This window comes from Arthrobacter sp. BF1, from assembly GCF_056680215.1.
The window spans coordinates 3,756,408-3,980,013 of sequence record NZ_CM155271.1 but is presented as its reverse complement, the minus strand read 5'-3'; the positions used below and the strand labels follow the sequence as shown (position 1 = coordinate 3,980,013).

Below are 223,606 nucleotides of genomic sequence, written 5' to 3'. Positions count from 1 at the left end.
CCCACGCCACGACTCCCGTGCTGCGCACGGCCTAGACTCCCGCCGCCGCGGCAACGGCTGTCCCGTCCGCTCCGGCTGCCACGGCCGGCAGGCCCATGATCTCCCGGGCCTCGGCCGGGGTCGCGGGCTCCATACCGAGTTCCCGGATGATCCGGACGATCCGTTCGACCTGCTCAACGTTGGTCGCCAGCCGGCCACGCTCCAGGTGGAGGTTGTCCTCCAGCCCCACGCGGACGTGTCCGCCCAGCAGCAGTGCATGCACGGTGGCCGGCAGCTGCGCCGGTCCGATGCCGCTGACGTTGAAGATGGCGCCCTCGGGCAGGTGCTCCACGAGCATCTGCAGGATCTTCGGCGTGTACGGGAGTCCGCCCTGGAAGGCTTTGTGGGCGCCGAGGACCATGTTGATGTAGTACGGCGGCTGGTCGAATCCCTCCGCGATCAGCGTGCTGACATCCTGGAGGATATGCGGCAGGCTGAAGACCTCCCACTCCGGTTTGATGCCGCGTTTCTTCATTTCGACGGCGAGTTCCCGGGAACGCGACGGCGTGGTGGTCACCAGCAGTTCCTTGCCGCCAAAGCTCGCGCAGACGGTGTGCGCGTCCAGCGTGCACATCTCTGCGTCTGCTTCCAGGCCCTTGATGCGCTCGTTGAAGTCGATCTCCCACAGGCCGTTGTCCAGCTGATGGATCATGTCCCCGTGCACGCCGCCGCCGGTGGAGTTATTGATGATGATGTCGCAGCGTTCCCGCACCAGGGCGTTGATCCGGCGGTAGACCTCCGGTTCGCAGGTGGCCAGGCCGTCCTCCCGGCGGGCATGGATCGCCGCAATGCTGGCGCCTGCCTCGTAGCAACGGAAGACATCATCGGCGATTTCCTCCGGTGTGACCGGCAGGTGGAGGCTTTGTTCCTTGGTGGCCATGCCTCCGGTGGGGGCGATGGTCACAATGACCTTGCGCGGGCCTTTGCTGGTGTGCTGCTTCTCCGCCATGGTTCAGTCCTCCTGGGATGTGATGGCCAGCCGGGCGGCTGTGCCGTGTGGGGATAGTTCGAGGTCGACGTCATCGAACGGGGCCTCGTTCTTCAGGTGGATGTCAACGGCCAGCAGTGCCCCGGTTCTGGGGCAGGCCCAGCCCGTAGCCGCCAGGTCGCGGTGCAGGGTGGCGCCGACACGGCGGGGCAGTTCCAGATCGAAGCGGTGGGCGCCCTCACGCCAGCGGGTGGACCCCGTGGACAGTACGGCTCCGGCGACGGTCTCGACCCGCCAGGTTCCGTCGACGGCGGCGATGGCGCGGAGCCGGTCGCCCAGCGGAAGCCATTTTTCCCCGTCTTTCAGCCCGGAGGGCGCCAGCTGGGGGTTGATGCCTTCTTCGACTTCGCTCAGTGTGGAGGCAGGCAGGCCGAGCCTGCGGGCACGTTCCTCCCCGCGGAGCGTGGCGGTTTCTGTAGCCAGCCAGGTGGAGGGCCGTCCCTGGGCGGGTAGGTCAAGGACGACGCCGTAGTCCGTGCGGGCGGCTTCGATGCTGACCACGCCGCGGCGGACGTCGGTGAGCACGTCCTCCGGGGCGCGGTCCAGCGGGTCGCCGATGCCTCCGCCGCCCTGCCATGTCACCGCAAAGACGTCGGTGGAGCGCATGGGGAACGCTCCCGGCTTTGAGCCGAGGTTCTCGAACTCGCTGAGCCTGCCGACGCCGTCGGCGAGCTCCGCGACCGGGTCGGGGCCGTCGGGGCTTTCAGCGAGGAAGTCCAGGGCAAAGGATTGGTGGATGGTGCCACCGGGCAGGCCGCCGGAGAGGCCGGCTGAGTTGGGGACCTCGACGCCGTGGGTCATGACGAGTGCCTCGGCTTCCGGGACCGAGATGGTGAGGGCCACTTCGGCGCCCAGCCCGCCGCGTCGCCGTCCGGCTCCGCCGGTGTCCTGCGCGAGCCGGCGGTAGAGGTAGACGAGCGGGGTTTTCTGTTCGTTGACTTCGACGTCGGCGATGGAGGGGCAGGGGGCGTTGATCGGACCGGCTGCGTCCTGGCCGTCGTGCGAACCGAAGGCGCCGAAGCCGCCCGCCAGGGGATCCATCAGGTGCAGGCCGAATTTCTCGCCATACTGGTTGAAGCCGCTGAGGTTGAACGTGGCCATGGTGCCGCTGCTGACGCCCTGGGCCCGGTCCGCGTACTGCTGAGTGGACATCAGGAAGCGGTTCAGTGCGCCGGCGACGACGTTGCTGACCACCCAGACGGTCTCGACCGTGGCGCTGCCCACCGGTGCCGGAGAGACGGCGGTGCAAATCAGCCCGTCAGGGGCCACGACGTCGACAGGCCGCAGCAGGCCGTCATTCCAGGGCAGGCCGAAGCCGAGCGTGGGGATCAGTGCGCCGGCGACCCCGCCCATGAGTCCGGCGCGGGAGCAGTTGACGAACCCGGCAGCCTGCGGTGACGAGCCGGAGAAGTCGAAGACGAGGCTGTCGCCCTTCTTGGTCGCGACCAGATCCACCGCGTACAGCTTGTCCGTGTGTCCGTCGTGTTCGAGGAAGTCGCGCACGTGCACGGTGCCGTCCGGGATCTCCAGGAGCCGTTCGCGCAGGCGCTGTTCGGAATCATCGACCATGCTGACCATCACGGCCTGCACCGTGGGGGTGCCGTAGCGTGTGCAGAGCTCGGTGAGCCGTTCGGAGGCCACGTTGAGGGTGGCGATGAAGGCCCGGATGTCCAGTCCTACCTGGGCGGGAAGCCTGGTGGCGGCGAGGATCATGTCCAGCACGTCCTGGCGGAGTTCGCCACGGTCCACGAGCTTCACTGCCGGGATCCGCAGGCCTTCCTGCCAGATTTCCTTGGCCTTGGGGGACCAGGAAGCGAAGTCCATGCCGCCCATGTCGGTCTCATGGGCCATGACCCCGGCCCAGGCAATGATCTCGCCGTCAACCACCAGCGGGGCGCACATCTGGACATCGTTCTGGTGCAGGGCGCCGACGAATGGGTCGTTGCCGATGATGCGGTCCCCGTCCCGGAGCGGTGTGCCGCTGTCCAGGAGATGACGGATGAGGGCGCCCACGGGCGGGGCTTCAAAGGTGACCTGGTGGCCCATGGTGGCGAAGGAGCCGTCAGGCAGGTACAGGCCGGTAAAGAAATCGCTGGCTTCGGTGACCGTGGGGCTGCCGCTGACGGACTGCAGTGCCATACGCATCTGGTCGGTGATGGCCACCAGGCGGCTGCGCACCACCTGGGCGGTGACGGCATCGGCCGGCGCCTGCGGTCCGGCCGGATCCTGCGGGGTTTCCTGGGTTACGGGCAGGCTGTTGACGAGGGTGCTCATTTGCTTCCCACTTTCACGTGAATGACGCCGAAACCGTCGGTTTCCGCGCTGCCGCCCGGCGGTACGACGACGACGCATCCGGGGAGCTGGATAAGGCAGGGGCCGGAGACCTGCTGGTCCGCGGCGGGCCAGCGGCAGCCGTAGACCACGGTCTCCTCCGGCGCGTTGGCGTCATCGAAAATGACTGGACGGACAGCGCGGACTTCGAAGAGGTCTCCGTGGGCGGCGGCCGGCGGGAGCGCCTCGGAGCCGAGGGCCGCGATTGACCGGACCGAGAGGATCTCAAATCCTGCCTCTCGGAAGCCTGAGCCCTTGCCGAAGAGCAGCTCGTATTCGGCTTCAAACCGGCCCAGGGTCGCGGCCAGGGCGTCCGTGTCCGGTGTCTGGGGGATGGCGATGTCCAGGTGGTGTGCCTGCCCGTGATAGCGGATGGCCGCTGTATGGGACAGCACGGATTTCTCCGGGTCCGGAATGGTCTCCAGCGCCCGCGCGGAGGTATCCGCCAGGGCAGTTGCCAGGACGGCGGCGTGTTCGGCTGCCGGGGCGGTGCCGCCGGAAAGCCGGACGTAGGAGGTGCGGGAGGAGGTGGTCTTCAGGTCGCTGGTGCCGGCACCGAACGCTGATTGTGCGGTGGCGGTGGCCGGGACCAGGAATCCTTCCAACCCCAGCTCACGGCAGAGTGCCCAGGCATGGGAAGGGCCGCTGCCGCCGCCGGCGACGAGTGTGAACTCGCGCGGATCGTGGCCGCGTTCGATGGTCACGGCACGGAGCAGATCGGACATGGCGGCATCGAAGATCACCCTGATGGCGCGTGCGGCCTCGACGGCATTGAGGCCCAGCGGCTTGCCGACCTTCTCTTCAATGGCGCGGGCGGAGGCGTCCTTGTCCAGCACGATGCCGCCACTGCCGAAACGTTCGGGGTCCAGGACGCCCAGAACAAGGTCCGCATCTGTGGTGGTGGGCTCGGTCCCGCCCTTGCCGTAGCACACGGGCCCGGGAACGGCCCCGGCGCTGCGTGGGCCAACGGAGAGGATGCCGCCCTCCACCGAGGCGATGGAGCCGCCACCGGCGCCGATGCTGGCGATGTCGACGCTGGGAACGCGCATGTCCGCGCCGCCGAAGGTCACGTCTTCGCGCAGCAGGGGCGCACCGTCGACCACGACGCCGACATCGAACGAGGTCCCGCCGACATCCATGGTGAGGATGCTGCCCAGCCCCAGTTCTTTGCCCAGGGCCTGACCTGCGACCACGCAGGACGCCGGGCCGCTGAGCAGGCCGGTGACGGGGGAGGCGGTGACTGTGGCGGCCGGCACGACGCCGCCGGCGTTGGTGGTCATCATGATCGGTGCTGTCATGCCCAGGTAGCGCAGCTGCTTTTCAAGGTTCAGGAGGTAATGTCCTGCGATGGGCCCGAGCGCGGCGTTGGCGGCTGTGGTGGAGGCTCGGGCGTACTCGCCGACCGAAGGGGCGATCTGGTGCGACAGGCTGACGAAGGCGTCCGGGAGTTCTTCGGCCAGGACGGCGGCGACCGCCAGTTCATGGTCCGGGTTTTCGGTGGCCCAGAGCAGGCAGACGGCGACGGCGGCGATGCCTTCCTCCCGCAGGCGCAGAGCACCCTTGCGCACGGTTTCGAGGTCCAGTTCGGTCAGGACCTTGCCGGCGGAATTGATCCGCTCGGTGACTTCGACCACCAGCTCGCGGGGCACCAGCGGCGCGGTTTGTCCGCGGAGGTGATAGTCGCCGAGTTCGAGGCCTTTGAGCCCGGCGGTGCCGCGGCGCAGCCGGCCGATCTCCAGGACGTCGCCGAATCCGCGGGTGGTGATCAGGCCGACCTTGGCCGACCGGCCGGTCAGCAGGGCGTTCAGGCCCACTGTAGTGCCGTGCCCGAAGCGTTCGATCCGGGGGGCCAGGTCCTCGACGGGCATGCCGGCGAGTTCGGCCGCTAGGTGGAGGGCGTTGACGACGCCGGTCACCACGTCCTGGGTGGTGGGGGATTTGCAGACGTAAGACTCGCCCGAGGGGGCGCGCAGCCAAAGGTCCGTGAAGGTACCGCCGACGTCGGTGCCGACGGTCCAGCCGTTAGTTCGTTCTTCAGTGCTAGTGGTCACAATGCTTCACTTTCAGAGATTGTCGTGCACCCAGTCGGCGATGAATGAGGTGGCGATGGTTTTGTTGTCTGCGCTTGCGTGTGCGGCGCCGCCTTCGTCCGCGGTGAACAGCTTGAACTCCCGCTTGGGACTGTTGATGGCGGCCGCATACTGGGCGTTCGCGTATTCGAGGGGGATCTGCGTGTCGAGCTCGCCGTGGGTGATCAGGTAGGGGACGGTGATTTGCTCGACGACGCCGACCAGGCTCATGTCGGGCGCGAAGTCCATGAACTCCTCGAGGGTCTCCTTACCGAAGACCCATTGAACGTGGTCCCAGTAGTGCGGGACGGGGCGGTCGCCTTCGTTGGCGAGACGGCGCTTCTGCAGCTCGCCCCAGTTGTAGTTGGCACCCCACGAGGCGCACAGGCTGAAGCGCTTTTCAAAGGCTGCGGCGCGTGGGGCGTAGTAGCCGCCGAGGGACCAGCCCATGATTCCGATGCGCTTCGGATCGATGTCCCCGCGTGCCTCCAGATAGTCAACGACCGGACCGGCCCAGCGTTCGCTGTTGTGGTATCCGGTCAGTCCGCGGCCGCGCAGCGACTCGCCGGTGCCCGGCTGGTCCACGATCAGCGTGGAGATGCCCCGGCGGGCGAATTCCCGGGCGATGCCGGAACGGTAATCCATCTCCTTGATGCTGTCCAGGCCGTTGCAGAAGACCATCACGGGGGCGGGACCATTGATCCCTTCGGCCCGGGAGAACAGGGCCGGGAGTGTGGTCCCCTCGTAGGGAACTTCGACGCGTTCGCAGTTCTCCTGGCCATGGGTGATGGCCTTGCCGAAGATTTCCAGGCCCTTCCGGTACACCTCGTGGCGGGGTTCGAAGTGCCGGCTCTGCATGCGCTCAGCGGTCAGGTAATACAGCGAGGCCCGGGCATACTTGGCCCCTGCCGTGAGCTCGTGGCCGGCGGCAAGGTCCTCGTCGGCGTACCGCACCAGCTTGTCCGCCATCGCGCACCATGCTGCGAAGAACTGCTCGGTCCCGGCGTCCTCGCCGTTGCGGGAGGCCTCTAGCAGGGGGCGGCAGATCTGGTCGACTTCCCCGATGTGACCGCCCGTGTTCAGGACGATATTGACGGAGAGGTTCCAGACGTAGTTGTCCGGAAAGTATTTGAACACCGGTGTTCCCTTTCGTGTTGTTGCGTGGCTGGTGAGTGGGCTAGACGGGGGAGGGGGTCCACAGGCCGAGGTCCGGGTCGTTGAACATGGCCGGAATCATCTGCTCCGTGACGAGGCCGCCGGTTCCCCACTGGTCCTGGGACTCGGGTGTTGTCTCGAAGCGGCGGGGTACCCACGCTTCTTCGTCCTCGATCTTTTCCAGCTCGGTGGTGTACTCCACGACGTTGCCCTGCGGATCCAGGAAGTAGGTGAAGGTGTTATCGCCCGCCCCGTGGCGGCCCGGACCCCACAGCGGGTCCCGGCCGGAACGGATCAGACGTCCGGAAGCACGCATGTACTCGTCGATGCCGCGCATCTCGAAGGACAGGTGGTTCAGGGAGGTGTGGGGTCCCTGGCTGATGGCCAGGATGTGGTGCTGCTCGCCGGAGCGCATGAAGCACATGAGGTCCTCGAGCCAGTCGGAGAGGGCAAAGCCCAGCGTGTTCTCGTAGAACGCCTTGGTGGCCTTGACGTTGGTGGAGTTGAAGACGACGTGGCTCAGCTTCTGCGGAATGGATTCGCGTTCCTCGAGCAGGCGGTGCGGGCGCTGTTCGACGTCGGAGGAGACCTCGATGAGCCGGCCGTCGATGTCAAAGAACCGGACGCCGTAACCGCCGCCGGGGGTGTCCAGGGTGCCCGGCTGGCGGTCAAGTTTGTAGCCGTTGGCCAGTACCCGCTCGGCGACGGCGTCGACGTCTTCGGCGGACGCGGCGCCGAACGCCACGAGGTCCAGCCGCTTGGACGTGTCCTTGCGGATCCGCACGATGTAGTTTTCCGGGTCAGCGGGGGTGGCGAAGAAGGCCACATTGCCGTCGTCGGCGACTTCCTGCAGGCCCCACGTGTTCTTGTAGAACTCCGCGGCCTTCTGGTAATCGGGCACGGCCAGGCCAACGTGCCGAAGATGTGTGATGGGGCGGAAACGCTCAGTCATGTCCGAACTCCTGGGATAGGTCTCGCTTTTAAATGTGGTGGGCAACACATGGCGACTCTAAGGACTTCGGCGTCGGCAACGGAAACAATCATTGGCGATCTATTGCATCGATAAGAATGATGAGTCTTCTGTACTCAGTCATTGATTTGAGTGGTTGAAGACATCAGAACTAATTGTTTCCCCCGATGTGATGGGGTTCATATCCTCGAAGTGGCCAGTGGATCAAAGACGTTGAGATTGGCCCCTGATATCGAAGGGACGTAAACCCATGAGCCTTACCCAGAGCACCGTGCCGGCTGTGGCCGGAAGTGACCTTGACGCGATCCTCGACAGAGTCGAGGCCGCCCTGGAACAAGACCTCGTACCGGCGGAAATTTTCAATGACGAGACCATCTTCCGCGCCGAGGTGCACCGCATCTTTACCCGCAACTGGGTCTTCGTTGCCCATGAAAGCGAGATCCCGAAGGCCGGCGACTTCGTCCAGCGCCGGATCGGCACGGACCCCGTCATCGTGACGCGCGATGGCACCGGCGGCATCAACGTGCTGTCCAACTTCTGCCGCCACCGCGGAACACAGGTGTGCCAGACGGACAGCGGCAACGCCCGCTTCTTCAAATGCCCCTACCACGGGTGGACCTACAACAACGCTGGTGAACTGATAGGGACCCCGCATCAGCAGGATGCCTATGGCGAACGGCTGGATCCCCAGGACTGGAGCCTGATGCGGGCTCCGAAGGTGGAAACCCGTCAAGGCTTCATCTTTGCCACGCTCTCCGAGGACGTGCCGTCCCTGGACGAATACCTCGGCGGTGCCGGCTGGATGCTGGACGCCATTACGGGGCTGCACCCTGCAGGGATGCGCGTGGCCGGACCGCCGGACCGCTACAAGGTCAAGGCAGACTGGAAAACCGCCGCCGAGAACTTCTCCGGCGACGTTTACCATATTGACTCGCTGCACTGGAGTACCGAGGAGATCCACGTTTCCCAGGGCCTGCAGAACTCCTGCGAAATCGGCCGCGCTTACGAGTTCGGCAACGGCCACAACTTCATGGGCCACGCCTGGACCAAAGCCATCCACCCCGGCTACGTCCTCTGGGGCTACCCCCCGGAGGTCACCTCCCAGTTCGACCTGTCGGAGCTCGATGAGGCTCAAATGCACATGGTCACGCACGAACCGCCCACCGTCGGCACCATCTTCCCGAACCTGAGCTTCATCCGCTTCAACACGCCCGCGGTTCCCGGCGGCCCGATGACCGTGGTCACCAGCTTCCGCCAGTGGCAGCCGATCGGCCCGGGCGAGATCGAGCTCTGGAGCTGGCAGTTCGTCTGGGACTTCATGTCCGAGGAGGACGTGCAGGAAGCCTACGTCACCGGGCAGTTCGTCTTCGGTTCCGGCGGCATCTTCGAACAGGACGACACCGTCGCCTGGGAAGGCATCCCACGCGCCGCGGAAAGCGCCTGGATGCGCAAGACCGGCCTCGCCTTCAACTTTCAGATGGGCAACAAGAGCGAAGTGGACCAATCCCCGAACCCGGATTGGACCGGTCCGGGTATCCAGCGCCAGACAGGCTACGGCGAACACACCCAGCTCGCCTTCTACCGCCACTGGCTCGAGGTCATGCGCGCCGACGCCGATACCAGCCCCGCAGGCTCCGCCTCGGAAGGGAAGTAAGACCATGACGCAGTTAGATCTTGGCGGCGCTGAAGCCGTTACCGACCTTGCTCCCGATGGTTCGGTCGAGCCTGGGGTTCGGTCCGCCGTCGCGCAGTTCCTCGGCCTTGAGGCCAGGCTCCTTGACGAGGGCCGGGAAGAGGACTGGTACGCGCTGCTCGACGAGGAACTCATCTACTCTGTGCCCGTCCGCGAGTCCCGCGAGCCCAGGGACACCGAGGTCACTCCCGGCGCCTACCGGATCCGGGACACCAGGGCACACATCCGCACCAGAATTGACCGTCTCAGCACCGGCATCGCCTACTCGGAAGTCCCGCCGTCGCGCACCATGCGGATGGTGGGCAGCATCGAAGTCCGGCACACAGACCGGCCCGACGTTCTCGCCGTGGCCAGCGCTTTGCTTCTGTACCGCCAGAGGGGCATCGACCCTCACTTCGACCTCATTCCAGCACGCCGTGAGGACCTCATCAGGCTGACGTCCGACGGCCCGCGGCTGCTCTCCCGCGTGGTCCTCCTGACCGAAACCAGCCTGGCCACACCGAACCTGGGATTGTTCCTGTGAGCACAGAAACGGACACCCAGATGACAACAACCCCCGTCAGTCTGAACACCGGCCGCTGCCTGGCCTACGGGACCTGCGTGAGCATCCTGCCGGAAGTATTCGACCTCCCCAAGGGAAGCAAAACGGCGGTGCTCCTCAAAGACGCCGTCGATGAGGACCAGCGGGAAGACCTCGTGGAAGCCGTCCGCAGCTGCCCCGCGCGGGCCATCATGATCTCCGCCAAGGAATGACCATGGCCGCGAAACTGGAACGAATCGTCATCGCGGGCGCATCGGTGGCTGGACTGGCCGCCGCCGACGCGCTCCGCGAAGGCGGATTCGACGGGACCGTGACAATCCTCAGCGACGAACGGCACACCCCCTACGACCGCCCTCCCTTGTCCAAATCGATGCTGTTGGCCGGACACGGAAGCGAGTCCGCGGCGCAGGCCCTGCGTCCGCACGGGCACTACGAAGAACAACGGCTGGACCTGCGGATCGGGGACGCTGCTGTCGGCCTGGACATTGACCGGCGCAACGTCGTCACATCCAACGGTGATGTGCTGCCGTACGACGCCCTGGTGATTGCCTGCGGCAGCCGGCCGAGGACCATGCTGACGGACGAAGGGACGGAACTGCCAACCCTACGCACCCCAGGTGACTTGGCAGCCCTGCGCACGGCCGCCGCCCAGTACCGCAGGATCACGGTCATCGGATCCGGCTTCATCGGCCTCGAAGTTGCCGCCAGCCTGCGCGAACGTGGCCTGGACGTGACCGTGATTGGAGCCACCCCGCTCCCGCTGGACAGAATCATGGGCCCGGAAGTCGCCGGGCTGATACGCGGCTTACACACGGACAGGGGCGTCCACCTCTTCGCTGACACCGGGGTAGAGTCCATCTCCGGTGTGCCGGGAGACTTCACTCTCCGCCTCTCTGACGGGACAACCCACTCCACCGAGTACGTGATCGCCGGGATCGGCGTAGTACCCAACACTGAATGGCTTCTCGGCTCAGGGGTGGCGCTGGACGCCGGCGTCCTCTGTGATGCGACCGGACGAACCAACGTGCCGGACGTGTATGCCGCCGGCGACGTTGCCCACTTCGAGCATCCGCTGCTGGGCGGTCGGGTCCGGGTGGAGCACTGGACGAACGCGCTGGAACAAGGCCGGCACGTCGCCGGAAACATCCTGACAAACGGCTCCGCGGACTACGCGGCTGTGCCGTATTTCTGGACCGACCAGTACGAGCGAAAATTTCAGTCCTATGGCCGGCGCCAGCCCGGAGACGAGCTGTTCCTCGCGGAGGGCTCGCTCGAAGACGAGGCATTCCTGGTCCTCTACGGCTCGGCGGACGGCTTCCATTGCGCCATCTCCTGCGGGCTGCCCAGGGCACTGCGCGCCTATCGGAAGCTGCTCGAACGCGGCGGAAGCTGGACGGAGGCCCGGGCACTGGCCACCGGCCGGAACCAGCCTGCAACCACCTGATCCCCGATTTCACACTTATTCACAAACTCTAAGGAGAACAAATGCAGTTGCTTGAAGGGGACGTCGTCCTCGTTACCGGCGGAGGTTCAGGCCTCGGCCTCGGAGTCGCCCGCCATTGCATGGCCGAAGGCGCACGCCTGGCCATCCTGGAAATATCGCAGGAAAAAGTCGATGCACTCCGTGCCGAGTTCGGCGACGACGTGCTGGTCCTTCAGGGCGATGTCCGCAACATCCCGGACCTCGAAGCCACCAAAGCGGCAATCCTGGAACGCTACGGGAAACTCAACGCCCTGATCGGAACCCAGGGCATCTTTGACGGGAACATCCCGCTGGCCGAAACGCCGCTGGAACGCATCGACTCGCTCTTCGACGAACTGTTCCACATCAACGTCAAGGGGTACATCCTCGCCGCCAAGGTCTTCATCGACGTCCTGGAGGAGAACGACGGCGCCATCGTCCTGACCGCCTCCACCGCCGCTTACGCAGCGGACGGCGGCGGACTGTTCTACTCCGCCAGCAAGGGCGCCGTGCGCAGCATCATCAACCAGCTCGCCTTCGAATTCGCCCCGCGCGTCCGCGTCAACGGAGTCGCCCCTTCCGGGATCGCCAACAGCCAGCTGCAAGGACCAAAGGCCCTGGGCCTGGAGCACCAGAAGCAATCGGACATCCCCAAGGAAGCCTTCCTGTCCCAGTTCAAGACGCTGATGCCGCTGCAGCAGCTGCCCACCCCCGAGGATCACGGGCACCTCTACGCATTCCTCGCGTCCCGGCACAACAACATCATGACGGGCCAGACCGTCGTCGCAGATCAGGGCTTGTTCAACCGCGCTGTCCTCAGCCAGAAGTAGCACCCTGACACAGGGGAGGGCCGCCACCGTACGGAGGCGGCCCTCCGTTCCCTCCTCGAAGATCCGGATCACCATGTCACAAAATTCTGCTGCCCCGGAGTTCCGCTCCGGCTGGCGCGGCCTCACCGCGGCCACCGTCGGTTCCGCTGTTGGCGTCACCTCCCTGCTGTTCTACAGCCAGGGATCCTTGACCCTCGCACTTCAAAAGGAATTCGGGTGGAACCGTGCGGACATCTCCGCCGCGTACCTTTTCACCACCCTTGCCCTCACCCTCGCGACCCTGCCCTTGGGCTGGCTGCTCGACCGGTTCGGGCCCCGTGCGGTGGCTCTGGTCTCGGCGCCCGGACTAACTGTGGTCCTGGCGCTCCTGAGCCAGTTCAGCGGCCCGATCCTTCAGTTCTACGGTATCTACGCCCTCGCCGGCCTGCTGGGTGCCGGCACCACCTCCGTGGTCTACACCAAGGTGGTGAGCGCACGTTTCTTCAAACGGCGCGGCCTGGCACTGGGCATCACCCTGTCCGGGATCGGTGCCGGGGCCCTTGCCCTGCCCCCGCTGGTCACATCATTCGTCCAGGCATCCGGGTGGCGTTCCGGGTTCCTGGCCCTGACGGTGCTCTCGCTGGTGGCAATTCCGTTCATTCTCTGGGGGATTAAACGGCCGACAGAAGCAGGAACCGAGGCCGCCGAAGCGCTGGGCATGGACCGAAAAGCCGCCCTGACCTCGCGGCCGTTCTGGACCATCGTCACCGGCTTCATCTTCGTCGGCATCGCCGTGCCTGCCGTCATTCCGCACATGGTTCCCATGCTGGCCGACACCGGGGTAAACCCGGCCACGGCCGCGAGCATCGCCTCCCTGATAGGTGTTGGCGTCATCATCGGCCGCCTGTCCATCGGTTTCTTCGTCGACAGGTTTTTCGCACCATATGTTGCCGCCCCGCTGTTCCTCATCACCGCCCTGGGGTGCCTCCTGCTGGCCTGGGGCGGGGCGGGCATCGCCCCGGCTGCGGCCCTGATGATCGGTGTTTCCTTCGGGGCTGAAGCGGACCTCATCGCATTCCTCTGCGCCAACTACTTCGGGCTGAAAAACTACGGCTTCATCTACGGGGCGATCTACGCCGTTTTCGGCCTCGCGATCTCCGTAGGTCCCATCCTTGCCGGTCGCGTATTTGACACCACAGGCTCCTACTCACTGGCACTGATTGGGGTTGCAGTGCTCCTGGTATTGGGCTGCGCTACGTTGCTCACCCTGCCCCGATACGGCGAAAAACAGCAGCCGAAGGCAGCCGACGACGACAGCCGGGACCAGACAGAAAACCTGGACTCGGCAGCCATCTGAAACTCGAAACCATTAAGGACACTCCACATGAGACTTGCGACGCTGCGCACCGGCACGGGCACCACAGCTGCCCGGCAGGACGGCGACACCTACACTGAGATTCCCGGCTTCGCGGACGTGGGCGAGCTGCGGCGTACTGCCGACTGGCATGCACAGGCGGCCGCAGCCACCGGTGCCGTGCACCCACTCGAGGGCACCGAGCTGGCCCCGGTAATCCCCGTCCCCGGCAAGATCATCTGCGTGGGGCTGAACTACAAGACCCACATCCTGGAAATGGGACGAGACCTCCCTGAGTATCCGACCCTGTTCTCCAAGTACACCCAAACACTCATCGGCCCCACGGATGAGATCGAGCTCCCCGGCGAAGACACCGCCATCGATTGGGAAGCCGAACTGGCTGTTATCGTCGGCAAGCGCGGGCGACGCATTCCTGCGGAAGAAGCAGGAAATCACATCGCCGGCTATTCGATATGCAACGACGTATCCATGCGCACCTGGCAATTCCGGACCAAGGAGTGGCTTCAGGGGAAAAACTGGGAGCGGTCAACACCCTTGGGACCGGTCCTGGTGACCACAGATGAATGGCAGCCGGGCGGGAGCATCCGCACTCTCATCGACGGGGAAACCATGCAAGAGGCCTCCACCGGCGATCTCGTCCACGGCCCCGAATTCCTGATCTCCTACATCTCGACCATGATCACTCTGGACCCGGGGGACGTCATCATCACCGGCACACCAGGAGGCGTCGGACACGCCCGGAAACCGCAGCGCTATCTCACCCACGGACAGCTATTGGAAACCACCATTGAGGGCATCGGGATCCTTTCGAACCGTGTCGGCGCCGAAGTGAACGGACACTGAGGAGCCCTCGGGGCAGCCCCCGAGAGCATCGGTTCCAACGACCAAGCAATGAAGGAGCAGGACGCATGATGACCACCGAAGACCTCTCCATCGCGGTCCGGGTAACTGACCGGGCCAGCATGGAACACCAGCTCGACGAGGCCATAAGTATTGCCAGAGCGACGGCAACGCTTGAAGGACGGCGAGGCATTCTTGTCACGCGGTTTGGCATCGATTCCTTCAGTGTCGCCCTCAGCAACGAGGCCCTGCCAAATCTTTGTCACCAAAGGCTTTCCCCTGCTCACGCCGGGATTCGCCAAGTGGCAACAGGCCTAATCCTCGACCCCGATGGAACGTGGATGATCGCGCTCAACCCGTCGCTGCAAGACGTTTAGATGAAGCGAGGCAGGGTGAAAATTGCGTCCCTAATAGGCAACAGGCAGGTGCCGAAACTCTCCGTCTGTTCGGATTGCGGGCATGCTGTGGTTATGGGGTCAGAGATGAACTTGTATTGGCTGGGCGCCCTTGCAGGCGTTCTGCCGATACCCGGCGCATGTCTACATAGTGAAGCCAAGGAAGCTCCTTGTGGATGTTCTGCAGGTGACCATTGGCACTAGCCTTGGCTCCTAAACAACACTTACCCAGGCTTCCCTCTCGGACGACCGTCACCGCCCCGATAACGAGCCCTATGTTCCATCCCGCGCCCCATACAGGGTTCATTTCGAAATCCAATAAAGGAGTTAGAGCGATGTTCACTGGCTTGAGCGCTTTTCCCCTAACCCCGCTGGCACACGATACGGTCAACGAGGCCTCGTTTATCCGGTTGGTAGAAAGGCTTAGCGAGGCCAAGGTCGACTCCATCACGGCCCTCGGTTCCACCGGTTCCTACGCGTACCTGAGCAGTGATGAGCGAAGCCGAGTTGCGCGTCTGGCTGTGCAGCATGCCGGCGGCACTCCAGTGATAATTGGCATCGGGGCACTCCGGACCTCGCAGGTCCTGACGAACGCGGAGAACGCCGAGCAGGCGGGAGCGTCGGCGCTGCTGCTGGCGCCGATGACGTACCAGCCCCTCACTGATGATGATGTCTTTGAACTTTTTCGGACAGTCGCTGTCCGGTCGTCACTGCCCATCGTCGTCTATGACAATCCTGGCACCACGCACTTCACTTTCAGCACCGGCCTTTATGAACGCATTGCCGAACTGCCCGGCATCGCCTCCATCAAAATCCCAGGGGTTCCAACTGACCCGCAGCAGGCTCGGGACCGGGTCGAAGAAATCCGGGCGGTTGTTCCCCAATACGTGACCATCGGAGTCTCCGGAGACGCCCATGCCGCCGCCGGCCTGGCAGCGGGCTGCGATGCTTGGTACTCGGTCATCGGCGGCACCCTGCCCGCCCTGGCCATGGGGATCACGCGGGCGGCGCAGGAACGCAGGTTTTCGGACGCGGTGAGCGAATCCGAGCGCCTTGCACCACTATGGAAGCTGTTCGCCGAGTTCGGTGGGAGTATTCGTGTGGTTGCGGCCATCGCCGAACACATGATGTTGGCACCCAATGCCTGCCTGCCGCTGCCGATCCAGGGATTGACCAAGGACCAGCGACACCGTGTTGCCGAGGTCATCGATGCGCTCGGCCTCCACTGGTAATATCGGCTCCGGCCTCCGTAGTTCACAAGGAAAGCAAAACTCTTTCTTACCTGCGAACACGCTAAATTCTTCAGGAAACAGGAGTTTTCGCAACCACTTCTACTCCCGTGCCCTGAACGCCGATATCCGGCCTTCCGTCAAGCAATCGCGTTCCCACCTGAGCAGTAAACAACCGCGAAGGCAGGGGAGGGTTGCACGCCGGCTTGGCGTGGCGCAGGTACTGGTAGGCAGTCTGCCGGCTGATCCCGTAATCACGGGCAAGGACGGCTTTCGGAACACCATTGCCCCGCGCGCTGAACCGGCTCGTTTGACTGAAGGCCCTGGTTTTGCGCAGACCGCGTCAGAGCTTTGATAGAAAGGACACTATGGAACTGGACGATCTCCTTAGGGCGCTGAATGCCGGACACACCATCAGCGGGGACTCGCCGTTGCATGCGGTCATGCACCGGGTCAGCCAGGATGCCCTGCGGATCACGGGCGAACTCAACGATGGATATCAGGAGCCTGCTCGGGTGCGGGAGCTGTTAGCTCAGCTGACGGGCAAGCCAGTTGAGGAATCCGTGACGGTTTTCCCGCCCTTCTACTCCGACTTTGGGAAGAACATCACCCTCGGTGAGCGCGTCTTCATCAATTCCGGGTGCAAGTTTCAGGACCAGGGCGGGGTGGTCATCGGGGATGACTGCCTGATCGGTCATAACACGGTGATTGCCACGCTAAACCATGACCTGGCGCCGAGCCGTCGCGCGGACATGCATCCTGCCCCTGTCGTCATCGGCCGCAATGTGTGGATCGGATCGAATGCCACAATTTTGCCGGGTGTGACAATTGGTGATGATGCAGTCGTGGCGGCTGCGTCCGTGGTCACGAAGGACGTACCGGCAAAGTCCATTGTTGTAGGCTCGCCTGCACGCGTAGTGCGCTCACTGACCAACTGACCCGTGCTGGTATCACCAGCGCCTGGGCAGGAGCATCACGAGAACTCCCAGGTTTTATCCACGTCGAATCCTTGAGGCTGCGACCGGAGCGGCATTCATCGTTGTGTCGAGTTAACTGAACGCCTGCGGTGGTCGATGACGGAGAACCGCCACCCAGATACCAAAGACGTCCGCAGGCCTGTGAAAATGGCTGGCATGGACAAATTTGAAGCCGGGACCGGGGTTGGACAGGACTCGGTCCTGGAGGTTCAGGTGGAGCTGGTCGACAGCGAGCCTGAGATTTGGCGTCGAATCGAGTTCCGGGGCTCCGTGGCTTTGAGCCAGGTCCATCAGGTCCTCCAGGCAGCCTTTGCCTGGGAAGACGCGCACCTGCACAGCTTTGTTGCATGCGACCCGTTCGCACCGCTGCGGCCGGTCGACGGCGATATTCCCGGGGTCCTGCAGTGGCTTCCAGGGCAGGAGTGTGAAGAACCGGGCGACAGGCCCGAGGAGGATTGCTCCCTGGGTCAGCTGCTCGCGCTGGGATCGGGCGGAGCGTTCTACGAGTACGACTTCGATGACAGCTGGCTGCACCGGCTCGAGCCGGTTTCACGCCGGCCCGCGGACGAAAACAGTCCGCCGGCCCGGTTGATTACGGCGCCCGGCGCGGCCCGCTGGAAGACTCGGGAGGTTCCCCCGGTTAGGAGGAGATTATGGATGCTGTGGTCGACCCGTCCCTTCCTGACCATGCCGAACATTCCGCATGGGTGGCCGACATAACCGGCTCCGATGAACCTTTTGATCCTGCCTTCCTGGACATTCGCGCTGTGAACCGGGCGCTGGCTGAGCGGTTCTGACCCCGGAGTCCGGGGGAGAATACGCCAACGAATGATGGAATGAAACAGCCCCTTTTGGAGGCACTCCCCCGCTTGTTTTAAAGGGCCGATATTGGACCTTCTGTCAGCCTGACCATGTCCGGATAAGCTTTTGCTTCCTGCCCATTAGGGTGACGGTGAGCGGTCCATGGCTGGGGTCAATTCGGGTTATCCAAGGCAGGAAATGGGAGCCGTTGGAGTAGCTCCCTGGCAGCAGTAGCGGTGGATAACCTACGAGAATTGTCCCCGGCTGTAGGCGGGCGGAGCGGACTCCTCGTTCGAAAGTAGATAGTTCCGGTTGTTCCGCGGACCAGAACAAGGGGCCGTGTATCAGCGTGGAGTTGCCGCTGTGAAAGGCTGCAGTTATGGAAAACTCATCTCGGGAACATGACCTCGTTCTCTACGGAGCGACGGGTTTCGTTGGCGGCCTGATCGCCGGCTACGTCGCTGAGCAAGCACCGGCCGGTACGCGAGTCGGGCTCGCTGGCCGGTCGAGGTCCACACTCGAAGCGGTTCGGTCGCAGTTACCGGTCGCGGCGCACGGATGGACCCTTATCGAAGCCGACTCGGAGGACGCGGACTCGATCGCCCCCCTGGCCGCGAACACGCGCGTGCTCTTCACAACCGTCGGTCCATACGCGAAACACGGACTACCCGTCGTCGACGCCTGCGCACGGGCCGGTACCCACTACGCCGACCTCGCGGGTGAGGTGTTATTCATCCGGGAGGCCATTGATCGCTACGACGCTCTGGCCAAGACTAGCGGGGCCAGGATCGTGCACTCCTGCGGTTACGACTCCGTGCCGTCCGACCTCGCGGTACTGCTGCTCCATCAGGCCGCAGAAGCCGATGACGCTGGCGGTCTGGTCGAGGTCCAACTCGTTGCTACGGCCAAGGCTGGCATCAGCGGAGGCACGCTCGAATCGATGCGCGGGCAGCTCGACGCGATGCGATCGAGCACCGCCCTGCGGTCATTAGCCGCGGACCCCTACGCTCTGAGCCCCGACCGCACACGGGAGCCGACGACACAACAACCTCCTGACGCCGGTCCCGTGCGCCGTTCCGATGACGGCACCTGGACCGCACCATTCATCATGGCCCCGTTCAACACTCGCATAGTGCGCCGAAGCAACGCATTGCAGGGCTGGGCCTACGGCCGCTCCCTTCAGTACGGAGAGGTGATGGGGGTGACCCCCGGACCGGCAGGAGCAGTCATCGCCAGGGCAGCGGCACTCGGGCTCCGGGCATTCACGGCAGCGATGGCGTTCCCGCCCACCCGGCGGGTGCTCGACCGCTGTCTTCCGGCACCAGGTACGGGTCCGAGCACCAGCGCACAGCGCGCGGGCTGGTTCCACTCCCAGGTAACCGCCCGCACCGAGAACGGGCACCGATACCAGGCGATTGCTGCCGGCCCCGGTGATCCCGGCTATGCCGCCACCGCCGTGATGGCAGGCGAGACTGCACTCGCTCTTGCCCTCGACGGCGACCGGCTGCCGACCGCCAAAGGATCCCTGACACCGGCAACTGCACTCGGCAACGTGCTTATACAACGACTCCGCACGGCCGGCCACACTTACCAAGTAACCAAACTCGCCTGAACCCAGGTCCTGCACTCAACGGCGCAGGCAGGGGAGCGTGGCTCACTCCACCTTGGCCTGGCGCAGGTACTGGTAGACCGTTTCCCTGCTGATCCCGTAGTCGCGGGCAAGGACGGCTTTCGGGACACCGTCGCCGGCCCGCTGGACCAGTTCAGCCGCTCGTTCCGGCGTGAGGAACTTTTTCCGCCCTTTGTAGGCGCCGCGCTGTTTGGCCAAGGCAATGCCTTCTCTTTGGCGTTCCCTGATAAGGGAGCGTTCGAATTCGGCGAAGGCGCCCATAACGGAGAGCATGAGGTTGGCCATGGGGGAGTCCTCGCCGGTGAAGACCAGACTCTCTTTGACAAACTCCACCCGCACGCCTTTGCGTGTCAGTCCCTGGACCAGAGCACGCAGGTCATCCAGGTTCCGGGCGAGCCGGTCCATGCTGTGCACGACGACAGTGTCGCCGTCGCGGGCGAACTGCAGCAGTTCGGTGAGCTGCGGGCGGGCGGTGTCCCGACCGGAGGCCTTGTCGGTGAAGACCGGTCCATAAGCTGGCCTTCGAGCTGGCATTTCTCGTTCTGTTCAAGTGTGCTCATACGCACGTACCCGATCCGCTGTTCAGTCACCGGTGCCTCCAAGCTAATCCTGTCAGGTTGAGTTCGAGGCCCCTGTCAGAAGCAAGTCAAGGCATGCCGCCCCGGTCCGTCAGGTTTGGGTGTGCCTCACTATGACATCCCAGGGCAAAAGCGTGATGCGTGCGTCGGCGCGGCGGAAACCTCAGAAGTCCATGACGACGTGGAAGTGTTCGGGCGATTGGCCGACTATGGCAGCGGCTGCGGAGCGGACCGCGTGCGGGATATCTTCCAACGCCCGCGCCTCGGCAGTCAGTTCCGGCATCTGCACTGCCTTGACCGTGAAAAGCCCGTCGGTGGCACTGGAGATGTAAACGTTCAACTCCAAGCGTTCCACCCTCCCATGACCCATAGACCAGAAACGCTATCGTGCATGCGAAGTACCCGCAGGTAACCGCTGGTGGAGTGAAGTAGTTCTTGCTGCTTTGAGTGGAGCATACACCTCAGGATGTACTCAGCCACCCGCCGTTGTGGACAGGACCACGCTTTTAATAGGACGCTCAGCACGTTCGACGGTCGACGGGCACTTCGATTGCCTCATCGTCGTCGAGCTCAGCGCGCAACCTTGCAAGGTCCGTGGGATTTATGAGGAGTTGTTCAGGGCCATTAAGTTGGGTCACTTATATTCCTTCCGGTGGCCCAGTCGTTGATCACAGGCCGCATGGATGCCCCCCGTGTCTCTAGAAGGCGGCGCCCCATTCCCCGGCACAGTTTTTCCGCAGGATTCGATCAAGGGGTGATCAGTTTCAGCTCATGGCCTCTACGATCGTGCTTGTGCCGCCCGGTGCACCTGGCCGGCAGCGAACTTAGCTGCCACGACGATTCTGGGGATCGATAGCCTTGCTCAAATCCATAAAGACGCACCTCGCGGTCGTTGCCGCTGGACTGGGCCTGGCTCTGGCCATGACTGTGGTTCAACCCGCGGCCGCGCAGGCGGCGGCGGCCCAGATTTCCCTGAGTCCCGCCACGGGACCTGCGGGATCCTCCATCACGGTGACCGGCAGCGGCTTCAAAGCTTCCACGACCGGAACCGTGATCATAGGATCTGTTACCTTCCCGTTGAAGACGACGTCGGCCGGTGCGTTCAGCGCCTCGGCCACGATCCCGACGGCGGCCACCGGCAAGGTCACGGTGACTGCCAAGACGTCCTCCGTCCAGGCCTCGGCCGTGTTCACGGTGACGGTGCCGGCCCCGACGGTGCCGTCGATCAGTACAGCCAGGCTCCGGTTCGGCGTAGCCACCGCCGGTGGGCCACTGGCCGGCAGCGAGCTCGATGAGGTCTCTGTTCTCGCCGGTGAAGCGCCGTCCAGTGTGTTGTTCTATGAGGACTTCGCGCAGCCCGCACCCATCACCGAGATGAACGCCGTCCGCGCACGCGGCGCCGTGCCGCTGGTCACCTGGGAGCCGTGGCTGTGGGGAGGGGGAGTAAACCAACCGGCCTACAGCCTGAACAGGATCACCGCCGGCGATTTCGATGCGCACATCATTCAGTGGGGTCAGGCGCTGGCCTCTTGGGGTTACCCCGTCCAGCTGCGGTTTGCCCACGAGATGAATGGCGACTGGTATCCGTGGGCTGAAAGCGTCAACGGCAACCAGCCCGGGGACTATGTCCAGGCCTGGCGGCACGTTCACGACCTTGTCGCGGCACAAGGGGCCAGCAATGTTTCGTGGGTGTGGAGCCCCAACGTTCCTTACTATGGGTCCACCGACCTGGCCGGGTTGTATCCCGGGGCAGGGTACGTGGACGTCGTGGCCCTGGATGGGTACAACTGGGGAACCTCCGCCTCCTGGAGCGGCTGGATCTCCCCGCAGGACCTCTTCGCGCCGGGCATCGCCCAGCTTCGGTCCCTTGCCCCCGGGGTACCGATCCTCATTGCTGAGACGGCTTCGAGTGAAGCCGGAGGTGACAAGGCTGCCTGGAACACCGCGCTGGTGTCCTACCTTGCCGCCCAGCCCGATGTGATCGGGTTCGTGTGGTTCCACATGCAAAAGGAAACGGACTGGAGGATCAACAGCAGCACCACCTCCGCCACAGCGTTCAAGAACGCCCTGCAGGCCCGACGCACGTCCTAATCGCCCATTCGGGCCATCCGCGGCTGGCCCGGCTGTGATTCCGGGCCGGGCCAGCAGCGCCGTCGCGGCCCAGAAAGAGGTAGTCAGCGGTCTTCAGGACAAGCTTGGTTCAGTCCAGAGTCAGATCAAGGCTATTGACGGCAGCATCGCGCTGGGCGGCTGCGCGGTTTAGCTAGTAAAGGGAAGACGGAGGAGCCCGGCCGCATGGCCGGGCTCCTCCGTGCCTTGGAGCGTTTTGCGACGGGCCTTAGCCGGCCAGCGCCTTCACCACTTCCTTCGCCACGTCCTCGCTGGACTGCGGATTCTGGCCTGTGATGAGGTTGCGGTCGCGCACCACGTTGGAACTCCACGCAGCCGCATTCTCAATGACGGCGCCCTTGGCCTTGAGCGCATCCTCGACCAGCCACGGGGTGTTCTCCCCGGTGCCCCCGTTCAGTTCCTCTTCGTTGGTGAAAACGGTGAGGCGGCGGCCCGCAAAAGCGAAGGAGCCGTCGTCGAGCCTTGCGCTGAGCAAGCCTGCGGGACCGTGGCAGAAGGGCGCAATAACCTTTCCGGCACTGTCGGCAGCAACAAGCAGGCGGCCAAGGTCGGCGTCCTTGTACAGATCGGCCATCGGGCCGTGACCGCCGGGCATCACCACGGCCTCGTAGGCATTAATGTCGACGTCGGCCAGCACCAGCGGTGCCGAGAGTTCGGCGTCGATGTTGGCCAGGTACTCACGGAAACCGTCCGCTCGTTCCTGGCCGCCTGCGGACTCAGGTGCCAGGCTGACCTGGTCCACGGTGGGCTTCACCCCGCCCGGTGTGGCGATGTGGACCGTGTGTCCGGCATCCCGCAACACCCGGTGCGAGACAACGAGTTCCTCCGCCCAGTAGCCGGTGGGATGTTCGCTGCCGTCCTTCATGGTCAGCGAGTCAGCGGCCGAAACGACCATCAAAATGATTGCCACGTTGTGGCTCCTCTCAGTGCCGGACTTCTCCGGCGGGTAGATTGCGGGATATGCAGCGCTCAGGCTTCGGCCGATGCCTTGGAAGCCGCGTCAAGCTCAGCGTAGGTTGCGTCGTCGATCCGGACCTGAGCTGCAGCCACGTTTTCTTCAAGGTGCTTCACCGATCCGGTGCCTGGGATCGGCATCATCACGGGGGAGCGGCGGAGCAGCCAGGCGAGTGCCACCTGCGAGGTGGTGGCACCGAGCCGCTTGGCCGCTTCATCCAGCGGGCCGCCGGGCTGCGCGAGTTCGCCGGCCGAGATGGGGGCCCACGGGATGAAACCGATGCCGTTCGCCTCCGCGTACTCGAGCACATCCTCCGAGCTGCGGTCCGTCAGGTTGTAGCGGTTCTGGACTGTGGAGACGGTGAAGTGTTTTCCGGCCGCTTCGAGTTCGGCCACACCCACCTGGGACAGGCCCACTGCCCTGACCTTGCCTTCATCCTGCAGTTCGCGGAGCACTCCGAACTGCTCGTCTGCGTCTACCTTCGGATCGATCCGGTGCAGTTGGAGCAGGTCCAGGGTGTCCACCTTCAGCTTCCGCAGGCTCAGTTCGGTCTGCTGGCGCAGGTATTCCGGCCGGCCCACCGGGATCCATTTGTTGGGGCCGGTCCGGGTGAAGCCCACCTTCGTGGCGATCTTCAGGCCCCCTGCGTAGGGGTGCAGGGCCTCGGCGATGATCTCTTCGCTGATGTTGGGTCCGTATGAATCGGCGGTGTCAATGAAGTCCACGCCGAGTTCGACGGCGCGGCGCACCACTGCGAGGGCAGCCTGGCGGTCTGCGGGTTCACCCCACACGCCGTCGCCTACGATGCGCATGGCACCAAAGCCGAGGCGGTGCACGGTTCCGAGGTCCTTGAGGTCGATGGTTGCGGACAGTTCCGTCTGGTTCGTGTCTAGGCTCATAGGGGCGGCAACTCCGTCAGCATGCTGAGTATTCCGTCACCGGATGAAATAACCCGCGCGCCGCCGTCGTTGTCGAGAGTGTGCCCGCCGTAACCCGGCGCGCCCACTCCTACGCAACGCATTTGAAAGGCCGGCACCGACGTGACGCTTCCCCTCTCCATCCTTGACCTGGCAACCATTGGCAAAGGCCAGACGGCGGCGGAAAGTTTCGCCGGGAGCGTGGCGATGGCGCAGCGGGCGGAGGAGCTCGGATACCGGCGGATCTGGTACGCCGAGCACCACAACATGTCCTCCATCGCTTCCTCCGCCACCAGTGTGCTGATCGCCCACGTGGCCGCTCACACCAGCACCATCAGGCTCGGGGCCGGCGGAATCATGCTGCCCAACCACTCGCCGCTGACCATCGCCGAGCAGTTCGGCACCCTTGAGACGCTGCACCCGGGCCGGATCGATCTTGGCCTGGGCCGCGCCCCCGGCAGCGACCAGAACACCCTGCGCGCGCTGCGCCGGGACCCGATGTCCGCCGACAGCTTCCCGCAGGACGTCCTGGAGCTGCAGGGCTACCTCACCGGCCCCACCCGCATCCAGGGCGTCGAGGCCACCCCCGGCAAGGGCGCCAACGTGCCGCTCTACATCCTGGGTTCGTCGCTGTTCGGCGCGCGGCTTGCCGCCCAGCTGGGGCTGCCGTATGCGTTCGCCTCGCACTTCGCCCCCAACGCACTGCAGGATGCCGTGGCGCTCTACCGCCGCGAATTCAAGCCGTCAGCCCAGCTCGACGCACCGCACGTCATCGCCGGCGTGAACGTGATCGCCGCCGACTCTGCTGCCGAGGCGCAGGAAGCGTTCCGGGCCACGCTGCGCGCGCGCGTCGGACTCTTCTTCGGCGGCGGACGCGAGTTCACCGACGACGAAGCGGACATGATCCTGGACTCCCCGCAGGGCCAGCATGTTTCGCAGATGGTGAAGTACTCGGCCATCGGCACCCCGGACGCGGTGATCGACTACCTTGACGGGTTCGCCAAGCACTCCGACGCCGACGAACTGATCGTGGCGCACCAGAACAGCGGCACCGAGGCCCGCATCCGCTCCGTCGAGCTGCTCGCCGAGGTTGCCGGGCTGGCCCGGGTCTAGTCGCGGCTAGGGCTGTACGGGGGGATCGACCTTAGGCGACGTCGGCCGGTGCCCCGCGGCTGCGGCATGAACATCGCCCTCGTCGTGGCCGGTCTTCTTTTTGCCGAACGGCAGTGCTTTGAGCAGCGGGCCCACGATAGCCATGACCAGGAGACCCCAGGCAAGCCCCAGGACGGCCGAGCACAGGGTGTTGACGAGCCAGGCCAGCGCGCCGCCCACAGCCGCGATCCCGGCGACAGGGGACTCGATGGCATGGACCAGGTCGTACGGGGCGTGCCAGCCGAGGTCGTGTGCTCCCTGCAGCATGATGTGGCCGCCAACCCACAGCATGGCGATCGTCCCGACCAGGGTGATCGCGGTCAGCACCGCTGGCATGCCCCTGACGAGCAGTTCGCCGGTTCGCTGGGAGCCTGCGGAGTCCTTGGCTGCCAGGTGCAGGCCGATGTCGTCCATCTTGACGATGAGGGCGACGGCGCCATAAACGAGCGCCGTGATCACCAGCGCTACGATGACCAGGATGAAGGCCCGGACCCACAGGGATTCGTGGGCCACTTCGTTCATCGAGATGACCATGATCTCGCAGGACAGGATGAAGTCGGTGGTGATGGCGCCCTTGGTGACCTTGGCCTCGGCCTCAGGCCCCCGGTCGACGGCCGGCGCGTCTTCTTCGGCCTCGTGGTGGCCGCGGAGCTTGTGCCAGACCTTCTCGGCGCCCTCGTAGCAGAGGTAGGTGCCGCCCGCCATGAGGATGAACGGGATGGCCCCCGGGATGAAGGCGCTGATGAGTAGCAGCGCCGGCAGGATGATCAGCAGCTTGTTTCGCAGCGAGCCCCAGAAGATCCTTTTGATCATGGGCAGTTCGCGGGACGGGTCAGCCCCGGACACGTACTGCGGGGTAACGGCGGCGTCGTCGATCACCACGCCGGCAGCCTTGGCCCCGGCCTTTGCGGCTCCGGCAGCGACGTCGTCCACCGAGGCGGCCGCTATGCGGGCCAGGGCTGCGATGTCGTCCAGCAGGGCGACAAGACCGCCGCTCACAGCCCGCCCCCGTGCTCGAATGCGGACGGCTGGGCATTGAAGCCTCGGTCGAGGCGTGTGAAATGCATGCTCGGAGTATATGGGCCCGGGCAGCTTGTCGAAAATGCCGGCGAATGGCACCGGAGTGGACCACGGTGCCAAGACGAGGCGCGGCCCCTCACAACTCAGACCCGGCAAGGTCATCGCCCGCAGCGACAAACCGCCGCTGGCGCCCGAAACCGAGGACGAAATCTCCGGGATCGTGCCCAACGTGGTGTTCCCGCCGCCATGAGCCCGGCCATGCTCGCCGTCACGTAGGGCACGTTCTTGGAAAGGACGACGGCGGCCTGCCGCGGGATGACGCGGGCGGCCCCGCTGTCGGGCCCAAAAGGCTGCTCTGCGTGATACGGCGCGAAGCGAGGCCAGCGGCGGAAGGGTGGCCCCGCCGTCGGACCTCATGCAATCGCAACTTGATGCCACCGCAACATCGTCGCGGCTAGGCGACCGCCTCTACGTTGCCGATGGCGGCCCGAAGCCGGGCCGCGGCGGTCTCGGGAGGGATGTCGGCGATGAACGCCCCCATCGCCGCTTCGGACCCGGCCAGGTACTTGAGCTTGTTCTCTTCCCGCCGGGGAGATGTCAGCTGCAGCATCAGCCGGACATCGTCCCGGTGGGCGTTGACGGGGGCCTGATGCCACGCGGAGATGTAGGGGGTCGGCGTCGAGTAGAGGGCATCAACGCCGCGCAGGAGCCGGCCGTACAGCCGGGAGAACTCGTCACGTTCCTCATCCGTGGTCGCGGCCAGGTCCGGGACGTGCCGGTGGGGGAGCATGTGCACTTCCAGCGGCCAGCGCGCGGCGAACGGGACGAACGCCGTCCAGTGCTCGCCCCTGAGCAGGACCCGCCCGGATTTCTGCTCGAAGCTGAGGATGTCCTCGAAGAGGGTGCCGCCGTACTCCCCGATCGTGCGGATCAGCTGGGCGGTGCGGGGGGTGATGTACGGGTAGGCGTAGATCTGGCCGTGCGGGTGGTGCAGCGTCACGCCGATCGCCTCGCCGCGGTTCTCGAAGGGAAAGACCTGCTCGACGCCGGGCAGCGCGGACAGTGCCTCCGTCCGGTCGGCCCAGGCCTCCACCACCGTCCGCATCCGGGACAGCGATACGCCGGCGAGGGAACCGGTGTGTTCGGGCGAGAAGCACACCACTTCGCAGCGGCCCACTGACTGCCGGCTGCGTCCGAGGCCGATCCGGGCCAGATCATCGAGGCCCTCCGGCGCTTCGGGGCCGGACAGCCCGGGACCAAACGATGGGGACTTGTTTTCGAAGACGGCAACGTCATAGAGGCTGGGGATTTCCGAGGGGTTGTCCGGCGACGCCGGGGCCAGCGGGTCCAGATGCGAGGGCGGAAGGACCACCCGGTTCTGCCGGGCGGCCGCGATCGAGATCCACTCGCCGGTCAGGACATCCTGGCGCATGGTGGCGGTGGGCGGCCGGACGGCCGGCTCGCGGAGGTCCGGTCCGCGTTCCGGCCCGAGAGTCGTGCCGGCGTCGTCGAAGTAGATGAGGTCCCGTCCGTCGGCGAGCTTGTAGGCACGCTTGGTGATCTGGTCCATGCTAGGAGTTCCTTGCGGGGCGGCCGCCGGGGGTGGCGTCATCGTTTATCCGGCGGACGGCCAGGAGCACACCGTGTTCGGGGTTGAGGACCGGCATCGGGAGGCCGGACGCCACCAGGAAACGGCCGGTGGCCTCGATGCCGGTGCTGAGCCACGCCGGCGGCACGGTCTGCATAAAAGCGTGTCTGTCGCCGGGCGCCGGGTAGACGGCCTCCACCCGGTAACGGGCGTCGGGGTGCAGCGCCGGCAGGCAGACCCGCCCGGGGATTTCGGCGAACGACGTCGCCACGGACACCAGCGCGTAGAGGGCTTCGCTGCCGTCCTGAGCGACCACACCGTGCAGCCGCAGCGCGGGATCGGGCTCGTCGGCGCGCACCATGCGGCCGCTGTGCAGCAGGGCACGGTACTTCTTGAACAGCGCGATGGCCTGGCCGAGCTCCTCACGCTCCGGGGCGTTGAGCTGCCGGAGGTCCCATTCAAGGCCGAAGTGGCCAAACATCGCGGTGACTGCCCGGAACGAGAGATCGTGGGTCCGCGCGGTGGTGTGGCTCGTGGTGGGGCCGATATGTGATCCGACGAGCTCCGGCGGCACCACCATTCCCGTCCAGCGCTGGATGGTCTGCCGTTCCAGGGCGTCGTTGCAGTCCGACCCCCAGACCCGGTCCGTGCGTTCCAGGATGCCGAGATCCACGCGGGCGCCCCCGGATGAGCAGCTTTCAATCTCGACCCCGGGGTGGGCCCTGCGCAGTTCGTCCAGGAGCCGGTAGACAGCCCGGGTCTGAGCATGGACGGAAGGCCGGCCGGCATGGCCCATCTCGGTCAGGTCCCGGTTTTGATCCCATTTGAGGTAGCTGATCCGGTTTTCCCGCAGGAGGGCATCGAGCCGGTCGAAAATGTACTGCCAGGCGTCGGGGTTGACCAGGTCCAGGACCTGCTGGTGCCGCCACCGTTCCGGCAGCCGGCCGTCCGTGCCGCCCGCTGGGTGCGCAGCGGGGCCGGCGATCCAGTCCGGGTGCGCCCGGGCGAGATCCGAGTCCTCGTTGATCATCTCCGGCTCCACCCACAGGCCAAACTCCATGCCGTGGCCGGTCACGGCGTCGATCAGCGGCGTGAGGCCGTCGGGCCAGAGCTGCTCATCGACGTACCAGTCGCCGAGGCCGGCGGTGTCGTTGCGCCGCCCGCGGAACCAGCCGTCGTCGAGCACATAGCGTTCAACGCCCAGGCCGGCGGCGGACCGGGCAAGTTCCAGCAGGGCCGGCAGCCGGTGGTCGAAATACACCGCCTCCCAGACGTTCAACACCACCGGCCGGGGTTTGCCCGATGCCGCGTTGGGGTGGTGCGGGCGGCCGCGGAACCAGCTGTAGAAAGCCTCGGTGATGCCGTCCAAACCGACGTCGGAGTAGGCGGCAAACAGCCAGGGGGTCTCATAGCGGGCGTTCGGGGCCAGGCTGATTTCGGCCGATCCCAGCAGCTCCGAGGCGCCGATGACGGTCCGGCCGTCGCCGGCAGTGTCGACGAAGCTCTCGTGGTTGCCGCTCCAGCCCAGATGGACGGCCCACACCTGCCCGTGGCGGTACCCGAACCCCGCCGTGCCGGCGGCCAGCAGGAGTGAGGAGTCATGGCCGGTCCGGCCGTGCCGGCCCGAACGGACCCAGGTGCCCTGATGCAGCGGAAGGCGTTGGGGATGGGACTCCCGGCACCAGCGCCCGGTCAGGTCAAGGACTTCCGTGGCTGCGCGGCCCACCGGCAGCACCGCCGCCAGTTCCTCCACGAAGTAGGCGTCCGGCCCGTCGTTCGTCAGTGAGTGGCGGATTTGGAGCAGCCCGCCGTCGTTGATCCGGAGCTCGGTCCGGACCGTGATACCGGCGTCGGGGTCGGTCTGGGTGATGAGGGCGGATCCGGCGTCAGGGTGGGTTTCGGCGGTCACCAGCCGGAGCCGGGAGGAAAACCCGCCGCCATTCCGGTGGCCGCGGAGTCCCGGCCGCCCGCGCCATCCCGAGGAAGCCTGCGGGATGAGGCCAAGGATCACCGGGGTGTCCAGAGCGGAGTGCGGCACAGGGTCCGTCAGCAGCGATAGGTCCGGCAGGTCCGGGCCGAGGTCGGCGCCGAAGTGCAACACGGCCGGCTCGCCGGTGCTGAAATCGATGAGCAGCGCGGTGCCCGAGCGTCGCAGGTACAGCGGCGCCGGGGGCAGGGCGGTCCCCCCGGGCAGGGGTTCCGCGGCAAGATTCAGGTCCGGGTTGTTCACTGCAGCTCCAGGCGTTGTTGTGTGGTGTGGGGGCGGGCGGGGTGGTAGGTGCCAGTGGTCAACCGGTGGCGGCGCCGGCGGGGGCGGCGACCGGGGCCAGCCGCAGCCGGCCCACGCGTTGGCCGAGGATGCGCCTGGCTTCGCCGCCCAGCAGGTCGTCGCTGATCAGTTCGTCGGCGTCCTCGAGGGCGGCGATGGTGCTGATGCCGAGCGTGCCCCACTTCGTATGGTCTGCCAGGACCACCACGCGACGCGACGCCGCCACGAAGGCCCGGTCGGTTTCGGCCTCCAGCACGTTCGGAGTAGTAAACCCGGCATCGGCGTCGACTCCGTGGACCCCGAGGAACAGCACGTCCAGGTGCAGCTGACTGAGGGAGGACGTGGCCAAGGGACCCACCAGCGCGTCGGAGGGCGTGCGCTCGCCGCCGGTCAGGATCACGATGGACCGCGAAGAACTCTGGTGGAACACGTTGGCAATCCGCACCGAGTTGGTGACCACCGTGATCCGAGGACCGGCGGACAGCAGCTGGGCCAGCGCCCAGGTGGTGGTGCCCGCGCTGAGCCCCACGGCCATTCCCTCGCGCACCTGGGCGGCAGCCTCCCGGGCAATCGCCATCTTTTCGTTCTTGAACTGGGTCACCTTCAGCTCAAAACCCGGCTCGTGCGTGCTGGCTCCGCCCGGCAGTTTGGCCCCGCCATGGATCTTCTCTACCGCGCCCGCCGCGTCGAGGGCCTCGATGTCCCGCCGCACCGTCATCAGCGAGACGCCCAGTATCCTCGCGAGGTCCGCGACACGGACGATCCGCTCACGCTGGACCTCGGCGAGGATGGCTGAGTGACGGGCTGCGGCGAGCATGGGGAGTCCTTACCTGCTCGCGTGGTCAGGCTGGTTTGCCTGATTTGATGGGCTTGCGGGGGTGCCGACCAGTTGGACGGCAGGCGAACGGACGACGGCGACGGCACCGGCCGCGAGGCCCAGTCCGCCGTCGAGTTCCGTTCCCGTGATGAGGTCGACTCCTTCCAGCGGCAGCCGGACGTCACGGGTTCCGTGGTTGATGCAGAACGTCCAATCGGTTCCGTCCTTGCTGCGCCGGGCGACTTCCACATCTTCCGGCAGATCCGGGACGAGCGGCTCCACCCCTGCGTCGGCGCACACAAGGGTGAGCAGTTCGCCCAGGCCCTCCGGCGCGAGCGTGGTGGCGATGTAGTAGGAGCGGCCGGTTCCGGCACGGTTGCGGGTTACGGCCGGAGAACCTGCGGCCGGCCCCTCTGCCACGGACGCAAGGACCTCGGCGGTGGTGGCCCTGCCCAGTTCATTCCAGCAGCTGCCGGCACCGAAGCCGCTGAGCCCGACGCTTTCCCCCGCCCGCAGCGGAAAGAACTCTTCCATCTGCACGCCCAGCAGTCCGCTGAAGGCGCCGGGGTAACTGCCCAGCCTGATGTGGTCATTTTCGTCCACGATTCCGGAGAAGTACGACACCACCAGATGGCCACCGGAGCGTACGTATCCGTCCAGGTTGGCCACGCCCGCGTCCGTGAGCAGATACTGCATGGGGGCAACGACAAGCCGGTAGCCGGAGAGGTCGTCGGTGCTCCGGGCGAAGTCCGTGGGGATGCCGGAGCGGTAGAACGCATCGTGCCAGCGCCGCGTTTCGGCGATGTTTGAGGCATCCACGCTCGGGTGCGAGTCCAGCTCGGACGCCCAGCGGGCATCGGTGTCGTGCAGGATGGCGACGTCCACCCGGCCGGAGGCCCCGGTGACCACCGAGCCGCTGACTTCGGCCATGCTGCGCAGCGCCTGGCCGAGTTGCACCACTTCACGCCAGACCTTGGTCTCGGTGCCTGCATGGGGCAGCAGCCCGGAGTGGAACTTTTCGGCGCCGGCGCGGGAGGCCCGCCACTGAAAGAACAGCGCCCCGTCCGCCCCGCGGGCCACGTGCTGCAGCGAGTTGCGCAGCATCTCGCCGGGTGCTTTGGCGATGTTGCGGGGCTGCCAGTTCACGGCCGACGTCGAATGTTCCATCAGCAGCCACGGCTTGCCTTTGGCCCAGCCGCGGGTGAGGTCCGCCGTGGCCGCCAGCTCCTGGAAGTTCCGCAGATCCTCGGCAATAAGGTAGTGGTCGTTGGAGACGACGTCCATCTCCTCGGACCAGCGCCAGTAGTCCACCGGCTGGTGCAGTCCCATGTTGAAGCCCATGAAGTTGGTGGTGACGGGATGCCCTGAGTGCGAGCGGATGATGGCAGCTTCTGCTTTGTAGCATTCGAGCAGTTCGTCAGAGGAGTAGCGGGCGAAATCCAGCTGCTGGGTTGGGTTAACCCAGGTCCCGGAGGTCCGGGGCGGCAGGATTTCCTCCCAATCCGAGTAGCGCTGGGACCAGAACGCGGTGCCCCACGCGGCGTTGAGGGCTTCGAGGCTGCCGTAGCGGCGCTCGAGCCAGAGCCGGAAACCGGCGGCGGCGCCGTCGGAGAAGTCCGGCTGGTTATGGCAGCCGTACTCGTTGTGGACATGCCACATAACGACGGCGGGATGGTCCTTGTAGCGCGCGGCGATCTGCTCGGTGAGGGCCGCGGCTGCCCGCCGGTAGTCGGCGCTGGAGGCAGCGAAGGCTTGCCGGGAACCGTAACTGTGCCTCACGCCGTCGGCCGTTACCGGCAGGGATTCGGGGTAATTGTGGCTGAACCACGGCGGCGGTGAGGCGGTGGCGTTCGCCAGGTCAACCCGCACGCCGTTGGCGTGGAGCAGGTCCAGGATCCGGTCCAGCCAGCCGAATTCGTACACGCCCTCGGACGGTTCAAGCAGCGACCAGCTGAAGATGCCCACGCTGACCAGGTTGACGCCGGCCTCGCGCATCAGCCGGACGTCCTCTTCCCACGTCTCCTCGGGCCACTGCTCGGGGTTGTAGTCGCCGCCGAAGGCCAGCATCGGGGATCCCTCGGAGCCGAGGCGGGCGGTGATGTAGTCCATGGAGGCGTTATTGCTGTTGTCCACGTTTATCCTTTGCTGGAGCCGAGCGTCAAACCGGCTACGAAGTGTCGCTGGAGCAGGAGGTAGATCACCAGGGCCGGGATGGCCGTGATCATGGCGCCGGCGGCGATGAGGTTGTAGTTGGAAAGGAACTGGCCCTGGAGGTTGTTGACCGCTGTGGTCAGCGGGAGGCGGTCACCGCTTTGCAGGAAGAGCAGCGGCCAGAAGAAGTCGTTGTAGATGAAGATGACCTCGAGGGTGCCCATGGCGGCCAGGGCGGGCCGGCACAGCGGCATGATGATGCTCCAGTACTGGCGCCACACTCCCGCCCCGTCCACCAGGGCGGCCTCGGTGAGCTCAGGGGAAAGCGCCTTCATGTAGTTGGAGAGTACAAAGGTCACGAAGCCGATCTGGAAGGCTGTGTCCACGGCGATCACACTGATGTACGTGTTGAGGAGGCTCCCGGAATCGCTGACGCTGTAAGGCAGCGGCAGTAATTTGAACATTTCGAACAGCGGCGCGGCGAGGACCTGCGGCGGCAGGAGGTTGCCGGCGGTGAACATGATCAGCAGCGTGATGTTGAACTTCCAGTTGACCCGGCTCACGGCGAACGCCATCATCGACGCGAAGAACAGCACCAGGATGACGGACGGGATAGTGATCAGGGCGGAGTTCCAGGCGTATTGGGCGAAACCGCCCTGGGTCCACGCCTGGCTGAAATTGTCGAAGTTGAAGGACCCGCCGAAGCTGAAATAGCCGTACTTGTCCGTGTCTGCCTTGGGACGCAGTGCGGTGAAGATGGTCCAGACCAAGGGAATGAGCCACATAATGGCGAGCACTATGAGGAACAGGTGGATGCCGTAGTGGGGCTTGCCGCGTTTGGTGTTGGCCGGCTGGCCGGGCCCGACGCCGGTGCTCCGCCCGGTGGGCGAACTGCCCGCCGCGCGTGCATCCGTAGGCTGCGCGATGCTCATGCCTCTTTGTCCTTTCCGAAGGCCCGGGACAGGTAAAAGGTAATGGGTACAAGGGAAATGACAAGGAGGATGACAGCCAGCGCCGATCCGACGCCGATCACCTGACCTTCGCCGACGAGGTTTTGGATGACCAGGGCACTGATGAGTTCCAGGCCGTTGGTGCCTCGGTTGATCACGTAGACGATGTCGAAGGCCCGGAGGGATTCGATCACAGTGATCACAATGATGATGACGTTGACGGGGCGCATGGCCGGGAAGATCACCCGGAAGAAAGTCTGTACCGCGTTGGCGCCGTCGATCTGCGCCGCTTCGCGCAGGGTGGGGTCCACGCCCTTGAGCCCGGCCAGGTAGAGGATCATGACGTAGCCTGCGTGCCGCCATGTTGCGGCGATGAGCGCGGCCCAGATATTGACGCCGGAATCGCCGAACCAGTCCACGGCGTGCGGTGTGCCCGCTGTGCCGAGCAGGAAGTTCAGCAGCCCGCTGTCGCGGTTGTAAAAGAGCTGCCAGATGACGCCGATCAATGCCAGTGAAAGCATCACGGGGGTGAAGAAAATGCTCTGGTAGATCTTGGTGCCCCGGATGTTCTGATCCAGCAGGATGGCCAGCAGGAGCCCCAACGGCGTCGCGATGACTGCCAGGAAGACCAGCCAGAGCACGTTGTGTTGCACTGCGGGCCAGAACGGAGGGTAGTTCTCGGCGATGAACTCGTAGTTGCTGAGCCCAGCGGGCTTGATGTCGTCCAGGCTCAGGCCATTCCACCGGGTGAAGGACAACGCCGCCGAGAGCAGCGTCGGGATCCAGACCAGGACCAGTTGGATCAGCGTGGGCAGGCCCACCATGAAACTCAGGACCCACTTATCGCGGCGGGAGAGCCGCCGGACCCGCCCCGTGCGGGGGGTGGCCGTGCGCCTCACCCCGCCGGGGCTCGTTTTGGAAAGTGTACTCACGGGAAGATGTTCCTTAGTGCCGGATCGTGGTGGCCTGGGTGGCCGCTATTGGGCGGCATAGAGCGACTTGGCCTGGGCTTCCAGATTCTTGACGTCCACGTTGCCGTCCTTGATGAACGACTGGAGCGCCGGGATCATGACGTTGTTCGCCATGGCCGGCAGCGCATCGCGGTCAAAGAACTGGCTGATGCTCTTGGCGTTGGAGATGACGTCCGCCATCTTCTTGCTCAGGGGCGAGAATTTGGACGTATCGGCTCCCTTGGCGGCGGCGATGTTTGAGCTGTCCACGGAGGCGTAAACGTCCTGCCCCTCAGGGGTGCCGAGGTAGGCCAGAAAATCCCTGGCGGACTGGTTCTCGCCGCCCTTCTTTGACAGCAGGAGACCGTCGATGGGTGCCTCGACGGCGTCCCGGCCCTCCATTGCCAGTTCCGGGAACGGGAAGAAATCGATGTCGTCGGCAACAGCCTTGTCCGTGTACTGCTGGGTGAGGAAGGACCCGAGCAGGTACATCCCGGACTTCTTGTCGCCGAGGTTTTTCGCGGAGTCCTGCCAGGTCATGCCGAGGGCATTCGGGTTCTGGAAGGGCAGGAGTGCCTTCCAGGTGTCGAAGACATCGCTGACCTTCTTCTGGTCCCAGGATTCCTTGTGCGCCGTAAGGTCCATATGGAACTGGTAGCCGTTCAGGCGCATGTTCAGGTAATCGAAGGTGCCCATGGCCGGCCAGCCGTCCTTGTCGGCGAACTCGATCGGGATGAGGCCGTCAGCCTGCATTTTTTTGGCCAGGGCTGTCAGCGCGTCAAAGGTGGTGGGAACCTCGTAGCCCTTCTCGGCCCAGAGGCTCTTCCGGTAGAAGAATCCCCAGGGATAGTTGTAGTTGGGGATGAAGTACATCTTGCCGTCTGCGCCGGTGGACGCCTTCTTCATGGCCTCGGAATAATTGCCGCCGATCTTCTCCCAAACGTCGTCGATCGGCGCCAGGAGGCCCTTGCCGGCGTAGTACTGCATGCGATAGCCGGCGAACCAGGTGAAGGTGTCATCCGGACTGCCCTGGAGGTAGGTGTTGATCTTGTTCTGGAAGTCGTTGTGGGGAACCACGTTGGTGTTGACAGTGACGCCGGATTTTTTCGTGAAGGCATCCGTGACGGCCTTGTAGGCGTTCTTGGGTACTTCGTCCGATGAACCCGACCCGAAAGTAACTGTCTTGCTGCCGCCGCTGGCGCCGCCTGCCGGGCCGCTGCCGCCGGTGCATCCCGCCAGCAAGGGAGCGCTGGCAATGGCAAAAGCACCTGCACCAAACGTCTTCAGCAGCGTCCTCCGGTCCCACCCGCCCTGGCTTGAAGCCCGGCGCAACGCGTCTTCGTGCATGGTCATGATTTCTCCTTTGAAACAGTGCGGGTGGTGTGAAGCAGCTCACATTAATAACTATCATAAACGCACAATAAGGAACGTCAAGAGGCAAAGGCGAACATTGTGGAAGGGCGGCTTACGCTGTTCGGGTTGCGGATGTAACACGGATGCAACCAGCGGGACATTCGGGTGAAACTGCCCGGCCGCACCATAAAAGGTGCGGCAGCCTTTCCGGGCCGTTCTCTGCTCGAAGGGTTATGCAAATGCCTACTCCGTTCAACCAGAGCGTGGCGGATTCCGCGCTCCTGACCAAGTCGCTCCCACTGGGCCTGCTGCGGGCTTTCGTCCAGTCAGATGCCGCAGACGAAGGGTTCACCCCCACCCTGCTGGCGGAGCTCAAAGCCTTGGCCCGCGTCCCCGGGCTGCTCGTGGCCTGCAACTACGGCGGCACTCTATGCGCCGCCGAGGGTATCTCCACCGAAACCCTTCCCTTGGGCAGCGCCGCCATCGCACTGCGCGCGCTGGCAGCCCTGCCCAACACTCACGCCGCCGTCATCTCCGGACGCTCCCTGCGCGATCTCGCAGCAGTGTCCCGCCTCCCCGCGGAGGTCCATCTGATCGGCTCGCACGGTGCCGAATCGGACATGCAGTTCGCACACGTCCAGCCACTGGCCACCGAGGTGACCCTGCAGAAAGTCAGCACTGCGCTCTCCGAAGCGGTGGGCTTCCAGGAAGGCGTCTGGATTGAACGCAAGCCCGTTGCCGTCTCCGTACACACCCGTCCGGCATCTCCGGATGTTGTGGAGTCCGTGACGGAAACTGCGAGGGAAATCGCCCGGGCCCACGGGCTGTTCTTTATCGTGGACGGGTCCGTGCTGGACCTCTCGGTGGTGGAGCCGTCCAAGGCCGACGCCTTGGAAAGCCTCAGGTCCCGGCTTGGCGCCAGCGCTGCCCTGTACGCAGGGGACGCCTACAGTGATGAACTGGCCATCGCCACCCTCCGCGGCCCGGACCTGGGCCTGCACGTCGGGCCCGGGGATACGGCGGCCGCGCACCGGCTGCGGGACCCGGAATCGTTTGCCAGGGTCCTGGCCATCCTCTTTGAGCTCCGGCGCGCCTGGCTGTTCGGCGAGGATGCCGTGGGACTCGAACGGCACACCCTGATCGGGAACGGTACCTCAACTGCCCTGCTGACCCCGGACGCCAAGGTCTGCTGGATGAGCCACCCGCTGCCTGATTCAGGTTCGCTGTTCGCCCACATCCTCGGCGGGGATGCCGCCGGGCACTTCTCCGTAGAACCGGTTAAGGCTTCGCAGGTGCTGGGCCAGCGGTACGTGGACAGCACCATGATTGTGGAAACCCGGTGGGCGGACGTGACCGTCACGGACTACCTCGAACCGGCGCCGGAAGGGATCACCAGCCTGGTCCGCGTCCTCTCCGGCACCGGCGCCGCAAGGATTGTCTTTGCACCCCGGCCGGATTATGCCAACGTTACCTTCAGCATGGAGGCGCGCGGCGACGAGCTGCACATCGTGGGCACGTCGGACCCTGTTGTGCTGTTCGCGCCCGGCGTCAGATTCGTGATCACTTCCGACGGCCGGCACGGTACTGCGACGGCCACGGTGAACCTGCAGGACGGGCCCGTGGTCCTCAACCTTCGTTGCGGGGACACAGAACCGGACGCTGCGGATCCGGATGGCGAAGTAGACCGGCGTTCCGGCGTGGCCCTGCACTCCCGCCGGTGGGTACAGGACCTGGAGCTCCCGTCCGTGAAGCCGTCACTGGTCCGCCGTTCCGCACTGGTGCTGCGTGCCTTGGTGCATGAACCCACGGGTGCGGTGCTGGCTGCTCCAACGACGTCCCTGCCGGAGGGAATCGGCGGAACAAGGAACTGGGATTACCGCTACTGCTGGCTGCGGGACGGATCCATGACAGTGAACGCGCTGGTGGACCTGGGCTCCACTGCGGAGGCGGCCGGGTTCCTGAGCTGGCTGGGCCGGATCGTGGAGCACGCTCCGGGCCCGGAATGGCTCCATCCGCTGTACTCGGTCACGGGGGCGCAGCTGTCCACGGAAGCCATCATCGACAGCCTGCCCGGTTATGCCGGCTCCCGTCCGGTCCGGATTGGAAACGCCGCAGACCACCAGGTCCAGCTGGACGTCTTTGGGCCGGTCGCCGAACTAATCGACGCACTCAGCGGACGGACCGGCACGCTGGCCGACGACCATTGGGACCTGATGGTGCAGATGGCCTCGGCTGTGCTGGCCCGCTGGCATGAAGCCGACCACGGCATCTGGGAAGCCCGGCGGCCGCCCCGGCACCATGTTTATAGCAAGGTGATGTGCTGGGTGACGCTGGACCGGGCGCTCCGGACCGCCGCCCGGCACGGCAAGGCGCCCGAACCCGCGTGGGAGCCCACGGCACAGGCCATCCGCGAGGAGGTCCTCCGCGAGGGCTGGGATGACACGGCACGCTCCTACACGGTGGCCTACGACAGCCCCGACCTGGATGCGGCGGTCCTGCACATTGGGCTGTCCGGCCTGCTGGACGTCACCGACCAGCGCTTCCTGGACACCGTCACGGCCGTGGAACGTGAGCTCCGCGTGGGACCGACAGTGTTCCGGTACAGGTACGACGACGGCCTGCCGGGTTTGGAGGGCGGCTTCCACATCTGCACCACCTGGCTTATCGAGGCGTACGTTGCGGTGGGCAGGATTGAGGAGGCCTGGGACCTGTTCGACCAGCTGGTGAACCTGTTCGGGCCCACCGGGCTGCTGCCGGAGGAGTACGATCCCAGCACGGAAACGCACCTCGGCAACCATCCGCAGGCCTACTCCCACCTGGGCTTCATCCGCTGCGCCCGGCTCCTGGACCAGCACCGGCCGGAGGCCAGGGCGCAGTAGATATCCCGTGGCCAGCGGGAAGCCGGAAGCGCCTGGCGCGACGCGGACCCTACCGGGATGCCGAGAAGATCTGCGGTGCGGGCCGGGTGCCGGTAGCCAGGTCCGCGAGGATCCGTCCCACCACCGGAGTGAACTTGAAGCCGTGCCCGGAGAAGCCCGCACCGATGACCACAGGTCCGATCCGGTCAAGGATGAAGTCTTCGTCGGGTGTGGTGGTGTAGGTGCAGCTGATGGCCTCGAAGGAATCAGCGTCGACGCCGGGCAGCCAGGTCCGGGCGTAGTCCTGCAGTGCCGCGAGCTGGACGGGTTCGGGGAGGAAGGACCGCCTGTCCGGATCTACCTCCGGGCCAACTCCGTGCCAGCCGGCCTTGATGCCTTCACCTGGCGTCTGCATCCCGTAGACAGGTGAATGCCAGTCCTTGTAATCCGCCCCGGGTCCGGGAGTGTGGTTGAAGCCGGGCCACACAGCCTGTTCATCTGCGACACGGAAGTGCGCCGGCTGTTCCTGCGTGACCCTCAGCGGGGGAATCCTTAGCTTCCCTCGTCCGGCCGCCCCGGACAGCAGTTTCGCCGTCCAGGCGCCGGCAGTCACCACTGCCTGCGCGGCGGTGACCACCTCGATCGTGCCGGTTGCGCGGGGGTCGCCCGCGCCGCCGCCCGTCCCGCCGCCGTTCTCGCCGCCGCCGTTCTCGCCGCCGCCGTTCTCCAACGTGAGCCGGACGCCGTCGTCCATCATTTCCAGGTCAAGCACCTTGGTGTGGTGCCGGATCTCGGCGCCGCGGGCAGCGGCGAGCCGCTGGAAGGCGGGGAGCGCGGCCTCAGGGTTCAGCTGGCCGCCGTCGGGCATGTAGAGCACCTGCTGGTCGAAACGGATGCCCCGCCACCGCTCGGCGGCCTCATCGGGGCGGAGCGACTCAGCCCGGATGCCTGCCTCGGTGAGAGCGGCCTGAACCAGCGGTAGCCGCGGATCAGGTCCATGGTTGACGATGCCCGTCCGGGTGAGCAACCGCTCGCCGCTGTCCTGCTCGAGCTCATCCCAGAGTGCCAGCCCCTCGGCCAGCATGGCCACGTACTCCGGCCGGGAGTAGCCCGGGTTCAGGTTCCTGGTGCTGCCGTGCGAAGCCCCGTTGTGGTGGCCCGGGCCGAACTGTTCCAGCAGGGTGACCTGCCGGCCACGGCGGGCCAACGCCCAGGCGGCGGCGGAGCCCATTGCTCCGCCGCCGATCACAACAGTGTCAAGGATGGTTCCCATGTGGCTCCTCAGGTCCGGTCAGTTCAGCAGCAGGGCGACGCCGATCATGGCGGGTACCGCCACCACCGTGGTGATCAGCACGGTGTCCTTGGCCACGGTGAGGCCGGTGGAGTAGCGGCTGGCGGCGACAAAGACATTTTGCGCCGTGGGGAGGGAAGAAACCACCACCACTGCGAACAGGGCCTGGCCTTCGAGCCCCAGCACGAAGCGGGCAAAAGCGTAGGCAATGGCCGGCTGCACCACCAGCTTGAAGGCGCTCGCCAGAACGGTATCCAGGCGCCTTGCGGTGGCGGCCTGCAAGGGGCGGCTGCCGTGCAGGCTCATGCCGAACGCGATCAGCATGGCAGGGATGGCCGCGCCGCCGATCAGGTGGATGGGCTCCAGGACCAGGGCCGGCACCTGCCAGTTCATCCCGGCCACCAGCAAGCCCAGCGCGGACCCCACAATCATCGGGTTCCGGAGGATCATGAGGATGAAGCCCAGGGGCGTGGTGCGGTGGCTGCTGGTGCTGGCGTCCAGGATCATCAGGAAGAGCGGGGTGAAGAAAGCCAGCTGGAAGATCAGCAACGGCGCCACATAACTGGCGTCGCCCAGGACGTAGACGGCGATGGGGATGCCTAGGTTGGCGGAGTTGGCCAGGGACGCGGCCATGGAGGACATCAGCGCCTCCGGCAAGGCACGCTTCAGGATGAACTTCACGATGCTGAAGAACATCAAGGCGCTGGCGATCGCTGCCACCGCGGTGACCAGGAGGGGTTCGGCGAAGACTTCCCGCAACTGTGCCTTGCTCAGGGTCTCGAACAGCAGGGCCGGGCTGGCCACAAAAAACGTGAGGGCGCTGAGGACCTGGCGGGCGTTCTCGCCCAGGATCCGCTGCCGGCCCACGAACCAGCCCACCATGATGATGAACCAGACCACAAAAAAGCCCTGCAGCACGCCTACCAAGAGGAGCCTCCGAGGGCGCGGAGGCGGTGTGTGCCGGGACTCACGCTCCGGCTAGGCGGTGGCGTTATTGAGCGCGAACGGCGGTCGCATCAGGCCTGGGGTGTGGCCCTCAGCCGGATCGTTTCCGATCTGGACGATTCTGTTGTCCCTGTCCACGTGGACAACCTTCGGATCGTAGGCCTTGGCCTCTTCCGTGGTCATCTGGGCGTAGGTAATCAGGATGACAATGTCATTCTCGTGCATCAGGTGCGCAGCGGCGCCGTTAATGCCGATCACACCCGAGCCGCGCTCGCCGGCGATGGTGTAGGTTTCCAGGCGCGCACCGTTGGTGACGTCCACGATGGCCACGAGCTCGCCGGGAAGAATGTCGGCAGCATCGAGGAGGTCCAGGTCAACGGTCACCGAACCTACGTAGTGGAGGTCGGCGTGCGTGACGGTGGCCCGGTGGATTTTGGACTTGAAGATTGTGCGATTCATAAGGCGTCCAGTCTATCGCCGGCCTCCGGCGTTGCGCTGTGACGTACCAAACAGGGACGCGCTAAACAGGAGCGCATCGCCGGAGCGCACTCAAGGAAGCGGACGACGGCGGGCGGCAGGGCGCCGTCGTATGTCACTGCCCCATCGGTCCGCTTACCGACGCGGCGGTGGCGGCGAGCGTCTCCCGGGCGGCAAGGATGGCGGGCCGCTGCGCGCTGGAGCGGCGCACTGAGGTGAACACGGTGCGGTGCGGATCGCCGGGCAGCTCCAGCAGGTGGGCGGTGGTGCCGCGGCCGGTCCAGACGAGGTCCGGCATCAGGGCCACGGCATTCCCGGACTCGATCAGCCTGATCTGCGCCTGGAGATCGGCCGTTTCGAAACGCACATCGGGTTCGAATCCCGCTGTCCGGCAGGCCTGCTCCGCCCAGTGCCGGGAGGCGGCGCCCCGGGGTTCCATGACCCAGGGGAGTGCCGCAGTGTCTTCGAGGGAACGGATGGCGGGCCCGCCATCGGACGCGGGTGGAACGGCGAGCCGGATGGCGTCGGTGGTCAGTTTGACGCGGTCCAGCTCCGGATACCTTGGCGCGGCGTGGCCTGGATACTGTTCGGCAATCACCAGGTCGAAGTCGCGTGCCCAGGTCTCGTGCAGGGCGGTTTCCGGCTCCCGCTGGGTCATCTCGATCCGCACCTCCGGGTACTCCGCCGTCATCCGCGTCAGGGTGCCCGGCATCAGGGCCAGCGCCGCGGACTGGAAGACGGCGATCCGGACAGTTCCGGTGACGGTGATCAGCGACGCCGCCAGGTCTGCCTCGGCCTGTTCCAGGGTCTCGAGCAGCTGGGAGGTATGCGCCACCAGGACTTCCGCCTGCGGCGTCAGCTGGACCCGGCGTCCGGTCTTCCGGAGCAGCTCCACGCCCACTTCCTTCTCGAGCAGTGCCAGTTGCTGCGAGACCGACGACGGGCTGTACTGCAGTGCCTCCGCGACCTCCGCCAGGGTCCCCCGGATTTTCAGTTCGCGGAGCAGCCTGAGGCGCCGGACATCGAGCATGGCCACATTCCTTGATGAATCTAATGGATATTGGTTAGAAAGATTCACTTTATCTAACGCAAAGACTGCTTGCATACTGGTGTCCTGAGTTACCCCCATCACAGCCCACGACGGGGGCGCCGTCATGGGGCCGCACCCCACGCAGGAGTTCCTGATGAGCACACGAGACATGAGCCAGTCGATTATGCGGCGCAAGCCCATCGACGACATCGAAGAAGAAAACAAACACAGCGGACTATTCAAATCCCTCGGGCTTTGGCAGCTGACTGCCATCGGCGTCGGCGGCATCATCGGCGTCGGCATTTTTTCCCTCGCCGGACTGGTGGCCCACGGCAGCGAGAGTGAACCCGGGGTAGGCCCTGCGGTGCTGTTCTCCTTCCTGATCGCGGGCCTGGCGTCTGCGGCGGCCGCCCTGTCGTACGCCGAGTTTGCCGGCATGATCCCACGCGCCGGCTCCGCCTACACCTACGGTTACGTGGCGCTGGGCGAAGTGATCGGCTGGTTCATCGGCTGGGACCTGCTGCTCGAATACATTGCCATCGTGGCGGTGGTGGCCATCGGCATTTCCGGCTACTTCGACGCCTTCCTCTCCGGTATCGGCCTCCATATGCCTGTCTGGATGACCTCGACGGCGGACGAGGGCACCGGGGGCGTCGTCAACATCCCCGCGGTGGTGGTGTGCCTGATCGTGACCTGGATCCTGTCCCGCGGCACCAAGACCTTCGGCCGCTTCGAGCTCGTCGCCGTCGCCATCAAGGTCGTCCTGATCCTGTTCATCATCGGCCTGGGCATCTTCTACATCAACACCAACAATTACAACCCGTTTATGCCCAGCGGCTTCGGACCGGTGCTGGCCGGCTCGGCAACCGTGTTCTTTGCCGTCTTCGGCTACGACGCGATGAGCACGGCGGCGGAGGAAGCCACGGATGGCAAGAAGCACATGCCGAAGGCGATCATCCTGTCCCTGATTGTGGCCATGCTGCTCTACGTCGCGGCCACGCTGGTCCTCACCGGCATGCAGAACTACCGGGACATTGACCCCAAGGCGGGCTTCGCCTCGGCCTTCAACGGTGTGGGCTTGCCGGTGATTGCCACCATCATCTCCGTCTTTGCCGTGCTGTCCATCCTCACCGTCATGCTGACCTTCCTGCTCGGCGTCACCCGCGTCTGGTTCTCGATGAGCCGCGACGGGCTGCTGCCCGGCTGGTTTGCCAAAACAGACCGGCACGGCACCCCACAGCGTGTCACCTGGATCGCGGGCGTGGCTTCGGCGCTGCTGGCCGGAGTCTTCCCGATCAAGGCCGTTGCCGATCTGACCAACATCGGCATCCTGGCCGCGTTCGTCGTCGTCTGCCTCTCCGTGATCATTTTCCGCTACAAGAAGCCAGACGCCCCGCGCACCTTCCGGCTGCCGTTTATGCCCGTGGTGCCGCTCTTCGGCATGCTCGCCTCGGCGTTCCTGATGCTGCAGCTGCACTGGGAGACCTGGCTGCGGTTCGTCGTGTGGCTGATTGTGGGGCTGGCCATCTACTTCTTCTACGGCCGCAAGCACTCCCTGATGAACCCCGACAGCCCGCGCCACGAGGAGGCAGTGGAGATGCACCGCCCCATCGCCTGACCCCCGCCCACCCAGCCGCCTGATCCTTCCGTCACCCTGGGACGCTCTCTCACTTAATGTGGGTTTTTTCCCAACGCTCTATCAGTTAATGCGGCCCGTGACCGGATGCTCTCTCGCTTTCTTTAGGAAAGTGAGAGAGCATTTCCGGTTTCCTGCGTTAAGTGAAAGAGCGTTGCCCAAAAAACCGCATTAAGTGAGAGAGCGTTGGGTGTTGGAGGGCTTCAGAAAGGATTGGGTTTTCTAACCTGTATTGCTTAGAAAAGATCGCTTTATCTTAAGTGATTCCAAGCTCATACTGATGGATAAGACCCCTTCGCACCGAAGAAAGAGCGAGCAATCATGACCCACACTGCAACGGAAATCTCCGGCCGGACCGACGTCCCCCAGGCCCGGGCCCTCGCCGCAGAGACCATCGCGCTGGTCCGCCGTTGGCTGACCGAAGCGTCAAAAGTTCCGGTTGACGCTTCGGCCGAGCAGCTCGCCGGTGTGCTGAAGGATCCGAACGGCCTGGACTTCACTGTCGGATTCGTCGACGGTGTGGTCCGCCCCGAAGACCTGAACGTCGCCGCCCGCAACCTTGCCGCCCTCGCCCCCAAGGTGCCGGCCTTCCTCCCTTGGTACATGCGCCGTGCAGTGCAGCTCGGCGGCACCATGGCCCCGGTCCTGCCGCAGGTTGTCATCCCGATCGCGCGCAGGGTTCTCCGCGAGATGGTGGGCCACCTGATTGTGGACGCCACCGACGCCAAACTGGGCCCGGCCATCGCCAAGATCCGCAAGGACGGCATCAAGCTCAACGTCAACCTCCTCGGCGAAGCGGTTCTGGGCGAGCACGAGGCCTCCCGCCGGCTTGAGGGCACCCACACGCTCCTGGCCCGTCCGGATGTGGACTACGTCTCCATCAAGGTGTCCTCCACCGTGGCTCCGCACTCCGCCTGGGCCTTCGACGAGGCCGTGGAGCACGTGGTTGAGAAGCTCACCCCGCTGTTCGAGCGCGCGGCTTCGTTCGCGCACGCAGGCAACAAGGCCAAGTTCATCAACCTGGACATGGAGGAATACAAGGACCTGGATATGACCATCGCGGTCTTCACCAGGATCCTGGACAAGCCCGAATTCAAGAACCTCGAGGCCGGCATTGTGCTGCAGGCCTACCTCCCCGACGCCCTCGCCGCCATGATCCGCCTGCAGGACTGGGCCGCGGAGCGCCGTGCCAACGGAGGTGCTGCCATCAAGGTCCGCGTGGTCAAGGGCGCCAACCTGCCCATGGAACAGGTGGAAGCGTCCCTGCACGACTGGCCGCTGGCCACCTGGCACACCAAGCAGGATTCGGACACCAACTACAAGCGCGTCATCAACTACGCCCTGCACCCGGACCGGATCAAGAACGTCCGGATCGGCGTGGCCGGCCACAACCTGTTCGACATCGCTTTCGCCTGGCTCCTTGCCAAGCAGCGCGGCATCGCGGATACCGCAGAGCAGAGTATTGAGTTCGAGATGCTGCTGGGCATGGCCCAGGGCCAGGCCGAAGCCGTCAAGAAGGACGTCGGTTCCCTCCTGCTCTACACCCCGGTGGTGCACCCGGCCGAGTTCGACGTCGCCATCGCCTACCTGATCCGCCGCCTCGAAGAAGGCGCCAGCCAGGACAACTTCATGTCCGCCGTTTTTGAGCTGAGTGAAAACGAAGCCCTGTTTGAGCGCGAGAAGCAGCGCTTCCTCGCCTCGCTGGACACGCTCGACGACGAGGTCCCCCCGGCCAACCGGCAGCAGAACCGCAGCCTGCCGCCGCAGCCCCTGCCGCACGATTCGTTCGACAACACCCCGGACACGGACCCGTCCCTGCCCGCCAACCGCGACTGGGGGCGCGCCATCCTGGACCGCGTCCCGTCCTCCACGCTGGGGAACGCCGCCGTCGAAGCCGCCACCATCTCCGACGAGGCAACGCTCAACACGGTGATTGAGACGGCCGTTGAGAAGGCCAAAGCCTGGGGCGCGCTGTCCGGTGACGAGCGGGCTGAAATCCTGCACCGCGCCGGCGACGTCCTCGAGGCCCGCCGCGCGGACCTGCTTGAGGTCATGGCCAGCGAAACCGGCAAGACCATCGACCAGGGCGATCCCGAGGTCAGCGAGGCCGTGGACTTCGCGCACTACTACGCCGAGTCGGCGCGCAATCTGGAAAAGGTCGACGGCGCCACGTTCGTCCCAGCGAAACTCACCGTCGTGACCCCGCCGTGGAACTTCCCGGTCGCCATCCCGGCAGGGTCCACCCTCGCGGCACTCGCCGCGGGCTCCGCCGTCGTGATCAAGCCCGCGAAGCAGGCCCGCCGCAGCGGTGCCGTGATGATCGAGGCGCTGTGGGAGGCAGGCGTCCCAAAGGACGTGCTGACCATGGTGCAGCTGGGTGAGCGCGAGCTCGGCAAGCAGCTGATTTCGCACCCGGCCGTGGACCGCGTGATCCTCACCGGCGGCTACGAGACCGCGGAACTGTTCCGTTCCTTCCGTAAGGACCTGCCGCTTTTGGCGGAGACCAGCGGCAAGAACGCCATCATCATCACCCCCAGCGCAGACCTGGACCTCGCCGCGAAGGACGTCGCCTACTCCGCGTTCGGCCACGCCGGCCAGAAGTGCTCCGCCGCCTCACTGGTGATCCTGGTGGGTTCGGTGGCCACGTCCAAGCGGTTCCACAACCAGCTGATCGACGCCGTCACGTCCCTGAAGGTGGGCTACCCGCAGGACCCCACCAGCCAGATGGGCCCCATCATCGAGCCCGCCAACGGCAAACTCCTCAACGCCCTCACCACCCTCGGCGAAGGCGAGACCTGGGCGGTGGAACCGAAGAAGCTGGACGAAACGGGCCGGCTCTGGAGCCCCGGCGTGCGCCACGGCGTCCGCCGCGGATCCTACTTCCACCTCACCGAGTTCTTCGGACCGGTCCTCGGCGTGATGACCGCCGGCACCCTCGAAGAAGCCATCGCCATCCAGAACCAGATCGAGTACGGGCTCACCGCCGGCCTGCACTCCCTGAACCCGGATGAGCTGGGCATCTGGCTGGACTCCATCCAGGCCGGGAACCTGTACGTCAACCGCGGCATCACCGGGGCCATCGTGCAGCGCCAGCCGTTCGGCGGCTGGAAGAAGTCGGCAGTTGGTGCGGGCACCAAGGCCGGCGGACCGAACTACCTGGCCGGCCTCGGCGACTGGATCAGCCAGGCCAGCACGGCAAGTGCCGCCGTCACGAACGACGGCGTCCGCAGGATCGCCGCCGCGGCCGGAAACTCCCTGGAACGGGCCGAAACCGAGTCGCTGCAACGGTCCCTGGCGTCCGACGCCCAGGCGTGGGCCGACGAGTTCGGCACCGCCAAGGACGTGTCCGGCCTCAGCGCCGAGCGGAACATCTTCCGCTACCGTCCGTTGCCCGTCACCATCCGCCTCTCCGAAGGCGCCCCGCTGGCACACCTGGTACGGACTGTCGCCGCCGGCGTTCAGGCGGGATCGGCTCTCACCGTTTCCACCGCCGTCGAACTCCCCGTCCAGCTGCGGGCCGTCCTCACCGGCCTGGATATCCCAGTCACGGTAGAGTCCGACGCAGGCTGGCTGGCTTCGGCGGCCCGCCTCGCCAAGGCGGGCGTGCTGTCCGGCGCGCGGATCCGCCTGATCGGCGGCGACGCCACCGCGCTCGCCGAAGCTATCGACGGGCGACCGGACGTGGCGGTCTACGCCCACCCGGTGACCGAAGCCGGCCGCGTTGAATTGCTGCCGTTCCTGCACGAGCAGGCCATCAGCATCACTGCCCACCGGTTCGGCACCCCGAACCACCTGTCGGCTGCCCTGATCTAGGCGGATTCAGGGCGCCGCGGGCAGGCTACGAAAAAGAAAGTCCCGACGACCACCAAGGGCGGCCGTCGGGACTCTCTGTTTGTTATGAGGGGCCGCGCCTGAGGCGCCGGCCGGAGACCATTGGAAGTTAGCCCAGATACCAGCCTGGGGGAGTCCACGACGTGGGGACGTTGTGGGCGGAGAAATCTTCGCAACGGGTGCAGGTGTAGGCGACTTCGCCCAGTGTCCTGACCGCCCCGTCACGCCGGAATACCGGAGGGACATACGATTCGAGATAGATAAATTCGTCCGTGCCGCACTTGTCGCAGGTTGGCTTACCTACGTACTCGGCGGCGTGGGTGATGCCGGCGCTGTAGCTGGGATGATGCGTGACCAGGGGGCGAACGGTGTTATGTCGTGGAGCATACGCAGTGTGGAAATGGGTGTTCTCGGCTGTCGTCATTGGCTGCCTTCCCGAGCACGGCCGCCCCATGGGCCGCGGGGCGCGCTCGTAGTGTTGAACCGGCCTCTGCTTGACCCCATGGAGAATCCAGCATAGAGGAAGCGGGGTTTTTATTCAATGGTTTTGCGAAATTATGGGCGCGCTTAGGCCGACTTTTTGAGAGTCCGGCCTACAATGGCCTGCGTCAGGGCATCGATCACTTCCGCGTTGGCCAGCGGGTTGCGGATCAGAGTGAAATCAACGTCGCCCACCGGCGGTAAATCGAAGGTGCGGGTGATGATCTTCAGGTCTTCCGGGACCAGGGACGTCGGCATCACGGCGACGCCGATGCCGGCCCGGAGTGCCGCCAGGACGCCGCTGATCTGCCGGGTGGTGCACGTAATGCGCCAGGTCCGCCCATGGGATTCAAGCGCATCGATGGCCAGTTTCCGGCTGAGGCTGGGGGAGGGGTAGGCGATCAGCGGCACCGGGTCCGCGGGTTTGAGGGACGTCTGCTCCAACCCTACCCAGGAGAACGTATCGTGCTGGACCACGGTTCCGTCCTTGGCGCCGGCCACCCATTTCACAAACACCAGGTCCAGTTGGCCGGCGTTGAGCTTTTTGTACAACTGGTCGCTCTGGCCAACGGTGAGCTCAAGGTTGATCTGGGGGTAGACCTGCCGGAATTCACGCAGGATCCGGGGGAGCCCCGTGATGGCCAGGTCATCGGCCGTGCCGAAGCGAAGCCGGCCACGCATGGCCGAGCCGGAGAAGTAGCGGGCGGCAGCATCGTGGGCCGACAGGATGTTGCGGGCGAACCCGGCCATGGCGTCACCGTTGTCCGTCAGCCGGACGTCGCGGGTGTCGCGGCTGATGAGAACGCGTTTGGCGGCGGTCTCCAGCTTGCGGACGTGCTGGCTGACCGTTGGCTGTGCCAGGCCCAACCTTTCGGCGGCCTTGGTGAAGCTCAGCGTTTCCGCCACGGCAAGGAATGAGCGAAGCTGCGCGGGTTCAAACACGGCGGACTCCTTTGGCGCTGCGAGCGTTGGTGCGGGCAGCATTGCGTTTCGTGATGGTAGTTATAGACACGATACGTCTACATAATCAGTGGCAACCAGCCTAGCGTGGGGAGCACCCCAACTCGCCCGCTTCCCTGAGGACATACTCGTGGCTCCCCCACCGCCAACATCGGCAGCAGTCAGCCAGCCCGTCATCGATTCAGCGTCCGCCGCGGCAAACTCCGCCGCAGCCTCCGCGGCCGCCGTCCAAACCCAGCCCATCGGCGTCGTCAGCGAACACCTCCCGTGGCGCCACACCTTCATCTCCTTGAAAATCCCCAACTTCCGCATCTTCGCGATCGGGCACTTTGTGGCTGTGGTGGCCCTGTGGATGCAACGGATCGCCCAGGACTGGCTGGTGCTGGAACTCTCCGGCTCCGTCACCGCCGTGGGCATCACGGTGGCGCTGCAGTTCATGCCGTCCCTCCTGCTGGGACCGTGGGGCGGCATGTTGGCCGACCGGTTCGCCAAACGGAAAATCCTGATGCTGTGCCAGAGTATGGCGGCGATCTTGGCAGCAGCCCTCGCGACGCTTTCCCTCACAGGCACCATCGAGGTGTGGCATGTCTACGGCATCGCCCTGGTGCTGGGCCTGGTGACTGTGCTGGACCAGCCCGCGCGCCAGGTCTTTGTCAACGAGCTGGTGGGCCCCAAGTACCTGCGCAACGCGATCAGCGTCAACTCCACCACCTTCCAGTTAGGCGGACTGATCGGCCCGGCACTCGCCGGACTGCTGCTCACCGCCGTCGGTGCCGGCTGGGCCTTTGCCGCCAACGCGGTGGCATGCTGCTCCACCGTGACCATGCTGCTGCTCCTGCGGAAGGACCAGCTGTTCGTCAGCGCGCCGGCCCCCAAGAAGAAGGGCATGCTGCGAGAGGGGCTGCGGTATGCGCTCAGCAAGCCCACCATCTACTGGCCGTGGCTGATGGCCGGGTTCATCGCCGTGTTCGCCATGAGCCTGCCGGTCCTGCTCGCCGCCTTCGCGGACCACGTGTTCGACGTCGGTGCCGGCGGCTATGGCCTGCTCAACGCGCTGGTGGCACTCGGCGCGCTCGCCGGTGCGGTTGCCTCAACCCGCAGGCGGCAGCTGCGGCTCCGGTCCGTGGTGTTCTGTGCGGGCATGTACGGGCTGATGCTCTGCCTCGCGGCGCTGGCCCCGTCCATGCTCTGGTTTGGTGCGGTGATGGTCCTGTCCGGATTTTGGTGCCTGATGTTCCTGACCGGCTCCAACCAGTTGGTCCAGATCAGTTCCAACATGGCTATCCGCGGACGCGTGATGAGCCTGTACATCATGGTTCTCATCGGTGGCCAGGCCATCGGCGGCCCGATGCTCGGCTGGATTGCCGAGCACGTTGACCCGCACGTTGCACTGCTGGTGTCCGGCGGGGTGCCGGCACTCGCCGCGCTGACGGTCGGCGCCGTCCTGGCCCGCAAAGCTGCGTTGAAGCTCCGCGTGGACCTTAAGGACCGCCGCCACCTGGTGAAAATTGTCAGCCGGGCGGCAGCGGGCTAGGCCCAGGGGGAGGGGCAGGGCCCTACACCGGCAGAGCAGGGCGCTACGCCGGCAGGTGCGGGTACTCCGCCTGGCGCTGCTGGAACTCAAGCACGTCCTTGTTGCGGACCACGCCCGCGCGGATTTCGATGGCGCGCGAAATCGTCTCGTTCGCGTCCCAGGCCGCGGGACCACCCAGGACTGTTTCCAGGAACGGCAACAGCGCCTGGCTGATCTCCCAGCTGGCGGAGTTCCAGAGGTAGGACGGGCTGTGGTCCACCGCGTAATAGTTGATGTGGTCCCCGATGGTGAACATCGGTTCGGTGAACGTAGTGGAACGCGCCCAGCTGAAGCCCATGCCCTCGTCGCACGAAACGTCAACGATCAGGCTGCCGGGAGTGAACGCTGCCAGATCCTCGGTGCGCAGGTACGTCAGCGGATTGTTCGGATCCTGCAGCGTGCAGTTGACCACAATGTCGCTTTCGGCCAGGAACGGTGCCAGCGGAACCCGGCCACGCTCGGTGATGACCTGGCTGAGGAAGGGGGCTTCGTCGTCGTGATCAAACTGCACGATGTTAACCGAGTGGATCGGGGCGCCCACCGCGGCGACACCGCGGTTGGTCAGCACCTGGACATCATGGATGCCATGCGCGTTCAGCGCGGTGACGGCACCGCGGGCGGTAGCCCCGAAACCGATCACGACGGCGCTGAGCCGGCGGCCGTAGTCACCCGTCGAGCCGGTCAGTGAGAGGGCGTGCAGCACTGAGCAGTACCCGGCCAGCTCGTTGTTTTTGTGGAACACGTGCAGGCCGAAACCGCCGTCGCTCGCCCAGTGGTTCATGGCCTCAAAGGCGATGAGCGTGAGCTTTTTGTCGATGGCCAGCTGCGTGATCGCGCGGTCCTGCACGCAGTGCGGCCATCCCCAGAGGACCTGGCCGTCCCGCAGTTCGGCAAGGTCCTCCGGCTGCGGTTTGGGCAGGAGCACGACGTCGGCCTCCGCCAGCAGCGCTTCCCTCGTGGCCAGGCTTCCCACCAGGGTGGAGAGATGCTTGTCCGAGACGCCGAAGCGCTCGCCGTAGCCCTGCTCCAGAATGATGCGCCCGCGCAACTCAGGGGCGATGCGTTCGAAATGCAGGGGATGGATGGGGAGGCGGCGTTCGTCGGGTTTCCGCGTTGAGGCCATCACTCCCAGGGTCAGCTTGTCAGCCATGTTTGCTCCTGTAGCGGAACCGAGGAGGTCCCTGACTTCCGACGATACAGGGCGGCACCTAACGGGCTCCCACCCAAGGAACCTGTGAGTCATCCGGCGCGGCGAAGATTGTGCCCGCAGCTTCACGGTGTGAAAATGACGCTCTGGGCACTGCGCCGGGCAGGCCTTGCGGAACTACGGGAACACCACCATGGGATCCATCATGATTGAAAGCACCGTCCTCATCCCTTGCGCTCGTGCGGAGGTTTACGCGTTCTGCGTGGACGGGGAGGCCCGCGCCGCGGTGCCCGGCCCGGATGGCGTGACGGTTCACTTCCACGACCAGGTGCAGGACCGTTCCTGGACCGAAATACACGAGGCCCGCACTGAAACCATCACCTGCACCTGCGTCGTCTATCCTGTGGCGGACAGCACTCGGCTCACCGTGACCGCGCAGTATGTTCCCAAGGGGCTCGGCCGGCTGTTTTCCGCAGCCAAGGAGGGCGCGTACCGGAAACAGGAGGAGGCGCGGCTGGCAGCGCTGAAGAAGGCCGTGGAGCGTGGGGTCAGGAAGTCGAGGAGTGCCCGCTAACGGGCAGGCTGTTCGCAGTGGAGCGGCTGACGGGAATCGAACCCGCGTATCAAGCTTGGGAAGCTAGCGCTCTACCATTGAGCTACAGCCGCGCGGCCCCAGGTGCGCGGGGCAGAACTTAGCTTAGCGCAGATGCGACCCCGTCCCGGCAACGCAGCCCACGTGACGGGGCGTGTCTGCCTCAGGACCGGTTGCGCGGCGTCATCCAGTAACTCTTCAATAACGGCCCCGCCCGTGGCTAGGTGCGGGACAAAACCAGTGGCTACTGTGAACCCGTTAGCTGCAGTGTCATGGGGGTGGGGCGGGCTACTACCACTGGCCCGACGCTCACCGAAGGATCTCCATGGCATTCGCAGAACACGAGGTACTCGTCCCGCGTGATGCCCTGGACGTCTATACCTTCCTGATCGACGGCATGAATCTGCCAAAGTGGCGCACCGGGATCCGCAGCATCAGCGTCTCGTCCGGGGTTGCCGGTTCCAAGGGGTCGGTGTACCAGCAGACAGTGCTGGGCCGGTCCGGCTGGCCCATACCCGCCGACTTCGAAATTACGGAAGCAAGGCCCGGAGCCGAAATCCGCTACCAAGTCATTGCCGGGCAAAACCGGCCCTCAGGCGGGTACTACCTCAGCACCGAACCCGCAGGAACGCGCGTCCGGTTCGCGCTCGAATACCAGCCCAAGGGACTGCGCGGACTGATGAACACCGGCATCCAGCGGGCCATGCAGGCTGAAGTTGGTCAGCTGGAGCGACTTAAGGACGTGCTGGCGGTCGCGTCGGCCGAATAGTTCCCACCGCGCGGAGATCCCGGCGAAGGGGTTCCCGCGCGGCCGAGGCCCCGCTACTGCGCCAGCCGCTGGCCAGTCCAGCTGCCAGTAATGGCCGACGGCGATGCAAGGGTTCCGCCGGTCAGGTCCCAGTACTGCACCACATCGTTGGCCCGGCGCAGAGCTACCCCCGTCGAGTTCAGGCCCGTGACATCGCGCAGCGGACGGATGCCTGTCACGTCCGTCCAGCCGGTGGCCACAGTGGCCCGGGCTTCGGCGCGCGGCGCCGGAGTGCCGGCTCCGCGGTAAAGCTGCACAGCGCCGTCGGACTTTCGCGCCAGGAGGTCCTGGAAGCCGTCAGCGTCATAATCCACCATGCTCAGGCGGGTGGCTGAGACTCCGCTGGCCATCAGGGTGCGCGAGGACATGTCGGCCAAACCGACGTTCGGGTACAGGTAGAGGTAGCCGGCAGTGTCCAGCGCCACGAGCTGGGGCAACCGGTTATTGGCGCACCAGCCGCCGACGGCGAGCGTCAGTGTCTCCCAGCCGCTGCTCCCCAGCGTGACCGGCGCCTGGAACCCTCCGCCGGCGATTCCCCTTTGGAGGGTCAGGCTGCCGTTGGTCCACTGGGTCAGAAGGTCGTAGACGCCGTCGCGGTCCCAGTCCGGGGTGAAGACTTCCTTCGCCCCTGTGAACCCGGAGCCGATGACCTTGGCTGCCCCGTAAGACCGGTTCCCGGTGGCGGGGCGGTTGAGAAGCTGGCCGGAAGAGTTGATGGACACGAGATCGGCAGGACTGTTGATGGCCGCGCCGCTCAGGTCCAGGGTGGGCGGCATGTGCTTGACGGCGGGATCGCACATGGTGGGCGTAGCAGGGGGAAAGGCGGTGCCGCCGCTCGGGCTGCCGCCTGGCGAGGAGACAGTGCCTGCCGGGAGGGTGGTGTAGCCGAAGAAGTTCACTACGCCCCAGATCCTGTACAGGCTGTCTGTGTAGGAGATTCCGGCGCCCATGACGTTGAAGCGCGGGTCGAGCAACATGGCATTGTGGCCGGGCGAGCCCTTCCACCATTCCACCAGCTGCGCGGCGTCGCGGTCGGTCCGGATGGCGATGACCTCGCCGGCGCTGCTCGGGCTCATGGCGCGGGGATCCGTCCAGAAACTGGCACGGTGTTCAATGACCTCGCGGCTGGCGATGTTGTTTGACCACTCCTGTGCCAGGCCGGCCACCGTGGGATGGTACTTGACCGTGGCCAGGCCATTCGCGACCCGGTACTCGTTGATTTTGTTGAAAACAGTCAGGATGGCGGCCGCGTTGTTGTCCGGGACCAGTGCCTCGGTGGCAAGGGACCCGGGGGCAAGGGACTCCGTTGCGAAGGTCTGCGGGGCGGGAGCTGTGGCCTTGTTCTGCGCCAGTTCCTCCTCGGGAGCCCAGAGGGGCGGCACGGAAGGCACTTCGGGTGCGGGCACCTCGGAGGTGGTGGTAGCTGGTGCAACCTCGGCTGCCGGCTGCGGCACCGCTGCTACGGGTGCCGGGTTTTGTCCCCCGGCGGGCGACGCCGCCGTGATCACCGGTTCCACGGCGGGGGCGAGCAGCGACCCGCTGCCGGTATCCGCACCGCGTACGCCGCCGTCGTCGTCCGCCATGCCTGCGGGACCCAGCGCGACCGCTCGTGGCCCGAAGGCACCGGCGGCCCCGGCCGATGGCTGGTTCGCCGGCGGGGCGGAATGCAGGCCGGCGGCCGGAGAGACCAGGGCGAGGGCACACAACATAGCCACAACGGCGGGTGCCGCAAAGTTTTTCAAACCAACCCCAGATCAGTTCAGTTCAGTTGTACCAGCCGGGAGACCTCCGGTGGCTGACATCCTGAGGCAACATTAGCCCCACTAGGCGACAGCAACAACGAAAAATGTGCGCTGTGGACAACGCATAGTAATTTGGGAGGCGTGCTGATCTCTGACCGCGACATTCGCGCTGAACTGGACTCCCAACGGATCGTCCTCGAACCCTACGATCCCGCCATGGTCCAGCCATCGTCGGTGGACGTGCGGATCGACCGGTTTTTCCGTCTCTTCGACAACCACAAGTACGCCCATATCGACCCCGCCGAGGAGCAGCCCGAGCTCACCCGCCTGGTCGAGGTGGACCGCGGCGAGCCCTTCATCCTGCATCCGGGCGAGTTCGTGCTCGGCTCCACCTACGAGGCCGTTACGCTGCCGGACGATATCGCAGCCCGCCTGGAAGGCAAGTCCTCCCTCGGCCGGCTGGGCCTGCTGACGCATTCAACGGCCGGGTTCATCGATCCGGGATTTTCCGGGCACGTCACGCTGGAGCTGTCCAACATGGCCACCCTGCCCATCAAGCTCTGGCCGGGGATGAAGATCGGCCAGCTGTGCTTCTTCCGGCTGACGTCCGCGGCTGAACACCCCTACGGCTCGGGCGACTACGGCAACCGCTATCAGGGCCAGCGCGGCCCGACCGCCAGCCGCAGCCACCTGAACTTCCACCGCACCGAGATTTAGGCGCGTTTCCGGGCGGCAGGCCCGATGGGTTCCACGCCAGGGGAGAGCCTAAGCGCGCGCAGGCTCCTGGGTTGGCGGGCGGAGTGCCTTCACCACGGGCTCCACATAACGGGCGGCCAGTGGCCCGATGATGGCCATCAGCAGGACGTAGGCAGTGGCAAGTGCTGCGAGGTCGCTGGGGACCACGCCGGAGGCCACGGCCAGGCCGGCGATGACAATGGAGAACTCGCCGCGGGCTATCAGGGCGGCGCCCGCACGGAACCGGCCGGGCCGGCCGATGCCTGCACGCTTGGCTGCCCAGATCCCGGTGAGCATCTTGGTGACGGCGGTGATCACGGCCAGGACCAGCGCCCAGCCGAGGACCGGGGGGATGGACGAAGGATCGGTGTTGAGCCCGAACGCCACAAAGAAGATGGCGGCAAACAGGTCCCGCAGGGGCTCGAGGATCCGGGTGGCGCTGTGGGCCGTGGCGCCGGAGATGGCGATGCCGAGCATAAACGCGCCCACCGCCGCGGAGACCTGCATGGCTGAAGCCACGCCTGCCACCAGCAGGGCGGCACCCAGCAGGTTGAGCAGGAAGACCTCGGAGTTTTCGCTGTGGACCGCCTTGGAGACGTGGTGGCCATGCCGGAGGGCGACCATCAGGACGAAGGTGACCACTGCCAGGGAAACGCCCACGGTGGTCAGGCCGCCCAGGAAACTCACCCCGGCGAGGGTGGCGGTGAGGATGGGCAGATAGACCGCCATGGCCAGGTCCTCGAACACCAGGATGGACAGCACCACAGGTGTTTCGCGGTTGCCGAGCCGGCCGAGGTCAGTGATCACCTTCGCGGCGATACCGGATGAGGATATATACGTGACGCCGCCCATCACCATGGCGCCCACCGGACCCCAGCCCAGCAGGAACGCAATCCCGGCACCCGGGGCGAAATTCAGCACCAGGTCAAGAACACCGGCCTGCCAAGACCTGCGCAGACCGGTGAAAAGCTCGGCAGCCGTATATTCCAATCCGAGCATAAGCAGCAGCAGGATCACGCCGATTTCGCCGGACAAATGTGCGAATTCGTGCATACCATCAAGCTTGACCACCCCGCCTGCGCCGAAGGCGAGTCCGCCCACGAGGTAGAGGGGAATGGGTGACATTCCGATCCGTCCGGCCAGCCTGGCCAACAGGCCAAGGCAGAACACAACGGCCCCCAGTTCAATGAGGGTCAGGGCCAGCGGGTCCATGACGTTCAGCCGTTGCGGAGGATATCGGCCGCCGAGTCGAGGCCTTCTTGCGTTCCCACTGCCACCAGCAAATCACCCGAATGAAGTACGACGTCGGGTCCCGGCGACGGGAGCACCTCGCCTTCGCGCATGATCGCCACAATCGAGACCCCGCAGCGGGTGCGGATGCATGCCTTGCCCATGGGCTGGTTCTGGAACGGGGAATCGGGGGCAATGGAGAATTGCCGGGTCACAATCCCGGGCACGTCCCGGTGTTCCTCGGTCAGCTTCATGGCCAGGTGCTGCCCGCCCAGGAGGTTGCCCAGGGTGGCTGCCTCATCCCCGGTCAGGGGAATGGAAGCCTGGCAGGTATCGGGATCGTCCCAGGTGGAAACGATGAGTTCCGTCTGGCCTTCCCGCAGCTCCACCACGCCGATGCGGCGCCCGGAAGCGGTCATGAAATCCTTCCGCCGGCCCAGGCCGGGGAGGTCCGTTTCGTCCACGTTCATACTTCCAGCGTAGTCTCCGCAGGCCGTTTTCGGTTGTTGGTACGCCGCTCAGGAAAGCAGGTCGGCAAACCGGCGCGATGCCGTGGCCTGTCGTCCCCTATGAGGCGGGGACCAGTGCGATTGATGCCTTGTTCGGCGGTTTCACCGGGAGCAGGACCAGCAGGCCGGCGACCAGAACCACCATGATGCCCAGGATTCCCCAGCGCTGGGCCTCGCCGGGAGCGACCAGGGGAGTGGCCAGCGTGATGCACAGGGTGAACAGTGCCGGGGCGAGGAAGCTGACGGCGCGGCCGGTGGTGGCGTAGAGGCCGAACAGTTCGCCGGTCTCTCCGCTGGGTGCAAGGCGCGCCAGATAGGCCCTGGAGGATGACTGCGCCGGGCCCACGAACAGGCAGAGGAACAGCCCAAAAACCCAGAATGTGGTGGCGCCGGCCCAGGCCATACCGAAGAGCACGTAGCTGCCGTTGCCGAGGAGGAGGATCATGGTGCCGGCGATCAACAGGCCCACAAGGGAACCCATGATCACGGCCTTGGGCCCTACCCGGTCATCCAGGAAGCCGCCCACCACGGCGCCCACCGCCGCTACCACGTTGCCGAAGATGGCGAAGAAGATGACCTGGGACAGCTCAAAACCGAAGGTGCCGGCCGCAATGATCCCGCCGAAGGTGAAGACTGCCGCGAGCCCGTCGCGGAAGACTGCGCTGGCGAGGAGGAAGTAAATCGTGTGGGGGCTCGTGGCGTAGATCGCCTTGATCCGGCGGACCAGCAGGCCGTAGGAGGCCAGGAAGCCCAGCTGTTTAGCCCGCGCCGGCCGCGGAAGCTCCGGAACTGTGAACAGGACAGGAAGGGCAAAAATGAAGAACCACAGCGCTGAGAATACGGCCACGAGCCGGATGTTGAGGCTGCCTTCCGTGGAGGCGCCGAACCAGTCGAAGCTGGGCTGCACAAAAAGTTGCAGCACCACCAGCAGGGCCACAATTCCGCCGAGGTAACCCATTCCCCAACCGAATCCGCTGACCTTTCCGATGTTTGCCGGGGTGGATACCTGGGTGAGCATGGCGTTGTAATTGACGCCGGCGAACTCAAAAAACACATTCCCCAACGCAATCAGGGAGACGCCCAGCAGCAAAAACTCCGGGCGGGGGAAAACAAAGAAACACAGCCCCGTCAGAATGGCGACGGCCGCCGTGTTGACTCCCAGCCAGAGCTTGCGCCGGCCGCCGTTGTCCGAGCGCTGCCCCGTCACCGGAGCGAGCAGGGCGATGGCGAGGCCTGCGATGGCCAGCGCACCGCCAAGGACGGCCGAGGCCTGGTCCTTGTCCCCGAAGGCGGTGGAGGTGAGGTAGACGGTGAAGACGAACGTTGTCATCACCGCGTTGAACGCCGCCGAGCCCCAGTCCCAGGCAGCCCAGGCGAGCACGCGGCCCTTGCCGGCGGTGTGGGTTCCGGATGCGAGTTCCGATGGCGGCTGTGTGGCCTCACGAGCGCTGGCAGTGTCCATAGGCTGAATCGTATCCGCCCATGGCGAACAGGACGGGCATAATACGCCTGACACCCGGCAAAATCGAGCGGTCGGGGGCCTTTGCGGGGAAAACGGCTGAAACGGCTTGATAAACTGTGGCCACCGAACCTAACGATTGACCGCCTGCCCTAACTTTTTGTAAAACGAATCCCTGACGTTGCGGAGATAACAGTGATCACAGTCCTTGCCGTGCAGTTTACGGTGGCTGCTGTGGCGCCTCTCCTGTTCAGGATGTGGGGCCGCAACGCGTTCTATGCCTTGGCGGCCGTGCCCGCTGCGTCCTTTGTCTGGCTCCTGCTTCAACACGGCGCGGTGTATTCGGGCTCCGGGGCGGTCACGGAGATCGTCCCGTGGATCCCCGGGCTGAAACTGGAATTCGCCTTCCGGCTGGATCCCCTCGCCTGGGTGATGTCCCTTTTGGTCCTGGGCGTGGGCGCCCTGGTGCTGGTCTACTGCGCGAGGTACTTCAGCAAAAAGGACCAGGATTTGGGCGGCTTCGGCGCCCAATTGCTCGCCTTCGCGGGTGCCATGTTCGGCCTGGTGGTGGCGGACGACCTTCTCCTGCTGTTCATTTTCTGGGAACTCACCACCATCCTTTCCTACCTGCTGATCGGGTTTGCCCGCACCAGGCTGGCCGCCCGGCGCTCCGCCCTGCAGGCTTTGATGGTCACCACGGCCGGCGGCCTGGCCATGCTGGTGGGCCTGATCATGCTCGGCTACAGCGCCGGCACGTACCGCATCTCGGCGATCCTCGCGGAGGCTCCCGCGCTGGTAGCCGGACCGGCCAGCGGCATCGTCGCCGCCGCCGTCGTACTGATCCTCGTGGGTGCCATCAGCAAATCCGCGCTGGTTCCCTTCCACTTCTGGCTGCCGGGGGCCATGGCGGCCCCCACTCCGGTCAGCGCCTACCTGCACGCCGCGGCGATGGTCAAGGCCGGCATCTACCTGGTGGCCAGGCTCGCGCCGGGGTTTTCCGAGACCGCCTACTGGCAGTCCATTGTGCTGGGCCTGGGCCTGGCCACCATGCTGGTGGGCGGTTACCGGGCGCTGCGCCAGACTGACATCAAGCTCATCCTCGCGTACGGCACCGTCAGCCAGCTGGGCTTCCTCACCATGGTGGTGGGCCTCGGGACGCCGGACGCGGCGCTCGCCGGCCTCGCGATGCTGTTGGCCCACGGCCTGTTCAAGGCGACCCTGTTCCTGGTGGTGGGCATCATCGATCATCAGTCCGGAACCCGTGATGTCCGCCAGCTCTCCGGCGTCTTCCGCTCGTCCCGGGCGCTCGGCATCGTGGCCGGCATCGGCGCCGCGTCGATGGCCGGTGTTCCGCTGCTGGCGGGCTTTGTGGCCAAGGAATCGGTCCTCGAGGCGTTCGTCCACCACGCCTCCACGGGGGAGTCCTGGAGCGTGGTGGTGCTTGTGGGCATCGTCCTGGGCTCGGTCCTGACGTTCGCCTACAGCGCCCGTTTTATGTGGGGGGCGTTTGCCGTCAAGCCCGGCGTTGAACCCACACCGTTCAAAGCCGTCAGCCCTTCCTTCCTGGCCGCTCCTGCGTTCCTCAGCCTCCTCACCATTGTTTATGGCCTCTGGCCCGCCCCCGTGGACGCGTGGGTCCAGCCTTATGCGGCTCTCTTTGCTTCCACCGCGGCCGACGCCGGCACACCGGCCGAGCAGGCAGGTCACCTTGCGCTCTGGCACGGTCTCACGCCGGCCCTCGGGCTGACGGCGCTGACATTCGCGCTGGGCCTGGCCATGCACTTCGGCCGGACGCTCGTGGAGCGGGCACAGTCCCGGGTGCCCGGCTGGATCGACGGCGACCGTTTCTACCAGCTCAGCATCGGTGCGCTGGACGACGTGGCAGTCTGGATCACCGGCCGCACGCAGCGTGGTTCGCTGTACTTCTACCTCTCTGTCATCCTTTCCATGGCGTTCGCGCTGCCGCTGACTGCCATGCTCCTGGCGGGGAAGCCCCTCCCGCAGGACCTGTACTTCATCGACCCCTTCTCACCGCTTCAGCCCGTGGTGGGGGCGGCGATCGTGATCGGGGCGCTGGCCGCGGTCAAGGCCAACAGGCGGTTCCTCGCCGTGCTGATGGTGTCGGTGACCGGATATGGGATTGCCCTGATGTTCGCGCTCCAGGGCGCCCCGGACCTGGCCCTGACGCAGATGCTGGTGGAAACCATTATCCTGGTGGCCTTCGTCCTGGCCATGCGCAGCCTCCCGGCCGAGCTCCGCGACCGGACCGGCGGCAGGTACCGCGTGGTCCGCGTGATTATCGGCGCGGCCTTCGGCGTGACCATGGTCTTCGCCGCCATCTACGCCATGGGCGCCCGGGTGGCCGCACCGGTGTCGCTGGAATTCCCGCGGCTTGCCTACGAGGGCGGCGGCGGACTGAACATCGTCAACGTGACCCTCGTAGACATCAGGGCGTGGGATACCTTCGGTGAAATTTCCGTCCTCGCCCTCGCCGCAACCGGCGTCGCCAGCCTGATCTTCGTCCGCGGTCGCGGCGACCGGCTCAGGGTTCCGTCCCCCATTGCCGAAGGCAGCGTGGGCCGGCAGTCAGCAGCGGATCCGGGTTCGCGCGAAGCCGCGTCACTGGCCATCAGCCGGAAGTTCGCCGCCTCAGCACGCGACGCCTGGATCGTGGCAGGACGGACCCTGGCCCCCGAACGGCGTTCCATCATCTTCGAGGTGGTCACGCGGCTGATCTTCCACTCGCTGATCATCTTCTCCCTGTACCTCCTGCTTGCCGGGCACAACCTGCCGGGCGGTGGTTTCGCCGGCGGCCTCACGGCGGGGCTTGCCCTGGCCATCCGTTACCTGGCCGGCGGCCGCTTCGAACTGCGGGAGGCCACTCCCGTTGGGGCCGGTACCCTCCTCGGGATCGGGCTCGCGACGGCGGCCGCCTCAGGTGTGGTGCCCCTCCTGCTGGGCGGGCAAGTGTTCCAGAGCGCCATCATCGAACTCTGGCTGCCCGTGTTCGGCGACATCAAATTTGTCACCTCCACCATCTTCGATATCGGCGTGTACATCGTGGTGGTGGGCCTCGTCCTGGACGTGCTGCGCAGCCTGGGCTCCGAGATCGACGAACATTTTGACGAGCACGAGGCCGAGCCGGCACCGGACTCCCTTGTTGAGGACGTGATGGCCGGCGCCGTTTCCGCCGCCGGGCACGAGCCCCTGGACCTGTCCGCCGAACCTACAGTGAAGGGCCAAGGATGAGCGTCAACCTGACCCTCCTGATCGTGATGGGCGCGCTGTACGCGTGCGGCATCTACCTGATCCTCGAACGAAGCCTTACCCGGGTGCTGCTGGGGCTGATGCTCCTGACCAACGCCACCAACCTGCTGATCCTAACCACGGGCGGTTATGCCGGCCTGGCACCGTTCTTCAATAAGGACACTGGGGCCGACGAGTACGCGGACCCGCTGCCGCAGGCCCTCATCCTCACCTCGATCGTGATCTCGTTCGCCGTCACCGCGTTTATGCTCGGCATCATCTACCGTACCTGGGTGCTGGCACGCCAGGACGAGATCCAGGACGACGTCGAGGACCGCCGCGTTGCCGAAACGCCCAGGTTCGACGCCGAGGACGACGCCCCGATCCCGGCCGAGACCTCAGAGTTCCCCCTCACCATGCTTGGCAGCGACGGCAGCGGCATTTCCGATCATGCAGACCAGACAGCGTCCGGGGACTCCGTGGTGGCTGGCGCCAAGACAATTCCCGCGGCGGATGCCGCAGCCGAGGAGCAACCCGGCTCGCGGAACGTAGACGCTGGCCCCAAAGGAGGTGTGAAGTGAACATCGCAAGCTTTGCCCCGCTCGCCGTCCTCTTTCCCATCTTCGGCGCCGCACTGGCCTTCCTGCTGTTCCGGCACGCCCGGGCACAGCGCGCCGTGAGCATCGCGGTCCTGTCCCTGACGCTCCTGCTGGAGTGCTTCCTGCTCGCCTCAGTGTGGGAGGGCGGGACGGCCGCGGTGAACATCGGTGGCTGGCTGCCGCCCTGGGGCATCACGATGGTGGTGGACCAGTTCTCCTCCCTCATGCTGGTGGTGTCCTCCGCCGTCAGCCTCGCCGTGCTGATCTACGCCACCGGGCAAGGTATGGCCGACGGCGATCAGGACGCCCCGGTGTCGATCTTCCACCCCACGTTCCTGATCCTCGTGGCCGGTGTGTCCAACGCGTTCCTGTCCGGGGATCTCTTCAACCTTTACGTCGGCTTTGAAATCCTCCTGACGGCGAGCTATGTCCTGATGACCCTGGGCGGTACCGGACCCCGTATCCGGGCGGGCGTCACGTATGTGGTGGTTTCCGTGGTGTCCTCGGTGCTGTTCCTGATCTCCATCGCGATGGTTTACGGTGCCACCGGAACCGTGAACATGGCAGACCTTGCCATCAAGCTCGCGGACCTGGACGAGGGAACAAAAACGCTGCTGCATGTGATGCTCCTGGTGGCCTTCGGCATCAAGGCGGCCGTGTTCCCGCTGTCGTTCTGGCTGCCTGACTCCTACCCCACCGCGCCAGCCCCGGTCACCGCCGTCTTCGCCGGCCTGCTCACCAAAGTGGGCGTGTACGCAATGGTCCGCACCGAGACCCTGCTGTTCCCCGGCGACAGCCTGAACACTCCGTTGATGGTGGTGGCGCTACTGACCATGGTGGTGGGAATCCTCGGCGCCCTGGCCCAGAGCGACATCAAACGTCTGCTGTCCTTTACGCTGGTCAGCCACATCGGCTATATGGTGTTCGGCCTGGCGATGTCCTCCGTGGCCGGGCTGGGCGCTGCCGTGTTCTACGTGGCCCACCACATCACCATCCAGACCAGCCTGTTCCTGGTCACGGGCCTGATCGAACGCCGTGGCGGCAGTTCCTCCGTGGACCGGCTGGCGGGCCTGGCCAAGCTTTCGCCCCTCCTGGCACTCCTGTTCTTTGTGCCGGCGATGAACCTGGCCGGAATCCCGCCGTTCTCCGGATTCCTGGGAAAGGTAGGCCTGATCCAGGCCGGAATCGAACTGGGCACTCCGCTCGCCTATGCCCTGGTGATCGGCGGCGTGGTCACCAGCCTGCTGACACTCCTGGCGGTGGCAAGGGTGTGGAACCGTGCGTTCTGGCGCAAGCCCTCGGACGCTGAGCACCCCGACCCCGTCCTCTTGGCGATGCCGGAGGAATCGGCCACCGGCCGCCGGGCCGGCCGCGACAGCGTGACCCTGCTGCCCCGGACCATGGTGGGTTCAACCCTGGGGCTGGTGGTGCTTGGGGTGTCCCTCACTGTCTTCGCCGGCCCGCTGTTCAAGGTCGCGGACCAGGCGGCCCAGGAGATGCTGGACAGGTCCTCCTACATCCAGGCCGTGCTCGGCGAGGACACCATAGTTCCACCACTGGCGCTGAAAGCGGGTGGGGGCGAATGAGCCGCCGCCGGATTTCCCTGCGCCAGGAACTGCCCCTGCTGGTGTGGCTGGTGATCGTCTGGGGTGCGCTCTGGCAGGACTTCAGCCCCGGCAACCTGCTTTTCGGCGCCCTGCTGGCCGTGCTGGTGGCCCGGATGTTTTACCTGCCGCCGGTGGAACTCAGCGGCAGGTTCAATATCGTCCACGCAGTGCCTTTCGCACTGCGGTTCCTCGGCCGGGTGGCGGCAGCGAGCATTGAAGTCATGTACTTGGCGGCCGTCCGTGGACCGAAAGTGATCAACGCAGTTGTCGCGGTCCCGCTGCGGAGCCATCAGGACCTGATCGTCACCGCCGTGGGGCACGTGATCTCGCTGATCCCGGGTTCCCTGGTGGTCGAAGTGGACCGTTCAACGTCCACCCTGTACCTGCACGCGCTCAATATCAGCACCGCCGAGGACGTGGAGAGCCTGCGCGCGGAAGTCCGCTCCATCGAAGCCGGCTTGATCCGCATCATGGGCACGAAGGAAGAACTCGAAGCAGTGCGGCAGGAGAACCCGGCATGATGCAGATCGTCCTGGCTGTCACGGCAGTCATCCTTTCGCTGGCCGCGGCCGGCGCCATCATCCGGATCGCCCGGGGCCCCTCACTGCTCGATAGGGTGCTGGCCTCCGATGTGCTGCTGGCCATCCTCGGCGCGGCGCTGTGCATCGACATGGCCGTGAACCGGCACCTGAACAACCTGATGCTGCTCGTGGCACTGTCGGTGGTCGGCTTCATCGGCTCCGTGACAGTGGCGCGCTTCGTGGCCGACCGGCGGGAGCAGACCCATGAGTCCTGAGGCGAGCCTGATGGATAACGTGATTGATACCGTGACGGCGGTGTTCCTGGTGGCGGGTGCCCTGATGTCCCTGGCAGCCGCCGTCGGGCTCCTCCGCTTCCCCGACCTGCTGAGCCGCATGCACGCGGCCACCAAACCGCAGGTGCTGGGGCTGTTCCTGCTCCTGGCAGCCATCGGCCTGCAGATGCGGACGTGGTGGGTGTGGCCGGTGCTGCTGGTGGCCTGGATTTTCCAGCTGTTGACCGTACCGGTGTCCGCGCACATGGTGGGACGCTCCGGCTATCGCACCAAGCACATGCACCGCGAGCTGCTCAGCTCCGATGACCTGGAGGCCGTGGTCCAGAAGGCGGCCAAGTCCGCCCGTGATGAGGCATCCAACGGCGGCAGCCCGCACTAATACCGGAGTTTTTGTCCAGATAATCCCGCTTTATGGCCGACGAAGCGGGATCATCTGGACAAAAACTCGGCTAGACGATGTCCTGGGTCTTGGCGAAACGGGTGATGGCCCGCTGCGTGCCGCGGTTGGCGAGGACTTGGATGATGGTGCTGACCGAGGCTGAGATCAGCGCGAACGTCAGCGCCGAGCGCAGGCTCGTGGGGGTGTCCTCGCCCTTGCCTGTGGGCGGCTTGTTGCCGGTGGACTTCTCCCACACAGTATTAACCAGCTTGGTGCCGGCAAACCCGGCGGCGAGGCTGATTCCTGTGCCGAGCAGCTTGATGAACAGGTTCATGGGTTGAACTCCTTGTGACCGGGGTCGGGGACTGCCTTTAGCCTAACGCGATCAGGCCGCCAGCCAGCACAAGGCCAGCACCTAGGCCGGGCGCATGGACCCCAGAATCTCCCGGAGCGCCTCCACCACCAGGTCGTGGTCCTGCTGTTGGGGCAGGCCCGAGACCGTCACAGTGGCCACGGCGCCCACTCCGGTGACGTAGACCGGGAAGCACCCGCCATGCGCGGCGTAGACCATTTCGTCATACCAGCCCTGGTCCTCGATCCGGCCGCCCCGCAGCCTGGCGCGCAGGCCCACCAGCAGCGAGGGGATCTCGTACCGTGCGGCCGTTCGCTGCTTGGCCCGGACCCAGTGCTCGTTGTTCGGCGTGGCACCGTCCAGGGCAACGTGGAACAGGACCTGGTCACCTTTGGTGATATCGATGGCGATGGGCAGCTTCCGGGTCTTGCCGAGCTCCACCAGCAGCAGCCCCAGGCTGAGGGAATCGTCCTTCGTGAACCGCGGGAACTGCAGCTCACTGACCTCGGCGTCGATCCGGGCAATCAACGCCTCGAGCGAGCCCGGGGGCTGGCTCTCGTTGGAATCGGGATCGAACGCTGTCACATGGGATGGGTCGGCAGTCATGGCCCACAATCTACCCGCCTGCGGTGTAAACTGGACCACGCCCATCAGGGCAGAATTATTCACGACAGGGGAGCGCCGCCGTCGGGCAACTGCAGGAATGCAGCCGGTGGATGGGCGCTGAGAGTGCGGACAGCCGCAGACCCTCGAACCTGATCCGGTTAGTACCGGCGCAAGGGAGTCGAGCTTCTCAGAGTGTCCGGATCCGGACGGCGCAGGCCGTGCGGCAACCGCGAACACCCTCCCCTCCTGTACCTCAGGAGGTTGACATGACAACAGTAGGCACCAAAAAAGCCAGCTATACGTGGCGCGTTGTGGACATCGTGGTGGCGGCTCTGATCGCCATCGCCGGCGGCGTTATTTTCTGGGCATGGTCCCAAGGTGCGGCGCTGGTCTCCGCACCGATGAACGCCACATACCCGCCCCTGACCGGCCTGATCGCCGGCGGTTGGATGATTCCGGCCGTGCTGGGCATGCTTATCATCCGCAAACCGGGCGCAGCACTGTTCTGCGAAGCTGTTGCCGCCACCGGTGAGCTCATGATGGGTTCGCAGTACGGCACCACCGTGCTGATCTCCGGCATCCTGCAGGGCCTCGGTGCGGAACTCGTGTTCGCCGCCTTCGCCTATAAGAAGTTCAACCTCCCCACTGCCCTGCTGGCCGGTGCCGGGGCGGGGCTCTTCTGCGGCCTGAACGACTCCTTCCTCCCGTGGGGCTGGAACATCGCCTACGAAGCCGGCGATAAAGCCGCCTACATCCTCTTCTGCGCCGTCTCGGGTGCCGTCATTGCAGGTGCTGTCTCCTGGGTCGCCACCCGCGGCCTGGCGAAGACAGGCGTGTTGAGCTCCTTCGCATCCCGGAAGGCCTTCTCCGAGGCCGTCTTCAACTGATGGCCGACGCCGACGCCGGCGCTTCCGCTGTGCGCCCCGCCGCGGTGTCCGCCCGTGGCTGGGGCTGGCGGCACGCCGGCCGCGCCGTACCCGCCGTCCACGGGCTCGACCTGGACATCGCGCCGGGTGAGCGGGTGCTGCTGCTGGGGCCCTCGGGCGCCGGCAAATCAACGCTGCTGCACGCGCTCGCCGGGGTGCTGGGTGACGAAGGGGACGACGCCGACGAGACGGGTTCGCTGCTGATCGACGGCGTTGCGCCGCGCGGCCAGCGCGGCCGTGCCGGACTCATGCAGCAGGATCCCGAAACGCAGGTGGTCCTCTCCAGGCTCGGCGACGACGTCGCTTTTGGTGCCGAGAACCTGGCCGTGCCGCGGGATGAGATCTGGCGGCGGGTGGAGGAAGCGCTCGACGACGTCGGGCTGCGGAGTGCCGGCCGCTCGGACAGTGCGGCCGGGCTCCCGCTGGACCACCCGACGTCGGCCCTGTCCGGCGGGCAGAAGCAGCGGCTGGCGCTGGCCGGCATCCTCGCGATGCGGCCTGGGCTGATCCTGCTGGACGAGCCCACCGCAAACCTCGATCCCGCCGGGGTCCTGGAGGTCCGGGACGCCGTGGGCCGCTGCCTCGACAAGACCGGCGCCACCCTGGTGGTGGTGGAACACCGCGTGTCCGTCTGGAAAGACTTGGTGGACCGGATCGTGGTGCTGCAGCCGGGCTCGGCTGCCGGCGCCTCCGGCAGCAGCTCCGGCACCTCGGGCGGCTCCTCCGGCGTGCTCCTGGACGGGCCGCCGGACCAGGTGCTCGCCGAGGCGCGCAGCATGCTGATCCGCGCCGGCGTGTGGGTGCCGGGCTACGTTCCCGAAACACGGCCCCGGGCAGGCAGTTCCGCCAATACCGGTCAGCTGCTGCTGGCGGCCGAGCAGGTTGCCGTATCCCGTGAACGGCCACGCCGGCGCGGGTTCCGCACCATCCCGCCGGTGCCCGTGCAAACGGGCATCACGGCCCAGGTCCGCGCCGGCCAGGCCCTGACCGTCACCGGCCCCAACGGCGCCGGGAAGTCCACGTTGGCGCTGACCCTCGCCGGACTGTTGGCGCCGGTGGAGGGCAAGGTGTCCGCCGCCGTCGAGCTTTCCGAGGGAGCCGGAATTGATCCGTTCTCGTGGAAGGCCAAACAGCTGATTTCGCGGATCGGCACCGTGTTCCAGGAGCCCGAGCACCAGTTCGTCACGGGGCGGGTCCTGGACGAGCTGATGTTCGGTCCGCGCCATCTGGGGCACGGGGAGGAACGTGTGGACGAGCTGCTGGAGCGGCTGCGCCTCACCCACCTGGTGGACGCGAATCCGTACACCCTGTCCGGCGGCGAAAAACGCCGGCTGTCGGTGGCTACGGTCCTTGCGGCCCATCCGCGCGTCCTAGTGCTCGATGAGCCCACGTTCGGCCAGGACGCCAATACGTGGGCCGAGCTCGCGTCGTTCCTCTCCGAACTGCTCGACGCCGGGACTTCCGTGGTGTCCGTGACCCATGACGAAGAATTCACCGCCGTCCTGGGCGGCACCGAACTGCGTCTGGGCCCGGCCTCGCGCGGCGGCGCCCGCCAGGAGGCGGATGCCGCATGAGGGATGCCCTGACGCTCAGCGGAAACCAGGCCCTGCTGACGCGCGCCAACCCGCTGGCCAAATTCGGCGCCGTCTTCCTCATCACGCTGGTACTGGCGCTCTCCATTGATTGGGTTTCCGCCTCGGTGGCGCTCGCCGCCGAACTGGCACTTTTCCCGCTCGCCGGACTGACGTTGCGCCTGCTCTGGCAACGCGGCTGGCCCCTCATCATCGCGGCAGCTGTGGGCGGCTGGAGCACGGCGATTGTCGCTGCTGACAGCGGTGCTGTACTGCTCGACGTCGGGATCTGGTCCATCAGCGAAGGTTCCCTTCAGCTGGGGCTCGGGTTCATGCTGCGCGGACTCGCGATAGCCCTGCCGGCAATCCTGCTGATGACCTGCACCGACCCGACCGACCTCGCCGACGCGCTGGCACAGAAGGCCCGGCTGCCGCACCGGTTTGTGCTCGGCACGCTGGCGGCGATGCGGCTGGTGGGACTCCTGGCCGAGGAATGGCAGACCATCGGCATGGCCCGGCGTGCCCGCGGCGTGGGATCGCACGGCAGCCCGCTGGAGCGGCTGCGGGCCACGCTCGGGCAAAGCTTCGGACTGCTGGTCCAGGCGATCCGGCGCGCCTCCCGCCTGGCCGTGACCATGGAAGCCCGGGGTTTTGGCACCGGTCAGCGCACGTGGGCACGGGAATCCACCTACTCGCTGCTGGACGTCTGGGTAGTGTTTGGCGGCGTGCTGATCGCGGCCGCCGCAGTGGTTGCAGCGGCGGGGATGGGGACCTGGAACTTTGTTTGGCGGTGATCCCTGCCGCTAGCTGCACGAATAGTCGTAGTCATAGCCCTTGGATACAAACTGCGTCAGGCTGACCCTGCCCCCTGCAGTCAGCGGCGGCTTCGAGCAGTCGCTTTTGGCGCCCGTAACGGTGCGGGCACCGGCCAGCCAACTGGGTAGCGTGTATAGCGTGCTGGAGCTGCTGACCGGCCCCACAATCTGGCCCCACTGGTAACTCGTGGAGTAGATGCCCACCTTGGCGCCAATGCCTAGGAAGTAGTCCGTCATGCCCTCCAGAACCGCACGGTTGGCTTCCATGTCGCTGGTGGACCAGGTGTTCCCCGTTTCGGCGTCCAGCCACCACAGGTAATTCCCGGGGGAACTGATCCCGCGGTAGTTAGCGTCGTCGTAGGCCTTGGCATAGCCGTACATGTAGGCGCAGGCAGCGCCTACGGGCTCGGGGTTGTTTTTACAGGAGCCGTAGGGGTTGGTTTCAACGGTGACGTTGCTGTTCTCCGGGTACTGATCGCCCGTGGGCCACCATGATCCGGCGAGGCCGGGATTCGCGGTATTGACGTAGAGGGCTACCATCGGCTGGTTCGTGGAATTCCGCACCGCTGGAATGGCGCGCGCCCACTTGAGCTGGTCCTGCAGGCAGGGGTTGGTGGTGGTGGCCAGGCCGTTGTTCACGCCCACGATGGCGAATGCCGGGTCTTTGGGAAGCGCCTTGTTACATTGTGGCCAGGACACGTCATTACCCAAGGCTTGCTGGGAGCTTTCACCGGCAGGCGGCGCGGCGCCTGCCGCAGGAGCGGAAAAGATACAGAGTGCGGTGGCCAGAAGGCACCCTACGATGCGCGCGGTGGCTCCTGCTGATTTCGGGTGCTTGTGCATGACAGACCTCTGCTCTTGGGATGCTGCCGCGGCCGGGGTTTCAGTTTCCACCCCGGGGGCAGCAGGGTCAAGAACCCCGACCAAGAGGGGATATCGCATGGAACGGGTATGAATCGGCCATTTGTGTGTCTACTGGCATAAAATAGCGTGAACATAACTCATCTGTGATATTTTTTGTCCATGACTCAGGAAACTGCCGAGCACATTGCCGCCACGCTCAAGGATGCCCGGATTGAAAAGGGCTGGACGCAGGGCCAATTGGCCGAAGCGCTCGGGACCAGCCAAAGTGCCATCGCCCGGATGGAGCAGGGCAAGCAGAACCTCAGCCTGAAGATGATCCAGCGGCTCGAAACGATCTTTGAGCGAAGCATCGTCAAGGTGGGCAAACCGCAGATGACCCACCTCCGGATCGAAGGCGGCCGCACCCTGTCCGGGGCGGTGGATGTCAACAGCAGCAAGAACGCCGGCGTGGCCCTGCTCTGCGCCAGCCTGATCAACCGTGGCACCACCGTGCTGCGCAGGCTCGCCCGGATCGAAGAGGTCAACCGGATCGTGGAGGTGCTGACCAGCATCGGCATGGAGTGCACCTGGCTTAACGACACCGACCTCCAGCTCCGCCGCCCGGAAGTCCTGGACCTGGCGGCCATGGATGTGGACGCCGCCCGCCGCACCCGCAGCGTCATCATGCTCCTGGGCCCGCTCCTGGACGAAAGCTCCGAGTACCGACTCCCGTACGCCGGCGGCTGCGATCTGGGCACGCGCACGGTGGAACCGCACATGCAGGCGCTGCGCCAGTTCGGGCTCACTGTGGAAGCGAGGGCGGGCTTTTACGCGGTGCAGGCTCCGCAGCCGGACAGCCGGAACCGCTCGTTCGTGCTTTCCGAGCGCGGGGACACGGTGACCGAAAACGCGATCATGGCAGCGGCCCACCGCCAGGGAACCACAGTCATCCGCAACGCGAGCCCCAACTACATGGTCCAGGACCTCTGCTTCTACCTGGAGATGCTCGGCGTGCAGATCGACGGGGTGGGCACCACCACCCTGAAGATCACCGGGCAGCCGTTTGTGGACGTCGACATCGAATACTTCCCGTCCGAGGATCCGATTGAGGCGATGAGCCTGATCACCGCCGGCATCGTCACCAACTCGGAGGTGACTATCCGCCGGGTACCCATCGAGTTCATGGAGATCGAGCTGGCCACGCTGGAGCAGATGGGCCAGCAGCTGGAGATCTCAGGGGAGTACATGGCCCGCAACGGGCGGACCCGGCTGGTGGATGTGACCACCAAGCCGTCCGAGCTCCGGGCGCCGGAGGACAAGATCCACCCCATGCCGTTCCCCGGGCTGAACATCGACAACCTGCCGTTCTTCGCGGTCATTGCGGCCAACGCCCATGGCCAGACCATGATCCACGACTGGGTCTACGAGAACCGGGCCATCTACCTTACGGAACTGAACCGGCTCGGCGCCCAGGTGCAGCTGCTGGACCCGCACCGGATCTACGTCAACGGCCCCACCAAGTGGCGCGCGGCCGAGGTGGGCTGCCCGCCGGCTCTCCGCCCGGCCGCCTGCCTGCTGCTGGCCATGCTCGCGGCGCGGGGAGTCTCCGAGCTGCGCAACATCTACGTGATTGAGCGCGGCTATGAGGACCTGGCCGAGCGCCTCAACACCATTGGCGCCAAGGTGGAGTACTTCCAGGACTAGTGCCGCGGGGTTTTGGCTGGCGGGGCGGGTTCTGCACCATCATTCGGCCTCACCGGGGTTCAGGCCACGCATTTCCGGGCCCGCGGGTCAGGCCCAGGCCGGATGATTGAGCAAAATCCGTCACCCTCGCCGCCGGCCACGCTTCAGAACGGCGTGGATCTCCTTCAAGACCATGTCCGGGCTGTTCCAGATCTGCTCCGGGGCGTAGCTGAGGACCGCATAAGCCTGCGTCTGTGCGATGTTGGACCGGCTCATGTCCTTCCGCCAGGCGGCGCGTGAGCTGTGGAACTGGAAGCCGTTGATTTCCACAATGAGCCAACTGTCGATCAGGAAGTCCACGCGTCCCACGCCGGCGATCTGCACCTGCCTGTCGAAACGGAGCCCGGCTGACTCGAACAGCAGCCGGGCGCTGATCTCCGGGACGGACTCGGACAAGCCGTCTGCCTTTGCTAGCCTCTTCCGCGCCGGGCCGTAGTACTTCGCCGTAAGCTCGGCTTCCAGGACTTCCCGGGGTAGGCCATGCTGCGTCATCGCCGACTGCGCCATGGCTATGGCATCCACTTCGGCCAGGCACGTTAGGCCGTGAATGACGGCGTCTTCAAGGCTTGCGATGGGCAGCCGATGGTCCCCTGCGAACCGGAGGCGGCCGTGTTTGGGGGCATGCCTGCCGCGGCGATGCTTGCTGGCCAGATGGAGTCGGCAGGGCTTGTCCTTGAGCCAGAGGCCATAGTGGGACGCGCCGGAAGCACAGGTTACGAGCGAATCGCTGACTATCGCCTGCAGGAACTCGGGGTCTGCGCCAGGCAGTGCCCAGACGCCCTTCCGGGGCTGGCTGGCTCCGGCTGTTGCCAGGTTCCTCACGGCGCGGTCCGAGTAGCCTTCCCGTCGCAGGGTGCCCACCCGGGCCACGCCGCCGAGGGATGTCAAAAATTCGAGGGGATCCATGGACCGAGCTAGCCACGGTTTTGGCTTGGTTCGGACGGGCGAATGGCTGTATGTGGACAACCCCGGCTGTGGGGGAACGGTGTCTCGGCGGGTTCTGCACCATCATTCGGCTGGCCCGGAGGGCCCGCCACGCCATTCCGGGCTATACCATTCTGTTCGAGCGAATGATGGCGCAGAATCCGGCAGCCCCGGACTCCGGCCCGCAGAACCACCCGGACCGGGCTGCCGCGTCCCCGGCCGGTTGACGCACAATATAACCATGCGAACTTTCGGCGTCGAGGAAGAGCTCCTGATCGTTGATCCGGACTCGGGGCAGCCGCTTGCGCTGGCGGACGCCCTGCTTTCCGGGCACCGGCTGGCTGCTGACGACGCCCCGCCGGACCAGCACGCGCTGAAGACATGGGGTAAAACCGCGCACGACGACGAAATGGGCTTGAGCGCCGAGCTGAAACTCGAGCAGATCGAGACGCAGACGCGACCGTGCCTTGAGTATGCGGAGCTGCTCCCGCAGATCCGCGCCGGCCGCCTGCTCGCGGACCAGGCGGCACGCAAATTCGGCGCGCGGGTTGCTGCGCTGGCCACTTCCCCGTTCGGGTTGGCGAGCCACACCACCCCGGACCCGCGTTATGCGCGGATGCTCGAGCGGTTTGGCCTGACCGCCCAGGAGCAGCTGACGTGCGGCTTCCACGTCCATACGTCCATCGAGTCCGAGGACGAGGGCGTGGCCGTGCTGGACCGGATCAGGGACAAGCTGGCCGTCCTCACCGCCCTGAGTGCCAACTCCCCGTTCTGGATGGGGATGCACACAGGGTTCGCAAGCTACCGCACCCAGGCCTGGAACCGCTGGCCGACGTCGGGTCCGTCCGCCATCTTCGGCACGTATTCCCAGTACCGGCGGGTGGTGACGCGCCTGCTGGACAGCGGGGTGATGCTGGACGAAGGCATGATCTACTTCGACGCCCGCCTTTCCCGGAACCACCCCACCGTTGAAGTCCGCGTGGCCGATGTCTGCCTCCGCGCAGAGGACGCCGCCCTGATCGCCGTGCTGGTGCGGGCCCTGGTGGAGACCGCCAGCCGGGAGTGGCGGGAGGGTGTGGAGCCGGCGCCCGTGCCCACCGTGCTGCTCCGGATGGCAGCCTGGCAGGCAAGCAGCAGCGGCATGGGCGGCGAGCTGCTGGACTTCGGCACCTTCCGGCCGGCCCCCGCGGTGGACGTGGTCCGTTCCCTCGTGGATTACCTGGCGCCCGTGCTCGCTGAACAGGGCGAACTGTCCCTTGCCAGGCAGGGCGTCGAGGACATCATTTCGCGTGGCACAGGGTCCGCGGAGCAGCGCCGCGTCCGGGACGCGGCGGCTGAAGCAGAGCCCGACGACGGCGGGCTGGGCGCCGTTGTTGCCCACGCCGTGGGCGTCACCATGCGCGGTGCATCCGGGCAGCCCGAGGTTGATGAGGCGCCCGATCTGCTCCGCGTGCGCCAGGTCTGACTGTTGAGCCGGCCCTTCCTGGCCCAGGGCCAGGTTGTCCTGACCGTGAGCGCCGGTAAGAGCTCTTTGACCCGCCCCTTCACAATCTTGGCGGGCGTTCCCCAGGTCAGCGCGGTGTACCTCCGCTTCGGCGTCGCCACCCCCGGGGGAGCAGCGGCGGGGACGGAACTCGACGCCGTCGCAACGCTGGTGGGGGAAGCTCCCGGCATCGTGCTGTCCTACAAGGATTTCCGCCAGGCCGCGCCCTTGGGGGAACTGGACTCGGTGGTGAACCGTGGCGCCACTCCGCTCGTCACGTGGGAGCCATGGATCGCAGGGAACGGGGTGGTGCAGCCGGCATATACGCTGGCCCGGATCGCCGCAGGGGACTTCGATCCCTACATCGCACAGTGGGGAGCGGCCCTTGCCGCCTGGGGCAAGCCGCTGATGCTCCGGTTCGCCCACGAAATGAACGGCGACTGGTACCCGTGGTGTGAGGCGACCAACGGGAACCGGCCCGGCGATTACGTCGCCGCCTGGCGCCACGTGCACAGCCTGGTGCGCGCCGCAGGGGCCGCCAACGTCAACTGGGTGTGGGTCCCCAACGGCGGTGGATCCGTAGACCCTGCCCTGCTGTACCCCGGGAACGCTTACGTGGATACGGTGGGCCTGGACGCTTACAACTGGGGGACCACCCAGGCCTGGAGTTCCTGGCAGATGCCTGCCTCCCTGTTCGGGCCCCACCTCGCTCAGCTGAGGACGATCGCCCCTGGCAAGCCAATTATCATTACCGAAACTGCCAGCACCGAGACCGGCGGGAGCAAGCCGGACTGGAACGCGGCCTTGGTTTCCTACCTGCGGAGCCAGCCGGACGTATCCGGCTTCATCTGGTTCAACCTCAACAAGGAGACCGACTGGCGGATCGGCAGCAGCACCGCCTCAGCTTCTTCCATCGCGGCGGCGCTGGCCGCTCGCCGGTAGTTCGGGCCGAGCTTCAGCCACCCACGGCCAGCCGGATCCCCAACGTCAGCATCACGGCCGCGACGAGGCCGTCGAGAATGCGCCAGGAGGAGGGCCGCGCAAAGAAGGGCCGCAGGACGCGGGCGCCGAAGCCGAGCGCACTGAACCACGCCACGCTGGCTGCGAGCGCACCGGCGCCGAACCACCACCGCAAGTCCAACGCCTGCTGGTTGGCCACTGACCCCAGCAGCAGGACGGTGTCAAGGTAGACGTGCGGGTTGAGCCAGGTCAAAGCGAGTACCGTGTTGAGCGCGGCGCCAAGGCCGACGGCGGGCTGCCGCCCGGACGCCGTCAGGGTTCCGGGACGAATAGCCCGCCGCGCGGCCATCACGCCGTACGCCACCAGGAACGCGGCTCCGGCAAAACGGACCACGTCCACGATCACCGGATTTGCCTGCAGCAGGGCCCCGACTCCTGCGATGCCGGCGGCGATGAGGATCGCATCCGAGACGCTGCAGACGAGGACGACGGCGGCCACGTGCTCACCCCGGATGCCCTGCCGGAGGACAAAGGCATTCTGGCTGCCGATGGCCACAATGAGTGCGAGCCCCGTGCCGAAGCCCAGTGCTGCGGGGTTGAGCAATTCTGTGAAGTCCATATGTTTCAACGTACGGCCCGGCCTATACTTACGCCAGCTAAACAATCTAAGCCTTATTAAGGAAAGCTAATGAAGGCATTCCAGCTGGAGCAGCTCAGGACCTTCGCCGCAGTGGTTGAGGAGGGCACCCTGGAAGCGGCCGCCCGCAGCCTGTACGTCACGCCGTCGGCCATTTCCCAGAGACTGAAGGCAATGGAGGATGCAGCCGGCCAGATCCTGCTGCAGCGCACCAGCCCCGTCCGGCCGACCACCGCGGGCGAGGCGGTCCTGCGGTTCGCCCTGCAGGTCAGGCAGCTGGAGTGGGACGCGCGCCAGGAGCTGGGCGGTGGCCACAGCACGCTGGGGGCGCCCATCCCGCTGGTGGTGAATGCCGACTCACTGTCCACCTGGTTCCTGCCGGCGCTGGCAAGCCTTCCGGCGGACCTCGGCGCCTGTTTTGAAATCCGCAGGGAGGACGAACAGCATTCCACCCGGCAATTGCGCACCGGCGCGGTGATGGCAGCCGTGACCGCCACCCCGGAGCCGGTCCCGGGGTGCAGCGTAGAGCCGCTGGGCTCCCTGCGTTACCGTGCGGTGGCCAGCCGGGCCTATGTGCGGCACTGGTGGCCGGACGGTCCTGAGTTGACTGCCGGCAGCCGGGCGCCGGTGGTGGACTTTGACCGCAAGGATGATCTGCAGGCCGGTTTCTTCCGCACGATGACCGGCGCGGACATGGCCGCGCCGCGCCACTATGTGCCGTCGTCGGCCGAGTTCGCACAGGCCATCCGGCTGGGACTGGGGTGGGGGCTCCTGCCTGAGCAGCACTGCCTGGCCGACCTCGGAAGTGGGGACCTCATGGAAATGGCACCAAAAAAACCGGTGGACGTGGCCCTGTACTGGCAGCGCTGGAAGATCGACTCCCCGGTGCTCAACCAGCTGACCGCCGCGGTGCGGCAGACGGCGGCCAGCCAGCTCCGCCAGCCCGCGCTCTGACCCCGGGGAACCCTTGACCGGACCCGGAGCCTGGCCGGCGTCAGACCTGCTTCAGCGCCTGTTCGAGGTCGCCGATGAGGTCGTCCACGTCCTCGAGCCCAACTGACAGCCGCACCACGCCTTCGCTGAGTCCGATCGCGGCACGCCCTTCCGGTCCCATGGCCCGGTGGGTGGTGGTGGCCGGATGGGTGATGAGGGACTTCGCATCGCCCAGGTTGTTGGAGATGTCGATGATCCGCAGGGCGTCCAGCAACGCAAAGGCAGCTTCCTTGCCGGACCGTCCACCGCTCGCTGCAAGTTCCAGCGTGAGGACCGTGCCGCCGGCCTTCATCTGTTTGGCAGCGAGCTCGTACTGCGGATGCGATCGAAGCAGCGGGTACTTGACCCAGCTGACGGCCGGCTGCTGTTCGAGCCATTCGGCGAGCCGCAGCGCGGATGCGGACGAGTGGTTCACGCGCAGGGCCATGGTCTCAAGTCCCTTGGTGAGGACCCAGGCGTTGAAGGAGGACAGTGCCGGGCCGGTGTGCCGCATGAGCTGCTTGACCGGGCCGTTGACGAACTCGGCCGTACCCAGGATGGCCCCGCCCATCACCCGGCCCTGGCCGTCGATGTGCTTGGTCCCTGAGTACACAATCACGTCCGCGCCGAACTGGCCGCAGCGTTGGAGCAGGGGAGTGGCGAAGACGTTGTCCACCACAACTGTGGCCCCGGCTGCGTGCGCCAGTTCGCTGACCGCGGCGATGTCCACGATTTCCTGCATCGGGTTGGACGGCGATTCGAAAAACACGGCGGTAGTGGGCTTTGACAAGGCTTCGCGCCACTGGTCCAGGTCCGGGCCGTCCACAAACACCGTCTCCACACCCCAGCGGGGAAGGATTTCGTTCAGGATCACAAAGCAGGAGCCGAACAGCGAGCGCGCGGCAACCACCCGGTCACCGGCAGCCAGCAGGGCACCCAGGGCGGTGAACACCGCTGACATGCCCGACGCCGTCGCGAAGCACGCCTCGGTGCCTTCGAGCAGGCGGAGACGTTCCTGGAAAGTGGCCACGGTGGGGTTGCCGTAGCGGGAGTAGACAAACCGTTCGTCCTCGCCCGTGAACGCGCGCTCGGCGGCGGCAGCCGACTCGTAGACGAAGCCTGAGTTCAGGAAGATGGGCTCCGTGGTTTCCTGGAACTGCGTGCGGTCGAGCCCGCCGCGGACCGCCTGGGTGTCGGGGCTCCAGCCGGCGGCTTCTTCGTTAAAGGTCACTTACTTGCTTCCCAGGTTGGTGGGCAGGCCGCGGTTCTTCCAGCCGTTGACCGTACGCTCGCCGTACCGGTCCGGCTCGCCTTCGAAGCCCTCCAGGACGTTGTAGGAGGTGAACCCGGCCTGCGTCGCTGCGGTGGCCGCGGCGATGGAGCGCTGGCCCGAGCGGCAGAGGAAAACCAGTTCGGTGCCGCTGTCCTCCGGCGCCTGCTCGGTGAGGTCGGTGATGAAGTCCGGGTTCGGGATGCCGCCCGGGAACGTCCAGGGAATGAACAGGGGATCGTTGTCCGTCGCCTTAGTGTCCGGGATGCCGATGTGCGCCCATTCGCCTTCGGTGCGGACATCCACCAGGATGGCGCCCTGCTCCAGCTTGGTCCACGCTTCCTGCGGCGTGAGGTCTCCGGCGTAGCTCATGCGTGGCCCTCGCCGTCGAACTCGAGGTCGCCCGCGGATTCGAGGTCGTCCACGGCGGTGGCGACGGCGGCATCCGCGCTGGCGATGGCCGCCGGCAGGATCAGTGCCTGGGCAACGATCACGGCGGTGCCGTTGAACGTGGCGGCCGGGCTGCCGTGCAGCACATAGCCCTCGGCCAGGGCGGTGGAAATCCGCTCACAGAAAGTGCGGTCGTCCGGGCCAGTGACGAGCCGGTAGGACAGTTTTTCTTCAGGGACAGGTGCGTCGGACACGACGGATCTCCTTCTTTCACGCTTGCAGCTCGAATGGGTCGATATGCCGAGTATTCACCTGAGGCACCCCGCCGCGATAGGAGGGTTGCCGACCGGCCAGTCAGGGCTTGGCGCCGGTTCTCATTACTCCCCAAAAACGTAACACCCGGCCCGCCCTGCCGCACGGCCACCGTCGTCATGTTCCGTAACCAACACGTGCTTCCATGCCCGGCAACCGGGCACGACAATCGGACCATGGGGAAAGAGCGGGGGAACCTTCTGACTGTGGCGTGGCGACGCCTCATCACCGTGGTGCTGTGTGCGGCGTTCATGATGGCGGGGCTCAGCAGTTGCCGGAACGTCTTCGCACCGCCGCCGTGCATGCCGCCCACATTCACCGTCACGCCGTCGGAAGCGAAACCCGGCGGCCGGGTGACGGTCAGCGCTCCGGACACACAGTGCGACGCGCGCTACGGCGACGGCGCGCAGGTCCAGGTGGAACTGCTGGATGCCTACGGCACCAGGGTGCTGGAAGAGCTCGCACCCATGACCGACGACGGCGGCTTCACTTTTGTGTTCACCGTCCCGGCAGGCATGTCCCCCGGGAAAGCCGGGGTCACCGCCCACCCGTACAACCTGGACTGGTGTGATGACACGGGAGTCAACAACCGGGCGGCGTTAGGGCCGCAGACCCTGGTCCTGGTTGCCTGCGCCGAACGCATGCTGCCGCTGGTCATCCAGGCCGGCTGACCCGGACTGCGCCACGTTTACTGCTCCGGGCCCGGGCTGACCTGCGAAGACAGATAGAGTTTTCGCGGGGGCACCGGCCGCCATCACGAAGCCGTCCTGGGGGAGGGTCCACACCAGCATGCCAACAGCCACCGCAGTACGTCGCGTCCGGACAGCATTCAGAAGCGTGCCGCCGGCAGTCAGCCGCGCATGCCGAGGCCTGCTTCCGGCCGCCCTCCTAGCGGCCCTGCTCCTCTTGTTCGCAGTTCTGCCTGCGGGGCCCGTCCTCGCGGCCGAGCCTGAGCCGGCGAAGGGCAAGCCGCTGCTGGGGGCTGTCCTGGAGTGGGGCGAGGACTCCGCCCAGGGTTTTGCCGGGCGGCTTGGTGCTGCACCGGCACTGCTGGGGCATGAGATCTCGCTGCCCGTGCGGCCCGGCGAGGAACAGGATATCCGCGAGTACCTGGGCCAGGCCGCCGGCCAGGGTTCCCACGCCATGCTCACCGTGCGGCCCGCCGGGGCGCTGGACCAGGTGGATGCGGCCGCCGCTGAAGCCTTCGCGGCCAAGGTGGGGGAACTGTCGGCTTCGTTCAAGGGCACCATCCTGATCCGCTTCGCGCCGGACATGAACTCAAGCTGGGTGGAGTGGGGCCAGCAGCCGGACGCCTACAGGGCAGCGTTCCGGAACGTCGCCGCAGAGTTCAAAACCAGGGACGACGCCGGCACGGTGATGGTGTGGCAGCCCTACCTTGGGCGGGACTACCCGTTTGGGCGGCACCGGAATGCTCCGGCCGCGGGGTCGGCGGGCTTCGCCCTGCTGGACACCAACGGCGATGGGCGCTGGGACAGGTCCGATGCCGCCTACGCACCGTACTATCCGGGCGATGATGCCGTGGAGTGGGTGGGGCTGACGGCTTACCACGACGACACCGGCGGCAACGCGGCCGTCAATACCGTCCCGGCTGACGGCGAGTTGTCCGCAATGCTGGCCCGGTCCGGCAATGAGGATTTCTACGCTGCCTACGCCGCCGGGCGGAATAAGCCGATGCTCCTCCAGACGGCTGCCTTCTACAGCCCAGCCGCTGGCGGCGCCGCGGAAGCTGAGATCAAGGCGTCCTGGTGGGACCAAACCCTGGACGTTGCCACCTCGGCGGAGTTCGCCCGGATCACCGCCGTCGTCTGGGACGAGCGGACCAGCACACGGGACACCGGGGTGGTCAGCATTGACTGGCGGCTGACCGGCAAGGACAGCATTGCCGGGGCAGCGGGCAAGAGGCTCGCCGAAGCCGGCCTCACCACCGGGCCGGTGACGGCTGTCAGCGGGGGCCAGCAGGCCACGCGCGCCAATTCCCTGTCCGGGGCAGCGGCCTGGAGCGTCGCCGCGGCCATGATCATCCTCCTGGTTGCCCTGTGGCAACTGCCGCGGCGGGTCGGCGCGGTGGCCGGCTGGGGCTATGGCCTGCCGTCCAAGCGGGATTCCCGCGTGGACCTCCTGCGCGGTCTGGCCATTGTGTTTGTGGTGGTCAACCATCTGGGCATGACATCGCTGTTCCAGCTGCTCACCCAGGAAGCCGTGGGGTTCGTGTCCGGCGCGGAACTGTTTGTCCTGTTCTCCGGCCTGGTGGTGGGGATGGTCTACGGCCCCCGGGTCAAGGACGACTTCGGCAAGGTGCTGGATCTGACGTCGCGGCGGGCGGGCAAGCTGTACGTGACAGCCCTGGCCGTCCTGGTGGGCGTCTTCCTGCTCTCGCTGCTGCCGTTCTTCCAGACCGACGCGCTGACCACGTATGTGGACCAGGGAACCGGCGGTGCCGGGCACAACGCCGTCGGCCGTACCTACGATTTGTACGCCGGGATGGAAACCCTCCTGCAGTTCCCCGTCCCCGCGCAGGTCCTGCCCGCCATCATCCTCCTGCAGTTCGGGCCCTGGCAGTTCAACGTGATGGGCCTCTACGTGGTGCTGCTGCTCGCCAGCCCGCTGATCCTCGCGGCGCTTAACCGCGGCAAGGCGTTGTGGGTTCTGGCCGCGACGCTGGGCCTCTACGCAGTGGGCGCCGTTACCCGGTTCAGGCTGCTGCCGTCCCAGTTTGAGGATTCCTTCCCGCTGCTCGTGTGGCAGGTGCTTTTTGTCCTCGGCCTGGTGGCAGGCTTCCACCGGCACCGCATCCTTGCCTGGCTGTCGGCGCATCACTGGGTGGTGGCGGCGTGCACGGTTCTGACGGCCGTTTTCGCGTTCCTGTCCTGGTGCAACCCCTACCTGGCCAACGGGTTCGACCTGCGCCTGGCCATCATCCCGGACGCTGCCTACCGGGTCATGTACGATACCTTCTTTGCCCGCACCTACCTGGATCCCGGCCGGCTGCTCAACGTCCTGGTCCTGGTGGTGGCCTCCTACGCGTTCCTCACCGCGTACTGGAAGCCGGTGGAACGCGCGCTGGGGTGGTTCCTGATTCCGCTGGGGCAGGCCACACTGTACGTCTTTATCCTGCACGTGGTGCTCATCGCCGTGATCGCCAACATCCCGGTCCTACGGCAGGGGGACATCCTGATCAACACCGCTGCCTACGCGGCGGTCCTTGGCTTGTTGTGGCTGATGGTGAAAAAGCGCGTCCTGTTCGGGATCATTCCCACCTGACCTCAGGCCTTGAGGATCAGCGCCTCGCCCTGGCCGCCGCCGCCGCACAGGGCCACCACACCGGTGCCGCCGCCACGGCGTTTCAGCGCCAGCGCCTGATGCAGCACAAGGCGCGCCCCGGAAGCGCCCACAGGATGCCCCAAGGCGATGGCGCCGCCGTCGGCGTTGATCTGTTCGGCGTCGATTCCCAAATCCTTCGCGGACTGCAGCACCACCGAGGCGAAGGCTTCGTTGACCTCAATGAGGTCCAGCTCGCCAACGGTCAGCCCCTCCAGTTTCAGGGCACGCTCAATGGCGCGCGACGGCTGGGAGTGCAGGGAGCCGTCCGGCCCGGCGGTTTGCCCATGGCTGCCGATCTCCGCGATCCAGCTGAGTCCGGCCGCTTCCGCGGCTGCCTTGCTGGCCACCACCAGGGCCGCCGCACCATCGGAGAGCGGCGAGGAGGACCCGGCGGTGATGGTGGCTGAGTCCGCCGTGGAAAAGGCGGGTTTCAGCGCCGCCAGGTCCTCCGTCGTCGTACCTGCCCGGATCCCCTCGTCAGCATCAATCACGACGGCGGGGCCGCGGCGTTGCGGCACTTCCACCGGAGCGATTTCCTCGGCCAGGATGCCTGCGGACCGTGCGCTTTCCGCCCGTTGGTGGGAGCGGGCGGCGACGGCGTCCTGGTCCTCCCGGCTGATGCCAAGGCGGGCGTTTCCGGCGTCGGTGGCTGAACCCATCAGCTCACCGGAGCGGGGGTCCTGCAGGCCGTCGAAATTCAGCGAATCCAGCAGCGCCGCGTCGCCGATGGCAACGCCGCCGCGCAGCCTGGGCAGCAGATGCGGGGCATTCGTCATCGATTCCTGGCCGGCGGCCACGATGAAGTCGGCCTCGCCCGCGCGGATCATCCGGGCGGCGTCGATCACTGCGGTCAGTCCGGACAGGCACAGTTTGTTGATGGTCACGGTGGGTACGTCCCACCCGATCCCGGCCGCGAGGCTGGCCTGCCGTGCGGGCCCCTGGCCGGCGCCCGCCTGGATGACCTGGCCCACGATCACGGCCTGGATCTGTTCCGGCGCCACTCCAGTCCGCGCCAGGGCGTTGCGGATGGCGTGGGCGCCGAGTTCGCTTGAGGACAGGCCGGAAAGCCCGCCGCGGAACCTTCCGAACGGGGTGCGTGCGCCACCCAGGATGACGGGGATGCGGGCATCGTTGCTCATGGTTTGGTGCCTCACGGCTAGTGGAAGGACCGGTCAGTGGAAGGATGGGCTACTCGAAGGACGCGGGCTATTCGAAGGACGCGCGGCGTCGGTCTGTGGGCCTGGTGTTCCAAACGTCCGGTTTGTTGACCCGGAACCGGCGCCCGGTGAGCGCGCGCGGGGTCAGTCGGATGTAGAAGTTCTTTTCTCCGGGCTGCCAGGGTTCCAGGTGAAGAGCGTCCACGGCATCCTTCTCAGCCTGGTCTTCGATCAACTCCGTGTCTCCGCGCACCACAACGCTCCACGCTTCCTCGGTGCCGGGATCGTACCCATCGATTTCAAGCGCCGCGGGCCGTTCCGACTCCGCGCCCCACAGCTTGGTGCCGCCGGCGGTGCGGAAGACGATGCTCCTGCGCTGCAGGATGTAGTTGACCGGAAAGATTTCCGGATGGCCGTCCACCACAAGGGCCAGCCGCCCCACGATGTCGGCGGCGAGCATTTCCCAGCATTCGTCAAAGGTCAGTTTGATGATCGGATCCGTGTGCGAGTTCATGGACCAAACCTTACGGATGATCCTGCCGTTTCAACAGGTCTTGGACGAGGGCATCGAGGATGGGCAGCTGGCCCTTGACGAGCTTGGTGCGCGCCGCGGCCTCGGTGACCCACCGGGCGTCGTCAATTTCAGGGAAGTCCTGGATGGTCCCGGACCCCTTGGGCCACTCCAGGGGAAACGTGTTGCTGACAATCTGATCCGGCTGGAAATCGGCCGCCGCGGCGAACACCGTGATGCGCTTCCCGGACGGCTGCCGGAATTCGCCGAGCAGAACGTAATCAGCGGCAGGTGGCGGGGTGCCGATCTCCTCGGTGAACTCGCGCCGGGCTGCCATGAGAGGGTCCTCGTCAGGCTCGTACTCGCCCTTGGGAAGCGACCCGGAGTGCGACTTCTTGCCGGCCCAGAAAGGTCCGCCCATGTGCCCGATCCAGACTTCCAGACCTCCCGCCGCGCCGTCCTGGTTAACGCCATCCGGGTCATCGCCGTGCCGGTAAAGCAGGATGCCCGCGCTGCGCACCGCCACCGGCTTACTGGATTCCTGCGTACAGTGCGTTCAGTTCGGCCGTCAGCTGCTTCTGCAGGGCCGGCGTGCCGATCTCCTTGCCGTCGATGTGGTTCACCGGAGCCAGCAGCCGGATGCTGGAAATCAGCCACACGGCGTCGGCGTCCAGGAGGTCCTGCGGCTCCAGCGGGCCGTAGCCCAGCTCCCAGCCTGCCGCCTTCGCGGCGGCGAAGAGCGCGCCCTGGGACGTGCCGGGGAGTATTCCGCTGTCCAGCTGCGGCGTGATGAGCCGGCGGACGGTGCGCGTGACGCCTGCACCGTCGTCGGCTGTTTCCACATGGGCAAGCAGGACCGTGGACGTGGGGCCCTCCAAAACCCGCCCGTCGGCGGAAAGAAAGATGACGTCGTCGGCGCCCTGTTTGTGCGCGTGCCGCAGGGCGGCCATGTTCACCGCATAGGACAGTGTTTTGGCGCCAAGCAGCAGCCAGGGCGCCCGTTCGGCGACGTCGCTGTCGTAGCCGCGGTCCAGGAGGATGACGTCGATGCCGGCCTCGCGCTGGCGGCGACCCAGCGCACCCACGGGGGATACCTGGACCCAGCACGTGGGGGAGTCTGCGCCTTCCGGCCCGCGGGTGGCCACCAGTTTCACCACCAGCTCGTCCTCGGCCGCGGAAAGTGCCGGGTGCTGGGAGCGGTGTTCGGCTACGCCGGTGGAGATGGCCGAAAGCCACGCCTCCTGCGCGGGGATCACCAAGTCAAGGGTCTCGGCTGACCCCCCCAGCCGGTCCAGGTGGGCCTGAAGCTTCCGGACGTTCCCGCTGACGGCGAGCATGGATTCGAACACCCCGTCACCGCGCGTGGCACCCTGGTCCGTGGCCATCAGCTGGGGCTGCGAGGCGTCGGCCAGGCGGCCTTCCGGGTAGGCGGGGTCAAGGAAAACGAGCACCACGGGCGCAGGAGAGGTCATGGCTCCAGCTTAGTCGGGCCCGGCGCGGCTAAGCTGTGGTCATTGCCCGGCCGGAATCCGTCCGCCGGTGCGCACACCCCCGGGGGTAATACCAGTGTTGTGGCCGATTTCGCTTGCCGGTACTGCGCCGACGTGGATTGTGGTGCTGCTGAGCGTTGCGGATCTGGTGATCAGGGTCCTCGCCCTGGGCATCATTCCCGGCAACAGGCGCCCCACCACTGCCATGGCCTGGCTGTTAGGGATCTTCTTCGTCCCGTTCGTGGGCCTGATCCTTTTCCTGCTTTTCGGGAACTTTAAGCTCTCCAGCCGGCGCCGCCAGCAGCAGGAGATTGTCAACACCCGGGTGCGCGCAGGCATCTCGGCACTGGCCGACGTCGAAAGTGACTATCCCGGCCCGGATTGGGTCAAATCGGCCGGTGAGTTGAACCGCCGGCTGGGGTCCCTGCCGATGGTGGACGGCAACTCCGTGGACCTCATCCCCGGTTACCCGGACTCGATCCTTGCCATGACCGAGGCCGTACGCGGGGCCAGGAAATTCGTCAACGCCGAGTTCTACATCATGAGCACGGACCACATCACCGACGACCTGCTGACGGCAATGGAAGAGGCCGCGGAGCGCGGTGTGGAAGTCCGGGTGCTGTTCGACCACATCGGCACCCTGCGGGTCAAGGGCTACCGCAACCTCCTCAACCGCCTCAAGGCCAGCAAGATCCAGTGGAGGCGCATGCTCCCGTTGCTGCCCACCCAAGGCCAGTGGCGCCGTCCGGACCTGAGGAACCACCGCAAGATCATGGTGGTGGACGGTGAAATTGCCTTCACGGGCTCGCAGAACCTGATCGAGCCGTCCTACAACAACCCGAAGCACCGCAAAGCGGGCCGCGAATGGGTGGAACTTATGGCACGCCTGCGCGGACCGATCGTCACCACCCTGAACGTCGTGTTTGCTACCGACTGGCTCAGTGAGACCGACGAGAACCTCGAATACCAACTGCAACTCCCGGCCAACCCGGAGCCGGGCAACGTCACGGCCCAGGTGGTACCCAGCGGGCCCGGGTTCATCACGGAAAACAACCTGCGCCTCTTCAACACGCTGATCTACTCCGCCCAGCAACGGATTTCCATCTGCAGCCCGTACTTCGTCCCCGACGACTCGCTGCTCTATGCCATCACCACGGCGGCCCAGCGGGGCGTGGACGTGGAGCTGTTCGTATCGGAAAAGGGCGATCAGTTCCTGGTCCACCATGCCCAGCGCTCCTACTACGAGGCGCTGCTGGAGGCCGGAGTCAGGATCTACCTCTACAAGGCACCCTTCGTGCTCCACGCAAAGCACTTCACCATCGACGACGAAGTGGCCGTCCTGGGCTCCAGCAACATGGACATGCGGTCCTTCTCGTTGAACATGGAAGTCTCGGTAATGCTGCTCGGTGCGGACATTGTGGAGAGCATGCGCGCGGTGGAAAACACGTACCGGGACATTTCGAGCGAGCTCAAGCTCGAGGACTGGCTCAAGCGTCCCCTCGCCGCCCGTTATATCGATAACGTTGCCCGGCTGACGGCCACCGTCCAGTAGCCACCGTCCAGTAGCCGCGGGCGCAGGCCGGCCTAACCGCCGGGGAACTCCGCGCCCAGGGCGGAGAGCACACCGTGCGCCTTCACCCGGATCTCGTCGTACTCCTCGTCGGGCACCGAGTCGGCAGTGATGGCACCGCCGACGCCGAGTGTCAGTTCCGCCGTCGCGTCCTCTCCGGTGTAGGTGACCAGAGTCCGGATTGCCACGGCCAAATCCGTGGCTCCGTTCAGCGAAAAGTAGCCAATCGCGCCCGCATACAGGCCCCGCGGGCCGTCCTCCAACCGGTCCAGGATGGCCATGGTGCTGATTTTCGGGGCGCCGGTCATCGATCCGGCCGGGAAACAGGCGGCCACCGCCTCCGCCCTCGGCGAACCGGGCATCAACTGCGCGTCGATGGTGCTCACCATCTGGTGCACCGTGGCGTAGCTTTCGATCTCGCACAGCCGGCTGACCGTTACGGATCCGGGCTCTGCGAAATGGCTGAGGTCATTCCGCAGCAGGTCCACGATCATGATGTTCTCAGCACGGTCCTTGAGCGACGCCGCCAGCTCGTCCCGCAGTTCCCTGTCCTGCTCCGGATCGGAACCCCGGCGGCGGGTGCCCTTGATGGGTTCGGCGCGCATGCCGCCGTCGGACGTGATACGGAGGAAGCGTTCCGGCGAGGTGCTTGCCACGGTCAGCCCGCCAAACCTCAGGTAGCTGGCGAACGGCGCCGGGTTCCTCCGCCGCAGGGCTAAGTAGGTGGGCCAGGGGGGCGCCGCGGTTGCCGGCAGCCGGGCCGTAAGCGTGGTGGTGAGGCAGACCTCGTACGAGTTCCCCTCATGGATTTCGTGCTGGGCGGCCGCGATTTTCTGCTTGTAGGACACTTCGCTGTCGCGGCTGCTGAATGCTGGTGCGCCGGCAAGTACGACGCCGTTGCTGCCGCCGGCGGGGGTAATGGGCGCTGGGGTAGTCGCGGTGCCGTTTGCGTTTGCGGCGTTGTCGTTGATGTTGGCGTTGACGGCGCTCCGCGCGGCGGCCAGCCAGCTGTCAGCATCAGGTGCCTCCAAGGCCAGGAGCCAGACCGTTCCCTCGACGTGGTCCACCACGACGGCCCGGCCCGCGAAAATCAGCGCCGCGTCGGGGGTCGGCGACGTTACGTCCGAGCCGCCGGTTTCGCGTTTGAGCTCATAACCCAGGCAGCCAAGCCAGCCGAGGGTGAAGTCCCCGGGATAGTCGTTGGGGGTGCGGACAGCCCTGCGCCCCCAGACCGTGTCCAGCCAGCGGAAGAACGGGCCCGGCACGCGTACTGTTGCCCCTCCGGCAGTGACCACACTTTCGCCGGAGCGGTGCGTGACCGACTGGCCGTACGTTCCGGCGTCGTCCGCGAGGATGCTGAAGCGGCTGCGTTCGGTTGCGGGCGACTGTGGCGGCCGGGGACCAGCCGCCGGTACTGCCGTCGCGTTGGAGGAGTCCAGCCAGGCGGCGTGACCGGAGCTGCCATACAGGGATGCGAACAGGGCCGCGGTGTCCGGCCGGCCGTCCAGGCGCTCCGCCCGGAGCCTAAGGCCGCGGCGGACGGCAAGTTCCGGAACCATTACCGGTCCAAGCGCAGGGAGGTAGGAGAGGGATTGCAGGACGTCGGCCGGAGCCGACCCGTCGGCATGGTTGAGCACGCGTATATCGGCGTTCCCGGGGACGTCGTCCTCGGCGAGCCAGTCATTTTCCTGCGCTGCCCACTGATCCCAAAACGGCTCATACGTGCCGCCGTCACGTTCGAGTGCCCGCTTCCGGCGGACGTTGTCCGGTGAATCCGCCCACACCACGGCGCTCAGCAGCGGCCTGGCTTCCGCGGCAGCGGCGCCCACTCCCTCGATGATCACGATTTCCGCGGGGAGGGTGACGCGGATATCGCCGTCGTAGTGGTTTGCCCAATCCCAGCTGGTCCAGGTGGCCGGTTCGCCGCCGCTCAGCGGTGTCAGGACGGTGGAAACGTAGCGTTCGATTCCCGCCGCGAGGCCGTTCCAGCCCGGATAAATGTCCTCGAGATGAAACAGGGAGACCTTGTGGTGGTTCCGCAGCTGTGCAGCCAGTTCAATAGCCAGGGTGGTTTTGCCTGCGCCGGATCGCCCGTCAATGGCGATGATCACAGGTGCGGGGGTCATGAAATAGAGCGTACCTGCTGTCGCAGGTGCTGCTGCGTGGTTCCCCGGTGGAGCACCGCACGGACGTGATCCACGATGCCTGGCACCGCGCCATGGATCTGGTGAGCTTGGTGATGGCCAGCCGGCGGGCTACCCGCGGATCAATGGGCCCTAATGGATCACTGCGAGGAGAATGCCCACCGCGACAAAGAGGACCCCGAAAATCCGGCTCAGGATCTTTTGGCCGTGGGCGTTGTGGGTGAAACGCTGAAAAGACTTGGCGGCCAACGCGAAAAAGAACCACATGACCAGGATGTCTATCGCCACCACCGTAGCCGTGAGCACTGTGTACTGCGGCAGGAGGGGCTGTTCGGGCCGGATGAACTGCGGCATGAAGGCGAGGAAGAACACGATCGCCTTGGGGTTGAGCAGGTTGACCCACAGGCCGCGCCGGAACATGGACCAGGCCGGCTCGTTCCGGAGCGCGGCCGTCTGTTCCTGATCCAGATGGGGTTTGCTCAGGAACTGGCGGATCCCCAGGTACACGAGGTAGGCGGCGCCGGCGTAGCGGATCACGTTGAAGGCCACTGGTGAGCTGGCTACAAGGACGCCGACGCCGAGCGCCACGATGATCACGTGGATCACCAGGGCCGCCTGCTGGCCAAGGATCCCCCAGATGGAGCGGCGGAACCCCGATGTCAGGGAGTTGCTCATGGTGTTGATGGCACCGGCTCCCGGAGTAAAGCTGATGAGGACGCCGGCGCCCGCAAGGGCGAACCAAAGGGAGAATTGCACCTCCCAAGTTTAGTGTTGGTTCACCACAGGGTTGTCACCGGTTCAAAGGCCTGGAGATCTTCATCGGCCGTCACCAGCGTCAACCCCTCCACCATGGCCTGGGCCGCGAGGATCCGGTCGAAGGGGTCCTTATGCTCCCAGTCCAGCTGACCGGCTGCCAGCGTGTGCGGTGCGGTGCGGAGATGGAAAGCTCGGATGCGTAGAGGTGGGCCACCTGCCGGGCGAAGCTGGTCACGATCGCAGCGCCGGAAGGGAGCTTCCCCTGGCGGTGTTTATAGGACAGCTCGTAGGCTGTCACCGGGGGCAGCCCCCATTTCCTCATCCGTCCACGGTTCGTAGAACGCGTCGGGGACGTGGAGCGGGCCCAGGAATCCAAGTTCGCGTTTGTGCGGGCGCTCGATCTGTGGACAACAGCGGCCCATGCTCCTACGCCCGGGCGATGACCTCGCCGTTCGGAATCAGGAACCAGCCGTCGTCGGTGGATCCCCAGCGGTGCCAGCCCGCAGAGATCCGTGCCAGGTCCGCGGCGTTCGCGAAGCCGTACTCCAGGGCCTGGTCCGCGAAGGCTGAATGCAGCACCCGCTCTCCCCACACCCGCGCCTGCCATCTCCGCTGCTGCCCGGTGGCGTACAGCCAATTGCTGCTGGTGGGAGCCACGTCCGTGAAACCGGCGGACTGGGTCCAGGAAACCAGGCGGCGCCCGGCGTCTGGTTCGGCGCCGTTGCGGCGGGCGATCTGCTGGTACAGGTCCATCCACTCGTCCAGTTCCGGCAGGGACGGGTACCAGCTCATGCCGTGGAAGTCCGCGTCCCGTACGGCCACAATCCCGCCGGGCTTCGCCACGCGGCGCATCTCCCGGAGTGCCTCCACCGGATCGGTCAAATGCTGCAGCACCTGGTGGGCGTGGACGACGTCGAACGTCTCGTCCTCGAAGTCGAGGTCGTAGATGTTGCCGGCCACGAACTCCGCGTTGGGTACGCCGCGTTCAGCGGCGAGCGCCGTGGCCCGGGCGATGATGTCCGGCGACCGGTCCAGTCCGGTGACCTTGCCCGGTGCCACTAGTGCAGCGAAATCGCAGGTGATGCTCCCTGGCCCGCAGCCGACGTCGAGCACGGATGTCCCGGGGGTGAGGTGCGGGATGACAAAGGCCGCGGAGTTCTCCGCGGTCCTGGAGGCGTGGGCACGGACCACCGACTCGTGGTGGCCGTGGGTGTACACATCGTCGTCTTCAGGCTGCTGCGCACTCATAACCAAACGCTACCGCCGCGTTGGCGCGAATGGGAGGAGCCGCCGTCGTGCGTTCCACCCAACTAAGTAGCAGTAAGTGTCGTTTTGACCGCTCAAAACGACATGTACTGCTACTTACTTGGGAGTGCCCCGGTGGCCGAAGCGGAGGGGGAGGCCGGGCCGCCGCCGGACGCTTCGTAGCGGGCGGCGACGGTGGCGTCCACCATGGCCGTCATGAACCGGCTGACGAGATCCAGTTCCTCGGGGGAGAAAGCCGCCATGGCCGTACCCATGTGGCGGGACAACGGCATAAACATGGCGCCGCCGTCCTGGAAGGCCTTGGGTGTCATACGGAGCTGGACCTGCCGGCGGTCCGACGCATGCCGTTCGCGGACCACGTGGCCGGAGTTGTCCAGCCGGTCGATGAGGGCAGTGGTGGCCGGAGAGCTGAGGTGCAGTTCCTTCCGCAGGACGCCGGGCGTGACCACGAGGCCCTTGGCGGTGTGGCGCATGATGACCGCCAGCGCATTCAGGTCGGTGCGGTGCATGTCATTCTGCGCCCCGGCGGAGTCAACGTACCGGTTGGCTTCGAGGGTGAAGTCCTGTAGCAGGCGGATGAGCGACTGGGGGGCGGAGTCAGGCGGGCGCTGGAACGGTTCGTCTGTCATGTTCCGCGTCCTCCGTTCGGTGGTGTGGTGCTGCAGCTGGCCTGATGCCGGCTCTCGCTAGTGCCTTGACGGATATTACTGCAGCGACGCCGTCGGCGGGCACGCCATTGAATTGGCGGACAGTCACACGATTGCATGACAGGCACTTATCTCTATGATGGAGATACTCTATGATGGAATCAATTGTACGCCTCCATCCCCTGCCCCGAAGGAATCATGAAAACCAGTCCCCAACACAGCGCGCGGGTCCCGTTCTGGCTGCGCTGGCTCATTCCAGTACTTTTGGTGCTCACATGGCTGGCCGTCGCCGGCGTCGGCGGACCCACCTTCGGGCGCCTCAGCGAGGTCTCCTCGAACGACCAGGCATCCTTCCTTCCCGCAAGCGCCGAAGCGACGGCCGCTCAGGACTGGCAAACGAAATTCCGGGATTCCAACGAAGTGCCGGCCGTCATCCTGATCGAAAACGGGTCCGCATTCACCCCGGCCCAGCTGGGCGAGGCAGCCGGCCTGAAAGCCGATTTTGAAGGGCTGAAGCTCGGCAGCACTGTGATCGGTCCCATCCCGTCCGAAGACGGCAAGGCCGTTCAATTCATCGTCCCCGTCGATTCAGCCGGCGAGCTGAAGGAGGCCGTGAAGGAGCTCCGGACCACTGTTGCTGACGCCGCTCCCCAGGGCATGCAGACGTTCGTCACCGGACCTGCCGGCCTGGCTGCCGACCTCACCAGCGCGTTCGCCGGGATTGATGGCATCCTGCTGCTGGTGGCCCTGGGTGCCGTCTTTGTGATCCTCCTGATCGTCTACCGCTCCCTGCTCCTGCCCATCGCGGTGCTGCTCACATCGGTTTTCGCGCTGTGCGCCGCCATCCTGCTCGTGTTCGGAATGGCCAAGCTGGGCTGGATCCAGTTGAACGGCCAAAGCCAGGGCATCCTGTCCATCCTGGTGATCGGTGCGGCCACGGACTACGCCCTGCTGTACGTGGCACGGTTCCGCGAAGCCCTGACCCACACCCGCAACCGGACCGCCGCCGTGCTGACGGCATGGAAAACTTCAGTGGAACCGATCGTTGCCTCAGGCGCCACCGTGATCATCGCCCTGCTCTGCCTGCTCTTTTCCGACCTGAACTCCAACAAGGGCCTGGGCCCCGTGGCGGCTGCAGGCATCCTCTGCTCGCTGTTCGCTGCGCTGACCCTGTTGCCCGCCTTGATGGCGCTCCTTGGCCGGGCAGCGTTCTGGCCGTTCCGTCCCAAGCTGGTCCCGGAGGATCAGCGGGAACCGGAGCTCGTCACAGGGCTCGAAGGGCAGAAGGGCATCTGGCGTGCCACGGGTTCGCTGGTATCCCGCCGTCCGCGCACCGTGTGGATCGCTTCGGTCCTCCTGCTGCTGGTGGCATCGGCAGGCATCCTGCAGCTGAAGGCCAACGGCGTGCCGCAGACGGACGTCATCCTCACGGCGTCCAACGCCGTTGACGGCCAGGACGCGCTGGCGCGCCATTTCGACGCAGGCAGCGGCAGCCCCGCCGTCGTGGTTGCGGATGAAGGCAAGGCTGATGAGGTACTCGCGAAGGTCAAAGCGGCCGACGGCGTGGGAGACGCCTACCTCCTGGCTGCGGGAAGTGTCCCGATCACCGGAGCTCCCGGGACTCCCAGCGTCCCCGACGTCCGCGAGGGCAAGGTGCTGATCAATGCCACGCTCAACTACGCCGCGGATTCCATCGAAGCCGAGGACGTGGTCAAGGCGCTGCGGGAGAACGTAAAGGCGGTGGACGCCGGCGCGCTTGTGGGTGGCGTGACGGCTACGGCCCTCGACACCAACACCACGGCACAGCGCGACCTGGTGATCATCATTCCGGTGGTGCTGGTGGTCATCCTCTTTATCCTGATGCTCCTGCTCCGCTCCGTGGTGGCGCCGGTCCTGCTGGTGCTCTCTGTGGTGTTGTCCTATGGTGCGGCGATGGGTGTCTCGGCCCTGGTGTTCAACAACCTGCTGGGCTTCCCCGGTGCGGACGCCACGGTGCCGCTGTTCGGGTTCGTCTTTCTGGTCGCCCTCGGCGTGGACTACAACATCTTCCTGATGAGCCGGGTGCGCGAGGAGTCGTTGAAACACGGGACCAGGCCGGGCATCCTGCGCGGGCTGGGCGTGACCGGTGGCGTGATTACCTCCGCCGGAGTGGTGCTGGCCGCCACCTTCGCGGCCCTGAGCATCATCCCCATCATGTTCCTGGTCCAACTGGCGTTCATTGTGGCCTTCGGCGTGCTGCTGGATACCGTCCTGGTGCGTTCGCTGCTGGTTCCGGCGCTGACCTACGACATCGGCCCACGCATCTGGTGGCCGAGCAAGCTGGGCCGCCCGGAGTTGGATGCTGCCACCAAGCGGGACGCCGTGGACGTGGAGCTGGAAGCCGAGGGCGCCGGCCGCCGGTAAGGCGGTGCGCGGGGAGCCTCAGCCCTGCGCCCGCCACCAGGCCACCGTGGCCGCGGCAGCCTCCGCGAGGGGCGTGGGGCGCAGGCCGAGGGCCGTCTGGCTCGCGGCGGAGTCCATCACAAACGGCTTTTGGAACTGGTAGAGGGTTTCTGCCAGTTCGCGGAGGTCCTTCGAGAAGACGCCCATGGCCCGGAGCGCCCAACCGGGAAGGGCGCCTATTTTCGGCGCTGCCACTCCGCCGGCTTCGGTAAAAGCCGTTGCCAACTGGCGCTGCGTTACTGCCGGACCGGTGGGCGCATGCCAGACCTTGTTCCACAGCAAGGGCGTCTGCGCGGACCGGATCATTGCCGCCGCGAGGTCCGGGACGTAGGTGAACGAGTGCGGCTGGTCTGCGCTGCCCACTACCCAGAGTCTCTTTCCGGCCAGCACGGGCGCAACCATGCGCTCGCCGCCGTGGGAGTTCCGGACGCGCGGGCCGAAAAAGTCACCGGCTACCACGCTGACGGTGTTGGTGGGGGAGGCGTCACGTGCCCGCAGCAGTTCGGTGCGGACCCCACGCTTGCCACCTTGGGCCGTCCGCGGACCTGACTCGGTCATGGGCCGGTCCGGCTCGCTGTAGGAGTACAGGCTTTCAGGAAAGACGACGACGGCGCCCGCCTCACCCGCCGCCGCCAGCACCGTTTGCTCGGCCCGGGGAAGCTCCGCCCGCCACGCCGCCGCCGTGTAGGAGGAACCATGGACGCAGTGGAACACCGCGGAGGCGCCCGCGAACGTCGCACGCACCTGGGCGGCGTCCTGGACATCGGCGGTCAGCCGTTCCACCAGCGGATGCACCGGGCCTGAGCCGGAACGCGTCAGGACTTTGACGTGCTTGCCCTGCCCGGCCAGCTGTTCCGCAACCGCCCAGCCAACTGGGCCTGCTCCCGTGACAACGCATAGATCGTTCATGGTTTCCCCTTCAGGGCCGGTACTCCCCAGGACCCTCCCTTAGTGGAGAGCACTGCTCTCAGCTAAGAGTGCACCCTCGTCCGGTGAAGCGTCAAGAGCATTGCTCTCAATTGTTGACACTGCTCTGGTTTGTGCGAAGCTGAAGCCATGACCGACGCTGCCGCACATGCGGAAACCAGCCTGCGCACGCCCCGCGAGCGGGCCCGGGCCCGGACGATTGCGGACATTGTGCGGCTGGGCCGGGAGCACCTGGCAGTCCACGGTGCGGCCGCGTTGTCGCTCCGCGCCGTGGCGAGGGATCTTGGGGTTGTTTCGTCCGCGGTCTACCGGTATGTCGCCAGTCGCGATGAGCTGCTCACCCTCCTGTTGGTGGATGCCTACAACGAGTTGGGCGACGCGGTGGATGCGGCTGTGAGTTCGAGGCCTGAGGGTGATTTCGCCGGGCGGTTCGCGGCGCTGGGGCTCGCCGTCCGGAAGTGGGCGCTGCGGGAGCCTGCGCGCTACGGGCTGCTGTTCGGCAGCCCGGTGCCCGGCTACCAGGCGCCCGCCGGCCAGACCACAACGCCCGGCACGCGGGTGATTTATTGCCTCGTGGGGATCCTCGACGCCGCGTACCGCGCCCGTGAGCTGACGCCACCGCCGGCGCGGACCGCCGTCGTACCTCCTGCCCTGGCTACTGACTTTGAAGCCATCCGTGCCGGACTCGGACTCGCCGTTCCTGACGGCCTGATAGCAAACGGCGTGCTCGTGTGGACGTCACTGTTTGGCGCTGTGAGCTTCGAGGTCTTCGGCCAATACGGGCCTGACACGTTCAGTGCCCGCGATGAACTCTTTGAGCACCACCTGGCGGTTCTCGCGCGCGTGGCGGGCTTTCCGGGCTGACCTCCGCCGGACGACGAAAACCCCTGCGAAAAAATAGTAAGCCTACTGCCCTTTCGCTTCCCGCCCTCCGGGTCTAGCGTGATCTGCGGAAACTCATTCACTGTCGCAAGAGTTTGGGAGAGCTTCATGGCTGACCGTATTGCCGATATTTGGGGAAGCCGGACGCCCTATGCCCGCGGCGGGTTGTGGCCGGTCCGGGTGGACCAGGCGCTCGACGGCGGCGTGCAGGAAGCGGACGTTGACCGGTGGGTGCAGTCCGCCTGCGTCCTGTGCAGCAACGGCTGCGCCTGTGACATCGCCGTCAAGGACGGTGCCATGGTGGGCATCCGGGGCCGGGCCGGCGACCTGGTGAACCACGGGCGGCTGGGGCCGAAGGGCCTGTTCGCGAGCTGGCAGGGAGTGTCGCACAAAGACCGTCTCACCCGCCCGATGATCCGCGAGAACGGGCAGTTGGTGGAATGCAGCTGGGACACGGCAATGGGCCGCATTGTCGAGCGAAGCCAAGAGCTGCTCCGCAAGACGGGGCCGCTGAGCCACGGCTTCTACACCAGCGGCCAGCTGTTCCTCGAGGAGTATTACGCCCTGGCCGTGATCGGGAAGGCCGGCATCGGGACGCCGCACATGGACGGCAACACGCGGCTGTGCACAGCCACGGCCGCGGCGGCACTGAAGGAGTCCTTCGGTGCCGACGGGCAGCCGGGGGCGTACGAGGACATCGACCACTGCGACGCCATTTTCCTGTACGGGCACAACATGGCCGAGACGCAGACTGTCCTCTGGTCCAGGGTGCTCGACCGGATAGCCGGACCGGACCGCCCGAAAATTGTGTGCATGGATCCGCGGGACACCGAGGTGGCGAAATATGCGGACGTCCATCTCGCGCTGAAGCCCGGCACCAACCTGGCGCTGATGCACGCGCTGGTCCGTGAGGTCCTGCAGAACGGCTGGGAGGATTCGGATTACCTGGGCGATCACACCCTGGGGCTTGAGGACCTCCGGAAGACGGTGGAGCCGTGGACTCCTGAGGCCGCTGCGGAAACCTGCGGTGTGGCGGCTGCGGACATTCGGGAAGCGGCAAGAATCTTCGGAACCTCCGCCCGGGTGCTGTCCACCGTGCTGCAGGGGTTCTACCAATCGTCGCAGGCCACGGCCGCCGCCTGCCAGGTCAACAACCTGCACCTCCTGCGCGGCATGCTGGGACGCCCAGGCTGCGGGTTACTGCAGATGAACGGGCAACCCACCGCCCAGAACAACAGGGAATGCGGTGCCGACGGCGACCTGCCGGGCTTCCGGAACTGGGAAAACGAAGACCACATCAGCGAGCTGGCGAAGCTCTGGAACGTTGAACCCGCGATCATTCCGCACTGGGCGCCGCCTACGCACGCGCTGCAGATCTTCCGTTACGCAGAGCAGGGTTCCATCGAATTCCTGTGGGTGTCGGCCACCAATCCCGCCGTCTCCATGCCGCAGCTGCCCAGGATCCGGGAGATCCTCGCCAAGCCGGAACTCTTCCTCGTGGTCCAGGACCTGTACCTGACGGAAACAGCCCGGGTGGCCGACGTCGTCCTCCCCGCCGCCGGCTGGGGCGAGAAAGCCGGGACGTTTACAAATGCCGACCGCACCGTGCACCTTTCGGACAAGGCTGTGGAACCTCCGGGTGAAGCCCGCCCGGACCTGGATATTTTCCTCGACTACTCCCGCCGGATGGGCTTCCGCACCCAGGACGGCGGACCCCTGCTGCCATGGAACGGGCCCGAGGAAGCCTTCGAGGCCTGGAAGGAGTGTTCCCGGGGCCGGCCCTGCGACTACTCAGGCATCAGCTACGAAAAGCTACGCGGCGGGAGCGGCATTCCCTGGCCGTGCAACGATGACTATCCCGACGGCCGGGTCCGGCTCTACAACGACGGCGTGTTCCCTACGGACCCTGGATACTGCGAAAGCTACGGCCACGACCTCCTCACCGGGGCGTCCATTCCTCCGACGGAATATAAGGCTGCTGCGCCTGCGGGGCGGGCCTTCCTGCGCAGCGCGGAGTACACACCGCCGCACGAGGAGCCGGACCAGGAATTCCCGCTCCGCTACTCCACGGGGCGCACCGCCTATCACTTCCACACTCGAACTAAAACGGGCCGTTCCAAACCGCTGACGGCGGCCGCGCCGAAGGCCTGGGTGGAAATGGCGCCGGCCGATTGCGAAGAGTTGGGAATCTCCGAAGGTGACCTGGTGCGGGTTTCGTCCCGGCGGGGCAGCATCGAGGTGCCTGTCCGCGTCAGCGGTATCCGGCCCGGCAGCGTCTTCGCGCCCTTCCATTACGGCTACTGGGATGCCGGCGGTGTCCCGGGGGAGCACCCTACTGCCGCCAACGAACTCACCCTCACCGAGTGGGACCCGGTGTCCAAGCAGCCGGTGTTCAAGAATGCCGCGGTCAGGGTGGAGCGGATCGCAAGTGCCACTGGACCCGCTCCTGCACCGACGACGACGGCGTCCCGCCCCGCCGGGACCACGCACGTTCCAGCCACCAGGGGCGGTCCGGAAGCGGAAGCATCTGAACTCCTTGCGCCCGGTGCCCCGCCGCAGTTTCCGGGCGCCGTCAACTCCGCCGGAGGCCGGTCATGAACCTCAAGATCTACCTGGGCATGCTCCGCAGGACTGAAGTGACGCTGGCGGAATCGTTCGTCGAAGTTGCGGAGGGACACGGCGAGGAGCCCGACGTGTATTTCCTCTGCCTCACCCTGGCGCGGCAGTGCCTGGCCCACCAGGAGAAGCTGGAGGCCGTCGTCGGACGCTACGGCGAGGACACCTCGGACAATGAGCCGGAACGGCTCCATGCGGCCGGCCTCTCGCAAACCCGCAGCGGGCCGGTCGGCCTGTTGCGTGACCTGCAGGACCTCTACCTCCTGGCCAGCTTCGTGGATATCACCTGGACCATGGTCAAGCAGGCCGCCTCCGCCCTCCGCGACGAAGAGCTGCTCGCGGTGGTGGCGGAGTGCGATTCCCAGACGTCGACGCAGCTCAAATGGCTGCAGACAAGGATGAAGCAGGCCGCTCCGCAGGCGCTCGTGGCCGCGGGCCCCTAAGCCGCTGTGAGTTGCAGGCACCCCCTGTTTAGCCCGGCCCGCGCTGGGTAATATCCAAAGTGCGCCCGCATGGACGCGGAACCTCGAGGAAGGGATGCCACCATGAGCGAAAATCATGACTCCGCCGACGACCAGCCCCGCAAGGCCAGCACAGCTCCGGGCCTGGAAGGTGAAGGCGGCCAGTACGTGGAAGGCGACTACGGTGACGCCGGCGTGGTGGGCGGGGCGGAAGAGCCGCAGCCCGAAGGGGGCGACTATGAAGAGGGCGACTACGGCGACGCCGGGACCGCCGGAGCTGACCGCGAAGAGGGCGCCATTCGCGAGGGCCTGACGGACGGCCAAGTCAACACCACCGACGAGGAGCGAGGCCCCCTGCATGGGTAATCCGGCCGCGGCGGCCGGCACTGACGTTCTCCGAGAGCGAAACTAAGGCCGCCGCCGTCGGTCCGTCCTCAAAAAGCCCGGAATGACAGGGATCCGGACGATCTCCAAAAAGCACAAAATCCAAAGTTGAGCGCACTGCGCTCAACTTTGGATTGACATCGTTTGAGCGCTGAGTAAAGTTGAGTGCAGAACGCTCAATGAGGGGCGCCAGCAAGTTTCCAAGAGAAGAAGGAAGCAACACATGTCACGTGCAGTAGGTATCGACCTCGGAACCACCAACTCCGTCGTCTCCGTTCTCGAAGGTGGCGAGCCCACCGTTATTGCCAACGCCGAGGGTGGCCGCACCACGCCGTCCGTCGTTGCGTTCTCCAAGACCGGCGAAGTGCTGGTGGGCGAAATCGCCAAGCGCCAGGCCGTCAACAACATCGACCGCACCATCGCCTCCGTCAAGCGCCACATGGGCACCGACTGGTCCGTCGGCATCGATGACAAGAAGTACACCGCGCAGGAAATCTCCGCGCGTGTGCTGATGAAGCTGAAGAACGACGCCGAGTCATACCTCGGTGAAAAGGTCACCGACGCTGTGATCACCGTTCCGGCCTACTTCAACGACGCCGAGCGCCAGGCCACCAAGGAAGCCGGTGAAATCGCGGGCCTCAACGTCCTGCGCATTGTCAACGAGCCCACCGCGGCAGCACTCGCCTACGGCCTGGACAAGGGCAAGGAAGACGAACTCATCCTGGTCTTCGACCTCGGCGGCGGCACGTTCGACGTTTCCCTGCTCGAAGTGGGCAAGGACGAAGACAACTTCTCCACCATCCAGGTCCGCTCCACCGCCGGTGACAACCGCCTCGGCGGCGACGACTGGGACCAGCGCGTTGTGGACTACCTGCTGAACCAGCTCAAGGTCAAGGGCATCGACCTTTCCAAGGACAAGATCGCCCTGCAGCGCCTCCGCGAAGCTTCCGAGCAGGCCAAGAAGGAACTCTCCTCCTCCACCAGCACCAACGTCTCCCTCCAGTACCTCTCCGTCACCCCTGACGGCCCGGTTCACCTGGACGAGCAGCTGACCCGAGCCAAGTTCCAGGACCTCACCAAGGACCTGCTCGAGCGCACCAAGAAGCCGTTCCACGACGTCATCAAGGAAGCCGGCATCAAGCTCTCCGAGATCGACCACATCGTGCTCGTCGGCGGTTCCACCCGTATGCCCGCCGTCTACGACCTGGTCAAGGAACTGGCCGGCGGCAAGGAGCCCAACAAGGGCGTCAACCCGGATGAGGTCGTCGCAGTCGGCGCCGCACTCCAGGCCGGTGTCCTCAAGGGCGAGCGCAAGGACGTCCTGCTGATCGACGTCACCCCGCTGTCCCTCGGCATCGAAACCAAGGGCGGTGTGATGACGCACCTGATCGAGCGCAACACGGCCATCCCCACGAAGCGTTCCGAGACCTTCACCACCGCTGACGACAACCAGCCGTCCGTGGCCATCCAGGTCTTTCAGGGCGAGCGTGAGTTCACCCGCGACAACAAGCCGCTGGGCACGTTCGAGCTGACCGGCATCGCGCCGGCCCCGCGCGGCGTCCCGCAGGTTGAGGTCACCTTCGACATCGACGCCAACGGCATCGTGCACGTCTCGGCGAAGGACAAGGGCACCGGCAAGGAACAGTCCATGACCATCACCGGCGGCACCGCGCTCTCCAAGGAAGACATTGACCGCATGGTCAAGGACGCCGAGGAGCACGCAGCCGAGGACAAGGCCCGCCGCGAGGCAACCGACACCCGCAACACGGCCGAGCAGCTCGCCTACTCCGTGGACAAGCTCATCGCCGACAACGCCGACAAGCTGCCCGAAGAGGTCAAGACCGAGGTCCAGGCCGACGTCGATGCCCTCAAGAAGGCACTCGAAGGCACGGACGATGCCGAGGTGAAGACCGCGTTCGAGAAGCTGCAGGCCTCCCAGGGCAAGCTCGGCGAAGCCATCTACGCGCAGGCCGGTTCCCCGGACGGCGCCACGGGCGCTGCCGGTGCTGAAGGCGCCCCAGGTGCTGCAGGCGGCGAGAAGGCGGCTGACGAGGACATCGTCGACGCGGAGATCATCGACGAAGACGAAGCGAAGAAGTAGCCATGCCGCACCACGGTAACGAGGAAGAGCACAACTCATCCGCGAGCCAGGAAGCTGCGGAGCGCCGGGCCAACAGCCAGCAGGAGCCGGTCATCCGGGACAACCGCAAGGTTGACCCGGTGACCGGGCAGGCCCGGCACCCGGAGGGCGAGCAGCACGCTGACACGCCTAAGGGTGAGTCCCCGGTGGTCGAGCCTGCCGAGACTGATACCGACGGCGACGCCCTCGCCCAGGCCGAGGAAATCCTCAACGGCGTCGAGGTGCCGGCTGAGGAATCTGTGGCCCAGGGAGCAGGGCATGCTGAGGCGGCCGAGCTGAAGAACGACCTCCTCCGCCTGCAGGCTGAGTACGTCAACTACCGCAAGCGCGTTGAACGCGACCGGGCCGTGGCAGGGGAGATGGCCGTCATCGGCGTCCTGAACTCCCTGCTGCCGGTCCTGGACGACATCGACGCCGCCCGCCAGCACGGTGACCTCGCGGACGGTCCGTTCGCGGCCATCGCCACCAAGCTGGAGACCGCACTGAAGACGTACGGCCTGGTCCGCATCGCCGAGACCGGCGTGGAGTTCGATCCGAACATCCACGAGGCCCTGATCCAGCAGCCGGGCGAGGACATCGAGGTTGACACCGTCAGCCAGGTGCTCCGCTCCGGCTACCGCTCAGGCGACCGGGTCCTCCGCGCAGCACAGGTCATCGTCGCAGTACCTGCGTAGCATTACCCCCATCGAGATGGCAGTTCGCGGCAATGATTCGGAAGAACATTGCCGTGAACTGCCATCTCGGCACAAAGATTTGAAAGGAAACGCCATTGGCTAGCCAGGATTGGGTGGACAAGGACTTTTACGCGATCCTTGGTATCGCCAAGGACGCTTCCGACGCCGACATCAAGAAGGCGTACCGGAAACTTGCCCGCCAGCACCACCCGGACACCAACGCGGGTAACGCTGCCTCGGAGAAGAAGTTCAAGGACATCTCCGAGGCCTATTCGGTGCTCTCTGATCCGGACGAGCGCCAGCAGTACGACGCCATCCGTGCCATGGGCGGCGGGGCCAGGTTTGCTCCCGGCGGCGCCGGTGGCGGCGGCAATGGCGGCTTTGAGGACATGTTCGGCGGCCTGTTTACCGGCAACGCCGGCCGCCATTCAGGCGGTTTCAGTACAGCCGGGGGCATTCCGCCCGAGTTCGCGGACCTGTTCGGCGGCTTCGGTGGCCAGACCGGCTTCCAGCGTGCACCCCAAAAGGGCGCTGACCGCACCGCGACCACTAGTATTTCCTTCGCCGGCTCGATCCGCGGCACCACCATCGGCCTGCGGGAACCCAGCGGCGAAGTCATTGATGTCCGGGTCCCCGCCGGCATCAAGGACGGCCAGAAAGTGCGCGTCCGCGGGAAGGGCCAACCGTCACCGGCAGGCAATGGCGACCTGGTGGTGTCCGTGTCCGTCCAGCCCCACGCTTTCTACACGCGCGACGGCGACAACCTCCGCATCCACGTTCCGGTCACCTTCCCGGAAGCTGCTTTGGGCGCGGACATCGAAGTTCCCACCATCGACGGCGAGACGGTCAAGGTCCGCGTTCCGGCCGGCACACCCTCGGGCCGTACACTCCGGGTGAAGGGCCGCGGCGTGAAAACGTCCAAGGCGACCGGCGATCTTCTGGTGACCATCGACGTCGCGGTTCCCAAGAACCTGAACAAAGAGGCTGAGGCGGCCGTGAAGGCCTTCGCCGAGGCAACTTCCGACGCCGATGTTCGCCAGGGCCTGGCCGCCAAGGCCCGGCTTTAAGCAGCGGAGCAGACCGTGAATATCAGTGCTGACCAGCCGATCTTCGTGATCTCGGTGGCGGCCGAACTGGCGGACATGCACCCGCAGACGCTCCGGCAGTACGACCGGCTGGGCATTGTGTCGCCCAGCCGGGCGCCGGGGAAGTCCCGACGCTACTCGCAGCGCGACGTCAACATGCTGCGTGAGGTTCAGCGGCTCTCCCACGAAGGCGTCTCGCTCGAGGGCATCAAACGGATCCTCGAGCTGGAGAACCAGGTTGCCGCGCTCCAGCGCAAGGTGAGCGAACTGACCGAGGAGGTGGCCCGCCGTCGTGATCCCCTGGACTCCAGGATTTTCGCCGCCGGCGCGGCGGGCGATGTGGTGAGCCTGGCACGCGGCCAGCGTCCCCGCGCGCGCTCGCAGGCCGTTGTGGTCTGGCGGCCCAGAGCCCTGGGCAAGTAATTACGCCGGAAACAAGCACCCTGGAGGCAAGTACTCGGAAAATTAGAGTACTCACTACTCGTGACCGGTCCGCCCCCGGTGCCTTGAATGGAATTGTTGCTGGTCTCACAGCGCAAGTTCGAATCTCTGGGGGTTTGACGTGTTTGGTTCATCAGTCGTTATGTTTGCGGGGTCCAGCGCTGGGCTGATCCTGCTCACCTTCGGGCAGACCGTTGTGGTGGTCTGCGCGTGTTTTGACATGGTGCGGGCACTCTCGGTGCCAAGATCGCACCGACGGTACATAGCCAGCACCGTCTTCCGGACGCTGGCCATCCCCTCGATCATCGCCACAGGCATGAGTGCGCTCATCGCCGCGTTGTCCTGGTCGTGGACGGATGTTGGTATGTCCACGTTCGTGATGGTGGCGATCATCTTCCGCCTCCACCACGACAAGGACGAGGACAGCTGGTGGAAGGGCAAGGGCAAAAAACTCGCCCGCTGGGGCCGCCGCCAGTTCAGTTCCGGGACCAGGGTGGCGCCGGCGATGGGGTAGGCCGCAACAGAGCCGCTCTTATGGGGAACTGCCCAATTGTGTCCGGCCATGCGGCCAACATGACGTGGCGGCACATTTCCCCCAGGTTAACTCTCGGCCCCTGCCGTCCCGCGGTTTCTTCCACACGTTTGCGATACGCCTGTGCATCCGCCGGTGCCGATGGTTGGCGCCGAAACGGTTCCGAAACCAAGCAAGCAGCCAGCCGAAACAATTCACTCCTAGATTCATCGCAAGGGGTCACTTCCAGGACCTCGGAGGCGAGCCGCTGCCCAGCGCAGCGGCGGAGTGAAAAGCAGGTACACATGTGGGTTTCGGTCACCAAACGCGCGTTCCTTCCCTTGGCGGCGGCCGCCATGGCTACGGTCCTTGCAGGCTGCGGCAGCCAGATTGCGGATCCGGCAGCCGCGGGCTCCAGCGCGAGCAGCGGCACTTCCTGTGTGAACACATCGGGAAGCAGCATCAAAGTGGGGTTCATCAACTCGCTGTCCGGCACCATGGCCATCAGCGAGAGCACGGTGTTTGACTCCCTGACGCTGGCCGCCGAGGAGATTAATGCTTCCGGCGGTGTTCTGGGCAAGCAGCTCTCGATCATCAGTGAGGACGGTGCCAGCGAACCGACCAAGTTCGCTGAGCGTGCCGGGAAGCTGATCCAGCAGGACTGCACCGCCGCGGTGTTCGGCGGCTGGACCTCATCAAGCCGCAAGGCGATGCTCCCGGTTTTTGAGGCCAACGACGCGCTGCTCTTCTATCCGGTGCAGTACGAGGGCCTGGAGTCGTCCAAGAACATCTTCTACACCGGTGCCACCACCAACCAGCAGATCATTCCAGCCCTGGACTATCTGGCCGAGCAGGGAACCAAGTCCCTTTTCCTCGTTGGCAGTGACTACGTGTTCCCGCGGACAGCCAACAAGATCATCCAGGCTTACGCCGCGGCCAAGGGCATCGAAATCCGCGGGGAAGAGTACGCCCCGCTAGGCTCCACGGAATTCTCCACCATCGTCAACAAAGTCCGCGACTCCAAGGCGGATGCCGTTTTCAACACCCTCAACGGCGACAGCAACGTGGCCTTCTTCCGCCAGTACAAGAGCGTCGGACTGACCGCGGACACCATGCCCGTGGTCTCGGTTTCCATCGCCGAAGAGGAGGTCCCCGGCGTCGGCCTGGACAACGTGCAGGGCCAGCTGACGGCCTGGGATTACTACCAGACCCTCGACACCCCGGCCAACAAGAAGTTCGTCGCCGCATTCAAGGCGAAGTTCGGCACCGAGCGGGTCACGAGCGACCCCATGGAAGCTGCCTACACGTCGCTGTACCTGTGGAAAGCCATGGTGGAGAAGGCAGGTTCCTTTGAGGTGGACAAGGTGCAGGCCGCCGCTGGCGGAGTGACCTTCGAGGCGCCTGAAGGCCTGGTGACGGTGAACGGGGAGAACAACCACATCACCAAAACCCCCCGCATCGGCAAGATCAATGCGGATGGCCTGATCGACACGGTGTGGTCATCGCCCGCGGCGGTGGAACCGGATCCGTTCCTGGCCACCTATGACTGGGCCAAGGCCCTGGCCAAGTAACGGCCGCGAAAACATCACCGAGGAAAGGCCTGCCGGAATGGAACTCCTGATAGGGCAGATGTTCGCCGGACTCAGCCTCGGCTCTGTGCTGCTCCTGGCAGCACTGGGTCTGTCGCTGACCTTCGGCCAGATGGGGGTCATCAACATGGCCCATGGCGAGTTCATGATGGCCGGCGCTTACACGGCCTTCGTGGTCCAGCAAACCATCTCCGACGCCGGCGTATCGCTGCTGGTTTCCATTCCCGCGGGCTTCCTGGTGGGAGGTGTCCTGGGGCTGGTGCTCGAGGCGGTGCTGTTGCGCCGCATGTACCACCGGCCCCTGGACACCCTCCTGGTCACGTTCGGGGTGGCGCTCATCCTGCAACAGGCAGCGCGCGACATCTTCGGCGCGCCCAGTGTGGATGTCCGTGCACCGGGTTGGCTGCAGGGAAACATCGAGTTGCTGGGCGCTCCGATTCCGCTGACCCGGCTCTTCATCCTGGGCCTCTCGTTGCTGTGCCTTGCCGGCCTAATCATTCTCCTGAAGGCCACACCGCTCGGGCGACGTATCCGCGCTGTTGTCCTGAACAGGGACCTCGCGGAAACGAGCGGGGTGTCAACGCGGCGCAGCGACCAGCTGACGTTCTTCATTGGTTCGGGCCTGGCCGGCATCGCCGGCGTCGCAGTGACCCTGATCGGTTCCACCAGCCCCTACCTGGGCACCAACTACATCGTGGATGCCTTCCTGGTGGTGGTGGCCGGGGGCATCGGCCAGATCAAGGGGGCCGTCATCGCCGCCTTCGCCCTGGGCGTGCTTCAGTCCGTCTTCGAGTACTCGACGACGGCCAGCATCGGCAAAGTCCTGATCCTGATAGTGATCGTGGTGTTCCTCCAGCTCAGGCCGCAGGGCATCTTCAGCCTCAAGACGAGGAGCCTGGCATGAGAAACCTGTTTCGCGGGCGATTGGGAACCGCTGCCGGGTTCACCGTTGGCGCAGTCCTGCTCCTGGGAGTTGCACCCGCGGTTCTTCCGGCCTTCAACCTGGGCCTGCTGGGGAAGTTCCTCTGCTTTGCCATCGTGGCAGTCGGCATCGGCCTGGCCTGGGGGCGCGGCGGCATGCTGACCCTGGGCCAAGGGGTGTTCTTCGGGCTTGGCGCCTACATCATGGCCATGCACATGAAGCTGGCCGATGCCGCGCTCTTTGGCGGCACCGGCGTCCCCGACTTCATGTCCCTGTACGGCAGCGGCGAGGTGCCCGGCTGGTGGGAACCGTTCCGCAGCCCCGCGGTGACGCTCCTCGCCGTGGTCCTGGTTCCGGGGCTGGTGGCTTTGGTCCTCGGTTTGGCGATTTTCAAGCGACGCGTCAAGGGCGCCTATTTTGCGATCCTCAGCCAGGCCCTGGCCGCTGCCTTCGCAGTGTTCCTGATCGGTCAGCAGGCCACCACAGGCGGCTCCAACGGGCTCAACGGGTTCCGGTCCTTCTTCGGGTTTGACCTGAAGGATCCCAGCAACAAGCTCATGCTGTACATGATCGCGGCCGTGGTCCTCCTGCTGTCCCTCGCCATTGCCAGGCAGCTGATGCACAGCCGCCTCGGCGAGCTGCTGGTGGCGGTCCGGGACCAGGAAGAGCGCGTCCGTTTCCTTGGCTACGATCCGGCGACCGTCAAGACCGTCATCTACGTGATCGCTGCTGTTCTGGCAGGCGTTGCGGGGGCGCTGTTCGTCCCGCTCGTCGGAATTATCTCACCGGCGGATGTGGGAGTCATCCCCTCCATCGCCTTCCTCATCGGCGTCGCCATCGGCGGCCGCGCAACCCTCCTTGGGCCGGTCCTCGGCGCTATCGGCGTCGCAGCAGCCCAGTCCAGCCTGTCCTCCACTTTTCCGTCCTTCTGGGTGTATTTCCAGGGCCTGCTGTTTGTCCTGGTCATCGGATTCATGCCCGGCGGGCTGGCCTCTTTGCCTGCCGCACTTGGCAGATGGCGCCGAACCCCGGCCACAGCGTCAACGCCGGCAGCAGCACCCTCCCCATCAACAGACCCCGCTGTGCCGGATCCATCAGCGCCCCGGTCTGAAATGCCGGAACCCGCCGTGCCGGATCCCGAAGCGCCGGATCCGGACATTGCAGCGAAAGCCACCAGAACTGAGGAGGTCAGCAGATGACTACGCCCACACTGCTCCCTGACGGGGAGCCACGAGCAGGGGGGCTGCGCCACGGCCGGCCCAAGTACCTGGAAGTCCGCGACCTTTCGGTGTCCTTTGACGGGTTCCTCGCCGTGGACAACGTCAATCTTGATGTGATCCAGGGCGACCTGCGGTTCCTGATCGGTCCCAACGGTGCCGGAAAGACCACCGTGATCGATGCCATCACCGGGCTGGTCCCGGCAACCGGATCGGTGAACCATACCGGCACAGAGATCCTCGGACGGAAAGTGCACCAGATCGCCCGGCTCGGTGTGGGGCGCACCTTCCAGACCGCAAGCGTGTTTGAGGACCTCTCCGTACTCCAGAACCTCGACATCGCTGCCGGCTCCGGCCGCGGACCGCTTCAGATGCTCCGACGCCGGAAGTCCGTGGAGCCGGCCGTGGAGGAAGCGCTGGAAATCATCGGGCTGGAAGGCGCGGCGGACAAAAAGGCGGGCATCCTCGCGCACGGACAGAAGCAATGGCTGGAGATCGGCATGCTCCTGGTGCAGAACTCAGACGTGCTCCTGCTGGACGAGCCCATCGCGGGGATGAGCCAGGATGAGCGCGCGGAAACAGGCGCACTGCTGCGCCGCATCGCTGCCAGCCGGATCACCCTGGTTATCGAGCACGACATGGACTTCGTCCGGGAGTTCGCCACGTCAGTCTCAGTCCTTGCGGCCGGCAAGGTCCTCAGCGAGGGAAGCGTAGCGCAGGTGCAGGCAGACAAGAGGGTGCAGGAAGTCTACCTGGGGACCTCGGGACAGGAAGGCCACTAATGCTGGAAATCGAAGATCTGCAGACCGGCTACGGCCGCACCCAAGTGATCTCCGGGGTGAGCGTGACCGTCCCGGACGGTGCAGTTGTCTCTGTCCTGGGGCACAACGGCGCCGGCAAAACGACGCTGCTGCGCGCCGTCGTCGGGCTGCTCAAACCCACGGCCGGACGCATCACCCTGGACGGGGAGGACATCTCGACCTTCCGCCCGCACCAGCGGGTGGCGCGGGGCATGGCCTATGTGCCGCAGGGCCAGCAGTCATTCGGGCAGCTTTCCGTCATGGAGAACCTGCAGCTAATCGCGGACGGCCGCAAGAACGGCACGGAACGCGTCGCGGAGGCCCTCGACATGTTCCCTGCACTCCGGCCTTTACTGGGCCGGCGGGCGGGGCTGCTTTCGGGCGGCCAGCGGCAGCAGCTGGCCATTGCCCGGGCCCTGATCACCGACCCGCGCCTGCTGATCCTGGACGAACCAACCGAAGGGATCCAGCCCAACGTTGTGGCCGAAATCGAAGCGACCATCGTCAAGCTGTCCCAACGCAACGGCATGAGCATCCTCCTAGTGGAGCAGCACATCGGGTTCGCGCTACAGGCCGCGGACAGTTACTACGTCCTGTCGGCCGGCAGGGTCTCCTCTTCAGGAGCGGGCGGCGCCGGATCGGCCGCCAGCGTGCGCCAGGCGATGCTCATCTGAGGGCTCACCCATCTGAAGGCTCACTCACCTGAGGGCTCACTCACCGGTGGCCGGCGTCCCTCGGTGACGTGTTCCACGCGCTCCTCATGAGTACGGAATTGTACGCAAAACTGTGGCCCTGAAATCAGGGGGCCGTCCAGCGTACTATCGAGTACATTCACACAACGAAGTGAGGAAGCCCGTGCAGTTCCATCACCACGGTTACGTATCAGGGGACCCACGCATCCAGCCTGCCGCCGGCGTCGGCCTTGACCGGCCGGCCAAGCTCCCCGACCAGGTTGACGTGCTCATCGTGGGTACCGGCCCCGCGGGCATGCTTGCCGCGGCCCAGCTTTCCCAGTTTCCCGGCATCACTACGCGCATTGTGGAGCGCCGTGCAGGAAGGCTCGTCATCGGCCAGGCGGACGGCATCCAGGCCCGCAGCGTCGAGACCTTCCAGGCCTTTGGCTTCGCCGAACGGATCATCGCCGAGGCCTACCGCATCACGGAGATGGCGTTCTGGAAGCCCGACCCCGCGGACCACTCCCGGATCGTCCGTGCCGCCCGGGCCGTTGACGACGAGATGGGCATCAGCGAGTTTCCGCACCTGATCGTCAACCAGGCCCGCGTCCTGGACTACTTCGCCGAATACATGGCGGATGCCCCCACGAGAATGGCCCCGGACTACGGGTACGAGTTCCGTGGCTTGGAAGTCGGCGAAGGAGAATACCCGGTCACCGTCACCCTCGCCCATGCGGCGGGTCCGAATGAGGGTGAAGAGCGGGTTGTGCGGGCCAAATATGTGGTCGGCGCGGACGGCGCGCGCAGCAAGGTGCGCGCTGCGATCGGCTGCACCATGTCCGGCGACGAGGCACATCACGCGTGGGGCGTGATGGATATCCTCGCCGTCACGGACTTCCCCGATATCCGGACGAAATGCGCCATCCAGTCCGGCTCGGGTGGCAGCATCCTGCTGATCCCGCGCGAAGGCGGCCACCTCTTCCGGATGTACGTTGACCTTGGCGAGGTGGGCCCGGACAACAAGGGTGCCGTGCGCAGCACCACGATCGAGCAGATTATCGGCCACGCGAACGCCATCCTGCACCCCTACTCGCTTGATGTCCGGAACGTCGCCTGGCACAGCGTGTACGAGGTTGCCCACCGCCTCACGGACAGGTTCGACGACGTCCTGCCGGAGGAGCGTGCCACCCGCACGCCGCGCGTGTTCATCACCGGCGACGCCTGCCACACGCACAGTGCCAAGGCGGGCCAGGGCATGAACGTCTCGTTGCAGGATGGATTCAACCTCGGCTGGAAGCTTGGCCACGTCCTCGAAGGCCGCAGCCCGGCCAGCCTGCTGGCCACCTACTCGGCCGAGCGGCAGGTGGTGGCGAAGAATCTCATCGACTTCGACAAAGTGTGGTCCACCATGATGGCCAAGAAGCCGGAGGAGTTTGAGAGTCCCTCCGAACTCGAGGACTTCTATGTGCGCACCGCCGAGTTTCCCGCCGGGTTCATGACCGAGTACGCGCCGTCCATCCTTACCGCCGAACCTGCACATCAGGACCTGGCCGCGGGCTTCCCGATCGGCAAGCGGTTCAAATCGGCACCCGTGGTGCGGGTGTGCGACGCCAACCCCATTCACCTAGGTCACCACGCCACAGCAGACGGCCGCTGGCGCATCTACGTTTTCGCGGATGCGGCCGCTGCAGGAGCCCCATCACCCACCACGGACCTGGCCGAGTGGCTCGCGAACTCAGCCGAATCGCCGCTCGCTGCAACGCCGTCGGGAGCTGATCCGGACGCGTGGTTCGACGTCAAGGTCATCTACCAGGAGGACCACACCACGGTGGAAATAGGCGCCGTGCCGGCGGTGTTCAAGCCGCCCGTTGGGCCGTTCAAGCTGACGGACTACGAGAAGGTCTATGCCACCGACGCCAAGGCTGACATCTTCGATCTCCGGGGCCTCCACCGCGACGGCGTGGTGGTGGTGGTACGGCCGGACCAGTACGTGGCAAACGTGCTGCCCCTGACCGCGACGGCGGAACTCGCCGCCTTCTTCGCGCCGCTCCTGACCGACGGGAAACCGGCCTGAACGCCCGGAAACCCTCCTGACCGCCCGGAAACCGGCGTAAGTGCCGCGCCGAAAAAAGCCTCACTCCCCCTGAGATTGGACGCCTGAGGCCGCCAGGTGGGGTACCTCTGACCGGGCCCCGTTTTGGTCCGGTGTACTAGCATGAGATTCCATGGCTGAACAAGAAGACACGCGGCGCCCGGCAAATGGACCACCGAAGGCGCTGGTTCCACGCAGTCAGCTCGGCGGTACAGATCGCAAGCGCAGCGGGCCGGAATTCGAGAACCGCCCGCCTGTTTCCAGCCAGGAGCTTAGCCGCGGCCCGGCTGAACTGATCGAGGAGCCCCAACCCAAGGTCAACTGGCGCGTGTTCGTCATCGCGTCCGTAATCATCGTCGCCTTCTCCGTGTGGGCGATGCTGGTGCCGGCGACCGCCCAGTCCACCATGAAAACAGTGGTGGCTTGGATCGCGGAGAACGTGGGCTGGTTCTACGTCCTCACCGTGACTGTGGTGATCGGGTTCGTCCTGTGGGTGGCCTTTTCCAAGGAAGGCTCCGTCCGGCTCGGTCCGGACCACTCGCGGCCCCAGTACAAGCTCTTCACCTGGGTAGCCATGCTGTTTGCCGCCGGGGTGGGCATCGACATGCTGTTTTTCTCGGTCACCGGGCCCATCAGCCAGTACATGTCGCCGCCAGCAGGCGAGGGACAAACACCGGCAGCTGCCGCGGACGCGGTGGTGTGGACCATGTTCCACTACGGTGTGGCCGGCTGGGCCATGTATGCCCTCCTCGGCATGGCCATGGGATACTTCGCCTACCGGTGGGGCATGCCCCTGTCCATCCGGGCTGCTTTGTATCCGCTGCTGGGCAAGCGGGTCCGTGGCGGCATTGGCGACGCGATCGACATCGTCACCCTCGTGGGAACTGTCTTCGGTGTTGCCACGTCCATGGGGATCGGCGTGGTGCTGCTGAACGTGGGCTTCGCGTTGATGTTCGGGCTGGAACAAGGACTGGCGCTGCAGATCGCGCTCGTGATTGTCGCTGTCATTCTCACCATCGCCGCGTGCACCTCGGGTGTTGATAAAGGGATCCGCTGGATTTCCGAACTGAACATCTGGAGTTCCGCGGCCATGCTGCTGTACATCCTGGTAACCGGCCAGACCTCGTTCCTGCTCAATTCAATGGTGGAGAACATTGGCCGGTTCCTGTTCACCCTGCCCGACCGCACCTTGCAGACCTTCGCCTACGAAGACGGCGGGTCTCAATGGATGGCCAGCTGGACACTCTTCTTCTGGGCGTTCTGGCTGGCGTGGGGCCCGTTCGTGGGCCTGTTCCTGGCCCGCATCTCACGCGGCAGGACGCTGCGGGAGTTCGTGATTGCCGCCATCACCGCCCCGGTACTGTGCGACTTCCTGATTGTGAGCATCTTCGGCAACAGCGCCATGCACGAGGTCCTGAGCGGAAACAAAGACTTCGCCCAACTGGCCATGGACAGCCCGGAACAGGGCTGGTACGCCTTGCTGGAAATGTTCCCCGGGGCCTCTTTCCTGATCGGGCTGGGCACGCTGTCCGGCCTCCTGTTCTACCTGACGAGCGCCAACTCCGGCGCCATGGTGATGTCCAACTTCTCCTCCTCCATCCCGGACCCGTCCCAGGACGGCGCCAAATGGCTGCGCATCTTCTGGGCTGTCCTCACCGCCTTGCTGACCATCGCAATGCTGGTTGCCGGCGGCGTGACCACCATGGAGTACGCCACGCTCATCTTTGCCCTGCCGGTGACCGTGATCGCCTGGCTGGTGATGGCGTCGTTCTCGAAGGCATTGCGAATGGAACGTGCTGAACGCGAGGGCCAGGTCCTGCGCAGGCAGTCGACGGCGGCGCACGGCGGCATGGTGCCGGACCGCACCTGGCGGCAGCGGCTCGCCGGGATGCGCTCCTATCCTTCCAAAAAGCAGGTTGCCCAGTTCATGGAACGCGTTGTGCAGCCGGCCCTGGCCGACGTGCTCCGGGAGTTCACCAAGCAGGGCTACCAGGCAACCCTGGACATCATCCCCAACGAGGAAACCAACATCTCCAGCCACGCGCTGGTTGTCAGCATCCCAAACCACCGCGATTTCCAGTACCAGGTCCAGGCTGTGGAAGCGCCGGTGCCCATGTTCGGCGGCCGCATGTCCCGCGAAACCGACGTTTACTACCGCGTGGAAGTGTTCGCACAGACAGGGTCCGAGGGCTACGACCTGATGGGTGTGACCCACCAGCAGATCATCGACGACGTCCTGGACCGCTACGAGGCCCACCTCGGCTTCCTGACCTACTCCACCCAGCACGATTACGCCTCGGTGCTCACGCCGCCGGTGCCGCCCGCCACGGGCTCCATCGCCAGGATTGAACCCGCAGAAGCCGACAGCGGGGACGCGGCGGGTAAGGAATGACGGCCAAGGAGTGCCGGTTGTGGGCCGACGGTCGTGGGCTGACGGCTGTGGGCCGACGCGCGGAAGGGCCGCGTCAGCCCCTGACGCTCTGGGCCGTCCGGTAGTCAGCAGCGGGGTAGACGCCCAGGATCCGCACTTCGGTGGTGAAGAAATCCAACTCCTCCAGGGCCAGCCGCAGGGGCAGGTCCTCGGGGTGGCCCTCCACGTCAACCATGAACATGGTGGCGGCGAACTCGTCACCCACCATGTAGCTCTCCAGCCTCGTCATGTTCACGCCGTTGGTGGCGAACCCGCCCAGCGCCTTATAGAGCGCTGAGGGGACGTTCCGGACACGGAACACGAAGCTGGTCACTGCCGGGCCCGTCAACTCGGCCCGGGTGGGCAGTTCCATTTCGCGGGCCAGCACCACAAAACGGGTGGTGTTTGACGGATCGTCCTCGACGCGCGACGCCAGCACTTCCAGGCCGTAGATCTGGGCGGCGAGCGGGGGAGCGAGGGACAGTTTGGTGGGGTCGTTCCATTCCCGGACCTCCCGGGCTGAGCCGGCGGTATCACCGGCGATGACGGGGCGGAGCTTGGCGTCGCGGATCAGGCGGCGGCACTGCCCCAGTGCATGGATGTGGCTGTGGACCTCGGTGGCGCCTTCGATGGTGCTGCCCGGGATGCCCAGCAGGTCGAAGTGGATGGGCAGGAAGAACTCGCCCACGATCTGCAGGTTCGACTGGGGCAGCAGGATGTGGATGTCAGCCACGCGGCCGGCAATCGAGTTCTCGATGGGGATCATGGCCAGCTCGGCTTCACCGCTGGAGACCAGCTCGAAGGCGTCCTCGAAGCTGGCGCACGGAATGCTTTCAAGCTCGGGGAACATGTCCATGCAAGCGATATTTGAGTTGGCGCCGGGTTCACCCTGGTACGCAATTTTCTGGGCCATGCTCGGTATGGTTTCACGTCTGGCGCCCGCGGACCCAACCGAGGCGACGCTGAGCAGTGAATTTTAGGGCGAATGACACAAAGGGCTGGGCGATGCAATCGGTTGTTATCATTTCATGTTGAACATTTAACAAATTTGAGGAGACAGTGTGGACGCGCGGCTTGAAGCCATCCGGAATACGGTATTGGCGCGAAACCCTGGCGAGGCCGAGTTCCACCAAGCCGTGACCGAGGTTTTCGAGAGTCTCGGCCCCGTCCACGACAGGCACCCTGAGCTGCTTGAGGCAGCCATCCTGGAGCGTTTGTGCGAGCCCGAGCGCCAGATTATCTTCCGCGTTCCCTGGACCGACGACTCCGGCCGTGTGCAGATCAACAGGGGTTTCCGGGTTGAATTCAACTCCGCCCTTGGCCCCTACAAAGGCGGCCTGCGCTTCCACCCGTCGGTCTACCTCGGCATCGTGAAGTTCCTCGGCTTCGAGCAGATTTTCAAGAATGCCCTCACCGGCATGCCCATTGGCGGCGGCAAGGGCGGCTCGGACTTCGACCCCCGCGGACGCAGCAACGCTGAAATCATGCGGTTCTGCCAGTCGTTTATGACCGAGCTGTACCGCCACATCGGCGAGTACACGGACGTGCCCGCCGGTGACATTGGCGTGGGCGGACGCGAAATCGGCTACCTCTTTGGCCAGTACAAGCGCATCACCAACCGTTACGAATCCGGCGTCCTGACGGGCAAGGGAATTTCCTGGGGCGGCTCCCTGGTGCGCCCGGAAGCCACCGGCTACGGCACCGTTATCTTCACGCAGGAGATGCTGAAGACCCGCGGAATGTCCTTCGATGGTCAGCGCGTCGTGGTGTCGGGTTCCGGAAACGTGGCCATCAATGCCATAGCCAAGGCCCAGACGCTCGGTGCCAGCGTGGTGGCGTGCTCCGACTCCTCCGGTTACATCGTGGATGAGGCGGGAATCGACGTCGCACTTTTGCGCGAGATCAAGGAAGTGGAGCGCGGCCGCCTCAAGGATTATGCCGTCCGCCGTCCCGGTGTTTCCTACGTGGAGTCCGGGTCCGTGTGGGACGTCGACGCTAAAGTGGCGCTGCCCTGTGCCACGCAGAACGAGCTCGACGGCGATGCTGCTGCGCGGCTGGTCCGCAATGGTCTTGTCGCGATCGGTGAAGGCGCCAACATGCCCTCCACCCGTGACGCCGTGTCGTTGTTCCAGGACGCCGGGGTGCTGTTCGGACCGGGCAAAGCCGCCAACGCAGGCGGGGTTGCCACGTCGGCGCTTGAGATGCAGCAGAACGCCAGCCGCGACTCTTGGACCTTCGAACACACCGAGCAGCGACTCACCGAAATCATGGTGGGAATCCACGACCGCTGCGCGTCCACCGCGGACGAATACGGCGAGCCTGGCAACTACGTGCTGGGAGCCAACATTGGCGGCTTCGTCAAGGTGGCCGACGCCATGCTTGCGCAGGGGCTGATCTAGCGCCTCCCCCAAACAGCACGTTCTCTGACAGAGGCCGCGGACCGATAAGGTCCGTGGCCTCTGTGCTTTCCTGGCACGTTTTGAGGCGCCAGCTGCCACGTGACGCAGGGCTGGAGTGACATCTGAGACTCGCCTGCGGATGACGGAAACGTTGATTTAACCGGGCGGAAACCTACGGCGAAACGGCAGTCCTAGAGTTGGAATCAGGCGGCAATAGCTGCCTTCCAATGAACGTGGTACTGACTCCGCGTACCTCTCCGACGCGGCCTCGGCGGGCAATTTCCGTTTTCTCTTCGCATCACGAAAGGGGTTTCCCATGGATTCGGGAAATGTCGCTTGGATTCTGGCCAGCTCGGCGCTGGTCTGCATGATGATCCCCGCCCTCGCCCTGTTTTACGGGGGCATGGTGGGGTCTCGTCGCATTCTCAACATGATGATGATGTGTTTCGGCGGCGCGAGCCTGGTGGCGGTGCTCTGGGCGCTATTCGGCTACTCCATGGCCTTCGGCAACTCCGTCGGGGGCCTGGGACTGATCGGTGACATCACCGAATTCCCGGGCATGGGACAGTTGCTGGCCAAGGACGACTCGGCAGCCATCCCTGTGATCCTGTTCGCCGCGTTCCAGCTGTTCTTTGCCTGTGTCACCACGGCGCTGGTAGCGGGAGCGGCGGCCGGACGCATGAAGTTTGGTGCATGGATGCTGTTCGCTGGCATCTGGGCCACCATCGTCTACTTCCCCATCGCGCACTGGGTGTTCGCCTTCTCGTCTGCCGACGGAACCGTGACCGGAGGCTGGATTGCCAACGGCATCAAGGCTATCGACTTTGCCGGCGGCACCGCGGTGCACATGAACGCCGGCGCGGCCGCACTGGCGCTGGCGCTGGTTCTGGGCAAGAGTTCCGGCTGGCCGAAAATGGAGCACACCAAACCTCACAGCAGGCCATTGGTGCTCATTGGCGCCGGGCTGCTGTGGATTGGCTGGTTCGGCTTCAACGCCGGCTCCGCCCTCTCAGCCGGCCAGTCGGCGTCGGTGGTCTTCCTGAACACGGCAGTGGCGGCTTCCGCCGGGCTCCTCGCCTGGGCGCTGGTTGAGCGGCTCCGCCACGGGGCAGCCACCAGCATGGGCGCGGCATCCGGCCTGATCTCCGCGCTGGTTGCCATCACTCCGGCCTGTGGTGCCGTCAGCCCGCTGGGCGCACTGGCCATCGGTGCCATCGCTGGCGCAGTCTGCTCGCTCGCCATCGAATGGAAGTTCCGGCTGGGCTACGACGACTCACTCGACGTTGTTGGCGTCCACTTGGTGGGCGGCATCATCGGCACGCTCCTGATCGGGCTCTTCGCGACCGACAAGGCTCCGAACGGAGTGAGCGGCCTCTTCTACGGCGGCGGCTTCGAGCAACTTGGGATTCAGGCGCTCGCCACCGTGTCCGTTCTGGCCTACTCCTTCGGAGTGACCTGGATCCTGGCGAAGATCCTGGACCGTGTGGTCGGCCTGCGCATCAAGCCGGAAGACGAGCTCCGGGGCATCGACCTCGCTGCGCACTCGGAGCTGGCCTACCTGACGGACGAAGACCCGGTGCAGCTGGGTTCGCCCCAGCGGGCCTAATAGCAGCGGGCCCGACATAAGTCACCCCCTACAGGTCAAACCCTGACCGCCTGAATATCTCAATAGATCACGAGTTCGGCCCCGGGGCCGAACTGCGGACCGGTGCCAGCGCCCGCTGGCTTATAGTTCCGCGGTTCGGCCCACGGTCGTGAGTGCGGCCCAGGCCTCAGCCGACCAGCTGGCAAATGGATCCTGTGGCAGAGGCTGTCCTGGCAGTGAGTCGTCCGGGAACAGCACATAGTCCGGAAGATCATCTCCGGGCAGCGGAAAGCTCACCAGATCAAGTTCCGGGAAGGGATCTTCGGGGAGATCCTCAAACAGCGGACTATCTGGCGCAGCCCGGCGATAGGAAGGATCCGCAGGAACATGCCTGTCCTCGCGCAGGCCCATGCCGGACACAGGGTAGCCCGTAGGCAGGGCGTCGCAGGTCAGGGGATAGCCCGGACTGGTATTGGAGGGTACAGGGTAGCCAGGCTGGAGGGTGTCCGAAGGCGGAGGATAGTCCGGAAGGTTGTCGGAGAAACCCGGATCAGCGTGAAGGACGGCGTCAAACCCGGGGTCTTCCAGTTGCTGCGGCCAGACGGGTGGTTCCCAGCCGGGGTGTTCGCTGGTGTAGTGGCGGCCGGGGGGGGAGATCCAGCCGGGTGGTTCGGTGAAACTCGCCGCGGTGGGTTTCCAGGCTGTGGTGTGTTTGAGCCGGTGGTGTTTGGGGCAAGGCTGGCCGAGGTTGCTGATCCCAGTGGCTCCGCCCTGGGCCCAGGCGAGGAGGTGGTCTGCTTCGTTGTCCAGGGAGCTGTTGCTGCAGCCGGGGAAGGGACACTTGCCGTCCCGCAGCCGTAGCCATTGACGCATGGCTTTGGTGAGCCGGTAGCTGGTGCGGCCGATCTCCAGCGGCGCCCCGTCTCTGGGGTCGACCAGGACGCGGTGGAACGAATCGGCGCCGTTCGCCACGAGGGCCCGGGCCATCGACGCCGGGATCGGCCCGTACCCGTCCAGCATGGCCGGCTCCTCGGTCAGGCCCATGAGCGCGAACACGGGCACGGTGACCAGGACCTGGGCTTTCGGGGATGGGGCCGACTGAGCGTTGCCACCGAGGAGCCAGTCCGCGACGGTGTCCACGCGGAGTTGGGTTAGGGTTCTGGTTTCGGTGGGGCCTTGGAGGGCACGGGCGGCGGTGGTGGCGCGGTCCCAGATCCCGGCGGCCTGATCGGCGGGGAGGTAGGCCGAAAGCCAGGCCATCCCGTCGCGGTCAGGGGTGTACTCGAGGCGACGGTCGGCGGCGGAGCGGGTGTGGCGTTTTTCGATGCTTTCGGGGTGGTGGCGTTCGCGCCAGGTGCGGGCTTTGGCGCGGAACCGGCCAGGGGTCAGCTCACCGGCCGGTCCCCGGGCGGGGTTGGGTGCGGCGGGGTCCAGGAAGTGGGCTTCCAGGGCTGCCGTGCCCGCGTGATCGAGGTTGAGGGTTTCGTCCACCATGATCCGGGCGTGCTGCCACGACATGGTTCCGGCCTGCAGGGCGGCCAGGGTCAAGGGCAGTGTGGTGGTGAGCCGGTGGGAGGTGGACAGAAGCGAGGCGGCGTTCGGTTCGCTGACGGTCAGGACGCAGGCGACCTCGGCGATCGCGGCCATTTCGTGGGCGGTGTTCTCCTGCGGGGATAGCGCCGGTGGCGTGAGCGCCGTGGTTCCGTCCCGGAATTCCGTGGTGGTGAAAACTTTCAAAGCGGCGGTGCTTGCTTCGATCCGGGAGATGACGGCCAGGCGGTCCAGGGAGCCGTCCACACCCTGGCGCAGCGGATCCGGCCCGGCGGGGTCCTCACGCTGGCGACGGCGGAGTTCGGTCAGCTCGGCAACACCAGCCACGACGGCCTCAAACGCCGCATCCGCAGACGCCATGTTAGCCGACATCGCGTCCGCCGACGCCGCATCGACTGGCACGGCTGCTGCTGGGCCGACGTCCGCCCACGCCGCGCCTGCTGAGCGCTCGTTTGCTGACACCGTCCCTGGCCGATCGTCCGCTGCTGTGCTTTCCATGCCTCCATCATGTCGAGGGGGTACGACATTTAAGGTGGTCAGCGGGGCCACCCGAAAAAGAATTTTTAGGTATTTCAGCAGCGGAGTTCCCGCACCGTCGTGGTCGTGGTCGTGGTCGTGGTCATGGTCGTCGCCGTCGCTGTCGTCTGCCGCGCAGCCGGACCGATTGCGTGATGGACTCCACAGCCAGGCCTGGCAGCTCAGAACGGCGGGCGCTAGTAGCCTGTTCACCTCCGCCGCACGCCGGCCTCCGCCGCACTCTTGAAGGACATAAAGATCAGTCGCTCCATCGCCACCAAGGTTCTCGCACTGTTCACCAGCCTGCTTCTCGCAGGCGCCCTCGCCGGTTGTGACGCCGCAGCCCAGGCGGCCGGACAAGCCGCAGGGCAGGCAGCAACAAAGATGGCCGAAGGGGTCAGCGGGGCACCGTCGGGCAATGCCGCCGGATCATCGCTAAGCCCCGCCGACGTGGCTACGGCCATCACCCAGCTGGAGACCATCCCGGTGAAGGGGCGCGCTCCCAAGACCGGCTACACCCGCGAGGAATTCGGCCCCGCCTGGGCCGACGTCGACAGAAACGGCTGTGACACCCGGAATGACATTCTCGCCAGGGACCTCGAAGGGGAGACGTTTAAGCCCGGGACGCAGAACTGCGTGGTCGCCACCGGAGTGCTGGCCGATAAGTACACCGGCACCACCATCAACTTTGTCCGCGGCAACAGCACCAGCACCGCCGTCCAGATCGACCACCTTGTCGCCCTGAGCGACGCTTGGCAGAAGGGGGCCCAGCAGCTCAGCGCCGATCAGCGCAAGGAGTTGGCTAACGATCCCCTGAACCTCATGGCTGCAGACGGCCCCACCAACGGAGCCAAGGGCGACAAGGACGCGGCCACCTGGCTCCCACCAAACAAAGCATTCCGCTGCGAGTATGTTGCCCGTCAGACAGCCGTCAAGGCCAAGTACCAGCTGTGGGCCACCCAGGCCGAGCATGACGCGATCGCCGGGATTCTGGCTGCCTGCGCTTAGTCCTTGAACAGCCCCGCGAGGTCCTCGGCCGTGATCGCGACGCCGGAGAGGGCATCGCCTTCCATGACGTCCGCAAACAACTGCGACTTCCGGGCCTTCAGGGCCATGACCTTTTCCTCGATGGTGTCCTTGGCCACCAGCCGGTACACCATCACATTCCGGGCCTGTCCGATCCGGTGGGTCCGGTCCACGGCCTGGGCCTCGGACGCGGGGTTCCACCAGGGATCCAGCAGGAAGACGTAATCGGCCTCGGTCAGGTTCAAGCCAAAGCCGCCGGCCTTGAGCGAAATCAGGAACACCGGGGCGCTGCCGTTCTTGAATTCATTGACGACGTCGGTACGGTTCCGGGTGCCGCCGTCGAGGTAGCAGAACTCGATCTTCTCCTCCACAAGGCGTTCGCGGACCTTGCCCAGGAAGCCGGTGAACTGGCTGAAGATCAGCGCCCGGTGGCCCTCGGCCACAAGGTCCTCAAGCTGCTCGAAGAGCACGTCCAGTTTCGAGGACCGGACAGCGGAGAGCGACGGATCCACCAAGGACGCGTCCAAACTAAGCTGCCGCAGCAGCGTGAGCGACTGGAAGATCGTGAAGCGGTTCTTGTTGACGTCCTCGATCAGGCCGAGGATTTTCTGCCGTTCGCGCTGCAGGTGCGTCTGGTAGACCTTCTGGTGGCGCGGGTTCAGCACCACTTCCAGGATCTGTTCCTGCTTGGGCGGCAGGTCCTTGATGACTTGGTCCTTGGTGCGGCGCATCATGAGCGGACGGACCCGACGGCGGAGCTTCTCCAGCTGCCCCTTGTCGCCGTTCTTTTCCACCGGCTTTTGGTAATACTCGGCAAACCGCTTGGGGCTCGAAAACAGGCCCGGCGCCACGATGGACGTCAGCGCCCAAAACTCCATGAGGTTGTTCTCCAGCGGCGTGCCCGTGATGGCCAGCTTGAACGGCGCGGGCAGCTTCCTGGCGCACTGATACGCCTTGGACTGGTGGTTCTTCACGAACTGCGCCTCATCCAAAACCAAGCCCGCCCAGGTTTTGGAGGCATAGGAATCGTAGTCGATCCTGAACAGCGCGTAGGAGGTAATAACGATGTCCGCCCCGCCCAGTTCCACGGCGGCATCCTGACCGTTTTTGGCAAAGGTTTCGCTGACGGTCCGGACGATCAGGCCCGGCGCGAACCGCGCGGCTTCGGCCGCCCAGTTGCCCACCACGCTGGTGGGGGCCACCACCAAAAAGGGAGTCCCGCCGTCGTACGCTGCTACTTCAGCAACGTCAGAGGCAGCAGCAGCAGCCTGCTCCTTCGCCGCGCACATCAGCGCGAGGGCCTGCACGGTTTTGCCAAGGCCCATGTCGTCGGCAAGGACCCCGCCGAGGCTGTGCTTGTAAAGGAAGCTGAGCCAGTTGAAACCCTCAAGCTGGTAGGGCCGCAGTTCGGCGTTCAACGAGGCGGGCAGCGGCAGCCCGTCGATGCCGCCTTCGAGCAAGCCGCCCACCGCGGTGCGCCAGGCGGAAGCCTGCTCGTCCACGATGCCCAGCTGCGCGAGTTCGTCCCAGAGCCCGGCTTGGAAACGGCTGATCTGCAGCGGCGCGTCCTTGTTGTCCTGCAGCGAGCGGGCTTCCTCGATCAGGGCCCGCAGCTGGTGCAGTTCCGGGAGGTCCAGGGAGAAGTAGGCGCCGCTGGGCAGGAGCATCTTGGTCTGGCCGGCAGCCAGCGCGGAGAACACGGCAGCGAAGGACACAGGCTGGCCTTCGAGTGAAATCTGGATGCCAAGGTCGAACCAGTCGCGCTGCTCGGTGGCCTTGGTGGAGATGGAAACCACCGGTGCTTCCTCGGCCTCGCGGTAATCCGCGATATCGCCCGCGGTGTCCACGGAAACATCCGGCGCCTGACGCAACAGGGGCAGGACTTCCTCGGTGAACGCGAGGGTGTCCAGGCCGCTCAGTTCCGCCGAAGCCGATAGGCGCGGCGTGCCCCAACCGCCGGTGGCCGATTCGCCCAAGGCGGTGACAACGTCCCACGGCTGGCCAATGCCCTCCAGGATGCGGGCCTCGGCGGTGTCGTCACGGTAGCCGTGGTCGCCAGGGTGCCGCCAGAGCGGCTGGGCGGTGACCATGTTCCCGGACTTGTAATGCCATTCCCAGTGCAGCCGCACGCGGTGGTCTGCGCCGTAGTTGGCCAGCAGCGAGAGTGTGGGGACGGCCAATGCGGGCAACTGCACCGACTCATCTTTTGCGGTGACCCGCGCGGACTGCTTCAGCTTCGGGTAGAAACCGGTGAGGAAGCGGGTCTCATCCTTCGCGGGGATGTGCAGGGTGCTGCCGGCGGTCACGAAGGTCAGCAGCTCCTCGCTGAGGCCACTTTCGAGCGGTGCCAGCGTGATCACGTTGTCTGCCGCGACACCGGGCAGCGCCTCGCCGCCGGTGGTGAGGAAAATGCCGTGCGCGGGGCGGCCGATGGTGCCAACCGTCGCCGGATCAACGTCTTCCCCCTCCACGGTGATGGTGGGCGCGAGCTCCAGCCCGCCGTCGTCGGCCGTTTTTGCAGCGGACTCGGTGGCTTCCGGGCTGACTGCGGTGCCGTAGCGGCTCAGGTTAAGCCCGACGGCGGCGGGAGACTCCGCGAGCCGCACCGGCTCAGTGCCGCGGCTGTGGACGAGGGCGAGGCCGATCTTTTTGGCGTCGGCGAGCAGCCCCCACATGTTCTTCCCGGCGAAGGTATTCAGGCCCAGCCAGAGTGCGGAGGAGTTGTGGACCCGGTTGGCGGCGGCGGTGTGCGCGGCGAGGAACGTCTGCATCCACTCGATGTGCGCCTCGTTGCATTCGCGCCGGAAGTTCAGGTAGCTGAGGGTGTTCCAGGAGACGTCACCGCGGATCCATTTGCCCTTGGCGCCCATGACCACGGGCCGGGCTTTGAGCTGGCGAACGCTGCGCAGCGGGTCGCGGCGGCCTGTGTAGGAGAAGTGCGGGGCCGGTTCTTCGATCTCAAACTGGAGGGCCAGCGGGATGCCGTTGCTGGACTGGGTAATGCCGGGCTGCGAAATCAGCGGGCTGAGGGCCTGTTCCCAGTCGGCCAGATCCAGGCTGGCGGGCTGGCGGGAAAGCCGGGAGACCTCGGCCGGCGCCAGGAGCTGGACGCGGATGGCGGGGTTGTCCTCTGCGGCGAACAGCAATGCCGCCACGTGCTTGCAGTCCTTGCGGACGGGGCAGCTGCAGACGCCCACGGTGCAGCTCCAGCCGCCCGTTTTCCGGACCAGCTTGGCCGTGGTGGAGTAAGGCACGTCCGCGCCTCCCCGGACCTTGCCCAGCATGAGCCCGGTGGCGGCGTCGAACGATATACCGGAAACGCGGCTGCCCATGGCATACGCCAGACCGGCCGCGAGGGAACGGTCGTTGATGGCGGGAGTCTGTATTGCCAGTGCCGCACTCTCGTCCGGTTGGGATGGCATGGTGCGCGCTACTTTCAGCTGGCCACGGCGGGGCCGTGTCCGATCGGTGGTTATCTGATTCATCTTAGTTCGCCCGGCGGGGGCCTGAAACTTCGCCTGACGTTCACTTCCGCCTCAACCCACCGCTGTCCGGCCCCACGTAGCGTGAAAGTGTCCCGAGCAACATCCGGTTTTCAGCAGCAGTGAGGAATCCCATGACCACGAGCCAGAACCCTGTCGTCCTGACCAAGGCCAGCATCGAAGCCGGGAGCGAGGAGGTTGTCGATGCCAACGTTCACGTGGTGAACGCCATGTACGGGAGCCTGCTCGACTCCGGCGAGATCGCATCCGCTGCACTCCGCAGCTACTACGTGGACTTCTACGTCACCCAGTCCCTGGAGGGCGGCTTCGCCCAGTACGTGTTCACCGCGGACCGCGACGAGGTGGACCCGCTGATCCGCGAAGGACTGGAGAGCATGGGCGCAACGGCGCACCTGGAGCTCTTCAACCGGACCGTTTCGGTGTTTGATGCCCTGTCCGAGGAGGACGAGGAGCGCTACCTCGACGGCGACCTGGACGCCGAGGAAGAGTCCAGCGACGCCGTCCGCACCATGGAAGAACTCGACGGCGAGTTCGAGGAACTCTTCGAAACCGAGAACATCACCGCCCTCAACGCAGCCTGGCTCCTGGGCCAGGAAAGCCTGCTGGTGCTGGACGACGAGGAGCTCAGCGCCTACATCGAACGCCAGGTTGCGCTCCTGCCCGACCTCGAAGAGCGCCAGGCCCGCGCAGACGAGGAAGCTCTCGACAACGCCCCGGATTTTGAAATCATCATCCGCGAACTGTGCGATGTGGCCGGCTACGAACTCGAGAAAATCACCATGGGTGACCCCAACTACGTCCACAACGGCGAGAAGACGCTGGCCTGGCACTTCAGCACGGACCACGGCGACTTCCTCATGGTGGAGGAAGAGGACGAGGCGTTCATGATCAACCCGGAGAACCAGGAGATCATTGCCGCCGTTGAGTTCGAAGAAGCGGACAACGACGAGATGATCGAGGCGTAGCGCGCCTCACCTGACGCCGGCGGCGGGTTCGCCCAGTTCGCCGAAAGAGCGCGAGGTCGCCGGAAGTGTGCGGGGCCGCCGGGAAGTTCCGGCGGCCCGGCAGCGTTCCGGCGATTTCGACGGCGGCCGGTGCGTCAGGTGTTCTGGTCCAGCGCCGCAGCGAGGATCTCCAGCAGTTCCCCGTCCACCGGCTCCTGCATCCGCGATGGGCCGCAATTCCGGGTGCTTGGCGTTCTGCCCGTTGATCAGTTCGTCCGCGTCCCGCAGCATGAAGTCCGGATAACCGAACAGCTCCCAGGACACGGCGTACTGGGCGTGGCCTGTGATGCCGTGATCGTCGCGCATCCAGGCACGGAGGCCGCCGTCGTTCTTTATGCCTGCAGTGCGGGCGAGATCCGCCCAGTAGGCCACGTCCTGGCGTGCCGGACGGGCACAACGGCCGGGCACTGGAACGGGTTCCGAAAAGAAATTTTCGAAGGCCGTAACTTTCCCGGTCCGGCCGGCGATGTAGGGCGTGATGGGTTCCCCACGGAACCGGATCTCACATGTTCTCTAGTTTTTGGAGTGTCTTATGTCGTTGTTCACTGTTCTCGCCACCAGCAAAGTCGCAGCCGGAGTTCTCGCCGCAGGCACCCTGGCCGTCGGCGGAACCGGCGTAGCCGCTGTTTCCGGTGCCCTCCCGGCCGACGCCCAGCAGACCGCCCACGAACTGCTCGGCGCCCCGGCCCCGAAGCTGGCCGCTGACGCTACGGAACCTGCCCTGGCGAACGCTTCAGGCAACGCCGCGGGAGACGCAACGGTCACCGGCGACGCAGCCGTGGCTGGCAACGCCGCCGTGTCCGAAGACAAGCTTGCAGCCGAGGCCAACGTCTCCGCCGCTGCCGGTACCGCCGTTGACGCCGCCGGCGCTGCAGCCATCGGCCTGTGCACCGCCTTCACGAACGGCGGACTCAGCGCGTCCTCCGAAGGCTTCTCCTCGCTGGTCATCGCGGCCAAGGGCGAAGGCAACGTCGGGGCCTTCTGCACCGACGTCGTCGCCCAGGGCACGGCTGCCGCTGAAGCCAAGGCTGCTGCGGAGAGCTCTGCGGCCGTTCAGGCGGAGCGCCCCGAACTGCAGGCAGTTCCGGCGGTTCCGGCAGTACCGGGCGCCAACGGCGAGTCCGTTGTTCCGGCCGTTCCTGCTTTACCTGCCGTGCCTGCCGCGCCTGCGGTGCCCGCCGTTCCCGGCCATGACGTAGACGTTCCCGCCGTTTCGGGCCGCTAGGACCCTCTCGGCTAGGCTGGACTGCGGGAAAACGGCCGTCAGGGGTTGCCCGCAGTCCAGAACGCCGGGGATGAAGCAGCCGCCCGGGACGGAGGAGCCACTGGTGCCAGACACTTTGGCCGAAGAAGACATCGACATATTTGCAGACACTGCCGGCGCTGATCCGGCCGTGCTCTTCGGCGTCGTCTACCGCACCTTTTCCGGCGCAGTGCTGGGCTACCTGAAAGCCCGCGGCGTCGACGATCCCGAGGCCGTCACCCAGGACGTGTTTCTGGCGTTCTTCCCCAAAATCGGCGAGCTGACCGGCGGCCTGCAGGGCGCCAAGTCGTTGGTGTTTTCCATCGCCCACGCCCGGATGGTGGACCACTACCGGCGCGTGGAACGCAGGCCGGCCTTCACCCCCTACGACCCCTTGCAGGACGCGCGCAGCACTGCCTCGGCAGAGGACCACGCCCTCGGGCACACCGGCGGGGCGGCGGGCATGCTCGAAGGCCTGGCCGACGACCACCGGGAAGTCCTGGCATTGAGGGTCGTGGCTGACCTATCCATCGAACAGGTGGCCGGCATCATGGGCAAATCCCAGGGTGCCATCAAGCAGCTCCAACGCCGGGCGCTGCAAAACCTCAAGGACCAGACCCTCAGAAGAAACCAGGCAGACCATGAGTGAAATCGCAGGTTCCAGCAGCGACGAGACCGTCGACGGTCTGCTCCGTGACGCCGGGCTCGACGACGACGCCGTGCTCCGTTCCGCCCTGCAGGACCTCCGCGGCCTGGCCGCCGGCGAACCCGAGGCCTCCGCCGCGGTGGCCGCGTTGATGGTCCCCACACACACGCGTCGGCTCGCAGTAGTCCCTGCTCCGGCCTTTGGGCCGGATGCCACGACGCAAACCCGGCCGGCTACTGCTGCGGCAACTCCGCCGGCGCTTCAGACGGCACCCGACGCGCTCGCCGCCCGCCGGCGCGCCAAGCGCCGGATCACCCTCACCACGCTGTCAGTGGCCGTCTCGCTGGCGGCCGGCGGCGCCGTCGCGGTGGCCTCCGACCAGGGCGTCCGTGATTCCATCGGCCACGTGAACCAGGCAGTCAGCTCCTTCGTGGCCAGCGTGGGCGGAGGGTCGGCTCCGGCCCCGCAGGAAACGCCGGTTCCGGTGCCTGACCGGCCGGTCTCCCCGGCCTCTGTGCCCGCCGCGCCGGCCGTCACGCAGCCCGCCACGCAGCCGGCTCCTGCGGCTCCGGAATCCAACTCCGGCAAGGCCCCGCCTGAGTCGCCCGGCAACCAGTCGCACGCTCCGGCCGCGCCCCTCCCGGACCTGCCCGTCCCGCAAAACGTGACGCCGGACCTCCCGGACGTGCGGGACCGGCTGCCGAACGGCCAGGGACAGCCCCCAGCGCTGCCCCTGCCGTCCACCCCTCCAGTCCCTCTGCCCGGCACTCAGCCGTAGCAACACGGAATACCCGGACAGTCAGTAGCCCGGTGCCGCCGTCTTGAGCATCCCGCCGGCCGGATCCGACAGGTACCAGGCGTCACCAACGCCCTGACCTGCGATGTCGCCCGCTTTCTTGTCCTTCGCGTAGTAGTACAGCGGCATTCCGTTCAAGGTCAGCTGCTTTGCGCCACCCGCCGTCGTAATGGTGCCGAGTGTTCCCGTGATCCCTTCAGCGGACGGCGTGGCAGCGGTGGTGAGGGCTGGCGGCCACGAGGTTAGGCACCCTCCCGTGCAGGCGCTCGTGCCTGAGTCCTTTGTGTCTTTGGTGAAGAAGTAGAGGCTCATACCCTTCGCATCCACCACGATTTTGCCGGCGCTTGAGGTCGCGGCCATGAGGTCGACGGCGGGTGCTGCAGTTGTGGCTGTCGGGGCCCCTGACGTGACGGCGGGACTTGTGGCGGACGCACCGGGGGCCGCCGTTGTGGTGGTGGTTCTCGGGCTGCCGCCGCAGCCTGCCAGCGCGGCCATGAGGGCCATGGCCGCAAGACCGGTGCCCAGATGCTTTTTCATGGAATTGCTCCCTCGGCTGGTGGCCCGGCGTCGGATCGCCGGACGCTAACCGGTACGACGCCCCAAGGTGAAGAATGGTTCAAGGACGTGTCCCCCTGATTTTCGCCGGCCAGGTGGGCTAGCCATGAGTGAACCGTTTACCCGCGGCGGACGTCGTATCTGCCGAAACCAGGTCCGCTTAGCCGGGACCAGGGGATCAGGGACGGCTGCACCAGGGACCGCAGTGAAGCACCATGACAGGAGGGGGCGGGCATGCCGCTGGACGAGGATGTGGTGGCCGCGATTTACCGCGAGCACGGCCCCGCCCTGCGCCGGTTCGTGCTCAGTGCCTCACGGGATCCGCAGCTTGCGGAGGACGTGATCCAGGAGACGGTGCTCCGCGTCTGGCAGCAGGCTCCGGACATCACCGGGAGCCTTCGCAGCTACCTCTTCCGGACGGCGCGCAACATCATGATCGACAACTATCGGAAAGCGCAGCGGCGGCCTGCAGAGGTCACGGAACGCGAAGTCGCCGACCCCGCCGAAGCCGTTGAGAGGGTGGATGAACTGCTCAACCGGGTGCTCTTGGAAGAGGCTCTGCTCCGGCTCAGCGGCGAACACCGGGACGTCCTGGTGGCGCTCCACTACCGCCGCTTCACAGTCAATGAGGCCGCCGTGCAACTGAACATTCCCAGTGGAACAGTGAAGTCGCGGGCGTACTACGCGGTCCGGGCTTTGCGGACCATCCTGGATGAGATGGGGGTGGAACGGTGAACTCCGCTGACCTGCACCACTTGCTGGGCGCCTACGTGCTTGGGGGACTGGATTCCGCCGATTTGCAGCGCTTCGAGCAACACCTTCAGGCCTGTGCCGACTGCCGCGCGGACCTCGCGGAACTGGAAAGCATGCCGGCCCTCCTGGACGCACTTCCGGTGCCGGACGCGGTGGCACTGACCGGAAATTCCCGCATCGCCGCCAACGAAGAGCCGGCCACCTCCGTGCCCCGGGCGGTCCTTGTTGAACTGGCCACCCGTCGTCGTAAATCACGACGGCGGTGGGTGGGGCTGGTGGGCGCCGTCGCCGCCGCGTGCCTCGCATTGGGCGTGGCAGCAGCACCGCTGCTGAACCGGCCGCCGCAGCCAGACGCAAGCTACTCGGTCCAGGCCGACAGCGGCCTGCGCTTCAGCGTGGACCTGGCCCGGAAAAACTGGGGCACGGAACTGGCGGTGAACGGCAGCAGCATGCCGTTGAGCGGAACGTACTCGCTGTGGGTGCGGGACCGCGCCGGTGGCGAGGACCGCGCCTGTGCCTGGACGGCGACGCCGAGCGGCCGGATCAAAGTCACCGGAGCCACCCCGGTTCAGCTGGCCAGCATCGCCACCGTGGAGCTGCGGGACGACGACGCGAAGACGGTCGCCGTGATCACCGTCCCCTAGCTCACCTGGATGCTTGGCTCACTTGGACATCTTGGCCAAGCGGGCCCGAACCACCATGTACAGGCCGTAACAGATCAGGCCGGCACCCACAGCGGCCAGAAGATACACACCGAAGGGCTGGTCGCGGAGCGCTTTGAGGCCGCCGTCGAGGCCCGTGGATTCCTCCGGATGGGCGCTCAGGGCAGCGATCGCGATCAGCAGCCCGGTCAACAGCAGCACGGCACCCTTGGCAACGTAGCCGGTGACGCCCAGGACCGTGACGGCTGTCCGGGCTGGCGGGGACGTGGGCATGGCCAGGTGTTTTTCGAAGGATTTCCTGATTCCCCGGATGGCGTAAACCGCGCCGGTGATGGCGATGCCCGCGCCCACGAGGACCAATAGGGCCACGCCGCCGGGGGCCTTCATCACGGTAAGCGTGAGGTCGCTCGCCTTTTGCCGGTTGTCGTTCCCGGTGCCTGTGCCCATGGCGAAGGCAGCGAGCGTCAGGGCAAACCCGGCGAAGACCACGGCCTGGGCTGCTGCCTTGGCTTTCGCGGCGGCCTTTTTCTTGGCAGGAAGCCTGTTGTAATCGAAGATCGCATCGCTGGTCTGCCAAATCGCCAGTGCGGCGCAAGCGGCAAAGCTTGCCCATAGCAGGAACGGGCCGGCGGGCTGGCTGGCGAGTTCGGACACAGCCCCGCTGAAGTCTGCATTCCCCGTGCCGCCCATGGCGAGGCGGATGGCGATAGCCCCGATCAGAAAGTGCAGGACGCCGCTTGCCGCGAACCCCGCCCGTGCCAGCAACTCCAAAGCGTGTGAGTTGGTGACGTCCTCCGCCGCGTCTGCGGCCTGCCTTAATTCTCTTTTAATGACGGTTCCTTTTGCCGGCGCCGGGGAGGCGCAAATTGTGTGCCCCCCACACAATCCCCATCGTGCCACGCCAAGACTGCCTCCAACAGTCCCGCCCTCCCGCCGCACCGATGGGGAGTGATCCCCATCGCGGGGCCATGGCGGCCGTGCGACCATATGTTCAGCGATAAACCCACTCGTATCACTCTCGGGGGAGACACCATGACTTTTTACGGCGCGGACGTCAGCCAACTGCGCGATCTGGCGAAGGCCGTTGACAAGGCGGCCACACTGCTCAGCAGCCGGGCCAGCTCCCTGCAGGGCCAGATCCAGTCCGCGCCATGGAAAGGCCTCGACGGCGAGCGGTTCCGGCAGGACTGGGCCGGAAGCCACCGCCCCACCCTGGAGCGCGTGGCGTCCAGCCTGCGCCACAACTCCAAGCTGCTCCTGCAGCACGCGAACGAGCAGGAAAAGGCATCCGATGCCTCCGGTGGCGGGAGTGGCGGCGGAAACTTCCTGGACACGCTCAAAGGTTTGGGCGGCCGAGCCCAGACATGGCTTGAAGAACAGATGCAGAAAGTTGCCGAGGCGCAGGCGCACCGCCAGGAACTCGAGCGGGGCCTGGACGACATGCTCAAGGCCAGCCCGGAAGAGCAAGCCAAATGGTGGGCGGGCCTGTCGGAGGCAGACCGGCAGTACCTGATCGAAGGCGAGGGCAAGGACGGCCCGCTCGCCGAAGACCTCATGAAGATGGACGGCGGCATCCCCGAGTCCGCCCAGGCCCAGGCGAGAGAGCATCTCCAGGAACTGGCCAAGGCGGACATTCCCGTCTACTCCGAGACCGGCAAAGCGTCCATCGAAGCGCGAGTGGCCTGGGTCCATGGCGGCGCCGAGGTGGGCACCGAAGTAGTGGAGAACGCCGACGGCTCGGCCACCATGAAGGTCTACGGCAACATGGGCATCGGCGCCAACGACACCACGGGGACCGCAGGCGTGACCCTGAATGGGCAGGTCTCCCGCGAGTACACCTTCGACAGTATTGAGGAAGCCAAAGCCGCCCGCGAGCAGATGTACAGCGACCTTCCGCCGGACAGCGTGGGCGATATCAAGGACGTGGCCGGCAATCCGCCGGGCTACATCCTGGACACTATTAACGAGGCCGCCGATGACAACGGCTCCACGGGCCAGACGGATAAGGCCAAGGGGACCCTCTCTCTCGAGGCAAAGGGCGAGTCCGGTGTCGCATCCGGCTCTGCCAAACTGGACCTGGCCTATGAGCGCAATCTCACTGACGGAACCTCAACCGCAAGCGGCGAGGTCTCAGCGCAGGGCAAGCTGGACCTGGACGGCCGCACCTTCGAGGCATCCGGCAAGGGCGGACTCAACGTGAACATGGACAAGAACAACAACATTGAGTCCGTGTCAGTGTCCATGGACGGCACGGTGGCGCAGGGGGCCAGCGCGGGCACCGACGTGGAAGCGGTCAAGGTTGAGTCTTCCGTCAGCGTCGGGACCCAGGGGACCGTCAAAATCGACGTTGACTACTCGCCGGAAAACAAGACTGTGATCGACAGCTACCTGCGGAACGTTGCTTTGGGGAACGATGCCGGCGCCGCCCGTGACGCGGCCAGGCTCTACGAGGCAGGGTCAGCCACCATCCAGGTGAACAACGTGGTGACCGCGAGCAACGAGGCAGGAATCGACCTGAAGGCCGGCGAGGTCAAGGTCCAGACCGAAAGTCAGGTATCCACCAACGTCTCCACGTACCATAAGGTCCCGAACGACTCGAAGCTTGAGCGGCTCTGACGTCCCCGTGCCTGAATCCAAGACTTACCGCTGAGGAGCAACCATGACAGTGCACATCGAATCCCCCTTAGGGTTTACGGCAGACTTCCCCGAGCACACCCAAGTGCTGGATGATTCCGCAGCTGGGCCAAACTCTGAGCAGTACGGCCTGCTGGGCGGCGTTCTGGTAACCGTTATCAAGGATGACACCTCCGTCACGGACGCCCCGCAGGCCAACGGCTGGGCTCACCTGATGTCGGAGTTCTACCTTGAAGAACGCGCAGGGACCCGCCTCACCGAAGGCGAACTCAACCTGCCCGGCAAGGCGGCATATGCGGTCCTGGTCGGCTACACCGACCCTTCGGGCACGGCACGGGTGGCAGCCACCGTCGGCGTCTGGGAAAACAACCGGTTCATCGGCGTTGTGGTGATCTGGCCCTACGTGAACCCGGAGATTGAACCACGGGTGGACATGCTGAAGGAGATTGTTTCGTCCATCAGCGTGGCCTGACCAACTGGGTAGCGCTAACTGTCGTTCTGGGCTCTCAAAACGGCAGTTGGCGCTACTTACATTCAGAGGCTCAGCGCCGGCGGTAGCAGAGGTCGAAAATCAGCCGGCCGGCCTCATGGGCTTTGGCTTCGAAGCTGGTCCGGATCCGGCCCTCGAAGCGCGGCGCCCAGCCTCCGGTTTCATCCACGCCCTCGTTAGGGCCGGTCTGCTCCGTGCTGACTGGCGCCCTGCCCTCGCGGACGGGCGCGCCGCCCACCAGGGATTCGACGCCGGATTGCCACACCTGGGTGAGGGGGCTTTCGGGCCCGTGGCGCTCGCCGGTATGCAGGTTTTCGAAGTCCGGGGAGTCCGCCAGGACGTCGCGGACATGGACGGCGTAGTTGGACCAGTCGGTGGCAATCCGCCACAGGCCGCCCTTTGCGAGCGCGCGTGCGGCGAGTTCGGCGAACTCCGGCTGGATGAGGCGCCGTTTGTGGTGCCGTGACTTGTGCCAGGGGTCGGGAAAGAACACCCAGAGTTCGCTGACCGAGCCTGCGGGCAGCATGGTGGCCAGCACCTCGGGCGCGTTGGCTTCCACTACCCGGACGTTGCTTAGCCCGCGGCTGTTGATCTTGATGATGGTGTTGGCCAGGCCCGGCGTGTAGACCTCCACCGCCAGGAAATCCGCGCCCGGGTTCTGCTCGGCGGCGTGGCAGATGGCGTCTCCCAGCCCGGACCCGATCTCCACCACCAGCGGCGCCTTCCGGCCGAACTCAGCCTCGGCGTCGAACGTGTAGTCCGGGTGGACCGACGTGTTCGCAACGTGCCGCGGCACATCCACAGCCCAGCGGTCGGAGTGCTCTTCCCACGCAGTCTGGCGCCGGCCCTGGAGGCGGGTTCCGCGGCGCACGAAGCTGACGGGCCTGCCGCCGTACGTGCCAAAAGACGCCTGCGTTCCGGGCGTCACCGGCCGCGGGACATGCGGAGGCTGGGGGGATTCTGGGGATTCGCTCATCCCTTCCAGAATACCCGTGCCGCGCGGCCGCCTGTCTGGGGAGGGCGGCCCTCCGCCTGCAGGGGCCTTCCGCCCGCCGGGGCGCGCCAACGGAAATGGCACAATGGGTGCCGTGACCCGTGCTGACAACGTTGACGTAACCGGACTGCTCGTCGACGCCGAGATCGACGATGTTCCCCCGGCGTCCCCCACAGAGCTCCCGGATGGACCCCGCAGCCGCCGCGCCCTGGCCTACCTGGGCCTCTGCCTGGTGCTCATTGGCCTGAACCTCCGCACGGTCTTCTCCAGTTTCGCGGCGGTGCTTCCGGAGATCACGTCCGACGCCGGCCTCCCGGGCTGGGCGGTGGTGGTGCTCACCACCGTGCCGGTCACCCTCCTGGGCGTGTTCGCGCCGCTGGCCCCCGTGCTGGCGCGCAGGTTCGGAGCTGAGCGGGTGTTGCTCGGCGCCATGGCAGTGCTCACGGCCGGGCTGCTGCTCCGGCCCGCGGACCTCGGCGGCCTCGTTCCGGGCGCCGGCCATCTCCCCGCGCTGCTGGTGGGGACGGCCGCCTGTGGTGCGGCCATCGCCCTCTGCAATGTGCTCCTCCCCGGGCTGGTGAAACGCGATTTCCCGCACCGGCTGGGCCTCATGGGCGGGCTGTACACCACCGCAATCTGCGCCTCGGCGGCCCTCGGCGCCGGCTTTACCTACCCGGTCTTCACGGCGACGGGGGAGTGGACGGCGGGACTCTGGTTCTGGGCGGCGCCTGCCGCCGTCGTCCTTTTGCTCTTCCTTCCGGTGGCGCGCCGGCAGCACCCCGTCCGGCACCAGGCCGCGTCCGACGGCGTCAACGTGTGGCGCTCTGCGGTTGCCTGGCAGGTGACCATCTTTATGGTGCTGCAGGCCATGATGTCCTTCAGTGTGTTTGCCTGGTTGGCGCCGATTCTGCGTGAACGCGGGGTTGATGGCGGCACCGCCGGGCTGATGGTTTCCGCGTCGATTGTGCTGCAGATGCTGGGGTCGCTGTTCGCCCCTGCCCTGGCCGCGCGGTTCAAGGACCAGCGGGCCATCAGCGTGGTGGTTGCACTCATGACCGGAGGCGGCTTCGCACTGAGCATCTTCGGGCCTTTGGAGCTCATCTGGGTGTGGACCGGGCTGCTCGGACTCGGGCAGGGAAGCCTCACAGCGGTGGCCCTGACCATGATCATGCTGCGGACCCGCGACGGGCACACCGCCGCGCACCTGTCCGGGATGATGCAGGGCGTGGGCTATGGGCTGGGTTCCACGGGCACGCTGCTGGTGGGCCAGCTGCACCAGTCCACCGGGTCCTTCACGGCCGCCGGGCTGCTGTTCCTGGTGGTGGGCTCGCTGGCTGCGGTGTTCGGCTACCGTGCCGGCCGGAACCGCTACATCGGCGACTGACCCGCCGCCCATCTGCCTTCCGGCAGCCCCAAACCCCCGCGACTCCCAACCCCCCACGGCCTCGGACGCTCTCTCAGTTAATGCAGGTTTTCGGCCGACGCTCTCTCACTTTCCCAAAGAAAGTGAGCGAGCGTACAGGAAAAACCCACATTAAGTGAGAGAGCGTCGGGGGTTAATGGCGTTAGCTGGCCTCACGCGCAGAGGGCCGTTGCCGGAACGTTGCAATGTTGCGCTGGAAATCCATTGACACGACCTGAGCCGCGCCCTAGATTTGCCGTAACGTGAATCACCTTTCAGGTTTGCTCACGATTTGCATCGCACCCACTCTCAGATCTCCCGGTTTCAGTACGAAAGGCATCCCGTGAAGGATACAAAGAGGTTCCTGCTCGCCGCCGTGATGGCCACGGGGCTTGCCCTCAGCGCCTGCGCGCCCACCCCCGGAGCCGCCACCCCGGCTGAGTCCGGCAGCACGAAGTCCGCCGAGCCGGTGGACGTTGGCATCATCTACTCCAAGACCGGGCCGCTCGCCGCCTACGGTGCCACCTACTACGAGGGCCTGCAGGCCGGCATCGATCACGCTACGGGCGGGACCGGCGAGGTCAATGGCGCCAAGATCAACCTGACCTACGCGGACGACGGCGGCGATCCGGACAAGGCGGTCACGGCAGCCAAGGACCTGATCGGCAAGGGCTACAAGATCATCGGCGGCACCGTGGTCTCCGGCATCGCGCTGAAGCTCGCCGAGCAGGCAGCCCAGAACAAAGTCCTCTACATCTCCGGTCCCGCGGCCACTGACGCCATCCAGGGCATCAACAAGTACACCTTCCGCTCCGGCCGCCAGAGCCTGCAGGACGTGGCCACCGCCGGCTCCTTCATCGACACCAAGGGCAAGAAGGTAGTGGTCTTCGCGCAGGACAACGCGTTCGGCCAGGGCAACGTTGCCGCCGTCAAGGCCGTCCTCGGGGCCAAGGGCGCCACCGTGGAATCGGTCCTCGTCCCGGACGGACAGGAACTGACCCCGTTCGCCCGCCAGCTCGTTGACGCCAAGCCGGACATGGTCTTTGTGGCCTGGGCGGGCGCAACCTCCGGCACCATGTGGCAGACGCTCAGCCAGCAGGGCGCCTTCGACGCAGCCCCGGTGGTCACCGGCCTCGGCGACGCGTCCACCTTCGGCGCCTACGGGGAAGCCACCGGCAAGATCAGCTTCCTGAACCACTACTTCCCGGGCGCTTCCGGTACCGAGGTGGAGAAGAAGATGATCGCCGCCGTCGAGAAGGCCGGCCAGAAGGCTGACCTGTTCACTCCGGACGGCTTCGTGGCCGGCCAGATGATCGTCCAGGCCATCAAGGAAGGCGGCTCCGACGCCGACGCGATGGTCAAGGCACTGGAGGGCTTCAGCTTCGACGGCCCCAAGGGCAAGGAGACCGTCCGCGCCTCGGACCACGCGCTGGTCCAGGACATGTACCAGGTCAAGCTCGTGCAGAAGGCCGGCGCCTGGGCACCCGAGCTCGTCAAGGTGGTCGCGGGCGACCAGGTGGCACCGCCGGAGAAGAAGAAGTAGAAGGGCCGACGAATGGATACCCCAGCCCTGCCTGCCCTCGCGGTGGACGGCCTCGGTCTGCAGATCGGCGGCGCCCGCATCCTCCAGGATGTGAGCTTCGCTGTCGGCGCCGGCGAAATGATCGGCGTCATCGGCCCCAACGGGGCCGGCAAGACCACCCTGTTCAACCTGATTTCCGGGGTGATGCGGCCTACCGAAGGCAGCGTCACCCTGAACGGCAGGGAGATCACGGCAGCGCCCATCCACCGCAGGGCGAAGGCAGGGCTGGGGCGGACCTTCCAGACTTCCAATCTGTTTCCCCGGCTCAGCGTTTTGGAGAATGTCCGCCTCGCCGCGCAGGCGAAGATCGGCGGCAGCTTCAACCTCCTGCGCTTCCCGTCCGCAACGGACGAAGCCACCCGGATTGCCCGCGGCACCATCAGTGAAGTAGGGCTTACCGGCCAGCTCACGACGGCGGCGGGGGACCTTTCGCACGGCGAGAAGCGCAAGGTGGAGATCGCCGTGCTCCTGGCGACCGATCCCGCCGTCGTCCTCCTTGACGAGCCGATGGCGGGCGTCGCGTCGGGGGACGTACCGTCCCTCACCGCGATCATCCGCGGCATGCACCGCGACCGCGGCTGCACCGTGATGATGGTGGAGCACCACATGGACGTGGTCCTGGGCCTGGTGGACCGGGTGGCTGTGATGCACCACGGCAGCCTGCTGGCCCTGGACAGCCCTGACGCCGTGATGGCCGATCCCACCGTGCAGAGCGCCTACCTTGGAGAACCCGTATGACCCCCGCAGCGGACCGCCCCATTCTCAGGATCGAGGGACTCAACGCCCACATCGCCGGCCAGCAGGTGGTGGAGAACGTGTCCTTCACCGTGCCGGCAACCGGCATCACGGCCCTGCTGGGCCGCAACGGCGTGGGCAAGACCAGCACCATCAAAGCGATCATCGGCCTGATCGAGCGCAGCGGCCTGGTGGAACTCGACGGTGTCCGGGTAGAGAAAGAGCCAACCTACAAGATCATCCGCAGCGGCGTGGGTTATGTACCGGAGGACCGCGAAGTGTTCTCCAAACTCACCGTCGCCGAGAACCTCCGCCTGGCTGAACGCGATGCCGCGCCTCGGCGGCAGCTCGTCGAGGAACTCTTCCCGGACCTGCTGGCCCGCTCCGGCCAGATGGCGGGCACCCTCTCCGGCGGCCAGCAGCAGATGGTTTCGCTGGCCCGCGCGCTGCTGAACACCAACAAGATCCTCCTCGTCGACGAACCCACCAAGGGCCTCGCGCCGAAAATCGTTGCCGAAGTGGCTGAAACACTCGCCGAAGCCGCCAAAACCGTTCCCATTCTTTTGGTGGAGCAGAACCTGCAGGTGGTCCGCCAACTCGCGGAAGGCGCCGTGGTCCTCTCCGGCGGAAAGGTGGTCCACACCGGCAACGCCCTGGAGTTCCTGAACGACGACGGGCTGACCCAGCGGCTGCTGGGGGTCTCCACCGAGAGTGCACCCCATGCAAAGGCCTCCCACCCCGCGTCTGCCCCGACCGAGAAAGGCGCGGCCCTGTGAGTACCGTTGTCCTCCTGCTGTTCACCGGCCTGGGCCTCGGAGCCCTCTACTTCCTGGTGGCCGCCGGCCTGTCCCTGATCTACGGGCTGATGGGCGTGCTGAACTTTGCGCACGGCGCGTTCCTCACCCTCGGCGCCTTCACCGGCTGGGAAATCGCGCGCCGGACCGGCGCCGACAACTGGTGGACGTTCCTGCTGTCCCTGCTGGTGGGTGCCGTGGCCGGAGCCGTGTTTGCCGCATTCACCGAGTTCGTCCTGATCCGCCGGCTGTATCAGCGTCACATCGAGCAGGTCCTGATCACGGTGGGCCTCTCGCTCGCCGCGGTGGCCCTCTTCGACGGCATCTGGGGCACCGACCCGGTGTTCATCCAGGGCCCTGCCTGGTTCAAGGAAACCACCGAAATCCTGGGCGCCCGCATCCCCAATGACCGGTTCATCTGCATCATCGCCGCCGTCCTGGTGCTGCTCGCCCTGGTCTTCTTCCTGAAGAACACCCGCTACGGCATGATCATCCGGGCCGGTGTCGAGAACCGCTCCATGGTGACCGCCCTTGGCATCGATGTGCGCAAAGCCTTCACCCTCGTCTTCACCATCGGCGGCGCCGCGGCGGGCCTGGGCGGGGTCCTGGCCTCGCACTACTTCGGCTACGTCTCCCCGCTGCTGGGCGGCTCACTGCTCATCTTCGCCTTCATCGTCACCGTTATTGGCGGACTCGGATCATTGACCGGCGCGGCCATCGCTGCTGTCGCCGTGGCGGTCCTGCAGCAGTTCGCCAACTTCTACCTCGGCGGCACCGGCGACTTCGTTGTGGTGCTGGCCTTGGCGCTTGTGCTGCTGTTCCGTCCCTCCGGCCTGCTCGGGAGAACCTCATGACCACCGAAACCGACGCCACAGAAATGCACGAAACGCCGGACAGGACCCCGGATCCCGCGGGGTCGCCCCGCCGTCGTGAAGCGGACGACGGCGGCCGCTCACCGCTGCGGCTGACCCGCGGCAGAATGGTGGGCGCCGCCGTCGGAATTGCCGGCGTCGTGCTCCTGATCCTTCTCCCGCTGCTCAACCTGTCCCTTCCCGGCGTGCTGCCCGGCCCCACGTATACGCCGGGGTCCCTGCAGCTGCTGGCCATGTGCATGCTGATGGCCGCCGCCGCCCTGACGTACCACCTGCTGCTCGGGGTGGCAGGGCTGCTGTCCTTCGGCCATGCCCTCTACTTCGGCGCCGGGGTCTACGGGCTGGCGATCATCCTGCAGAACCTGGACATCCCGCTGCTACCGGCCATGGGCCTGACCCTGCTGGTGGTCATTGTGCTGGCGCACGTGGTGGGCAGCATCAGCCTGCGGGTCAGCGGCATCCCGTTCGCCATGGTCACCCTGGCCTTCGCCCAGGCCGGCTCCGTAGTGGTGGGCCGCAACCCGGAAGGTGCCACCGGCGGCGACGAAGGCCTCACGCTGCGCACGGACAACCTGCCCGACTTCCTGGTGGGCGTGGTCAACACCCGCAACCTTTACTGGCTGGCCCTGGCCGTGCTCGTGGCTGTCTTCATCATCGTCACGTGGGTGCAGTCCTCCCGCGCCGGCCACGTGGCTGCAGCCGTCCGCGAGAACGAGCTCCGGGTCCGCGTGCTCGGGCTGCAGCCCTACCTGGTCAAGCTGCTGATCTTTGTGGTCTCCGCCGTCCTGGTCAGCATCATCGGCATGGTTTTCCTGCTGCTGCAGAGCGGCGCCGTGCCCCGGGCCGTCTCCGCCGACCTCACCATCACCCTGCTGGTCATGGTGGTGCTGGGCGGCGTGGGCTCCCGGTGGGGCGCAGTGATCGGCGGGGTCTTCTACACCATCCTGGACCAGCGACTCACCGCATTGGCGAACTCGGACGCCATCGATGCGCTGCCCGACGTCCTGCGCGTACCGTTGTCAGAACCACTCTTTATCCTCGGCACCCTGTTCATCCTGGTGGTGCTCTTCCTGCCGGGCGGCCTGACGGGCACCGCCCAGCGGCTGGCCCAACGCCGCAGCCGACGCGGCGCGGACCGCGTACAGAAGTCCCGCGAGATCCTGGAAGAGGCCGCATGACCACCACAACCGGGCCGGGCCACGCCGACGGACTGCACACCCTCGGGCGCTGGACCACGGACCGCAGCCTCGCCACCCCGCACCGGATTGCCATCGACGACCGCGGGCTCACCCTGAGCTATGCCGAGCTGGAACGGCGGGCGGCCAACCTCGCCGCGGCGCTGCAGGCTGCCGGTTATGTCACCGGTGACAGGATCGCCACTCTGACGGGCAACAGCTCGGACCACGTGGTGGTTTTCTTCGCCTGCGCGAAGGCCGGGCTGGTGCTGGTGCCCCTGTCGTGGCGGCTCTCGCCCCGCGAACTCTCGGCGCAGCTGGGGCTGGCGGATGCGCAGCTGCTGCTGGTCGAAAATGACCTCGACGCCCTGGCTGCCGCGGCGTGCTCCCTGTTGCCCCAACCGCCGCGGACCGCGGCGCCCGGACCCGGCGGCGTCGAAAAGTCCGTGCCTGCTCCGTCGCGGATGCTCTCTGCGGGCGCGTTCCCCGCACCGCCGAACGGTACGGGGAGCGCAGTGCACGACGACGACGCCCTCCTGATGATCTTCACCTCCGGTACGGAAGGGGCCAGCAAGGCCGCCGTCCTGACCCACGCGAACTGTTTCTGGACCAACCTCTCGCTCTCCCGGACTTTGGACATGGCCAGTACCGATGTTGTGCTGGCAGTGCTGCCCCAGTTCCATGTGGGCGGGTGGAACATCCAGCCGCTGCTGGCCTGGTGGGCCGGTGCCACGGTGGTGCTGGAACGGGGTTTTGAACCGGGCCGGGTCCTGCAGCTGATCGCCGAGCGCCGCGTCACCATGCTGATGGGCGTCCCCACCCAGTATTTGATGCTGGCCGAGCACCCGGACTTCGCGCAGAGGGATCTCGGCAGCCTGCGCCATGCGGTGGTGGGCGGCGCGCCCATGCCGGCGCCGCTGCTGCGGATCTGGCACCGCCGCGGTGTGGCACTGAGCCAGGGGTACGGGCTCACGGAGGCCTCGCCCAACGTGCTGTGCCTGGCCAACGAGGACGCCGAACGCATGGTGGGCTACTCCGGCAAGGCGTACCCGCACGTGGCCGTTGCGGTTGCCGATCCGGTCACCGGTGAGGTTTACGACGGCGCCGCCACGGGCGAACTCTTGGTGAGCGGCCCCGGGGTTTTCGCGGGCTACTTTCGCGATCCCTCAGCCACGGCTGCCGTCCTGGCCGGCGGCTGGCTGCACACCGGTGACCTGGTGGAACGCGACGCGGACGGGTACATCCGGGTGGTGGACCGGCTGAAGGACATCTACATCTCCGGCGGTGAAAACGTCGCCCCTGCGGAGGTTGAGGCGGTGCTGCTGTCCCACCCCGCAGTGGCCCAGGCCGCCGTGGTGGGTGTTCCGGACGAGCGCTGGGGCGAAAGGGGCGTGGCCTTTGTGGTGGTGCGCGCAGGCATGGCCACCGATGAACACGAACTGCTGGAGCACTGCGCTGCCCAACTGTCCGGCTTCAAGGTCCCCACCACCATTTCGATGGTCGGGGCCCTGCCGCGCACGGCATTGAACAAGGTGCTCCGCGCCAGGCTGCGGCAGGAACTCGCCGGCAGGAAGCCCGTCCAGCCGAGCCACCTCCAGCCGACCCACGCGGAAGGCGGCCGGCCATGAGCGCCCAGCCACGCACAGCACGCGGCACCCGCACGCGGGCCAAACTGCTCGAAGCGGCCGAAACGGTGTTTGCCTCGGTGGGCTACCACGAAGCCTCCATCGTCAAAATAACTGAAGCGGCCGGCGTCGGACTCGGTACTTTTTACCTGTACTTCGACGGCAAGCAGGCCATTTTCGACGAAGTGGTGGAGGACCTCAACCGGCGGGTCCGGCACGCCATGACCGACGCCGCCCGAAGCGCCGGCACCCGGCTGGACGCCGAACGCGCTGGTTTCCGGGCGTTCTTCCGGTTCACGGCGCAGCACCCGGCGCTCTACCGGATCATCCGCCAGGCCGAATTCGTTTCCCCCGGCGCCCTGCGGCTGCATTACACCCGGATTGTGGACGGCTACATTGCGGGGCTGAAAGCCGCCCAGCTCAGCGGCGAGGTGCGGGACATGGATCCCACCGTTGCGGCCTGGGCGCTGATGGGAATCGGTGAGCTGATCGGCATGCGCTGGGTGCTCTGGGACGAGGAGGGCGCCGACCCCGTCCCGGGTGCCCGCCCCGACGTGCCGGACGACGTGTTCGAGGAAATGATGCAGTTCATTGAACGGGCCCTCGCACCGGGCCCCGGCGTTACCCCAACCACCACCCCGCCCCAGGAAGGGAAAGCCCCATGACGCGAGCAGCCAGCAGCATCGGCTACCGGACCACCGACGTCGAGGTCCGCGGCGGCACCCTGCACACCGCCCTGTGGGGTCCGGACGATCCCGAGGCGCCCACCATCCTCGCCGTCCACGGCGTGACGGCGTCCCACAAGGCGTGGCCGTACCTGGCTGAGGCCCTGCCCGCCGTCCGGATCATCGCGCCCGACCTGCGGGGACGCGGCCGCAGCAACACGCTGCCGGGGCCCTACGGCATGCCGACGCACGCCAACGATCTTGCTGCCGTGCTGGCTGCACTCACCACCGGGCCGGTGACCGTCGTCGGGCATTCCATGGGTGCCTTTGCCGCACTCGTCCTTGCGAACCTGTTCCCTGAGCGGGTGCGTTCCCTGGTGCTGGTGGACGGCGGGCTGCCTTTGCAGGTGCCGGCCGGTATTTCGGACGAGGAGGTGGTGGCTGCGGTGCTGGGCCCGGCCGCGGAACGCCTGAACTCCACGTTCCCCAGCCGCGAGGTCTACCGGTCCTTCTGGCGGCAGCACCCGGCCTTCAGTGCCGACTGGAGCCCGCTTGTGGACGAGTACGTGGACTACGACTTGACGGGGGTGGAGCCGGAATTGAAGCCGGCCACCCGCTACCAGGCCATGGCGGAGGACACCGCCGAGCTGCACCGGGGCGCCTCGCTGCTGAAGGCGCTGGATGAACTGGCCGTTGATACCCAGGTGCTTCGGGCGCCGCGCGGCCTGCTCAACGAACCGGCCGCGCTGTATTCACCCGGCTATCTTGAGGAGTGGGCGGAGAAACTGCCGTCCCTCCGCGTCCGGGAGGTGCCGGACGTCAACCATTACACGATCGTCATGGGCAAGGCCGGTGCCAGGGCAGTGTCGGAGAGCGTGCAGGAGGCCCTGGCGGTACGCTGAAACGTGCGAGAATCCACCCTCCCCTCAACAGGGACCACCGCCGGGATCCTGCAGCGGCCGTACCTGTGGGTGACCATCGGTGCGTGTTCCCTGGTGTTCCTGGCGGCGTTCGAATCGCTGGCGGTGACCACCATCATGCCCGTGGTCAGCCGCGAGCTGAACGGTGCCGGCCTGTATGCGCTGGCTTTCGCCGGGCCCATGGCTACGGGCGTGATCGGGATGGTGGCGGCCGGCAACTGGTCGGACCGCCGCGGCCCAACCCTGCCGCTCTACGCCTCCGTGGCCCTGTTCGTGCTTGGCCTGATCATCGCGGGCACGGCTGTGTCCATGCCCGTGCTGGTCGCGGGCCGCCTGGTGCAGGGGCTTGGCGGCGGGGCGCTGACCGTTGCCCTCTACGTGGTGGTGGCCCGCGTCTACCCTGCAGCCCTGCACCCGGGGATCTTCGCCGCCTTCTCCGCCGCGTGGGTCATTCCCTCACTGGTGGGACCGTTCGCGGCCGGCATCGTGGCGGAGGTCCTGAGCTGGCACTGGGTGTTCCTCGGCGTGGTGGGGCTGGTGGTGCCCGCGCTGGTGATGATTGTCCCGGTGCTCCGCGGCATGGGCCGTCAGCCGGAGCAGGCAACGCTGCCGCCATGGGCGGTGGGCCGGATCGCCTGGGCGGCGCTCGCCGCGCTCGCCGTGCTGGGCCTGAACCTCTCCGCGGACGTCAGGATTGCGGCCGTCCCCGCAGCGCCGGCGCTCCTGGCCGCGGCCGCCGTCGTCATAGCCTTGGTTGCCGTGCGGCCGCTCGTGCCGCGGGGAACACTGCTCGCGCGCCGTGGCCTGCCGAGTGTGATCCTGACGCGTGGACTGGCCGCCGCGGCGTTTTTCGGCGCGGAGGTGTACCTGCCGTACCTGCTGATCGACCAGTACGCGTTTGCGCCGACGTTCGCCGGACTGGCTCTCACAGCGGGTGCCGTGGCGTGGGCCGGTGCCGCCGCGATCCAGGGCCGGCTCGGCACACGGCTGCAGCACCGCGCTGCTGTCCGCATCGGCTCGGCGCTGGTGCTGGCGGCCATCGTGCTCACGCTGGCGACCGCTGCCCTCCACTGGCCTGCCGCGGTCGCGATCGCCGGCTGGACCTTCGCCGGCGGCGGCATGGGTCTGCTCTATCCCAGGCTCAGCGTGATGACGCTAGCCCTGTCCACGAAGGAGAACGAGGGCTTCAACAGTTCGGCGATGTCCATCGCGGATTCGCTGGGCGGCGCACTCGCGCTAGCCACCACGGGCATCGTTTTTGCGGCATTTACGACGACGGCGGAATCGTTCGCGGGGGTCTTCGCCCTTGCGGCGGTGGTGGCCGTCGCCGCGGTTGCGGTGGCGCCGCGGGTTGCGGCAGTCGGGAAGGCGCGGCCGCCTCAGTAATCACGCCAGCCGGGTGGCCCGGAGCACGGTATCGGCGATGACGGCTTCCTCGCCGTCCGGCCCCTTGGTGACCCGCTCCCGCGTGGTGTTGACCTCCACCTGCCAGCCGGGCGCCTCGATGCCCAGTTCCTGCACGAGCTGGGCCGGGGTATAGAACATTTCCGGGGCGGTATGGTTTCCCCACGGTGGCAGGCGGTGGGGGTGGTGGCCCACGATCAGCAGGGTTCCCCCCGGCTTGACCGCGGCAGCCGCCGTCCGCAGCGGGGCCTGCCAAACCAGTTGGGGTCCGTGCAGGAACTGGGACGACACCAGATCGTAAGTCTCTGCGGGCTCCCACTCGTCCAGGTTGCACTGTTCCCAGTGGATGCGGCTGGCGATGGCGTCCGGTCCCGCGTGCACACTTTCGCGGTCCAAGGCATCCTTTTCGTGCCGGGCGGCGCGTTCCAGCGCGACGCCGGAAATATCGACGGCGGTGACGGTCCAGCCCTGTTGCGCGAGCCAGATGGCGTCGGCACCCTCGCCGCAACCCAGGTCCAGTGCTTTGCCCGGACGCAGCCCGGCCCCCTCGCGGACCAGCTGGGGGTTCGGTTTGCCGCTCCAGATCTGCGGCTTGCTGCCGTATTTCTCGTCCCAGGCTTCAGCCGCACTTTGCTGCCGCTCGCCCTCGCGGCGGGTGCCGCCGTCGTGCGTTCCGTGGTGGTGGCCCTCGCCCTGTTGCGTCATGCCTCAAGCCTGCCCCGGCCCGGCTTCGAAGGCAACGGTCCCGGTCCGGCTCGTCGTCACCCCAACTAGGTAGCGCTATGTGTCGTTTTGGACGCTGAAAACGACAGTTAGCGCTACCTACATGGGGTGGCGGGGCACGAAGCAGGGCCCGCCGCGGCGGGATGGTATGCTTAGGGGACTTGATGTGCAGTGATGCCCGCTGGTCCCTATTTTTGGGAAGCGGGTTTTTTCATGTGAGAGGCACATCCTGCGTCGATGAACGCGTTCCATTTGGTCCCAGCCGCCGCCCTGAATTGGGCAGCAGCCCGGTTGATCACCTGACTTTTCTTCGGCGAAACCCTTGAGCCAACCGGCATCGGGGGCCGATATCCGCACGGATACCGCCTGAAAGACCCTGAATCTATGACTACTTTTGCTGCCCTCGGCACGCCCAAAGAACTTGCCGAGACCCTCACCGCACAAGGAATTCTTGAGCCGTTCCCCATCCAGGTGAAGACCCTCCCGGACACCCTGGCCGGACGCGACGTCCTGGGCCGCGGCCGCACCGGCTCCGGCAAGACCATCGCTTTCGCCATCCCGCTTGTAGCACGACTCGCTGAGCGGGAAGCCAAGCACTTCCGGAAGCCCGGCCGCCCCATGGGCCTGGTCCTCGCACCGACCCGCGAGCTGGCCACCCAGCTCAACGCCACCATCGAGCCGATGGCCAAGGCCATGGGCCTGAACACCACCGTGGTCTACGGCGGCATCTCCCAGGCCCGCCAGGAAAAGGCCCTGCGCGCCGGCGTCGACATCGTCATCGCCTGCCCGGGCCGCCTGGAGGACCTGATCCGCCAGCGCATCCTGACCCTCGAAGCCGTGGAGGTCACCGTCCTGGACGAGGCCGACCACATGGCCGATCTCGGCTTCCTGCCCGTGGTCAAGAAGCTCATGGACATGACCCCCAGCCAGGGCCAGCGCCTGCTGTTCTCCGCCACCCTGGACAATGGCGTGGACAAGATCGTCCAGCGCTACCTGTCCAACCCGCTGACCCACTCTGTGGATGATCCGCAGGCCGCGGTGACCACCATGGAACACCACGTGCTGGTGGTCAACGACCAGACCGTCAAGAAGCAGCTGATCGTCGAGCTCGCCTCGGGTGCCGGCCGCCGCGTACTTTTCATGCGGACCAAGCACCACGCCCGCAAGCTCGCCAAGACCCTGACCGACGCCGGGATTCCCGCCGTCGACCTGCACGGCAACCTCTCGCAGAACGCCCGTGACCGCAACCTCGCCGAGTTCTCCTCCGGTGATGTCCGCGTCCTGGTGGCCACCGACGTCGCTGCCCGCGGCGTCCACGTGGACGACGTCGAACTGGTGATCCACGTGGATCCGCCCACAGAGCACAAGGCATACCTGCACCGCTCAGGCCGTACGGCCCGCGCAGGGTCGGACGGCACCGTTGTCACGCTGACCCTCCCGGAGCAGCAGTCCGACGTCAAGAAGCTGATGAAGGCTGCCGGCGTTGAGGTCAACTTCGAGCGCGTCACCGCCAACTCGCCGCTGGTTGCTGAACTCGTGGGCGAAATGGCCGACAAGATTGATCCCCGCACCCGTGCGGCACTGCTGGCCACCAAGGCCAAGCAGCAGGGCGGCGGCACCTCCACGGGCGCCAACGCCGAGCGCAAGCGCGCCCGCCGCAGCCAGGACGGCCCCACCGCCGGTGGCCGTGGTGGACGTGGCGGCCGCGGACGTGTCTCGGCTGAGGCTCCCCGCACCGACCTGCCTCGTGCAGAGCGCCGCGCCGTGGCGTACGAAGGCCGCACCGAGGCACGCGCAGCATTCGATCGCGTAGCTGAGCAGAACGAGGACCGCGCCATTGCGGCCGCAGCTGCACGCCGCAACGCCCGTGGCGCCACTGGTTCAACGCATCGCAACGACGTCCCCGCAGCAGGTGGCCGTGCAGCGGCCGGCCGCGGTTCGGACGGACGCAGCGCAGATGGACGCACAGATTCCCGAATCACCCGCAGCGATGCTCCCCGCGGCGGGACCGGTCGTCCGGCTTCCTCCGGTCGCCCGGCGTCGTCCGGCGGCCAGCGTAACGGCCGTCCGGCAACCGGCCAGCGCGCAGCCGGCGCACGCACTGCCGGTGCAGGCGCAGGTACAGGTGCCCGGACCGGCGGCGGCCAGCGCTCTGCAGGTGCAGGCGCAGCCGGCGGCAACAAGGCTGTTTGGTCCTCCAACACCGGCGGTACGTCGGGTGGATCCTACGCAGGCAACGGCGGCGGCAGCGGCCGTTCCGGTGAAGGCCGTCCGGCACGCAGCGGCCCCCGCCGCGCGTCGGCTCCGGCGTCGAACGAACGACGCAGCCGCTAACGAAAACGATTTTCGCTAGGCAAACGGACGGCCGCTCCCGGGATCCCGGGAGCGGCCGTCCGACTACCTGGCGGAAAGTTGCGCGGATTTCACCAGCCGCGGGCGCGCCAGTCTTCGAGGTGCGGGCGTTCCGCGCCCAGGGTCGTGGGGCTGCCGTGGCCCGGGTGCACCACGGTGTCATCCGGGTAGGCATCGAACAGCCGGTCACTGACGTCATTAATCAGCTGGCTGAAGCGTGCAGGATCCTTCTGGGTGTTGCCCACACCCCCGGGAAAGAGTGAGTCCCCGGAGAAGATGTGGGTGGGCCCGGCCGGGTCCCGATACACAAACGCGATGGACCCCGGTGTGTGCCCGCGCAGGTGCACTGCGGTGAGCTCGAAGCCGTCCACGGCGCAGGTATCCCCGTGATCAAGTGTCCGGTCCACGGATACTGGCAGCGCATCGGCGTCGTCCGTTCCGGCCAGGGTCGGTGCACCGGTTGCTGCCACCAATTCCTTCAGCGCCCGGACGTGGTCCCAGTGCTGGTGCGTGGTGGCGATCAGCGCAAGCTTGGGCGTTGCCACGGTATCCGCGGCCGCGTCCTGCAGCAGCCCCTGGATAGCGGGGAGATCATCCGCGGCGTCGATCAGCAGCTGCGCGCCGGACGCCTTGGCGGTCAGCAGATACACGTTGTTGTCCATCTCGCTGACCGATATCCGGCGGATGGTGATGTCCTGTAAGTCGTGAATGAGCGTGTCCATGCGCCCCAGTTTATTCACGGCCCAGTTATTCGCGGCCTTCGGACACCCAGCTGGGGTCCGCGGAGCGGGAGCCGACGACGGCGTCCGCGGCCTCATCCAGTGCGTTCAGTTGCGCCGGGGTCAGGACCAGGGCCAGGGCGCCGAGGTTTTCGTCGATCCGGTGCGTTTTGCGCGTACCGGGGATGGGGACCACGGGCAGGCCCAGTCGCTTTCCCTGCGCCAGCAGCCAGGCGAGTGCCACCTGGGCCGGGGTTGCGGACAGTTCCGTGGCCACGGCCTGGACTGCCGCCACTACAGCCTGGTTGGCGTCGGCGGCGTCCTCGGCGAAACGGGGGATACGGCGTCGGAAGTCGCTGGCTCCCAGGCTCGACGCGTCCACGGTGCCGGTGAGGAATCCCCGGCCCAATGGCGAATACGGCACAAAGCCCACGCCCAGGCTGGCCGCGGCCGGAACAACGTTGCGTTCCACATCCCGGCTCCAGATGGACCATTCGCTTTGGACCGCGGCGATCGGATGTACCGCGTGGGCTTCAGCCAGCTCCTGCGCGGTCACCTCAGACAGGCCAAGGTGTTTGACCTTGCCCTGCTGCACCAGCCCCGCCATGGCCTCCACGGTTTCCACTATCGGAACGCGGAGGTCACGGCGGTGCATGTAGTAGAGGTCGATCACGTCCGTCCCGAGCCGCTTTAGGCTGGCGTCGACGGCCTGCCGGACGTAGGCGGCATCGCCCCGGATGTCCGTGTAGCCCTCCGTTGGCGTGCCCACGAGGGCGAACTTGGTGGCCAGCTGGACTTCGCTCCGGCGGTCCTTGAGCAACTGAGCGATGAGTTCCTCGTTGCTGCCCCCGCCATAGATGTCCGCGGTGTCAATGAAGCTGACGCCGGCGTCCACGGCATGGTGCAGGGTTTTGAGTGCCTCGTCCTGGTCAATTCCGCCGTAGACGGGGGTGAGGGCCATTCCGCCGAAGCCGAGGGGGCTGACGTTGAGGCCGTCGCCGAGGTGAACCGATGGTGCAGTCATGATCGCTCTCCATTCCGTTGTGGACTCTTGAGTTATGCTGGTGCGTTTCCCAGCCAAGAACCCCGTCACCGGCTGCAGTATTCCACAGCAGTCTTCCTAGCCCCAGGGGATGATCCGGTCCGCTGCCTGGCGCGTGGCGTCGATGAGCCGGGCGTTCCTCTCATCCGGACCCGAGGCCCAGGCTTCCGCGGCGGTCCGCTCCATGCCGAACTCCACGTGCCGGTCCACCAGTCTGGCCAGCCGAACGGCAGGAGGCGTTTCCATGAACCAGACCTCATCCAGCTGCGCCCGCACATTCTTCCACTCAGGTGTCTCGGCCAGCAGGTAGTTCCCTTCGGTGATCACCAGCGGCACGGACCCCGGGATAGCAATGGACGCGGCCACCGGTTCGTCCAGGGTGCGCCGGAACTCCGGAGCATAGACCACTGCCTCATCCCGCCGGACCAGCCGTTGCAGCAGCGACAGGTAGCCGCCGACGTCGAACGTGTCCATGGCCCCTTTGCGCTGCCGCAGCGGGGTGCCGTCGATGATCGCGTTGCCCAGGTGGAAACCGTCCATCGGCACCACAACGGCAACCCCAGGGCCGAACTCCTGCTGCAGGCGGGCGGCGAACGTGGACTTGCCGGACCCGGGCGCCCCGGTGATGCCCAGCAGGGTCCGACGGCCGGCGTGGAGCCTGTGCCTCAGCGTGTCGATCGCAGCGGAGATTTCGGGGGAGTCCATGGCAAAAGCCTAAACCGACTGGTCCTCCCGGACCTTGGAATCAGCGGGCAGGGACTTGAGTCCTGCCGCGCAGCCCACAATCCCGGCGATGAACAGCACCTTCAGCAGGCTGAAAGGTTCGACGCCGGTGGCCATGGCCCAGCCGACTGTCAGGGCAGCCCCGATTCCCACCCAGACGGCGTAGGCGGTGCCGAGCGGTATGCTTCGGATGGCCAGGCCCAGGCCGACCATGCTCAGGGTCGCCGTCACGGCGAAGACAAGGGTGGGCAGCGGGCGGGTGAAGCCGTCGGACAGGCCCAAAGCAGTGGCCCAGACGGCCTCAAGGACGGCGGAGCCGAGGAGCAGCAGCCAGGCGACGGAACGCGGGTTCATCACGCCACCACCTTCAGGCCAACCACGCACGCGGCGATGCCGGTCAGCAGCAGCAGGCGCGCCGTCGTCGGACGTTCAGCCTTGGTGAGAATCGCGTAAGCGGAGGTCAGCACCACACCCACGCCCACCCAGACGGCGTAGGCGGTCCCGGTGGGGATGGACTGCATGGCGATGGCGAGGCCGGCCATGCTGGCGAGGACGGAGGCCAGGAAGAGGAGGGCGGGCGCGACGCGGCGCAGGCCTGAAGCCTGAAAGGTTCGGTGCAGGGCGGCGGCCCAGACGGCCTCCAGCGACCCGGAAAGAACGAGGATTAACCACGACATGACAGATCCTTTGGCCAGTCTTGTCGCGTGCCGGGTACTGAACCGTCGTCCGGAGGCCCGTTTGCGGAGCCTTGTTTCCAGCGTAGCAACCCCCGACGGCGGGTGGCACTGTTGGTGGCCAACCTCACCGCCGGGGGTCGGAGCCCAAGTAGGTAGCGCTAAGTGTCGTTTTGAGCGCTCAAAACGACACTTAGCGCTACTTAGTTGGGGAGCAGGACTAGAGCGCGCCGCCGGCAGCTTCGGGTGCGGAGGAGTCACGGCCGCCGTCGCCGACGGTTTCGCGGGCGATGAAGTTCTCGATGTCGAACAGGTTGTCTGCGCGTTCGGCGATGTTCAGGAGGGTGGTCATGGAGGCGACTTCCTCCACCTGCTCCTTGAGGAACCAGAGCATAAACTGCTCGCCCAGGGCGTCGTCCTCGGCGCGGGCGGCCCGGAAGAGTGCCTCGACGCTGGCCGTCACTTCCTTCTCCTGCTGCAGCGCCAGGGCAAGCGGCTCGGTCACGTTGGTGAAGTCGTTCCGCACAGCCGGGACTCCCGGGATGGTGAAGACGATGTCACGGTCCAGCATGTACTGCACCATCATCATGGCGTGGTTCCGTTCCTCCACCGACTGCCGGTAGAAGTAGCGGGCCAGCTGCGGAAGGTCCTGGTTGGCGAACCACGTGGCTACGGCGATGTACTGCTGCGAGGCCGCGAACTCGTTGCCGATCTGGGTGGACAGGAGCGCATTGAAGGGGGTGGAAGTCATAGCCCCGAGTCTAGGAGCGCGGCCAGCGGCTCACCAGTGTGGAAAGGCTCAGGTAACGAAGGCGAGGCTGGCCTGCAGCGCCGTCAGCCCGCCACGCGGTCGATCGAAACCACGGCCAGGAAGCCGCGGCCCAGGATCTCGGGGGAATGGTCATCGGAACCGACGACGGCGTCATAGCGGTTGAGTGCCTCGGGTTCCGCGGGGGAGGCGGCAGCTTCGCCGTCGGCACCGCCGTCGGCGCTCGCAGCTGCGCCGGTTTCGGAAGCGTTTGGAGCCTCGGAAGCGTTTGGAGCCTCGGCTGCGCCGGGGCTGACCGTAGCCTGGCCCTGCAAAAGCACCGCGAGCTGACCCGCAAAAACCGGGTGCGCGCGCTTCTTGGACAGCTCAATGATGGACGTGAAGCCCTTGAACGAACCGGCCCGGGTGATGACGTTGAGGTCGCGGATGTCACCGGTGGGCAGGGCGCCGTGCGCAGCGCCGTCGCCGGAGAACCTGAAGGGCCGGTACTTTTCCAGCGGATGCTCGGCGCCGTCCACGGTGAGCAGAAGTAATTCACCCTCCACGACGGTCAGTACCCGCTCCATGCCGGGGAACGCCGAGAAATCCCCGGCCTTGGTGACGTCGGCGATGCTGACGCGCCAGTCCCAGGCGCCGTCCTGTGCCGAGGCTGCCTTGGGATGGCTGGCCAGTTCGCGGGTTGCCCCGCCGCCGTTGCGCCACGGTTCGGACCTGAGTTCTGCGAAGCGGATGATCTCCATTGGTCCAGACTAGTTTGTCCGGCTGGTTTGTCCGGCTGGTTCGTTCGGCAGGCCGCCTACGCGTGGCATGCTGGGTGGATGCGCCAGGGGATCTCGGATGAACAAAGCCGGCTCCTGACGTGCTGGCTCGGCTCGTTCAGTGTGGTGCGCGACTACAGCTGGCCCCTGCAGGACACCACCGTCCTCCACGTTCTGGCGCAGTCCGGCGAAGAATTCATCGTCAAGGCGAGCACCACCAGCCACCACATCCGCCGCGAAATCGCAGCCCATGGCCTCGGCGTCGAAGACCCGGCCGGCCGCACAGGCCTGGCGGGCCAAACAGACCTGGCAGGCCGGGTGCCCGAGCTGCGGCACGCCTCGGCGGAGGCCGGGATCCTGGTAACCGGTTTCCTTCCGGGGACCCTGGTGGAAGGAACGCCGGCCGAGGATTGCCCCGAAACGTACCGCCAGGCTGGAACGCTCCTGAAAAGAATCCACCGGCCGGCCGGCACCTCCACGCAGTATGCCAAGGCGTTGACCGCCAAAACCTGGGCGCGGCTGGACCGGGCACACGGGCTTGTGCCGGAAACCCACCTCGGCAGGCTCGCAGACGAGCTCAGTGCGCTGGAGCCGGGCACGGTTCAGCTGGTGTCTACGCACGGCGACTACCAGCCGCGGAACTGGCTGCGGGCGGACGGACAGGTCAAAATCATCGATTTTGGCCGGGCGGAACCGCGTCCGTGGGTACACGACCTTGTCCGGCTCAGCCACCAGCAGTTCGTTGGCCGGCCCGGACTTGCGGCAGCCTTTTATGACGGCCTGGGCAAAGTGGTGGGACCCGCTGAAGCAGACATGTGGCGTTTGGAGAACCTCAATCAGGCCATCGGCACAGTGGTGTGGGCGAACTAGGTTGGCGATACTGCCTTTGAACAGGCCGGACGGGCCATGGTGGAGCGCGTGTTGTCCATCTGAGGAGGATCAGCATCCGCAGGCCCCGATCCCTGCTACTCTCCTCCCGGGGGACACTGCACAGAAAGCCTCAAGGAGCCGGGAATGTTCGTCAAAATATGTGGTCTCAGTACGCCGGAATCGGTCCGCGTTGCCGTCGACGCCGGCGCTGACGCCGTCGGGTTTGTCCTGACGGCAAGCCCGCGCGCAGTCTCGCCGTCCCAGGTTTCGGCGCTGCTGGCCAACGTGCCTGCCGGCGTGACCGCCATCGGCGTCTTCCGGCATGAACCTGTGGCCGATGCCCTTGCAATCGCCCGCACCGCCGGACTCGAGTGGATCCAGCTCCATGGTGACCTCACCCCGGAGGACGTTTCCACAGTGCACGACGCCGGCATGAAGCTGGTCAGGGCCGTCACCATGGCTGCCACGGCGGACGCGTTCGCCAACTGGGGCGAGGACATCCTGTTGATCGATGCCGCGGTCCCCGGGTCCGGCGAGACGTGGGACTACGCCTCCATGGTGGACGTCACGGAGCTTCAGGGCCGCAACTGGCTGCTGGCCGGCGGGCTGAATCCCGCCAACGTGAGCGAGGCCGCAGCGGCCGCGGGCGCGTGGGGTGTGGACGTCTCCTCCGGCGTCGAAGCCTCGCGCGGGGTAAAGGACCTGGACAAAATCGCCGCCTTCGTGAAGGCCGCCAAGGCCTGAGTCCACTCACCTGACCGCTGGTCTCCGCACAAGGCGGCCCGAATTCAGGGGCCAATTAGGGCAGACCCCTACGTTTTTGTCAGACCCCGCAAGGCACAATGGACAGATGAAGACACTGCTCAACATCATCTGGCTCGTTTTTGGCGGATTCTGGCTTGCCCTCGGCTACTTCGCGGCCGGCGTCATCTGCTGCCTGCTGATCGTGACCATCCCCTGGGGCATCGCCTCGTTCCGGATCGCGGCGTACACCTTGTGGCCCTTCGGGCGGATGGTGGTGGACAAGCCGGGCGGGACCGGGGTGTTCCCGATGCTAGGGAATGTTATCTGGCTGGTGGTGGCGGGCATCTGGATCGCGATCGGCCACGTGGTCACGGCCTTCGCAATGGCGGTCACCATCATTGGCATCCCGCTGGCCATCGCCAACCTGAAGCTCATCCCGGTGAGCCTGATGCCGCTTGGCAAGCAGATCGTGCCCACCGACAGGCCGTTCATCACCGCCTACCGTTAACCGGCGCATAGACCTCGACAAATGGGGGCCGCAGGAGGAGTGTGATAATTGCGCCCCAGCTTCCGCCCGTTGGCTATCACGCCCGCCAGCGAAGGCGCTTGGATCAAAATCGAAAATCTGCGCCGCACCACAGTTGTGGTGCTTTTCCGGCGCGTGAATCTTGCTGGTTGCCTACGTTCCTGCACCCTTGCAGGGAACGGCCGAGGATCCGCCCGCCGAGAACAGTGACCAGAGTGGGATTTCTCCCGGCTGGGGTTAACCGGTCACGGTGATCCATCGGCCAGTGATGGCCGGACACGGTTTACAAAGAGAGCATTGCGATGAAGCACATAAAGGGCATTCGCACCAGATTCCACAAACTTCCGTTCATCCTGGCGGCCGCCGCTGCGCTGGCAACATCATTGGCCATCGCCGGTCCGGCAGGTGCATCCAACTCGGGGACGCATTCCTGGACAGTTCAAGTCGGCTCCGAATCCTGGGACCAGGCAATTCAGGGCATGGCCTTCCTCCCTTCGGACATCACGGTCAACGCCGGGGACACCATTAACTGGGAGGCGAACGGCGCCGAAATACACACCGTGTCTTTCCTCGCCAAGGGCCAATCGCTGAAGCCCTTTGATCCGTTTGACCCTCAACAACTGGGACTGGTGGGTACGGAGAGCTACGACGGGACTTCCTATTACAACTCGGGGCTCATGTCCAACGTCGCGGTTCCGGGTTTTACTGTCGTGGAAAGCTACAAACTCACGTTCCCGAAGGTGGGCGACTTCACGTATTACTGCCTGGTTCACGGCATGGCCATGAAGGGGACGGTCCACGTCCAGGCAGAAGGGTCGGACTACCCCTATAGCCAGAGGGACTACGATCGCTCGTCCTACGAACAGGAACGGTCCATCCTTCGTGACGGCTACCGGTTGAATGATTCCTTGGCCGAGCAGGCCAACAATCACCTGGTGCTGGCAGGCAGCGACGACGGCGTGGCGATGGTCATGCGCTTCGTCCAGGAGACCGTGACAGTGCACGTGGGCGACAAGGTGGTCTTCAGCAACCCCGGAATGGATGCGCCCCACACGGTCACCTTCGGCAACGAGCCGGCCAATGTTTTCGCTCCTTCGGGTGATCCCACCCAGTTCAGCGGGGGCGATCTCAGCTCGGGAATCATTCCCGCGAATGCAGGTAAGGCGTCATCCTTCGAGGTCACGTTCACGAAAGCGGGCACCTTCAAGTACATCTGCGCCCTCCATGACTACATGGGGATGGTGGGAAAGGTCAGGGTCGTAGACTGAGGATTTCTCCATGACGGTCCGGCTGGAATCCAGCCGGGCTGTCTGTCCCTGCCGGTCGCCGCTGCAGCCCCGGAAGAGTCAGACGAGCTCGCTTTGAAGGTTCCGGCGCGCGGCGTCGAGCCACAGTTCCCGTGCCCGCTGGCTGTGGAAGAGCGGGTCCAGTTCCAGCAACTGGCGTACGACGGCGGCGCGTCCGGCTGCGAAATCGGCGTCCCCGATGTGCGCGTAGTCTTCCCGGACGGCGGCCACGTACCGGGCGTACGGCCCGGGTTCGCCGCCGAGGACCGAGAGGTCCGCGTCGCAGAGGAGGGCGCCGTCGTCGTCCCCTGGTTCCGGGCGGTGGTCCGACGTCAGCATGACCAGCCGCGCCACCTCCTCCACCTCGGCCGCCGGAAGCCCGGCCTGAGCCAGCCTGTCCTCGGCAAGTTGGGCGGAATCCTCCTCATCCTCGCCACCGACTCCGCGGTACACGGCGTCGTGGAACCAGGCCGCCAGCAGCACGGTCCGGGGCGGATCGGCGGGATCGGTGAGCAGGTCCAGGGCCTCCAGCACGGCGAGGAGGTGGGTGCGGCCGTGGTACTTGCGGTGCTCCTCGCCCCAGCGGTCCAGGAGGTCCAGGAAGAGGGCGTCGTGGCCGGGCATAATCCTTTCCCAGCGGTTCAGTAGCGGCACTTTGAGGGATTTGCTGCGCTGCCGGGCAGGGATGCGCAGCCCGCTGGCGATGAGCTTGCGGACCAAAATCCGGGCTTCCACCGGGATGGCGCCGGCGGCCACGAGGTCATCAAACCGGCGCTCCGGGACGTCGTAATGGTCGGCGTCGAATGCCCGGTCCGGGATGCCTGCCGCGGCCGCGAAAGCATGTAACTCCGCCAGTGAGTTATCGGAGACCAAGTGCGAAAAGTGCGTGTCGTGGGCAGGCCACAGGGGCGGATCCAGGTAAATCGCCATGGTGGAAGTCTAGTTCGAGCCAGCCGGCCGGATGTTCTGGTTGCCCTTGAACACGTTCTGCGGATCGAAGTCCCGTTTGACCCTGGCCAGCCGCGCATAGTTCGCGTCGCCGAACGCGGCACGGATCCGGTCCTGCCCCTCGTTTCCGATGAAGTTCAACCACACCCCGCCGTTGGCATACGGCGCAATTTTCTGCCGGAAGTCCTTTACCCAGGCCTTGGCGAGCTGGCCTTCTTCGGGCGTAGGGGAGATACCGTAGGGGTGGCTCACCCAGGCCGCGTCTCTGTTGATCAGCGGCGTTGCTGTCCCGGCGTTTCCACCCACCGCGCCGCCCCAGCGGGCAATCAGCAGCTGCGACGTGGTGTCGGGAAGGTTCCGGGCCGAGTCCACAAACAGGTCCAGGGCATCGTCGGGCATGTCGTTGTGATAGTCCGCGCTCCAGTAGTTGTAGTGGTCCGGCGGGTCGTCCAGGGCGCCGTTGAACTCGGCATAGGGCGTGTCGCCCACCAGGTCAGCGGCCGGCCGCAGTTCGCGGAAGGGCCGGGCGTGTTCGGAGCCTTCCCCCGGGTCTCCCGCGTAGACGTAGCCGATGACCACGGCCATTTTCCCCACGAGGTTCTCAGGCACAAAAGGCTCGGGCGGCGCCGTCACATACAGGAGCCCCGTGCCAACGCCGTCGGGGGCTGCAAGGGCAAGGTCCCGGTAGGCCCGCGTGATATCAGTGGCCTCCTCGCCGGGCCACAGCCACATCCCGGCGTGCACCACGGGCCCGAGCCGGTGTGCCTGGAACGTGAATGACGTGGCCACGCCGAAGTTCCCGCCGCCGCCGTGCAAGGCCCAGAAAAGCTCGGGGTTTTCCGTGGCGCTCGCGGTGACCCGATCGCCGTCGGCCGTTACCAGGTTCACCGCAACGAGGCTGTCACAGGCGAACCCGTACGCGCGTTCCAGCCACCCGGATCCACCGCCGAGGGTGAAACCCGCGACGCCGGTGGTCGAGGCGCGCCCGCCGGTCACCGCCAGTGCGTGCTCCTGGGCTGCGTGGTCGAACTCGCCCCAGGTCACGCCTGCGCCGACCGTGACAATGCCGGATTCCGGATTCACGTCGATCGACTTCATGGGCCGGACATCAACCACCAGGCCGCCGTCGTTCGTGGACATGCCGGCCACTGAATGTCCACCGGCGCGGACGGCAATGGCCAGGGAATTCTCGCGTCCGTAGCGGAGGGCCTCGGCTACCTCGGCATCATTGGAACACTGGGCAATAACCGCGGGGCGTCTGTCAATCATGGCATTGAAGACCTTGCGGGCCTGGTCAAAATCGGGGCTGTCAGGCTTGATCCACTTCATCACCGCGCTCCTCAGCGACCGCGGCCTCTCCCCTCCCCATAGCGTAGGACGCTGGCGCGGGATGTTCCACAGTCCGCCGCTGACCTGCGAATACTGCCGGCGGGGAGGATGCCGGGGCCGTTGATATTCCACCGGGGAAGGCGGATGATCAGCAAACATGCCGCCGCACGTCAGTCAAAGGGGAGGTTTCGATGGTGATATCAGGGGACTCCCGGCCGCAAGGTGAACCCGTGTCCCTCTGGCTCGCTTCCGCCGGAGAGACCAGCTATCCAGCGCTGGACCGGGATATCGAGGCGGACGTGGCCGTCATCGGAGCCGGTGTCGCCGGGCTGACGGCCGCGTTGGCCCTCAAGCGGGCCGGGCACACTGTCGCGGTGATCGAGGCAGCCCGGGTTGGCACCGGCGTCACCGGCCACACCACAGGAAAAGTCACCTCGCTTCACCGGCTTGCCTACACCGAACTCGCCCGCAACCACGGCACGGACACCGCGCGCATCTACGGCCAAGCCAACCAGGGCGCGATCGAACACATACAGCGGGTGGTGGCTGCGGAGAGCATCGATTGCGACTTCCGCCTCGTCGCCAACCACACCTATGCCGAATCCGACGAAGCCCTCGAAGAAGTCCGCGCCGAAGCTGACCTCGCCGCGAGCCTCGGCCTGCCCTCGAGTTTCACCACGGATGTGCCGCTGCCGTTCCCGGTCAGGGGCGCGGTCCGGTTCGACGGGCAGGCACAGTTCCATGCGGTGAAGTACCTTCAGGGCCTGGCGCGTGCGGTCCACGGGGACGGCAGCTTCGTCTTCGAACAGACCCGGGCGCTGCGGGTCCACGACGGCACGCCCGGTGTGGTGGACACCGAAGGCGGGACGGTCCGGGCCCGCGACATCATCGTCGCCACGAATGTGCCGTTCGGCGACCAGGGCAGTTTCGACGCCCGGTGTCAGCCGCACCGTTCCTACATCGTGGCGGGACGCGTGGACACTCCGCCGCTTGACGCCACGTTTATCAGCGTGGACGAACCGATGCGTTCCATCCTGACCGTCAGCATCGATGGCCAGACGTATATGCTGACCGGCGGGGAAGGCCATCCCGCGTCCCAAGCCGGTGACAGCGCGGCGCGGTACCGCAGGCTGGCGGAGTTCGCCCGTGACAGGCTCGGCGTCAGTGAGGTCACCCATCGGTGGTCAACACAGGACAATTTGCCGGTGGACGGGCTGCCCTACGTGGGGCTCATGTCCGCGGACGCCAGGCACCTGTATGTCATCACCGGGCTGCGCAAATGGGGCCTGACCAATGGAACAGCTGCTGCCCTCATCCTCACCGACCTCATCAGCGGCCGGGAGAACCCCTGGGCCGCAGTGTTCAACAGCAACCGAACCGCACCGGCAACCAGTTCCGCCGGGCTGGCGGCAGGGAACGAGGCCCCGGACGTGCCCGGCAAGGCAAGCCCACAGCCCGGCCGCGTCAGGCTGGCCCCCGGCGAAGGAACAGTCATCGATGTTGCCGGCGAGAGCACTGCCGTCTACAAAGACACCGACGGCCGGGTCCACTCCCTCTCTGCCATCTGCACCCACTTGGGCTGCACCGTCGAGTTCAACGCTGCAGAAACCACTTGGGACTGCCCCTGCCATGGTTCCCGGTTCGCCGCCGACGGCACCGTCATCCACGGACCCGCCACCGCCAACCTCCCGCCCGGACCGGAACGCCTGCCGGAAAGCCTGAAATAGGGTCGAGAACCGCAAATGCGGACTATTATGGGCAAATGCCCACCATTCGCGTCTCCGAAGCGGCCCGGTTCCTTGGCGTCAGTGATGACACCATCAGGCGCTGGACGGACAACGGCACCCTCACCGCCATAAAGGACGACGCCGGCCGGCTGGCCGTGGACGGGCTGGAACTGGCCCGTCACGCCCAGAAACTCGCCCAGCTTCCGGATGATCCGCACCGCAGCGGCAGCTCTGCGCGCAACCGGTTCGTCGGCCTGGTTACGGGCATCACCGCGGACAAAGTCATGGCGCAGGTGGAGCTTCAATGTGGCCCGTTCCGGGTGGTCTCGCTGATGAGCAGCGAAGCCGTTAGCGATCTTGGCCTGGAACTCGGCTCCGTGGCCACCGCCGTGGTCAAGGCCACCACGGTCATCATCGAAACGCCGCACGGCAAGGGTTCCGCGTGAGGCGCGCCTTCGCCGGCGTAGTCGCGGTCCTGACGCTGGCGCTCGCCGGCTGTTCCCCGGCGGCTGACCGCGGGCCGGCGAACCAGGGAGGAACGGTCGACGGCGGCACGTACGGCGCCGCGGGCAACGTCACCGTTTTCGCTGCAGCATCCCTCAAAACGGCTTTCACGGACATCGCGGGAAAGTTCGAGGCGGCCAACCCGGGATCGGACGTCACCCTCAGCTTCGCCGGTTCAGCGGACCTGGTCACGCAAATCACGCAGGGCGCGCCGGCCGACGTTTTCGCCTCCGCAGACACCCGGAACATGGACAAACTCAAGGGCGAGGACCTGGTGGACGGCGAAGCCAGGAACTTTGCTACGAATACGCTGACCATCGTGGTCCCGTCCGGGAACCCGGCCGGCATCACCGGCTTCAGCGATCTCGCCCGGTCCGGCGTCAAGGTGGTGGCCTGCGCCAGCCAGGTGCCCTGCGGTGCTGCCACCAGGGCCATCGAGCAGGAAACGGGTACCACCCTCAGCCCGGTGAGTGAGGAATCATCGGTCACCGACGTCCTGGGCAAGGTCACCTCGGGGGAGGCCGACGCCGGGCTGGTCTACGTCACCGACGCCAGGAGCGCGGGCGCCAAGGTGAAGGAGATCCCCTTCCCCGAGGCAGCCAAGGCCATCAACACGTATCCCATCGCCGCCGTGAAGGGCGCCCGGAACAAAGCCGCGGCCGACGCGTTTGTGGAGTTTGTCCTCGGCACTGAAGGCCAGGCTGCCCTGGCCGCCGCCGGCTTCGGCAAGCCGTAGGTGAACCCGTGACCGCCCGCAAAGCTGCCATCTATACGGGCATCCCCGCCTGGGTCTACGCCGTCGCAGGAGCCGGGGCGCTGCTCGTGGTGCTCCCGCTGGTGGCCATGGTGGCCAAGGTCAACTGGGCCAACTTCATCCCCCTGGTCACGTCCGAATCCTCGCTGACAGCCCTTGGCCTGAGCCTGCGCACCTCGGCGGCGAGCACGGTCCTGTGCATCATCCTGGGGGTGCCGCTCGCCCTGGTCCTCGCCCGCGGCAGCTTCCCGGGCCAGCGTGTCCTACGCTCGCTGGTCCTCCTGCCGCTGGTGCTGCCCCCGGTGGTGGGCGGCATTGCGCTGCTGTACACATTCGGCCGGCAGGGCCTGCTGGGCAGAACGCTTGAGGTGGCCGGCGTCCAGATCGCATTCTCCACCACCGCCGTGGTGCTGGCCCAGACCTTCGTTGCCCTGCCGTTCCTGGTGGTCAGCCTTGAGGGCGCGCTGCGCATTGCCGGGCCCAAGTACGAAGCCGTGGCGGCCACCCTCGGCGCCAGCCCCAGCACCGTGCTGCGGCGGGTGACGCTCCCGCTGGTGCTGCCGGGCCTCGCGTCCGGCGCCGTCCTCTCCTTCGCGCGCAGCCTCGGCGAATTCGGCGCCACCCTCACGTTCGCGGGCAGCCTGCAGGGCGTGACCCGGACGTTGCCGCTGGAAATCTACCTGCAGCGCGAAACGGATGCGGACGCCGCCGTCGCGCTTTCCCTGGTCCTGGTGGCCGTCGCCGTTGCCGTGGTGGCGCTCGCCTACCGGAGTCCCCGCGTGGGCAGGCCGGCGACCACGGAGAGTACGACGACGGCGCCCGCCGCGAGCGGTGCAGTCCGGTGACGTTTGTGGTCCGGGCCGCCGTGGATCAGCGGGGTTTCGACGTGTCCCTCAGCGTCGGGCCGGCCGAAACAGTGGCCGTGATGGGTCCCAACGGCGCGGGGAAATCCACGCTGCTTAACGTCATCGCGGGCCTCCTGCACCCGGACTCGGGCAGGGCGGAGCTGGACGGCAGGACGCTCTTTGATCTCACGGCCGGGCGCGGGGCATGGACCGCGCCGCATCATCGCGGCACCGCACTCCTGGCCCAGGAACCGCTGCTTTTCCCGCACCTGAGTGTGCTGGACAACGTCGCGTTCGGGCCCCGGAGCGCAGGCGCCTCGAAGCAAGCCGCCAGGAAGTGCGCCCAGCACTGGCTGGCGGAGGTCGAGGCTACGGAACTGCAGGCCAGGCGTCCCGCGGAGCTGTCCGGCGGGCAGGCCCAGCGAGTGGCGGTGGCCCGGGCGCTCGCCGCCGACCCCGGGCTGCTCCTCCTCGACGAGCCCATGGCCGCACTGGACATCCATGCCGCGCCGCTGCTCCGGCGCCTGCTCAAACGCGTGCTGGCAGGCCGGCGCGCCATCATCATCACCCACGACGTCCTCGATGCCCTCATGCTGGCGGACCGCGTGGTGATCGTGGAAAACGGCCGGATCAGCGAGGAAAAACCCACCCGCGAGGTCCTGCAGCGGCCGCGCAGCCGGTTTGCCGCCGGGCTCGCAGGGCTCAACTTTCTGGCTGGCGAAATCACCGACCACGGCCTCCGGTCCGGCAGGCTGAGCCTCTACGGACAGCACCACGACCTCCCCGGCCCGCTGCCCGCCGGACAGCCGGGCGTGGCCGTCTTCCCGCCGTCGGCCGTTTCCGTATTCCTGTCCGAAGCGCACGGCAGCCCGCGCAACGCCTTCCCGGTGACCATCACCGACCTCGAGCCGCACGGCGACCAGATCCGCGTCCGCGCGGGCGAAAGCGGGCGGCTGAGTGCCGACATCACCCCGGCCGCCGCCGCCGACCTGGGCCTCGCTCCCGGAATCCAGGTGTACTTCGTGATCAAGGCTGGCGCCGTGGCCATCTACCCCAGCTAACCCCCCCCAACGCTCTCTCACTTAACGCGGGTTTTGGGCAGACGCTCTCTCACTACCCGCGCCCCCGACGCGGGTAGGCTGGTCAGCGTCGTCCGGACGAGGGCGGCGGTATTGGGGGGAAGCATGAAGAAAATTACGACGGCGGCTGCCGCGCTGGCGCTGCTGGCGGGACTCGCGGGCTGCAGCCTGTTCCCGTCGCCAACGCCTTTGCCCGACATCGCGCCGGCCACGCCCGTGTCGGCGCTGCCGCCGGAATGCCCCTTTGTTGGCCAGAATGACCTGACGCCGGTGCGGATCCCCATCGGCACTCCGCGCGAGACGATCGGCAGCGTCCTGAACGCTTACAGCAGCTGGTTCAATGCCGGTTCCGAGCTGGTCACCGCGTGGAGCCCCGGCAAGGCAGTCCCCGAGAACTGCGTTGAGCGGCTGGCTACCCGGAACGCGGAGGCCTACTCGAGCACCCTGTTCACCACCCACAGCGATGTCGCCTGGCAGGGATACTTCGCCTCCGTGAAGGCGATGAACCAGCAGAACCTGGCAGCGGTCCGCCTGGCCGAGCCGGGTACAGGAGGGCGCGGGAAGTTTGACCTGCTGCAGGAAATCGATTCGAGCGCCACGGACAGCGGGACGTTCCTGAAGTTCGACGCCGTCTACCGTCCCGTGGTTGCCGGCCAGGGCAGCTGGGAGGACTTGGACAAGCCCACCCGCTGGTACGTGGAACTGGTCCCGGCGGGAGACTTCCTGGTCATCAACTACATCGAGACGAAACCCGCGGCCGGGTACCCTGCGGGCTAACGCCGCCTACATCCTCGGCAGGTCCAGGAATTCTAACTTCTTCATGGCTAACCTCCGCTGGAGTGCGCCGGCGGAACCGTGGTCCCCGGTCACACATCGATCCTAGGTTGATCAGGTGAGCGGCGATACAGTGCAAGGGCACCACTTCCCCGGGCCGGGGTCATGCCACCGTACGTCTGGTTCGCTGCGGGCAAAAATGCTCTTTGTGTTGCGTACTTCAAAGTTGAGCGTAGTAGACTCAACTTAGCGAAAATGCTCATTCCGAAAGGAGCTCTCTTTGGACGTCAAATTCACCACCAAGAGCCAGGAGGCTCTTTCGGCAGCAGCCATGAACGCCTCCACCGCGGGTAACCCGCAGGTCGAGCCGGCCCACCTGCTCAAGGCCCTGATGGATCAGCGGGAGGGTGTCGCCGTCGCGCTCCTCCGCGCCACCGGCACTGATCCGGACACCGTCAGCGTCCAGGCGAGCAGTGCCATCAAGGCGCTGCCGGCAACGTCCGGCGGGTCCACTCAGCAGGCCCAGCTGTCCCGGCCCTCGCTGCAGGCCATTCAAAACGCCAAAAACGAGGCCGACCGCCTCGGCGATACCTTCGTGTCCACCGAAGTGCTGCTGCTCGGGCTCTCCGCCGGAAGTGACGCCGTCGGGCGCCTAATGCGCGACGCCGGCGCCTCCCATGAAGCGCTGCTCGCCGCACTGCCGGGTGTCCGCGGTGACCGTAAAGTCACCAGCCCGGACCCCGAGAACACTTTCCAGTCACTGGAGAAGTTCGGCACCGACCTCACCGCGATGGCGCGCTCGGGCAAGCTGGACCCGGTGATCGGCCGCGACACCGAGATCCGCCGCATCATCCAGGTGCTGAGCCGCCGCACCAAAAACAACCCCGTCATCATCGGCGAGCCCGGCGTGGGCAAGACGGCCGTCGTCGAAGGCCTCGCCCAGCGCATCGTGGCAGGTGACGTCCCCGAAAGCCTGCGCGGCAAAACGCTGATCGCCCTGGACCTCGCTTCGATGGTGGCGGGCGCCAAGTACCGGGGCGAGTTCGAGGAACGGCTCAAGGCCGTCCTGGAGGAGATCAAAAACTCGGAAGGGCAGATCGTCACCTTCATCGACGAGATCCACACGGTGGTTGGGGCGGGCGCAACAGGTGAGTCGTCCATGGATGCCGGCAACATGCTCAAGCCCATGCTGGCCCGCGGTGAGCTGCGGCTGATCGGTGCCACCACGCTGGATGAGTACCGCGAGAACATCGAAAAGGACCCCGCGCTCGAGCGCCGATTCCAGCAGGTCTACGTCGGCGAGCCAAGCGTGGAGGACACCATCGGCATCCTTCGCGGGCTCAAGGAACGCTACGAGGCCCACCACAAGGTGACGATTGCCGACGCCGCGCTGGTGGCCGCCGCCACCCTGTCCAACCGCTACATCTCGGGCCGGCAGCTTCCGGACAAGGCCATCGACCTGGTGGACGAAGCCGCCTCCCGGCTGCGCATGGAGATCGACTCCGCGCCGGAGGAGATCGACCAGCTGCGCCGCGCGGTGGACCGGCTGACCATGGAGGAGCTGGCCCTCGAGAACGAGAAGGACGCCGCCTCCGTGGAGCGGCTGGCAGCCCTCCGCTCGGACAAAGCGGACAAGACCGAGGAGCTGGATGCACTCAACGCGCGCTGGGAGGCTGAAAAGGCCGGCCTGAACCGCGTTGGCGACCTGAAGGCGAAGCTGGACGAACTCCGCTCCACCTACGATAAGGCCGCGCGCGAGGGCGATCTGGAGACGGCGTCGCGGATCCTTTACGGGGAGATTCCTGCGCTGGAGCGCGAGCTGAACGCTGCCGCCGCAGCTGAAGAGGCTGTGACGGACAAGTCCGGCCAGATGGTGGCCGAGCAGGTTACCGCGGACGACATTGCCGAGGTCATTTCGGCCTGGACCGGCATTCCCGCCGGCCGCATGCTGCAGGGTGAAAGCCAGAAGCTGCTGCACATGGAGGAGGAGCTCGGCAAGCGGCTGATCGGCCAGTCCAAGGCCGTGACCGCGGTGTCAGACGCCGTGCGGCGTGCCCGGGCAGGCATCAGTGACCCCAACCGGCCAACGGGTTCGTTCCTGTTCCTGGGGCCCACCGGCGTGGGCAAGACGGAACTCGCCAAGGCGCTCGCGGATTTCCTGTTCGACGACGAACGCGCCATGGTGCGGATCGACATGTCCGAGTACGGCGAGAAGCATTCGGTGGCCCGCCTCGTCGGAGCGCCTCCGGGCTACGTCGGTTACGAGGAGGGTGGTCAGCTGACTGAGGCCGTCCGCCGTCGGCCGTATTCGGTGATCCTGCTCGACGAAGTGGAGAAGGCTCACCCGGAGGTCTTCGATATCCTTCTGCAGGTGCTCGACGACGGCCGTCTCACCGATGGCCAGGGCCGTACCGTGGACTTCCGCAACGCCATCCTGGTGCTCACCTCCAACCTCGGCAGCCAGTTCCTGGTGGACCAGACGCTGGATGCCCAGGCCAAGCGGAATGCCGTGATGGCCACCGTCAATGCCTCCTTCAAGCCGGAGTTCCTCAACCGGTTGGATGAGGTGGTGCTGTTTGACGCCCTGACCGTGGACGAGCTGTCCCACATCGTGGAACTGCAGGTGGCCGAACTCGGAAAGCGGCTGCACGACCGCCGGCTCACGCTGGAAGTGTCCGAGGGCGCCCGCGCCTGGCTGGCTATGTCCGGTTTTGATCCCGCGTACGGTGCCAGGCCGCTGCGTCGGCTCGTGCAGCGCGAGATCGGCGACCGGCTGGCGAAGGCCATCCTCGCCGGGGTGATCGCCGACGGCGACACCGTGCTCGTGGACACGGCGGCCGACCTCGATGAACTCACCATCGAGGGACTCGAGGCAACGGCAGGGCCCGACGGCGGCGCTCCCGCCGGTACCGGCCTGGTGGTGCGGCGGAAGGACTAGGACCGACCCAGCTACGAGAAGCGCCCCCTCCGGTGGAGGGGGCGCTTCTGCGTGTTGCAGGTTTCGGCTAGACGGCCGTGTAGCCACCGTCGCTCGGAATGGTGGCGCCCGTGATGAACTTCGCCTTGTCGCTCGCCAGGAAGGTGATGAGGTCCGCAACTTCCTGCGCCTCGCCGACGCGGCCGGCCGGGTGCAGGTTTGCGTACTGCTCGAGGGTGGGCTCATCGATGAGCGGGGTACGGATAACGCCCGGGGCCACCGCGTTCACACGGATGCCCTCCTTCGCGTACATCGTCCCGGCGGCGCGGGTCATGTTCACGACGCCGCCCTTCGAGGCAGAGTAAGCGATGTTGTTCGAGATGGCCACGAGCCCGAACATCGACGCGAGGTTGACCACCACCGGCGTTGCCCTGCTTGAGGAGCTGCGCGATGGAGTACTTGTTGGTGTAGAACACGCCTGAGTAGTCGATGCCGTTGGTGCGCTCCCAGTTTTCCACGGTCGACGTGACAACGTCTCCCTCGCCGCCGACACCAGCCGAGGCGACGGCAATGTCAAGGCTGCCGAACTCCTCGACCGTCTTGGCGACAGCGGACTCAACGCTTTCGGCCTTCGAGACGTCGCCTTGGAAGAACTTCGCGCCGATCTCGTCGGCCACTTCCTGCGACTTGGGGTTGAAGTCGAAGATCATAACCTTCGCACCTTCGGCAATGAAGGTCTTTGCGGTCGCGAGGCCGAGCCCCGATCCGCCGCCGGTGATGAATGCGACCTTGTTCTCGAGTTGCATGAGTCAGTCCAATCTCTAAGCGATTTCGCGGTCACGGTCTTGTGGATGTTCCCGCGGTACGCGTTTATATGCGTATGCATCTATCTCGTCACAGATACTTGAAAAGTCAACCGTTTTGACTCAATCAAGGGCAACAGGATGCGATGCCTGCGAAGGATCATTAGGGCAGACTGGTGGCGTGAGCGGAATCCGGTGGGTGCTGCACGTCGATCTCGATCAATTCATCGCGGCCGTCGAAGTGCTCCGGCGGCCGGAACTTGCGGGCAGGCCGATCATTGTGGGCGGCCGGGGCGACCCCACCGAACGGGCAGTGGTGTCTACCGCCTCCTACGAAGCGAGGGCGTTCGGCGTGGGTTCCGGCATGCCTTTACGCATTGCGGCCCGGAAAGTGCCCGACGCCGTAATCCTGCCCGTTGATCACGAGGCTTACCTCGCGGCATCTGAAGCGGTTATGGCTACCCTCCGCGCGCAGCCGGGCGCCACCGTCCAGGTACTCGGCTGGGATGAAGCCTTTATCGGCACCGAGACAGAGAATCCCGAAGCCTACGCCCGGCAGGTGCAGGCCGCTGTTCTGGAGCGAACGCAACTGCACTGCAGTGTGGGCATCGGCGACACCCTGGTCCGGGCCAAGGTGGCCACCGGTTTCGGCAAGCCGGCCGGCGTCTTCCGTCTCACTGCCGGGAACTGGCTCGAGGTCATGGGCGCGCGGCCAACCAAGGATCTGTGGGGCGTCGGAACCAAGGTGTCGGGCCGGCTGGCCAAACTCGGCATCACCACCGTCGCCGAGCTAGCCGCGGCCGACCCCCAGGACCTGGTCTCCGAGTTCGGCCCCAAGATGGGTCCCTGGTACGCAGAACTGGGACGCGGCGACGGTGCCAGCGCTGTGGACGACACTCCATGGGTGGCCCGCGGGCATAGCCGGGAAACCACCTTCCAGGAGGACCTGACCGAGCCCGCCCAGGTGGACGACGCCGTCAGGGAACTGACAGCGCGTGTCCTCGAGGATGTTGTGGCCGAAGGTCGGCCCGTGATCGGGCTGACCCTGAAGGTCCGGTATGCGCCGTTCCTCACCACAACCCACGCCAGGAAGATCCCCGAGACCTTCGACCGGAACGAAATCCTCGCGCGCGCCCTGGACCTCGCAACCGCAATCGAACCGGACCGCCCCATCCGGCTCCTGGGGCTGCGGGCCGAAATGGCAATGCCCGACGACGCCCGAAAGGGACATACGCCCACGCGCGGAGGTTGGTAGCGGCGTCGCCCGCCTTGAAAGGACGCCGAACACGCGATCAGGCAACTGGCGATCTTTCTGTCGGCCGTAAGTACTCAAAGATCACGGTGGTATTCGTCCCGGCCACTTCCGGCCGGAGGCTGAGGTTGGCGGCCACCAGGTCACGGAGCGCTGCCGAATCAGCCACGGCGACGTGGATGAGAAAATCCCGGTCCCCGGTGACAAAGAAGATGCTTTCGACGGCGGGGAGCCCGGCCAGGTAGTTTTCGAACTCGGTGAGGTTGGACCGCGCATGGGCATGCAGCCGGATGGCGATCAGGGCCTGCAGTCCGCGACCTACCGCCGCTGGATCCACATCCGCGTGGAAGCCGCGGATGATGCCCCGCTCCTGAAGGGAGCGGATGCGGCCGTGGCACGTGGAGGGGGCGATGCCGGCAGCGGCGGCGATGGCATTGTTCGGCATCCGCGCGTCGGCCTGCAGCAGCCGGATGATGAGGTGGTCCGTTTCGTCCAGGACCGGGTGCCGACCGTTGTTCGGTTCCGGTGAAGAACGTTCGCCCTTTTCGGAATGAATTGGCATAATCACAGCTTTGCCCAGAATGATTGCCGAATCAATTGAGGTTCGTTTTTACATTCTTCAGACTGAAGCCAATGCCGTGTGGCATCCGTCATGGTTGAGGGAGAGTGGAATGTATTCACGCGCACAGTCGCCGCGCACCGCCGTCGTTGTCGGTGCGGGAATGGTTGGCCTGGCTACGGCCTGGCATCTGCAGGAACGCGGCATCGAGGTGACAGTCCTTGAGCGCTCCGCCGTTGCCGCCGGCGCCTCGTGGGGCAACGCCGGCTGGCTCACGCCGGGCATGGCCATGCCGCTGGCTGATCCCACCCTGTGGTCCTACGCCCCGAAGGCGCTGCTTGATGCTAGTGCGCCGCTGCATATCCCGGCCCGGCTGGACCCGAAGCTGTGGGAGTTCCTGGCACGTTTCGGCCTGCACGCCACTGCCAAGGCCTGGGACAAGGCCATGGCTGCGCTGACACCGATTGACCGGATGGCCCTGGACGCCTTCGACGAGCTGACGACCGGCGGCGTGGACGCGTGGACGCGGAAGGGTCCCTTTGTTATCGGGTTCGAGCGGGAAAAGGAAAGCAGGCCGTTCATCCACGAGATCCAGCAGGTGGAGAAGGCCGGGCAGAAGGTGCCGCTCACGCGCCTCGACAATCCGCAGCTCAAGGTGCCGCAGCTCTCCGCCGGCGTCTCAACGGTCTACGAAATGGGCGAGCAGCGCTTCATCGAACCCGGGCCGTTTGTTCAGGCCCTGGCCGATGCGGTCAAGGCCCGAGGCGGAAAAATCCTGACCGGCATGGAAGTGCGCTCACTGCGTCACGGCCCGCAGGGGATCTCCGTGGAGAGCTATGGGCAGGAGCCGGTGGACGCCGACGTCGTGGTGCTGGCCACCGGAGCCTGGCTGCCGGCGCTGGCCAAGCCGCTCGGCGTGAAGACCCAGATCCAGGCCGGCCGCGGCTATTCCTTCAGTGTCGCCACGGACGATCCCGCCGAGTTCCCCATCTACTTCCCGGCCCGCCGGGTGGCGTGCACGCCGTACCAGGGCCGGCTGAGGATTGCCGGCACCATGGAGTTCCGCGGCCCGGACGAGCCGTTGCAGACGGGACGCATCGATGCCATCCTCGCCTCGGTGCGGCCGCTGTTCACCAACATGGATCTGGAGAACCTCGAGGACATTTGGGTGGGCGCCCGCCCGGTCACGCCTGACGGGCTGCCGGTGGTCGGTGCCACCCGTTCCCCTGGTGTCTATGTTGCCGGCGGTCACGGCATGTGGGGCATTGTGCTGGGACCGGCCACCGGTAAACTGCTGGCCGAGCAGATCGCCACCGGGCACATTCCGGACGAGATCCGCCCCTTCGACCCGCTGCGGTGACGGGGAGCCGGCAATGCGCCCCGGCCTGATCAGGCCGGGGCGGTGGGCAGTACCAGCAGGTAGCCGGTTGGCAGATCGCTGCTCCAGCGTCGCGGCTCGCGGACCACGAACTGCGTTGCCAACTGCTCGGGGGTGAGCAGGCTGTTCGGCGCGGGTGACGGTCCCCACTGCCCGCTGCCGTACGGGTAGAGCGGATCCTGAACGCGGATGCCGGTGACCGTAAACTCGGGGAATTCGGCGGGATCGCCGAGCGACTCGAAGCCGCTCATCACCCACGCGTGCCGGCCGCTCCACATGACCAGCCCCACCGGCCGGTCCGTCTCGGCGATGGCGCGCGCCGCGGCCTGCAGCGCGTCACCATAGTCGGCGATGCTGACCACCTTGTAGGGGCCCATCCCGGCCTCGGTCAGCACCTGCGCCCAACCGAACGGGTTGGCACCGTTGAACGAGTTGGACGACAGGGCCCGGGCCATCTCCCACAGCTCGCCCTGCTGAGTGCTGTCCGTCCACGTGCCGCCACCGGTGTCATCGATAAGGTTGTGCGCCATCTGGATGCTCGCCGCAACGCACCAGTCGAAGGTGTACTGCGGCACGAAGTCCCCCTCCTGGTAGAGGTTGAGGGCGAACGCTTGAGGCGCCGGCGCCGGCGCCGGAACGGGCGCGGGCGCGGGAACCGGCGCGGGGACGGGGGTTGGTTCGGGGAGCGTGGTCTGCTGCGGGGCTGCGGCGGTCTCACGCGCGGCCGAGGGCGCCGAGGAGGTGGCAGAGGTTGACTGACCGGTTGCCACAGTGTCGAGGCGGATCGCGGGCGCGCAGGCCCCGAGGAGGGTCGCCAAGGCAACGAGCCAAGCCAGAAGACGGGCGCGGGCACCGATCATGATCCAGTTTAGCGCGGCGCCAAATACGTCAGAAGGCGTAGCGGATGCGGCAGTAGGGCGCGCTCTCCCCAATAAGCGCGGTCAGCTGCCGCACATAACGGGCCTTGGTTCCTGAGCGGTAACGGACGTTGGTGAAGCCGTTCGAGGAGACCTTCGATTCCTGGAGGTCCGGACGCCACAGTACATTTTCAGCCTGCGGATGCCACCCCAGGTTGACCTCGTGGAGCCGCTCGTTGTGGGTCAGGAAGATGACTTCTGCCGCGAGTTGGGCCTTTGCGGCGGCGCTCAGGGTGGCGTCGAGCTGGCGCAGCAGTTCCTCCCAGTCCTTGAGCCAGGTGTCCGTGATGATGACGGGGGAGAAGTTCACGTGTACCTCGTACCCGGCATCGACGAACTCGTTGATCGCGGCCATGCGTTCAGCCACCGGCGAGGTCCGGACGTCGATTGATTTCGCCAGGTCCGCGGGCATGAGGGAGAAGCGGATCCGGGTGTGACCGCCGTGGTCCCAGCCGAGCATTGCCGGGTTCACGTACTTGGTGGCAAAGGACAGTTTGGCGGTTGGCAGGTCGCGGAAGAGCGTGACGAGATCCTCCACGTTGTCACTGATCAGCGCGTCGACGGAGCAGTCGCTGTTTTCGCCGATGTCGTAGACCCAGAGTTCAGGATCGCACTGGTTGGGCTCGAGCTTTATGCCCTGGCGGGTGGCGTGCCGCTCGAGTGCCCGGCCAATCTGGTCAATGTTCGCGAACACCGTCACCGGATTGCTGTACCCCTTATGCCGGGGCACGTAGCAGTAGGCGCAGGCCATGGCGCAGCCGTTCGCGGTGGAGGGCGCGATGAAGTCCGCGGAGCGGCCGTTCGGCTTGACGGTCAATGCCTTCTTGACACCAAGGACCAGTGCCTCGGTCTTGATTCGGGACCAGCGGGGCACGTTCGTTTCGTCACCGTGCAGTTCCGGGATGTTCCAGTGATTATCGACAAGCACGACGTCGGCATCCGGCCAGCGCGCGATGATCTCCTTGCCCCTGGGAAGCTCAAGCGCGTCCGGCTGTGCGTAGATGCGCCGGATTTGCAGCAGCCGGTTGAATTCCATGACGGCTCAGGGGAGCACGCTGGCGTTGATGACGTTCCCGGCGTCGGCCGTCACGTAGCAGTCCACCCGGCGGTCACCGGAATCCCAGCTCGTGCCGCTGGGATAGGCGCGCTGGAAGTTCAGCGTGTAGCCGTCGGCTGCCGGCGTCAGCTTGGTCGCCCGGCAAGCCTCCAATGCCTTGGCGGTGAGGGCCTCCCGGCCCGGATACGAATCTTTGGCCGGGTAGCGGAACACAGCCACCAACTGGGCGGAGTGGCCGGTATCGCAGGCCACCACCGTTGACCGGAGGGCCGCAGGGTCAAAATCCTTGAAGCAGTCACCCAATCGGTAGTCCGGCGGCGTTACACCCTCCCGGGGCAGTGCGAGCGGGGTTGGCAGGGGTGTGGGGGAGATCTCCACAACGATGGAACCGGGGTCGCCAGACGGGGCGGCTGGTTCGGAGCCCAGCCGGTCGGCGAGCCAGACCAGAGCGACCACAACGCCAATCAAAACCAATGCGAAGGCGGCCTTCAGCAGCACGGACGCGGCCCGGCGGTGCTTCCGCGGGGACGGTTCTACGGGGGCCGGCGGGGCCGCCACCTGCGCCAACCCGGCTGTGGGCGGGGCAGCAGGTCTGGGTGGGATGGGACGTTGTTCCTGGTTGTCCATCCGGATACCCTCCTGGGTTTCACCTCGTCGGGGTGCCGTTCCGGGCACCCCGGACTGGCAGCTCTTGAGGAGACTCTATCCAACAAAAAGGCCGGGAACCCGCGGTTCGTCGCGGAAAGGGTACCGGATATGGCGCTCCGACGCACAGGCTGGCAAGCACCTGCCGCCGAAAGCATGTAATCTAGGTGTACGACAAATTGACCAAACATTCCGGGGCCTCACCGATAGCCAAGGTGACCACCTCCGGTCCGAGTACAAAAGGGGGTCACGCCATGGGGCGCGGCCGTCAAAAGGCAAAAGCTACCAAGCAGGCTCGGGACATTAAGTACTACTCCCCGAACACTGATTATTCGGCCCTTCAGCGTGAGCTCAAGGGTCGTGAAGGTCTTGCCACGAGCCATTTCGCGAATGAACCGGTTGAACCGGACTATTCGGCTTACGTGGATAAGTACGCGGAAGATTTGGAAGAAGACGACGACGAGGTGCACACCCGTCGGATCGGCTAGCTGTCGCAGCCGGTTCGCCTTAGGCGGCCGGCCCCGTGACGCCGCAGTACAATCGGACGCCCCATTTGTTCGCTAGTACAGCGCTTCTTTTTCAGCACCTTGGTTCCACTCGGACCCCCTGGGTGTTGGCCTCAGTTATCAGGCCCGTTGCCTGTACCGGAATCCGGTGCAGGTGGCGGGCTTTTTGGTGTTGACTGGAGTCCGGAGGCGAAGTTCCGCCCGCGAAAGGACCCCCGATGCCAGAGAACGCTGCCTCACCGCGCTACCGTCACGGCGAACCTTGCTGGGCTGACGTCCAGACCCCGGACGTTGAAGCGGCCAAGGCCTTCTACGCCGCGGTGTTCGGCTGGACGTTCACGGACCTGCCCACGCCTGATGGCCGCAGCTACGCCCAGGCCTTCGTGGGGGAGGATCTGGTGGCAACCGTTGCGCCGCAGAATCCGCACCAGGAGTCGCTGGGTACGGCCGCCCAGTGGAACATCTACTTCGCGGCCGAGGACGCCGGCGCGCTGGCCGAGGAAGTTCCGCACGCCGGTGGTGCCGTGCAGTTCGGCCCCGAGGAGATCGGGGGCACCGGGGTCATGGTGTTTGTGGATCCTCCCGGCGGCGGAACCACCGGCGTGTGGCAGCCCGGAACGCACACCGGCACCGGCCGGTACAACGCGCCCGGTGCGCTCTCCTGGACGGAACTCCTCACGCCCGAGCCGCAGGCCGCCGTCGGGTTCTTCCAGCAGCTGTTCGGCCACGAGGTGACTGAATACCCCCAGGACGACGGCGGGACTTACTCGACGCTGATGGTGAACGGCGCAGAGGTGGCCGGGATCGTCGCGGCTGAGGCGCCTGCGAGGTGGCAGATCTACTTCGGCGTCGCTGACGTGGCGGATGCCGTGCGGAAGGCTGTGGCAGCCGGCGGCGAGGTGCTGATCGCACCCGAGGCTGACGACGACGAGACGCCGGGCGCCACGGCAACCCTCAGGGATCCGCAAGGCGGCGAGTTCAGCCTGCTGGAGGTTTAAACACAAGTGCCCCACCCCACATGCAGGCGGGATGGGGCACTCGGGACAAGCTTAGGCGTAGGCGTTGACCAGCCGGACGGCGCCGCCGTCCACTCCCTTGGCGCCCTGGACGTAGTCCGGGCCGGACTTGAGGATGGAGTCCGAGTCTGCCGTGACGGTGCCCATGACCCAGGACGGCAGGCCGCGGTCGTTGAGGCGCGCCACGGCGGCGTCGGCAGCTTCGGCGGACACGATGGCCACCATGCCCACTCCGAGGTTCAGGGTGCGCTCGAGATCGGCCAGCGGGACGTTGCCGAGCTCAGAGACCAGCTTGAAGATGGCCGGCAGTTCCCAGGTGGCGCGGTCAACGGTGGCCACGAGGCCCTGCGGCAGGACGCGGGCCAGGTTGGCGGCCAGGCCGCCGCCGGTGACGTGGCTGAAGCCGTGCACCGCGTTGGAGCTGTTCACGGGGAAGGCGCGGGCCAGATCCAGGCAGTCGGCGGCATACACGCGGGTGGGTTCGAGCAGTTCCTCGCCGAGGGTGCGGCCGAGTTCGGAGACCTGGCGGTCCAGGGCCCAGCCGGCGTGGTTGATGACCCGGCGGACAAGGGAGTAGCCGTTGGAGTGCAGACCGGAGGAAGCCATGCCGATCACAACGTCGCCGGCGCGGACACGTTCCGGGCCGAGCAGGTCGGAGGCTTCGACAACACCGGTGGCAGCACCGGCAACGTCGTATTCGTTCTCGCCCAGCAGGCCGGGGTGCTCGGCGGTTTCGCCCCCCACCAGGGCGGTGCCGGCCACGGAGCAGGCCGCCGCGATGCCACGGACGATGTCCGCGATGCGCTCCGGGACAACCTTGCCGCAGGCGATGTAATCGGTCATGAACAACGGCTCGGCGCCAACTACGACGATGTCGTCCACCACCATGCCCACCAGGTCAAAGCCGATGGTGTCGTGGATGTCCATGGCCTGGGCGATGGCTACTTTGGTGCCCACGCCGTCGGTGGAGGTGGCCAGCAGCGGGCGCTTGTAGGTCAGCAGCTTCGAGACGTCGTACAGTCCGGCGAAGCCGCCTACACCGCCAAGGACGGAGGAGTTGTGGGTGGCCTTCACGGCACCCTTCATCAGTTCGACGGCGCGGTCGCCGGCTTCAACGTCAACACCGGCAGAGGCGTATGTGATACCTGCGGCGGTCTCGGAGGTGTTGCCGGCGGCGGGGGATGCGGAAGTCATACGGACTCTTTCTTGTCGGCGCCGGGGATGGTGGCTGCATGGTGAATCTCGGGCACACGGTCTTCTTCGGTAAGCAGGTCCTCGAACTCTGCATCCGGACCCGGATCGCAGCCGTCTGAGCCTTCAGCGTCTGCCGGATCCTCGCGGTCGTCGATGACGGGCTCGGACAGGGCGGCCGTGGCGCCAGGCAGGGCCGAGGCCGACGGCGTGAGGCCGCCGAGGTCGGTGCGCTCCAGCAGGTTCTTGCCCAGTTTGTCCGAGCTGGGGAGCTCGATGGGGTACTTGCCGGTGAAGCAGGCGGTGCAGAGGCGTTCGCGGGGCTGCCTGGTGGCGTCGATCATGCCGTCTTCGGAAATGTAGGCGAGGGAGTCGGCTCCGATGGCCTGCGAGATTTCCTCGATGGTGGCGCCGTTGGCGATCAGTTCCGCCCGGGAGGCGAAGTCGATGCCATAGAAGCAAGGCCACTTGACCGGCGGGGAGGAAATCTTCACGTGGACGGACGCGGCGCCGGCTTCCCGGAGCATCCGGACGATGGCACGCTGGGTGTTGCCGCGGACGATCGAATCGTCCACCACCACAACACGCTTGCCGCGGATCACGGACTCGAGGGCGTTCAGCTTGAGCCGGATACCCAGCTGGCGGAGCGTCTGTGAGGGCTGGATGAACGTGCGGCCCACATAGGAGTTCTTGACGAAGCCGTGTGCGAAAGGGATGCCGGATTCTTCGGCGTAGCCCACCGCGGCAGGGGTGCCGGACTCCGGGACGGGGATGACGATGTCCGCTTCCTGGGTGTTTTCGCGGGCCAGCTGGCGGCCCATCTCCACCCGGGACTCGTAGACTGAGCGGCCGGAGATGGCGGCATCGGGGCGCGCGAGGTAGACGTATTCGAAAACGCAGCCTGCCGGCGTCGGCTCGGCGAACCGCTTGGAACGCACGCCGTCTTCGTCGATGGCGATGAACTCGCCGGGTTCGATTTCACGGATGAAGCTGGCGCCAACGGTGGCCAGGGCAGACTGTTCGGAGGCGACAACCCAGCCGCGCTCCAGCCGGCCGAGGACCAGCGGGCGGATGCCGTAGGTATCGCGAGCTGCGTAGAGGGTGCCCTCGTCCATAAAGACGAAGCAGAAGCCGCCCTTGATCTTGGGCAGGAGCTCGGTGGCCGTCTGTTCGAGGGTCTTGCCCTCCTCGCCTTCCAGGAGTGCTGTGACCAGGGCAGTGTCCGAGGTATTGCCCTGCTTCATTTCGCCGCTGAGTTGGCCGCCGTTGCGTTCCAGGATCATGGCGTTGAGCTCGGCCGTGTTGGTCAGGTTGCCGTTGTGCGCGAGGGCCACGGTGCCGGTGCTGGTGGCACCGAGGGTGGGCTGGGCGTTGGCCCAGTGGCTGGCTCCGGTAGTGGAGTAGCGGCAGTGTCCCACCGCCAGGTGCCCGGTCAGGGTGTTTAGCGTGGTCTCGTCGAAGACCTGGGAAACGAGGCCCATGTCCTTGTAGACGTTGATCCGCTTGCCGTCACTGGTGGCTATACCAGCCGACTCCTGACCGCGGTGCTGCAATGCATACAGCCCGTAATAGGTTAGTTTTGCTACTTCTTCACCTGGTGCCCAGACCCCGAAAACGCCACAAGCGTCCTGAGGGCCTTTTTCGCCAGGGAGAAGATCATGAGAAAGTTTTCCATCGCCGCGTGCCACTGGTCGATTATCTCATGAGATGGGGTAAGAGTTGGCCGCGCCAGCTTTTGTGACCCTCTGCCGTGACGCTGCCGGGAAGCTACTGGCCGGTACCGTCGTCGGGCTCGGAATCCGGGACGGCCTCGACGACCGCGCGTTCCTGGCGCTTGACACTCCGCCGGTCCAGGATGAGGGCAGCCACCGCGCCCACGATGGCCCCCACGGCGCCGAACATGACCAGGAAGAAACCGAACACCGCTCCGCGGTCGAAGCTTTCGTCGCCGGGAAGGGCGTACGCCACAACGGCGGCGACCACGACGCCCACCAGTGCGCCCACAATGAGGAACGGCACGTATTTGGGTGCCCGGCGAACGGTGACCTCGCGGCGCTCGGCGGGTATTTCTTCGGAAGACATGCCCTCTAGCCTACTCATTTCCGGCGCCCCGATGGGATCATCGGAGGTCTGGGCCGTTGAACATACAGAGGGACAAACACAGCATGGATACCGTCACGTTCGGGTGGACGGCCGCCGAGTCGGAACGTGCCGCCGCGATCAGGAACTACGGACTGGCCCCCACGGCTGCCGGCGGACCGCCGGCCTTGCCCCAGACGGACGCAGGAGGGGCGCTGACCAACCTGGTCAGCCTCGCTGCCCGGCTGTGTGACGTGCCGTTCAGTGTGGTGAACATCATCACCGAGGACCGGCAGGTACAGGTCGCGGCATGGGGCGTGGACCCGGGGGTGTGTTCCAGGGAAGACTCGATGTGCGCCAAGGTCTTTTTGACCGGCAAGACAACAGTGGTGCCCGATGCGTCCCGGGACGTGAGGTTCGCGGACAACCCGTTTGTCACCGGCGAGATCGCCAAGGTGCGTTACTACGCCTCTGTTCCGCTGGAGACGGTTTCTGGTTTTGTGCTGGGCTCGCTCTGCATCTTCTCCGACCGCACGGCCAGCCCCACAGCGGAGCAGATCGGGATGCTGGAGGTGCTGGCCCATCAGGTGGTGGAGGTCCTGGAGCTTCAACACCGCACGCTGCAGCTGAGCGAGGCGCTGGCGGAACTGGAACGCAGCAACGCCATGCTGGGGGAATTCGCTGGCCGCGTCAGCCATGACCTCCGCATCCCGCTGACCACCATTTTGGGCTACGTGGAGCTCGCCGAGGACGATCCGGACATCCCGCCCGGGCATGCCGCCGTCGAGTACCTGGAGTTCATCGGAAGCGGCGGCCGGCGCATGCTGAAGACCCTCGAGGACGTGCTGGAATATTCCCGGGTGGACGCCACCCTGCACCGGGAGCGGGTCTCGCTGCTGGCCCTCACCGAGGAGGCCGCACATGATCTCGGCGTGGACCTGGGGCCCTCTAGCGGCATCTACAGCGATGACGCTCAACTGCTCGCGGACCCCGTTCAGCTGCGGATGCTGCTTCAGAACCTGCTGGCCAACGCGCTGAACTACCGGAGCCCGGAGCGCGCCCTCCACGTGGCAGTGGCTGCTGCGGCGAGCGAACGCGGCGTGACCGTCAGCGTCGCGGATAACGGCGTGGGAATCACTCCGGCAGATAGGAAGCGTGCCGTGGAGCCGCTGGTCCGGCTGAACCGGGCAGGGGACGGCACTGGCACAGGTCTGGGCCTGGCGACGTGCCAGCGCATCGCGCAGGCCCATGGCGGGGAACTGGAAATCCGGGACTCACCAGGGGGCGGAGCCACCATCTCGGTGCTGTTCCGCTGGGACCTGTAAGGGCGTCTGGCCTGACATCTGCGCAGCCCTGAGGCTGCCGGGAAGCCTTACGCCTGCTGGGACTTGGACAGGATCCAGGTGTTAGTGCCGTCCTGCCGTTCGAAGGTCACGGTGGTGACCAGCGCCTCGATGAGTGCCAGCCCGCGGCCTGACTCGGATTCATGGTCCGGGGTCCCGGGTTCCAGCGGACCGAACGGCGGCTTCGCGTAGAAGGCGCTGACCCGGGCCTGCAGAAGCGTGGGCTGGACGCTGATGTCCACGCCGAGCTCTACGGGCCGTTGGGCTTTGGCCGGTTGGGCATGCTGGACGATGTTCGACGCCGATTCGATGACGGCCGTGGTGAAGGTCATCTGGTCCATGGCCTCGACGAACGGGGCGTCGCTCCAGAGGCCGTCGAGTTCATCGTGGACAGCCTCGATGGCCTCCGCCGCGGCGAGCCCACGGAAGCTGCGCTCGGCCAGGACCTCAGTCATTGCCGAACGCTTCGTCCGCAGAGGCGTAGGCGTTGAGCACACGGTCCATGCTGGTTAGCTCAAGCACCATTTTCACCTGGGGCTGGACGGCTGCGATGCGAAGATCGCCGCCGGCCTGCCGGGCCGCCTTGAGGCAGCCGATGAGTGCGCCAAGGCCGGAGGAGTCCATAAATGCCGTGTTCTCCAGGTTCACCACGATCCGTGACGAACCGCCTGCGATCACGTCCGTCACGAACTCACGCAGCCTGGGCGCGGACACCATGTTCAGCCGCCCGTCCGCCTTGACTTCCGCGTATGAATCCTTGACCTCATAGCTAAACTTCATCGAGTTTCCTCTCTCCAGCATCAACGTCCCCGGCGGGTTCGTAGCCCTTGTACAGAACGGCCCGAACCAGGATGCTCATGACCACAAGGTCAAAAATAACCCAGGCCACGTTCACCAGGGTGCCAAGCGGCTCGGCCAGTCCCGTGGCCAGGCGGATGATCCCGACGACGGCGGCCACTCCCAGCAGTACGGCCACGATGATCTGGGGCCGGATCAGGCTCCAGCTGGGGCCGCCGGTCTGGCGGGACTTCGGTGTCACCGCGAACCCGAGGGGGCGGCCGAACCAGACGTTCTTGGCCGCCGTCGAACACGCCTTGATCCAGGTGGGGAAGAGCGCCAGGCTGTACTGCTGGCCGCGCCAGGTGGGGATCCCCCGGCCGGCGACTGCGAACAGCAGCTGGTTGGCAACCATGAACGGGATGAACCGGAGGAAGAAGTCCCAGCTCAGGCTCGTGACGGGCAGGATGCCCAGCAGCAGGTAGATGATGGGCGCCGCAAAGTAGATGACTGCCGCGTAGCCGCTCAGGTAGGTCCACATCGTGGCGAAGTACATCAGCCGCTGGCCGATCTTCAGGCCCTTCTGGACCAGCGGGTTCTCCCGGAGCAGCACCTGGATGGTTCCCTGCGCCCAGCGGAGGCGCTGCGTGAGCATGGTCTGGAGGTCTTCGGGGGCCAGTCCATAGGCGAGGATCTCGTGGTGGTAGACGCTTTCCCAGCCCATGGCGTGCATCCGCATGGCGGTGGCCATGTCCTCGGTGACGGAGATGGTGGCCAGCGGCATCACCGGCTGGGCTTCGTCGTTCCGCTCGACGTTCAGGGCATCCAGGACCGCCTGCACTGATTCCAGGGCACCGAGTGGTGACCAGTCGCGGGCGGACATGCGCTGCACTGCGTCATCGGCCACCACGTGCACGCCGGCGTCGCCCACATGCGCGAGTTCCATGGCGGCAATCTCTTCAAGGTCTGCCTGCAGGGCGGACATGTCCGCCTCCACCAACGCCTGCACGGCGGCATCCACGCGGCGGCGTACCCGGTAGGTGATCTCGCTCATCGGTTCGCCGGCTGCCAGCTGCTCCTGGGCTTCCAGGGTGGCGGCCTCCACCTCGTCCAGCACCTCCGAAACCAGGGGAGTGCCGACGTCCGCGGATTTCCGTGCCTGCCGGATCGCGGAACGGGACGCCGTGAGCGCGCGGCGGATGCTCTTCTCGGTCTCCTTGACGTAGCCCACCAGGCCCAGCTGCATCAGCGCTTCGCGGCGCAGGATGGCGTTGGAGCCACAGAAGAAGGCCGCATTCCAGCCGTCCTTGCCCTGTTGGATGGGGCCGTAGAAGAGGGGCGCCTGGCTGCCCAAAGGATCGTCCGCGGGAACGTTGCTGAAGTACTGCGGGGTCTGGACCAGGGCCACCCGGCGGTTGTTGAAGTAGCCCAGGGTCTTTTCCAGGATGTCCGGTTCCGGAATCTGGTCCGCGTCGAGGATGAGCAGGAATTCGCCGTGGGTGACCATCAGGGCGTTGTTCAGGTTGCCGGCCTTGGCGTGGCGCGGCACGTTGGCGGTCCAGTCGTCACTGCGGGTCACGTAACCCAGCCCGTGCTCGTCGGCCAGGGCTTTCAGTTCGGGCCGGGCGCCGTCGTCGAGGATCCAGGTGCTGTGCGGGTGCCGGATCCGCTGGGCCGCCAAGGCCGTGGTCATGACCATGTCCAGGTCCTCGTTGTACGTGGTGATGAACACGTCAACGGTGGCGTCGCCGGGCGGCGCGGGGGCTGCCTTGCGGATCTTTAGTTTCCACACCGTGATGCCGAAGAGGATCACGTCAATCAGGCTGTACGTTTCTGCCACCACCAGGGGCACGGCAATCCACCAGGCGTCCCAGTTGAGCGAGGCGTACCACCGCCAGGCCACGTAGTTCAGGCCGAAGATGACGGTCAGGACCACCACCAGGCGGGTCCAGAACCGGGTCATGCTGCCGCTCCGTCCAGCAGGCGGCGAACCACGACCACCGTGACATCGTCTTCGGCTGTTTCGGCCGGGGCCAGGGCCATGATGGCATCACTGGTGGACTGCGCGGATGCCTGACCGTGGGCCGCGGACTGTACGGCCCGCGTGAAGGACTCCACGGAGTCGAAGACATCCAGTACGCCGTCGCTGACCACTACCAGTGAATCCCCGGGCGCCAGCCCGATGGTGGACTGCGGCCAGGCGGAGCCCGCCCACGCGCCCACGGGCGGCCCGCCGCTCGGCAGGCGGTGCACAGCGCCGGCGGCGGTGACGTGCAGGGCCAGCCCGTGGCCGGCATCGACGTAACTGACGACGCCGGACGCGGCATCCAGCCGGGCGTGGAAGAGGGTGGCGAACGAGTTGGAGGAGTCAAGGTCCGCGGCGATGGTCGCGGCGGCGGAGGCGAACGCCGCGTCGAGGTCCCGGCGGTGACCGGTGGAGCGCATCACGGCCCTGACAGTGGCCGCAATCAAAGCGGCGCCCATGCCTTTGCCCATGGCGTCGGCGAACGTGAGGTGCAGGCCGTCCGGAGTGCGGTACCAGTCGTAGAAGTCCCCGCCCACGCTCCGGGAGGGGCGGAAAGCGCCGGCGAGGTCGTACCCGTCCACCCGGACGTCCTCGTTGGGCAGGAGGCTCTGCTGGACTTCCGTGGCGCGCTCTAGTTCGCTGCGGGCGGCGGGATCGGCCGCCCGCGGCTGGCGGCGGCGGAACAGGGCGTTGATCCTGGACTGGAGTTCGCGCGGGCTGAACGGCTTGCTGATGTAATCATCGGCGCCGTTATCCAGGCCTGTGAGCTTGTCCAGCTCATCGGTGCGTGCGGTCAACATAACGATGAATGCGTCCGAGAATTCGCGCAGGAGCTTGCAGACTTCCAGGCCGTCCACATCGGGGAGGTTCACGTCCAGGGTGACCAGATCCGGCTTGGCGCGGCGGACCTCTTCCACCCCGGGCAGGCCGGCCGGGGCCTGCGTGACCTCGAAGCCCTGCTTGACCAGGACCCGAACCAGGAGGCCGCGGATATCGGGGTCGTCCTCGATCACAACGGCACGGCGGACTTCGGGCATGGATGGCATGACTCTACTTCTACCGTATTAAGGCTGCTGGGGCATGTCACAGGGCTGACGCCGCGGGTTGAATGACATTTCGGGGGCGCTTCAGATTGCCCCGGCGCCACACGCGTGTGACAGGTCTTGCGGGAATATTTGCCCCGCCTTGATGGGGCCTTGAGCGTCACTGGCCACACTCAAAGCAGGAGCTTCAACGGAGAGCTTCGAGGAACGCGCGGCTTGCCTGAGGACGGTGCAGGGGTTATGGAAAAAGTTGGATCCGATAACGGGCTGCGGGGCAGGCTCACGGGCTCGTGGCGGCTTTTGAAGCAGGGCCGCCGCCCCCGGAGCGCTGTTCACTACCTCAGCCATTCCTGGCAGCTCCGGTCCCTTTCCCGGTCCTTGGCCCAGGCGCTGGGTGAATCGTGGGAGGCGTCGAGTTGGCCCGGGGACCGGCTGGCGGTGGGCGTCGAAATGTCTGAAAAGGTGGAGAAGCTCACCCTGCGCCTGAACCGGGAAACCGAAATCCACGGCCGCCTTGCGGCGCTCCTGAAGTAGCCGTTCCCTCCTGACCCGATCCATGCCAGACTTACCACCATCGAGTGGCTGGGGGTTACCGAGTCAGGAGATGCCGTGCATTGGTATACAGGTTGGGCTTACCTCTTAGCTGGGCTTATGACAATGGACGCGCTCCTGCTGGCCTTATGGGCGATCGACTCCGACTGGCCTAATAAGTGGCGCAAGAAGCCCTGACTTCAGCGCCTGACCTCGCTCAGCGCAGGTCCAGCCGCATCAGCACCCGCGGGAATCCGTTGAGCACTGATCCGGTGTCGGCCGCCTTGATGAAGCCTGCCCGCTCAAAGAGGCCGCGCGTGCCCACGTAGGCCATGGTGAGGTCCACTTTGCTGCCCTGGTTGTCCACCGGGTAGCCCTCGACGGCCGGGGCGCCGTAGCTGCGGGCCAGGTCGACGGCACCCCTCAGCAGGTGGTGGGAGATGCCCTTGCCCCGATAACCGGGCCGGACCCTGATGCACCAGACTGACCACACTGTCAGGTCATCCACATGCGGAATCCTGCGGTTGCGGGCAAAGCTGGTGTCGGCGCGCGGGTGGACGGCTGCCCACCCCACCACGTCGTCGCCGTCGTACGCGAGCACCCCTGGCGGCGGATCCTCCCGCAGCAGTTCCCGCACGAGGTCACCGCGCGCAGGCCCGCGGAGTTCCAGGTTTTGCTTCGACGGGATCCGGTAGCTGAGGCACCAGCACACGGTGGCGTCCGGCCGCCTGGGCCCCAGCACTGTCCGCACATCGTCAAAAAGCGTGGCGGGGCGAACCTCGATTGCCATCCTTGCCTCCGATCCGCGGCTGCCGGTGTGGTGCGCTAGACCCCGAGCGTCTCCCGAAGGGCTGCGACGTGGCCCTGTGCCTTGACCTGGTACTGGGCCAGGGCAACGTTGCCCTGCGGGTCCACCACTACGGTGGACCGGACGAGGCCCTCGACGATTTCGCCGTTCACCAGCTTTTCACCCCAGGCGCCGTAGGAGAGCGCCACGCTGTGGTCTTCGTCGGACAGGAGCGGGAAGGTCAGGCCGAGATCGCCGGTGAAGGCGGCCAGCTTCCCGGGGGCGTCCGGTGAGATGCCCAGCACTTCGTAGCCGGAACCCTGAAGGGAGGCGAGACTATCGCGGAAATCGCAGGCCTCGGTGGTGCAGCCCGGCGTTGCCGCGGCCGGGTAGAAGTACACAATGACGTTCTTGCCGCGGTAGTCGGACAGCGAGGTTGCCTTGCCGGCGGCATCCAGGAGGGTGAATTCCGGGGCCTGCGTACCTGGCTGAAGCTTGATGGTCAGTTGGTTGCTCATGGCGTTCCTTCGGGAGACTCTGGCGGCTGAAAGGCAAAACCAGTGAAGCGGGCTTTCCGCTCTAGAGACAACTCGGGCGTCATGTGGAGTATTCCGCAGGTCACGCATTTTCCATTGACTTCGGCGGCGGCAAGGATACGGTTAAAGATACTCAGAAATGGTCTCTGCAGTATGTCGCCGCCCGCACTTAGCCACGCTTGAGGGCGTGGTTCCTGCCCCAATTCGCCCGCGAATCCATTCTTAGGCTGTGTCCTAATGACCGCAAATTTCATCAGAGCCCTGGCTGTTAAGTCCTTGGACATCCCGGACAAAAAACGCTGCCCGGACAAGGCCGAGTTCGATCTTGTCACTGTGGACGACTACTCTGTGGCCCGGCTGATCCTGGCGCCCGGCTGGCGTTGGTCCGAGTTCGCCAAGCCTACGGAGCTGACGGACTTCTGTGAACACAACCATCTGGGCTACTGCGTCTCCGGTTCGCTGGAGATTCAAACGTCCGACGGCGTGAGGTCCACTATCAGAGCCCATGACACATACGCGTTGCCTCCCGGGCACGACGAATGGGTGCTTGGCTCCGAGCCGTTCGTCGCCATCGAGTTCCTGGGGGCGGCGTCCTTCGGCCGGCCGCGGAGCCGGGGGATGCACGCGCTTATGTGAGCCTGCGCGGTTGAGAGCAGCTCCGGCGTCAGACGGCCACAGCAGCTTTCGCGCGCACTATGCGCTGCAGTGAGTCCACCACGTCCGCCGGCGGTTGGCTGGCGTCGAGGTGGAGGAAGTCCCGGTACTCAGGCAGGGAGCGGTAGGCGTCGCGCAGGGCGGCCAGGTCAGCGAGGGTTTCGGTATCAGTGCCGCGCGTCGTGATGCGGCGGCGGGCCAACGCCGGCTCAATGTCGAAGTGGACCACGGCGTCCGGTGCCGGCAGACGGGACAGCAGCCAGGGCAGCACCCGGCCCCGCGGCAAACCCTTCGCGGTGCGCAGTGCGAGCTGGCAGTACAGGTGGCGGTCCATGACCACCAACCCGTCAAAGCGGCTGGCCCGCCCGTGGGACACGAGCACGTTGGCGACGCGGATGGTTGTCTCGACGGCGTCGGCAAGGCCGAGCGGCCACCGGAGGCCCAGCCGTTCGCCCAGCACGGACATGCTCCGCCGGCCGGCGTGGTTGTTGAGCAGCAGGGCTTTCTTGCCTTCGGCGCGGGCCTGGGACACCAGGGCGCGGGCGGCCGTGGACTTCCCCGAGCCGTCAATTCCAGTCAGGACAATAAGCAAGTGGCCTCCTTCCGCCACCGGTTTAAACGGCAGGGAGGCCTGGATCGTGCCGTGGCGAGGCGCACCTCACATTGTCAGGGGCACGGTTCGAGGGCCAGCCACGGGGCGCTCCGGCACGTGGAGGTCGGTGAGCGAACGACGGCGGCCGGGCGGCCGCCGTCGGGCGTTCAGGTGGGTGCCTAGCGGCAGAAGCTGGACAGGGCGGAGTTGGCCGCCTGGTTGTCCACCTGCATCTGCGCGATCTTGTCCTGGTCCGGGCTCTCCTTGGATGCCTCGTCAGCGAACGCGATGAAGGACCCGAGCGCAGGCTTGAGGTCATCGGATGCCACTGCTTCGATGGGCCGGATCCTGTTGGCAAGCTGGACCAACGCCGTCTTGGAGGAACTGGCCGCTGCGGGGTCCGAGAGCACGAGCTGCACGCGCTCGCAGGTTTGGGTGGTGGAGAGTTTGGTGGGCGCAGTGCACGCGGAGGCGGAAAGTACGAGGCCGGCGGCGATCAGGGCGGTGGCGAGTTTCTTCATGGGTCCCTCAGTAGGCGGTTGAGGTTTCGATTGTAAGCAGAGTGCGCGCTCCGGCGCCCTTCGGAGTGGTCCGGAGGGCGGAGTGTGACCGGGCAGGGAGGGGGCATCGGACTCTGGCGGGACCCTCTGCAGGTTGCTTAAACTGGCAGGACAACCGTGCGGGCCTGCCGCATGTTGGCCTGTGCGGATCAGCCGAATCAAGGAAAGCAAAATGGCCCGCACAACCCAGAATTCAGGAAAAGTACAGCGCCGTACCGCCATGGTGTTCTTCGCGGTGATGGGGTTGCTGGCCCCTGTCGGCCCTGCGACAGCTACCCCTCCAGAGAAATCAGTCATTGTGCTCGACGGCGCCAAGTCGGCCGAAGGGATCGCGGCCGGGGAGGGCACCACCTTCTACGCAGGCGACCTGCAGCTCGGCGATATCTACCGCGGTGATATCCGCAGCGGCAAGGCGGAGCTGTTCATTGATGTTTCCCACTTTGATGCGACCCAACGTGCAGCGGTGGGCATGAAGGCCGACGTCCGCAACGACCTGCTGTTTGTGGCAGGCGGCACCACCGGCAAGGCCTATGTCTATGACACTGTGTCCGGCGAACCCGTGAAGGACTACACGCTGGCCCCGGGCTTCATCAACGATGTCACGCTCACTGACGAGGGTGCCTGGTTCACTAATTCGGTGGCAGCTGAGCTCTACTTCGTTCCCGTGGGCTCGCATGGCCACCTCGGCAAGGTGCGGACACTGAAGCTGACGGGTCCGGCAGCCGAAATGGCCGGCTCCTTCAACCTCAACGGCATCGCTGCCGCGGATGACGGCCGGGTGCTGATCGTTGCCCACTCCGGCCTCGGAAAGCTGTACACCGTGGACCCGGAGTCCGGCGAAACCGCTGTCATTGCGGGAGTGGACGTGCCCAATGTTGACGGCATTCTGGTCCGGGGCAACCAGCTCTGGGCTGTGCAGAACTTCTCGAACCAGATCAGCAGCTTCAGGCTCGCCGATGATCTGGCCTCCGGTGAAGTCAGGAAGGTCATCACCAGCGCGGACTTCAAAGTGCCAACCACCGTGGCCTTCTTCGGCAATACCGGGTCCGGGAGCACGCTGGCGGCGGTGAACGCCAAGTTCAACGACACAACGGCCACGCAGTATGAGGTAGTGCTGGTACCGGCCTGGGACTAGCGGCCCGGGATGCCGGCTAGCGGTCACCCAGGCTGCCGCCGAGGGGCGGGAGGGTGCCATCGGCACGCCTGACGCCCCTTCGGTCCGCCCGGCTGTGGGCCTCACCCTCCGCCGATTCGTCGGACTCGCCCATGAGATCCACCAGGCCGCCGGTCTGGTCGAACGGGTGCGCGAACCGGTTGTACTCCTGGGGCTGCGTTGTTCCGGGGACCGACTTCCGCCACTCGCCGGTGACGTGGCCCTCGTGTTCTATGAACTTCTTGAATTTCCTGAGGTCGTGCTCTGCCTGGCGGCCCACCACATGGAGCACTTCGCCCACCCTTTCCAGCACTCCCTCGGGCAGGTATTCCAGGGTCAGGGAAACCTCGGTCCTGTTCCCGCCGGCGTCGGAGAACTCAACGGCGCCGGCGTTCGTGGCACCGCCGGTGGAAGCCCACGCCAGCCTGCGGCCCGGCACCCGCTCAAGGATGGTTGCCTCCCACTCGCGGCGGACGCCGGCAATGCGCGCCACCCATTTCAGCCGGTTATCGCGGAGCTGGGTCACGCTCTCCACGCCGTCCATGAAGTGTGGGAAGTCCTCGAACTGCGTCCACTGGTTGTAAGCCGTACTCACCGGCACGTCCACCACAATCCGTTTCTGCACTTTGCTGCCCATGGTGCTACTCCTCGTCGGGGTCGAGGCCCTCCGCTGGTTCCTGCGAGTGCACCCGGATATCGGCCTCGGATGCCTCGTCGCCCACGGCTTCGCCGCCTTCGGCCGGGGCTTCGCTGTGGATCCGCTGCTCTGCTGCTGGCTTGTCCTTCATGACAGATGCTCCCTGGGTGCGTTGGTGATGGCGCCGTACTCATCATTCAGCCCCTCCCGCTGCGGGGTGTCAATAACCCCAAAAAGCTATGGCTGCGCCTGCTGTTTTGTGCTGGACTGGTGGGGCACGTGCCGCCCATCCGAACTCTTTGGCCAGCCGGCCCGCCGGCTGTTTGGGAAGGAACCATCGCATGGCATCGTTTAGGATCGGATATTTTGTAGGGAGCCTGGCAACAGGGTCCATCAACCGCACGCTCGCCCAGGCGCTCATCAAACTTGCGCCGGAAGAGCTGGAATTCACCGAGATCCCCATCAAGGACCTGCCGCTCTACAGCTACGATTATGACGCCGATTTCCCGCCGGAAGGACGTGCCCTCAAAGAAGCCATCGAGGCCTCCGACGGCATCCTTTTTGTGTCCCCCGAATACAACCGTTCCATCCCCGGAGCCCTCAAGAACGCCATCGACTGGGCATCGCGGCCGTGGGGCACCAACTCTTTCGCACGCAAACCCACCGGCATCATCGGCGCCTCGCCGGGCAGCATTGGCACGGCCGTGATGCAGTCCTCCATGCGCAGCGTGCTGAGCTTCCTGGACGCGCCCCAGCTCAACGCCCCTGAGGTCTACATCCAGTTCAAGCCCGAGGTCTTCGGGGAAGGCGGCGAGATCCGGGATGAATCAACGGCCAAGTTCCTCCGGCACTACATGGAGGAATACAGCGCGTTCGTCCAGCGGGTGCTGGCCGCCAATGCGCCGGGCCACATCGGCGATCAGGAACCGGACCCGGACAAGCTTTCACGGTAAGTCACCCGTCCCATTCCGCAGGATCAGTCCAGGGGCAGGGTGACCGTGACAGTGGCACCCTGCCCCGGCGTCGAAGTCACTTGGATGGTGCCGCCGGCCTCGTGAACGGCCACGGACATCAGCCGCAGCCCGTACCCGTGGTGCCGCCCGCTGAGGGCAAGCTGGCTGTCAAAGCCCGCACCGTCGTCGGACACCACCAGGCGCACGCCGTGACCCACGGCGGCCAGCTGGACGGTGACTTCTGAGGCCTCTGAATACTTGAGTGCGTTGCTCAGCGCTTCGCGGGCTGACTGATACAGAAGGGACGCGCAGTTCGCCGGGATCTCAATGCCCCAGTGCGGAGTATCCCAGCGGACTGCTGTCCCCTGCTGGCGAAGAGGGCCGGTGAGCCGGTCAATGCAACCGGCCAGCCCCAAGCTGTAGAAATCGATCGGGTGGTGATCGGTGATCACTCCTTCGACCGCGACTACCTCGTCAAGAGCTAATTCGTTCGCCATTGAACTCTCCTGCTTCCCCGCAGTTTTTCTGTTGATAAGTCCAGAGTGAACCGCTAACTGCATGGGTTGCGAAGGGTTGGCTCAAGATCTCATCAAATTTTTCGGAATCCATTGCGGAGCAGCTTTTCACGGCAGGGGTTCTGTCTGACCGGCCTGCTTGATACCGTGATTTCCCCACATCCAGGAGGAGCTATGAGCATCAACTCACCCGAATCCCTGCCCGACGATGAGCCGCAGGAGGACGCTGCGGCGGGAGCCGTCAACAAAAAGGACGACGGCGGGGTCCCTACCGGTACGGACGGTGTCGGCCTGGGATTCACGCACGAGGCCAACACCTTCGAACCCGAGGAGGACACCGAAGCCGAATAGCAGCGGCTCCCTTTCGTTATCCTCGCAACGTTTCAGCGCCAAACGAACGGACGGGCGGTCTTTTCGCGCCCCGCCCCAGGACAATGTAAGGACCAAAGGTCGGCTCTGGGAGGGTGTGATGGGCAGTCGGTCCGCGGCAGGCGCGGCAATTTCCACAGCGTTACTTTTCACCGTGGTGCTCGCGGGCTGCGGTCCGCAGGCTGTACCGCCGACGACGTCTGCCAGTCCCAGCCCCACCGCCACCTCCACGATGGCGGCCCCAACAACGGCTGGGACGCCCACGGCGTCCGGCTCCCCGACCGCAACGGCCAGCGCACCGGCGTCGGCCGCCTGGACGAGCTTCACCACGGCTGACGGCCAGCTCATCTTCGACCTGCCCGCAGCGTGGAGCGTCCGGGACCCTGCCGGGGAACTGCCGGAAGGCGGCGGCGCCTTCGCCGAGGTCACCAACCAGGCAGGCAAGCCGCTGGCCACCCTGCGGACGAACATGGCCACCGGCTCCACCTGCATGGAGCGCTTCCCGTATCAGGTGTTTGAGTCACAGGAGCTGCCGGCACTCACGCAAAACGGCACAGCGCCCCGGTACGTTTTCGAGACCCGCGGGAACAACGCGACGCCGGGCCCGGCCGACACCCCGGCGGCGGCCTACGGCATCCAGACGAGTGCGCTGCCCACGGGTGACTCGGCCTGCGCCATCTTCCACTTCTTCACCTGGCCACCCACGGCCGCAATGTTCGGAGCGTTCTTCAGCCCGGAGAACAACGTGACGCCGGGTGCCGAGTCCTTGCCCTACCTGGAGCAGGCGAAGAAGTACGCCCAGACGGACGAGTACCGGGACGTCAAGCGGATGATCACGTCGCTGCGGCCGGCAGGGTAGGGCCCAAGGGGAGGCGCCGTCTAGCTAACGTCAGGACCAGTCGAAGAAGCCCTTGCCGGCCTTGCGGCCCAGCTCGCCGCGGGCCACCTTGTCCTTGAGGATCTGCGGCGGCGCGAACCGCTCACCGAGCGTGGACTGCAGGTATTCCGCGATGCCCAGCCGCACGTCCAGGCCCACGATGTCCGTGGTCCGCAGCGGCCCGGTGGGGTGCTTGTAGCCCAGGACCATGGCGGCGTCGATGTCCTCAGCGGACGCCACGCCCTCCTCCACCATGCGCATCGCCTCGAGCGCGATGGCCACGCCAAGCCGGGAGGAGGCAAAGCCAGGCGCATCGTTAACGACGACGGCGGTCTTGCCGAGTGCCTCGACCCACCCTTTCGCCGCCGCGGCAACGTCCGGGGAGGTTTGCTCGCCGAGCACTACTTCAATGAGCGTGGACGCGGGAACCGGGTTGAAGAAGTGCAAGCCGAGGAAGTTCTGCGGCCGCTTCAGTTCCCGGGCCAAACCGTTCACGGACAGGGATGACGTGTTGGACGCCAGGAACGCGTCCTCGGCCAGGCGTGCTTCGATGCCCCGGAGCGCCGTGACTTTCAGGTCCCAGTCCTCGGGGACGGCCTCGACAACCAGCTGGCGGTCCTTGAAGTCGTCGTAGTCCACCGTGACGGCGAGCCGGGACACCATCTCATCCAGGTTCACGTCGGTGGCGCCGCGTTCAATGCTTTTGGCGGCAGCGGATTCCACCCGTTCTCGGGCGGCTTCGGCGGACTCTTCGTCACGCTCCACCACCAGGACATTGGCGCCGTTGATCAGGAAGGCGTGGGCGATTCCCGCGCCCATGCGGCCCCCGCCGAGGACGCCGACGGTTGAGGGAAGGTTCGGGTTCATTTTTTGTCCGCTTTCTTGTCGAGGAACGCCTGCATGCGGTCAAACTTGGCCTGGGACTCAAAAAGGATTCCCTGCGCCAGCTGGTCAATCAGCGGATGTGCCTCGGCCGGGGCGTGGAACACGGACTTCGTAATGCGCACGGCCAGCGGGTCCTGGCGGCCGATCCGGTCCGCGAGGTTGTGGGCTGCGTCCATCAGGTCCGGTGCTTCGTGGATTTCCGTGATGAGGTTCGCCGCAAGGGCAGCCTCGGCACGGAGCACCAGGCCAGCCAGCAGGATCTGCTTGGCCAGCGGTTCGCCCACCAGTTCTTTGAGGCGCCAGCTGGCACCTGCCGCGGCGAGGATGCCCAGCCCGGTTTCGGGGTTGCCGATCCGGATGCTGGGCGTTCCGATCCGGAAGTCCGCAGCGTAGGCGAGCTCGGCGCCGCCGCCCAGGCAGTAGCCGTCTAGGGCGGCAATGACGGGCATGGGCAGCTTGGCGATCCGCACGAATATAGTGGAGTTGATGCCCTGCAGCGCGTCGTCACGGCGGCGTTCGCGCAGCTGGGCGATGTCCGCGCCGGAGGCAAAGACGCCGTCCACGCCGGCGATGATCAGGACCTTGGGGTTCTGCTCCAGCGCGGCGCAGACAATGTGCAGCTCGTCCACCATCTGCTGGTCGATGGCGTTCCGGACGTCCGGCCGGTTAAGGAGGACCACTACACGGTCCTCCCGCTCCTCCACCAGGAGCGTGCTGAAGTTCTGGTTCGCGAGGTCCGGGCCGGCCATTAGACGCGCTCCAGCAGCATCGCGGTGCCCTGGCCAACGCCGATGCACATGGTGGCGAGGCCGAGTTTGGCGTCCTCACGTTCCATCCGCCCCAGCAGGGTGATGGCGATCCGTGAGCCGCTGGAACCGAGCGGGTGTCCCAGGCTGATGGCACCGCCGTCGTTATTCACGATCTCCGGATCCAGGCCAAGCCGGCGCATGCTGGCAAGCGACTGCGTGGCAAAGGCTTCATTAAGTTCGACGGCGCCGAGGTCACCGACGCTGAGGCCGCTCCGCTTAAGCACTTTTTGGGTGGCGGGAACAGGCCCGATGCCCATGATCTCGGGTTCGCAGCCGGCCGAGGCGCCGTCGATGATGCGTGCGCGCGGGACCAGGCCCAGGCGTTCGATGGCGGCTTCGGAGGCCACGATGATGGCTGAGGCGCCGTCGTTCAGGGTGGAGGAGTTACCGGCGGTGACCACCGAACCGCCCGCAACCACGGGGCGCAGGCTGGCGAGGACGTCCAGGGTGGTGCCCGCGCGGGGCCCCTCGTCGGTGTCCACCACGGTTTCGGACTTCCGGGTTTTAACGGTCACGGGGACGATCTCGTCCGCGAACCGTCCGGCGGCGATGGCTGCGAGGGAACGTTCGTGGGACCGGACCGCAAAGGCATCCGCGTCCTCGCGGGAGATACCGTCCACCCGGGCCACTTCCTCGGCCGTCTCCGGCATGGAGTAAGTCATCTTGCCGTCGCGGGACAGCTCCCCCTTGGTGAAGAGCGGGTTGGCGAACCGCCAGCCGATGGACGTATCGAAGATCTGGCCGGGCTTGGCGAAAGCGGTGGCGGGCTTTTCCTGGACCCAGGGCGCCCGGCTCATGGACTCCACACCGCCGGCGATCACCACGTCCGCAGCACCTGACTTGATCATGTGGCTGGCCTGGATGATGGCGCTCAGCCCTGACGCACACAGCCGGTTGACCGTAATCCCGGGGATGTGGAGGGGTAGTCCTGCCAGCAGGGTGGCCATCCGGGCCACGTTGCGGTTTTCCTCGCCGGCGCCGTTGGCGTTTCCGAGGATGACTTCCTCAATGCTGTCCGGATCAAGTCCGGCGCGGGAAACGGCCTCACGGACCACCAGCGCGGCCAGGTCATCCGGGCGGACCGCGGAAAGCGCTCCGCCATAACGGCCTACAGGCGTCCGGACGCCACCAACAAGAAATGCCTCAACCATCAGAACAAGTCCTTTTCGCCAGTGAAATCGGCCGGGCTCGATTCAGTGACCGACCGTTCGTTCTATAAAGATTGTATGCCCTGCCGGCGGGACAGCTGCCTAGCGGGGCGCGTGGAGGCCGTCGAACGCGATGGAGATGACGTCGTCGGCCAGCTTTTGGGGGGAGAGGGAGCCGCCCGGTTTGTACCATTCCACGATCGAGTTGATGGTGCCGAACAGCAGGCGCGTCACGGTGCGCGGGTCGATGTCCTGCCGCAGCGATCCTTCCTCGCGGGCCGCGGAGATGAGTTCCGCCACCTCGTGGTCGAAGGCGCGGCGGCGTTCCAGCGCGTCGCGTTCAATTTCGGTGTTGCCGCGCAGGCGCAGGAGCAGCGTGACAAACGGCAGACGCTCCACCAGCACTGCCACGGTCTGCCGCAGCACGAACTCCAGCCGGGAATCGGCCGCGCCGGACGTAGCTTCGGGCTGTTCAAGGATGGCCTCGAGGCCGCCGAGCGCATGATCCAGCGCCAGCTTGAGGAGGTCGCCCTTGGACGGCACATGATGGTAGATGGCCGACTTGGAGATGCCCAGGTTCTCGGCCAGGATGCCCATGGAGGTGGCGTCGTAGCCGTGCCGGTTGAAGACGTCGACGGCGATGCGCAGCACGGACTGCTGGTCATAGCCGGGGCGGCCGCGCTTCGTGGCGGCAGGGCTGGCTGTATCAGTGGTGCTGGGCATGGTGCCTAGTTTCTCATGACGGTGAGTCTCATGAACGGTCGGTCAGGCGGCGCGGCGGGAAGGCCGCGCCGCCTGGGGCGCTTACGGCTTGGGCCGCATGTCGTAGATCCGGCGCAGCTTTCCGTTGGACCGCTCCAGCGAGCCGGGATCCACCACGTCCACCGTGCACGAAGAACCCACGTGGATCTTGATTTGCTCCTGCAGGGCGCGGGCCGCCGTCGAACTCTGCTCAATGGTGACCGTTTCGCGGCGCTCAATCCGAACGGTCAGCCGGTCCATGCGCTGGCCCTCGGGGCGGGTGAGTTCCAACTGGAAGTGCGGGCTGAGCTCGGGGATCCGCAGTGCGATTTCCTCGATCTGGGACGGGAAGACGTTCACGCCGCGCAGGATGATCATGTCGTCGCTCCGGCCGGTGATGCGTCCCATCCGGCGGTGCGCGGGCCGGGCAGTGCCGGGGAGCAGCCGGGTGAGGTCCTTGGTGCGGTAACGGATCACCGGCAGGGCTTCCTTGGTGAGCGAGGTGAAGACGAGTTCGCCGTGTTCGCCGTCGCGCAGCACGTTTTCCTTGCCCACCTCGGGCTTGAAGGGATCGATGATTTCCGGACGGAAATGGTCTTCCCAGATGTGGCAGCCGTCCTGCGTCTCCACCGCTTCGCCGGCGACGCCCGGGCCCATGACCTCGGACAGACCGTAGATGTCGCAGGCCTTGATGTTCATGGTGACTTCGAGTTCGTGCCGCATCTCCTCGGTCCAGGGTTCGGCGCCCAGAACGGCGAACTTCAGGGACGTGGAGGCGGGATCGATCCCCATTTTCGCCATGGCGTCGGCGATGGTCAGGAGATAGGTGGGCGTGGCCAGGATGGCGTCGGGCTTGAAGTCCTGGATGAGCTGGATCTGGCGTTCGGTCTGGCCGCCGGAGATGGGGATGACGGTGCAGCCCAGCGCCTCGGCGCCGGCGTGGGCGCCCATGCCGCCGGTGAACAGGCCGTAGCCATAGGCGTTGTGCACCTTCATGCCGGGGCGGATGCCGGACGCGCGGAAGCTGCGGGCCACCAGTTTTGCCCAGTCGGCGAGGTCCTGCTTGGTGTAGCCGACGACGGTGGGCCGGCCCGTGGTGCCGGAGCTGGCGTGCACGCGGGCTACTTCGGACTGCGGGACGGCGAACATGCCGAACGGGTATTCCTCGCGCAGGTCGTCCTTGGTGGTGAAGGGGAAGTTGCCCAAGTCGCTGAGTTCGCGCAGGTCGTTCGGGTGGATGCCGGCGGCGTCGAACTTGCGCTTGTACAGCGGCACGCGGTCGTAGGCGTAGGCAACGGTGTGCTGCAGGCGGCTCAGCTGGAGTGCTTCGAGCTCGTCGCGGGAGATGGTCTCTTCGTAGTCCAGGACGGCGTCGTTGCCCGTTGCGGTTGCCTGGGAGGTGGGGGATTCGGGGGCATGGAGGGTCATGGTTTCCTACTTCTTGGGGATGGTTCGGCTGCGGCCGCGGAACTCGGCTATGAGTTCGCCTGGCTGACCGGCGTCAAGCGGGGACTGGTGCTGCGCAGCGTCCGCGGCGAAGATCTGGATGTCGTACAGGCCGCTGCGCCCTGCACTCGACCGGCGGTCCGCCACGGCGGTGATCACTTGGCCGCGGTAGGCCGGTTTGAGGAAGTTGATGTCCACGCCCGCGGCCACCGTGATGCTGCCTTCGTCGCCGGGGCCCGGGTTCACGGGGTTGCAGGCGAGGGCGAAGGCGGTATCGGCGAAGGCGAAGATCATTCCGCCGTGGGCCATGCCGAAGCCGTTGAGCATTTCCTGCCGGAGGGTCATGCGGATGGTGGCGTGGCCGTCGGTGAGGGCAAGGACTTCAATGCCCATCCATTCGGAGGCGTAGTCATTTTCCAGGATGGGGTGGGTTACCCCGGAGAGAGCTGCTTCAGTCATGCGTCATTGCCTCCAGCTTTATTTACCGAATGTTCATTAGGTAATCCCAAAAGGGGTGCCGGTGTCAAGAGTGCAGTGCACCCGTTAGTGTTTCCGTTTCCTCAAGAGGTTAGTGATGCGCAGGGTGCAGAGCCGCTGGCCTGCGGCGTTGGTGATCAGGACCTCGTGGGTGGTCAGCGTGCCGCCGAGGTGGATGGGTGTGGCCGTGATGGTGATCAGGCCTTCGCGCGCGGAACGGTGGTGCGTGGCGGACACGTCAACGCCCACCGCGGTCTTGCCCATGGTGCTCGCGTGGATGACGGCCGCCCAGGAACCCACGGCCTCGCCCACGGCAAGGGAGGCCCCGCCGTGGAGGAGCCCGAACGACTGCCTGTTGCCCTCGACGGGCATGGTGGCCACCACCCGCTCCACCGATTCCTCGATGATTTTGACGCCCATCTTCTCGTCGAGCTCGCCGAGGGTGATTTTCCAGAGTTCGTGTTCGGAAAGTTCCGGCGCTGCGTGGGGGCTGTCCTGGGCTGGGGCGTTCATGGGTTCTCCTTGGTGCGGCATTGATCTTTCAGTGTGCAGCACAGATCATTCATGTACTGTAGTTATATTACCGAACGGACGGTCAGTAATGATCTGGCCGGTTACCGTTTGTCCCCCTTTTTGGAAGGACCCGTCAACGATGACCACCACTGCAACTGCTGAAGCCCCCGTGAATACCGTCGAGACCGTTCCCAGTTTCGTGCGGGATTCGTGGTGGACGCCCGACGCCGATTCCGCCGCTTCCGCTGTCCCCGTGCGGGATGCGAGCACCGGCGAAGTGCTGGCCAGGGTGAGCGCGGACGGCCTGGACCTGGCCGCCGTCGTGGAGTACGGCCGGACCACCGGCCAGGCGGAACTGGGCAAGCTGACGTTCCACCAGCGCGCCCTCAAGCTCAAGGAGCTGGCCCAGTACCTGAACGCCCGGCGTGAGCACTTCTACACGTTCTCGGCGCAGTCCGGTGCCACCAAGATCGATTCGATGATCGACATCGACGGCGGCATCGGCGTGCTGTTCACGTTTGGCTCCAAGGGCCGGCGCGAACTGCCCAACTCGCAGGTAGTGGTGGACGGGCCCATGGAGGTGCTGTCCAAGGACGGCTCCTTCGCGGGCGAACACATCTACACCCGCATTCCGGGCGTGGCCGTGCAGATCAACGCGTTCAACTTCCCTGTCTGGGGCATGCTGGAAAAGCTCGCCCCCGCCTTCATCGCCGGCGTCCCCACCATCGTCAAGCCCGCCACCCCCACCGGCTACGTCGCCGCTGCCGTGGTGAAGGCGATCATCGAATCCAACATCCTGCCCGCGGGCTCGCTGCAGCTCATTTCCGGTTCGGTCCGGGGCCTGCTGGACGTGCTGGACTACCGCGACCTGGTGGCCTTCACCGGTTCCGCCTCCACCGCCCTGGCCCTGAAGTCGCACCCCAACGTGGTGGAGGGCGGCGTCCGGTTCACCTCGGAAACTGACTCCCTCAACGCCGCCATCCTGGGCCCGGATGCGGTGGAGGGCACGCCGGAGTTCGACGCCTTCGTCAAGTCCGTGGTCACCGAGATGACCGTCAAGGCGGGCCAGAAGTGCACGTCCATCCGCCGCGCCATCGTCCCGCAGGAACTGGTTTCTGCGGTGACCGCCGCCGTCGGCAAGCGCATCCAGGAGCGCGTTGTCCTCGGTGACCCGCGCGCCGAGGGTGTCACCATGGGCGCCCTGGCGTCCCTGGAGCAGCTCGCCGACGTCCGCGCCGCCGTGCAGTCCATGCTCGACGCCGGCGGTGAGCTTGCGTACGGAACCCTCGATTCGCCGTCGGTCACCGCCGCGGACGGAACCACTGGCGTAGTGGAGAACGGTGCCTTTATGTCACCCGTTGTCCTGGGCTGGAGTGACCCGGAGGCGGAGGCGATCCACTCGCTGGAGGCGTTCGGTCCCGTCGCGTCGGTGATCGGTTACAAGGACCTTCCCGACGCCGTCCGCCTCGCCGCCCGGGGTGGCGGCTCCCTGGTGGCCACGGTCTGCACGAACGATCCGTCCGTGGCCCAGGAACTGGTCACCGGCATCGCCGCCCACCACGGCCGCGTCCTGATGCTCAACCGCGAGGACGCCCGCAGCTCCACCGGCCACGGCTCCCCGGTCCCGCACCTGGTTCACGGCGGCCCCGGGCGGGCCGGCGGCGGCGAGGAACTGGGTGGCATTCGCTCGGTCATGCACCACATGCAGCGCACCGCCATCCAGGGCTCGCCCAACATGCTGACCGCCGTCACGGGTGTCTGGCACACCGGGGCGGACCGCAACTTCACCCTCGAGACCGAGGGTCAGCACCCGTTCCGCAAGCCGCTGGCCACGCTGCACATCGGCGATGCCATCCGCTCCGACCTTCGCGAGGTGACCCTCGAGGAAATCACCAAATTCGCCAACTCCACCGGAGACACCTTCTACGCCCACACCAACCAGGCCGCGGCCGAGGCAAATCCGTTCTTCCCCGGCATCGTGGCGCACGGCTACCTGCTCCTCGCGTGGGGCGCCGGGCTGTTCGTGGAGCCGGCACCGGGCCCGGTCCTGGCCAACTACGGGCTCGAGAACCTCAGGTTCATCACGCCCGTGGCGGCCGGTGATTCCATCCGCGTGACCCTGACGGCCAAGAAGATCACGCCGCGCGAAACCGACGAGTACGGCGAGGTGGCCTGGGATGCGGTGCTGACCAACCAGAACGACGAGATCGTGGCTACCTACGACGTCCTGACCCTCGTGGAAAAGGGCTGAACAAAAAAGCCCGCGTCACTTGCCCCCATCCCTTATCGGCCCATATACTGAACGAACGGTCGGTAAATAATTGAGCGCCTTTGATAGGCCTTTTGCTAGAGGAGCAACCATGGCAGTGCAGAATCTGCAGTCAGTGACCGCTGAACTGTCCCCGCAAGAGCTGGAAGCCGTTGCCCTGCGCGATGCCGAGGGCCAGGCAAACTTTGACCGCGTGATCGCCGACGATTCCCGGATCGAACCCAAGGACTGGATGCCGGCGGCGTACCGCAAGACCCTCCTGCGCCAGATCTCCCAGCACGCGCACTCGGAAATCATCGGCATGCAGCCGGAAGCCAACTGGATTTCGCGCGCCCCCAGCCTCAAGCGCAAGGCCATCCTGATGGCCAAGGTCCAGGACGAGGCCGGCCACGGGCTGTACCTGTACTCCGCCGCCGAGACGCTGGGCCAGTCCCGCGACGAGATGATGGACGCGCTGATCGCCGGCAAGGCGCGCTACTCGTCCATCTTCAACTACCCGGCACGGACCTGGGCGGACATGGGTGCCATCGGCTGGATGGTGGACGGCGCCGCCATCTGTAACCAGGTGCCGCTCTGCCGCGCCTCTTTCGGCCCCTACGGCCGCGCCATGGTCCGGGTCTGCAAGGAAGAGTCCTTCCACCAGCGCCAGGGTTTCGAGATCCTGCTGGAACTCTCGCACGGCACGCCCGAGCAGAAGCAGATGGCCCAGGACGCCGTGAACCGCTGGTACGCCCCGGCGCTGATGATGTTCGGCCCGCCGGATGACGATTCGCCCAACTCCAAGCAGTCCATGGCCTGGAACATCAAGCGCTTCAGCAACGACGAGCTCCGCAACCGCTTCGTCGGCATGATGATGGAGCAGGTCAAGGTCCTGGAGCTCACCCTGCCGGACAAGGACATCCGCTTCAACGAGGAAACGAAGAAGTGGGAGCACGGGCCGCTCGACTGGGACGAGTTCCACGAGGTCCTCGCCGGCCGCGGACCCTGCAACTCCCAGCGGCTTGAGCGCCGCCGGGAGGCGCACGACGACGGCGCCTGGGTCCGCGAGGCAGCCGCCGCTTACGCGGCAAAACAGCAGGCAAAACAGTCAATGGAGACGAAGGAATACGCAGCATGAGCCCCCACGGCAACCCGGAAGTTCCGGCCTCCTCGGCCACCGAAATCAACCGCAGCGCGGAAAAAGTCAGTCCCGTAGTTGAGCCTGTTGAAACCCGCAGCGCCTGGGGCCTGTGGGAGGTCTTCGTCCGGTCCAGCCGCGGCCTGAGCCACGTCCACGCCGGCTCCCTGCACGCGCCGGACGCCGCCATGGCCCTGCGCAACGCCCGCGACCTCTACACCCGCCGCAACGAGGGTGTGTCCATCTGGGTGGTCCCCGCAGACGCGATTGCGGCCAGCGATCCGGACTCCAAGGGCTCGTTCTTCGAGTCCCCGCAGGGCAAGGACTACCGGCACGCCACCTACTACACCAAGAGCGAAGGGGTGAAGCACCTGTGAGCAGCGCTGAAACATCAACTGGCCACGGTGACATCTCCACCGGTGTAGCAGGCGGCGACAGCAACGCCAGCGCCACCCGGATCACCCCCGGCAACGCCCTCCGCCCGGAGGACATTGCCTTGGAAGTCCGCACCGGCCTGGCCAAGCCCACCGAGGACGTGGCGGAGTATGCGCTGCGCCTGGGCGACGACGCCCTGATCCTGGCCCAGCGCCTGGGCCATTGGATCTCCCGCGCACCGGAACTGGAAGAGGACATCGCCCTGGGCAACATCGCCCTGGACCAGTTGGGCCACGCCCGCAGCTTCCTCACCTACGCCGGCGGCGCCCTGGGGGAAAACGGCACGCCCAAATCCGAGGACGATCTGGCCTACTTCCGCCGGGAGCACGAGTTCCGCTCCGCCCACATTTTTGAACAGCCCAACGGCGACTTCGCGGCCACCATCGCGCGCCAGTTCGTGGTCAGCTACTACCAGTTCGAGCTCTACCGCCGGCTCACCGGGTCCACGGACGCCACGCTGGCCGCCATCGCGGCCAAGGCCGTGAAGGAAGTGGATTACCACCGGGACCACAGCGCCCAGTGGGTCCTTCGCCTGGCCGGCGGCACGGACGAGTCACGGAAAAGGATGATCCACGGCCTGCACGTGGTGTGGCCCTACGTGAACGAGCTGTTCGAGGACGACGACCTGGTGACCCGCCTCGCGGAGTCCGGTGCCGCCGTCGCGCCTTCCAACATCAAAGCGGACTTTGACCGCCTGACCGGGGAAATCCTGGCCGAAGCCGAGCTCGACGTGCCGGACGTTCCGCCGGCACCGGGCGGCGGACGCAACGGCAAGCACTCGGAGCACCTGGGCTACGTCCTCGCGGAGATGCAGGTGCTGGCCCGCGAGCATCCCGGCGCCAGCTGGTGACCGTCATGGCCACGCACGTAGATCAGAGGCAGAAGGCCTGGGACATCGCCGCAACAGTATGCGACCCCGAGATCCCGGTGCTCACCATCGCGGACCTGGGCATCCTGCGGGACGTTCAATTCGAGGGCGACGCCGTCCGCGTCATCATCACGCCCACATACTCGGGCTGCCCGGCCATGGACGCCATCCGCGACGACCTGAAAACGGCGTTCGCCAAGGAAGGATACGCCAGTGTCGAGGTGGATCTGGTGCTCGCCCCGGCCTGGACCACCGACTGGATGACCGAGGCCGGCAAGGCCAAGCTGGAGGAGTACGGCATCGCGCCGCCCACCGGCATGTCCGATGCCGCCCGGCACGCCGGTCCCATCCGCCTGACCATGGCCGTCAAATGCCCGCAGTGCTCCTCCCTGAAAACCAAGGAACTCACCCGCTTCGGTTCCACCTCCTGCAAGGCGCTCTATGTCTGCCAGGACTGCAAGGAACCGTTCGACTACTTCAAAGTCCTGTAAGGAAACCCCATGCCTGTTGTCCGCCAGACCGCCGCCGAATCGGCGCAGGCCACCGGCCGCCGTCGTCCGTCCTTCCACACGCTCGCCGTCAAGGAGGTGCGCCGGCTCACCGAGGACGCCATCGAAGTCTCCTTCCATGTTCCGGCCGACCTCGCCGGCCAGTTCGATTACCTGCCCGGCCAGTACGTTGCGCTTCGCACCAAACTGCCCAATGAGGACGGCGAACTGCAGGAGGTGCGCCGCAGCTACTCCATCTGCGCCGAGCCGCGCAGCTTCGAGGACGGCAGCAGCGAGATCCGCGTCGCCGTGAAGAAGGACCTCGGCGGGCTGTTCTCCACCTGGGCCAACGCCGAGCTGAAGGCCGGGGACACCCTGGACGTCATGAGCCCCATGGGCGCTTTTGTGTCCAAGCACGGCCGGGACGGCCAGGCCGTGGAGCAGAACCGGATGAACTCCATGAACCACCCGGAGGAACTGGCCGGGGAAATCGCGTCGACCGGTGAGGCCAGCTTCGTGGCCATCGCCGCGGGTTCCGGCATTACCCCGGTGATCGCCATCGCCCGCACACTGCTGGCGGCCAACCCGGCGAGCCGGTTCGACCTGATCTACGCCAACAAGGCCGCCATGGATGTGATGTTCCTGGAGGAGCTCGCGGACCTGAAGGACAAGTACCCGCAGCGCCTCGCCATCCACCACGTGCTGTCCCGCGAGCAGCGGATCGCGCCGCTGCTCAGCGGCCGGATCGACGCCGAAAAGCTCCAGCAGCTGCTGGGCACCGCCATCCACGCCGACGATGTGGATGAGTGGTTCCTGTGCGGCCCGTTCGAGCTGGTGCAGCTGTGCCGGGACACCCTGACAGAGCGCGGTGTCAGCCCGGACAACGTCCGGTTTGAGCTGTTCTCCTCCGGAAAGCCGGACCGCCCGGAAGGCCACGCCGGCCGGCCGGTGCTGGTGGACGAGTCCAAGGAAACGTACAAGATCACGTTCAAGCTGGACGGCCTGCAGGGCGAGGTGGCCAGCCCCACGCACGCCCGCGAATCCATCCTGAACGCCGCGCTGCGGGTCCGCCCGGACGTGCCGTTCGCGTGTGCCGGGGGAGTGTGCGGCACCTGCCGCGCCAAGGTGGTTACCGGCAGCGTGACCATGGATGAGAATTACGCGCTGGAGCAGGACGAGCTGGACAAGGGCTACGTCCTGACCTGCCAGAGCCACCCCACCAGCAAGGAAGTCATGGTCGACTTCGACGTCTAAGCATTACCTATTAAGGAGCCCCATGATCTCCCTTTCCATCGCCAACAACATCGCCGAAGTGGTCCTGGACGCGCCGCACAAGCTTAACTCGCTCGACGAGCAGGCACTCGCGGAGCTGTCCCAGGCGTACGACGACGCCGCTGCCGCCGCCGCACGCGGTGAGGTGCGGGCGCTGCTGCTCCGGGGAGAGGGCCGCGCCTTCTGCGCGGGCCGCGACATCCAGAACGTGACGCCCGAAAGCGACGACGCCGAGGCGTACCTGGCGGGTCTGGTGCAGCCGCTGCTGAAGAAGATGAGCGCGTTCCCGGCGCCCACGTTCGCCGCGGCCCAGGGCGCGTGCCTCGGCGTGGGGCTGGGCCTGCTGCTGGCCACCGACGTGGTCTACGTGGCGGAGAATGCGAAGTTCGGCTCGCCCTTTGCCAAGCTCGGGGCCACGCTGGATTCCGGCGGGCACTGGTACTTCACCGAGCGGCTGGGCATGCACCGGACGCTGGACCTGATCTACACCGCGGAGCTGATTTCCGGGGCCGAGGCTGTGGCACAGGGGATGTTCAGCCGCGCCATGCCGGCGGATGAACTCCTGCCGGGCACGCGGGAAATCGTGACGCGTGTGGCCTCGGGGGCCACGGGTGCGTTCACCGCGAGCAAGGAGCTCGTGGCGCACATCCGCGACCAGCGGCTGGGCCTGTGGGACGCCATGGCCGAAGAAAACGCCGAGCAGGCGCGGCTGTGCAAGAGCGAGGACTACGCCGAAGGCTTCCGCGCCTTCCAGGAAAAGCGGACCCCGGTGTTCAACGGCTCGGTGGCGCGCTAGCGAAAAGTTTTGGCTGTGTTCCACGACACATCCATGTATCATCTTGGTAACTGAACGTTCGATCAGTAAATCTTGACACTCATTATTGGCAGCATTGCTGCCCCCAGCCATGGAGTTCCAATGACCGCAACTTCACACGTCGATTCAGAGTTGGGCCCCAGCAGCAAGCACGAGGAACGCAAAGTCCTCGCGGGGACCCTCGTGGGCACCACCATCGAGTGGTACGACTTCTTCATCTTCGCCCAACTGACAGCCACTCTGCTGTCCCCGCTGTTCCTTGCCCCGCTGAACGACTCCAACCCAGGCCTTGCACAGATCCTGTCCTTTGCCCTGATCGGCATCAGCTTCCTGTTCCGCCCGCTCGGCGCCATCGTCGCCGGCCACCTGGGTGACCGCCTGGGCCGGAAAGCCATGCTGGTCTTCACCCTGATCATGATGGGCGCCGCCACGGCGCTGATCGGCATGCTGCCGACCTACGCCCAGATCGGCTTCTGGGCTCCCGTCCTGCTGATCCTGCTCCGCGTTATCCAGGGCTTCTCGGCGGGCGGTGAATGGGGCGGTGCGGCCCTGATGGCCGTCGAGCACGCTCCGAAGAGCAAGCGCGGCCTGTTCGGCGCCTACCCGCAGATCGGTGTTCCGGTCGGCATGATCCTCGCCACCGGCCTGCTGTACTTCCTCAACACGTCCATGTCCAAGGAAGACTTCGCCTCGTGGGGCTGGCGTGTGCCGTTCCTGCTCTCGATCGTGCTGATCGTGGTGGGCTACCTGATCCGCCGGGCGGTCGCCGAGAGCCCCGTCTTCAAGGAGATGCAGGACCGCAAGGAAGCGAGCAAGGCGCCGCTGGGCGAGCTCATCCGGAAGCACAAAAAGGCTGTCCTGTTCTCCACCATGATCTTCATCGGCAACAACGCCGCGGGCTACCTCCTGATCGCGTTCTTCATCTCCTACGCCACCAAGTCACTGAAGATGCCGGTGGCGCAGATCCTGCTGGCCACTACCCTGGCTTCCTTCGGATGGCTGATTTTCACGCTCGTGGGAGGCTGGCTTTCCGACAAGATCGGCCGGGTCAAGACCTTCCTGATCGGCTACGCAATCGTCTTCGCCTGGATGATCCCGATGTTCGCCCTGATCGACACCAAGGACATCGTGCTCTACGGCGTGGCGCTGTTCGTCCTGACCGTCGGCCTGGGCCTGTCCTACGGCCCGATGTCCGCCATGTACGCCGAAATGTTCCCGGCCAACGTCCGCTACTCGGGCATCTCCATCGGCTACGCATTCGGTGCGATCCTGGGCGGGGCGTTCGCCGCCACCATCGCGGAGGCGCTGCTGCAGAGCACCAAATGGACCGGATCCATTGGCATCTACATCATGATCCTCTGTGTCATTTCGTCTGTTGGTGTTGTGCTCGCCAAGGAGACAAAAGGCCGCCCGCTGGGTGTCAGCCACCACTGATAGCCTGTGGCCGGCCGGGGGGGGGGTAGGCGCCTACGGCACCCATCCCCGCCGGCCGGCTCAAGGTTCAGTCAAGAATCCGGCAGGCCGGCCTGTGCACGCCTGAGTGCCGGTTCTTAGCCGGTAGATTTGTCTCGGTTTCGGTCCCCCCAACGAAACCGTGGAAGCCCCCGCGCTCGAGTTCATCTCGCGTGGGGGCTTCCAGTCAAAGAGCGTCGGACGGCGGCGCGGGAAACCGCGGCATGGGATAGGTTCGGTCCATGAACCTGATCCGGTGGCGTGAGGGGCTGTGGGCCCTGCTGGTGCTCGTCGCGTCGGTGCTCATGGCATGCGGGCTGGCCGACGTGTTCACGTTCCTCATCGAACCTCCCACCTATGCGGTGGGGCACCGGCTGGTGCTGTTCGGATCCCTCGCCTTCGCTGGTGCCGCAGTGTGGTCCTGGCTGCGGCAGGCACCGCGATGGGTATCGGTGCTTATGGGACTGCCCGCGGTGGTGGTTGGCGGATTTGCCCTGCAGTTTGAGGATGGCGGCTGGGGTGTTCTGACCGGGTTCTTCCTGATTCCCGCGGCGCTGATCGCCATGCTGGTGGAGCTGCTGAACCCATACGACGCGCGCCAGCGGCTTTACCAACAGCATTAGCGGAACGGCCCCGTTCCCGCACTGGCAGTGCGGGAACGGGGCCGTTCGTGCGGACAGAACCGCGTGGATGGTCAGCGCTGGACGTTGCCACCCAGCGGAGGAATCGTTCCGGGCTCGTGCTCCTCGCGCCGCTCGGCCGCACTTCGGATCTCACCTTCAGTGGTGCCGTCGGATTCGCCTTCGACGTCCACCAGGCCGTTGGTCTGGTCAAAGGGTTTCCCCGGCGCGCGATCCGTGCCGACGGCTGCGGAGCCCGACATGACTCTAGTGCCTGTCTCGACGCCGCCCGCCGCCGTCGTGCTGGAAACCGAATCGGTGGGGACATGATGGATCGGTGTGGACTCGACTGTCAGCGGCTCCACCGGAGGGGTCACCGTGACATCACGGGTCTCGTCTGCGTCCTTGTTACTGCCAGCCTTCATGGCTGCGGCAGCGCCCGCAACTGCAGCCACTCCGGCCGCTGCTGCCACCTTGCCTGAAATGCCAGCCTTGCCCGAGTCGCCGCGTGATGCCCCGGCATCCTCGACTCCCGGCGTGCCGACGGAAGCGCCCGCATTGACTGATTCGCGCCAGGCGCCGCTGGCATAGCCTGCATCCTCAATGAACTCCTTGAACCGCTGCAGGTCAGCTTCGGCCTGGCGGTCAACGACGTGCAGCTTGTCGCCGATCTTTTCGACGATGCCCTCGGGATCGTATTCGAGTGTGAGCCGCAGCGAGGTCTGTCCACCGCCGACGTCCTCGAATTCCACTGCGCCGGCATTGGTGGCACCTTCAGTGGCAGCCCAGGCAACCTTGCGGTCGGGGATCTGTTCCAGGACCTTCGCAGTCCACTGCCTGCGGACTCCGGCGATTTCCGCCACCCATTCCAGCCGGTCATCGCTGGTCTGCGTCACGCTCTTTACCCCGCCCATGAAGTGGGGGAATTCTTCGAACTGCGTCCACTGGTTGTAAGCGGTGCTCACCGGCACGTTTACCAGAATGCGCTTTTCCACCTTCGTGCTCATAACATCTCCTTCGAGAGTAGAACCGGACTGATGAAGGACGTAATCAATTCATCAGTATGCTTAGCATATCGTCCGGGTCAACCTCGAGGTCAACCCCGGATGGAAGATGGACGCGAAAGATGCCGCCCCAGAAGACTGACTCTCTGTGCTGGCGAATTGAAAGCGCAACCAATCGTTGCACATGTGGGAACGGTGCCCTATAGTCATGTGCAACAAAAGGTTGCTAATAGTCAGGAGAGCAAGATGGAATACGGCAGCATCGAACGGGAGGTCCACATCGAGGCCACGCCCGAGGTGGTGTACCAGGTCATCACCACGCCTGAGCACCTGCGGGAGTGGTGGCCGGATGATGCGGAGCTTGAACCTGTGCCCGGGGCGACAGGGGTCATCACGTTTGGCGACAGGTCCGCGCCGGGGGCAAAGATCGTCACTCTCACGGTGGTGGAAGCCAGCCCGGCCCGCCGGTTCTCCTTCCGGTGGGTGTACGGCGACGGTGAGACTGCGACGTCCTCCAACTCGCTTCTCGTGACCTTTGACCTGATCCCGTCGGAGGCGGGCACACTGCTGCGTTTTACCGAGACAGGGTTCCGAGAGAAGGGCTGGGAGTCGGCCGTGCTCGAGGGGAATTACCGGGATCATGTCCGCGGCTGGGACTACTTCCTGCCCCGACTCGTTGCCTATGTCGCCCGGCTGGTAGCGGCGCCATGAGCGTCACCGTCGACGACGAGCTCTGGTCGGCGGTGGGGGATTCGACCCGGCGACGGATGCTCGACCTGCTGCTGACAGACGGCGGCGGCACAGCAACCACGCTGAGTAGGCAGCTGCCGGTCACGCGGCAGGCGGTCGCCAAACACCTTGGTGTACTCCACCGCGTCGGAATGGTCCACGTCACGAGTTCGGGACGGGAGCGCATCTACGAGGTGAGCCAGGCCCAGCTCGCCCGAGCGGTCGCGCAACTGTCGTTGGTCGGGGCCACGTGGGACGCCAGACTGCAGCGCATCAAGGGCATCGCAGAAGCAATCCAGCACAGTCGTGAAGGCTGACCCCTCCCGGGACGGTCAGGGTGTTGTGGGCTCGCCGGTCTGGGGCGGTGCCGGGAGGGCCCGCCGTCGGATTTGGGCGGCTCCGTCACCGGTGAGTTCGTCGGTTGCTGCTGCCCTGCCGGCGATTGTTGAGATGAGTGCGGATGCGCTGCCGATCACTTCGGGGCCGGTGCCGTAGCTCCAGCCAGTGTCGTGTGCGGAGAAGGCGAGCCCGTCGAGCAGGCCGGGCTTGAGCGAGCGCCGGGCCCGCGGGGTAGTGAGCTGCTCCAGGACGATGTTGGCGCTCTGAGGGTTGATGGTGTGGCGGATACCGAGAGGGCGGTAGATGTCTTCGGCGTGGATTACCAAGTGACACAGCGGAGCTTCGGGCGGAGCGCCAGGAATGCCGAAACGGCCCTCTTTCGTGGCGCGAAGGGCGTCCAGTATTTGTCCATTCGGCCGGGTGTCTCCGGTCGCCCACCGGTCAGCCATCTTGTCGAACTTGAATCCTGCGGCCGCCATTTTGCTAAAGAAGCGCGGCACCGACAGGTGGTAGGGCATGAGGAGATGAACGACGACGTCCCGCACGCGCCAGCCGGCGCACAGGCTGGCGGCGTTCCACTGCTCGTTCTCCAGCTCCTCCAGTACGTCGAGCAGGCGGGTCCGTTCGGTATCGATCAAAGCATCGATTTCATTCATGTCATGCCCTCCTGGATCCGGCAGCACCGCTTCGTGTTCCGGCCGCTGAGCTTCGGCCAGAGTACGTCAGTTGCGGGTCGAGGCCCAGCATTCCGCCGACAGATGCTGTCCCGGAAACCACAGGTCAGAGCAAAGGTAAGCACATCTACGGTCCCGAAGGCGTCTTCGCGAGCTGAAGTTAGTGAATGCAGGAAGCGGCCCGCCGGCTGATGCCGGCGGGCCGCTATAGGCGGGTTCCTACTAACACGCGGGTTCGAATGCTGGGCGGACCTGCTACATGATGCCGGTCGGCACCAGCAGGGCCCAGGCCAGGGCGGGGGCTACCAGCACCACGCCGCCGGCGTACATCATCAGCTGCTTGTAGACGCGCTGCCGGTCGTCAGCGCGGGCGTTGGCAACCACCAGTGCACCGTCGGTGGAGAACGGGGAGACGTCCACCACCGTGGCGGCGATGGCGAGGGCGGCAACGGTTCCGGAGGCACTGAGGGTACTGGTGGCGAGCAGCGGGCCGGCCAGGGGGATGAACGCGGTGAGCAGCGCGGTGGAGGATGCGAAGGCCGAGCCGACGCCGATGACGTAGCAGAGGACCAGGGCGATGAGCAGGGGTGCGCCCAGTGCGAGGGCCTGCTCGGCGAGGGTGTCGATGACGCCTACGTGCTGGAGCAGCGAAACGTAGGTGATCATGCCGGCCACGAGCAGGACGGTGGACCAGGAGATGCCGCCGATGAAGGTCTGGTGTTCCTTGATGTTCACGAATGCCAGCAGGAGGCCGGCGGCGAGGGCCACAAAGCCGATCGGCATGTGGAAGCCCAGGGTGCACACCAGCATGACGGCGATCAGGGCCAGGGTGAGGATCTGCTGGCCGTGGGGACGGCCGGTGCGGGAGGTGTCAACGTCGGCGTGCTGGCCGCCTTTGCCGTCGCGCAGCTTCCCCAGGAGGGCGAACAGGGCCACGGTGAGGGCGGACAGGATGAGGTTCAGGGCGAAGCTGGCCGCGAAGAGCGAGCCCTGGTCGATGGCGAAGCCGTTCTTTACCGAGATGTCGTGGACCAGCACGCCGGCTACGGACAGCGGGGAGAAGCCGCCGGCATGGGCGCCGTTGATGATGAACGCGCCCATCAGGACGGGGTGGATGCGGGACTCGTAGGCGAAGCCGATGGCAGCGGGTGCCAGCAGCGCGACGGCGGCCGGGGAGAAGGTGCCCAGCGACGTCAAGGCGGCGGCGATCAGGAAGAACACCCAGGGAAGCAGCATCGTCTTGCCGCGGACGAGGCGCACACAGGTCTGGACGATGATATTGATGGTGCCGTTCCGCTGCGCCATGCTGAAGAAGTACGTGACGCCGATGATCGTCAGGACGATGCTGGCGGGGAACTCATCGAGGATCTGCTTGTCGCTCATGCCGAGCATGAAGTACCCGACGCCGAAAGAGGCCACCAGGCCCATCACCCCGATGTTCAGCGGCCATTTTGTGGCGACGACGAACATCACGACGAGGATGACCAGGGGGATGATCTGGGTGGCGGTCATGGTCGGCTCCGATTCCGGGGTGGCTGCCGGGTTGAAGATGGCACCCCCGAAGACGAGGGCCACCAGACCCAGGATCGCGGTCGCGGCTACCGCTATCAGCAGGATACGGCGGCGGCGGCCGGGACGCTTGGCAGGGACTTTCCGGATATCGCGCTCTGCTTCGGAAGCAGGCTCGTAAATAGTTTTAGTCATGATCTTGGCTCCTCATTGAGTGGCTGATGCTAGTGAGGCTTCGACGGCGTTGCCGAGGGCCTCGGGGAGGTGGATGACAGTGGTGGCGATGGTGCGGGCAGTCCGGTCGACGCCGACCACCAGGGACCCGTCGCGGTCCTCGCTCCAGGTCTCGATCACCCCTGCGGGAGTGCGTAGCCGCAGCGTGGTCCGCGGGGTGTCGCCGGTGATGCTGCTGAGTACGGTGCCCGGTGTCCGTGCGGCGAGAGTCAGGGCGATGCTCCCGGTGATGGCGAGGGCCGGGTGGGGCTTGCCCATCGAGAGCATCATGACGTTGACGTCGCTGTCCGCGTCCGGCTGGGCGGGGGAGGCGACGATCGCGAGTTTGGGGATGGCGCGGGCGGCAGCGGCAATGGTTGGTGCCAGCCCCATCCGTACGGCTGCCTGGCGGCGGATGTACTCCAGCGTTTCCAGCTGCAGTTCCACCCCGGCTGCCCAGCTGTCGTACCGGGCGGGGTCAAGGCCGAGCTCATCAGCGCGGACGATCACTACCGGCGCTCCGGCGTCGACCATTGATACAGTCCAGCGCGTCCCGCCTGCGGTTATCGTGTCGGTGGCGGCGCCGGTGGGCAGCAGATTCCCAGTGGTCTTGCCGGCCGGGTCCTGAAAGCCGAGTCCCACCCGGTAGCCCGGAAACGCAACCCCGGGCATCTGCGCGTCAGGAACGATGGGCAGGGCCCCTGCGGGAGTGGCCACGCGCTGGATGATGATCTGGCCGGTGTTCGTGTTGCGGGTGACGATCCGTGTGACGTCTCCGCGGGGGACCACCCACCCCTTTTCAATCGCGTAAAGTCCCACCACCGCGGAGCAGTTCCCGCAATTGCTGCCCCAGTCCACCGCGGCCTCTTCGATGCCGACCTGGGCGAAGGTGAACTCGACGTCGACACCCGCATCGGCCGGTCGCCGAAGGATCATGGCTTTGCTGGTGGTCGACGTTGCCCCGCCGACACCATCAATCTGCCTGTGGTCGGGACTTCCGAACAGCCGGGGAAGCAGCTCGTCCAGGCTGGTGCGGGTCTGGTCCAGGTGCTCCGTTTCGAAGACCCAGCACTTGCTGGTGCCTCCGCGCATCCATTCAGCTTCTATCTTCATTGTCTTTCCCACATCTCTCGGGCCGCGCATTCGGTTCAGGGGCCTGATAAGAGAATGAGCCGGATCACATATGAAGACAATGTTCAATATGTGAGGGACTATGTAGGTGTGCTTCAATCACTGTGGATTCACCGCTAGAGAGCGGCCAGCCGGTCGATTCACGGCACCAGATGCCCCTGCTGGCACGCCGATCTGCGCGCAACTGCATAGAATGAACCAATAGAACAGAAGGGTTAAGTTTTGCTTCACGATGAGAGCCAAGAATTATTCGACATCCGCCGCCTGGCCCTGCTGGTTGAGGTCGTGGAGCAGGGCTCCATCACCGCTGCGGCTGATTTGATGATGTACACGCCGTCGGCCGTTTCCCAGCAGCTGCGGAAGCTGGAGCAGGAAGTGGGGCAGCCCCTGCTCAACCGCCGCTCCCGGGGGGTAGTGCCCACCGAGGCCGGGCAGGTGCTGGCCGGGCACGCCCGCAGGATCATCGGTCAGATGCGGGCAGCTCAATCTGACCTGGACCAGATCGCCGGCCTCAGGCGCGGTTCCCTGACCGTGGGTACGTTTCCCACCCTCGCCGGATCATTTTTGCCCGTTGTCATCCGGGCCTTCAAGAAGCGGTACCCGGCAATTGGCCTCTCGGTGCGCAGCGCGCGCTTTGACGAACTGGTGTCAGACCTCCAGTCCGGCGTCACCGGACTGTGCCTGCTCTGGGACTATCCCTGGAATAGGTTCCACGACGACTCCATCCGGGTAACAGAAGTCTTCCAGGAGAGCACAGTAATCCTCGTAGCCCGCGGGCATCCGCTTGCTGACCGGGATGAGGTGAAGATGGAGGAGCTGCGGAAGGAGTCCTGGATAGTTCGCGCGGAGGCCCACCCGGTGGTTGAGGTCCTGCAGCGCTCGGCGCACGACGCCGGATTCGAGCCGACGATCGGCTTCCTGGCCAACGACTACCAGGAGGCCCAGGCCATGGTCAGCGTCGGCATGGGCGTGGCCATGGTGCCCAAAACCGCAGTGGCCCTCCAGCACCCCGACGTGCGGGTCATCAGTCTCGGTGCTGCGGCCCCCATGCGGCGCGTATTGCTGGCCCAGCGCCAGGACAAGGTCTATGCCCCGGCAGAGGTCGCCTTCCACTCCACTCTCCTGGAAATCGCCCGGGAGCACGTGGGCGACTACCTCTAGGGAGAGCTGCGACGGGTCATGAGGCGACGATCCGTTGGACAGCTTCACGGACAGTGCTGACCGGCATGGGCTTGAGGGAGAGCGCCCGGTGGATGGTCAGGCCTTCAATCAAGGCGTCAAGCATTAAGGCCGTATCTGGCTCGAAGTGGCGTTCGAGGGCCCTGCGGCTGCGCGCCATCCAGCCGTTGGTGATGGTGCGGATCTCGGGCCGGCGGGCCGCAAGCGAATACAACTCGTACGTCGCCACCATCGCTTCACGCCGGTTCAGCACGGTGCCGGTGATGAGTCCGACGATCGCCTCCACCGCCTCCACTGGGGTCCGGGCCTGCATCATCGCCTGATCGAAGGCATCGGCGGCGTGTTCGGCCAGCCGGGTGAAGGCGGCCTCCAGCAATTCGTCCATGCCGGCAAAGTGGTAGGTCATGGAGCCCAAGGGAACCTCCGCGGCCGCGGCAACACGCCGGTGGGAGGTCCCGGCAACGCCGTGCTCGGCGATTACTGCCAGAGCTACATCGATGAGCCGTTCCCTGCGGTCCGGATCGTGCCGGCGCTGGCGGTGCGGTGGTGCAGTGCCGGTAACGGCATCGGCCGACGGCGTCATGCCGGGTCGATCGGATCGGTCTCGTTGAGGTGCCGAACCACGCGGGCGGGGTTGCCCACCACCACGACGTTCGCCGGGCCTCCGCTGACCGTGTGGGATCCGAGTCTCGGGGTATTCCTTTGCTCACCCGGTAGTCCGGCGCCGTCCTCGGTAGCCGAGACCTGAAAAAAGTCGGCCTTCTGGAAGAGCCGGCGGCCCCTCGCCGGGTGCGACGGCGCTAACCCGCACCTTGTGGGGCGCGTAGCCCCCGGCCGGGTTTTGCGTAAAGGCAACGACGGCGGCCGTGGACACGCTGTAGGCGATGTGCGCTGGTGCCGGATACGGGCCCCAGTGGGAGGCGGTGTTCACGATCCGGCCGGTGACGACGGCCGGACTCACCTTGCCGCTGCGTGTGGGGGTGCTGGCTTTGGTGCGTATGCACTGCGTGAACCGGCCGCAGCATGAATGTCAGACCCTCCCACTAGCCTGAAAGTATCCGGCGGCGGGCAGGTCGGAAGTGGTTTCTCGGAGGAGGTGCGGTATGGAAGTTCAGGCGTTCGTCACCGATGACGAGACATGGGTTCCTGCCGTCGCATTCACGGAGCGCTGGGATTCGCTCCTGACCGGCACGGTCAGCTTCCCGCTTCCCTCTTTCCTGACGGCCGACGAAGCGCTGGAGGTGGCGGGGGCCGCCGACCGGCTCATCGCTTGGGGAACCGCCGTGAAGTACGGCGCCCTGGCCCGGGTCGAAGAAGCGGTCGGCGAAGATGCTCCACCGCGGCAAGAGGCCCAGCCGGTACGGTTTGGCGGGGAAGAAGCCCGTGCGCTGGCCGTGGCCGAAGTGTCCACTGCCTGTGCCCTCTCGGAGGGCACTGCCGCACGCTCATTGAGAGATGCAGCGGATCTGGCGACGTCCCAATGGGAAGTCCTGGAAGCGCTTGAGGCGGGCAAAATTTCCGACGCGCACGCCCGGATCATCCTCGACCAGGCCCGTTCCCTTCCTCCCGAGCAGGCCGAAAAATTTGCATCAGCGGCCCTGCAGCGCACGCGGACGCGGCAGGGGCGCCGCCGCACACCGTCCGAATTGCGCGCCTGCATGGGGCGGCTGCGCGAGGACCTCCACCCCGAAAGCCTCACGGCCCGCAAAGAGTCTGCGCAGCGGGAGCGCGGTGTATGGTTTTCCGCCGAGCCTGACGGAATGTGCACGCTGTCCGCGTATCTCACGGCGGACGTCGGGATGGCGATCTACAACGGACTCGATCGCGATGCGCGGCAGGCCAGTGCGCGGGCTGCAGAGCTCAGAAGCCTTCCAGGGCACGGCACGGCTGAATCCCGCGCCGCTTCCGGGGTTGGCGGTGCTTCCGATTCCGGCTCCACTTCCGATTCCGGCACATTGTCAGAGCTTCGCGCTGATGCCCTGGCGTACCGTCTTTTTGGTGGCTCTGACGAGCTCTTTGGTGGATCTGACGGGGAGGAATCCGGAGCATTCCGTGCCGAAGTCATCGTGACCATTCCCGTCAATAGTGTTCTCGGCGGCCAGGACATTGAAATGGCTGAGCTTGAAGGCTACGGTCCCCTCGATGCTGCCACGGCGCGGCGCTTGGCGGCCCTAGCTCCCACATGGCAGCGGCTATTGACCGACTTCACCACGGGCCAGGCCCTGGGCGTTGGCCGAGCGGCCTACCGTCCGCCGAAGGCTCTGCGCCGGTATCTGTATTCTCGTGACGGCACCTGCCGATTCCCCGGATGCATGCGTCGGGCCACCGCCTGCGAACCCGATCACACCATCGAGTGGCAGGACGGCGGTACTACCGACGCCGGCAACCTGGCAATGCTTTGCCGACGCCACCATGCGCTGAAGTCCATCGGCGCCTGGAGCTATAGACAGTCGTCACCCACGGGGGATCTCGAGTGGTGTTCACCGCTAGGCCGGGAATATTCCACCGAGCCAGCGGACGTCGGCAAGGTTGTTTATCCGCTCCAGCAGCCAGAGCCGCCGCCGCCGTTCTAGGCATACCCCGTTTGATACCTCAGTCCAGCGCGTAGATCTGGCCTGTCTGGATGCCTTCCACCGACTTCACATAGGCGCGGCCAACGGTATCGTTGGGCACCTGCGAGAATCCGGGAAAGCCTGGCCGAGGACCTTGGCCGCGACCACCTCGAGCCGGGCCCCAACGCTCTTGCCGAGAAGCACGCCGTGATCGGCGAAGTCCGCGGCCGCGGCCCGCCAGCAGATGCCGGGGGGCCAGTCTCGGTGCTGCAGCGCCCATGCGGCGCGTGTTGCTGGCCCAACGCGAGGACAAGGTTTACGCCCTACCTCAGGCGAAATACGGCGGGCCGGCACGTCGGCGATGCCGTTTCACTCCTCCGCTCAGGCGTGCCGGGGAGCACCGCTGGATTCGCGCGGGATGAGGGTGGGCATGGCCCGGCGGATGCGCGGTTCCTGGCCCGGGTTGACGATGAGCTCAACGGCGGTGGCGGCAATCTGGTCCAGCGGGACGCGGACGGAGGAGAGCGGGGTGGGGAGCCGGGCCGAGAGGGGAGTGTCGTTGTATCCGACCAAGGCAAGGTCTTTTCCAACCGTGATGCCGGAGCGGTGAGCAGATGCCATGATGCCCATGGCGATGTTGTCATTGGCGGCAAATATGGCCGTGGGACGTTTTCCGGCGTTTTTGGCCAGCAGATATTCCCCTGCTGTGTACCCGTTTTCGATGCCATAGCCCGCGGCGATAAGCCAGTCTTCCCGCGTGCTCAGGCCAGCTTCGTCCATGGCTTTCCGGGCGCCGGCCAGCCGGGCGAGACCGGAGGACGTGAAGGAGGGGCCGGTGACGACGGCGATGTCCCGGTGGCCGAGGTCAACGAGGTGGCGGACGGCCAGGTAGCCGCCTACTTCGTCGTCTCCAAGTGCCGAAGGGCTTTCTCCGTCTGTTCTCAACACTAGGACGTGGGCGACGCCGCGTTTGCGCAGAAGCCGCGGAAGCTCGTCGTCGAGCCGTGCCGTGGCGAGGATGAGTCCGTCCACATTGCGGTCCAGGAGTGTTTCAGCCGCCCTCCGTTCGTCGTCGGGATCATCCCCGCTGGTGGCCACCATCGCGAAATAGCCACGGGCAGCAGCTGCTCGCTCAAGTTCCTCGAACATCAGTGCCATGACGGTGTCACTCAGGCGAGGCACGAGAACGCCAAGAGTGCGCGTTTCGCCCCGGCGAAGGCTGGAAGCGAAGGAATTCCGCCGGTAGCCGAGCTCCTCGGCTACCTTCCTAACATGGGCTGCGGCAGCCGAACGAGAGGCTGTGCCCCGCTCGTCCAATGCCCGGCTCGCGGTGGAAACGCTCACGCCGCTGGCGGCGGCGACATCCCTGAGGGTGACGCTTGGGGCTGCGGCCTGCGGTTCCATACCAAAACTCCTGTTCGGGACTGTCCTAGAAGACACTCTATTTCCTCCATCTTAGAAACCGGCCCTTGACAGTGAGCTGGACCACGCCGCAGAATGAAAACGTTCCCGCAAACGTTCTCACATTCTAGCGGGGCTACGATCTAGATAACAGAGGAAGCTCTCATGACCATCGATCTTCGCGGGCTCGTTCCCGCACCTGTAACGCCGTTCAACCGTGATGGCAGTGTCGACGTCGACGCTATCCACCGCCTCGGCGGCTGGCTGGCCAGCGTCGAAGGCGTCAAGGGCCTTGTGGTCCTGGGCCACGCCGGCGAGGGAACGTTCCTGACCCAGGACGAGCAGGCTCTCGTCATCCGTGAATTCAAGAACGCCGTCAACGGCGAGATCCCGATCATTGCCGGCATCACCGGCGAGGGAAACATGGTGGCCGCCCTTGAGGCCAAGCGCGCGGTCGAGGCCGGCGCCGAGGCCGGCCTCGTCTACCCCTCCCACGGCTGGCTGCGCTTCGGCTACCAGAAGGGCGCGCCGCAGACCCGCTACAAGGAAATCTACGAAACCTCCGGCCTGCCGCTGATCCTCTTCCAGTACCCCGACGCCACCAAGGCCACCTACGATCTGGAAACCCAGCTTGAGATTGCCGGCCAGGAGGGCGTGTTCGCCACAAAGAACGGTGTCCGAAACATGAAGCGCTGGGACACGGAAATCCCTGTCCTGCGGGCCACGTACCCGGAGCTGCAGATCCTCACCTGCCACGATGAGTACCTGCTGCACACCATGTTCGACGTCGACGGCGCACTCGTCGGCTACGGCGGACTCGCCCCCGAGCCCCTGGTGGAGCTCATCGCCGCCGGCAAGGCCAAGGACTACGCCGCCGCCCGCGCCATTCACGACCGCCTCCTGCCGGTAACCAAAAACGTTTACCACCGCGGATCGCACATGGAAGGCACCGTCGCCCTCAAGGAAGGCCTCGTGGCCCGCGGCATCCTCGAGCACGCCACCGTCCGTCCGCCGCTGCTCCCGCTTGCTGAAGGCGCCGGCGCTGAGATCGCATTGGCTCTCAAGTCCGCCAACCTGGGAAGCGTCACCGTTTCTGCCTGATCCTCGGATCCCAGTGGATGGCGGGGTAGAACGACCCGCCATCCACTCCAAACTTTTATCTCTCCCACTCTTGGTCAATGAGGACCCCAGCACCGCTGCTGGAGAAGGAGGACTCGCAATGCGCGAGCCGAACAACACCGCAACAATGGCCAGCGGCCCCGAAGCTGCCCGCATCAACGCGCAGCTCGTGGCCAGGCTCGAACGGCTCCCGGTCACCCGACGGCTGAGCCTCATCCGCATCATCATTGGCTCGGCCACCTTTTTCGATGCGTACACCGTCCTGGCGATCGCGTTTGCGATGCCCCAACTGGTGACCGAATGGCACCTGAGCGCGGGCGAGATAGGAATGATCCTCTCCGCCGGCTATGTCGGCCAGATCTTCGGTTCGCTCTTCTTCGGGCACCTGGCCGAGAGGATCGGGCGGCTGCCTGTCCTGCTCATCACCATCCTGCTGTTCGTGTCCATGGACATCGGCTGCCTGTTCGCCTGGGGTGCCTGGTCCATGATCGTCCTCCGCTTCCTTCAGGGCATCGGCACCGGCGGCGAAGTGCCCGTGGCCAGCGCCTACATCAATGAGTTCATCGGCGCCAAGAAACGCGGACGCTTCTTCCTCCTCTACGAGGTGATCTTCCCCGTCGGCCTCATGTTCGCCGGGATCGCCGGCTACTTCCTGGTCCCGGTCTTCGGCTGGAAAGCCATGTTCATCGTCGGCCTCATCCCCGCGGTACTCACCATCCCGATGCGGGCACTGATGCCTGAGTCCCCCCGCTGGCTCGCCTCCACCGGCCGCGTGAAGAAAGCCGACGCCGTCGTCAGCATGCTCGAAAACGAAGCACTCAAAGCCGGTGCAACGCTTGCCGAGCCGATCGTGCGCCCGGTAGACCTGAAAGCCACAGCCCGCTCCGACTGGCGCGAACTCTTCAAAGGCATCTACCGCAAACGCACCTTCACCATCTGGTTCCTGTGGATCTGTGTGTACATGGTGAACAACGGCCTGATCACCTGGCTGCCCACGCTGTACAAACAGACCTTCAACCTCCCGCTGCAGACCAGCCTCGCCTACGGCTGGGTAACGTCCGCGGTCGGCGTTGTCGCCTCCATCCTCTGCGCCCTGCTGATCGACCGGGTAGGCCGCAAGCGCTGGTACACCGTGGCCTTCCTGGCTTCCACAGTCCCGCTCATCATCCTCACCGCGCTCGGGGCGGCATCCGCAACCCAGGTGGTCATCTTCGCGAGCGTGGCCTACGCGATCCTGCAGACCATCTCGTTCTCGCTGTACCTCTACTCCGCCGAGCTCTACCCGACCCGGCTCCGTGCCATCGGCACCGGCTTCGGCAGCGCATGGCTCCGGGCAGGTTCCGCCATTGGGCCGCTCCTCGTCGGATGGATCGTCGACAACTTCGGCATCAGCTACGTCTTCACGGTGTTCGCTGCGGTCGCCCTCATCGGAGGACTCATCACGGTTGTCTTCGCCATCGAAACAAAGGGCCGCGTCCTCGAAGAACTCTCCCCCTAATTGCCACACCACGCATAGCAGTCATGCAAAAGAGCGACCCGGCTCCAGTACAGGCCGGGTCGCTCTTTGCGAACCTGGGGCAAGTGAACGGCGCCGACTATGCTGCGGGGTGCCGCCCATTTTTCCCGAGCCCCGCGCGCCATGGACAACCCCAACCACCAGGCCTAAACTTGCTGCGCTGGGACCCCGACAATGGTGTTGGAAAGGGTTCGCGATGGGAAATCAGGAAGACGCCGCACTGGTGCGGCGCGGCTATGAAGCCTTCAACTCCGGCGACATAGAAACGCTTAAGGGCCTCTTCGCCCCTGATGCCGTCTGGCGCGTCGGCGGAAGCGGCGGCCTCGCGGGGGTCAAACAAGGGCCGGACGAGATCTTGGCGTATTTCGGTGAGCTGTTTTCGCGGTCAGGCGGGACGGCAAAAGCTGAACTTCAGGATGTCATCGCCGGTGAAAGCCACACGGTCGCCCTGCAAACTGCTCAGGCACAGCGGAGCGGCGAGTCCATGGAGCAGCGCGGCGTCATCGTCTTCACGCTCAGGGACGGGAAAGTCACCGAGGTCAATGAGTTTCAAGAGGACACGGCCAAGGCCGCCGACTTCTGGTCGTGACGCCAAAGGCGGGCAGATCAGCTATACACGGCCTTGCACAGTCAAAACTTGGTCAGCAAACCGAAAAGCTGCCACTGCATTTGGGTTCCCTTACATATTTTGGGGGAGCCCGCGTCGATAGCATGAGTTGACCGGACAAAGCCGTCCGGTCAGATCGACGCAGAAGGAAGCCCATGGCAGCCGTTACGGTGGACGACATCCTCGCGGACCTCCCTCTGGGTTTCGCAAGCCTCATCCTTCGGCCGTCCCCTGCCCGCTCTGCGATCGAACGGTTCCTGATAGTGGATGCGGATGATGAAACGTCCGACGGCGGCGCGGCCTTTGTCCTGCTGATCGGCGTCCGCGGCCGCTCGGCTTTGCCCGCGCTGCGGCGGCTCCTGAAGAACCCTCCGCCGGTGGTGGCTGTCAAGGGTAGGCGTGAAGAGCTCGCAGAAGCTGAAGAGCTGCTGCGCGACGCCGGCACGGGCCTGCTCCTGGTGGATCCGGGGGCTGACTGGGACCGGCTGCTGTCCATCGCCAAGGACCGCATCCAGCCGCGCAGCTACCAGAGCGAAGTGCTGACGCTGCTGGAAGAGGACCTGTTTGCCATCGCCCAGACCACCGCCAGGCTCACATCCAGCCACGTGCTCATCGAAGACGCCGCCAACAAGGTGCTGGCATACTCCACCGTTTCGAACGACATCGACGAGCTGCGCAAGGCCTCCATCCTGGCCCGGCGCGGTCCGCGCAAATACGAGCTGCTGCTGAAGGACCTCGGCGCTTACCGTGAACTGCACAGGACCCGGCTGCCGGTGCGGGTACCGGCCCGGCCCCAGGACGGGCTGCGGGAACGAGTGGCCATCACACTGTTCGCCGGGGACCGGATCATGGGCTACATCTGGCTGCAGGAAACCGGGGACGGCTTCGGCCCG

Annotated in this window: 212 protein-coding genes, 1 tRNA gene, 2 pseudogenes and 3 riboswitches (2 of these 218 only partly in view); of the genes and pseudogenes, 117 read left to right on the top strand and 98 right to left on the bottom strand. The window is 65.9% G+C overall.

The annotated features are described in order from the left end of the window. The 6 genes in view from AC1MCD_RS18715 to AC1MCD_RS18690 are tightly spaced (at most 40 nt apart) and all read right to left on the bottom strand, a layout consistent with a single transcriptional unit that may run on beyond the window. Positions 1–28 carry the 5' end (the start) of an acyl-CoA thioesterase gene (locus AC1MCD_RS18715; protein ID WP_498674150.1) on the bottom strand. Its footprint begins 347 nt before the window's first position, so only the first 28 of its 375 coding nucleotides appear in the window; its start codon is at positions 26–28; its stop codon lies off the left edge, out of view. A 3-nt stretch (positions 29–31) separates the two neighbouring features. Then, positions 32–988, bottom strand: coding sequence for a beta-keto acid cleavage family enzyme (locus tag AC1MCD_RS18710; protein WP_498674149.1), 957 nt, complete (start codon positions 986–988; stop codon positions 32–34). Between the two features lie 3 nt (positions 989–991). After that, entirely contained in the window at positions 992–3,301 is a 2,310-nt protein-coding gene (locus AC1MCD_RS18705; RefSeq protein ID WP_498674148.1) for a hydantoinase B/oxoprolinase family protein, read from the bottom strand. Beyond that, complete coding sequence (locus AC1MCD_RS18700) at positions 3,298–5,409, bottom strand: hydantoinase/oxoprolinase family protein (RefSeq protein WP_498674146.1); 2,112 nt, start codon at positions 5,407–5,409, stop codon at positions 3,298–3,300. The genes AC1MCD_RS18705 and AC1MCD_RS18700 overlap by 4 nt, the downstream gene beginning before the upstream one ends. Positions 5,410–5,421: 12 nt before the next feature. After that, on the bottom strand, positions 5,422–6,564 hold the full coding sequence (locus AC1MCD_RS18695) for an alpha/beta hydrolase family protein (RefSeq protein ID WP_498674144.1): 1,143 nt from the start codon (positions 6,562–6,564) through the stop codon (positions 5,422–5,424). 40 nt (positions 6,565–6,604) lie between these two features. After that, the gene (locus tag AC1MCD_RS18690) at positions 6,605–7,534 is read right to left on the bottom strand and encodes a VOC family protein (protein WP_498674142.1); all 930 of its coding nucleotides are present in this window, start codon (positions 7,532–7,534) and stop codon (positions 6,605–6,607) included. Positions 7,535–7,802: 268 nt separating this feature from the next. Between AC1MCD_RS18690 and AC1MCD_RS18685 the strand changes: the two genes are divergently transcribed. From AC1MCD_RS18685 to AC1MCD_RS18630, 12 genes are all read left to right on the top strand, one after another. Next, positions 7,803–9,206, top strand: a complete 1,404-nt coding sequence (locus tag AC1MCD_RS18685; RefSeq protein ID WP_498674140.1) for an aromatic ring-hydroxylating oxygenase subunit alpha — start codon at positions 7,803–7,805, stop codon at positions 9,204–9,206. Between the two features lie 4 nt (positions 9,207–9,210). Next, the gene (locus AC1MCD_RS18680) at positions 9,211–9,768 is read left to right on the top strand and encodes an aromatic-ring-hydroxylating dioxygenase subunit beta (RefSeq protein ID WP_498674138.1); all 558 of its coding nucleotides are present in this window, start codon (positions 9,211–9,213) and stop codon (positions 9,766–9,768) included. After that, positions 9,765–9,998, top strand: coding sequence for a ferredoxin (locus AC1MCD_RS18675; RefSeq protein ID WP_498674136.1), 234 nt, complete (start codon positions 9,765–9,767; stop codon positions 9,996–9,998). Before AC1MCD_RS18680 ends, AC1MCD_RS18675 begins: the two co-directional genes overlap by 4 nt. Before the next feature lie 2 nt (positions 9,999–10,000). Further along, positions 10,001–11,230 carry an NAD(P)/FAD-dependent oxidoreductase gene (locus tag AC1MCD_RS18670; protein WP_498674134.1) on the top strand — a complete coding sequence of 410 codons (1,230 nt, stop codon included), beginning with the start codon at positions 10,001–10,003 and terminating at the stop codon, positions 11,228–11,230. A gap of 41 nt (positions 11,231–11,271) precedes the next feature. Continuing rightward, positions 11,272–12,078: an SDR family oxidoreductase gene (locus AC1MCD_RS18665; protein WP_498674131.1), complete on the top strand. Its 807-nt coding sequence runs from the start codon at positions 11,272–11,274 to the stop codon at positions 12,076–12,078. Positions 12,079–12,151: 73 nt separating this feature from the next. Next, positions 12,152–13,414 carry an MFS transporter gene (locus tag AC1MCD_RS18660; protein WP_498674128.1) on the top strand — a complete coding sequence of 421 codons (1,263 nt, stop codon included), beginning with the start codon at positions 12,152–12,154 and terminating at the stop codon, positions 13,412–13,414. 27 nt (positions 13,415–13,441) lie between these two features. Beyond that, positions 13,442–14,275, top strand: a complete 834-nt coding sequence (locus tag AC1MCD_RS18655) for a fumarylacetoacetate hydrolase family protein (protein WP_498674125.1) — start codon at positions 13,442–13,444, stop codon at positions 14,273–14,275. A 65-nt stretch (positions 14,276–14,340) separates the two neighbouring features. After that, the gene (locus AC1MCD_RS18650) at positions 14,341–14,649 is read left to right on the top strand and encodes a hypothetical protein (protein WP_498674124.1); all 309 of its coding nucleotides are present in this window, start codon (positions 14,341–14,343) and stop codon (positions 14,647–14,649) included. Between the two features lie 353 nt (positions 14,650–15,002). After that, complete coding sequence (locus AC1MCD_RS18645) at positions 15,003–15,899, top strand: dihydrodipicolinate synthase family protein (protein ID WP_498674122.1); 897 nt, start codon at positions 15,003–15,005, stop codon at positions 15,897–15,899. 365 nt (positions 15,900–16,264) lie between these two features. Beyond that, entirely contained in the window at positions 16,265–16,834 is a 570-nt protein-coding gene (locus AC1MCD_RS18640; protein WP_498674121.1) for a DapH/DapD/GlmU-related protein, read from the top strand. Positions 16,835–17,029: 195 nt separating this feature from the next. Next, positions 17,030–17,593, top strand: coding sequence for a plasmid pRiA4b ORF-3 family protein (locus AC1MCD_RS18635; RefSeq protein WP_498674117.1), 564 nt, complete (start codon positions 17,030–17,032; stop codon positions 17,591–17,593). Positions 17,594–18,053: 460 nt separating this feature from the next. Further along, positions 18,054–19,286: a saccharopine dehydrogenase family protein gene (locus AC1MCD_RS18630; protein ID WP_498674114.1), complete on the top strand. Its 1,233-nt coding sequence runs from the start codon at positions 18,054–18,056 to the stop codon at positions 19,284–19,286. 42 nt (positions 19,287–19,328) lie between these two features. Here the strand turns inward: AC1MCD_RS18630 and AC1MCD_RS18625 are convergent. Next, a pseudogene (locus AC1MCD_RS18625) lies at positions 19,329–19,894 on the bottom strand (recombinase family protein). Between the two features lie 151 nt (positions 19,895–20,045). Continuing rightward, positions 20,046–20,228, bottom strand: coding sequence for a hypothetical protein (locus AC1MCD_RS18620; protein WP_498674111.1), 183 nt, complete (start codon positions 20,226–20,228; stop codon positions 20,046–20,048). Positions 20,229–20,803: 575 nt separating this feature from the next. Between AC1MCD_RS18620 and AC1MCD_RS18615 the strand changes: the two genes are divergently transcribed. Further along, positions 20,804–21,973 (top strand): glycosyl hydrolase, encoded by a 1,170-nt coding sequence (locus tag AC1MCD_RS18615; RefSeq protein ID WP_498678424.1) that lies wholly within the window; start codon positions 20,804–20,806, stop codon positions 21,971–21,973. Positions 21,974–22,220: 247 nt separating this feature from the next. Here the strand turns inward: AC1MCD_RS18615 and AC1MCD_RS18610 are convergent, their stop codons facing one another. After that, positions 22,221–22,922: a type 1 glutamine amidotransferase domain-containing protein gene (locus AC1MCD_RS18610; protein WP_498674109.1), complete on the bottom strand. Its 702-nt coding sequence runs from the start codon at positions 22,920–22,922 to the stop codon at positions 22,221–22,223. A 59-nt stretch (positions 22,923–22,981) separates the two neighbouring features. Continuing rightward, a complete protein-coding gene (locus AC1MCD_RS18605) occupies positions 22,982–23,866 on the bottom strand; it encodes an aldo/keto reductase (RefSeq protein WP_498674108.1) in 885 nt (294 codons plus the stop codon). A 141-nt stretch (positions 23,867–24,007) separates the two neighbouring features. On the opposite strand from AC1MCD_RS18605, the gene AC1MCD_RS18600 reads away from it, so the two are divergent. Beyond that, positions 24,008–24,997 carry an LLM class flavin-dependent oxidoreductase gene (locus tag AC1MCD_RS18600; RefSeq protein ID WP_498674107.1) on the top strand — a complete coding sequence of 330 codons (990 nt, stop codon included), beginning with the start codon at positions 24,008–24,010 and terminating at the stop codon, positions 24,995–24,997. A 6-nt stretch (positions 24,998–25,003) separates the two neighbouring features. On the opposite strand, the gene AC1MCD_RS18595 is transcribed toward AC1MCD_RS18600, so the two are convergent. Further along, complete coding sequence (locus AC1MCD_RS18595; RefSeq protein ID WP_498674106.1) at positions 25,004–26,035, bottom strand: DUF808 domain-containing protein; 1,032 nt, start codon at positions 26,033–26,035, stop codon at positions 25,004–25,006. A 103-nt stretch (positions 26,036–26,138) separates the two neighbouring features. On the opposite strand from AC1MCD_RS18595, the gene AC1MCD_RS18590 reads away from it, so the two are divergent. Next, on the top strand, positions 26,139–26,306 hold the full coding sequence (locus AC1MCD_RS18590; protein WP_498674105.1) for a hypothetical protein: 168 nt from the start codon (positions 26,139–26,141) through the stop codon (positions 26,304–26,306). Between the two features lie 204 nt (positions 26,307–26,510). On the opposite strand, the gene galT is transcribed toward AC1MCD_RS18590, so the two are convergent. From galT to AC1MCD_RS18555, 7 genes are read right to left on the bottom strand one after another with little or no spacing between them, the layout of a single operon-like run. Then, positions 26,511–27,626 carry a galactose-1-phosphate uridylyltransferase gene (gene galT, locus AC1MCD_RS18585; protein WP_498674104.1) on the bottom strand — a complete coding sequence of 372 codons (1,116 nt, stop codon included), beginning with the start codon at positions 27,624–27,626 and terminating at the stop codon, positions 26,511–26,513. 1 nt (position 27,627) lies between these two features. Continuing rightward, the gene (locus AC1MCD_RS18580; protein ID WP_498674102.1) at positions 27,628–29,874 is read right to left on the bottom strand and encodes an alpha-galactosidase; all 2,247 of its coding nucleotides are present in this window, start codon (positions 29,872–29,874) and stop codon (positions 27,628–27,630) included. Positions 29,875–29,932: 58 nt separating this feature from the next. Continuing rightward, complete coding sequence (locus AC1MCD_RS18575) at positions 29,933–30,730, bottom strand: DeoR/GlpR family DNA-binding transcription regulator (protein ID WP_498674100.1); 798 nt, start codon at positions 30,728–30,730, stop codon at positions 29,933–29,935. 9 nt (positions 30,731–30,739) lie between these two features. Continuing rightward, positions 30,740–32,839, bottom strand: coding sequence for a beta-galactosidase (locus AC1MCD_RS18570; RefSeq protein WP_498678422.1), 2,100 nt, complete (start codon positions 32,837–32,839; stop codon positions 30,740–30,742). A 26-nt stretch (positions 32,840–32,865) separates the two neighbouring features. After that, entirely contained in the window at positions 32,866–33,813 is a 948-nt protein-coding gene (locus AC1MCD_RS18565) for a carbohydrate ABC transporter permease (RefSeq protein ID WP_498674098.1), read from the bottom strand. Beyond that, complete coding sequence (locus tag AC1MCD_RS18560; protein WP_498674097.1) at positions 33,810–34,763, bottom strand: carbohydrate ABC transporter permease; 954 nt, start codon at positions 34,761–34,763, stop codon at positions 33,810–33,812. The genes AC1MCD_RS18565 and AC1MCD_RS18560 overlap by 4 nt, the downstream gene beginning before the upstream one ends. A gap of 45 nt (positions 34,764–34,808) precedes the next feature. Beyond that, entirely contained in the window at positions 34,809–36,134 is a 1,326-nt protein-coding gene (locus AC1MCD_RS18555; RefSeq protein WP_498674095.1) for an ABC transporter substrate-binding protein, read from the bottom strand. 239 nt (positions 36,135–36,373) lie between these two features. Between AC1MCD_RS18555 and AC1MCD_RS18550 the strand changes: the two genes are divergently transcribed. After that, positions 36,374–39,013, top strand: coding sequence for a trehalase-like domain-containing protein (locus tag AC1MCD_RS18550; RefSeq protein WP_498674093.1), 2,640 nt, complete (start codon positions 36,374–36,376; stop codon positions 39,011–39,013). Positions 39,014–39,062: 49 nt separating this feature from the next. Here AC1MCD_RS18550 and AC1MCD_RS18545 read toward each other — a convergent pair whose 3' ends face one another. The 4 genes from AC1MCD_RS18545 to AC1MCD_RS18530 form a co-directional block, all read right to left on the bottom strand. Next, positions 39,063–40,265 carry an FAD-dependent oxidoreductase gene (locus AC1MCD_RS18545; RefSeq protein WP_498674091.1) on the bottom strand — a complete coding sequence of 401 codons (1,203 nt, stop codon included), beginning with the start codon at positions 40,263–40,265 and terminating at the stop codon, positions 39,063–39,065. 18 nt (positions 40,266–40,283) lie between these two features. After that, a complete protein-coding gene (locus AC1MCD_RS18540; protein WP_498674089.1) occupies positions 40,284–41,210 on the bottom strand; it encodes an AEC family transporter in 927 nt (308 codons plus the stop codon). 51 nt (positions 41,211–41,261) lie between these two features. Next, the gene (gene panD, locus AC1MCD_RS18535; protein ID WP_498674087.1) at positions 41,262–41,687 is read right to left on the bottom strand and encodes an aspartate 1-decarboxylase; all 426 of its coding nucleotides are present in this window, start codon (positions 41,685–41,687) and stop codon (positions 41,262–41,264) included. 133 nt (positions 41,688–41,820) lie between these two features. Beyond that, complete coding sequence (locus AC1MCD_RS18530) at positions 41,821–42,735, bottom strand: LysR substrate-binding domain-containing protein (RefSeq protein ID WP_498674084.1); 915 nt, start codon at positions 42,733–42,735, stop codon at positions 41,821–41,823. Positions 42,736–42,889: 154 nt separating this feature from the next. On the opposite strand from AC1MCD_RS18530, the gene AC1MCD_RS18525 reads away from it, so the two are divergent. Next, positions 42,890–44,353: an amino acid permease gene (locus AC1MCD_RS18525; RefSeq protein ID WP_498674082.1), complete on the top strand. Its 1,464-nt coding sequence runs from the start codon at positions 42,890–42,892 to the stop codon at positions 44,351–44,353. Between the two features lie 339 nt (positions 44,354–44,692). Continuing rightward, positions 44,693–48,184, top strand: coding sequence for a bifunctional proline dehydrogenase/L-glutamate gamma-semialdehyde dehydrogenase (locus AC1MCD_RS18520; protein WP_498674080.1), 3,492 nt, complete (start codon positions 44,693–44,695; stop codon positions 48,182–48,184). 585 nt (positions 48,185–48,769) lie between these two features. Here AC1MCD_RS18520 and AC1MCD_RS18515 read toward each other — a convergent pair. Next, positions 48,770–49,624, bottom strand: coding sequence for a LysR family transcriptional regulator (locus tag AC1MCD_RS18515; RefSeq protein WP_498674078.1), 855 nt, complete (start codon positions 49,622–49,624; stop codon positions 48,770–48,772). A gap of 148 nt (positions 49,625–49,772) precedes the next feature. Between AC1MCD_RS18515 and AC1MCD_RS18510 the strand changes: the two genes are divergently transcribed. After that, positions 49,773–51,176, top strand: coding sequence for an MFS transporter (locus AC1MCD_RS18510; protein WP_498674074.1), 1,404 nt, complete (start codon positions 49,773–49,775; stop codon positions 51,174–51,176). Positions 51,177–51,219: 43 nt separating this feature from the next. On the opposite strand, the gene AC1MCD_RS18505 is transcribed toward AC1MCD_RS18510, so the two are convergent. Continuing rightward, positions 51,220–52,365, bottom strand: a complete 1,146-nt coding sequence (locus tag AC1MCD_RS18505) for a N(5)-(carboxyethyl)ornithine synthase (protein ID WP_498674072.1) — start codon at positions 52,363–52,365, stop codon at positions 51,220–51,222. A gap of 202 nt (positions 52,366–52,567) precedes the next feature. On the opposite strand from AC1MCD_RS18505, the gene AC1MCD_RS18500 reads away from it, so the two are divergent. Further along, entirely contained in the window at positions 52,568–52,936 is a 369-nt protein-coding gene (locus AC1MCD_RS18500) for an SRPBCC family protein (RefSeq protein ID WP_498674071.1), read from the top strand. An 18-nt stretch (positions 52,937–52,954) separates the two neighbouring features. On the opposite strand, the gene AC1MCD_RS18495 is transcribed toward AC1MCD_RS18500, so the two are convergent. Next, a tRNA-Gly gene (locus AC1MCD_RS18495) sits at positions 52,955–53,028 on the bottom strand. A 251-nt stretch (positions 53,029–53,279) separates the two neighbouring features. On the opposite strand from AC1MCD_RS18495, the gene AC1MCD_RS18490 reads away from it, so the two are divergent. Further along, positions 53,280–53,723: an SRPBCC family protein gene (locus AC1MCD_RS18490; protein ID WP_498674070.1), complete on the top strand. Its 444-nt coding sequence runs from the start codon at positions 53,280–53,282 to the stop codon at positions 53,721–53,723. Between the two features lie 53 nt (positions 53,724–53,776). On the opposite strand, the gene AC1MCD_RS18485 is transcribed toward AC1MCD_RS18490, so the two are convergent. Next, a complete protein-coding gene (locus AC1MCD_RS18485; protein ID WP_498674068.1) occupies positions 53,777–55,504 on the bottom strand; it encodes a CAP domain-containing protein in 1,728 nt (575 codons plus the stop codon). Positions 55,505–55,645: 141 nt separating this feature from the next. Between AC1MCD_RS18485 and dcd the strand changes: the two genes are divergently transcribed. Further along, on the top strand, positions 55,646–56,221 hold the full coding sequence (gene dcd, locus AC1MCD_RS18480; protein WP_498674066.1) for a dCTP deaminase: 576 nt from the start codon (positions 55,646–55,648) through the stop codon (positions 56,219–56,221). Positions 56,222–56,269: 48 nt separating this feature from the next. Here the strand turns inward: dcd and AC1MCD_RS18475 are convergent, their stop codons facing one another. The 3 genes from AC1MCD_RS18475 to AC1MCD_RS18465 form a co-directional block, all read right to left on the bottom strand. Next, the gene (locus AC1MCD_RS18475; RefSeq protein ID WP_498674064.1) at positions 56,270–57,451 is read right to left on the bottom strand and encodes a cation:proton antiporter; all 1,182 of its coding nucleotides are present in this window, start codon (positions 57,449–57,451) and stop codon (positions 56,270–56,272) included. Positions 57,452–57,456: 5 nt separating this feature from the next. Continuing rightward, entirely contained in the window at positions 57,457–57,939 is a 483-nt protein-coding gene (locus tag AC1MCD_RS18470; protein ID WP_190990410.1) for a cation:proton antiporter regulatory subunit, read from the bottom strand. A gap of 97 nt (positions 57,940–58,036) precedes the next feature. Continuing rightward, positions 58,037–59,440 carry an MFS transporter gene (locus AC1MCD_RS18465; protein WP_498674060.1) on the bottom strand — a complete coding sequence of 468 codons (1,404 nt, stop codon included), beginning with the start codon at positions 59,438–59,440 and terminating at the stop codon, positions 58,037–58,039. 192 nt (positions 59,441–59,632) lie between these two features. On the opposite strand from AC1MCD_RS18465, the gene AC1MCD_RS18460 reads away from it, so the two are divergent. Genes AC1MCD_RS18460 through mnhG form a run of 6 tightly spaced genes read left to right on the top strand, consistent with a single transcriptional unit; the run spans position 59,633 to position 66,082 of the window. Then, positions 59,633–62,686 (top strand): Na+/H+ antiporter subunit A, encoded by a 3,054-nt coding sequence (locus AC1MCD_RS18460; protein WP_498674059.1) that lies wholly within the window; start codon positions 59,633–59,635, stop codon positions 62,684–62,686. Next, positions 62,683–63,264: a Na(+)/H(+) antiporter subunit C gene (locus AC1MCD_RS18455; protein ID WP_498674057.1), complete on the top strand. Its 582-nt coding sequence runs from the start codon at positions 62,683–62,685 to the stop codon at positions 63,262–63,264. The genes AC1MCD_RS18460 and AC1MCD_RS18455 overlap by 4 nt, the downstream gene beginning before the upstream one ends. Next, a complete protein-coding gene (locus AC1MCD_RS18450; protein WP_498674055.1) occupies positions 63,261–64,868 on the top strand; it encodes a Na+/H+ antiporter subunit D in 1,608 nt (535 codons plus the stop codon). Before AC1MCD_RS18455 ends, AC1MCD_RS18450 begins: the two co-directional genes overlap by 4 nt. Continuing rightward, positions 64,865–65,410 (top strand): Na+/H+ antiporter subunit E, encoded by a 546-nt coding sequence (locus AC1MCD_RS18445; protein WP_498674053.1) that lies wholly within the window; start codon positions 64,865–64,867, stop codon positions 65,408–65,410. The genes AC1MCD_RS18450 and AC1MCD_RS18445 overlap by 4 nt, the downstream gene beginning before the upstream one ends. Then, entirely contained in the window at positions 65,407–65,685 is a 279-nt protein-coding gene (locus tag AC1MCD_RS18440; protein ID WP_491349639.1) for an MrpF/PhaF family protein, read from the top strand. Before AC1MCD_RS18445 ends, AC1MCD_RS18440 begins: the two co-directional genes overlap by 4 nt. Next, positions 65,675–66,082, top strand: a complete 408-nt coding sequence (gene mnhG, locus AC1MCD_RS18435) for a monovalent cation/H(+) antiporter subunit G (protein ID WP_498674051.1) — start codon at positions 65,675–65,677, stop codon at positions 66,080–66,082. Before AC1MCD_RS18440 ends, mnhG begins: the two co-directional genes overlap by 11 nt. Positions 66,083–66,152: 70 nt before the next feature. Here mnhG and AC1MCD_RS18430 read toward each other — a convergent pair whose 3' ends face one another. Continuing rightward, positions 66,153–66,416 (bottom strand): DUF4235 domain-containing protein, encoded by a 264-nt coding sequence (locus AC1MCD_RS18430; RefSeq protein ID WP_498674047.1) that lies wholly within the window; start codon positions 66,414–66,416, stop codon positions 66,153–66,155. Positions 66,417–66,497: 81 nt separating this feature from the next. Next, positions 66,498–67,040, bottom strand: a complete 543-nt coding sequence (locus AC1MCD_RS18425; protein ID WP_498674044.1) for a heme-degrading domain-containing protein — start codon at positions 67,038–67,040, stop codon at positions 66,498–66,500. 56 nt (positions 67,041–67,096) lie between these two features. Continuing rightward, positions 67,097–67,234, top strand: a riboswitch (TPP riboswitch). Between the two features lie 72 nt (positions 67,235–67,306). Here AC1MCD_RS18425 and AC1MCD_RS18420 point away from each other — a divergent pair. The 3 genes from AC1MCD_RS18420 to AC1MCD_RS18410 are packed head-to-tail and all read left to right on the top strand — an operon-like array spanning position 67,307 to position 70,331. Then, positions 67,307–67,927 carry an ECF transporter S component gene (locus AC1MCD_RS18420; protein WP_498674042.1) on the top strand — a complete coding sequence of 207 codons (621 nt, stop codon included), beginning with the start codon at positions 67,307–67,309 and terminating at the stop codon, positions 67,925–67,927. After that, complete coding sequence (locus AC1MCD_RS18415) at positions 67,927–69,540, top strand: ABC transporter ATP-binding protein (RefSeq protein ID WP_498674040.1); 1,614 nt, start codon at positions 67,927–67,929, stop codon at positions 69,538–69,540. The genes AC1MCD_RS18420 and AC1MCD_RS18415 overlap by 1 nt, the downstream gene beginning before the upstream one ends. Continuing rightward, positions 69,537–70,331: an energy-coupling factor transporter transmembrane component T family protein gene (locus AC1MCD_RS18410; protein WP_498674038.1), complete on the top strand. Its 795-nt coding sequence runs from the start codon at positions 69,537–69,539 to the stop codon at positions 70,329–70,331. The genes AC1MCD_RS18415 and AC1MCD_RS18410 overlap by 4 nt, the downstream gene beginning before the upstream one ends. Positions 70,332–70,340: 9 nt before the next feature. Here AC1MCD_RS18410 and AC1MCD_RS18405 read toward each other — a convergent pair whose 3' ends face one another. Beyond that, a complete protein-coding gene (locus tag AC1MCD_RS18405) occupies positions 70,341–71,051 on the bottom strand; it encodes a glycoside hydrolase family 25 domain-containing protein (RefSeq protein ID WP_498674035.1) in 711 nt (236 codons plus the stop codon). A gap of 324 nt (positions 71,052–71,375) precedes the next feature. On the opposite strand from AC1MCD_RS18405, the gene AC1MCD_RS18400 reads away from it, so the two are divergent. Next, positions 71,376–72,899 carry a UDP-N-acetylglucosamine 1-carboxyvinyltransferase gene (locus AC1MCD_RS18400; protein ID WP_498674033.1) on the top strand — a complete coding sequence of 508 codons (1,524 nt, stop codon included), beginning with the start codon at positions 71,376–71,378 and terminating at the stop codon, positions 72,897–72,899. 120 nt (positions 72,900–73,019) lie between these two features. Here the strand turns inward: AC1MCD_RS18400 and AC1MCD_RS18395 are convergent, their stop codons facing one another. Beyond that, positions 73,020–73,844: an endonuclease domain-containing protein gene (locus tag AC1MCD_RS18395; RefSeq protein ID WP_498674031.1), complete on the bottom strand. Its 825-nt coding sequence runs from the start codon at positions 73,842–73,844 to the stop codon at positions 73,020–73,022. A gap of 50 nt (positions 73,845–73,894) precedes the next feature. Here AC1MCD_RS18395 and AC1MCD_RS18390 point away from each other — a divergent pair, with 50 nt between their 5' ends. The 3 genes from AC1MCD_RS18390 to AC1MCD_RS18380 are packed head-to-tail and all read left to right on the top strand — an operon-like array spanning position 73,895 to position 76,287. Then, positions 73,895–74,089: a hypothetical protein gene (locus AC1MCD_RS18390; protein WP_498674030.1), complete on the top strand. Its 195-nt coding sequence runs from the start codon at positions 73,895–73,897 to the stop codon at positions 74,087–74,089. Positions 74,090–74,103: 14 nt separating this feature from the next. Continuing rightward, positions 74,104–75,327 carry a glutamate--cysteine ligase 2 gene (locus AC1MCD_RS18385; RefSeq protein ID WP_498674028.1) on the top strand — a complete coding sequence of 408 codons (1,224 nt, stop codon included), beginning with the start codon at positions 74,104–74,106 and terminating at the stop codon, positions 75,325–75,327. 3 nt (positions 75,328–75,330) lie between these two features. Then, a complete protein-coding gene (locus AC1MCD_RS18380) occupies positions 75,331–76,287 on the top strand; it encodes a glycoside hydrolase family 26 protein (RefSeq protein WP_498674027.1) in 957 nt (318 codons plus the stop codon). A gap of 13 nt (positions 76,288–76,300) precedes the next feature. Here the strand turns inward: AC1MCD_RS18380 and AC1MCD_RS18375 are convergent, their stop codons facing one another. Next, positions 76,301–76,924, bottom strand: a complete 624-nt coding sequence (locus AC1MCD_RS18375) for a LysE/ArgO family amino acid transporter (protein WP_498674025.1) — start codon at positions 76,922–76,924, stop codon at positions 76,301–76,303. A 69-nt stretch (positions 76,925–76,993) separates the two neighbouring features. On the opposite strand from AC1MCD_RS18375, the gene AC1MCD_RS18370 reads away from it, so the two are divergent. Further along, positions 76,994–77,896 carry a LysR family transcriptional regulator ArgP gene (locus AC1MCD_RS18370; RefSeq protein WP_498674023.1) on the top strand — a complete coding sequence of 301 codons (903 nt, stop codon included), beginning with the start codon at positions 76,994–76,996 and terminating at the stop codon, positions 77,894–77,896. Positions 77,897–77,936: 40 nt separating this feature from the next. On the opposite strand, the gene AC1MCD_RS18365 is transcribed toward AC1MCD_RS18370, so the two are convergent. From AC1MCD_RS18365 to AC1MCD_RS18355, 3 genes are read right to left on the bottom strand one after another with little or no spacing between them, the layout of a single operon-like run. Continuing rightward, positions 77,937–79,145, bottom strand: coding sequence for an O-succinylhomoserine sulfhydrylase (locus AC1MCD_RS18365; RefSeq protein ID WP_498674021.1), 1,209 nt, complete (start codon positions 79,143–79,145; stop codon positions 77,937–77,939). Beyond that, positions 79,146–79,556: a rhodanese-like domain-containing protein gene (locus tag AC1MCD_RS18360; RefSeq protein WP_498674019.1), complete on the bottom strand. Its 411-nt coding sequence runs from the start codon at positions 79,554–79,556 to the stop codon at positions 79,146–79,148. Then, complete coding sequence (locus AC1MCD_RS18355) at positions 79,553–79,828, bottom strand: DUF1737 domain-containing protein (protein WP_498674017.1); 276 nt, start codon at positions 79,826–79,828, stop codon at positions 79,553–79,555. Before AC1MCD_RS18355 ends, AC1MCD_RS18360 begins: the two co-directional genes overlap by 4 nt. A 13-nt stretch (positions 79,829–79,841) precedes the next feature. Then, positions 79,842–79,956, bottom strand: a riboswitch (SAM riboswitch). 106 nt (positions 79,957–80,062) lie between these two features. Between AC1MCD_RS18355 and AC1MCD_RS18350 the strand changes: the two genes are divergently transcribed. Together AC1MCD_RS18350 and opgC are read left to right on the top strand one after the other, a co-directional pair. After that, positions 80,063–80,557 (top strand): hypothetical protein, encoded by a 495-nt coding sequence (locus AC1MCD_RS18350; RefSeq protein ID WP_498674014.1) that lies wholly within the window; start codon positions 80,063–80,065, stop codon positions 80,555–80,557. A 118-nt stretch (positions 80,558–80,675) separates the two neighbouring features. Beyond that, positions 80,676–83,168 carry an OpgC domain-containing protein gene (gene opgC, locus AC1MCD_RS18345; protein WP_498674011.1) on the top strand — a complete coding sequence of 831 codons (2,493 nt, stop codon included), beginning with the start codon at positions 80,676–80,678 and terminating at the stop codon, positions 83,166–83,168. A gap of 2 nt (positions 83,169–83,170) precedes the next feature. On the opposite strand, the gene AC1MCD_RS18340 is transcribed toward opgC, so the two are convergent. The 4 genes from AC1MCD_RS18340 to AC1MCD_RS18325 form a co-directional block, all read right to left on the bottom strand. Next, complete coding sequence (locus tag AC1MCD_RS18340; protein WP_498674008.1) at positions 83,171–84,367, bottom strand: acetyl-CoA C-acetyltransferase; 1,197 nt, start codon at positions 84,365–84,367, stop codon at positions 83,171–83,173. A gap of 67 nt (positions 84,368–84,434) precedes the next feature. After that, positions 84,435–84,899 carry a pyridoxamine 5'-phosphate oxidase family protein gene (locus AC1MCD_RS18335; protein ID WP_498674006.1) on the bottom strand — a complete coding sequence of 155 codons (465 nt, stop codon included), beginning with the start codon at positions 84,897–84,899 and terminating at the stop codon, positions 84,435–84,437. A gap of 10 nt (positions 84,900–84,909) precedes the next feature. After that, the gene (locus AC1MCD_RS18330; RefSeq protein ID WP_498674002.1) at positions 84,910–85,422 is read right to left on the bottom strand and encodes an NUDIX hydrolase; all 513 of its coding nucleotides are present in this window, start codon (positions 85,420–85,422) and stop codon (positions 84,910–84,912) included. Positions 85,423–85,426: 4 nt separating this feature from the next. After that, positions 85,427–86,368, bottom strand: a complete 942-nt coding sequence (locus AC1MCD_RS18325; protein WP_498674001.1) for an aminodeoxychorismate lyase — start codon at positions 86,366–86,368, stop codon at positions 85,427–85,429. A gap of 97 nt (positions 86,369–86,465) precedes the next feature. Here AC1MCD_RS18325 and cls point away from each other — a divergent pair, with 97 nt between their 5' ends. Continuing rightward, on the top strand, positions 86,466–87,938 hold the full coding sequence (cls, locus tag AC1MCD_RS18320) for a cardiolipin synthase (protein WP_498678420.1): 1,473 nt from the start codon (positions 86,466–86,468) through the stop codon (positions 87,936–87,938). A gap of 32 nt (positions 87,939–87,970) precedes the next feature. Here cls and pabB read toward each other — a convergent pair whose 3' ends face one another. The 5 genes from pabB to AC1MCD_RS18295 all read right to left on the bottom strand — a co-directional run bounded on the left by pabB (position 87,971) and on the right by AC1MCD_RS18295 (position 92,751). Beyond that, positions 87,971–90,082 carry an aminodeoxychorismate synthase component I gene (gene pabB, locus AC1MCD_RS18315; protein ID WP_498674000.1) on the bottom strand — a complete coding sequence of 704 codons (2,112 nt, stop codon included), beginning with the start codon at positions 90,080–90,082 and terminating at the stop codon, positions 87,971–87,973. 150 nt (positions 90,083–90,232) lie between these two features. After that, positions 90,233–90,856 carry a LysE family transporter gene (locus AC1MCD_RS18310; protein WP_498673998.1) on the bottom strand — a complete coding sequence of 208 codons (624 nt, stop codon included), beginning with the start codon at positions 90,854–90,856 and terminating at the stop codon, positions 90,233–90,235. A 20-nt stretch (positions 90,857–90,876) separates the two neighbouring features. Beyond that, positions 90,877–91,002, bottom strand: coding sequence for a PIN domain-containing protein (locus AC1MCD_RS18305; protein ID WP_498678418.1), 126 nt, complete (start codon positions 91,000–91,002; stop codon positions 90,877–90,879). A 280-nt stretch (positions 91,003–91,282) separates the two neighbouring features. Beyond that, positions 91,283–92,104, bottom strand: a complete 822-nt coding sequence (locus tag AC1MCD_RS18300; protein ID WP_498673997.1) for a methyltransferase domain-containing protein — start codon at positions 92,102–92,104, stop codon at positions 91,283–91,285. Between the two features lie 110 nt (positions 92,105–92,214). Next, positions 92,215–92,751 (bottom strand): MarR family winged helix-turn-helix transcriptional regulator, encoded by a 537-nt coding sequence (locus AC1MCD_RS18295; protein ID WP_498673996.1) that lies wholly within the window; start codon positions 92,749–92,751, stop codon positions 92,215–92,217. 216 nt (positions 92,752–92,967) lie between these two features. Between AC1MCD_RS18295 and AC1MCD_RS18290 the strand changes: the two genes are divergently transcribed. After that, on the top strand, positions 92,968–95,172 hold the full coding sequence (locus tag AC1MCD_RS18290) for an MMPL family transporter (protein ID WP_498673994.1): 2,205 nt from the start codon (positions 92,968–92,970) through the stop codon (positions 95,170–95,172). Positions 95,173–95,190: 18 nt separating this feature from the next. Here the strand turns inward: AC1MCD_RS18290 and AC1MCD_RS18285 are convergent, their stop codons facing one another. Beyond that, positions 95,191–96,120: an NAD-dependent epimerase/dehydratase family protein gene (locus tag AC1MCD_RS18285; RefSeq protein WP_498673993.1), complete on the bottom strand. Its 930-nt coding sequence runs from the start codon at positions 96,118–96,120 to the stop codon at positions 95,191–95,193. A gap of 147 nt (positions 96,121–96,267) precedes the next feature. Between AC1MCD_RS18285 and AC1MCD_RS18280 the strand changes: the two genes are divergently transcribed. The 16 genes from AC1MCD_RS18280 to betT all read left to right on the top strand — a co-directional run bounded on the left by AC1MCD_RS18280 (position 96,268) and on the right by betT (position 115,018). Continuing rightward, entirely contained in the window at positions 96,268–97,002 is a 735-nt protein-coding gene (locus AC1MCD_RS18280; RefSeq protein ID WP_498673992.1) for a TetR/AcrR family transcriptional regulator, read from the top strand. Between the two features lie 126 nt (positions 97,003–97,128). After that, positions 97,129–99,618, top strand: coding sequence for a molybdopterin oxidoreductase family protein (locus AC1MCD_RS18275; RefSeq protein ID WP_498673991.1), 2,490 nt, complete (start codon positions 97,129–97,131; stop codon positions 99,616–99,618). Next, positions 99,615–100,079 carry a hypothetical protein gene (locus tag AC1MCD_RS18270; RefSeq protein WP_498673988.1) on the top strand — a complete coding sequence of 155 codons (465 nt, stop codon included), beginning with the start codon at positions 99,615–99,617 and terminating at the stop codon, positions 100,077–100,079. The genes AC1MCD_RS18275 and AC1MCD_RS18270 overlap by 4 nt, the downstream gene beginning before the upstream one ends. A 102-nt stretch (positions 100,080–100,181) precedes the next feature. Then, a complete protein-coding gene (locus AC1MCD_RS18265; RefSeq protein ID WP_498673986.1) occupies positions 100,182–100,463 on the top strand; it encodes a hypothetical protein in 282 nt (93 codons plus the stop codon). Positions 100,464–100,704: 241 nt separating this feature from the next. Further along, entirely contained in the window at positions 100,705–102,582 is a 1,878-nt protein-coding gene (gene dnaK / locus AC1MCD_RS18260) for a molecular chaperone DnaK (protein ID WP_498673983.1), read from the top strand. Positions 102,583–102,584: 2 nt separating this feature from the next. Continuing rightward, the gene (locus tag AC1MCD_RS18255; protein ID WP_498673981.1) at positions 102,585–103,295 is read left to right on the top strand and encodes a nucleotide exchange factor GrpE; all 711 of its coding nucleotides are present in this window, start codon (positions 102,585–102,587) and stop codon (positions 103,293–103,295) included. A 95-nt stretch (positions 103,296–103,390) separates the two neighbouring features. Then, positions 103,391–104,362 carry a DnaJ C-terminal domain-containing protein gene (locus tag AC1MCD_RS18250; RefSeq protein ID WP_498673979.1) on the top strand — a complete coding sequence of 324 codons (972 nt, stop codon included), beginning with the start codon at positions 103,391–103,393 and terminating at the stop codon, positions 104,360–104,362. 15 nt (positions 104,363–104,377) lie between these two features. Then, positions 104,378–104,803 carry a heat shock protein transcriptional repressor HspR gene (locus tag AC1MCD_RS18245; protein ID WP_255768664.1) on the top strand — a complete coding sequence of 142 codons (426 nt, stop codon included), beginning with the start codon at positions 104,378–104,380 and terminating at the stop codon, positions 104,801–104,803. 160 nt (positions 104,804–104,963) lie between these two features. Continuing rightward, on the top strand, positions 104,964–105,335 hold the full coding sequence (locus tag AC1MCD_RS18240) for a hypothetical protein (protein ID WP_498678417.1): 372 nt from the start codon (positions 104,964–104,966) through the stop codon (positions 105,333–105,335). 302 nt (positions 105,336–105,637) lie between these two features. Continuing rightward, the gene (gene urtA, locus AC1MCD_RS18235) at positions 105,638–106,903 is read left to right on the top strand and encodes an urea ABC transporter substrate-binding protein (protein ID WP_498673977.1); all 1,266 of its coding nucleotides are present in this window, start codon (positions 105,638–105,640) and stop codon (positions 106,901–106,903) included. Positions 106,904–106,940: 37 nt separating this feature from the next. Then, positions 106,941–107,825 carry an urea ABC transporter permease subunit UrtB gene (gene urtB / locus AC1MCD_RS18230; protein ID WP_498673975.1) on the top strand — a complete coding sequence of 295 codons (885 nt, stop codon included), beginning with the start codon at positions 106,941–106,943 and terminating at the stop codon, positions 107,823–107,825. Further along, positions 107,822–109,042, top strand: a complete 1,221-nt coding sequence (gene urtC / locus AC1MCD_RS18225) for an urea ABC transporter permease subunit UrtC (protein ID WP_498673973.1) — start codon at positions 107,822–107,824, stop codon at positions 109,040–109,042. The genes urtB and urtC overlap by 4 nt, the downstream gene beginning before the upstream one ends. Beyond that, complete coding sequence (gene urtD, locus AC1MCD_RS18220) at positions 109,039–109,842, top strand: urea ABC transporter ATP-binding protein UrtD (protein WP_498673972.1); 804 nt, start codon at positions 109,039–109,041, stop codon at positions 109,840–109,842. The genes urtC and urtD overlap by 4 nt, the downstream gene beginning before the upstream one ends. Then, entirely contained in the window at positions 109,842–110,534 is a 693-nt protein-coding gene (gene urtE, locus AC1MCD_RS18215; RefSeq protein ID WP_498673970.1) for an urea ABC transporter ATP-binding subunit UrtE, read from the top strand. The genes urtD and urtE overlap by 1 nt, the downstream gene beginning before the upstream one ends. A 181-nt stretch (positions 110,535–110,715) precedes the next feature. Further along, entirely contained in the window at positions 110,716–112,608 is a 1,893-nt protein-coding gene (locus AC1MCD_RS18210; protein WP_498673967.1) for an FAD-binding monooxygenase, read from the top strand. A gap of 151 nt (positions 112,609–112,759) precedes the next feature. After that, positions 112,760–115,018, top strand: coding sequence for a choline BCCT transporter BetT (gene betT / locus AC1MCD_RS18205; protein WP_498673965.1), 2,259 nt, complete (start codon positions 112,760–112,762; stop codon positions 115,016–115,018). Between the two features lie 73 nt (positions 115,019–115,091). On the opposite strand, the gene AC1MCD_RS18200 is transcribed toward betT, so the two are convergent. Continuing rightward, the gene (locus tag AC1MCD_RS18200) at positions 115,092–115,949 is read right to left on the bottom strand and encodes a prephenate dehydratase (RefSeq protein ID WP_498673962.1); all 858 of its coding nucleotides are present in this window, start codon (positions 115,947–115,949) and stop codon (positions 115,092–115,094) included. A 148-nt stretch (positions 115,950–116,097) separates the two neighbouring features. On the opposite strand from AC1MCD_RS18200, the gene gdhA reads away from it, so the two are divergent. Next, positions 116,098–117,435 carry an NADP-specific glutamate dehydrogenase gene (gene gdhA / locus AC1MCD_RS18195; RefSeq protein ID WP_498673960.1) on the top strand — a complete coding sequence of 446 codons (1,338 nt, stop codon included), beginning with the start codon at positions 116,098–116,100 and terminating at the stop codon, positions 117,433–117,435. A 316-nt stretch (positions 117,436–117,751) separates the two neighbouring features. Continuing rightward, complete coding sequence (locus AC1MCD_RS18190; protein ID WP_498673958.1) at positions 117,752–119,041, top strand: ammonium transporter; 1,290 nt, start codon at positions 117,752–117,754, stop codon at positions 119,039–119,041. 120 nt (positions 119,042–119,161) lie between these two features. Here AC1MCD_RS18190 and AC1MCD_RS18185 read toward each other — a convergent pair whose 3' ends face one another. Then, positions 119,162–120,943, bottom strand: coding sequence for an HNH endonuclease signature motif containing protein (locus AC1MCD_RS18185; protein WP_498678415.1), 1,782 nt, complete (start codon positions 120,941–120,943; stop codon positions 119,162–119,164). A 387-nt stretch (positions 120,944–121,330) separates the two neighbouring features. Between AC1MCD_RS18185 and AC1MCD_RS18180 the strand changes: the two genes are divergently transcribed. Then, on the top strand, positions 121,331–122,095 hold the full coding sequence (locus tag AC1MCD_RS18180) for an HNH endonuclease family protein (protein WP_498673956.1): 765 nt from the start codon (positions 121,331–121,333) through the stop codon (positions 122,093–122,095). Here the strand turns inward: AC1MCD_RS18180 and AC1MCD_RS18175 are convergent. Then, positions 122,092–125,535 (bottom strand): DEAD/DEAH box helicase, encoded by a 3,444-nt coding sequence (locus tag AC1MCD_RS18175; protein WP_498673955.1) that lies wholly within the window; start codon positions 125,533–125,535, stop codon positions 122,092–122,094. The genes AC1MCD_RS18180 and AC1MCD_RS18175 overlap by 4 nt on opposite strands. A gap of 194 nt (positions 125,536–125,729) precedes the next feature. On the opposite strand from AC1MCD_RS18175, the gene AC1MCD_RS18170 reads away from it, so the two are divergent. Continuing rightward, on the top strand, positions 125,730–126,581 hold the full coding sequence (locus AC1MCD_RS18170; protein ID WP_498673953.1) for a DMP19 family protein: 852 nt from the start codon (positions 125,730–125,732) through the stop codon (positions 126,579–126,581). A gap of 6 nt (positions 126,582–126,587) precedes the next feature. On the opposite strand, the gene AC1MCD_RS18165 is transcribed toward AC1MCD_RS18170, so the two are convergent. Continuing rightward, complete coding sequence (locus tag AC1MCD_RS18165; protein WP_498673952.1) at positions 126,588–127,028, bottom strand: DUF5655 domain-containing protein; 441 nt, start codon at positions 127,026–127,028, stop codon at positions 126,588–126,590. Between the two features lie 124 nt (positions 127,029–127,152). Here AC1MCD_RS18165 and AC1MCD_RS18160 point away from each other — a divergent pair, with 124 nt between their 5' ends. The 3 genes from AC1MCD_RS18160 to AC1MCD_RS18150 all read left to right on the top strand — a co-directional run bounded on the left by AC1MCD_RS18160 (position 127,153) and on the right by AC1MCD_RS18150 (position 129,287). Further along, positions 127,153–127,845, top strand: a complete 693-nt coding sequence (locus AC1MCD_RS18160; protein ID WP_498673950.1) for a protein tyrosine phosphatase — start codon at positions 127,153–127,155, stop codon at positions 127,843–127,845. Positions 127,846–127,948: 103 nt separating this feature from the next. Beyond that, on the top strand, positions 127,949–128,512 hold the full coding sequence (locus tag AC1MCD_RS18155; protein WP_498673948.1) for an RNA polymerase sigma factor: 564 nt from the start codon (positions 127,949–127,951) through the stop codon (positions 128,510–128,512). Further along, on the top strand, positions 128,505–129,287 hold the full coding sequence (locus AC1MCD_RS18150) for a hypothetical protein (RefSeq protein WP_498673946.1): 783 nt from the start codon (positions 128,505–128,507) through the stop codon (positions 129,285–129,287). Before AC1MCD_RS18155 ends, AC1MCD_RS18150 begins: the two co-directional genes overlap by 8 nt. Before the next feature lie 21 nt (positions 129,288–129,308). On the opposite strand, the gene AC1MCD_RS18145 is transcribed toward AC1MCD_RS18150, so the two are convergent. Next, complete coding sequence (locus AC1MCD_RS18145) at positions 129,309–129,842, bottom strand: COG4315 family predicted lipoprotein (protein ID WP_498673945.1); 534 nt, start codon at positions 129,840–129,842, stop codon at positions 129,309–129,311. 252 nt (positions 129,843–130,094) lie between these two features. On the opposite strand from AC1MCD_RS18145, the gene AC1MCD_RS18140 reads away from it, so the two are divergent. After that, positions 130,095–130,595: a sigma-70 family RNA polymerase sigma factor gene (locus AC1MCD_RS18140; RefSeq protein ID WP_498673943.1), complete on the top strand. Its 501-nt coding sequence runs from the start codon at positions 130,095–130,097 to the stop codon at positions 130,593–130,595. Next, on the top strand, positions 130,592–131,257 hold the full coding sequence (locus tag AC1MCD_RS18135) for an anti-sigma factor (protein WP_498673941.1): 666 nt from the start codon (positions 130,592–130,594) through the stop codon (positions 131,255–131,257). The genes AC1MCD_RS18140 and AC1MCD_RS18135 overlap by 4 nt, the downstream gene beginning before the upstream one ends. An 18-nt stretch (positions 131,258–131,275) precedes the next feature. Here AC1MCD_RS18135 and AC1MCD_RS18130 read toward each other — a convergent pair whose 3' ends face one another. Continuing rightward, a complete protein-coding gene (locus AC1MCD_RS18130) occupies positions 131,276–132,142 on the bottom strand; it encodes a DUF1206 domain-containing protein (RefSeq protein ID WP_498678412.1) in 867 nt (288 codons plus the stop codon). 165 nt (positions 132,143–132,307) lie between these two features. On the opposite strand from AC1MCD_RS18130, the gene AC1MCD_RS18125 reads away from it, so the two are divergent. Both AC1MCD_RS18125 and AC1MCD_RS18120 read left to right on the top strand, forming a co-directional pair. Then, complete coding sequence (locus AC1MCD_RS18125; RefSeq protein ID WP_498673940.1) at positions 132,308–133,891, top strand: hypothetical protein; 1,584 nt, start codon at positions 132,308–132,310, stop codon at positions 133,889–133,891. 43 nt (positions 133,892–133,934) lie between these two features. Beyond that, a complete protein-coding gene (locus tag AC1MCD_RS18120) occupies positions 133,935–134,381 on the top strand; it encodes a hypothetical protein (protein WP_498673937.1) in 447 nt (148 codons plus the stop codon). Between the two features lie 70 nt (positions 134,382–134,451). Here AC1MCD_RS18120 and trmB read toward each other — a convergent pair whose 3' ends face one another. Beyond that, positions 134,452–135,375: a tRNA (guanosine(46)-N7)-methyltransferase TrmB gene (trmB, locus tag AC1MCD_RS18115; RefSeq protein ID WP_498673936.1), complete on the bottom strand. Its 924-nt coding sequence runs from the start codon at positions 135,373–135,375 to the stop codon at positions 134,452–134,454. Positions 135,376–135,487: 112 nt separating this feature from the next. On the opposite strand from trmB, the gene AC1MCD_RS18110 reads away from it, so the two are divergent. The 10 genes from AC1MCD_RS18110 (at position 135,488) to AC1MCD_RS18065 (ending at position 146,549) form a co-directional block, all read left to right on the top strand. Then, complete coding sequence (locus AC1MCD_RS18110; protein WP_498673934.1) at positions 135,488–136,777, top strand: MFS transporter; 1,290 nt, start codon at positions 135,488–135,490, stop codon at positions 136,775–136,777. A gap of 361 nt (positions 136,778–137,138) precedes the next feature. Next, positions 137,139–138,338 (top strand): substrate-binding domain-containing protein, encoded by a 1,200-nt coding sequence (locus tag AC1MCD_RS18105; protein ID WP_498673932.1) that lies wholly within the window; start codon positions 137,139–137,141, stop codon positions 138,336–138,338. 12 nt (positions 138,339–138,350) lie between these two features. Continuing rightward, positions 138,351–139,115: an ABC transporter ATP-binding protein gene (locus tag AC1MCD_RS18100; RefSeq protein ID WP_498673930.1), complete on the top strand. Its 765-nt coding sequence runs from the start codon at positions 138,351–138,353 to the stop codon at positions 139,113–139,115. Next, on the top strand, positions 139,112–139,888 hold the full coding sequence (locus AC1MCD_RS18095; RefSeq protein WP_498673928.1) for an ABC transporter ATP-binding protein: 777 nt from the start codon (positions 139,112–139,114) through the stop codon (positions 139,886–139,888). The genes AC1MCD_RS18100 and AC1MCD_RS18095 overlap by 4 nt, the downstream gene beginning before the upstream one ends. After that, complete coding sequence (locus tag AC1MCD_RS18090; RefSeq protein WP_164204423.1) at positions 139,885–140,760, top strand: branched-chain amino acid ABC transporter permease; 876 nt, start codon at positions 139,885–139,887, stop codon at positions 140,758–140,760. Before AC1MCD_RS18095 ends, AC1MCD_RS18090 begins: the two co-directional genes overlap by 4 nt. A gap of 125 nt (positions 140,761–140,885) precedes the next feature. Then, positions 140,886–141,956: a branched-chain amino acid ABC transporter permease gene (locus AC1MCD_RS18085; RefSeq protein WP_498678408.1), complete on the top strand. Its 1,071-nt coding sequence runs from the start codon at positions 140,886–140,888 to the stop codon at positions 141,954–141,956. Beyond that, the gene (locus AC1MCD_RS18080; protein WP_498673927.1) at positions 141,953–143,581 is read left to right on the top strand and encodes a class I adenylate-forming enzyme family protein; all 1,629 of its coding nucleotides are present in this window, start codon (positions 141,953–141,955) and stop codon (positions 143,579–143,581) included. The genes AC1MCD_RS18085 and AC1MCD_RS18080 overlap by 4 nt, the downstream gene beginning before the upstream one ends. Then, positions 143,578–144,243, top strand: coding sequence for a TetR/AcrR family transcriptional regulator (locus AC1MCD_RS18075; RefSeq protein WP_498673925.1), 666 nt, complete (start codon positions 143,578–143,580; stop codon positions 144,241–144,243). The genes AC1MCD_RS18080 and AC1MCD_RS18075 overlap by 4 nt, the downstream gene beginning before the upstream one ends. Further along, positions 144,240–145,145 (top strand): alpha/beta hydrolase, encoded by a 906-nt coding sequence (locus AC1MCD_RS18070; RefSeq protein ID WP_498673923.1) that lies wholly within the window; start codon positions 144,240–144,242, stop codon positions 145,143–145,145. Before AC1MCD_RS18075 ends, AC1MCD_RS18070 begins: the two co-directional genes overlap by 4 nt. A 3-nt stretch (positions 145,146–145,148) precedes the next feature. Beyond that, positions 145,149–146,549 carry an MFS transporter gene (locus AC1MCD_RS18065; protein ID WP_498673921.1) on the top strand — a complete coding sequence of 467 codons (1,401 nt, stop codon included), beginning with the start codon at positions 145,149–145,151 and terminating at the stop codon, positions 146,547–146,549. Here the strand turns inward: AC1MCD_RS18065 and AC1MCD_RS18060 are convergent, their stop codons facing one another. Next, on the bottom strand, positions 146,550–147,272 hold the full coding sequence (locus tag AC1MCD_RS18060; protein ID WP_498673919.1) for a class I SAM-dependent methyltransferase: 723 nt from the start codon (positions 147,270–147,272) through the stop codon (positions 146,550–146,552). Positions 147,273–147,674: 402 nt separating this feature from the next. On the opposite strand from AC1MCD_RS18060, the gene AC1MCD_RS18055 reads away from it, so the two are divergent. After that, positions 147,675–149,624 (top strand): DEAD/DEAH box helicase, encoded by a 1,950-nt coding sequence (locus tag AC1MCD_RS18055; protein ID WP_498673917.1) that lies wholly within the window; start codon positions 147,675–147,677, stop codon positions 149,622–149,624. A gap of 89 nt (positions 149,625–149,713) precedes the next feature. Here AC1MCD_RS18055 and AC1MCD_RS18050 read toward each other — a convergent pair whose 3' ends face one another. The 7 genes from AC1MCD_RS18050 to AC1MCD_RS18020 all read right to left on the bottom strand — a co-directional run bounded on the left by AC1MCD_RS18050 (position 149,714) and on the right by AC1MCD_RS18020 (position 154,309). After that, positions 149,714–150,364: an MBL fold metallo-hydrolase gene (locus AC1MCD_RS18050; protein WP_498673915.1), complete on the bottom strand. Its 651-nt coding sequence runs from the start codon at positions 150,362–150,364 to the stop codon at positions 149,714–149,716. A gap of 25 nt (positions 150,365–150,389) precedes the next feature. After that, a complete protein-coding gene (locus AC1MCD_RS18045) occupies positions 150,390–151,385 on the bottom strand; it encodes an aldo/keto reductase (protein ID WP_498673913.1) in 996 nt (331 codons plus the stop codon). A gap of 96 nt (positions 151,386–151,481) precedes the next feature. Continuing rightward, positions 151,482–152,108, bottom strand: a complete 627-nt coding sequence (locus tag AC1MCD_RS18040) for a nucleoside/nucleotide kinase family protein (RefSeq protein WP_498673911.1) — start codon at positions 152,106–152,108, stop codon at positions 151,482–151,484. A 9-nt stretch (positions 152,109–152,117) separates the two neighbouring features. Further along, entirely contained in the window at positions 152,118–152,480 is a 363-nt protein-coding gene (locus AC1MCD_RS18035; RefSeq protein WP_498673910.1) for a DMT family transporter, read from the bottom strand. Further along, positions 152,480–152,803: a DMT family transporter gene (locus AC1MCD_RS18030; RefSeq protein WP_498673908.1), complete on the bottom strand. Its 324-nt coding sequence runs from the start codon at positions 152,801–152,803 to the stop codon at positions 152,480–152,482. Before AC1MCD_RS18030 ends, AC1MCD_RS18035 begins: the two co-directional genes overlap by 1 nt. A 9-nt stretch (positions 152,804–152,812) precedes the next feature. Beyond that, positions 152,813–152,878, bottom strand: a riboswitch (guanidine-III (ykkC-III) riboswitch). 142 nt (positions 152,879–153,020) lie between these two features. After that, positions 153,021–153,551 carry a ferritin gene (locus tag AC1MCD_RS18025; protein WP_498673906.1) on the bottom strand — a complete coding sequence of 177 codons (531 nt, stop codon included), beginning with the start codon at positions 153,549–153,551 and terminating at the stop codon, positions 153,021–153,023. 83 nt (positions 153,552–153,634) lie between these two features. Further along, complete coding sequence (locus tag AC1MCD_RS18020; RefSeq protein WP_498673904.1) at positions 153,635–154,309, bottom strand: HutD/Ves family protein; 675 nt, start codon at positions 154,307–154,309, stop codon at positions 153,635–153,637. Between the two features lie 78 nt (positions 154,310–154,387). Here AC1MCD_RS18020 and AC1MCD_RS18015 point away from each other — a divergent pair, with 78 nt between their 5' ends. From AC1MCD_RS18015 to AC1MCD_RS18000, 4 genes are all read left to right on the top strand, one after another. Continuing rightward, positions 154,388–155,197: a phosphotransferase family protein gene (locus AC1MCD_RS18015; RefSeq protein WP_498673903.1), complete on the top strand. Its 810-nt coding sequence runs from the start codon at positions 154,388–154,390 to the stop codon at positions 155,195–155,197. Between the two features lie 144 nt (positions 155,198–155,341). Continuing rightward, the gene (locus AC1MCD_RS18010) at positions 155,342–155,941 is read left to right on the top strand and encodes a phosphoribosylanthranilate isomerase (RefSeq protein ID WP_498673901.1); all 600 of its coding nucleotides are present in this window, start codon (positions 155,342–155,344) and stop codon (positions 155,939–155,941) included. A 106-nt stretch (positions 155,942–156,047) separates the two neighbouring features. After that, complete coding sequence (locus AC1MCD_RS18005; RefSeq protein WP_498673900.1) at positions 156,048–156,449, top strand: YccF domain-containing protein; 402 nt, start codon at positions 156,048–156,050, stop codon at positions 156,447–156,449. Positions 156,450–156,769: 320 nt separating this feature from the next. Next, a complete protein-coding gene (locus AC1MCD_RS18000) occupies positions 156,770–157,735 on the top strand; it encodes a plastocyanin/azurin family copper-binding protein (RefSeq protein WP_498673899.1) in 966 nt (321 codons plus the stop codon). A gap of 78 nt (positions 157,736–157,813) precedes the next feature. Here AC1MCD_RS18000 and AC1MCD_RS17995 read toward each other — a convergent pair whose 3' ends face one another. Both AC1MCD_RS17995 and AC1MCD_RS17990 read right to left on the bottom strand, forming a co-directional pair. Further along, a complete protein-coding gene (locus AC1MCD_RS17995) occupies positions 157,814–158,683 on the bottom strand; it encodes a DUF4031 domain-containing protein (RefSeq protein WP_498673897.1) in 870 nt (289 codons plus the stop codon). Positions 158,684–158,692: 9 nt separating this feature from the next. After that, positions 158,693–160,030 (bottom strand): FAD-binding oxidoreductase, encoded by a 1,338-nt coding sequence (locus AC1MCD_RS17990; protein ID WP_498673896.1) that lies wholly within the window; start codon positions 160,028–160,030, stop codon positions 158,693–158,695. 230 nt (positions 160,031–160,260) lie between these two features. Here AC1MCD_RS17990 and AC1MCD_RS17985 point away from each other — a divergent pair, with 230 nt between their 5' ends. The 7 genes from AC1MCD_RS17985 (at position 160,261) to clpB (ending at position 168,651) form a co-directional block, all read left to right on the top strand. Further along, positions 160,261–161,757, top strand: coding sequence for an FAD-dependent oxidoreductase (locus tag AC1MCD_RS17985; protein ID WP_498673893.1), 1,497 nt, complete (start codon positions 160,261–160,263; stop codon positions 161,755–161,757). Positions 161,758–161,792: 35 nt separating this feature from the next. Further along, complete coding sequence (locus AC1MCD_RS17980) at positions 161,793–162,203, top strand: TOBE domain-containing protein (RefSeq protein ID WP_498673891.1); 411 nt, start codon at positions 161,793–161,795, stop codon at positions 162,201–162,203. After that, positions 162,200–162,997, top strand: coding sequence for a molybdate ABC transporter substrate-binding protein (gene modA / locus AC1MCD_RS17975; RefSeq protein WP_498673889.1), 798 nt, complete (start codon positions 162,200–162,202; stop codon positions 162,995–162,997). Before AC1MCD_RS17980 ends, modA begins: the two co-directional genes overlap by 4 nt. An 8-nt stretch (positions 162,998–163,005) precedes the next feature. Next, a complete protein-coding gene (locus AC1MCD_RS17970) occupies positions 163,006–163,860 on the top strand; it encodes an ABC transporter permease (RefSeq protein WP_498673887.1) in 855 nt (284 codons plus the stop codon). Then, positions 163,857–164,921: a sulfate/molybdate ABC transporter ATP-binding protein gene (locus tag AC1MCD_RS17965; protein WP_498673885.1), complete on the top strand. Its 1,065-nt coding sequence runs from the start codon at positions 163,857–163,859 to the stop codon at positions 164,919–164,921. Before AC1MCD_RS17970 ends, AC1MCD_RS17965 begins: the two co-directional genes overlap by 4 nt. 123 nt (positions 164,922–165,044) lie before the next feature. Continuing rightward, positions 165,045–165,716, top strand: a complete 672-nt coding sequence (locus AC1MCD_RS17960; RefSeq protein ID WP_498673883.1) for a hypothetical protein — start codon at positions 165,045–165,047, stop codon at positions 165,714–165,716. Between the two features lie 277 nt (positions 165,717–165,993). After that, the gene (gene clpB / locus AC1MCD_RS17955) at positions 165,994–168,651 is read left to right on the top strand and encodes an ATP-dependent chaperone ClpB (RefSeq protein ID WP_498673880.1); all 2,658 of its coding nucleotides are present in this window, start codon (positions 165,994–165,996) and stop codon (positions 168,649–168,651) included. 67 nt (positions 168,652–168,718) lie between these two features. On the opposite strand, the gene AC1MCD_RS17950 is transcribed toward clpB, so the two are convergent. Both AC1MCD_RS17950 and AC1MCD_RS17945 read right to left on the bottom strand, forming a co-directional pair. After that, on the bottom strand, positions 168,719–169,030 hold the full coding sequence (locus AC1MCD_RS17950) for an SDR family NAD(P)-dependent oxidoreductase (protein WP_498673877.1): 312 nt from the start codon (positions 169,028–169,030) through the stop codon (positions 168,719–168,721). A gap of 88 nt (positions 169,031–169,118) precedes the next feature. Then, positions 169,119–169,436 (bottom strand): annotated as a pseudogene (locus AC1MCD_RS17945) (SDR family NAD(P)-dependent oxidoreductase); the annotation flags it as partial. Between the two features lie 178 nt (positions 169,437–169,614). Here AC1MCD_RS17945 and AC1MCD_RS17940 point away from each other — a divergent pair. Next, complete coding sequence (locus tag AC1MCD_RS17940) at positions 169,615–170,688, top strand: DNA polymerase IV (protein WP_498673875.1); 1,074 nt, start codon at positions 169,615–169,617, stop codon at positions 170,686–170,688. 37 nt (positions 170,689–170,725) lie between these two features. On the opposite strand, the gene AC1MCD_RS17935 is transcribed toward AC1MCD_RS17940, so the two are convergent. After that, positions 170,726–171,247, bottom strand: a complete 522-nt coding sequence (locus AC1MCD_RS17935; RefSeq protein WP_498673873.1) for an Lrp/AsnC family transcriptional regulator — start codon at positions 171,245–171,247, stop codon at positions 170,726–170,728. A gap of 109 nt (positions 171,248–171,356) precedes the next feature. Between AC1MCD_RS17935 and AC1MCD_RS17930 the strand changes: the two genes are divergently transcribed. Next, positions 171,357–172,604, top strand: coding sequence for an NAD(P)/FAD-dependent oxidoreductase (locus AC1MCD_RS17930; RefSeq protein ID WP_498673870.1), 1,248 nt, complete (start codon positions 171,357–171,359; stop codon positions 172,602–172,604). A 29-nt stretch (positions 172,605–172,633) separates the two neighbouring features. Here the strand turns inward: AC1MCD_RS17930 and AC1MCD_RS17925 are convergent, their stop codons facing one another. From AC1MCD_RS17925 to AC1MCD_RS17915, 3 genes are read right to left on the bottom strand one after another with little or no spacing between them, the layout of a single operon-like run. Beyond that, on the bottom strand, positions 172,634–173,482 hold the full coding sequence (locus tag AC1MCD_RS17925; RefSeq protein ID WP_498678407.1) for a hypothetical protein: 849 nt from the start codon (positions 173,480–173,482) through the stop codon (positions 172,634–172,636). A 28-nt stretch (positions 173,483–173,510) separates the two neighbouring features. Then, positions 173,511–174,575: a spore photoproduct lyase family protein gene (locus AC1MCD_RS17920; protein WP_498673869.1), complete on the bottom strand. Its 1,065-nt coding sequence runs from the start codon at positions 174,573–174,575 to the stop codon at positions 173,511–173,513. 6 nt (positions 174,576–174,581) lie between these two features. Next, positions 174,582–175,223: a septum formation family protein gene (locus AC1MCD_RS17915; RefSeq protein WP_498673867.1), complete on the bottom strand. Its 642-nt coding sequence runs from the start codon at positions 175,221–175,223 to the stop codon at positions 174,582–174,584. Between the two features lie 272 nt (positions 175,224–175,495). Between AC1MCD_RS17915 and AC1MCD_RS17910 the strand changes: the two genes are divergently transcribed. Beyond that, a complete protein-coding gene (locus AC1MCD_RS17910; RefSeq protein WP_477710639.1) occupies positions 175,496–175,729 on the top strand; it encodes a DUF3073 domain-containing protein in 234 nt (77 codons plus the stop codon). A gap of 236 nt (positions 175,730–175,965) precedes the next feature. Then, positions 175,966–176,745, top strand: a complete 780-nt coding sequence (locus AC1MCD_RS17905) for a VOC family protein (RefSeq protein WP_498673865.1) — start codon at positions 175,966–175,968, stop codon at positions 176,743–176,745. A 51-nt stretch (positions 176,746–176,796) separates the two neighbouring features. On the opposite strand, the gene purM is transcribed toward AC1MCD_RS17905, so the two are convergent. The 3 genes from purM to AC1MCD_RS17890 all read right to left on the bottom strand — a co-directional run bounded on the left by purM (position 176,797) and on the right by AC1MCD_RS17890 (position 180,036). Then, positions 176,797–177,957, bottom strand: a complete 1,161-nt coding sequence (gene purM, locus AC1MCD_RS17900; RefSeq protein WP_498673864.1) for a phosphoribosylformylglycinamidine cyclo-ligase — start codon at positions 177,955–177,957, stop codon at positions 176,797–176,799. Next, positions 177,954–179,642: an amidophosphoribosyltransferase gene (gene purF, locus AC1MCD_RS17895; RefSeq protein ID WP_498673862.1), complete on the bottom strand. Its 1,689-nt coding sequence runs from the start codon at positions 179,640–179,642 to the stop codon at positions 177,954–177,956. Before purF ends, purM begins: the two co-directional genes overlap by 4 nt. Before the next feature lie 79 nt (positions 179,643–179,721). Further along, complete coding sequence (locus AC1MCD_RS17890; protein WP_498673860.1) at positions 179,722–180,036, bottom strand: hypothetical protein; 315 nt, start codon at positions 180,034–180,036, stop codon at positions 179,722–179,724. A gap of 83 nt (positions 180,037–180,119) precedes the next feature. On the opposite strand from AC1MCD_RS17890, the gene AC1MCD_RS17885 reads away from it, so the two are divergent. Continuing rightward, positions 180,120–181,358, top strand: coding sequence for a GAF domain-containing sensor histidine kinase (locus AC1MCD_RS17885; RefSeq protein ID WP_498673858.1), 1,239 nt, complete (start codon positions 180,120–180,122; stop codon positions 181,356–181,358). A gap of 47 nt (positions 181,359–181,405) precedes the next feature. On the opposite strand, the gene AC1MCD_RS17880 is transcribed toward AC1MCD_RS17885, so the two are convergent. From AC1MCD_RS17880 to AC1MCD_RS17865, 4 genes are read right to left on the bottom strand one after another with little or no spacing between them, the layout of a single operon-like run. Next, complete coding sequence (locus AC1MCD_RS17880; protein WP_498673856.1) at positions 181,406–181,831, bottom strand: ATP-binding protein; 426 nt, start codon at positions 181,829–181,831, stop codon at positions 181,406–181,408. Continuing rightward, positions 181,824–182,156, bottom strand: coding sequence for an STAS domain-containing protein (locus AC1MCD_RS17875; protein ID WP_498673854.1), 333 nt, complete (start codon positions 182,154–182,156; stop codon positions 181,824–181,826). The genes AC1MCD_RS17880 and AC1MCD_RS17875 overlap by 8 nt, the downstream gene beginning before the upstream one ends. After that, positions 182,146–184,116 (bottom strand): glycosyltransferase family 2 protein, encoded by a 1,971-nt coding sequence (locus tag AC1MCD_RS17870; RefSeq protein ID WP_498673852.1) that lies wholly within the window; start codon positions 184,114–184,116, stop codon positions 182,146–182,148. Before AC1MCD_RS17870 ends, AC1MCD_RS17875 begins: the two co-directional genes overlap by 11 nt. Further along, positions 184,113–185,225, bottom strand: a complete 1,113-nt coding sequence (locus tag AC1MCD_RS17865; protein ID WP_498673850.1) for a PP2C family protein-serine/threonine phosphatase — start codon at positions 185,223–185,225, stop codon at positions 184,113–184,115. Before AC1MCD_RS17865 ends, AC1MCD_RS17870 begins: the two co-directional genes overlap by 4 nt. Positions 185,226–185,462: 237 nt before the next feature. On the opposite strand from AC1MCD_RS17865, the gene AC1MCD_RS17860 reads away from it, so the two are divergent. Then, positions 185,463–185,756 (top strand): hypothetical protein, encoded by a 294-nt coding sequence (locus AC1MCD_RS17860; RefSeq protein WP_498673848.1) that lies wholly within the window; start codon positions 185,463–185,465, stop codon positions 185,754–185,756. 214 nt (positions 185,757–185,970) lie between these two features. Here AC1MCD_RS17860 and AC1MCD_RS17855 read toward each other — a convergent pair whose 3' ends face one another. Further along, a complete protein-coding gene (locus AC1MCD_RS17855; RefSeq protein WP_498673845.1) occupies positions 185,971–186,543 on the bottom strand; it encodes a GNAT family N-acetyltransferase in 573 nt (190 codons plus the stop codon). Between the two features lie 35 nt (positions 186,544–186,578). Next, positions 186,579–187,058 (bottom strand): thioredoxin-dependent thiol peroxidase, encoded by a 480-nt coding sequence (gene bcp / locus AC1MCD_RS17850; protein ID WP_498673844.1) that lies wholly within the window; start codon positions 187,056–187,058, stop codon positions 186,579–186,581. 255 nt (positions 187,059–187,313) lie between these two features. Here bcp and AC1MCD_RS17845 point away from each other — a divergent pair, with 255 nt between their 5' ends. Further along, on the top strand, positions 187,314–187,712 hold the full coding sequence (locus tag AC1MCD_RS17845) for a cupin domain-containing protein (RefSeq protein ID WP_498673843.1): 399 nt from the start codon (positions 187,314–187,316) through the stop codon (positions 187,710–187,712). 28 nt (positions 187,713–187,740) lie between these two features. On the opposite strand, the gene AC1MCD_RS17840 is transcribed toward AC1MCD_RS17845, so the two are convergent. Together AC1MCD_RS17840 and AC1MCD_RS17835 are read right to left on the bottom strand one after the other, a co-directional pair. Further along, positions 187,741–188,322, bottom strand: coding sequence for a dTMP kinase (locus AC1MCD_RS17840; protein ID WP_498673841.1), 582 nt, complete (start codon positions 188,320–188,322; stop codon positions 187,741–187,743). A gap of 179 nt (positions 188,323–188,501) precedes the next feature. Beyond that, positions 188,502–188,843 (bottom strand): hypothetical protein, encoded by a 342-nt coding sequence (locus AC1MCD_RS17835; RefSeq protein ID WP_498673839.1) that lies wholly within the window; start codon positions 188,841–188,843, stop codon positions 188,502–188,504. Positions 188,844–189,054: 211 nt separating this feature from the next. On the opposite strand from AC1MCD_RS17835, the gene AC1MCD_RS17830 reads away from it, so the two are divergent. Then, complete coding sequence (locus AC1MCD_RS17830) at positions 189,055–190,017, top strand: SMP-30/gluconolactonase/LRE family protein (protein WP_498673837.1); 963 nt, start codon at positions 189,055–189,057, stop codon at positions 190,015–190,017. A 16-nt stretch (positions 190,018–190,033) separates the two neighbouring features. Here AC1MCD_RS17830 and AC1MCD_RS17825 read toward each other — a convergent pair whose 3' ends face one another. Both AC1MCD_RS17825 and AC1MCD_RS17820 read right to left on the bottom strand, forming a co-directional pair. Next, positions 190,034–190,672, bottom strand: a complete 639-nt coding sequence (locus AC1MCD_RS17825; protein ID WP_498673835.1) for an SRPBCC family protein — start codon at positions 190,670–190,672, stop codon at positions 190,034–190,036. 4 nt (positions 190,673–190,676) lie between these two features. Beyond that, the gene (locus AC1MCD_RS17820; RefSeq protein ID WP_498673834.1) at positions 190,677–190,823 is read right to left on the bottom strand and encodes a hypothetical protein; all 147 of its coding nucleotides are present in this window, start codon (positions 190,821–190,823) and stop codon (positions 190,677–190,679) included. 190 nt (positions 190,824–191,013) lie between these two features. On the opposite strand from AC1MCD_RS17820, the gene AC1MCD_RS17815 reads away from it, so the two are divergent. Further along, complete coding sequence (locus AC1MCD_RS17815) at positions 191,014–191,625, top strand: NADPH-dependent FMN reductase (protein WP_498673833.1); 612 nt, start codon at positions 191,014–191,016, stop codon at positions 191,623–191,625. A gap of 23 nt (positions 191,626–191,648) precedes the next feature. Here the strand turns inward: AC1MCD_RS17815 and AC1MCD_RS17810 are convergent, their stop codons facing one another. After that, positions 191,649–192,122, bottom strand: coding sequence for a sensor histidine kinase (locus tag AC1MCD_RS17810; protein ID WP_498673831.1), 474 nt, complete (start codon positions 192,120–192,122; stop codon positions 191,649–191,651). Between the two features lie 192 nt (positions 192,123–192,314). Between AC1MCD_RS17810 and AC1MCD_RS17805 the strand changes: the two genes are divergently transcribed. Together AC1MCD_RS17805 and AC1MCD_RS17800 are read left to right on the top strand one after the other, a co-directional pair. Further along, positions 192,315–192,491, top strand: a complete 177-nt coding sequence (locus AC1MCD_RS17805) for a hypothetical protein (RefSeq protein WP_498673829.1) — start codon at positions 192,315–192,317, stop codon at positions 192,489–192,491. Positions 192,492–192,609: 118 nt separating this feature from the next. Then, positions 192,610–193,368 (top strand): hypothetical protein, encoded by a 759-nt coding sequence (locus tag AC1MCD_RS17800; protein WP_498673827.1) that lies wholly within the window; start codon positions 192,610–192,612, stop codon positions 193,366–193,368. Positions 193,369–193,398: 30 nt separating this feature from the next. Here the strand turns inward: AC1MCD_RS17800 and AC1MCD_RS17795 are convergent, their stop codons facing one another. From AC1MCD_RS17795 to AC1MCD_RS17765, 7 genes are all read right to left on the bottom strand, one after another. Next, positions 193,399–194,253, bottom strand: coding sequence for a 3-hydroxyacyl-CoA dehydrogenase family protein (locus tag AC1MCD_RS17795; RefSeq protein WP_498673826.1), 855 nt, complete (start codon positions 194,251–194,253; stop codon positions 193,399–193,401). Beyond that, positions 194,250–195,020 (bottom strand): enoyl-CoA hydratase/isomerase family protein, encoded by a 771-nt coding sequence (locus tag AC1MCD_RS17790; protein WP_498673824.1) that lies wholly within the window; start codon positions 195,018–195,020, stop codon positions 194,250–194,252. Before AC1MCD_RS17790 ends, AC1MCD_RS17795 begins: the two co-directional genes overlap by 4 nt. After that, positions 195,020–196,231 carry a thiolase family protein gene (locus AC1MCD_RS17785; RefSeq protein ID WP_498673822.1) on the bottom strand — a complete coding sequence of 404 codons (1,212 nt, stop codon included), beginning with the start codon at positions 196,229–196,231 and terminating at the stop codon, positions 195,020–195,022. The genes AC1MCD_RS17790 and AC1MCD_RS17785 overlap by 1 nt, the downstream gene beginning before the upstream one ends. A 99-nt stretch (positions 196,232–196,330) precedes the next feature. Further along, on the bottom strand, positions 196,331–196,951 hold the full coding sequence (locus tag AC1MCD_RS17780) for a TetR/AcrR family transcriptional regulator (protein WP_498673820.1): 621 nt from the start codon (positions 196,949–196,951) through the stop codon (positions 196,331–196,333). A gap of 81 nt (positions 196,952–197,032) precedes the next feature. Beyond that, complete coding sequence (gene paaK, locus AC1MCD_RS17775; RefSeq protein WP_498673819.1) at positions 197,033–198,397, bottom strand: phenylacetate--CoA ligase PaaK; 1,365 nt, start codon at positions 198,395–198,397, stop codon at positions 197,033–197,035. Between the two features lie 6 nt (positions 198,398–198,403). After that, complete coding sequence (locus AC1MCD_RS17770) at positions 198,404–198,874, bottom strand: hotdog fold thioesterase (RefSeq protein ID WP_498673818.1); 471 nt, start codon at positions 198,872–198,874, stop codon at positions 198,404–198,406. Between the two features lie 84 nt (positions 198,875–198,958). Continuing rightward, entirely contained in the window at positions 198,959–199,405 is a 447-nt protein-coding gene (locus tag AC1MCD_RS17765) for a PaaI family thioesterase (RefSeq protein WP_498673816.1), read from the bottom strand. 139 nt (positions 199,406–199,544) lie between these two features. Here AC1MCD_RS17765 and paaZ point away from each other — a divergent pair, with 139 nt between their 5' ends. The 9 genes from paaZ (at position 199,545) to AC1MCD_RS17720 (ending at position 208,743) form a co-directional block, all read left to right on the top strand. Next, on the top strand, positions 199,545–201,656 hold the full coding sequence (paaZ, locus tag AC1MCD_RS17760; protein ID WP_498673815.1) for a phenylacetic acid degradation bifunctional protein PaaZ: 2,112 nt from the start codon (positions 199,545–199,547) through the stop codon (positions 201,654–201,656). A 109-nt stretch (positions 201,657–201,765) separates the two neighbouring features. Next, positions 201,766–202,791 (top strand): 1,2-phenylacetyl-CoA epoxidase subunit PaaA, encoded by a 1,026-nt coding sequence (gene paaA, locus AC1MCD_RS17755; RefSeq protein WP_498673814.1) that lies wholly within the window; start codon positions 201,766–201,768, stop codon positions 202,789–202,791. Further along, positions 202,788–203,168 (top strand): 1,2-phenylacetyl-CoA epoxidase subunit PaaB, encoded by a 381-nt coding sequence (gene paaB, locus AC1MCD_RS17750; RefSeq protein WP_498673812.1) that lies wholly within the window; start codon positions 202,788–202,790, stop codon positions 203,166–203,168. The genes paaA and paaB overlap by 4 nt, the downstream gene beginning before the upstream one ends. After that, positions 203,165–204,076, top strand: a complete 912-nt coding sequence (gene paaC, locus AC1MCD_RS17745; RefSeq protein ID WP_498673810.1) for a 1,2-phenylacetyl-CoA epoxidase subunit PaaC — start codon at positions 203,165–203,167, stop codon at positions 204,074–204,076. The genes paaB and paaC overlap by 4 nt, the downstream gene beginning before the upstream one ends. A 5-nt stretch (positions 204,077–204,081) precedes the next feature. Beyond that, positions 204,082–204,585, top strand: a complete 504-nt coding sequence (gene paaD / locus AC1MCD_RS17740; protein ID WP_498673808.1) for a 1,2-phenylacetyl-CoA epoxidase subunit PaaD — start codon at positions 204,082–204,084, stop codon at positions 204,583–204,585. A gap of 9 nt (positions 204,586–204,594) precedes the next feature. After that, on the top strand, positions 204,595–205,836 hold the full coding sequence (gene paaE / locus AC1MCD_RS17735) for a 1,2-phenylacetyl-CoA epoxidase subunit PaaE (protein WP_498673807.1): 1,242 nt from the start codon (positions 204,595–204,597) through the stop codon (positions 205,834–205,836). Positions 205,837–205,858: 22 nt separating this feature from the next. Next, on the top strand, positions 205,859–206,650 hold the full coding sequence (locus AC1MCD_RS17730; protein ID WP_498673805.1) for an enoyl-CoA hydratase/isomerase family protein: 792 nt from the start codon (positions 205,859–205,861) through the stop codon (positions 206,648–206,650). Between the two features lie 120 nt (positions 206,651–206,770). Next, the gene (locus tag AC1MCD_RS17725; protein WP_498673803.1) at positions 206,771–208,102 is read left to right on the top strand and encodes an MFS transporter; all 1,332 of its coding nucleotides are present in this window, start codon (positions 206,771–206,773) and stop codon (positions 208,100–208,102) included. A gap of 260 nt (positions 208,103–208,362) precedes the next feature. Further along, positions 208,363–208,743, top strand: coding sequence for a hypothetical protein (locus AC1MCD_RS17720; protein ID WP_498673802.1), 381 nt, complete (start codon positions 208,363–208,365; stop codon positions 208,741–208,743). 71 nt (positions 208,744–208,814) lie between these two features. Here AC1MCD_RS17720 and AC1MCD_RS17715 read toward each other — a convergent pair whose 3' ends face one another. Further along, positions 208,815–209,747 carry an SRPBCC family protein gene (locus tag AC1MCD_RS17715; RefSeq protein ID WP_498673800.1) on the bottom strand — a complete coding sequence of 311 codons (933 nt, stop codon included), beginning with the start codon at positions 209,745–209,747 and terminating at the stop codon, positions 208,815–208,817. Between the two features lie 243 nt (positions 209,748–209,990). Here AC1MCD_RS17715 and AC1MCD_RS17710 point away from each other — a divergent pair, with 243 nt between their 5' ends. After that, on the top strand, positions 209,991–210,455 hold the full coding sequence (locus AC1MCD_RS17710; RefSeq protein WP_498673799.1) for an SRPBCC domain-containing protein: 465 nt from the start codon (positions 209,991–209,993) through the stop codon (positions 210,453–210,455). After that, complete coding sequence (locus AC1MCD_RS17705) at positions 210,452–210,790, top strand: ArsR/SmtB family transcription factor (protein WP_498673796.1); 339 nt, start codon at positions 210,452–210,454, stop codon at positions 210,788–210,790. Before AC1MCD_RS17710 ends, AC1MCD_RS17705 begins: the two co-directional genes overlap by 4 nt. A 15-nt stretch (positions 210,791–210,805) precedes the next feature. Here the strand turns inward: AC1MCD_RS17705 and AC1MCD_RS17700 are convergent, their stop codons facing one another. The 3 genes from AC1MCD_RS17700 to AC1MCD_RS17690 form a co-directional block, all read right to left on the bottom strand. After that, positions 210,806–211,468 (bottom strand): maleylpyruvate isomerase family mycothiol-dependent enzyme, encoded by a 663-nt coding sequence (locus AC1MCD_RS17700; protein ID WP_498673795.1) that lies wholly within the window; start codon positions 211,466–211,468, stop codon positions 210,806–210,808. Positions 211,469–211,741: 273 nt separating this feature from the next. Then, on the bottom strand, positions 211,742–213,190 hold the full coding sequence (locus AC1MCD_RS17695) for an SLC13 family permease (RefSeq protein ID WP_498673793.1): 1,449 nt from the start codon (positions 213,188–213,190) through the stop codon (positions 211,742–211,744). A 12-nt stretch (positions 213,191–213,202) separates the two neighbouring features. Then, complete coding sequence (locus AC1MCD_RS17690) at positions 213,203–214,321, bottom strand: PrpF domain-containing protein (protein WP_498673791.1); 1,119 nt, start codon at positions 214,319–214,321, stop codon at positions 213,203–213,205. A 240-nt stretch (positions 214,322–214,561) separates the two neighbouring features. Here AC1MCD_RS17690 and AC1MCD_RS17685 point away from each other — a divergent pair, with 240 nt between their 5' ends. Next, a complete protein-coding gene (locus AC1MCD_RS17685; protein ID WP_190991884.1) occupies positions 214,562–215,500 on the top strand; it encodes a LysR family transcriptional regulator in 939 nt (312 codons plus the stop codon). 16 nt (positions 215,501–215,516) lie between these two features. On the opposite strand, the gene AC1MCD_RS17680 is transcribed toward AC1MCD_RS17685, so the two are convergent. Further along, complete coding sequence (locus tag AC1MCD_RS17680; RefSeq protein WP_498673789.1) at positions 215,517–216,101, bottom strand: TetR/AcrR family transcriptional regulator; 585 nt, start codon at positions 216,099–216,101, stop codon at positions 215,517–215,519. A 123-nt stretch (positions 216,102–216,224) separates the two neighbouring features. Further along, positions 216,225–216,449, bottom strand: coding sequence for an SDR family NAD(P)-dependent oxidoreductase (locus tag AC1MCD_RS17675; RefSeq protein WP_498678404.1), 225 nt, complete (start codon positions 216,447–216,449; stop codon positions 216,225–216,227). A gap of 172 nt (positions 216,450–216,621) precedes the next feature. Here AC1MCD_RS17675 and AC1MCD_RS17670 point away from each other — a divergent pair, with 172 nt between their 5' ends. After that, entirely contained in the window at positions 216,622–218,091 is a 1,470-nt protein-coding gene (locus AC1MCD_RS17670; RefSeq protein WP_498673788.1) for an HNH endonuclease signature motif containing protein, read from the top strand. Positions 218,092–218,451: 360 nt separating this feature from the next. Here the strand turns inward: AC1MCD_RS17670 and AC1MCD_RS17665 are convergent, their stop codons facing one another. Next, a complete protein-coding gene (locus tag AC1MCD_RS17665; protein ID WP_498673786.1) occupies positions 218,452–219,474 on the bottom strand; it encodes a LacI family DNA-binding transcriptional regulator in 1,023 nt (340 codons plus the stop codon). Between the two features lie 162 nt (positions 219,475–219,636). Between AC1MCD_RS17665 and AC1MCD_RS17660 the strand changes: the two genes are divergently transcribed. The 4 genes from AC1MCD_RS17660 to AC1MCD_RS17645 all read left to right on the top strand — a co-directional run. Next, complete coding sequence (locus tag AC1MCD_RS17660) at positions 219,637–220,572, top strand: dihydrodipicolinate synthase family protein (RefSeq protein ID WP_498673784.1); 936 nt, start codon at positions 219,637–219,639, stop codon at positions 220,570–220,572. A gap of 118 nt (positions 220,573–220,690) precedes the next feature. Next, the gene (locus tag AC1MCD_RS17655; protein ID WP_498673781.1) at positions 220,691–222,088 is read left to right on the top strand and encodes an MFS transporter; all 1,398 of its coding nucleotides are present in this window, start codon (positions 220,691–220,693) and stop codon (positions 222,086–222,088) included. Between the two features lie 214 nt (positions 222,089–222,302). Then, on the top strand, positions 222,303–222,695 hold the full coding sequence (locus AC1MCD_RS17650; protein WP_498673779.1) for a nuclear transport factor 2 family protein: 393 nt from the start codon (positions 222,303–222,305) through the stop codon (positions 222,693–222,695). Between the two features lie 173 nt (positions 222,696–222,868). Further along, a protein-coding gene (locus AC1MCD_RS17645) for a PucR family transcriptional regulator (protein ID WP_498673777.1) crosses the window boundary here: on the top strand, positions 222,869–223,606 show its 5' portion. Its footprint extends 861 nt past the window's final position; the window shows 738 of its 1,599 coding nt (coding positions 1–738); the start codon lies at positions 222,869–222,871; the stop codon falls past the right edge of the window.

Excerpts from the sequence above, each read along its gene's own strand:
- AC1MCD_RS18325 (WP_498674001.1), bottom strand. The coding sequence starts at position 86,368 with ATGACCTCTCCTGCGCCCGTGGTGCTCGTTTTCCTTGACCCCGCCTAC.
- AC1MCD_RS18145 (WP_498673945.1), bottom strand. The coding sequence starts at position 129,842 with ATGAAAAAGCATCTGGGCACCGGTCTTGCGGCCATGGCCCTCATGGCC.
- AC1MCD_RS17950 (WP_498673877.1), bottom strand. The coding sequence starts at position 169,030 with ATGTTCGGGCTCGTGGCCATCTCGAACAACATCGCTTACTCTGCCTCG.
- AC1MCD_RS18255 (WP_498673981.1), top strand. The coding sequence starts at position 102,585 with ATGCCGCACCACGGTAACGAGGAAGAGCACAACTCATCCGCGAGCCAG.
- AC1MCD_RS18240 (WP_498678417.1), top strand. The coding sequence starts at position 104,964 with ATGTTTGCGGGGTCCAGCGCTGGGCTGATCCTGCTCACCTTCGGGCAG.
- AC1MCD_RS17865 (WP_498673850.1), bottom strand. The coding sequence starts at position 185,225 with ATGCCATCCATGCCCGAAGTCCGCCGTGCCGTTGTGATCGAGGACGAC.
- AC1MCD_RS18275 (WP_498673991.1), top strand. The coding sequence starts at position 97,129 with ATGGCTGACCGTATTGCCGATATTTGGGGAAGCCGGACGCCCTATGCC.
- AC1MCD_RS17780 (WP_498673820.1), bottom strand. The coding sequence starts at position 196,951 with ATGCCCAGCACCACTGATACAGCCAGCCCTGCCGCCACGAAGCGCGGC.
- purM (WP_498673864.1), bottom strand. The coding sequence starts at position 177,957 with ATGACTTCCGCATCCCCCGCCGCCGGCAACACCTCCGAGACCGCCGCA.
- AC1MCD_RS18420 (WP_498674042.1), top strand. The coding sequence starts at position 67,307 with ATGACAACAGTAGGCACCAAAAAAGCCAGCTATACGTGGCGCGTTGTG.
- AC1MCD_RS18500 (WP_498674071.1), top strand. The coding sequence starts at position 52,568 with ATGATTGAAAGCACCGTCCTCATCCCTTGCGCTCGTGCGGAGGTTTAC.
- AC1MCD_RS17890 (WP_498673860.1), bottom strand. The coding sequence starts at position 180,036 with ATGTCTTCCGAAGAAATACCCGCCGAGCGCCGCGAGGTCACCGTTCGC.
- urtD (WP_498673972.1), top strand. The coding sequence starts at position 109,039 with ATGACTACGCCCACACTGCTCCCTGACGGGGAGCCACGAGCAGGGGGG.
- trmB (WP_498673936.1), bottom strand. The coding sequence starts at position 135,375 with ATGAGCGAATCCCCAGAATCCCCCCAGCCTCCGCATGTCCCGCGGCCG.
- AC1MCD_RS17725 (WP_498673803.1), top strand. The coding sequence starts at position 206,771 with ATGACCGCAACTTCACACGTCGATTCAGAGTTGGGCCCCAGCAGCAAG.
- AC1MCD_RS18360 (WP_498674019.1), bottom strand. The coding sequence starts at position 79,556 with ATGAGCTACGCCGGAGACCTCACGCCGCAGGAAGCGTGGACCAAGCTG.
- AC1MCD_RS18020 (WP_498673904.1), bottom strand. The coding sequence starts at position 154,309 with ATGGAGATCATCCGCTTCGCAGAACTCAGGTCCGAACCGTGGCGCAAC.
- urtB (WP_498673975.1), top strand. The coding sequence starts at position 106,941 with ATGGAACTCCTGATAGGGCAGATGTTCGCCGGACTCAGCCTCGGCTCT.
- AC1MCD_RS18340 (WP_498674008.1), bottom strand. The coding sequence starts at position 84,367 with ATGAGCAACGATGCCCGCATCCCCGTCATCCTGGGTGGCGCACGCACC.
- AC1MCD_RS18085 (WP_498678408.1), top strand. The coding sequence starts at position 140,886 with ATGGTGGGCGCCGCCGTCGGAATTGCCGGCGTCGTGCTCCTGATCCTT.
- pabB (WP_498674000.1), bottom strand. The coding sequence starts at position 90,082 with ATGACCCCCGCACCTGTGATCATCGCCATTGACGGGCGATCCGGCGCA.
- AC1MCD_RS18015 (WP_498673903.1), top strand. The coding sequence starts at position 154,388 with ATGCGCCAGGGGATCTCGGATGAACAAAGCCGGCTCCTGACGTGCTGG.
- AC1MCD_RS18095 (WP_498673928.1), top strand. The coding sequence starts at position 139,112 with ATGACCCCCGCAGCGGACCGCCCCATTCTCAGGATCGAGGGACTCAAC.
- AC1MCD_RS18335 (WP_498674006.1), bottom strand. The coding sequence starts at position 84,899 with ATGAACTCGCACACGGATCCGATCATCAAACTGACCTTTGACGAATGC.
- AC1MCD_RS17810 (WP_498673831.1), bottom strand. The coding sequence starts at position 192,122 with ATGGCGAACGAATTAGCTCTTGACGAGGTAGTCGCGGTCGAAGGAGTG.
- AC1MCD_RS18400 (WP_498674033.1), top strand. The coding sequence starts at position 71,376 with ATGACTCAGGAAACTGCCGAGCACATTGCCGCCACGCTCAAGGATGCC.
- AC1MCD_RS17880 (WP_498673856.1), bottom strand. The coding sequence starts at position 181,831 with ATGACTGAGGTCCTGGCCGAGCGCAGCTTCCGTGGGCTCGCCGCGGCG.
- AC1MCD_RS17715 (WP_498673800.1), bottom strand. The coding sequence starts at position 209,747 with ATGAGCACGAAGGTGGAAAAGCGCATTCTGGTAAACGTGCCGGTGAGC.
- AC1MCD_RS18545 (WP_498674091.1), bottom strand. The coding sequence starts at position 40,265 with ATGGGAACCATCCTTGACACTGTTGTGATCGGCGGCGGAGCAATGGGC.
- urtE (WP_498673970.1), top strand. The coding sequence starts at position 109,842 with ATGCTGGAAATCGAAGATCTGCAGACCGGCTACGGCCGCACCCAAGTG.
- AC1MCD_RS17660 (WP_498673784.1), top strand. The coding sequence starts at position 219,637 with ATGACCATCGATCTTCGCGGGCTCGTTCCCGCACCTGTAACGCCGTTC.
- AC1MCD_RS18475 (WP_498674064.1), bottom strand. The coding sequence starts at position 57,451 with ATGGACCCGCTGGCCCTGACCCTCATTGAACTGGGGGCCGTTGTGTTC.
- AC1MCD_RS18005 (WP_498673900.1), top strand. The coding sequence starts at position 156,048 with ATGAAGACACTGCTCAACATCATCTGGCTCGTTTTTGGCGGATTCTGG.
- AC1MCD_RS18120 (WP_498673937.1), top strand. The coding sequence starts at position 133,935 with ATGACAGTGCACATCGAATCCCCCTTAGGGTTTACGGCAGACTTCCCC.
- AC1MCD_RS17700 (WP_498673795.1), bottom strand. The coding sequence starts at position 211,468 with ATGAATGAAATCGATGCTTTGATCGATACCGAACGGACCCGCCTGCTC.
- AC1MCD_RS18045 (WP_498673913.1), bottom strand. The coding sequence starts at position 151,385 with ATGACTGCACCATCGGTTCACCTCGGCGACGGCCTCAACGTCAGCCCC.
- AC1MCD_RS18055 (WP_498673917.1), top strand. The coding sequence starts at position 147,675 with ATGACTACTTTTGCTGCCCTCGGCACGCCCAAAGAACTTGCCGAGACC.
- AC1MCD_RS18050 (WP_498673915.1), bottom strand. The coding sequence starts at position 150,364 with ATGGACACGCTCATTCACGACTTACAGGACATCACCATCCGCCGGATA.
- AC1MCD_RS18525 (WP_498674082.1), top strand. The coding sequence starts at position 42,890 with ATGAGCACACGAGACATGAGCCAGTCGATTATGCGGCGCAAGCCCATC.
- AC1MCD_RS18200 (WP_498673962.1), bottom strand. The coding sequence starts at position 115,949 with ATGGCCCAGAAAATTGCGTACCAGGGTGAACCCGGCGCCAACTCAAAT.
- AC1MCD_RS18160 (WP_498673950.1), top strand. The coding sequence starts at position 127,153 with ATGTCGTTGTTCACTGTTCTCGCCACCAGCAAAGTCGCAGCCGGAGTT.
- AC1MCD_RS18465 (WP_498674060.1), bottom strand. The coding sequence starts at position 59,440 with ATGGACACTGCCAGCGCTCGTGAGGCCACACAGCCGCCATCGGAACTC.
- AC1MCD_RS18350 (WP_498674014.1), top strand. The coding sequence starts at position 80,063 with ATGGGGAAAGAGCGGGGGAACCTTCTGACTGTGGCGTGGCGACGCCTC.
- AC1MCD_RS18430 (WP_498674047.1), bottom strand. The coding sequence starts at position 66,416 with ATGAACCTGTTCATCAAGCTGCTCGGCACAGGAATCAGCCTCGCCGCC.
- AC1MCD_RS18375 (WP_498674025.1), bottom strand. The coding sequence starts at position 76,924 with ATGGACTTCACAGAATTGCTCAACCCCGCAGCACTGGGCTTCGGCACG.
- dnaK (WP_498673983.1), top strand. The coding sequence starts at position 100,705 with ATGTCACGTGCAGTAGGTATCGACCTCGGAACCACCAACTCCGTCGTC.
- AC1MCD_RS17720 (WP_498673802.1), top strand. The coding sequence starts at position 208,363 with ATGAACCTGATCCGGTGGCGTGAGGGGCTGTGGGCCCTGCTGGTGCTC.
- AC1MCD_RS18170 (WP_498673953.1), top strand. The coding sequence starts at position 125,730 with ATGACCACGAGCCAGAACCCTGTCGTCCTGACCAAGGCCAGCATCGAA.
- AC1MCD_RS18645 (WP_498674122.1), top strand. The coding sequence starts at position 15,003 with ATGTTCACTGGCTTGAGCGCTTTTCCCCTAACCCCGCTGGCACACGAT.
- AC1MCD_RS18455 (WP_498674057.1), top strand. The coding sequence starts at position 62,683 with ATGAGCGTCAACCTGACCCTCCTGATCGTGATGGGCGCGCTGTACGCG.
- AC1MCD_RS18075 (WP_498673925.1), top strand. The coding sequence starts at position 143,578 with ATGAGCGCCCAGCCACGCACAGCACGCGGCACCCGCACGCGGGCCAAA.
- AC1MCD_RS17665 (WP_498673786.1), bottom strand. The coding sequence starts at position 219,474 with ATGGAACCGCAGGCCGCAGCCCCAAGCGTCACCCTCAGGGATGTCGCC.
- AC1MCD_RS18505 (WP_498674072.1), bottom strand. The coding sequence starts at position 52,365 with ATGGCTGACAAGCTGACCCTGGGAGTGATGGCCTCAACGCGGAAACCC.
- AC1MCD_RS17825 (WP_498673835.1), bottom strand. The coding sequence starts at position 190,672 with ATGGGCAGCAAAGTGCAGAAACGGATTGTGGTGGACGTGCCGGTGAGT.
- AC1MCD_RS17690 (WP_498673791.1), bottom strand. The coding sequence starts at position 214,321 with ATGAAGATAGAAGCTGAATGGATGCGCGGAGGCACCAGCAAGTGCTGG.
- AC1MCD_RS18670 (WP_498674134.1), top strand. The coding sequence starts at position 10,001 with ATGGCCGCGAAACTGGAACGAATCGTCATCGCGGGCGCATCGGTGGCT.
- AC1MCD_RS17770 (WP_498673818.1), bottom strand. The coding sequence starts at position 198,874 with ATGACTGAAGCAGCTCTCTCCGGGGTAACCCACCCCATCCTGGAAAAT.
- AC1MCD_RS17650 (WP_498673779.1), top strand. The coding sequence starts at position 222,303 with ATGGGAAATCAGGAAGACGCCGCACTGGTGCGGCGCGGCTATGAAGCC.
- AC1MCD_RS17730 (WP_498673805.1), top strand. The coding sequence starts at position 205,859 with ATGATCTCCCTTTCCATCGCCAACAACATCGCCGAAGTGGTCCTGGAC.
- AC1MCD_RS17980 (WP_498673891.1), top strand. The coding sequence starts at position 161,793 with ATGCCCACCATTCGCGTCTCCGAAGCGGCCCGGTTCCTTGGCGTCAGT.
- AC1MCD_RS17785 (WP_498673822.1), bottom strand. The coding sequence starts at position 196,231 with ATGGTTGAGGCATTTCTTGTTGGTGGCGTCCGGACGCCTGTAGGCCGT.
- paaE (WP_498673807.1), top strand. The coding sequence starts at position 204,595 with ATGCCTGTTGTCCGCCAGACCGCCGCCGAATCGGCGCAGGCCACCGGC.
- AC1MCD_RS17795 (WP_498673826.1), bottom strand. The coding sequence starts at position 194,253 with ATGAACCCGAACCTTCCCTCAACCGTCGGCGTCCTCGGCGGGGGCCGC.
- AC1MCD_RS17990 (WP_498673896.1), bottom strand. The coding sequence starts at position 160,030 with ATGAAGTGGATCAAGCCTGACAGCCCCGATTTTGACCAGGCCCGCAAG.
- AC1MCD_RS18710 (WP_498674149.1), bottom strand. The coding sequence starts at position 988 with ATGGCGGAGAAGCAGCACACCAGCAAAGGCCCGCGCAAGGTCATTGTG.
- AC1MCD_RS18630 (WP_498674114.1), top strand. The coding sequence starts at position 18,054 with ATGGAAAACTCATCTCGGGAACATGACCTCGTTCTCTACGGAGCGACG.
- AC1MCD_RS17790 (WP_498673824.1), bottom strand. The coding sequence starts at position 195,020 with ATGGCCGGCCCGGACCTCGCGAACCAGAACTTCAGCACGCTCCTGGTG.
- AC1MCD_RS18290 (WP_498673994.1), top strand. The coding sequence starts at position 92,968 with ATGAAAACCAGTCCCCAACACAGCGCGCGGGTCCCGTTCTGGCTGCGC.
- AC1MCD_RS18185 (WP_498678415.1), bottom strand. The coding sequence starts at position 120,943 with ATGTCGGCTAACATGGCGTCTGCGGATGCGGCGTTTGAGGCCGTCGTG.
- AC1MCD_RS17855 (WP_498673845.1), bottom strand. The coding sequence starts at position 186,543 with ATGGCAATCGAGGTTCGCCCCGCCACGCTTTTTGACGATGTGCGGACA.
- AC1MCD_RS18605 (WP_498674108.1), bottom strand. The coding sequence starts at position 23,866 with ATGAGCCTAGACACGAACCAGACGGAACTGTCCGCAACCATCGACCTC.
- AC1MCD_RS18565 (WP_498674098.1), bottom strand. The coding sequence starts at position 33,813 with ATGAGCATCGCGCAGCCTACGGATGCACGCGCGGCGGGCAGTTCGCCC.
- AC1MCD_RS18520 (WP_498674080.1), top strand. The coding sequence starts at position 44,693 with ATGACCCACACTGCAACGGAAATCTCCGGCCGGACCGACGTCCCCCAG.
- AC1MCD_RS18615 (WP_498678424.1), top strand. The coding sequence starts at position 20,804 with ATGACTGTGGTTCAACCCGCGGCCGCGCAGGCGGCGGCGGCCCAGATT.
- paaD (WP_498673808.1), top strand. The coding sequence starts at position 204,082 with ATGGCCACGCACGTAGATCAGAGGCAGAAGGCCTGGGACATCGCCGCA.
- AC1MCD_RS17960 (WP_498673883.1), top strand. The coding sequence starts at position 165,045 with ATGAAGAAAATTACGACGGCGGCTGCCGCGCTGGCGCTGCTGGCGGGA.
- panD (WP_498674087.1), bottom strand. The coding sequence starts at position 41,687 with ATGAATCGCACAATCTTCAAGTCCAAAATCCACCGGGCCACCGTCACG.
- betT (WP_498673965.1), top strand. The coding sequence starts at position 112,760 with ATGGCTGAACAAGAAGACACGCGGCGCCCGGCAAATGGACCACCGAAG.
- AC1MCD_RS18680 (WP_498674138.1), top strand. The coding sequence starts at position 9,211 with ATGACGCAGTTAGATCTTGGCGGCGCTGAAGCCGTTACCGACCTTGCT.
- AC1MCD_RS18190 (WP_498673958.1), top strand. The coding sequence starts at position 117,752 with ATGGATTCGGGAAATGTCGCTTGGATTCTGGCCAGCTCGGCGCTGGTC.
- AC1MCD_RS18490 (WP_498674070.1), top strand. The coding sequence starts at position 53,280 with ATGGCATTCGCAGAACACGAGGTACTCGTCCCGCGTGATGCCCTGGAC.
- AC1MCD_RS18270 (WP_498673988.1), top strand. The coding sequence starts at position 99,615 with ATGAACCTCAAGATCTACCTGGGCATGCTCCGCAGGACTGAAGTGACG.
- AC1MCD_RS17870 (WP_498673852.1), bottom strand. The coding sequence starts at position 184,116 with ATGACCCGGTTCTGGACCCGCCTGGTGGTGGTCCTGACCGTCATCTTC.
- AC1MCD_RS18685 (WP_498674140.1), top strand. The coding sequence starts at position 7,803 with ATGAGCCTTACCCAGAGCACCGTGCCGGCTGTGGCCGGAAGTGACCTT.
- urtA (WP_498673977.1), top strand. The coding sequence starts at position 105,638 with ATGTGGGTTTCGGTCACCAAACGCGCGTTCCTTCCCTTGGCGGCGGCC.
- AC1MCD_RS17710 (WP_498673799.1), top strand. The coding sequence starts at position 209,991 with ATGGAATACGGCAGCATCGAACGGGAGGTCCACATCGAGGCCACGCCC.
- paaK (WP_498673819.1), bottom strand. The coding sequence starts at position 198,397 with ATGACCCTCCATGCCCCCGAATCCCCCACCTCCCAGGCAACCGCAACG.
- AC1MCD_RS18570 (WP_498678422.1), bottom strand. The coding sequence starts at position 32,839 with ATGGACTACATCACCGCCCGCCTCGGCTCCGAGGGATCCCCGATGCTG.
- AC1MCD_RS18640 (WP_498674121.1), top strand. The coding sequence starts at position 16,265 with ATGGAACTGGACGATCTCCTTAGGGCGCTGAATGCCGGACACACCATC.
- urtC (WP_498673973.1), top strand. The coding sequence starts at position 107,822 with ATGAGAAACCTGTTTCGCGGGCGATTGGGAACCGCTGCCGGGTTCACC.
- AC1MCD_RS18265 (WP_498673986.1), top strand. The coding sequence starts at position 100,182 with ATGAGCGAAAATCATGACTCCGCCGACGACCAGCCCCGCAAGGCCAGC.
- AC1MCD_RS18415 (WP_498674040.1), top strand. The coding sequence starts at position 67,927 with ATGGCCGACGCCGACGCCGGCGCTTCCGCTGTGCGCCCCGCCGCGGTG.
- bcp (WP_498673844.1), bottom strand. The coding sequence starts at position 187,058 with ATGAGCAACCAACTGACCATCAAGCTTCAGCCAGGTACGCAGGCCCCG.
- AC1MCD_RS17800 (WP_498673827.1), top strand. The coding sequence starts at position 192,610 with ATGGGCAGTCGGTCCGCGGCAGGCGCGGCAATTTCCACAGCGTTACTT.
- AC1MCD_RS18035 (WP_498673910.1), bottom strand. The coding sequence starts at position 152,480 with ATGAACCCGCGTTCCGTCGCCTGGCTGCTGCTCCTCGGCTCCGCCGTC.
- AC1MCD_RS18150 (WP_498673946.1), top strand. The coding sequence starts at position 128,505 with ATGAGTGAAATCGCAGGTTCCAGCAGCGACGAGACCGTCGACGGTCTG.
- AC1MCD_RS17805 (WP_498673829.1), top strand. The coding sequence starts at position 192,315 with ATGAGCATCAACTCACCCGAATCCCTGCCCGACGATGAGCCGCAGGAG.
- AC1MCD_RS18280 (WP_498673992.1), top strand. The coding sequence starts at position 96,268 with ATGACCGACGCTGCCGCACATGCGGAAACCAGCCTGCGCACGCCCCGC.
- AC1MCD_RS17910 (WP_477710639.1), top strand. The coding sequence starts at position 175,496 with ATGGGGCGCGGCCGTCAAAAGGCAAAAGCTACCAAGCAGGCTCGGGAC.
- AC1MCD_RS18590 (WP_498674105.1), top strand. The coding sequence starts at position 26,139 with ATGCCGGCGAATGGCACCGGAGTGGACCACGGTGCCAAGACGAGGCGC.
- AC1MCD_RS18370 (WP_498674023.1), top strand. The coding sequence starts at position 76,994 with ATGAAGGCATTCCAGCTGGAGCAGCTCAGGACCTTCGCCGCAGTGGTT.
- AC1MCD_RS17670 (WP_498673788.1), top strand. The coding sequence starts at position 216,622 with ATGGAAGTTCAGGCGTTCGTCACCGATGACGAGACATGGGTTCCTGCC.
- AC1MCD_RS18650 (WP_498674124.1), top strand. The coding sequence starts at position 14,341 with ATGATGACCACCGAAGACCTCTCCATCGCGGTCCGGGTAACTGACCGG.
- AC1MCD_RS18550 (WP_498674093.1), top strand. The coding sequence starts at position 36,374 with ATGCCTACTCCGTTCAACCAGAGCGTGGCGGATTCCGCGCTCCTGACC.
- AC1MCD_RS17860 (WP_498673848.1), top strand. The coding sequence starts at position 185,463 with ATGGAAAAAGTTGGATCCGATAACGGGCTGCGGGGCAGGCTCACGGGC.
- AC1MCD_RS17705 (WP_498673796.1), top strand. The coding sequence starts at position 210,452 with ATGAGCGTCACCGTCGACGACGAGCTCTGGTCGGCGGTGGGGGATTCG.
- paaA (WP_498673814.1), top strand. The coding sequence starts at position 201,766 with ATGGCAGTGCAGAATCTGCAGTCAGTGACCGCTGAACTGTCCCCGCAA.
- AC1MCD_RS17930 (WP_498673870.1), top strand. The coding sequence starts at position 171,357 with ATGTATTCACGCGCACAGTCGCCGCGCACCGCCGTCGTTGTCGGTGCG.
- AC1MCD_RS17920 (WP_498673869.1), bottom strand. The coding sequence starts at position 174,575 with ATGGAATTCAACCGGCTGCTGCAAATCCGGCGCATCTACGCACAGCCG.
- AC1MCD_RS17915 (WP_498673867.1), bottom strand. The coding sequence starts at position 175,223 with ATGGACAACCAGGAACAACGTCCCATCCCACCCAGACCTGCTGCCCCG.
- AC1MCD_RS18575 (WP_498674100.1), bottom strand. The coding sequence starts at position 30,730 with ATGCTCGCCGCAGCCCGTCACTCAGCCATCCTCGCCGAGGTCCAGCGT.
- AC1MCD_RS18660 (WP_498674128.1), top strand. The coding sequence starts at position 12,152 with ATGTCACAAAATTCTGCTGCCCCGGAGTTCCGCTCCGGCTGGCGCGGC.
- AC1MCD_RS18385 (WP_498674028.1), top strand. The coding sequence starts at position 74,104 with ATGCGAACTTTCGGCGTCGAGGAAGAGCTCCTGATCGTTGATCCGGAC.
- AC1MCD_RS18060 (WP_498673919.1), bottom strand. The coding sequence starts at position 147,272 with ATGACGCAACAGGGCGAGGGCCACCACCACGGAACGCACGACGGCGGC.
- AC1MCD_RS17655 (WP_498673781.1), top strand. The coding sequence starts at position 220,691 with ATGCGCGAGCCGAACAACACCGCAACAATGGCCAGCGGCCCCGAAGCT.
- AC1MCD_RS17830 (WP_498673837.1), top strand. The coding sequence starts at position 189,055 with ATGGCCCGCACAACCCAGAATTCAGGAAAAGTACAGCGCCGTACCGCC.
- AC1MCD_RS18440 (WP_491349639.1), top strand. The coding sequence starts at position 65,407 with ATGATGCAGATCGTCCTGGCTGTCACGGCAGTCATCCTTTCGCTGGCC.
- AC1MCD_RS17905 (WP_498673865.1), top strand. The coding sequence starts at position 175,966 with ATGCCAGAGAACGCTGCCTCACCGCGCTACCGTCACGGCGAACCTTGC.
- AC1MCD_RS17935 (WP_498673873.1), bottom strand. The coding sequence starts at position 171,247 with ATGCCAATTCATTCCGAAAAGGGCGAACGTTCTTCACCGGAACCGAAC.
- AC1MCD_RS17680 (WP_498673789.1), bottom strand. The coding sequence starts at position 216,101 with ATGACGCCGTCGGCCGATGCCGTTACCGGCACTGCACCACCGCACCGC.
- paaB (WP_498673812.1), top strand. The coding sequence starts at position 202,788 with ATGAGCCCCCACGGCAACCCGGAAGTTCCGGCCTCCTCGGCCACCGAA.
- AC1MCD_RS18555 (WP_498674095.1), bottom strand. The coding sequence starts at position 36,134 with ATGACCATGCACGAAGACGCGTTGCGCCGGGCTTCAAGCCAGGGCGGG.
- AC1MCD_RS18100 (WP_498673930.1), top strand. The coding sequence starts at position 138,351 with ATGGATACCCCAGCCCTGCCTGCCCTCGCGGTGGACGGCCTCGGTCTG.
- AC1MCD_RS18025 (WP_498673906.1), bottom strand. The coding sequence starts at position 153,551 with ATGACTTCCACCCCCTTCAATGCGCTCCTGTCCACCCAGATCGGCAAC.
- AC1MCD_RS18295 (WP_498673996.1), bottom strand. The coding sequence starts at position 92,751 with ATGACAGACGAACCGTTCCAGCGCCCGCCTGACTCCGCCCCCCAGTCG.
- AC1MCD_RS18530 (WP_498674084.1), bottom strand. The coding sequence starts at position 42,735 with ATGCTCGATGTCCGGCGCCTCAGGCTGCTCCGCGAACTGAAAATCCGG.
- AC1MCD_RS17885 (WP_498673858.1), top strand. The coding sequence starts at position 180,120 with ATGGATACCGTCACGTTCGGGTGGACGGCCGCCGAGTCGGAACGTGCC.
- AC1MCD_RS18705 (WP_498674148.1), bottom strand. The coding sequence starts at position 3,301 with ATGAGCACCCTCGTCAACAGCCTGCCCGTAACCCAGGAAACCCCGCAG.
- paaZ (WP_498673815.1), top strand. The coding sequence starts at position 199,545 with ATGACCACCACTGCAACTGCTGAAGCCCCCGTGAATACCGTCGAGACC.
- AC1MCD_RS17815 (WP_498673833.1), top strand. The coding sequence starts at position 191,014 with ATGGCATCGTTTAGGATCGGATATTTTGTAGGGAGCCTGGCAACAGGG.
- AC1MCD_RS18425 (WP_498674044.1), bottom strand. The coding sequence starts at position 67,040 with ATGACTGCCGACCCATCCCATGTGACAGCGTTCGATCCCGATTCCAAC.
- AC1MCD_RS18140 (WP_498673943.1), top strand. The coding sequence starts at position 130,095 with ATGCCGCTGGACGAGGATGTGGTGGCCGCGATTTACCGCGAGCACGGC.
- AC1MCD_RS17925 (WP_498678407.1), bottom strand. The coding sequence starts at position 173,482 with ATGATCGGTGCCCGCGCCCGTCTTCTGGCTTGGCTCGTTGCCTTGGCG.
- AC1MCD_RS18390 (WP_498674030.1), top strand. The coding sequence starts at position 73,895 with ATGTGGACAACCCCGGCTGTGGGGGAACGGTGTCTCGGCGGGTTCTGC.
- AC1MCD_RS18030 (WP_498673908.1), bottom strand. The coding sequence starts at position 152,803 with ATGTCGTGGTTAATCCTCGTTCTTTCCGGGTCGCTGGAGGCCGTCTGG.
- galT (WP_498674104.1), bottom strand. The coding sequence starts at position 27,626 with ATGGACCAGATCACCAAGCGTGCCTACAAGCTCGCCGACGGACGGGAC.
- opgC (WP_498674011.1), top strand. The coding sequence starts at position 80,676 with ATGCCAACAGCCACCGCAGTACGTCGCGTCCGGACAGCATTCAGAAGC.
- AC1MCD_RS17765 (WP_498673816.1), bottom strand. The coding sequence starts at position 199,405 with ATGAACGCCCCAGCCCAGGACAGCCCCCACGCAGCGCCGGAACTTTCC.
- AC1MCD_RS18655 (WP_498674125.1), top strand. The coding sequence starts at position 13,442 with ATGAGACTTGCGACGCTGCGCACCGGCACGGGCACCACAGCTGCCCGG.
- AC1MCD_RS17995 (WP_498673897.1), bottom strand. The coding sequence starts at position 158,683 with ATGGCGATTTACCTGGATCCGCCCCTGTGGCCTGCCCACGACACGCAC.
- AC1MCD_RS18300 (WP_498673997.1), bottom strand. The coding sequence starts at position 92,104 with ATGAGTGCGCAGCAGCCTGAAGACGACGATGTGTACACCCACGGCCAC.
- AC1MCD_RS18445 (WP_498674053.1), top strand. The coding sequence starts at position 64,865 with ATGAGCCGCCGCCGGATTTCCCTGCGCCAGGAACTGCCCCTGCTGGTG.
- AC1MCD_RS18040 (WP_498673911.1), bottom strand. The coding sequence starts at position 152,108 with ATGGACTCCCCCGAAATCTCCGCTGCGATCGACACGCTGAGGCACAGG.
- AC1MCD_RS17845 (WP_498673843.1), top strand. The coding sequence starts at position 187,314 with ATGACCGCAAATTTCATCAGAGCCCTGGCTGTTAAGTCCTTGGACATC.
- AC1MCD_RS18010 (WP_498673901.1), top strand. The coding sequence starts at position 155,342 with ATGTTCGTCAAAATATGTGGTCTCAGTACGCCGGAATCGGTCCGCGTT.
- AC1MCD_RS18080 (WP_498673927.1), top strand. The coding sequence starts at position 141,953 with ATGACCACCACAACCGGGCCGGGCCACGCCGACGGACTGCACACCCTC.
- mnhG (WP_498674051.1), top strand. The coding sequence starts at position 65,675 with ATGAGTCCTGAGGCGAGCCTGATGGATAACGTGATTGATACCGTGACG.
- AC1MCD_RS18175 (WP_498673955.1), bottom strand. The coding sequence starts at position 125,535 with ATGCCATCCCAACCGGACGAGAGTGCGGCACTGGCAATACAGACTCCC.
- AC1MCD_RS18070 (WP_498673923.1), top strand. The coding sequence starts at position 144,240 with ATGACGCGAGCAGCCAGCAGCATCGGCTACCGGACCACCGACGTCGAG.
- AC1MCD_RS18285 (WP_498673993.1), bottom strand. The coding sequence starts at position 96,120 with ATGAACGATCTATGCGTTGTCACGGGAGCAGGCCCAGTTGGCTGGGCG.
- AC1MCD_RS18000 (WP_498673899.1), top strand. The coding sequence starts at position 156,770 with ATGAAGCACATAAAGGGCATTCGCACCAGATTCCACAAACTTCCGTTC.
- AC1MCD_RS18665 (WP_498674131.1), top strand. The coding sequence starts at position 11,272 with ATGCAGTTGCTTGAAGGGGACGTCGTCCTCGTTACCGGCGGAGGTTCA.
- AC1MCD_RS17835 (WP_498673839.1), bottom strand. The coding sequence starts at position 188,843 with ATGAAGAAACTCGCCACCGCCCTGATCGCCGCCGGCCTCGTACTTTCC.
- AC1MCD_RS17875 (WP_498673854.1), bottom strand. The coding sequence starts at position 182,156 with ATGAAGTTTAGCTATGAGGTCAAGGATTCATACGCGGAAGTCAAGGCG.
- AC1MCD_RS17695 (WP_498673793.1), bottom strand. The coding sequence starts at position 213,190 with ATGACTAAAACTATTTACGAGCCTGCTTCCGAAGCAGAGCGCGATATC.
- AC1MCD_RS18690 (WP_498674142.1), bottom strand. The coding sequence starts at position 7,534 with ATGACTGAGCGTTTCCGCCCCATCACACATCTTCGGCACGTTGGCCTG.
- AC1MCD_RS18395 (WP_498674031.1), bottom strand. The coding sequence starts at position 73,844 with ATGGATCCCCTCGAATTTTTGACATCCCTCGGCGGCGTGGCCCGGGTG.
- AC1MCD_RS18635 (WP_498674117.1), top strand. The coding sequence starts at position 17,030 with ATGGACAAATTTGAAGCCGGGACCGGGGTTGGACAGGACTCGGTCCTG.
- AC1MCD_RS18125 (WP_498673940.1), top strand. The coding sequence starts at position 132,308 with ATGACTTTTTACGGCGCGGACGTCAGCCAACTGCGCGATCTGGCGAAG.
- AC1MCD_RS18410 (WP_498674038.1), top strand. The coding sequence starts at position 69,537 with ATGAGGGATGCCCTGACGCTCAGCGGAAACCAGGCCCTGCTGACGCGC.
- AC1MCD_RS18470 (WP_190990410.1), bottom strand. The coding sequence starts at position 57,939 with ATGAACGTGGACGAAACGGACCTCCCCGGCCTGGGCCGGCGGAAGGAT.
- AC1MCD_RS17820 (WP_498673834.1), bottom strand. The coding sequence starts at position 190,823 with ATGAAGGACAAGCCAGCAGCAGAGCAGCGGATCCACAGCGAAGCCCCG.